General features: G+C 72.3%; 209 protein-coding genes, 4 tRNA genes, 2 pseudogenes and 1 riboswitch. Of the genes and pseudogenes, 147 read left to right on the forward strand and 68 right to left on the reverse strand.

All coding sequences use genetic code 11. The features are described from left to right. The coding region (locus tag RM425_RS08225; RefSeq protein WP_311344709.1) for an SDR family oxidoreductase at positions 1-773 on the forward strand (773 nt) is incomplete at its 5' end. Here RM425_RS08225 and RM425_RS08230 read toward each other — a convergent pair. Next, positions 686-1,165, reverse strand: coding sequence for a DUF429 domain-containing protein (locus RM425_RS08230; RefSeq protein WP_311344710.1), 480 nt, complete (start codon positions 1,163-1,165; stop codon positions 686-688). The genes RM425_RS08225 and RM425_RS08230 overlap by 88 nt on opposite strands. Beyond that, positions 1,077-1,451 (reverse strand): DUF429 domain-containing protein, encoded by a 375-nt coding sequence (locus tag RM425_RS08235; protein ID WP_311344711.1) that lies wholly within the window; start codon positions 1,449-1,451, stop codon positions 1,077-1,079. Before RM425_RS08235 ends, RM425_RS08230 begins: the two co-directional genes overlap by 89 nt. Before the next feature lie 26 nt (positions 1,452-1,477). Here RM425_RS08235 and RM425_RS08240 point away from each other — a divergent pair, with 26 nt between their 5' ends. After that, entirely contained in the window at positions 1,478-1,972 is a 495-nt protein-coding gene (locus RM425_RS08240) for a ribose-5-phosphate isomerase (protein WP_311344712.1), read from the forward strand. Between the two features lie 26 nt (positions 1,973-1,998). Here RM425_RS08240 and RM425_RS08245 read toward each other — a convergent pair whose 3' ends face one another. Next, positions 1,999-3,243, reverse strand: coding sequence for a GNAT family N-acetyltransferase (locus tag RM425_RS08245; protein ID WP_311344713.1), 1,245 nt, complete (start codon positions 3,241-3,243; stop codon positions 1,999-2,001). Between the two features lie 76 nt (positions 3,244-3,319). On the opposite strand from RM425_RS08245, the gene RM425_RS08250 reads away from it, so the two are divergent. The 4 genes from RM425_RS08250 to RM425_RS08265 all read left to right on the forward strand — a co-directional run bounded on the left by RM425_RS08250 (position 3,320) and on the right by RM425_RS08265 (position 7,727). Then, positions 3,320-3,736 carry a MarR family winged helix-turn-helix transcriptional regulator gene (locus RM425_RS08250; RefSeq protein WP_311344714.1) on the forward strand — a complete coding sequence of 139 codons (417 nt, stop codon included), beginning with the start codon at positions 3,320-3,322 and terminating at the stop codon, positions 3,734-3,736. A 268-nt stretch (positions 3,737-4,004) separates the two neighbouring features. Beyond that, on the forward strand, positions 4,005-5,579 hold the full coding sequence (locus tag RM425_RS08255; protein ID WP_311344715.1) for a hypothetical protein: 1,575 nt from the start codon (positions 4,005-4,007) through the stop codon (positions 5,577-5,579). Positions 5,580-5,675: 96 nt separating this feature from the next. Further along, positions 5,676-6,659: a sigma-70 family RNA polymerase sigma factor gene (locus RM425_RS08260; RefSeq protein WP_311344716.1), complete on the forward strand. Its 984-nt coding sequence runs from the start codon at positions 5,676-5,678 to the stop codon at positions 6,657-6,659. A gap of 123 nt (positions 6,660-6,782) precedes the next feature. Further along, complete coding sequence (locus tag RM425_RS08265; protein ID WP_311344717.1) at positions 6,783-7,727, forward strand: YihY/virulence factor BrkB family protein; 945 nt, start codon at positions 6,783-6,785, stop codon at positions 7,725-7,727. Here RM425_RS08265 and RM425_RS08270 read toward each other — a convergent pair. From RM425_RS08270 to RM425_RS08290, 5 genes are all read right to left on the reverse strand, one after another. Further along, positions 7,719-8,720, reverse strand: a complete 1,002-nt coding sequence (locus RM425_RS08270; RefSeq protein WP_311344718.1) for an alpha/beta fold hydrolase — start codon at positions 8,718-8,720, stop codon at positions 7,719-7,721. The two genes, RM425_RS08265 and RM425_RS08270, sit on opposite strands and share 9 nt — an antisense overlap. After that, positions 8,717-10,195: a phosphatase PAP2 family protein gene (locus tag RM425_RS08275; RefSeq protein ID WP_311344719.1), complete on the reverse strand. Its 1,479-nt coding sequence runs from the start codon at positions 10,193-10,195 to the stop codon at positions 8,717-8,719. Before RM425_RS08275 ends, RM425_RS08270 begins: the two co-directional genes overlap by 4 nt. An 8-nt stretch (positions 10,196-10,203) precedes the next feature. Continuing rightward, positions 10,204-10,776, reverse strand: coding sequence for a copper chaperone PCu(A)C (locus tag RM425_RS08280; RefSeq protein WP_311344720.1), 573 nt, complete (start codon positions 10,774-10,776; stop codon positions 10,204-10,206). A 149-nt stretch (positions 10,777-10,925) separates the two neighbouring features. After that, positions 10,926-11,420, reverse strand: a complete 495-nt coding sequence (locus tag RM425_RS08285; RefSeq protein WP_311344721.1) for a hypothetical protein — start codon at positions 11,418-11,420, stop codon at positions 10,926-10,928. A 121-nt stretch (positions 11,421-11,541) separates the two neighbouring features. Next, positions 11,542-12,258: a spermidine synthase gene (locus RM425_RS08290; RefSeq protein WP_311344722.1), complete on the reverse strand. Its 717-nt coding sequence runs from the start codon at positions 12,256-12,258 to the stop codon at positions 11,542-11,544. A 372-nt stretch (positions 12,259-12,630) separates the two neighbouring features. On the opposite strand from RM425_RS08290, the gene RM425_RS08295 reads away from it, so the two are divergent. Continuing rightward, positions 12,631-13,473: an SDR family oxidoreductase gene (locus tag RM425_RS08295; protein ID WP_311344723.1), complete on the forward strand. Its 843-nt coding sequence runs from the start codon at positions 12,631-12,633 to the stop codon at positions 13,471-13,473. Between the two features lie 182 nt (positions 13,474-13,655). Continuing rightward, positions 13,656-13,865: an IS3 family transposase gene (locus RM425_RS08300; RefSeq protein WP_311344724.1), complete on the forward strand. Its 210-nt coding sequence runs from the start codon at positions 13,656-13,658 to the stop codon at positions 13,863-13,865. Between the two features lie 42 nt (positions 13,866-13,907). Here the strand turns inward: RM425_RS08300 and RM425_RS08305 are convergent, their stop codons facing one another. After that, the gene (locus tag RM425_RS08305) at positions 13,908-14,477 is read right to left on the reverse strand and encodes a TetR/AcrR family transcriptional regulator (RefSeq protein ID WP_311344725.1); all 570 of its coding nucleotides are present in this window, start codon (positions 14,475-14,477) and stop codon (positions 13,908-13,910) included. A gap of 226 nt (positions 14,478-14,703) precedes the next feature. On the opposite strand from RM425_RS08305, the gene RM425_RS08310 reads away from it, so the two are divergent. From RM425_RS08310 to RM425_RS08335, 6 genes are all read left to right on the forward strand, one after another. Then, positions 14,704-15,888: a zinc-dependent alcohol dehydrogenase gene (locus RM425_RS08310; RefSeq protein WP_311344726.1), complete on the forward strand. Its 1,185-nt coding sequence runs from the start codon at positions 14,704-14,706 to the stop codon at positions 15,886-15,888. Positions 15,889-15,958: 70 nt separating this feature from the next. Beyond that, positions 15,959-16,432: a hypothetical protein gene (locus RM425_RS08315; RefSeq protein WP_311344727.1), complete on the forward strand. Its 474-nt coding sequence runs from the start codon at positions 15,959-15,961 to the stop codon at positions 16,430-16,432. A 52-nt stretch (positions 16,433-16,484) separates the two neighbouring features. Continuing rightward, entirely contained in the window at positions 16,485-17,498 is a 1,014-nt protein-coding gene (locus RM425_RS08320) for an SDR family oxidoreductase (protein WP_311344728.1), read from the forward strand. 43 nt (positions 17,499-17,541) lie between these two features. Then, the gene (locus tag RM425_RS08325) at positions 17,542-18,033 is read left to right on the forward strand and encodes a hypothetical protein (RefSeq protein WP_311344729.1); all 492 of its coding nucleotides are present in this window, start codon (positions 17,542-17,544) and stop codon (positions 18,031-18,033) included. Positions 18,034-18,309: 276 nt separating this feature from the next. Next, the gene (locus RM425_RS08330; RefSeq protein WP_311344730.1) at positions 18,310-19,110 is read left to right on the forward strand and encodes a DUF427 domain-containing protein; all 801 of its coding nucleotides are present in this window, start codon (positions 18,310-18,312) and stop codon (positions 19,108-19,110) included. 1,030 nt (positions 19,111-20,140) lie between these two features. Next, on the forward strand, positions 20,141-22,234 hold the full coding sequence (locus RM425_RS08335) for a putative bifunctional diguanylate cyclase/phosphodiesterase (RefSeq protein WP_311344731.1): 2,094 nt from the start codon (positions 20,141-20,143) through the stop codon (positions 22,232-22,234). Positions 22,235-22,291: 57 nt separating this feature from the next. Here RM425_RS08335 and RM425_RS08340 read toward each other — a convergent pair whose 3' ends face one another. The 6 genes from RM425_RS08340 to RM425_RS08365 all read right to left on the reverse strand — a co-directional run bounded on the left by RM425_RS08340 (position 22,292) and on the right by RM425_RS08365 (position 29,481). Next, a complete protein-coding gene (locus RM425_RS08340; RefSeq protein WP_311344732.1) occupies positions 22,292-22,462 on the reverse strand; it encodes a hypothetical protein in 171 nt (56 codons plus the stop codon). A 158-nt stretch (positions 22,463-22,620) separates the two neighbouring features. Then, positions 22,621-23,775 (reverse strand): acyl-CoA dehydrogenase family protein, encoded by a 1,155-nt coding sequence (locus tag RM425_RS08345; protein ID WP_311344733.1) that lies wholly within the window; start codon positions 23,773-23,775, stop codon positions 22,621-22,623. Positions 23,776-23,860: 85 nt separating this feature from the next. Beyond that, complete coding sequence (locus tag RM425_RS08350; protein ID WP_311344734.1) at positions 23,861-25,276, reverse strand: aldehyde dehydrogenase family protein; 1,416 nt, start codon at positions 25,274-25,276, stop codon at positions 23,861-23,863. Further along, the gene (locus tag RM425_RS08355; RefSeq protein ID WP_311344735.1) at positions 25,273-26,079 is read right to left on the reverse strand and encodes an SDR family oxidoreductase; all 807 of its coding nucleotides are present in this window, start codon (positions 26,077-26,079) and stop codon (positions 25,273-25,275) included. Before RM425_RS08355 ends, RM425_RS08350 begins: the two co-directional genes overlap by 4 nt. Continuing rightward, entirely contained in the window at positions 26,066-28,105 is a 2,040-nt protein-coding gene (locus RM425_RS08360) for an acetate--CoA ligase family protein (protein WP_311344736.1), read from the reverse strand. The genes RM425_RS08355 and RM425_RS08360 overlap by 14 nt, the downstream gene beginning before the upstream one ends. Next, positions 28,105-29,481, reverse strand: a complete 1,377-nt coding sequence (locus tag RM425_RS08365) for a flavin monoamine oxidase family protein (RefSeq protein WP_311344737.1) — start codon at positions 29,479-29,481, stop codon at positions 28,105-28,107. The genes RM425_RS08360 and RM425_RS08365 overlap by 1 nt, the downstream gene beginning before the upstream one ends. A gap of 113 nt (positions 29,482-29,594) precedes the next feature. Between RM425_RS08365 and RM425_RS08370 the strand changes: the two genes are divergently transcribed. From RM425_RS08370 to RM425_RS08380, 3 genes are read left to right on the forward strand one after another with little or no spacing between them, the layout of a single operon-like run. Continuing rightward, the gene (locus RM425_RS08370) at positions 29,595-29,765 is read left to right on the forward strand and encodes a hypothetical protein (RefSeq protein WP_311344738.1); all 171 of its coding nucleotides are present in this window, start codon (positions 29,595-29,597) and stop codon (positions 29,763-29,765) included. Then, positions 29,762-31,228, forward strand: coding sequence for a cytosine permease (locus RM425_RS08375; protein ID WP_311344739.1), 1,467 nt, complete (start codon positions 29,762-29,764; stop codon positions 31,226-31,228). Before RM425_RS08370 ends, RM425_RS08375 begins: the two co-directional genes overlap by 4 nt. A gap of 55 nt (positions 31,229-31,283) precedes the next feature. Beyond that, a complete protein-coding gene (locus RM425_RS08380; RefSeq protein WP_311344740.1) occupies positions 31,284-31,877 on the forward strand; it encodes a TetR/AcrR family transcriptional regulator in 594 nt (197 codons plus the stop codon). 507 nt (positions 31,878-32,384) lie between these two features. Here the strand turns inward: RM425_RS08380 and RM425_RS08385 are convergent. The 4 genes from RM425_RS08385 to RM425_RS08400 form a co-directional block, all read right to left on the reverse strand. Beyond that, on the reverse strand, positions 32,385-32,672 hold the full coding sequence (locus RM425_RS08385; RefSeq protein ID WP_311344741.1) for a hypothetical protein: 288 nt from the start codon (positions 32,670-32,672) through the stop codon (positions 32,385-32,387). A 525-nt stretch (positions 32,673-33,197) separates the two neighbouring features. Beyond that, positions 33,198-33,443 (reverse strand): MoaD/ThiS family protein, encoded by a 246-nt coding sequence (locus RM425_RS08390; protein ID WP_311344742.1) that lies wholly within the window; start codon positions 33,441-33,443, stop codon positions 33,198-33,200. A gap of 5 nt (positions 33,444-33,448) precedes the next feature. Beyond that, positions 33,449-34,510 carry a GTP 3',8-cyclase MoaA gene (gene moaA, locus RM425_RS08395; protein WP_311344743.1) on the reverse strand — a complete coding sequence of 354 codons (1,062 nt, stop codon included), beginning with the start codon at positions 34,508-34,510 and terminating at the stop codon, positions 33,449-33,451. 356 nt (positions 34,511-34,866) lie between these two features. Next, the gene (locus RM425_RS08400) at positions 34,867-36,606 is read right to left on the reverse strand and encodes an ABC transporter substrate-binding protein (protein WP_311344744.1); all 1,740 of its coding nucleotides are present in this window, start codon (positions 36,604-36,606) and stop codon (positions 34,867-34,869) included. Between the two features lie 201 nt (positions 36,607-36,807). On the opposite strand from RM425_RS08400, the gene RM425_RS08405 reads away from it, so the two are divergent. After that, positions 36,808-37,845, forward strand: a complete 1,038-nt coding sequence (locus RM425_RS08405) for an Lrp/AsnC family transcriptional regulator (protein ID WP_311344745.1) — start codon at positions 36,808-36,810, stop codon at positions 37,843-37,845. A 30-nt stretch (positions 37,846-37,875) separates the two neighbouring features. Here the strand turns inward: RM425_RS08405 and RM425_RS08410 are convergent, their stop codons facing one another. The 6 genes from RM425_RS08410 to RM425_RS08435 form a co-directional block, all read right to left on the reverse strand. Further along, on the reverse strand, positions 37,876-38,589 hold the full coding sequence (locus RM425_RS08410; RefSeq protein ID WP_311344746.1) for a sulfite exporter TauE/SafE family protein: 714 nt from the start codon (positions 38,587-38,589) through the stop codon (positions 37,876-37,878). A gap of 60 nt (positions 38,590-38,649) precedes the next feature. After that, complete coding sequence (locus RM425_RS08415) at positions 38,650-39,972, reverse strand: alkyl sulfatase dimerization domain-containing protein (RefSeq protein WP_311344747.1); 1,323 nt, start codon at positions 39,970-39,972, stop codon at positions 38,650-38,652. A gap of 38 nt (positions 39,973-40,010) precedes the next feature. Further along, positions 40,011-41,618 carry an amidohydrolase gene (locus tag RM425_RS08420; protein WP_311344748.1) on the reverse strand — a complete coding sequence of 536 codons (1,608 nt, stop codon included), beginning with the start codon at positions 41,616-41,618 and terminating at the stop codon, positions 40,011-40,013. Then, a complete protein-coding gene (locus tag RM425_RS08425) occupies positions 41,618-42,928 on the reverse strand; it encodes an amidohydrolase (protein ID WP_311344749.1) in 1,311 nt (436 codons plus the stop codon). Before RM425_RS08425 ends, RM425_RS08420 begins: the two co-directional genes overlap by 1 nt. Positions 42,929-43,210: 282 nt before the next feature. Beyond that, positions 43,211-43,861, reverse strand: coding sequence for a trimeric intracellular cation channel family protein (locus RM425_RS08430; protein WP_311344750.1), 651 nt, complete (start codon positions 43,859-43,861; stop codon positions 43,211-43,213). Positions 43,862-44,303: 442 nt separating this feature from the next. Then, positions 44,304-45,050 carry a TetR/AcrR family transcriptional regulator gene (locus RM425_RS08435; RefSeq protein ID WP_311344751.1) on the reverse strand — a complete coding sequence of 249 codons (747 nt, stop codon included), beginning with the start codon at positions 45,048-45,050 and terminating at the stop codon, positions 44,304-44,306. A 153-nt stretch (positions 45,051-45,203) separates the two neighbouring features. Between RM425_RS08435 and RM425_RS08440 the strand changes: the two genes are divergently transcribed. The 8 genes from RM425_RS08440 to RM425_RS08475 all read left to right on the forward strand — a co-directional run bounded on the left by RM425_RS08440 (position 45,204) and on the right by RM425_RS08475 (position 55,869). Next, positions 45,204-46,391 carry a CaiB/BaiF CoA transferase family protein gene (locus tag RM425_RS08440; protein ID WP_311344752.1) on the forward strand — a complete coding sequence of 396 codons (1,188 nt, stop codon included), beginning with the start codon at positions 45,204-45,206 and terminating at the stop codon, positions 46,389-46,391. Between the two features lie 35 nt (positions 46,392-46,426). Continuing rightward, positions 46,427-47,401 carry a tripartite tricarboxylate transporter substrate binding protein gene (locus RM425_RS08445; RefSeq protein WP_311344753.1) on the forward strand — a complete coding sequence of 325 codons (975 nt, stop codon included), beginning with the start codon at positions 46,427-46,429 and terminating at the stop codon, positions 47,399-47,401. A 3-nt stretch (positions 47,402-47,404) separates the two neighbouring features. Then, positions 47,405-47,968 (forward strand): tripartite tricarboxylate transporter TctB family protein, encoded by a 564-nt coding sequence (locus tag RM425_RS08450; RefSeq protein ID WP_311344754.1) that lies wholly within the window; start codon positions 47,405-47,407, stop codon positions 47,966-47,968. Then, entirely contained in the window at positions 47,965-49,770 is a 1,806-nt protein-coding gene (locus tag RM425_RS08455) for a tripartite tricarboxylate transporter permease (protein ID WP_311344755.1), read from the forward strand. The genes RM425_RS08450 and RM425_RS08455 overlap by 4 nt, the downstream gene beginning before the upstream one ends. 2 nt (positions 49,771-49,772) lie before the next feature. Further along, complete coding sequence (locus RM425_RS08460; RefSeq protein WP_311344756.1) at positions 49,773-51,071, forward strand: alkyl sulfatase dimerization domain-containing protein; 1,299 nt, start codon at positions 49,773-49,775, stop codon at positions 51,069-51,071. After that, positions 51,068-53,383: an acyl-CoA dehydrogenase gene (locus tag RM425_RS08465; RefSeq protein ID WP_311344757.1), complete on the forward strand. Its 2,316-nt coding sequence runs from the start codon at positions 51,068-51,070 to the stop codon at positions 53,381-53,383. Before RM425_RS08460 ends, RM425_RS08465 begins: the two co-directional genes overlap by 4 nt. After that, positions 53,380-54,066 carry an enoyl-CoA hydratase/isomerase family protein gene (locus tag RM425_RS08470; protein WP_311344758.1) on the forward strand — a complete coding sequence of 229 codons (687 nt, stop codon included), beginning with the start codon at positions 53,380-53,382 and terminating at the stop codon, positions 54,064-54,066. The genes RM425_RS08465 and RM425_RS08470 overlap by 4 nt, the downstream gene beginning before the upstream one ends. A 273-nt stretch (positions 54,067-54,339) precedes the next feature. After that, a complete protein-coding gene (locus RM425_RS08475; protein WP_311344759.1) occupies positions 54,340-55,869 on the forward strand; it encodes a SulP family inorganic anion transporter in 1,530 nt (509 codons plus the stop codon). A 141-nt stretch (positions 55,870-56,010) separates the two neighbouring features. Here RM425_RS08475 and RM425_RS08480 read toward each other — a convergent pair whose 3' ends face one another. The 4 genes from RM425_RS08480 to RM425_RS08495 all read right to left on the reverse strand — a co-directional run bounded on the left by RM425_RS08480 (position 56,011) and on the right by RM425_RS08495 (position 59,203). Continuing rightward, positions 56,011-56,268, reverse strand: a complete 258-nt coding sequence (locus RM425_RS08480) for a hypothetical protein (protein ID WP_311344760.1) — start codon at positions 56,266-56,268, stop codon at positions 56,011-56,013. Positions 56,269-56,330: 62 nt separating this feature from the next. Further along, complete coding sequence (locus RM425_RS08485; protein WP_311344761.1) at positions 56,331-56,642, reverse strand: hypothetical protein; 312 nt, start codon at positions 56,640-56,642, stop codon at positions 56,331-56,333. 473 nt (positions 56,643-57,115) lie between these two features. Next, a tRNA-Gly gene (locus RM425_RS08490) sits at positions 57,116-57,189 on the reverse strand. A 73-nt stretch (positions 57,190-57,262) separates the two neighbouring features. Next, positions 57,263-59,203 carry an alpha/beta hydrolase gene (locus tag RM425_RS08495; protein WP_311344762.1) on the reverse strand — a complete coding sequence of 647 codons (1,941 nt, stop codon included), beginning with the start codon at positions 59,201-59,203 and terminating at the stop codon, positions 57,263-57,265. Between the two features lie 166 nt (positions 59,204-59,369). On the opposite strand from RM425_RS08495, the gene RM425_RS08500 reads away from it, so the two are divergent. The 6 genes from RM425_RS08500 (at position 59,370) to clpX (ending at position 65,765) form a co-directional block, all read left to right on the forward strand. Next, positions 59,370-60,821, forward strand: a complete 1,452-nt coding sequence (locus tag RM425_RS08500) for an amidase (protein ID WP_311344763.1) — start codon at positions 59,370-59,372, stop codon at positions 60,819-60,821. Between the two features lie 52 nt (positions 60,822-60,873). Beyond that, positions 60,874-60,950: transfer RNA gene (locus RM425_RS08505), tRNA-Pro, on the forward strand. A gap of 163 nt (positions 60,951-61,113) precedes the next feature. Then, on the forward strand, positions 61,114-62,568 hold the full coding sequence (gene tig / locus RM425_RS08510; protein WP_311344764.1) for a trigger factor: 1,455 nt from the start codon (positions 61,114-61,116) through the stop codon (positions 62,566-62,568). 309 nt (positions 62,569-62,877) lie between these two features. Then, entirely contained in the window at positions 62,878-63,516 is a 639-nt protein-coding gene (locus RM425_RS08515) for an ATP-dependent Clp protease proteolytic subunit (RefSeq protein ID WP_449495082.1), read from the forward strand. 19 nt (positions 63,517-63,535) lie between these two features. Then, positions 63,536-64,165 (forward strand): ATP-dependent Clp protease proteolytic subunit, encoded by a 630-nt coding sequence (locus RM425_RS08520; RefSeq protein WP_311344765.1) that lies wholly within the window; start codon positions 63,536-63,538, stop codon positions 64,163-64,165. A 325-nt stretch (positions 64,166-64,490) separates the two neighbouring features. After that, positions 64,491-65,765, forward strand: coding sequence for an ATP-dependent Clp protease ATP-binding subunit ClpX (gene clpX / locus RM425_RS08525; RefSeq protein WP_311344766.1), 1,275 nt, complete (start codon positions 64,491-64,493; stop codon positions 65,763-65,765). Between the two features lie 125 nt (positions 65,766-65,890). On the opposite strand, the gene RM425_RS08530 is transcribed toward clpX, so the two are convergent. The 3 genes from RM425_RS08530 to valS all read right to left on the reverse strand — a co-directional run bounded on the left by RM425_RS08530 (position 65,891) and on the right by valS (position 70,111). Next, entirely contained in the window at positions 65,891-66,718 is an 828-nt protein-coding gene (locus tag RM425_RS08530; RefSeq protein ID WP_311344767.1) for a DUF559 domain-containing protein, read from the reverse strand. A gap of 79 nt (positions 66,719-66,797) precedes the next feature. Next, positions 66,798-67,511, reverse strand: a complete 714-nt coding sequence (locus RM425_RS08535) for a nucleoside/nucleotide kinase family protein (RefSeq protein ID WP_311344768.1) — start codon at positions 67,509-67,511, stop codon at positions 66,798-66,800. Between the two features lie 8 nt (positions 67,512-67,519). Next, positions 67,520-70,111 (reverse strand): valine--tRNA ligase, encoded by a 2,592-nt coding sequence (gene valS / locus RM425_RS08540; RefSeq protein WP_311344769.1) that lies wholly within the window; start codon positions 70,109-70,111, stop codon positions 67,520-67,522. 82 nt (positions 70,112-70,193) lie between these two features. Between valS and RM425_RS08545 the strand changes: the two genes are divergently transcribed. Genes RM425_RS08545 through RM425_RS08555 form a run of 3 tightly spaced genes read left to right on the forward strand, consistent with a single transcriptional unit; the run spans position 70,194 to position 72,421 of the window. Continuing rightward, positions 70,194-70,631 (forward strand): YccF domain-containing protein, encoded by a 438-nt coding sequence (locus RM425_RS08545; protein WP_311344770.1) that lies wholly within the window; start codon positions 70,194-70,196, stop codon positions 70,629-70,631. A gap of 39 nt (positions 70,632-70,670) precedes the next feature. After that, positions 70,671-72,026, forward strand: coding sequence for a bifunctional folylpolyglutamate synthase/dihydrofolate synthase (locus RM425_RS08550; RefSeq protein ID WP_311344771.1), 1,356 nt, complete (start codon positions 70,671-70,673; stop codon positions 72,024-72,026). Continuing rightward, positions 72,023-72,421, forward strand: coding sequence for a DUF4233 domain-containing protein (locus tag RM425_RS08555; protein WP_311344772.1), 399 nt, complete (start codon positions 72,023-72,025; stop codon positions 72,419-72,421). The genes RM425_RS08550 and RM425_RS08555 overlap by 4 nt, the downstream gene beginning before the upstream one ends. A gap of 25 nt (positions 72,422-72,446) precedes the next feature. Here the strand turns inward: RM425_RS08555 and RM425_RS08560 are convergent, their stop codons facing one another. After that, entirely contained in the window at positions 72,447-74,519 is a 2,073-nt protein-coding gene (locus tag RM425_RS08560) for a S8 family serine peptidase (protein ID WP_311344773.1), read from the reverse strand. Between the two features lie 101 nt (positions 74,520-74,620). On the opposite strand from RM425_RS08560, the gene ndk reads away from it, so the two are divergent. Then, positions 74,621-75,043 carry a nucleoside-diphosphate kinase gene (ndk, locus tag RM425_RS08565; RefSeq protein WP_311344774.1) on the forward strand — a complete coding sequence of 141 codons (423 nt, stop codon included), beginning with the start codon at positions 74,621-74,623 and terminating at the stop codon, positions 75,041-75,043. A gap of 106 nt (positions 75,044-75,149) precedes the next feature. Here ndk and RM425_RS08570 read toward each other — a convergent pair whose 3' ends face one another. Continuing rightward, positions 75,150-75,656: a hypothetical protein gene (locus RM425_RS08570; protein ID WP_311344775.1), complete on the reverse strand. Its 507-nt coding sequence runs from the start codon at positions 75,654-75,656 to the stop codon at positions 75,150-75,152. An 89-nt stretch (positions 75,657-75,745) separates the two neighbouring features. Between RM425_RS08570 and RM425_RS08575 the strand changes: the two genes are divergently transcribed. The 8 genes from RM425_RS08575 (at position 75,746) to def (ending at position 85,930) form a co-directional block, all read left to right on the forward strand. Further along, entirely contained in the window at positions 75,746-77,689 is a 1,944-nt protein-coding gene (locus RM425_RS08575; protein ID WP_311344776.1) for a TIGR03960 family B12-binding radical SAM protein, read from the forward strand. Then, entirely contained in the window at positions 77,689-78,456 is a 768-nt protein-coding gene (locus tag RM425_RS08580) for a TIGR03936 family radical SAM-associated protein (protein ID WP_311344777.1), read from the forward strand. The genes RM425_RS08575 and RM425_RS08580 overlap by 1 nt, the downstream gene beginning before the upstream one ends. A gap of 273 nt (positions 78,457-78,729) precedes the next feature. Then, a complete protein-coding gene (locus RM425_RS08585) occupies positions 78,730-81,825 on the forward strand; it encodes an Rne/Rng family ribonuclease (RefSeq protein WP_311344778.1) in 3,096 nt (1,031 codons plus the stop codon). Between the two features lie 248 nt (positions 81,826-82,073). Then, positions 82,074-82,385, forward strand: coding sequence for a 50S ribosomal protein L21 (rplU, locus tag RM425_RS08590; protein ID WP_311344779.1), 312 nt, complete (start codon positions 82,074-82,076; stop codon positions 82,383-82,385). Between the two features lie 7 nt (positions 82,386-82,392). After that, complete coding sequence (rpmA, locus tag RM425_RS08595) at positions 82,393-82,650, forward strand: 50S ribosomal protein L27 (RefSeq protein WP_311344780.1); 258 nt, start codon at positions 82,393-82,395, stop codon at positions 82,648-82,650. A 125-nt stretch (positions 82,651-82,775) separates the two neighbouring features. Further along, on the forward strand, positions 82,776-84,254 hold the full coding sequence (gene obgE, locus RM425_RS08600) for a GTPase ObgE (protein ID WP_311344781.1): 1,479 nt from the start codon (positions 82,776-82,778) through the stop codon (positions 84,252-84,254). After that, positions 84,251-85,393 (forward strand): glutamate 5-kinase, encoded by a 1,143-nt coding sequence (gene proB / locus RM425_RS08605; protein WP_311344782.1) that lies wholly within the window; start codon positions 84,251-84,253, stop codon positions 85,391-85,393. The genes obgE and proB overlap by 4 nt, the downstream gene beginning before the upstream one ends. 54 nt (positions 85,394-85,447) lie before the next feature. Beyond that, positions 85,448-85,930 (forward strand): peptide deformylase, encoded by a 483-nt coding sequence (gene def / locus RM425_RS08610; protein ID WP_311344783.1) that lies wholly within the window; start codon positions 85,448-85,450, stop codon positions 85,928-85,930. Positions 85,931-85,996: 66 nt separating this feature from the next. Here the strand turns inward: def and RM425_RS08615 are convergent, their stop codons facing one another. Genes RM425_RS08615 through RM425_RS08630 form a run of 4 tightly spaced genes read right to left on the reverse strand, consistent with a single transcriptional unit; the run spans position 85,997 to position 89,220 of the window. Then, positions 85,997-86,413, reverse strand: coding sequence for a Fur family transcriptional regulator (locus RM425_RS08615; RefSeq protein ID WP_311344784.1), 417 nt, complete (start codon positions 86,411-86,413; stop codon positions 85,997-85,999). Between the two features lie 2 nt (positions 86,414-86,415). Then, positions 86,416-87,438 (reverse strand): metal ABC transporter permease, encoded by a 1,023-nt coding sequence (locus RM425_RS08620; RefSeq protein ID WP_311344785.1) that lies wholly within the window; start codon positions 87,436-87,438, stop codon positions 86,416-86,418. A 1-nt stretch (position 87,439) separates the two neighbouring features. Continuing rightward, positions 87,440-88,255 carry a metal ABC transporter ATP-binding protein gene (locus tag RM425_RS08625; protein WP_311344786.1) on the reverse strand — a complete coding sequence of 272 codons (816 nt, stop codon included), beginning with the start codon at positions 88,253-88,255 and terminating at the stop codon, positions 87,440-87,442. Then, a complete protein-coding gene (locus tag RM425_RS08630) occupies positions 88,252-89,220 on the reverse strand; it encodes a metal ABC transporter substrate-binding protein (RefSeq protein ID WP_311344787.1) in 969 nt (322 codons plus the stop codon). The genes RM425_RS08625 and RM425_RS08630 overlap by 4 nt, the downstream gene beginning before the upstream one ends. Positions 89,221-89,284: 64 nt before the next feature. Here RM425_RS08630 and RM425_RS08635 point away from each other — a divergent pair, with 64 nt between their 5' ends. From RM425_RS08635 to RM425_RS08695, 13 genes are all read left to right on the forward strand, one after another. Further along, complete coding sequence (locus RM425_RS08635; RefSeq protein WP_311344788.1) at positions 89,285-90,550, forward strand: glutamate-5-semialdehyde dehydrogenase; 1,266 nt, start codon at positions 89,285-89,287, stop codon at positions 90,548-90,550. Positions 90,551-90,610: 60 nt separating this feature from the next. After that, positions 90,611-91,498: an AAA family ATPase gene (locus RM425_RS08640; RefSeq protein ID WP_311344789.1), complete on the forward strand. Its 888-nt coding sequence runs from the start codon at positions 90,611-90,613 to the stop codon at positions 91,496-91,498. Positions 91,499-91,509: 11 nt separating this feature from the next. Continuing rightward, positions 91,510-92,934: a vWA domain-containing protein gene (locus tag RM425_RS08645; RefSeq protein ID WP_311344790.1), complete on the forward strand. Its 1,425-nt coding sequence runs from the start codon at positions 91,510-91,512 to the stop codon at positions 92,932-92,934. Between the two features lie 441 nt (positions 92,935-93,375). Next, a complete protein-coding gene (locus tag RM425_RS08650) occupies positions 93,376-94,839 on the forward strand; it encodes a PQQ-dependent sugar dehydrogenase (RefSeq protein WP_311344791.1) in 1,464 nt (487 codons plus the stop codon). A gap of 286 nt (positions 94,840-95,125) precedes the next feature. Continuing rightward, the gene (locus RM425_RS08655) at positions 95,126-96,004 is read left to right on the forward strand and encodes a spondin domain-containing protein (protein WP_311344792.1); all 879 of its coding nucleotides are present in this window, start codon (positions 95,126-95,128) and stop codon (positions 96,002-96,004) included. Positions 96,005-96,011: 7 nt separating this feature from the next. Continuing rightward, positions 96,012-96,716: a class F sortase gene (locus tag RM425_RS08660; RefSeq protein WP_311344793.1), complete on the forward strand. Its 705-nt coding sequence runs from the start codon at positions 96,012-96,014 to the stop codon at positions 96,714-96,716. Between the two features lie 224 nt (positions 96,717-96,940). Further along, a complete protein-coding gene (locus RM425_RS08665) occupies positions 96,941-97,702 on the forward strand; it encodes a hypothetical protein (RefSeq protein ID WP_311344794.1) in 762 nt (253 codons plus the stop codon). A gap of 10 nt (positions 97,703-97,712) precedes the next feature. Next, positions 97,713-97,907: a hypothetical protein gene (locus RM425_RS08670; RefSeq protein ID WP_311344795.1), complete on the forward strand. Its 195-nt coding sequence runs from the start codon at positions 97,713-97,715 to the stop codon at positions 97,905-97,907. Positions 97,908-98,168: 261 nt separating this feature from the next. Beyond that, the gene (nadD, locus tag RM425_RS08675) at positions 98,169-98,918 is read left to right on the forward strand and encodes a nicotinate-nucleotide adenylyltransferase (RefSeq protein ID WP_311344796.1); all 750 of its coding nucleotides are present in this window, start codon (positions 98,169-98,171) and stop codon (positions 98,916-98,918) included. Then, a complete protein-coding gene (gene rsfS / locus RM425_RS08680; protein ID WP_311344797.1) occupies positions 98,915-99,349 on the forward strand; it encodes a ribosome silencing factor in 435 nt (144 codons plus the stop codon). The genes nadD and rsfS overlap by 4 nt, the downstream gene beginning before the upstream one ends. Next, positions 99,346-100,113, forward strand: a complete 768-nt coding sequence (locus tag RM425_RS08685; protein ID WP_311344798.1) for a histidine phosphatase family protein — start codon at positions 99,346-99,348, stop codon at positions 100,111-100,113. Before rsfS ends, RM425_RS08685 begins: the two co-directional genes overlap by 4 nt. A 92-nt stretch (positions 100,114-100,205) precedes the next feature. Then, positions 100,206-101,147 carry a DegV family protein gene (locus RM425_RS08690; protein WP_311344799.1) on the forward strand — a complete coding sequence of 314 codons (942 nt, stop codon included), beginning with the start codon at positions 100,206-100,208 and terminating at the stop codon, positions 101,145-101,147. A 161-nt stretch (positions 101,148-101,308) separates the two neighbouring features. Next, positions 101,309-102,175: a ComEA family DNA-binding protein gene (locus RM425_RS08695; protein ID WP_311344800.1), complete on the forward strand. Its 867-nt coding sequence runs from the start codon at positions 101,309-101,311 to the stop codon at positions 102,173-102,175. Between the two features lie 269 nt (positions 102,176-102,444). On the opposite strand, the gene RM425_RS08700 is transcribed toward RM425_RS08695, so the two are convergent. Then, positions 102,445-102,927: a hypothetical protein gene (locus RM425_RS08700; RefSeq protein ID WP_311344801.1), complete on the reverse strand. Its 483-nt coding sequence runs from the start codon at positions 102,925-102,927 to the stop codon at positions 102,445-102,447. Between RM425_RS08700 and RM425_RS08705 the strand changes: the two are divergent. Beyond that, a pseudogene (locus RM425_RS08705) lies at positions 102,889-104,292 on the forward strand (ComEC/Rec2 family competence protein); the annotation flags it as partial. The gene RM425_RS08700 and the pseudogene RM425_RS08705 overlap by 39 nt on opposite strands. A gap of 274 nt (positions 104,293-104,566) precedes the next feature. Then, positions 104,567-105,568, forward strand: a complete 1,002-nt coding sequence (gene holA, locus RM425_RS08710) for a DNA polymerase III subunit delta (RefSeq protein ID WP_311344802.1) — start codon at positions 104,567-104,569, stop codon at positions 105,566-105,568. A 121-nt stretch (positions 105,569-105,689) separates the two neighbouring features. Here holA and rpsT read toward each other — a convergent pair whose 3' ends face one another. Together rpsT and RM425_RS08720 are read right to left on the reverse strand one after the other, a co-directional pair. Next, on the reverse strand, positions 105,690-105,950 hold the full coding sequence (gene rpsT, locus RM425_RS08715; protein WP_311344803.1) for a 30S ribosomal protein S20: 261 nt from the start codon (positions 105,948-105,950) through the stop codon (positions 105,690-105,692). 120 nt (positions 105,951-106,070) lie between these two features. After that, positions 106,071-107,036, reverse strand: coding sequence for a phosphotransferase family protein (locus RM425_RS08720; protein ID WP_311344804.1), 966 nt, complete (start codon positions 107,034-107,036; stop codon positions 106,071-106,073). Positions 107,037-107,113: 77 nt separating this feature from the next. Here RM425_RS08720 and lepA point away from each other — a divergent pair, with 77 nt between their 5' ends. From lepA to RM425_RS08745, 5 genes are all read left to right on the forward strand, one after another. Then, complete coding sequence (gene lepA, locus RM425_RS08725; protein WP_311344805.1) at positions 107,114-108,958, forward strand: translation elongation factor 4; 1,845 nt, start codon at positions 107,114-107,116, stop codon at positions 108,956-108,958. Beyond that, positions 108,955-109,611: an MOSC domain-containing protein gene (locus RM425_RS08730; protein WP_311344806.1), complete on the forward strand. Its 657-nt coding sequence runs from the start codon at positions 108,955-108,957 to the stop codon at positions 109,609-109,611. Before lepA ends, RM425_RS08730 begins: the two co-directional genes overlap by 4 nt. 65 nt (positions 109,612-109,676) lie before the next feature. Further along, a complete protein-coding gene (locus tag RM425_RS08735) occupies positions 109,677-110,378 on the forward strand; it encodes an LppX_LprAFG lipoprotein (RefSeq protein ID WP_311344807.1) in 702 nt (233 codons plus the stop codon). Positions 110,379-110,421: 43 nt separating this feature from the next. Next, complete coding sequence (locus RM425_RS08740) at positions 110,422-112,125, forward strand: MFS transporter (protein ID WP_311344808.1); 1,704 nt, start codon at positions 110,422-110,424, stop codon at positions 112,123-112,125. A gap of 9 nt (positions 112,126-112,134) precedes the next feature. Next, a riboswitch (guanidine-III (ykkC-III) riboswitch) is annotated at positions 112,135-112,200 on the forward strand. An 11-nt stretch (positions 112,201-112,211) separates the two neighbouring features. Continuing rightward, positions 112,212-112,526: a DMT family transporter gene (locus tag RM425_RS08745; protein ID WP_311344809.1), complete on the forward strand. Its 315-nt coding sequence runs from the start codon at positions 112,212-112,214 to the stop codon at positions 112,524-112,526. 21 nt (positions 112,527-112,547) lie between these two features. On the opposite strand, the gene RM425_RS08750 is transcribed toward RM425_RS08745, so the two are convergent. Further along, entirely contained in the window at positions 112,548-113,513 is a 966-nt protein-coding gene (locus RM425_RS08750; protein ID WP_311344810.1) for a zinc-binding dehydrogenase, read from the reverse strand. A 103-nt stretch (positions 113,514-113,616) separates the two neighbouring features. Between RM425_RS08750 and RM425_RS08755 the strand changes: the two genes are divergently transcribed. Further along, entirely contained in the window at positions 113,617-114,459 is an 843-nt protein-coding gene (locus RM425_RS08755; RefSeq protein WP_311344811.1) for a patatin-like phospholipase family protein, read from the forward strand. A 22-nt stretch (positions 114,460-114,481) separates the two neighbouring features. Here the strand turns inward: RM425_RS08755 and selD are convergent, their stop codons facing one another. Further along, positions 114,482-115,486, reverse strand: a complete 1,005-nt coding sequence (gene selD, locus RM425_RS08760) for a selenide, water dikinase SelD (protein ID WP_311344812.1) — start codon at positions 115,484-115,486, stop codon at positions 114,482-114,484. Between the two features lie 41 nt (positions 115,487-115,527). After that, complete coding sequence (locus tag RM425_RS08765) at positions 115,528-115,866, reverse strand: hypothetical protein (RefSeq protein WP_311344813.1); 339 nt, start codon at positions 115,864-115,866, stop codon at positions 115,528-115,530. 64 nt (positions 115,867-115,930) lie between these two features. Here RM425_RS08765 and RM425_RS08770 point away from each other — a divergent pair. The 3 genes from RM425_RS08770 to selB all read left to right on the forward strand — a co-directional run bounded on the left by RM425_RS08770 (position 115,931) and on the right by selB (position 119,123). Further along, positions 115,931-116,026: transfer RNA gene (locus RM425_RS08770), tRNA-OTHER, on the forward strand. A gap of 29 nt (positions 116,027-116,055) precedes the next feature. Continuing rightward, positions 116,056-117,387: an L-seryl-tRNA(Sec) selenium transferase gene (gene selA, locus RM425_RS08775; RefSeq protein WP_311344814.1), complete on the forward strand. Its 1,332-nt coding sequence runs from the start codon at positions 116,056-116,058 to the stop codon at positions 117,385-117,387. Next, positions 117,378-119,123, forward strand: a complete 1,746-nt coding sequence (gene selB, locus RM425_RS08780) for a selenocysteine-specific translation elongation factor (RefSeq protein WP_311344815.1) — start codon at positions 117,378-117,380, stop codon at positions 119,121-119,123. The genes selA and selB overlap by 10 nt, the downstream gene beginning before the upstream one ends. A gap of 2 nt (positions 119,124-119,125) precedes the next feature. Here the strand turns inward: selB and RM425_RS08785 are convergent, their stop codons facing one another. Next, positions 119,126-119,896 (reverse strand): enoyl-CoA hydratase-related protein, encoded by a 771-nt coding sequence (locus RM425_RS08785; RefSeq protein WP_311344816.1) that lies wholly within the window; start codon positions 119,894-119,896, stop codon positions 119,126-119,128. 48 nt (positions 119,897-119,944) lie between these two features. Here RM425_RS08785 and hemW point away from each other — a divergent pair, with 48 nt between their 5' ends. Beyond that, a complete protein-coding gene (hemW, locus tag RM425_RS08790; protein WP_311344817.1) occupies positions 119,945-121,165 on the forward strand; it encodes a radical SAM family heme chaperone HemW in 1,221 nt (406 codons plus the stop codon). Positions 121,166-121,524: 359 nt separating this feature from the next. Continuing rightward, on the forward strand, positions 121,525-121,851 hold the full coding sequence (locus tag RM425_RS08795; RefSeq protein WP_311344818.1) for a TraR/DksA family transcriptional regulator: 327 nt from the start codon (positions 121,525-121,527) through the stop codon (positions 121,849-121,851). A gap of 43 nt (positions 121,852-121,894) precedes the next feature. Here the strand turns inward: RM425_RS08795 and RM425_RS08800 are convergent, their stop codons facing one another. Then, a complete protein-coding gene (locus RM425_RS08800) occupies positions 121,895-122,272 on the reverse strand; it encodes a type II toxin-antitoxin system VapB family antitoxin (protein ID WP_449495084.1) in 378 nt (125 codons plus the stop codon). 291 nt (positions 122,273-122,563) lie between these two features. Here RM425_RS08800 and hrcA point away from each other — a divergent pair, with 291 nt between their 5' ends. From hrcA to RM425_RS08875, 14 genes are all read left to right on the forward strand, one after another. Continuing rightward, positions 122,564-123,586 carry a heat-inducible transcriptional repressor HrcA gene (gene hrcA / locus RM425_RS08805; RefSeq protein ID WP_311344819.1) on the forward strand — a complete coding sequence of 341 codons (1,023 nt, stop codon included), beginning with the start codon at positions 122,564-122,566 and terminating at the stop codon, positions 123,584-123,586. Between the two features lie 14 nt (positions 123,587-123,600). Continuing rightward, positions 123,601-124,731, forward strand: coding sequence for a molecular chaperone DnaJ (dnaJ, locus tag RM425_RS08810; protein WP_311344820.1), 1,131 nt, complete (start codon positions 123,601-123,603; stop codon positions 124,729-124,731). 3 nt (positions 124,732-124,734) lie between these two features. Continuing rightward, positions 124,735-125,496 (forward strand): 16S rRNA (uracil(1498)-N(3))-methyltransferase, encoded by a 762-nt coding sequence (locus RM425_RS08815; RefSeq protein ID WP_311344821.1) that lies wholly within the window; start codon positions 124,735-124,737, stop codon positions 125,494-125,496. Positions 125,497-125,951: 455 nt separating this feature from the next. Further along, the gene (locus RM425_RS08820) at positions 125,952-126,935 is read left to right on the forward strand and encodes a hypothetical protein (protein ID WP_311344822.1); all 984 of its coding nucleotides are present in this window, start codon (positions 125,952-125,954) and stop codon (positions 126,933-126,935) included. Between the two features lie 10 nt (positions 126,936-126,945). Next, positions 126,946-127,659, forward strand: a complete 714-nt coding sequence (locus tag RM425_RS08825; protein WP_311344823.1) for a class F sortase — start codon at positions 126,946-126,948, stop codon at positions 127,657-127,659. 148 nt (positions 127,660-127,807) lie between these two features. Then, complete coding sequence (locus RM425_RS08830) at positions 127,808-128,167, forward strand: histidine triad nucleotide-binding protein (RefSeq protein ID WP_311344824.1); 360 nt, start codon at positions 127,808-127,810, stop codon at positions 128,165-128,167. 179 nt (positions 128,168-128,346) lie between these two features. Then, entirely contained in the window at positions 128,347-129,171 is an 825-nt protein-coding gene (locus RM425_RS08835) for an enoyl-CoA hydratase/isomerase family protein (protein ID WP_311344825.1), read from the forward strand. A gap of 92 nt (positions 129,172-129,263) precedes the next feature. Continuing rightward, entirely contained in the window at positions 129,264-131,483 is a 2,220-nt protein-coding gene (locus RM425_RS21640; protein ID WP_396137034.1) for a PhoH family protein, read from the forward strand. A gap of 6 nt (positions 131,484-131,489) precedes the next feature. Continuing rightward, complete coding sequence (ybeY, locus tag RM425_RS08850) at positions 131,490-132,017, forward strand: rRNA maturation RNase YbeY (protein WP_311344826.1); 528 nt, start codon at positions 131,490-131,492, stop codon at positions 132,015-132,017. Then, entirely contained in the window at positions 132,014-133,369 is a 1,356-nt protein-coding gene (locus tag RM425_RS08855; protein ID WP_311344827.1) for a hemolysin family protein, read from the forward strand. The genes ybeY and RM425_RS08855 overlap by 4 nt, the downstream gene beginning before the upstream one ends. An 84-nt stretch (positions 133,370-133,453) precedes the next feature. Next, complete coding sequence (locus RM425_RS08860; protein WP_311344828.1) at positions 133,454-133,786, forward strand: cytidine deaminase; 333 nt, start codon at positions 133,454-133,456, stop codon at positions 133,784-133,786. Between the two features lie 44 nt (positions 133,787-133,830). Then, entirely contained in the window at positions 133,831-134,733 is a 903-nt protein-coding gene (gene era / locus RM425_RS08865; protein ID WP_311344829.1) for a GTPase Era, read from the forward strand. Further along, positions 134,733-135,545 carry a DNA repair protein RecO gene (gene recO, locus RM425_RS08870; protein WP_311344830.1) on the forward strand — a complete coding sequence of 271 codons (813 nt, stop codon included), beginning with the start codon at positions 134,733-134,735 and terminating at the stop codon, positions 135,543-135,545. The genes era and recO overlap by 1 nt, the downstream gene beginning before the upstream one ends. Then, positions 135,542-136,306: an isoprenyl transferase gene (locus RM425_RS08875; RefSeq protein WP_311344831.1), complete on the forward strand. Its 765-nt coding sequence runs from the start codon at positions 135,542-135,544 to the stop codon at positions 136,304-136,306. The genes recO and RM425_RS08875 overlap by 4 nt, the downstream gene beginning before the upstream one ends. 18 nt (positions 136,307-136,324) lie before the next feature. On the opposite strand, the gene RM425_RS08880 is transcribed toward RM425_RS08875, so the two are convergent. After that, positions 136,325-137,050 carry a hypothetical protein gene (locus RM425_RS08880; protein WP_311344832.1) on the reverse strand — a complete coding sequence of 242 codons (726 nt, stop codon included), beginning with the start codon at positions 137,048-137,050 and terminating at the stop codon, positions 136,325-136,327. Between the two features lie 52 nt (positions 137,051-137,102). After that, positions 137,103-138,317 (reverse strand): CaiB/BaiF CoA transferase family protein, encoded by a 1,215-nt coding sequence (locus RM425_RS08885; RefSeq protein WP_311344833.1) that lies wholly within the window; start codon positions 138,315-138,317, stop codon positions 137,103-137,105. Between the two features lie 25 nt (positions 138,318-138,342). Between RM425_RS08885 and RM425_RS08890 the strand changes: the two genes are divergently transcribed. The 8 genes from RM425_RS08890 to RM425_RS08925 all read left to right on the forward strand — a co-directional run bounded on the left by RM425_RS08890 (position 138,343) and on the right by RM425_RS08925 (position 144,229). Further along, positions 138,343-139,506, forward strand: a complete 1,164-nt coding sequence (locus RM425_RS08890; RefSeq protein WP_311344834.1) for an acyl-CoA dehydrogenase family protein — start codon at positions 138,343-138,345, stop codon at positions 139,504-139,506. Positions 139,507-139,533: 27 nt separating this feature from the next. After that, a complete protein-coding gene (locus RM425_RS08895; RefSeq protein ID WP_311344835.1) occupies positions 139,534-140,298 on the forward strand; it encodes an SDR family NAD(P)-dependent oxidoreductase in 765 nt (254 codons plus the stop codon). A gap of 33 nt (positions 140,299-140,331) precedes the next feature. Beyond that, a complete protein-coding gene (locus tag RM425_RS08900) occupies positions 140,332-140,607 on the forward strand; it encodes an antibiotic biosynthesis monooxygenase family protein (RefSeq protein ID WP_311344836.1) in 276 nt (91 codons plus the stop codon). Positions 140,608-140,650: 43 nt separating this feature from the next. Further along, positions 140,651-141,064: a rhodanese-like domain-containing protein gene (locus tag RM425_RS08905; protein ID WP_311344837.1), complete on the forward strand. Its 414-nt coding sequence runs from the start codon at positions 140,651-140,653 to the stop codon at positions 141,062-141,064. 46 nt (positions 141,065-141,110) lie between these two features. Further along, on the forward strand, positions 141,111-141,512 hold the full coding sequence (locus tag RM425_RS08910; protein ID WP_311344838.1) for an HNH endonuclease: 402 nt from the start codon (positions 141,111-141,113) through the stop codon (positions 141,510-141,512). A 71-nt stretch (positions 141,513-141,583) separates the two neighbouring features. Next, a complete protein-coding gene (locus RM425_RS08915; protein ID WP_311344839.1) occupies positions 141,584-142,054 on the forward strand; it encodes a hypothetical protein in 471 nt (156 codons plus the stop codon). Between the two features lie 86 nt (positions 142,055-142,140). Continuing rightward, on the forward strand, positions 142,141-143,544 hold the full coding sequence (locus RM425_RS08920; protein WP_311344840.1) for a glycine--tRNA ligase: 1,404 nt from the start codon (positions 142,141-142,143) through the stop codon (positions 143,542-143,544). Positions 143,545-143,557: 13 nt separating this feature from the next. Continuing rightward, positions 143,558-144,229: a class I SAM-dependent methyltransferase gene (locus tag RM425_RS08925; RefSeq protein ID WP_311344841.1), complete on the forward strand. Its 672-nt coding sequence runs from the start codon at positions 143,558-143,560 to the stop codon at positions 144,227-144,229. Positions 144,230-144,260: 31 nt separating this feature from the next. Here RM425_RS08925 and RM425_RS08930 read toward each other — a convergent pair whose 3' ends face one another. After that, entirely contained in the window at positions 144,261-144,893 is a 633-nt protein-coding gene (locus tag RM425_RS08930) for a class I SAM-dependent methyltransferase (RefSeq protein WP_311344842.1), read from the reverse strand. 108 nt (positions 144,894-145,001) lie between these two features. After that, positions 145,002-146,084 (reverse strand): type IV toxin-antitoxin system AbiEi family antitoxin domain-containing protein, encoded by a 1,083-nt coding sequence (locus RM425_RS08935; protein WP_311344843.1) that lies wholly within the window; start codon positions 146,082-146,084, stop codon positions 145,002-145,004. A 206-nt stretch (positions 146,085-146,290) separates the two neighbouring features. Between RM425_RS08935 and dusB the strand changes: the two genes are divergently transcribed. The 3 genes from dusB (at position 146,291) to ppdK (ending at position 150,658) form a co-directional block, all read left to right on the forward strand. Continuing rightward, complete coding sequence (gene dusB / locus RM425_RS08940; protein ID WP_311344844.1) at positions 146,291-147,451, forward strand: tRNA dihydrouridine synthase DusB; 1,161 nt, start codon at positions 146,291-146,293, stop codon at positions 147,449-147,451. Beyond that, the gene (locus RM425_RS08945; RefSeq protein ID WP_311344845.1) at positions 147,448-147,876 is read left to right on the forward strand and encodes a hypothetical protein; all 429 of its coding nucleotides are present in this window, start codon (positions 147,448-147,450) and stop codon (positions 147,874-147,876) included. The genes dusB and RM425_RS08945 overlap by 4 nt, the downstream gene beginning before the upstream one ends. A gap of 76 nt (positions 147,877-147,952) precedes the next feature. Then, a complete protein-coding gene (gene ppdK / locus RM425_RS08950) occupies positions 147,953-150,658 on the forward strand; it encodes a pyruvate, phosphate dikinase (protein ID WP_311344846.1) in 2,706 nt (901 codons plus the stop codon). A gap of 23 nt (positions 150,659-150,681) precedes the next feature. Here ppdK and RM425_RS08955 read toward each other — a convergent pair whose 3' ends face one another. Together RM425_RS08955 and aztD are read right to left on the reverse strand one after the other, a co-directional pair. Continuing rightward, positions 150,682-151,548: a metal ABC transporter substrate-binding protein gene (locus RM425_RS08955; protein ID WP_311344847.1), complete on the reverse strand. Its 867-nt coding sequence runs from the start codon at positions 151,546-151,548 to the stop codon at positions 150,682-150,684. After that, positions 151,545-152,852, reverse strand: a complete 1,308-nt coding sequence (aztD, locus tag RM425_RS08960) for a zinc metallochaperone AztD (protein WP_311344848.1) — start codon at positions 152,850-152,852, stop codon at positions 151,545-151,547. The genes RM425_RS08955 and aztD overlap by 4 nt, the downstream gene beginning before the upstream one ends. Positions 152,853-152,983: 131 nt before the next feature. Here aztD and RM425_RS08965 point away from each other — a divergent pair, with 131 nt between their 5' ends. Genes RM425_RS08965 through RM425_RS08980 form a run of 4 tightly spaced genes read left to right on the forward strand, consistent with a single transcriptional unit; the run spans position 152,984 to position 156,563 of the window. Beyond that, positions 152,984-153,613, forward strand: a complete 630-nt coding sequence (locus tag RM425_RS08965) for a YdcF family protein (RefSeq protein ID WP_311344849.1) — start codon at positions 152,984-152,986, stop codon at positions 153,611-153,613. 6 nt (positions 153,614-153,619) lie between these two features. Next, entirely contained in the window at positions 153,620-154,132 is a 513-nt protein-coding gene (locus RM425_RS08970; RefSeq protein ID WP_311344850.1) for a hypothetical protein, read from the forward strand. Further along, positions 154,132-156,012: a DNA primase gene (gene dnaG / locus RM425_RS08975; RefSeq protein WP_311344851.1), complete on the forward strand. Its 1,881-nt coding sequence runs from the start codon at positions 154,132-154,134 to the stop codon at positions 156,010-156,012. Before RM425_RS08970 ends, dnaG begins: the two co-directional genes overlap by 1 nt. Then, entirely contained in the window at positions 156,009-156,563 is a 555-nt protein-coding gene (locus tag RM425_RS08980; protein ID WP_311344852.1) for a hypothetical protein, read from the forward strand. Before dnaG ends, RM425_RS08980 begins: the two co-directional genes overlap by 4 nt. 1 nt (position 156,564) lies before the next feature. Here RM425_RS08980 and RM425_RS08985 read toward each other — a convergent pair whose 3' ends face one another. Beyond that, positions 156,565-156,774 carry a hypothetical protein gene (locus RM425_RS08985; protein ID WP_311344853.1) on the reverse strand — a complete coding sequence of 70 codons (210 nt, stop codon included), beginning with the start codon at positions 156,772-156,774 and terminating at the stop codon, positions 156,565-156,567. Positions 156,775-156,918: 144 nt separating this feature from the next. On the opposite strand from RM425_RS08985, the gene RM425_RS08990 reads away from it, so the two are divergent. Then, positions 156,919-156,991: transfer RNA gene (locus RM425_RS08990), tRNA-Asn, on the forward strand. Positions 156,992-157,101: 110 nt separating this feature from the next. Continuing rightward, complete coding sequence (locus RM425_RS08995; protein WP_311344854.1) at positions 157,102-158,367, forward strand: tyrosine-type recombinase/integrase; 1,266 nt, start codon at positions 157,102-157,104, stop codon at positions 158,365-158,367. 39 nt (positions 158,368-158,406) lie between these two features. Here RM425_RS08995 and RM425_RS09000 read toward each other — a convergent pair whose 3' ends face one another. The 5 genes from RM425_RS09000 to RM425_RS09020 form a co-directional block, all read right to left on the reverse strand. Further along, entirely contained in the window at positions 158,407-158,610 is a 204-nt protein-coding gene (locus tag RM425_RS09000) for a helix-turn-helix transcriptional regulator (protein WP_311344855.1), read from the reverse strand. A gap of 178 nt (positions 158,611-158,788) precedes the next feature. Beyond that, positions 158,789-159,640 (reverse strand): cytochrome c biogenesis CcdA family protein, encoded by an 852-nt coding sequence (locus RM425_RS09005; RefSeq protein ID WP_311344856.1) that lies wholly within the window; start codon positions 159,638-159,640, stop codon positions 158,789-158,791. A 3-nt stretch (positions 159,641-159,643) separates the two neighbouring features. Next, on the reverse strand, positions 159,644-160,243 hold the full coding sequence (locus tag RM425_RS09010) for a TlpA family protein disulfide reductase (protein ID WP_311344857.1): 600 nt from the start codon (positions 160,241-160,243) through the stop codon (positions 159,644-159,646). Beyond that, entirely contained in the window at positions 160,236-160,874 is a 639-nt protein-coding gene (locus tag RM425_RS09015; protein ID WP_311344858.1) for a vitamin K epoxide reductase family protein, read from the reverse strand. Before RM425_RS09015 ends, RM425_RS09010 begins: the two co-directional genes overlap by 8 nt. Next, positions 160,867-161,520, reverse strand: coding sequence for a DsbA family protein (locus RM425_RS09020; protein WP_311344859.1), 654 nt, complete (start codon positions 161,518-161,520; stop codon positions 160,867-160,869). Before RM425_RS09020 ends, RM425_RS09015 begins: the two co-directional genes overlap by 8 nt. Before the next feature lie 99 nt (positions 161,521-161,619). Here RM425_RS09020 and RM425_RS09025 point away from each other — a divergent pair, with 99 nt between their 5' ends. The 8 genes from RM425_RS09025 to RM425_RS09060 all read left to right on the forward strand — a co-directional run bounded on the left by RM425_RS09025 (position 161,620) and on the right by RM425_RS09060 (position 167,879). Beyond that, positions 161,620-162,006, forward strand: coding sequence for an ArsR/SmtB family transcription factor (locus RM425_RS09025; protein WP_311344860.1), 387 nt, complete (start codon positions 161,620-161,622; stop codon positions 162,004-162,006). Next, positions 162,003-162,710: a cation diffusion facilitator family transporter gene (locus tag RM425_RS09030; protein ID WP_311344861.1), complete on the forward strand. Its 708-nt coding sequence runs from the start codon at positions 162,003-162,005 to the stop codon at positions 162,708-162,710. Before RM425_RS09025 ends, RM425_RS09030 begins: the two co-directional genes overlap by 4 nt. Before the next feature lie 6 nt (positions 162,711-162,716). Beyond that, entirely contained in the window at positions 162,717-163,319 is a 603-nt protein-coding gene (locus RM425_RS09035) for a copper resistance CopC family protein (protein ID WP_311344862.1), read from the forward strand. Then, positions 163,312-164,403, forward strand: a complete 1,092-nt coding sequence (locus RM425_RS09040) for a copper resistance D family protein (RefSeq protein WP_311344863.1) — start codon at positions 163,312-163,314, stop codon at positions 164,401-164,403. Before RM425_RS09035 ends, RM425_RS09040 begins: the two co-directional genes overlap by 8 nt. Before the next feature lie 121 nt (positions 164,404-164,524). Next, a complete protein-coding gene (locus RM425_RS09045) occupies positions 164,525-164,899 on the forward strand; it encodes an ArsR/SmtB family transcription factor (RefSeq protein ID WP_311344864.1) in 375 nt (124 codons plus the stop codon). Beyond that, a complete protein-coding gene (locus RM425_RS09050; RefSeq protein ID WP_311344865.1) occupies positions 164,896-165,513 on the forward strand; it encodes a methyltransferase family protein in 618 nt (205 codons plus the stop codon). Before RM425_RS09045 ends, RM425_RS09050 begins: the two co-directional genes overlap by 4 nt. Continuing rightward, on the forward strand, positions 165,510-166,448 hold the full coding sequence (locus RM425_RS09055) for a cation diffusion facilitator family transporter (protein ID WP_311344866.1): 939 nt from the start codon (positions 165,510-165,512) through the stop codon (positions 166,446-166,448). Before RM425_RS09050 ends, RM425_RS09055 begins: the two co-directional genes overlap by 4 nt. Before the next feature lie 225 nt (positions 166,449-166,673). Beyond that, positions 166,674-167,879: a coiled-coil domain-containing protein gene (locus tag RM425_RS09060; protein WP_311344867.1), complete on the forward strand. Its 1,206-nt coding sequence runs from the start codon at positions 166,674-166,676 to the stop codon at positions 167,877-167,879. Positions 167,880-168,025: 146 nt separating this feature from the next. Here RM425_RS09060 and RM425_RS09065 read toward each other — a convergent pair whose 3' ends face one another. Then, entirely contained in the window at positions 168,026-168,664 is a 639-nt protein-coding gene (locus tag RM425_RS09065; protein ID WP_311344868.1) for a peptidase, read from the reverse strand. Between the two features lie 260 nt (positions 168,665-168,924). Here RM425_RS09065 and RM425_RS09070 point away from each other — a divergent pair, with 260 nt between their 5' ends. From RM425_RS09070 to RM425_RS09125, 12 genes are all read left to right on the forward strand, one after another. Further along, positions 168,925-169,545, forward strand: a complete 621-nt coding sequence (locus RM425_RS09070) for a hypothetical protein (RefSeq protein ID WP_311344869.1) — start codon at positions 168,925-168,927, stop codon at positions 169,543-169,545. Between the two features lie 263 nt (positions 169,546-169,808). Continuing rightward, positions 169,809-170,498, forward strand: coding sequence for a hypothetical protein (locus RM425_RS09075; protein WP_311344870.1), 690 nt, complete (start codon positions 169,809-169,811; stop codon positions 170,496-170,498). A 140-nt stretch (positions 170,499-170,638) separates the two neighbouring features. Next, on the forward strand, positions 170,639-171,229 hold the full coding sequence (locus RM425_RS09080) for an SAF domain-containing protein (RefSeq protein WP_311344871.1): 591 nt from the start codon (positions 170,639-170,641) through the stop codon (positions 171,227-171,229). Between the two features lie 4 nt (positions 171,230-171,233). Continuing rightward, positions 171,234-172,016, forward strand: a complete 783-nt coding sequence (locus RM425_RS09085; RefSeq protein ID WP_311344872.1) for a hypothetical protein — start codon at positions 171,234-171,236, stop codon at positions 172,014-172,016. Further along, positions 172,013-173,551 (forward strand): CpaF family protein, encoded by a 1,539-nt coding sequence (locus RM425_RS09090; RefSeq protein ID WP_311344873.1) that lies wholly within the window; start codon positions 172,013-172,015, stop codon positions 173,549-173,551. Before RM425_RS09085 ends, RM425_RS09090 begins: the two co-directional genes overlap by 4 nt. After that, positions 173,548-174,414, forward strand: a complete 867-nt coding sequence (locus tag RM425_RS09095; RefSeq protein ID WP_311344874.1) for a type II secretion system F family protein — start codon at positions 173,548-173,550, stop codon at positions 174,412-174,414. Before RM425_RS09090 ends, RM425_RS09095 begins: the two co-directional genes overlap by 4 nt. Continuing rightward, entirely contained in the window at positions 174,411-175,310 is a 900-nt protein-coding gene (locus RM425_RS09100) for a type II secretion system F family protein (RefSeq protein WP_311344875.1), read from the forward strand. The genes RM425_RS09095 and RM425_RS09100 overlap by 4 nt, the downstream gene beginning before the upstream one ends. Before the next feature lie 26 nt (positions 175,311-175,336). Then, a complete protein-coding gene (locus RM425_RS09105) occupies positions 175,337-175,576 on the forward strand; it encodes a hypothetical protein (RefSeq protein WP_311344876.1) in 240 nt (79 codons plus the stop codon). 16 nt (positions 175,577-175,592) lie between these two features. Continuing rightward, positions 175,593-176,063 carry a TadE/TadG family type IV pilus assembly protein gene (locus RM425_RS09110; RefSeq protein ID WP_311344877.1) on the forward strand — a complete coding sequence of 157 codons (471 nt, stop codon included), beginning with the start codon at positions 175,593-175,595 and terminating at the stop codon, positions 176,061-176,063. Positions 176,064-176,131: 68 nt separating this feature from the next. Continuing rightward, entirely contained in the window at positions 176,132-176,524 is a 393-nt protein-coding gene (locus RM425_RS09115; RefSeq protein WP_311344878.1) for a pilus assembly protein TadE, read from the forward strand. Continuing rightward, a complete protein-coding gene (locus tag RM425_RS09120) occupies positions 176,521-176,946 on the forward strand; it encodes a hypothetical protein (protein WP_311344879.1) in 426 nt (141 codons plus the stop codon). Before RM425_RS09115 ends, RM425_RS09120 begins: the two co-directional genes overlap by 4 nt. Next, on the forward strand, positions 176,943-180,317 hold the full coding sequence (locus RM425_RS09125; protein ID WP_311344880.1) for a LysM peptidoglycan-binding domain-containing protein: 3,375 nt from the start codon (positions 176,943-176,945) through the stop codon (positions 180,315-180,317). Before RM425_RS09120 ends, RM425_RS09125 begins: the two co-directional genes overlap by 4 nt. 55 nt (positions 180,318-180,372) lie before the next feature. Here the strand turns inward: RM425_RS09125 and RM425_RS09130 are convergent, their stop codons facing one another. Next, positions 180,373-183,480, reverse strand: coding sequence for a DEAD/DEAH box helicase (locus RM425_RS09130; RefSeq protein ID WP_311344881.1), 3,108 nt, complete (start codon positions 183,478-183,480; stop codon positions 180,373-180,375). Positions 183,481-184,009: 529 nt separating this feature from the next. On the opposite strand from RM425_RS09130, the gene RM425_RS09135 reads away from it, so the two are divergent. From RM425_RS09135 to RM425_RS09195, 13 genes are all read left to right on the forward strand, one after another. Then, the gene (locus tag RM425_RS09135; RefSeq protein WP_311344882.1) at positions 184,010-184,768 is read left to right on the forward strand and encodes a hypothetical protein; all 759 of its coding nucleotides are present in this window, start codon (positions 184,010-184,012) and stop codon (positions 184,766-184,768) included. Then, positions 184,765-185,880 carry a serine/threonine-protein kinase gene (locus RM425_RS09140; RefSeq protein WP_311344883.1) on the forward strand — a complete coding sequence of 372 codons (1,116 nt, stop codon included), beginning with the start codon at positions 184,765-184,767 and terminating at the stop codon, positions 185,878-185,880. The genes RM425_RS09135 and RM425_RS09140 overlap by 4 nt, the downstream gene beginning before the upstream one ends. After that, on the forward strand, positions 185,877-186,251 hold the full coding sequence (locus tag RM425_RS09145) for a hypothetical protein (protein WP_311344884.1): 375 nt from the start codon (positions 185,877-185,879) through the stop codon (positions 186,249-186,251). The genes RM425_RS09140 and RM425_RS09145 overlap by 4 nt, the downstream gene beginning before the upstream one ends. Continuing rightward, on the forward strand, positions 186,251-187,057 hold the full coding sequence (locus RM425_RS09150) for a hypothetical protein (protein ID WP_311344885.1): 807 nt from the start codon (positions 186,251-186,253) through the stop codon (positions 187,055-187,057). The genes RM425_RS09145 and RM425_RS09150 overlap by 1 nt, the downstream gene beginning before the upstream one ends. A gap of 76 nt (positions 187,058-187,133) precedes the next feature. Then, the gene (locus tag RM425_RS09155; RefSeq protein WP_311344886.1) at positions 187,134-188,657 is read left to right on the forward strand and encodes a hypothetical protein; all 1,524 of its coding nucleotides are present in this window, start codon (positions 187,134-187,136) and stop codon (positions 188,655-188,657) included. Then, complete coding sequence (locus RM425_RS09160) at positions 188,654-190,168, forward strand: SCO6880 family protein (protein ID WP_311344887.1); 1,515 nt, start codon at positions 188,654-188,656, stop codon at positions 190,166-190,168. Before RM425_RS09155 ends, RM425_RS09160 begins: the two co-directional genes overlap by 4 nt. Next, a complete protein-coding gene (locus RM425_RS09165; protein ID WP_396137035.1) occupies positions 190,165-191,670 on the forward strand; it encodes an ATP-binding protein in 1,506 nt (501 codons plus the stop codon). The genes RM425_RS09160 and RM425_RS09165 overlap by 4 nt, the downstream gene beginning before the upstream one ends. Continuing rightward, a complete protein-coding gene (locus RM425_RS09170; protein ID WP_311344889.1) occupies positions 191,667-192,836 on the forward strand; it encodes a M23 family metallopeptidase in 1,170 nt (389 codons plus the stop codon). Before RM425_RS09165 ends, RM425_RS09170 begins: the two co-directional genes overlap by 4 nt. 53 nt (positions 192,837-192,889) lie before the next feature. Continuing rightward, positions 192,890-193,510 (forward strand): conjugal transfer protein, encoded by a 621-nt coding sequence (locus tag RM425_RS09175; protein ID WP_311344890.1) that lies wholly within the window; start codon positions 192,890-192,892, stop codon positions 193,508-193,510. Next, positions 193,507-193,815: a hypothetical protein gene (locus RM425_RS09180; RefSeq protein ID WP_311344891.1), complete on the forward strand. Its 309-nt coding sequence runs from the start codon at positions 193,507-193,509 to the stop codon at positions 193,813-193,815. The genes RM425_RS09175 and RM425_RS09180 overlap by 4 nt, the downstream gene beginning before the upstream one ends. Further along, positions 193,815-195,104 carry a hypothetical protein gene (locus tag RM425_RS09185; RefSeq protein ID WP_311344892.1) on the forward strand — a complete coding sequence of 430 codons (1,290 nt, stop codon included), beginning with the start codon at positions 193,815-193,817 and terminating at the stop codon, positions 195,102-195,104. The genes RM425_RS09180 and RM425_RS09185 overlap by 1 nt, the downstream gene beginning before the upstream one ends. Positions 195,105-195,116: 12 nt before the next feature. Next, positions 195,117-196,637 carry a type IV secretory system conjugative DNA transfer family protein gene (locus RM425_RS09190; RefSeq protein ID WP_311344893.1) on the forward strand — a complete coding sequence of 507 codons (1,521 nt, stop codon included), beginning with the start codon at positions 195,117-195,119 and terminating at the stop codon, positions 196,635-196,637. A 104-nt stretch (positions 196,638-196,741) separates the two neighbouring features. Continuing rightward, positions 196,742-197,113 (forward strand): hypothetical protein, encoded by a 372-nt coding sequence (locus RM425_RS09195; protein ID WP_311344894.1) that lies wholly within the window; start codon positions 196,742-196,744, stop codon positions 197,111-197,113. A gap of 257 nt (positions 197,114-197,370) precedes the next feature. Here RM425_RS09195 and RM425_RS09200 read toward each other — a convergent pair whose 3' ends face one another. Beyond that, positions 197,371-197,604, reverse strand: a complete 234-nt coding sequence (locus tag RM425_RS09200; RefSeq protein WP_311344895.1) for a helix-turn-helix domain-containing protein — start codon at positions 197,602-197,604, stop codon at positions 197,371-197,373. A gap of 195 nt (positions 197,605-197,799) precedes the next feature. On the opposite strand from RM425_RS09200, the gene RM425_RS09205 reads away from it, so the two are divergent. Beyond that, on the forward strand, positions 197,800-198,870 hold the full coding sequence (locus RM425_RS09205) for a DNA-methyltransferase (protein WP_311344896.1): 1,071 nt from the start codon (positions 197,800-197,802) through the stop codon (positions 198,868-198,870). A 54-nt stretch (positions 198,871-198,924) separates the two neighbouring features. On the opposite strand, the gene RM425_RS09210 is transcribed toward RM425_RS09205, so the two are convergent. From RM425_RS09210 to mobF, 3 genes are all read right to left on the reverse strand, one after another. Further along, positions 198,925-201,060 carry a hypothetical protein gene (locus RM425_RS09210; RefSeq protein ID WP_311344897.1) on the reverse strand — a complete coding sequence of 712 codons (2,136 nt, stop codon included), beginning with the start codon at positions 201,058-201,060 and terminating at the stop codon, positions 198,925-198,927. Then, positions 201,057-202,790: an AAA family ATPase gene (locus RM425_RS09215; protein ID WP_311344898.1), complete on the reverse strand. Its 1,734-nt coding sequence runs from the start codon at positions 202,788-202,790 to the stop codon at positions 201,057-201,059. Before RM425_RS09215 ends, RM425_RS09210 begins: the two co-directional genes overlap by 4 nt. A 320-nt stretch (positions 202,791-203,110) precedes the next feature. After that, positions 203,111-208,738: a MobF family relaxase gene (mobF, locus tag RM425_RS09220; protein WP_311344914.1), complete on the reverse strand. Its 5,628-nt coding sequence runs from the start codon at positions 208,736-208,738 to the stop codon at positions 203,111-203,113. A 208-nt stretch (positions 208,739-208,946) separates the two neighbouring features. On the opposite strand from mobF, the gene RM425_RS09225 reads away from it, so the two are divergent. Continuing rightward, a complete protein-coding gene (locus RM425_RS09225; protein WP_311344899.1) occupies positions 208,947-209,297 on the forward strand; it encodes a hypothetical protein in 351 nt (116 codons plus the stop codon). A 185-nt stretch (positions 209,298-209,482) separates the two neighbouring features. Then, positions 209,483-209,848: pseudogene (locus RM425_RS21645) on the forward strand (helix-turn-helix domain-containing protein); the annotation flags it as partial. Positions 209,849-209,884: 36 nt separating this feature from the next. Here the strand turns inward: RM425_RS21645 and RM425_RS09230 are convergent. After that, positions 209,885-210,310 carry a heavy metal-responsive transcriptional regulator gene (locus RM425_RS09230; protein ID WP_311344900.1) on the reverse strand — a complete coding sequence of 142 codons (426 nt, stop codon included), beginning with the start codon at positions 210,308-210,310 and terminating at the stop codon, positions 209,885-209,887. An 86-nt stretch (positions 210,311-210,396) separates the two neighbouring features. Between RM425_RS09230 and merA the strand changes: the two genes are divergently transcribed. The 5 genes from merA to RM425_RS09255 all read left to right on the forward strand — a co-directional run bounded on the left by merA (position 210,397) and on the right by RM425_RS09255 (position 215,148). After that, positions 210,397-211,764, forward strand: coding sequence for a mercury(II) reductase (gene merA, locus RM425_RS09235; protein ID WP_311344901.1), 1,368 nt, complete (start codon positions 210,397-210,399; stop codon positions 211,762-211,764). A 448-nt stretch (positions 211,765-212,212) separates the two neighbouring features. Then, positions 212,213-212,581, forward strand: a complete 369-nt coding sequence (locus tag RM425_RS09240; protein WP_311344902.1) for a BlaI/MecI/CopY family transcriptional regulator — start codon at positions 212,213-212,215, stop codon at positions 212,579-212,581. Further along, positions 212,578-213,537 carry a M56 family metallopeptidase gene (locus RM425_RS09245; RefSeq protein WP_311344903.1) on the forward strand — a complete coding sequence of 320 codons (960 nt, stop codon included), beginning with the start codon at positions 212,578-212,580 and terminating at the stop codon, positions 213,535-213,537. Before RM425_RS09240 ends, RM425_RS09245 begins: the two co-directional genes overlap by 4 nt. 154 nt (positions 213,538-213,691) lie before the next feature. Then, positions 213,692-214,561, forward strand: a complete 870-nt coding sequence (locus RM425_RS09250) for a F510_1955 family glycosylhydrolase (protein WP_311344904.1) — start codon at positions 213,692-213,694, stop codon at positions 214,559-214,561. Next, positions 214,561-215,148: a TlpA family protein disulfide reductase gene (locus tag RM425_RS09255; protein WP_311344905.1), complete on the forward strand. Its 588-nt coding sequence runs from the start codon at positions 214,561-214,563 to the stop codon at positions 215,146-215,148. The genes RM425_RS09250 and RM425_RS09255 overlap by 1 nt, the downstream gene beginning before the upstream one ends. 6 nt (positions 215,149-215,154) lie before the next feature. Here RM425_RS09255 and RM425_RS09260 read toward each other — a convergent pair whose 3' ends face one another. Beyond that, positions 215,155-216,111 carry an alpha/beta fold hydrolase gene (locus RM425_RS09260; RefSeq protein WP_311344906.1) on the reverse strand — a complete coding sequence of 319 codons (957 nt, stop codon included), beginning with the start codon at positions 216,109-216,111 and terminating at the stop codon, positions 215,155-215,157. Positions 216,112-216,223: 112 nt separating this feature from the next. On the opposite strand from RM425_RS09260, the gene RM425_RS09265 reads away from it, so the two are divergent. Both RM425_RS09265 and RM425_RS09270 read left to right on the forward strand, forming a co-directional pair. Next, positions 216,224-216,463 (forward strand): hypothetical protein, encoded by a 240-nt coding sequence (locus RM425_RS09265; protein ID WP_311344907.1) that lies wholly within the window; start codon positions 216,224-216,226, stop codon positions 216,461-216,463. A gap of 84 nt (positions 216,464-216,547) precedes the next feature. Continuing rightward, positions 216,548-216,835 (forward strand): SHOCT domain-containing protein, encoded by a 288-nt coding sequence (locus RM425_RS09270; protein ID WP_311344908.1) that lies wholly within the window; start codon positions 216,548-216,550, stop codon positions 216,833-216,835. An 87-nt stretch (positions 216,836-216,922) separates the two neighbouring features. Here RM425_RS09270 and RM425_RS09275 read toward each other — a convergent pair whose 3' ends face one another. Beyond that, on the reverse strand, positions 216,923-217,501 hold the full coding sequence (locus RM425_RS09275; protein ID WP_311344909.1) for an SCO family protein: 579 nt from the start codon (positions 217,499-217,501) through the stop codon (positions 216,923-216,925). A 582-nt stretch (positions 217,502-218,083) separates the two neighbouring features. After that, entirely contained in the window at positions 218,084-218,491 is a 408-nt protein-coding gene (locus RM425_RS09280) for a four-helix bundle copper-binding protein (RefSeq protein ID WP_311344910.1), read from the reverse strand. A gap of 118 nt (positions 218,492-218,609) precedes the next feature. On the opposite strand from RM425_RS09280, the gene RM425_RS09285 reads away from it, so the two are divergent. From RM425_RS09285 to RM425_RS09295, 3 genes are all read left to right on the forward strand, one after another. After that, positions 218,610-218,987, forward strand: coding sequence for an ArsR/SmtB family transcription factor (locus RM425_RS09285; RefSeq protein ID WP_311344911.1), 378 nt, complete (start codon positions 218,610-218,612; stop codon positions 218,985-218,987). Between the two features lie 178 nt (positions 218,988-219,165). Continuing rightward, positions 219,166-219,507, forward strand: a complete 342-nt coding sequence (locus tag RM425_RS09290; RefSeq protein ID WP_311344912.1) for an NADH-quinone oxidoreductase subunit A — start codon at positions 219,166-219,168, stop codon at positions 219,505-219,507. Further along, on the forward strand, positions 219,498-220,042 hold a 545-nt coding region (locus RM425_RS09295; protein ID WP_449495083.1), incomplete at its 3' end, for a hypothetical protein. The genes RM425_RS09290 and RM425_RS09295, both read left to right, overlap by 10 nt.

The raw sequence follows: 220,042 nt of genomic DNA on the forward strand, positions 1-220,042 counted from the left end.
ATCCTGGTGGGATGCCGCACCCCGTCCGTCAGCGGATCTTCATCTCCGGTGCCAGCGCCGGCCTCGGCGAGGGCATGGCCCGCCGCTTCGCCGCGATGGGCCGTGACCTCGCCCTGTGCGCCCGCCGTGTCGACCGGCTCGAGGCGCTGCAGGCCGAGTTGCGCGCGGCGCACCCCGGCATCCGCGTCGAGGTCGCCGCGATGGACGTCGACGACGCGGACTCGGTGGACACCGCCTTCAGCGACCTGGCCGACCGGCTGGGTGGCTTCGACCGCGTGATCGTGAACGCGGGCATCGGCGCGGGGCGGTCCGTGGGCACCGGCGGCCCGGCCGGCAACCGCGCCGTCCTGCACACCAACGTGCTCGGCTCGCACGCGCAGTGCGAGGCGGCGATGGAGCTGTTCCGCAGGCAGGGCGCCGGGCACCTGGTGCTGATCTCGTCGGTGGCCTCGGTCCGCGGGATGCCTGGCAGCCGGACGGCCTACGGCGCCAGCAAGGCCGCGCTGAACTCGCTGGCCGAGGGTATCCGCTCCGATGTGTACGGCTCGCAGATCGTCGTCTCCACGGTGCTGCCCGGGTACATCGCGACCGACATCAACGAGGGACGACGCGGGCCCCTGACCGTCGGGCTGGACAAGGGCGTGGACGCGCTCGTCGACGTGGTCGAGCGCGAGCCGGTGCGCGGCTACGTGCCCGAGTGGCCGTGGCGCCCGGTCGCCGGGCTGCTGCGCGTGCTCCCGCTCTCGATCCTCCGCCGCGTCACCGGTTCCTGAGCATCACCAGCAGATCCGCATCGGGCGGCCGCGGCTGTCCACCGCGCCATCGCCGACGCACTCGCCGCGGCCCCCTGGATGCGCGCGGCCGACCACGCCGCCGCGCACGCGTCCAACGCGTCGATCATGGGCACCAGCCGCGGCGCGTTCGTGAGCGCGTCCTCGACGTCCATCACCGCGGACAGAGCGGAGAGCCGCTGCATCGTGCCGCGGGCGGTGACCTTCGGATCGGTGACCGCATGCCCGGACAGCTCCCGGAACGCCAGTTCCGGATGGACCTCCACGACCCGGTCGGACGGCGGGTCACCCAGTGCGTCGTCCAGCTGCCCGATCGCCTTGACCAGCTGGAACGCCTGCGCGGACGGTGCGCGTGGGGGGGTCCGTGTGGGCACGGGAGATGTCTCGGGCGTCGGCGTAGTCCTGCGCTTCCCGCACCGCCCTGACCGGCGTCTGGAACACCGAGCTCCCGGCCGGCCCGAGCAGCTTCTTGGCGGCGACGTCGCAGTCACGTACGCCGTCGTCCGACAGCCCGATCGGCATGTCGATGGCGATGAGGTCCACGTCCGGGACGGCGAGGACGGCTCCCATGTCGTCCAGTGCCAGCAGCTCCACCGTGCGGCCGGTCAGCAGGGCGCCCACCCAGCGGCCCCGCCAGCCGTCGACCCCGAGCACCGCCATGCGGGCAGCCTGTCAAACTTCTCGCCATGCGCGTCTTCGTCGGTACCGACCACGCCGGCCTCGAGTTCAAGGAGCACCTCAAGCGGGCGCTCACCGAGGCCGGGCACGAGCCCGTCGACTGCGGGGCGTTCGAGTACGACGCCCAGGACGACTACCCGCCCTTCTGCCTCGAGGTGGGGGAGCGGACCGTGACCGAGCCGGGGTCGCTCGGCGTCGTCATCGGCGGCTCGGGCAACGGCGAGCAGATCGCCGCCAACAAGGTGCCCGGCGTCCGCGCCGCGCTGGTCTGGAACACCGCGACCGCCCAGCTGGCGCGGGAGCACAACGACGCCAACGTCGTCTCCGTCGGCGCCCGGCAGCACAGCGTCGAGGAGGCCACCGAGCTGGTGCTGGAGTTCCTGCGCACGCCCTTCAGCGGCGACGAGCGGCACATCCGGCGGATCGGCCTGATCAGCGACTACGAGCGCGACCGGCACCGTCCGGCCGGCGGTCAGCCGACGGGGCCGCAGCAGCACCCCTGAGCCCGTCCGCCCCGGGGATCTCTCCCCTAGAACTCGTCGGGGCACCACGGGGTGACCGGCCAGCCGAAGCCCGTCGAGGCCTGGACGACCGCTCCCGGGCTCACCTCGTGCACGCGTCCGGCGCCCTGCAGCGTCGCGAGCGAGACCCCGCCGAGGTAGGCCGCGGACAGCTCCTCGATGCCCAGGACGATGTCGGGGTCCCGGTCGGTGCGGTCGCAGAAGGCGCCGGCCGGATGGCCCCACAGGTGCCAGCGCCCGGTGTTCTCCGGGCAGAACTCGTCGCGCACCTCGAACACCATGTCGAGGGGTGCGGGGTACCGGCGGGCGGACAGCGCCCGGCCGACGTCCACGATGCGCACCCACAGGGCGTCGACCGGGTGGGCGTGCAGCGCCCGGGCGTCGACCAGCAGGTGGCGCAGCGGGTCGTCCTCGGAGGCCGTCGACGCCTGGAGGGTGCGCACGAGGTCGACCGACAGCAGGTACCGCCACAGGGCGGCGTACGCCGCCGGCGTCGCGGCCCGCACCTCGCCGACCGACAGCTTTCCCTCGGGCTCGCTGCTGTCGCTCCACTCGGACTTGCGCCGGTAGGTCGCGTAGCCGGTCGGCGTGCCGTCGTCCTCGGTGTGCAGCAGCAGGTGCTGGGCCGACCAGCCCCGGCGCTCGTCGGGCTCGTCCAGCATGAACCGGTCCCACCAGGCCTCGTCGCGGGCGAGGTTGCCGGGCACCCAGCGCCGCAGCTGGTCGTGCAGGCCGAGGGCGGCGGCGCGGAACCGGGCCGGGCCGACCGGCCGGACCGCCCCGGTGCCGGAGGGGACGTCGGGGCGCAGGCGCAGCCGTTCGGTGCGGCCGGTCCAGCCGCCGCGCCGGGTGGCCGGCGCGTAGCCGAACCGGCCGTAGATCGATGACTCCGCGGCCCACAGCGCCGCGACAGGTTCGCGTTCGGCGGCCCGGAGCTCGTCGAGCTGGCGGCGCATGATCGCGGTGAGGACGCCGCGCCGCCGGTGGGTGGGGGCGACGGTGATCCAGGTGACCCCTGCGCAGGGGACGACGGCGCCGGGCACGGTGAGCTGGCGGCTGTAGAGCCCCGCCGTCGCCACCACGCGGTCGCCGTCCCACAGGGCGAGGGACCGGTCGAGCTCGGCCCACGGCGACGGGGTGTCGACGTACCGCCCGCTGGGCTCGTCCCCGAAGACGTCGTACATCGCGCGGATGAAGCGCGGCCACTCCTCGGCGGTGATCGGGCGGAGCTGGGCGGCGAGGTCGTCGGGCACGGCACGTGTCTACCGGGCGGGTGAGTCGGGGCGCCAACGGGTTGTCGAGCCGCGATCCGGTGCCCAGGATGCGCGGATGGACGACGAACGGCCGATCGGCTGGTGGGTCAAGCGACTGGACACCCTGCTCGAGGAGGCGCTCGACTCCGTCGTCGCCGGGGAGGGGCTGACCCGCCGGCACTGGCAGGTGCTGCACTCGCTGGCCGGCGGCACGGACCGCGAGGCCGACGTCGTCACCGCCCTGGCGGACTTCCCCGGCGATGCGGGCACGATCCTCGCCGACCTGGCCGCGCGGGGCTGGGTGGACCGCACCGTCGCCGGTTCCCTGCACCTGACCGCCGAGGGCGCCGCCGCGCACGACCGCGTCTCGCGAGCAGTCGGCCGGGTGCGCCGGCACACCGCCGACGGCCTCTCGCGCCAGGAGTACGAGCGGACCGTGCTGGTCCTCGCGCGCATGGTGGAGAACGTGGAGCGGGCGCTGGGCCGGGGCTGAGCGGGCCGCGACCCGTGAAGCGCCCGTCGGGGGCGCGCCCCGGCCGCGCCGGGGCCCGTAGCATCGGATCCGCGCCGGCGCCGTCGCATCTTCCTTCGGCGTGCTGCGGCGGATCTGGAGGAGGATCGTGCGCTCTCGTGCGGCAGCCGTGCCCGCAGCCCTCGCCCTGTTGGTGAGCGGCTGCACCAGTTCAGGAGACGACGACTCGGGGACAGGCTCGGGTAGCGATGGCGGATCGTCGGCGTCGGAGGAGGTCTCGGCGCCGGTCGTGGCGGCCCCCGACGCCCGCCTGACACTGGTCGCCGACGAGGACCCGGCGGCGCAGGCGGTGAGCACGAGTCGCGCGCTGTTCGAGAGCTCCCCGGTCGCGGTGCTCGCCCGCGCCGACGACCGGGCCGGCATGCTCCTGGCCGCCTCCGCGGCGGTCGGGCTGGGTGTTCCGATGCTGGTCGAAGCCGCGCGCGGCGACGACGCGGAGCTGGCCGAGGAGCTGGACCGGCTCGGGGCCGAGACGGTGCTGGCCGTGGGCGAGGCCGACGGACCCGGAACGGGTGAGGACTCCGACGACGGTCCCGAGGTGCTGGTCGTGCCGGCCGACGCCGAGGCGGTCGCCGAGGCGACCGGCCTGGCGCTCGACGAGGCGCAGACCGTGGCGGCGGACGGGGACGTGGCCGCGGTGGCCGGGCTCGACCCGGAGGGTCCCGCCGCCCTGGAGGCCGAGGACGCCGACGCGACGGACGCGGACGCGACCGCCGCCGCGACCCAGGACGCACCGGACGTCGACCCGCTGCCGGAGTTCCCGCGCGCCGATCCGCTCGACGGCGCGGTCGTGCTCGCCGGGACCGACGCTTCACCTGCCGCCGTGGCCACGTCCCGCGCCGCCGGGGCACTCGTGCAACCCACCGACGGGAGCACCGACCCCCGTGCCTCGGCCGGCATGGTCGAGGCGCTCGCGGCCGAGGGCGCGGACGCCGTGATCGCGCTCGGCGCCGGGTTCGCCGCGGAGCAGGGGCTGGACTGGAAGGTGGAGACGGCGGCCACGGGCACCCAGCTGCCCGGCGGTGGGCAGCTGCTGTTCCCGGGCCGGATGCTGATCGCCCTCTACGGCCATCCGGGGACCGGCTCGCTGGGCGTGCTGGGCGAGCAGCCCCTCGAGGCCGCGATCCAGCGGGCGCGCGACCACGCCGCCGCGTACGACCCCTTCGTCGACGTCCCGGTCGTGCCTGCCTTCGAGATCATCGCGACCGTCGCCTCGACGGAGGCGGGCGCGGACGGCGACTACTCCAACGAGGCCGACATCGAGATGCTGCGGCCGTGGGTCGAGGCCGCGGGTGCCGCGGGCGTCTACGTGGTCCTCGACCTCCAGCCGGGCCGCACCGACTTCGTCACCCAGGCCGAGCTCTACCGCCCGCTGCTCGAGCTGCCGCACGTCGGGCTGGCGTTGGACCCGGAGTGGCGGCTCGGTCCGAACGAGGTGCACCTGACCCAGATCGGCTCGGTAGGCGTCGAGGAGGTCAACCGCGTGGTCACCTGGCTGGCCGACCTCACGCGGGAGAACGCACTGCCGCAGAAGCTGCTGGTGCTCCACCAGTTCCGGGTCGACATGCTCCCCGGCCGCGAGTTCCTCGACATGTCCCGCGACGAGCTGGCGATCATGATCCACGCCGACGGCCAGGGTGGGCAGGGGGCCAAGCAGTCCACCTGGGAGGTCCTGCACCGCGGCGCCCAGCCGGAGCTCACCTGGGGCTGGAAGAATTTCTACGACGAGGACCTCCCGATGCTGACCCCGCAGCAGACGATCGAGCAGGTCGTCCCCCGGCCGGACCTGGTCACCTACCAGTAGGGGACCTCCGTCGGGGGACCAGGCGTTCGGCCCTCCCGAACTGTCGGCAGGGTGTGGTGTGCTTGCGCCCACACCGACCGGAGGAGTGGTTCGTTCGTGACCAGCGTGGCTCTCGGCCCGACCGACCAGCTCGACCCGCGGCTCCTCGAGCACCGCCGCGAGCTCACCGGCTACTGCTACCGCATGCTCGGTTCGGCGTTCGACGCCGAGGACGCCGTGCAGGAGACGATGGTCCGTGCCTGGCGGGGGCTGGCCGCCTTCGAGGGTCGCTCCGCGCTGCGGTCCTGGCTGTACCGCATCGCGACCAACGTGTGCCTCGACCAGCTCAGCGGCCGGCAGCGACGGGCCCTGCCGATGGACCTGGCGGGTGACCCGTACCCGCCGGTCCCGGCGTCGCTGGCCGGCCGTCGGCCGATGACGGCGTGGATCGAGCCGGTGCTCGACCGCCAGGTGCTCCCCGAGGACGGCGACCCCGCCGAGCAGGCGGTGGCCCGCGAGTCGATCCGGCTGGCCTTCGTCGCCGCGCTGCAGCACCTGCCGCCGCGGCAGCGCGCGGTGCTGATCCTGCGCGAGGTGCTGCGCTGGAAGGCCGACGAGGTCGCGACGCTGCTGGACTCGACGGTGGCGTCGGTCAACAGCGCGCTGCAGCGGGCACGCGCCACGCTGGCCGACCTCGACGGCCGACCGGCTCCGCGCACGCTCGACGACGAGGACCGCGCGTTGCTCGCCCGCTACCTGGACGCGTTCGAGCGCTACGACATCGAGGCCTTCGTGCAGCTGCTGCACGACGACGCCACGCAGCACATGCCCCCTTTCGAGATGTGGCTCCGCGGCGCGGCGGACATCGGTACCTGGATGCAGGGCCCGGGCGCGGAGTGCCGTGGTTCGCGGGTGTTCCTCACCTCGGCGAACGGAACCCCGGCGGTGGCGCAGTACCGGCCCCGCGCGGGCGGGGGCCACGAGCCGTGGGGGCTGCACGTGCTGGAGATCGAGGGCGGGCGCGTGGCCCACATCTCCAGCTTCCTCGACCTCGGCACAGGGTTGTTCGTGAAGCTCGGCCTGCCGCCGGGCTTCGATTGAGCCGCGCGTTCCCGGGCATCCAGGAGGCGTGACCAGCCGTCCGCATGCCTCCGCCCGGACGGAGGAGCTGCCGGGTCACCGGGCCGGCGGGTCCGGCCCGCTGTCGATGGCGATGGCGGGAGGGTGACGGCGCCCGTCGTCCGGGTGTCCGACGAGGGTGAGCGCACCGCCTCCGACGCCTGGCGAGCGGTGCGCAACGCGCGGTGGACGTTCTGGCGGGAGGCTTTCGCGCGGTTCCGCTTCGGCGACGGCTTCTCGCACTCCCGGGCGCTCGCCCTGCAGCTCAGCCTGGCGTTCATCCCGCTGGTCATCGCGACGGTCGGCCTGAGCGGCGCCCTGGCGACGAAGAAGCTCGGCGAGGTCCTCCGCCTCACGCTCCTCGAGCTGACCCCCGGCGGATCCAACGCGATCATCCGGTCCACCCTCGAGCGGGACGAGGGAGCGCAACTCGCGCTCTGGTCGGGGCTCGCCTTCGCGCTCGCGACACTCACCACCGCCATGGGCCAGGTCGAGCGCGGCGCCAACCGCATCTACGGCATCGAGCGGGACCGGCCCAGCACGCACAAGTACGGACGCGCACTGCTCCTGGTGTTCCTCGCCGGGCTGCCCGCCATGCTGGGGTCCGGGGTGCTCCTGGCCGGCGCCGAGTTCGGCGAGGCCGTCGAGTCGGTGTACGGCTGGGACGACGACACGGTGATGGCCGTGGCGGTACCGCTGGGTGTGGGCATGGTGGTGTTCGCGCTGCTGGCGATGCTCCGGCTGGCCCCGCGCCGCCACCAGCCCGGCTGGCTGTGGCTCCTCCTGGGCGCGGGGCTGGCCGCCACGCTGTGGTTCGCCTTCACCGGCGTGCTGGTGGCCTACGTGCAGCTGTCCGGCTCGTTCGGCCTCGTCTATGGCCCGCTCACGGGGGTGATCGCTCTGCTGCTCTGGACCCAGGTGACCGCCATCGCGATCCTGCTGGGGCTGGCCGTGACGGCTCAGCTGGAGGCCGGGCACCTGGGCATCCAGCACGGCGCCGTCCCCGACCCGGAGGTCCACGGCCCGGCCGGCCCTCCGGCGTCAGCGTGAGGAGTGCTCCGGCTGCGACCGGGACAGCAGGTCGTCCAGCGCCGCGTCGACCGTGGCCGCGTGGGTGACGTTCACCATGTGGCCGGCGCCGTCGACCAGGACGAGCCGGGCGCGTTCGCCGAGCTGTCGAGCCAGGCGCGGCGCCGAGTCGGGCGGGATGGTCCTGTCCGCGGTGCCGGCGAGGACGAGCACGGGAACGGCGCGCAGCGCATCGATCGCCGGCCGCTGGTCGTAGGTGACCAGGCTGGTCAGGTAGGCCGTCAGCACGCCGGTCGGGGTCTCGGTCCACCAGCGGGACATGGTGCGGACGTCGTCCTCGGAGGCGGCCTCGGTGAACAGCTGCCGACGGAGCAGGCGGCGGCCCGGCCTGGACCGGAACGGCTGCACGGCGCCGATCGCGGGTGCGACGAGCCAGAGCAGCCATGCGCCGGCCGCGGCCAGCCCGGCCCGCACCCGGTCCTGCCCTCCGGACGAGGAACCGGTGCCGGGAAGGGGCGCGGCGCGGGTGGACAGCAGTGCCACACCGGTGATCCGGGTGCCGAACAGCTCCGGTCGCCGACCGGCCAGCGCCAGCACGGCCATGCCACCCATGGAGTGGCCGACGACCACCACGGGGGTGTCGCCGGCCAGCTCGTCGACGACCTGCTCCAGGTCACGGCCCAGCCTGTCCACGCCGGCCGATCGGACGCCGGCCCACCCGCTGGCGCCGTGGCCGCGCTGGTCGTAGCGGACCAGCCGGGCACGACCGCGCAGCGCCGTCCACTGCTGGTCGTACACCGCCGAGCGGGTGGCGAACCCGTGGCTGAACAGGACGGTCACCGGCGCATCGGCGGGACCGTGGACCTCGACGTGCAGCCGAACCCCGTCGTCGGTGTGCACGGCCGGGCCGGATCCGGACATCCGGGAGGCGAGGCCGCGGGCGCGTACCCGGCGCGCCACCGCCCCGGCGACCAGCGCCGTGCCGACGGCCGCGGCGGTCCTGCCCTTCCTCATCCGGTCCGCTGGACGGCCGCTGGTCGTGCGGGTCGCGCAACGGTGGCGGTCTCGTCTTCGGTCCGGGGCAGCAGGAGACGGGCACAGACGAACACCCAGACCCCGCCGAGCACCAGGCCGGCGACGACGTCGGTCGGGTGGTGGGCCGCCACGTAGATCCGGGTCACGCCGATCACGGGGGACAGGAGCAGCGGCAGCACGAGCACTGCCCGCCGCCACCGGGCGCGGCTGTAGCTCAGCACGACGGCGGCGACGGCGCCGTAGACCGCGGCTGCGGCGGCCGCGTGGCCGGAGGGCCAGCTCGCGCCGGTGGGCAGCTCGGCGGTCAGGTCCGCCACGTCCGGCCGGATCCGGCCGACCGCCAGACCGATGACGAAGTAGAGGAACACCTCGCCGAGGACCGCGACGGCCACGAAGACCACCGGACGCCATGACGAGGTGACCGCCAGCGCCAGGGCGGCCAGGTAGACCGACACCGCGATCACGGCCGGGGTGCCCGAGAGGGCACCGACGGCCTTCGTCACCGTGGTCAGGCCGTCGCTCCGGAAGTCGACGAACCAGCGCACGACGTCGAGGTCGGCGCGGACCAGCCAGCTGTCGATGAACACGCGGGTGATCAGCAGCCCCACGGCGCTGAGCACCACGAACAGCGCAGCCGCCCAGGCGAGCAGGCGCGTGACGGTGGCCCACCCATCGGGGAGGACGGGTTCGGGTGCGTGGTCCAGGTGCGGGGCCTGGTCAGGCGGGACATCGAGGGGGTCGAGGGGCTCGTCGGTGTCCGTGCCCTCCCGGTGCTGCCAGACACGGAACGCTGCGACGGTGACGGCCAGCCAGGCCGCGCCCAGCGCCCAGCCGGCGAGGACGTCGGAGACGAAGTGGACCCCGAGCGCCAGCCGGGTGAAGCCGATGGCCACCACGACCAGCACGGTCCCGGCGATGAGCCACGGGCGGGCGCGGCGGCTCGCCACGGGCAGGACCAGCAGGAGCAGCACCCCGAAGGTCACCAGGCCGGTCAGGGAGTGGCCGCTGGGGAAGCTGGCGTTCGACGGGACGTCGACGACGGGTGCGTCGACCACCGGCCGGGCTCGGTCGACGATCGCCTTGGTGAGGGGCCCCAGCAGCGGGAGTCCGAGGCCGGCGGTCGCGGTGAAGGCGGCGAGCCGCCGCTGTCGGCGCACGAGGAGGAACATCGTCATCGCGCTGAAGATCAGGACCGCCGCGGACGTGCCGGCCAGGTCCGTGATCGCGCTCAGCACCGTCACGGCCTGGGGTGACTGGCTGACCCACGCGTTGAGCTCCGCGGCGACGTCGCCGTCGAGCGAGGCCAGCGGTGCCCACGAGCGCTGCACGAGCAGCCACAGCAGGAGGAACGGGACCGCGCCGACGACGACGGCGATCCAGCCCAGCACGGCACTGGTCTCGAAGCGGCCGAGCCCCGTCGTGCGCGTGGCGTCGTCGGAGCGTGTGGAGGGCATGCGCCGCATCAGTCGTCGGACGACGGGTCCTGCGGCGCGTCGAACTCGGGGTCGTCGTCGTCTTGGTCGGGCGCGACGGGGGCGTCCAGCGTGACCTCGCCGAGCTCACCCTCGGCGTCCTCGAAGACGAAGGTGACCTCGAGGGACTGCGACGAGCGCAGCGTGGTGCCCAGGTCCTCGAGGATCACCGATGGCGGCCCCTCGGGCTGCAGGTAGGCGTTGTCGTCCTCGGGGATCTCGATCGAACCGGAGTCGCCGTCGAGCGGGATCAGGCGGGCGTCGGCGAAGTCCGGGCCGACCACGTCGACCAGCTGGTAGGCGCTGCTCCCGGTGTTGGTCAGCGCCGCGAAGAGGGTGACGTCCTCGCCTTCCTCGTACAGGCCGTCCTCGGGGTACTCGAGTACGAGGTCGGCGATCTCCAGGTCCTCGGTCACGCGTTCGTTCAGCCCGGGCGAACCGCCGATCACCTCGTTGCCGTCGTCGTCGCCTTCGCCGTCGCCGCAGGCGGTCAGGGCCACCGCGGTGAGCAGGGCGGCGGTGGCCGCCCAGCCGCGGGACGCGGGCGTGCGGTGTGCAGGCATGGTCTCTCCGTTCGTCGCGTGCTGACCGTCTGCGGGCCTACCCCGGGCCGCTCGGGTGCACCTGTCCGCGGCGGAGTGTCGTCGGACTGCAACATTCCGGCGACGACGGCGGACGCCGCTCCGGCGCCGGCCGGGCCCGCCGGCGGAGGTCAGGGCTCGAAGGATCCGCACGCGAGCTGCGAGCCCGTCCCGACCTCCGCGACGCCAGGGACGGCCTGGTCGAGGACGACCGTCACGCCGTCGCCCTCGACGAGCTCGTCCAGCGACACCTGTCCGACCAGCGTGGTGATCTTGCCGACCCCGTCCTCGAGGACCAGCATCGGCGGCAGCACGACCGAGGGAGCCGAGGCGAGGTCCGCGCAGCTGTCGGCCTCGAAGAGGCGGATGCCGTGGAACCCGGCGGTGAGGCCGGAGACCTTCACCTCGAGCTCCGCGAAGTCGGTGAGCACGTCGTCGCTCAGTTCCGCGGTCCCGAGAACGCTCCCCTCGGGATCCTCCAGGTCGGCCGACAGGTCGACCGGGACGATCGGCCCGTCGGTCGTCGCCTGCTCGTCGGGGAGCACGTCACCCTCGCCGTCGTTCGCGGTGCAGGCTGTCGCGGTCAGGAGCACGGTGAGGGCGGTGACGAGCGTCCAGCGACGCATGGGGACTCTCCTCGGACGGCGGTCGTGGTCGCTCGCCCTATGCCCGTCGGGGCCCGGTGGTGCACCCCTACGGCCGGGCCGTCACCGAGTCGTCATGGAGCGTCGGCGGCCCAGCCGCGGCTCATCCCCGCGCGCTGGCCAGGTAGACCGTGTTGGTGGCGGGGCGGCCCTGGAGCGGGTTGGGGAAGGTGATCACCTGCGCCTCGACGTCCACGAAGACCGCGGCGAGAGCGGCGAGGTACTCCGCGTCGGGCGGGTCGTTCGACCAGAGCGAGAAGACGCCGCCCTGGCGGAGCGACGCGGCCAGCCGCTCGATGCCGGCGGGGCGGTAGAACGGGGCGTTCCCGTCGTCCAGCAGGTCGCCGGGGGAGTGGTCGATGTCCACGATCACGGCGTCGAACCGCCGGCCGGGCGCGGCCGGGTCGAGGGCGGCGTCGGCGGACATCGCGAAGAAATCGCCCTGCACCAGCCGGCACCGCGGATCCGAGGAGAGGGCGCCACCCAGGGGGAGCAGCCCCTGCTGGTGCCACGCGATGACCGGCTGCAGCAGGTCGACGACCACGAGGTCCCGGACGCGGACGTCGTCGAGCACGGCCTGCGCGGTGTAGCCGAGCCCCAGCCCCCCGACGACGACGTCGAGCCGGTCGCCGGTCAGCCGCGCGAGCGCCAGCCGGGCGACCTCGACCTCGGCCACGGTGAACAGGGAGGACATGAGGAACTCGTCGCCGAGCTTGACCTCGTACACGTCGACCCCGGTCGTCGGCTCGCGTCGGCGGCGGAGGCTGACCTCGCCGATGGGGGAGGGGCTCCAGGCCAGCTCCTCGAACCGCGCGCTCATGCGGCTCACGCTAGCCCCGGGGCATCGAGGGGATGCCGCGACCGTGCGGTCCCCGGGGTGTGGAGCGGGTGACCGGGAACGAACCGGCATGGCCAGCGTGGAAGGCTGGATCGCTGCGACGGTGCCTTCGCTGGTCAAGGCGCTGCTAGGGACCAGCCGTGCCTTCCGCTTGCCTCAGCGCTGTTCCTCGTCGCGGCGCAGAGCGGATATTGCTCGGGTAAGCCCGGGCGGACCCGGCGCACTGCGGACGGCGCGGCGCGGCGCAGCCCGTCGGCCCCGGTCTGTCCTTGAGCGGCCACCGCCGGCTCGGTGATGCACGTACCGGCGCCACCCCGGCTGTACGTAGCCGCCTCGTCACGCCGCTTCGGAGTTGTGTTCTCGGCGACCTTGCTCAGCAGCAATCGCCTGCAGTGGGCAGGCTGGTCCCCGGCGGCCGTGACGGCGAGACCGGAGGCAGAAGTGAGCGGGTCAGAAGGGCTGCGCGGGCGGATCGCGCTGGTGACCGGTGGCAGCAGCGGCCTGGGACGAGCAACGGCTCTGGCCCTGGCTGAAGTCGGCGCCGACGTCGCGGTTCTGGCCCGCGGATCCACCGATCTGGACCAGACGGTCGAGCAGGTCCGTGCCCGTGGTGTGCGAGCGAGCGCAGCGGTGGCGGATCTCGCCGATGCCGATGCGATCGAGCGTGCCGTAGGCAAGGTGCGAGCCGAACTCGGCCGCGTCGACGTCTTGGTCAACGCGGCTGGGACCGACGTGCCTGGTCCGGTGGCTGAGCTCGACGTCGCAGCTTGGGACAGGGTGCTCGCGGTGAATCTGCGCGCGTCGTTCTTGCTGGCCAAGGCGGTCTGGCCGGACATGTGTGAGAACGGCGGCGGAACCATCCTCAACGTGTCCTCGGTGGCCGGCCGGCGCGGGTGGGCGAATGCCGCGGCCTACTGCTCCGCCAAGTTCGGGCTCACCGGTCTCACCCAGGCACTCGCGGCCGAAGGGAAGCCGCAGCGCATCCGCGCCTGCGTGCTGTACCCCGGCGCCATGGACACCAGCTGGGGCATCTGGTCACCGGAAGATCGGACCGGTTCCGCGGAGCCGACCGTGCCCGCCGACGCATTGGCTCCCGATCAGGTCGCCCGCCTGATCTGCTGGATCGCCGCCGCCCCACCGGACGTGGTGCTCAACGAGGTCACCGTCACCCCCCTGTTCGAACAGGGATGGCCGTAGGGATACCAGCGTGCACCCAGCAGTACGACCGAGTCGGTCGATCGTTGGCGGCCAGGCCACATGGGCGGGCTGAATGTGGGTTGGTGGGCTGCCGCCCGCCCAAGTGAAGCTCGTTCCGCGGCGGGGCCCCGGCCACGACACGGTGCTCGGAGAACCCCCGCGCGCCACCCACATCCCGGCCCTTGCTCGCCGAGGGCAGCGTTCGCAACGAAGGTCCGTGGAAGGGCATCGACGACTTCGAGATCGCCGTCGCCGAGTACATCGACTGGTTCAACCACCGACGCCTGCACGGCGAGATCGGCCTCGTTCCACCGGCCGAGCACGAGGACGTCTTCTACCGGCACGACCCCGCGGCGACTGTCGTCGCCGCGTCAGTTCCGAGCCTCCACTGAACCCGGGGCGGGACACTCCGGTGATTCCGGACCTGAGCTCGTTCAGTGCCATGGCGAGGGCATTGCGCATGGGGCGTATGTCGCGCTCCGTGGCGGAGAACAGGTACCCCCCTGCAGCACGGCGATCGTTGCTCCTGCGAGGGCGTCTGGGTCGGCGTCGCCGCGCAGCAGACCTGTTGTCTGCATGGTTCGCAGCCCGTCGGCGAGGAAGGACTCCCACCGACTGAAGGCGTCCGCCGTGCGGCCGCGGAGAAAGTCACTCTGGTGGAGCACCTCGCCCGCGATGGAACCGAGCGGACAGCCGCGGTAGCCACGCTGGTTCTGCTGCATGTCGGCCATGGCCTGGAACCCGGCGGCGATGCCCTGCCAGGTGTCGAGTGGGAACAGGCTCTGCTGGTCCAGGACGAGGCCGAGTTGGTGCCGGAGCACCTCGGACACGAGCTCCTCCTTGCCGGAGGAGTAGTGATAGGTCTGGCTCTTGCCCGTCCCCGAGGCGGCCAGGATGTCGTCGATGCTGGTGGCATTCACGCCACGCTCGTACATCAACGCCGCCGCCAGCTCGACGATCCGCGCCTTGGTGTCTTTCCCGCGGCGGGTGGTCGGTTCGGGCATAGGCTGCGGCCTCGGTCGAAAAGTAGCGGGGACTATCGGTCAGGGCGACTCCTACCGAAGTGAGCTCGCCTCACGGCAGGCGCCGTCCGCCGTGAGAGCAGGAGTACGGGGCTCTGCCGCGAGGAACTGGACCGATGGGTACAGAACCCCCGAGCGGGTAGGTCCGCAACCGGCAGGCCGCGGACGCACCCGCTCCGTTGCGCATCGATCCGTCGAGGAGGCCCGAATGAGGGCATTGACGTGGCAGGGCACGCAGAAGGTCTCGGTGGAGACGGTTCCGGACCCGCAGATCCAGGAGCCGACGGACGCGATCGTGCGGATGACGTCGACGGCGATCTGCGGCTCGGATCTGCACCTCTACGACGTCCTCGGGATGTACCTGGAGCCGGGCGACATCATCGGCCACGAACCGATGGGCATGGTGGAGGAGGTCGGGCCGGAGGTCAGCCACATCCAGCCCGGCGACCGGGTGGTCGTGCCGTTCAACATCTCCTGCGGCCACTGCTGGATGTGCACCCGCGGCTTCTTCGCCCAGTGCGAGACCACCCAGGTCACCGAGCAGGGCAAGGGCGCACGGCTGTTCGGCTACACCGCCCTGTACGGGTCGGTGCCCGGTGCGCAGGCCGAGTTCCTGCGGGTGCCGCAGGCGCAGTTCGGGCCGATCAAGGTTCCATCCGGGCATCCCGACGAACGGTTTCTGTTCCTCTCCGACGTGCTGACCACGTCGTGGCAGGCCGTGCGGTACGCCGACATCGAGGCCGGGAGCACCTGCGCGGTCATCGGCCTGGGGCCGATCGGTCAGATGTGCACCCGTGTCGCCAAGTACCTCGGCGCTGCGCGGGTCATCGGCGTCGACAGCGTGCCCGAGCGGCTGGAGATGGCCCGACGGCACGGCATCGAGGTCATCGACCAGAGCAAGGTCGACGACGTCCCAGGGGCGATCATGGAGATGACCCACGGGCGGGGTGTCGACGGTGTCGTGGACGCGGTCGGGATGGAGGCCCACGGCTCCCCGTTCCAGGCGGCCCTGCTCGGGGCTGCAGGCAAGCTGCCCGGCCCACTGGCCCGCAAGGCGGCCGAGACGATCGGGGTGGACCGGATGGCCGCCATGCGCACCGCCTTCTACAGCGTGCGGCGCGCCGGCACCATCTCGCTGATCGGCGTCTACGGCGGCCAGGCCGACCCGTTCCCGATGATGGACCTGTTCGACAAGGGCGTGACCATCCGCATGGGACAGGCCCACGTCAAGCGCTGGGTCGACGAGATCATGCCCGCGCTCACCGGCGACGACGACCCGCTGGGCACCGAAGACCTCACCACCCACGCGCTCCCGCTGGAGCAGGCCCCGCACGGCTACGAGATGTTCCAGAAGAAGCAGGACGGTTGCATCAAGGTCGTCCTCAAGCCCTGACAGCACCTGCCGGCCACCACCGATGGCGCCGGCGAGCACCTGCAACCGCAACCACCTCGGAGGAACAGCCATGCAGCCGAACAACGAGCCGTCAACCGCTACCGTGCTGGCCCGGGGAGTCCTCGCCGGGCTGGCCGGCACCGTGGTGATGACCGCGTTCCAGAAGCTCGTCGAGATGCCGCTCACCGGACGCGAGGAGAGCTACGCGCCTGCGGACTTCGCCGAGAAGGTGCTGCCCGTGCACCCCACGACCCCCGAGGGGCGCCGCCGGCTGAACTACACCACCCACTTCGCCCTCGGCGGGATGTGGGGCACCGCTTACGGCATCGCCGCCGCCAACGGGCTGCGCGGACAGAAGGCCGTCAACACCGTCTTCGCGGCCGTCTACACCGGCGACGTCCTGCTCAACACCGCTCTGGGGCTGTACCAGCCGAGCAAGTGGACGGCCCAGGACTGGGCGGTCGACATCGTGGACAAGTACGTGCAGGCCCAGGCCACCGGCGCCGTCTTCGACCACGTCCTGGACCCGGCCCCCCAGTCCTGACCGTCCCACCTGAACCGTCACACCGCATGCCGGTCGAACACAGGAGCAGACCGTGAGCGCGACCAGCCAGCGGGTGGTGGTGATCACCGGGGCGTCGTCGGGGATCGGTCGGGAGACCGCCAGGCACTTCGCCGCCCAGGGCGCGGCCGTCGTGCTGGCCGCCCGCGGCGAGCCGGCACTGCACGCCACCGCCGAGGAGGTCACCCGGGCCGGTGGGACGGCGCTGGTCGTGCCCACCGACGTCGCGGTGTGGCCGCAGGTCGAGCACCTCGCGAAGAGCACACGGGAGCACTTCGGGCGGATCGACGTCTGGGTCAACAACGCCGCGGTCTCCGGCTACGGGGAGCTCAACACGATGCCCGTCGAGGCGATCCACCGGATCCTGGACGTCGACCTGCGCGGCCACGTCTACGGGGTCAAGGCGGTCCTGCCGATATTGCGCGAGCAGGGGCACGGCGCGATCATCGGCGTCAGCTCCGGGTTGGGCGTGCGCGCCGTCCCGCTGATGATCCCGTACTGCATCGCCAAGTCCGGGGTCAACGCCCTCTACGAGGGACTGCGGCTGGAGGAACGGCGTGCCAGGTCCGGCGTGCGGATCACGACGATCCTGCCGGCGTCGATCGACACCCCCTTCTACGACTCCGCGAGATCGTGGATGGGCGTGCGGCCGGCGCCGATCCCGCCGGTGTACCAGCCCAAGGCGGTCGCCGAGGCCGTCGTCTTCGCCGCCGACCATCCGCGGCGCGACATCTACATCGGCGCCGCCGCCCAGCTGGCGATGGTGCAGCGGATCAGCCCCGCCCTGACCGACCGGCTGCTGGCCCTCGGCGGGCAGGTCTTCACCCGCCAGCAACGCGACGAGCCAGACCGAGGCCAGAGCAACCTGACCGAGCCGACGCCCGGTGACGGAGCCGTGGACGGCGGGGTGGTCCGGTTCGCGCTGCCCCGCAGCCGCTGGACCCGCCTGGTCGGCTTCCATCCAGCCCTGGCCCGAAGCGCCGCGATCGCCTCGGTCGGCACCATTGGCTGGCGGCTCGCGCGCCGTGGACCAGCGCGGCCCCGCTGATGCGACACGCCACGACGTCCGGTCTCTGTTCCCACGAGGGCCGGTGACCATCGACCCGATGGCGGCCGCGGTCGCGGGACTCGTCGCCGCCCAGCTCATGGAGGCCCCCACCTATCTGCAGCGAGCGGCCGGGCTCTCTCTGCGGCAGGACATCTTCGCCGAGGGCGGGGCCATCCTGCGCGCCCCCCGGCGCTACCGCCGCCTCACCGGCTGGGTCGGCCACGCGACGCTGGCCATGGCCATCGTGCTGCTGTACGCCACCTTCTTCCAGGCCGTCGCGCACGACGACCACCTCGCCTGGTGGGGCGTGCTCACCGGCGCCATCCATGGTCTGCTCGGCGGCATCGTCGTGGGAGCCTGGCCCGACCTGCACCCCGACATGCCGGACCCCGTCCCCCCGCCCGGCGTGTTCTACCGCCACTACGGCCGCCACGACGTGATCCAGTTCGTCGTCGGCCACCTGTGGTTCGGCCTCACCGCCGGCGCCCTCTACGCCGTTCTGCACGCCGACCTCCCAGCCAGCGCAGCCCTGTAGCCCCCGCTCACCTCTCGCAGACAGCAAGACGCTGGATGGATCCGGGACGTGGAGCTGGTCTCGCGCCCTCGCGTGGCGGTTCTGTCCGCGTGAGCGACCTGGGCAGCTGGTGTTCGCGGACGTGCCCGGGATCCTGGAGTCTTGCCCGTCGTCGGTCACCGGCTCCATGTCTCGACAGGTGGTTGTCGACCCATCGGGCGTCGTCGCGTCGAGCGGCCGGATGGAAAGAGGCACGGACGTCGGATGGCCTCCGAGGCAGCCGGGTAGATCCGAGGCATGAGCTTGACCAAGGGCACCGGGCCGTTCGGCGAGAGCCCCGCCGGGACCTTCAACTTCGAACCGGGAAGGCCGGAGCACGTCCTGTACATCGAGATCAGCCCGCGTCGGATCCGCGTCGTCCTCGCTGGCGAGACCGTCGCGGACAGTACCGGCGTGCGGTTGCTACACCCGCCGGGACGCACGCCGACCTACCTGTTTCCACAGGAGGACGTGCGGACGGACCTGTTCGAGCACAGTGATCGGCAGCGGACGGACCCGGGCATGGGCTCGGCAACGTACTGGAACGTGCGGGTAGGTGACCGGAGCGCAACCGACGCCGCCTACTCGTGGCAGCAGCCGCCCACGAGTGCCAGTGCCATCGCCGGGCTCGTCGCCTTCGACTGGGACTCGATGGACGGGGTGTTCGAGGAGGACGAGGAGGTGTTCGTCCATCCGCGTGACCCGTACACCCGGATCGACGTGCTCCGGAGCTCCCGCCGGGTGCGGGTCCGGGTCCGGGACACGCTCGTCGCGGACTCCACCCGGCCGCGCATGCTCCTCGAGAGCGGGCTGTCGGTCCGCTGGTACCTGCCGCGCGAGGACGTCCGGACCGATCTGCTCGAGCCGAGCTACACCACGACGCGCTGCCCCTACAAAGGGGTCGCGCACTACTGGTCGCTTCAGGTCGACGACCGGCTGGAGAAGGACGTGCTCTGGACCTATCCCGAGCCGTTCCACGACGCGGAGGCCGTGCGGGGGTTCGTGTGCTTCGTCGACGACCGCGTCGAGATGACGGTCGATGACGCCTCCCGACCGTGAGGGCCTTCGTCGAGTCCATGGCCCGTCCGCCCTCGTCACCGCGACGTAGACGGCCTCGTGCAAGCAGAGGCTCCGACTCGTCGGCTTCCGCGCCCGGGCACGTCGGCAATCCCCAGCGCGCGCGCAGACCGTGGAGGTCCGTGACGTCGGGATACGGGTCGAGAGTCATGACGGCACCGCGAACCGCCCCAACGCGAAACGGTGTCGCGGGACACCGGTGAACGGCTTCCCGCGACATCGCAGTGGAGCGGGTGACCGGGATCGAACGGGCATGGCCAGCTTGGAAGGTTTGAGACTCCAACGGCCGTTCGTGCTGGTCAGCGCGACTTCCGCGGGATGTGGTGCCTTCTGCGTGCCTCAGCGCAACGAGGGGCGGGCGCAGGAGCGGCTCGTCGGTAGAACACTGCATTCTCCCGCGGGGGGGCACGACACGCGGGCGCGCGTGCACGCGAGAGCTCATGACCGCTGCGTCACGCCTTCGCGGGGGTACGAGCACCTGCGACGCGATGCCGCTGAGCGGGTATCCGTCGTCCAAGGCGCTCTGCAGGTCGACGGGATAGGCGGCCATGACCGCGGCCGACACGGGGACCTCGCCTCCGCCGCCGGAAACGGCGGTGCCTTCCGGCGGCGCTGCAGCGGAGGTTGACGGCCAGGTTCCCCACCGGGGAGGGGGGCGACCAGTATCCGGCCGGGATCGCCGCCGTACCGGCCGGCGTTGCTGCCTACCGATCTCAGCGCGTACGCGACGTTGCCCGGGTCTTGGTCCCAGGTCGCGTCTCCGCGCTCGGATTTGGTCTCCAGAAAGTCGTGGCGCACCGCGGCGGACGGGACGAGCCCGTCGGATCGCGATGTGGGACGGCGCCGGCGGCGCTGCCGGACAGCCGGAACATCGACGACCGGCGTGCGAGGCGCCAGCGGTGCGGACCGGAATCGTCACCGGCACCACCCCTTTCGGGTGCCGTCACTGGTCAAGAAGACCGCCGTCACAGCCGACACCTCTGACGTCCGGCCCGTCGTCAGAAGGTCTCCGATGCCCCGATCACTCACGGTTCGCGCCCGGATGGGCGCCGGCATCGCGGCCATGACGCTCCCGCTGCTGCTGGTCTCCGGCACGGCGGTCGCCGGCCTGGATCTCACGATGGACGGCTTCGCCGAGACCGCGGGGGAGGCGACCGAGGAAGCGCTGCCCCTCGCCCGGCTGCAGACGCTGGTGCTTGAGGTCGAGCGCACCGGCGTCCGGGCCGTCCTCCTGCCGTCCGATGCCGATGCGCGCGGGGCCTACCTGGCGACCCGGGATCGGCTGGAGGCCGGCTTCGCCGACCTCGAGGACGACGCCCTGACCGAGGAGGGGGACGACACGGCGACGGCGCAGGAGCACGCCCAGCGCGCCGTGGCGGTCCTCGACGCGGCGGTCGGGGACGCCGCGGCCGGGGACCCGGCGGAGCGGACCGCGGTGCTTGAGCGATTGGACGAGGCCAGCGGCCATGTCGGTGCGGCGGTGGCCTCGCTCGGCGCCGCCGAGGCGCTGGCCGAGGCCGACATCCTCGGCGAGTACGCCGAGGCCCGCGGCGCGCAGGAGCAGGTGCTCGGCTGGATCCTCGGGGTCGCCGCCGCCGGACTGCTCATGGCGCTGGCCGGTGCTCTTCGCCTCACCCGGACGGTGCTCGCCCCGCTCGGTGCCTTCCGCGAGGCCGCCCGTGCCCTGGGGGACGGGACGCTGTCACACCGCGTGCCGGTGACGCGGGAGGACGAGTTCGGCGCGCTGGCACGGACGTTCAACGCCATGGCCTGCGACCTCGAGAGCCAGCAGCAGGACCTCTCGCGGTCCGCGCGGCACGACGCGCTCACCGGCCTGCCCAACCGTCTCCGGTTGGCCGAGCACCTCGAGGCCGCCCTCGGCGTCGGCGAGCAGGTGTCGCTCCTGCTGATCGACCTGGACGGGTTCAAGACGATCAACGACACGCTGGGGCACTCCGTCGGCGACGAGGTCCTGCGCGCCGTCGCCGACCGACTGCGCGCAGTCCTGCGCGAGGGCGACCTGGCGGTCCGACTGGGCGGCGACGAGTTCGCGGTCGTCGTCCCGGGCGACGCGCCCGAGGGGCAGACGGTCGCCGAGCGTGTGCTGGAGGCCTTCCGCCCGGCGGTGCACCACGCCGACCAGGAGTTGTTCCTCACCGCCAGCATCGGCGTCGCCACGGCCTCCGGCTCGGCGGGCGCGGCCGAGGACCTGCTGCGCCACGCCGACCTGGCCATGTACCGGGCCAAGAACGGCGGCAAGGACGCCGTCTGCCTCCATGACACCGCATCGCACGACGCCCTCGAGGACCGCATGCGGCTGGCGACCGACCTGCCGCGCGCGCTGCAGCGCGGCGAATTCGTTCTGCATTACCAGCCGGTGCACGCGATCGACGGGCAGGCCGTCGTGGCGGTCGAGGCCCTCATGCGCTGGGAGCACCCCACCTTCGGCCTGGTCCTGCCGGGCTTCTTCATCTCGCTGGCCGAGAAGACCGGCCTCATCGTGCCCCTCGGCGCCTGGGCCATCGACGAGGCCTGCCGGCAGCTGCGCGAGTGGCACGACCTGCTGGGCGACGACACCCTGCAGATGAGCGTCAACGTCTCCGCCCGCCAGCTGGCCGACGAGGACTTCCCGGGCCTCGTCGCGCGCACCCTGGTCCGGCACCGCATCCCCGCCGGCCGGCTGGTCCTCGAGATCACCGAGAGCATGCTCGTCGAGGACCTCAGCGCCGAGGTCAGCCGCCTGGTCGAGCTCAAGGAGATGGGCGTCCAGCTCGCCGTCGACGACTTCGGCACCGGCTACTCGTCGCTGAGCTACCTGCCGCGCTTCCCCGTGGACATGCTCAAGCTCGACCGCTCCCTGATCGAGCAGATCCACCAGCCGCAGGGGCACGCGGTGGCCGCCAGCATCATCGATCTGGCCCGCGTGCTCGGCCTCCAGCCGGTGGCCGAGGGCATCGAGACCGCCCACCAGCTCGACGCGCTCGGAGCGCTCGGTTGCACGCTGGGACAGGGCTACCACCTGGCCCGGCCGGCCGGCGCAGCCGACACCACGAGGACGCTGTCCGAGCTGGTCGGCGAGCACCCGGTCGCGACCGTCCGGCCCTGATCTCCGGCCCTCTCGGCCTGCCCCCCGGCCGGGGCCGGCGACGGTCGGCCGGTCGGCTCAGGCCAGGGTGCGCTGCCAGTACCCGGTCAGGTGGCGGTAGCCCTCCAACATCTCCTCGATCTCCGCCCGCGAGATCACGTCCACCACCGGGTCGAGCGGCCCGTCGTCGGTGCGCAGGCGGACCTCCCGCAGGGTCGCGTCCGGCGGGTTGGCGCGGTTGCGGTGCACGATCTCGCTGGTCGCATCTATGCAGGCCAGACGCTCGATCGGCAGCGTTCGTGCCTTCCGCGTGCCTCAGCGTCGGGCATTTCTCCGTAGGAACCGGCTCGTCCTCCGTCTTACAGATGGCGAGAGACTTCAGGGATGGCCGAGAGGTTCACTTCGACTCAGAGGTTCCGGGAGATGACGAGGCGCATGATGTCGGAGGTGCCTTCTTCGATTTCTTCCAATTTGACGTCGCGCATCCACTGCTCGACCGGGTAATCGCGCGAGTAACCCCACCCGCCCAGTGTCTGCACCGCTGCCCACGTACAGAACATCGCCGTCTCGGATGCCTGAAGCTTGGCCATCGCGGCCAGGCCGTTGACGTTGTGGCCGGCGTCGAGCTGGCGAGCGGCGTGCAGCGTCAGCAGCCACGACGACTCGATCCGGGTGGCCATGTCCGCCAGCCGGAACGCAACCGCCTGGTGCTCGAAGATGGGCTTGCCGAACTGCGTGCGGTTGCGCGCGTAATCGAGGGCGTACTCGTAGGCGGCCCGTGCTGCGCCGGTGGCCGCAGCGGCGAGCACGACACGGGAGATGTCGAAGGTCCGCATCAGGCCGTAGAAGCCCTGGCCCTCGTCACCCAGCCGGTTCTCGTCGGGCACGAATGCCCGGTCGAAGAAGATCTCGCGGCACACGATGGCCCGCTGGCCCATCTTCTTCATCGGCTCGCCGAAGGTCATACCAGGCGTGTCCTTGGTCATGAGGAAGGCCGTGACGCCCTTGGATCGCTGGTTCGGGTCGGTCTTGGCGAAGACGACGTACTGATCGGCGAGACCGGCGTTGGAGATCCACGCCTTCTGGCCGCTGATCTCGTAGCCTCCGTCGACCTTGCGCGCCCGTGTCACGATCGATGCCGCGTCCGATCCCGAACCCGGTTCCGTGGTGGCCACGGCGGTCATCAGCCCGTTCGGGCCGGTGAGCGGAGTCAGCCATTTCGCCTTCTGCTCGTCCGTTCCGATGGCGAGCACCGGATCGCCGAAGAAGCCGCTGGAGCAGATGAAGTTGCCGATGCCGGGATCGCCCCAGCAGAGCTGCTCCTGCACCAGGCACTGGGTGAAGACGTCGGTGAAGCCTCCGCCGCCGTACTGCTCGGGGAACATGAAGTCGGTGATGCCGACCTTTGCGGCGCTTCGGAAGATGTCGACGGGGGACTCTGTGTCGGCCTCGTCGACGGCGCGGCCGCGAGGACGGATCTCCTCGGCCGCGAATTGCTTGGTGAGCGCGACGATGGCGCGTTGGTCGTCGGTGAGCGGCCAGTACTCGGTGGCGTCGGACATGGTGGTTTCCTCCGGTAATGGGGTGGGGTGGGGTGGGGTGGGAGCGGACGGCCGGCTCTCTGCCGGCGAGGGATTGGTTTGGCGCTCAACGCTGGATGGACGTCAGTTGCGTGTACTCCTCGAGGCCCACGGGGCCCAGTTCGCGGCCGATGCCGGACGCCTTCCAGCCGCCGAAGGGCGCGTCGACGTTGAACGGCGCTCCGTTGACGTCCACCTGTCCGGTCTCGAGCTGACGAGCCACGTGCATCGCCGTCGGCTCGTCGGCGGCGAAGACGGCGCCGGAGAGCCCGTAGGCGGTGCCGTTCGCGGTCTGCACGGCCTCGTCGACGGTGTCGTAGCCGTGGACGACCAGGACCGGGCCGAAGATCTCCTCCTGGCTGGCCGGATCGGACACCGGGAGATCGGCGAGCACGGTGGGCGGCAGGTAGTAGCCCTGTCCGAGCCCTCGGGGAGACGCAGTGCCGCCGGTTACGAGACGGGCTCCCCGTCGGCGCGCCGACTCGATGACGGCCCGGACGGCGTCGCGCTGGGCGGAGCTGATCAGGGGTCCGAGGTCGGTGTCCTCGGATCGCGGGTCGCCCACGACCAGGCGCGAGCAGTGCTCCGCGGCGATCGAGAGCGCCGCCTCCAGCTCGTCGTGCGGAACCAGCAGGCGAGTCCACGCGCTGCAGGTCTGGCCGCTGTTGAGCATCGCGGAGTCGACCGTGGCGCGCACCGCCGACCCGAGGTCGGCGCCGGGGCAGACGATGCTCGCCGATTTCCCGCCGAGTTCCAGGGAGACGCGGGCGAGGTTGGCCGCCGCCGCGGCGGCCACGTGCCTGCCCACGCCGGTGGAACCGGTGAAGGACACCAGGTCCACGTCGGGGTGGGCGGCCAGCGCCGCCCCGACCACGGAACCGCCGCCCGGCACCAGGTTGACGACTCCTGCCGGCAGCCCGGCGTCGAGAACGGCCTGCGCGAACTGGTGGGCCGACAGCGGTGCCAGTTCGGCCGGCTTCAGGAGGACCGTGCAGCCGGCCGCCAGGGCCGGGCCGACCTTCGCCGCCAGCTGGTACAGCGGGTAGTTCCACGGCGTGATCGCCGCGACCACCCCCGCGGGCTGGCGGACCAGCAGCGACGAACCCAGCTCCTCCTCGAACCGGAACGCCCGCGCATTGCGCGCCGCTGACTCGAATATCTCGATCGCCAGATCCACGTGCGACTCGCGGGCGACGGACACCGGTGCCCCGACCTCGGCCACGGTCACGTCGACCAGCTCGTCCCGGCGCCTCCGGAGCGCGTCGACCAGCGCATCGAGGCGGTCGGCGCGCTCCTGCGGGTTGATCCGTGCCCACGTCCCGGCGGCTCGGCGTGCGGCCTCGACGGCAGCGTCGACGTCGGCCGGCGTGCCGCTGCCGCACCATCCGACCGTTGAGGCGTCAGCCGGGTTCTCCACCCGGTTCCGCCCCTCGATCCGGACCCAGCGGCCGTCGATCAGGGCGCCGTCGAACTCGCGACTCACGACGAGGCCCGGTCGTCGGTGTAGACGGATTTGCCCAGCCACTGGGCGCCGTCGACCACGAGCACCTCACCGGTCACGTAAGCCGCGCGGTCGCTGAGCAGGAAGGCCGCCGACTCGGCGATCTCCGCGGGGTCGGCGAACCGGCCGGCGGGGACGCTCGCCTGGACCCGGGATCGTGCGGCATCGGAACCCCACAGGGCCTGTCCGGCGCCCTCGGTCTCCGTCGGGCCGGGCGCGATGCAGTTCAGCCGGACGCCGCGGGCCGCCCACTCGACGGCAAGGGTGCGGGTCATCGCGACGACGCCACCCTTCGCGGCCGCGCTGTGCACCGTGCCTGGATGCCCGTGCCAGGCGTAGGTGGCGATGACGCTGAGAATCGATCCCTGGCCGGCTGCGAGCATGTGCTGGGCGGCGGCACGCGTGGCGTAGAAGGTGCCGTTCAGCACGATGTCGATCACCGCCTTCCACCCGTTCGGGCTCAGCTCCTCGCCCGGGACGACGAAGTTGCCGGCGGCGTTGTTCACCAGGGCGTCGACGCGCCCCTCGGCCTCGGCGACGCCGTCGATGACCTCGGTGACTCGGGCAGCGTCGCGGACGTCACAGGTCAGGAGAGTGGCGCGGCCGCCGGCAGCGGTGATGAGCCCGACCGTCTCCGCCAGCGGCTCCTCGCGGCGCCCCAGCACGTATACCGTGCCGCCGGCGGCGGCGTACCGCCGGGCGATCGCCCGGCCGATGCCGGAACCGCCGCCGGTGACGACGGCGACCCGGTCGGTGAAGTCGTCGCTCAGGTCAGGCAGCTTCATCGGTTTCTCCAGTCGAGAGGATCAGCGCGTCGACGGCCAGGGCTCCGGTCGGACCGACGCGGAGTGGGTTGACCTCGAGGTCGTCGATCTGCGCGGTGGCCGCGACCGCGCGCGACACCGCCACCACGACGTCGGCGAGCGCCGCCAGGTCGACCGGCGGTCGCCCCCGCCAGCCCTGCAGGAGGGGAAGGCAGCGCAGCCGGGAGATCATGTCGACCGCGGTGGGTCGATCGACCGGCGCGAGCTCGACGCACACGTCGCGGTAGAGCTCTGCTTCGGTACCGCCGGCACCCACGGCGATGAGCGGACCGAAGTCGCGGTCGCGGCGCCCGCCGACCAGCATCTCGACGACGTCGGGGCGGGTGTCCTGCTCCTCCACCACGTATTCGCCCGCGCCCAGCCGCACGGTCATGTCCTCGTAGGCGGCCGCCAGCTCCGCAGCGGTGCGCAGGCCGAGCTTCACCCCACCGCTCTCGCTCTTGTGCTCGAGCCAGCCGGCTTTGAGCACGAGCGGTGGCGTGAGTTCCGCGAACGCGGCGGCCAGCTGCTCGGGCGAGTCGACCCGGCGGCCCGCAGGAGCGCTGATGCCGATCCGCGTCAGCACGTCACGTGCTGACCAGTAGCCCGGCTGAACCGTCAGCGGGGCGCCGGCGGGGGTGGCGAACTTCCGCCCCGGCCATTCGGTGAGGGCTGCCGTGTTGGCGATGGCGCCCATCACGGACTCGATGGCTGCGAAAGCGGGGATGCCCCGGTTCCACATGCGTCCGACCGCTGGCGAGTTCGGGCTCATGCTGTGCACCAGCAGCGGCACGCCGGCCGAGGCGACGGCCGACCCGAGGCGGTCGACGACGGCCAGTTCCGCGCGCTCGGTCGCCGGGTTGTCCTCGCCGTAGCACCCCAGGTAGCCCGACAGCAGCACGACGTCTGCCTCACCAGAATCCATCAGCAGCTCGCTGAGCGCGGCGTAGGTGTGCAGGTCCGCCTCGCCGGCACCGGCCAGATCGACCGGGTTGGTGACCGCGGCGCTCGCCGGCAGCAGTGCCGCCAGCCGCTCCTGCAGCTGCGGAGAGAAGACCGGGGTGGACAGGCCATGTGCCGCGGCGACATCGGCGGCTATGCCGCCCTGACCGCCGCTGTCACTGACGACCGCGACGCGACGGCCAGCCGGCCGGGCCGACACGGCCAGGCACCGGGCGACATCGACCAGTTCGGTCGGTGTCGCCACGCGGATCGCGCCCGCAGCACGGCACGCCGCATCGACGGTGTCGAGCGCCGAGGTCAGTGACCCGGTGTGCGATTGGGCTAGTCGCTGGCTTCCCTCGCTCGCTCCGGTAGTGAGCACCACGGTCGGCTTGCCCGCCGCCCGCAGCCGCCGCAGAACCTCCACCAGCCGCGGGCCGTCGGTGAAGCTCTCCAGATAGAGGGCGACCAACGAGCTCGCCTCGTGGTCGAGCAGGTCCTCCAGCAGGTCGGCGGCGCGGACGTCCAATTGGTTGCCGACGGAGACGAAACGGGAGACACCCAGGCCCACCCGCGCGCTCATGTTGGCGATTTCCGAGCCGAGCTGACCGCTCTGCGAGACGATCGCCAGCGATCCCGGGGTGAAGTGCCCCCAGGCCAACTGCAGTTGTGACGTGGCGTCGTACAGCCCGAGGCTGTTGGGCCCGAGGATGCGCGCGCCGGCGGCACGGATCTTCGCCCCGAACCGGGCTTCGTCCGAGATGCCGGCCGTGATGCCGAGGAAGGCCCGCACGCCTAGGGCGAGTGCCTCGTCGACGACCCCCTCGACGAACGCTGGCGGCACGCACAGCACCAACAACTCCGGGGGCTCCGGCAGGGACGCGACGTCCGGGTAGGTGGATTCGCCCTGCACGCTGCCGGTGGACCGGTTGACCAGGTAGACCTTGCGGCGGTGTCGGCCGCTCAGCGCACCGCGGGCCAGCCAGTATCCCCACTTGCCCCGATCGTCCGAGGCGCCGACGACGGCGACCGACGCCGGATCGCGGAAGAGCCCGAGGTCAGCCATCAGGACGGCACCTCCTGGTCGAGGACCTCGTGTGCCGCGCGCTGGCCGGAGGAGATCGCGCCGTCGATGTAGCCGTACCAGCGGCTTGCCGTCTCGCTGCCCGCCCAGTGGATCCGGCCGACGGGTGTGCGCCATCCCCGGGCGCCGTGCTCGAACCATGCGCCGGGAGCCGGGTTGGCGGTGTAGCCGCCGCGCGCGTAGGCGTCTTCGGGCCAGTTCTTCTCGACGTAGTCGCGTGGAGCGCCCGCCCGCTCGCCGTAGAGCCGGGTCAGCGTCTCGAGCACGTGCTGGCGGCGGGCCTCCTGGTCCGACGCGGACCAGGAGCGCAGCCGGTCGCCGTAGATGAATGCGACCAGCACGCCGACCGAGGCGTCGTCGGGAGAGTTGTCGAAGACCACCCCGACGGAGCCCTCTCCGTAGAGCGTCGCGACGCCCGACAGCCCCTCGGCACGCCAGAACGGCGCTTCGTACACCACGTGCACCTTGGCGACGTCGCCCATGGTGCTGCGCTGGAGCCAGCGCGCGCGGTCGACCGGCAACGGTGGCCGGAAACGGATCCGCGCCGTGGCGGGCGGGGGTGTGGCCACGATGACCCACTGCGCGCGGACGTCGCCGGCATCGGTGTGGACGTCGACGCCGTTGTCGTCCTGCTCCATTGCCAGCACGGTGACGCTCGTGCGGACGGCGTCGCCCAACTGCTCCGCCACCGCTAGGGCAGGCGACTGCGCACCGCGGTGGAACCGCCGCTCCTGCGCGCACCCGTCGGTCTCCATCAGCTGCTCGAACGAGCCGGCGGAGGCGATGTAGAACAGCAGGTGGAACACGGAGATGTCCCGGGCCTCGGTCGACCAGACGCCCTGCACGGCCAGATCCAGACGCCGCCGCGCATCAGGCGAGACCACCGTGCGGTCGAACCAGGACCGCACGGTCACGCTGTCCCACTCCTCCAGGTGCGGGGAACTCGTCGGGTCGTCGATGTCGATCGTCGCGGCCAGCTCGTCGAGGCGCCCGGCGACCTCCCAGTACTCGGCGATGCCGGCCGCCGCCTCGGGCGCTGCGCCGGTGTAGCGGGCCAGCGAGCCGTCGCTCCAGCGCTCCAGGTGCCAGCCGGTCTCGTAGGTGTGGAAGGTCGGGCAACTGAAGCGCTCGGCAAGAGCGAGCAGGTGGTGCTGCGTGCGGCCCACCCACTGACCGCCGTGATCGATGACGACGTCGCGCTGCTCGGTGAGGGTGCGGCCGCCGACGCGGTCGGCGGATTCGACCACCAGGCAGGGCGTGCCCGCGTCGGTGAGTTCCAGCGCGGCGCTCAGCCCGGCGTACCCGGCTCCGACCACGACGACCGGCACGTGGCTCGGCATCGGCTGGTACGTGTCCATGGTCACAGCCTGACACATAACTGATTCGCCAGTCAATAACTCCGGAAGCCTTGACGCGGCGTGGCGCCGCTCACATTATCGACTGACTCACCGATCAACTATGGAGGCTCGCGATGGACGACAGGCAGTTCGCTGCGGAGTTGGAACGCCGGCTGGTGCTCATCGAGGACGAAGGCTCGGGGGAGGGGCCCCTGCCGCCCTTGCCGGCCCTGGACCTGGTGTTCGCCATCGTCGGGCTCGTCGTCCTGACCGTCGGCCTCACGTGGTGGGGGCACTTCTCATGAGCGCCACCACCTCCGAGGGGTCGTCCGGTCATCGTGGGGACAGCGCCGACGGATCCGTCGAGATCAGCGACGCGACGCTCAACGAGCTGCCGGTCCTCCGGGAAGAGCGCATCTGGGGCTTCTGGAGCTACTCGTCGGTCAACGTCGGGCTCGCCATCGCGACGTGGGCATTCCTCCAGGGCGGCGCCGTAGCCATCTTCGTCGGTGCCAAGGCCGCCATCGCCAGCATCGTCATCGGCTACGGGATCAGCGTCCTGCTCGTCGCCCTGGCACCCTGCCTGGTGACCGGCCGGTACGGCATCGAGCAGTTCGTCTCCCTACGCAGCGCATTCGGGCCGAACGGCGCGCGCATCCTCATGATCATGATGTCGGCGCTGCTGGCCGCGGCGTGGTCGGCCGTGCTCGCCATCATGTTCGGACACGCGATCGCGAACGTCTCCAACCAACTGTTCGGCACGCGACTGAGCAGCGGCGGGGTGGCAGTCAGCTTCATCGGCCTGGCCGCCATCGTCATCTCGTGGATCGTGTTGTCCAAGGGGGCGGTGTCGGTCGGATGGGTGAACCGGCTGGTGGCACCCGGGCTGGTGCTGGTGACGCTCGGCATGCTGGCGCTGATCTTCACGAAGACCTCATGGTCGGAGCTGACGGCCATCCCGGCCCTGGATCCCTACGGCGACAAGCACCTCGATTTCATGCTCGCCGTCGAGCTGAACATCGCCGGCGGGCTCGCCTGGTGGCCGAACGTGGGGAACCTCTCCCGGATCACGAAGAGCACCCGGGCCGCGTTCTGGCCGAACGCCCTGGGTCTCTTCCTCGCCTCCGTGGTGGCAGCCATCGTGGGGGTCTTCGCCGCGCTGGCCCTCGGTTCGGAGGACCCCACGCTGTGGATGGTCCCGCTCGGTGGCGCGGTCCTCGGGGTGATCGCCCTCGCCTTCGTGGGACTGGCCAACGTCACCAGCATCGTCAGCCAGGGCTACAGCTCGCTCGTGGCGATCAGGGGCGGCGGCGGTCGCGCGCTGCGCGGCGTGTCCTGGACAGTGCTGGCGGCAGGACTCCTGCTGCCAGCCGCGGTCCTCGTGTTCTTCCCCTCGGCCGTGTACGACAACTACGCCCGGTTCGTCTCCTGGGGAGCGATCCTGCTCGCCCCACTGTGCGGGGTGCAGCTGGTCGACTTCTTCATCCTGCGCCGGGGGCGGCTGAACGTCCGGCACCTGTACCTGCCGCAGGGGGAGTCGGCCTATGGCTACTGGCACGGCTTCAATCCGGCGGCTGTGATCGCCACGGCCGCGGGAGCGCTCACCTACGCCCTCCTGCTCAACCCCATCACGTACGAGCCTTCGGGCGCGTTCGAGTACATGACGGCGTCCCTCCCGGCCTTCGCGGTGGCCGGAGCGCTCCACTACGTCCTCACCCTCGGGGTCATCCGTCCCCTCGGACGAGGGGGGTATGACCTGCAGCGGTGAACTGACCGAACAGTCAAACCGCTAGCCTGAGGCTTCGCGGTACGGACGGAGACCGATGGCCAGGCCCAGCGTCGAGGAAGAGCGCAAGGAGCAGATCCTTGCCTCCGCATGTCGCATCATAGCCGAACGAGGTATCACCGAGATGCGCGTCGCCGACGTCGCCCGCGACGCCGGCCTCTCCGCCGGCATCATCCACTACTACTTCGACAGCAAGCGCGAACTGATCAAGGCCGCCTTCGCGGCCAACTTCAGCAACTCGCTCGAGCGCCGTTCCGGCGTCCTTGAAGGCACCGGAACGGCGCGCGAGAAGCTGAGTTTGTTGATCGACTCGTACCTGCCGGAAGGCGACGCCACGGTCCGCGCCTGGCATGTGTGGGTCGAACTATGGGCCGATGCGCTGCAGGACGCCGACCTGCAGGCGCTCAACGAGCAGGCCTACGGCGAATGGCGACGCATCGTCGGGGACATCATCGCGGAGGGACAGGGAGCCGGAGAGTTCACCGACGGTGATTCCCTCGTCCTCGCCGACATCGTGGTCGCGACGCTCGACGGCATCTGCATCCAGGGCCTGCTCGGCTCCTCGGGCATGTCCATGGACCACATGCGCCTGGTGTGCAGCGAACTCGTGGACCGACTCCTGGTCCGCTGACACCACCGGCCGGGGTTCTCGAGACCCGAATATGCCTCCTTCGACGCGCGGGCGATGGGACGACCGTGGACGTCGCCCGCGGGCACGGGCGGTCCACGTCGTCCAGTTGACGAGGTTCGTGATCGCGACGCGGGCCGGTCGATCGGGACTCGTCACGCATGTGCCCGCTGGGGGCCTCCCCGGTCGCGGGATCAGCCGGGTCGCGAGCGTCTGCGCGGCGTCCTCCGCGCACCGGCGGAAGAGCGCATCGTCCCATGCAACGCCAGTTGACCGACGCTTCGAACAGCGGGCCGAGTAGCGACGCCGCAAGGACCTCGACATCGCCGAGCAGGTGCCGCCCGATGCCTCGGCGAGCCGGTGCAGCACGCCGGGCACGTCCGCGCGGTACTGCTCCGTGGACTCCCGTGCGGCGGCGCGCAGGTCATCATCTCGGCCGCCCATCATGGTCAGCTCCTGGAGCACGATCTCGGCCTTGGGTTCGGCGATGACGCTGTCGGTGTTAGCCCATCAGCGCGCGAGGACCTCGACGGGCGTGCCTCCGGCCTCGACCGCTTGCCTGAGCAGTGCGGTCGCCCGCTCGCGGTCGGCCTGGAGGACCGCGCGCCCGAGCTCGGCCTTGGAGCCGGACTCGTAGTGGACGGCGCCGAGCGGGACGCCGGCCTCACGTGCGACCGCCCGTGTGGCGAGCGACCAGGCGCCCTCGCGCTGTTGCTCGACCGGCAGGTGGGCGCGTTTACCTCCCGTTTTGGCGGCCCAGCGACCGCAGCACGGCTCCCGAACGATGCCGCGAGACACCTGTAAAGGTGTCCCGCGGCATCGCGGTGGAGCGGGTGACGGGAATCGAACCCGCACAGTCAGCTTGGAAGGCTGGGGCGCCTAGTGTCTCCAACCACTGGTCAATAGGCTCTCCCTCCTCGAACGTGCTTTGAACGTGCCTTCCTTGACCGTCGGGCATGCGGCAGCCGAGGCCTCCCAGACGCCGCCCCTGCTTGCCGGCCGTTGTGCTGGCGGTTGGCTCTGGTGGATCTGGGGACGGCGCCCGGAGCTCGCGGGCGGCGCGCCAGGGAGGGTGAGGACGTGCCTGCTGGCGGCTGGACGTCGCCGCCGGAGCCCTGCACGGTGCCGCCGGAGCTGCTGGCCACCGTCGACGAGCCCATCCGCCCGGCGTTCCGAGCCCGGGCGATTATGCGCCCGGTCGCGGTGTCTTGGGCCGGTGGCCGTCGCGCGGACGACGACGATGAGACCGTGCAGTGTCGCGCGGGTCGGCTTTGCGGCTCAAGTGGATCCTCGCGGTGCCTTGCCGCCATGGACCCGGGCCTGTCACCCTCCGGCGAACGGGGGGAGGACGTCCACCACCGCCCCGGGTGACAGCTCCAATGCTCGGTCCCGGGCCTGCGTTCCGTCGACGAGGAAGGAGCAGGCGGTCAGTACGCGGGCTAGCCGCTCCCCGTGGGTGTCGACGAGCTGCGCGACGAGCTGGTCGAGCGGGGCGGCCTGGCGGGTCTCGGTGTCGACGCCGGAGGCTGCCCGGGCGCCGGCGAAGTACCGGACGGTCACGGTGGTCATGCCGGTCAGCCGCCGATGGCCGACATGGGCCGCGCGGGCTGCAGGAAGCTGGGGTCGTCGATGCCGTGACCGGGGAGCTTGCCGAGCGTCGCGATCCGCCAGCGGTCGGCGATCTCCTGGTCGCTGGCGCCCTCGCGCAGGGCGGTGCGCAGGTCGGACTCCTCGCGGGCGAACAGGCAGTTGCGGATCTGCCCGTCCGCGGTCAGCCGAGTGCGGTCGCAGCTGCCGCAGAACGAGCGGGTGACCGAGGCGATGACGCCGACCGTCGCGGGGCCGCCGTCGACCAGCCAGCGCTCGGCGGGGGCGGAGCCCCGGGCCTCGGTGTCCGGGGTGAGGCTGTGTGCCGCCGACAGCCGCCCGAGGATGTCCTCGGCGGTGACCATCTCGCCGCGGGTCCACGCGTGGTGGGCGTCCAGCGGCATCTGCTCGATGAAGCGGAGCTGGTAGCCGTGCTCGAGGCAGAAGTCGAGCAGCGGGACGGCGTCGGCCTCGTTGATCCCGCGCAGCAGGACGGCGTTGACCTTGACCGGGGTGAGGCCCGCCGCCTGGGCGGCCGCCAGCCCGGCGAGGACGTCGTCGAAGCGGTCGCGGTGGGTGAGCTGCGTGAACCGGTCGCGGTCGACGGTGTCGAGGCTGACGTTGATCCGGTCCAGCCCGGCGGCGGCCAGCGCCGGCGCCACCCGGGCCAGGCCGATGGCGTTGGTGGTGAGGCTGACCTCGGGCCGCGGCGCCAGCGCCGTCACGCCTGCGACGATGCCGACCAACCCGGGGCGCAGCAGCGGCTCGCCCCCGGTGAAGCGCACCTCGTCGATGCCGAGCTGCTCGACCCCGATCCGGACCAGCCGGACGATCTCCTCGTCGGTGAGCACCTCGACCTTGGGCAGCCAGTCCAGGCCCTCGGGGGGCATGCAGTAGGTGCAGCGCAGGTTGCAGCGGTCGGTCAGCGACACCCGCAGATCGGTGGCCACGCGACCGTGCCGGTCGACCATCCGGGGCTCGTTCTCGTCGGCCAGGCGATTGTGCGGGGCGAAGTGCTCGGTGGCGACCTGCTGCGCCAGGTCGAGCACCGCGTCGAAGGTCTCCCGCGAGTGCCCGGTGAACCGCGACCGCTTCGTCAGCGACTCGACGCCCAGCCATTCGTTGCAGGAACTCGAGGTCGCGGCGGGACAGGATCAACGAGTCCGGCACGGTGTGCCCTCCGGATAACGATGAAGGAGGAAACGGTACGGTCCGGCAGGCGTCAGCTGACGGCTGCTAAACCGGCCTCCGCCATTCGCTGTCCGTCGGGGCAGCGCTCGGGCGACTGTGGCAATGGTTTCCGCAGAGGCCCCCTGGTCGCCGGTCGCCTGGCCCCACCGGCGCCCGTTCCCGGGGAGAGGCTGAGCAGCCTCTCCCCGGGACCTGACCTATCGCGCTCGGTGCGTCACTCGGCGAGCCAGACCTGGCCCCACATCGTCACGCCGCCCTGGTTCAGGCCCAGTCCGACGCCTTGCGAGCCGCCCGGCAGCTGCCAGGTCGACACGTTCTGCACCGCCGGGTCGACCCCGAACAGGGAGACCGTCGACGCGGTCCACAGGATCGGCACGTTCTCGGCGAGGTCCAGTCCGATCTTCTCGACGGCCTCCTGACGGGCCTCCAGGTCGGTCGTGGTGGCGAGCACGCGCAGCTGTTCGGTGATCACGTCACTGGTGTAGTTCGTGAAGTTCTGCGGCTGCTGCTCCACGGGGCCGAATTCCGTCTTGAGGACGTTGTACGGGTCGCCCCCGCCACTCGACCGCCAGCAGTTGGCGACGTAGTCGCCCGCGAAGGGCGGCACCGACGCCGGTGTGCCGATCGCGTTGGAGATGTGCGCGGCCTGCTCGACGGCCTCGAGTTCGACCTCGAAGCCGACGGTGTTCCAGAACGCCTGGTAGGCCTGCGCCAGCTCGCTCAGGCTCGGATCCGGCTGACAGGCGTACGTCAGGCTGACGGGGCTGCCCACCGGCTTGCCGTCCGAACGCTGCGGGTCGTCGATGTAGTCCTGGAGCAGCTCGGTGGCCCGGTCCGGGTCGTACGTGGGATAGGCCTCGGCCACGTTGTCCGAGTAGAACGGGCTGTCCTCGCTGAAGAACTGGGTCTGACGAGGGGTGAGTCCGGTACCGCCGAGCACCTCGATCAGCTGCTCCTGGTTGGCGGCGTGGGCAAGCGCCTGCCGGACGCGGACGTCGTCGAGCGGTGGCACCAGCACGTTCAGGATGGAGGTGCCGGCGTTGTTGCCCACGAACGTGTGCATCGCCAGCTCCCCGTCCTCGGCGATGTCCTGCGCCCGGCCGACCGTGCTGCCGCGCAAGGTCTGGAACGCGTCGATGTCACCGGCCTGCATGGTCAGCAAGCGGGTGTCCTCGTCCGGGATCGGCCTGAAGACGATCTCGTCGAGGTAGGGCCCGAGGTCCAGGTCGCTGCCCCAGTAGCTCTCGTTCGCGACCACCGTCAGCCGGTCGTCGCGGCTCCAGCTGTCGAACACGAACGGTCCGGTCCCCACGGGGTTCGCGTTCGCCCCGTCCTGGCCCAGCTCGTCGACGTTCTGCATGGAGAACGGCATGCCCGGGGTGCTGGACAGGATGGCCGGGAAGGCGGCGTTCGGTCGCGTCAGGTTGTACCGGACCGTGAGCGGGTCGATCACGTCGACGCCGCTCAGCTCGGCAAGGGTTCCCGTCAGGGTGGACGTCGGCTGCTTCAGGAGCGCCACGTTCCGCGCGATGACGTCGGCGGTCAGGTCGCTGCCGTCGTGGAACGTCACGCCGTCGCGGAGCGTGACCGTCCACGCGGTGAAGTCCTCGTTCGGCTCGACCGACTCCGCGAGATAGGGCTCGTAGTTGCCCTCGCCGGTCTGCATGACCAGCGGGTCGTAGAGGGCGTACAGGACGTTGAACCCCGCGGAGGCCGCGCGGCTGACCCCGGGCAGCCAGCCGTTCGTCTCTCCTTCGAGCGCGACGGTGATGCTGCCGCCCTCCTGCGGTGAACCCTGCGGTTCCGGGTTCTGACCGACCTCGACGTCGGCGGCGCCGCCCCCGTCGTCGGAGCCTCCGCCGCAGGCCGACGTGGTCAGGACCAGTGCCGCCAGGACGGCGCCGACCCGGGTTGCCGCCCTCGTTCGCCGAAGCCTCGTCGTTCTGTACCTCATCTGCCTCTCCCTGCTCAGTCGGGGATCACGTCGCCGCCCCGACTCGGAGCCCTGGCCACTGGGCAGGCAGGGGGGCGAGGACGTCCACGACGCTATTGGGAACGCGACGCGGCTCGGCCATCGATCGAATACGGGCAAGATGGGCCGGCTGCCGAGCACGGATCCGCCAGGAACGTGACGCGCGTGCAAGGATCCGAGTCGATGGACGCACTGGATCTAGAGCTGGTCAATGCCCTGCAGATGCGACCGCGAGCTCCCTGGGCGGAGGTCGCCGAGCCATTGGGCATCGACCCGGCCACCGTGTCCCGGCGCTGGGCACGGCTGTCGGAGTCCGGGGCCGCGTGGGTGACCTGCTATCCCGGCAACAGGCAGATCCCCTACGGATGCGTGGCGCTGGTCGAGGTGACCTGCGTGGCGGGATCGGTGCTGCGGGTGGCCGAGCAGGTCGCGGCGCATCCGCACGCGTTGTCCGTCGACGTCTGCAGCGGCTCCCGGGATCTGTTCGTGACCGTGGCTACGGCGAGCGTGGCCGCACTGGCGCGCTACGTCGGGGAGCGGCTCGGCACGTTGCCCGACGTGGTGCGCACCGAGACGAGCCTGGCCACCCGCGGATACCGGGAGGCCAGCCGCTGGAGGCTGGACTCGCTGGACGCCGCACAACGCATCGCGCTGGCCGGCAGCCGGGACAGCAGTGACGGCCGTACCCGGATCCCGGAGGAGGACTGGGAGCTGCTCCTCGCACTCGGCGTCGACGGGCGGATGTCCCTCACCGAGCTCAGCGAACGCACCGGTCAAGCGCAGAGCACGGTGCGCCGCCGCCTCGATCGATTGCTGGCCAGCGATCGCGCCGTCCTGCGGTGCGACTTCGCGCACGTCCTCGCCGGATGGCAGCTCCCGGCCGTGCTGTGGTTGACCGTTCCCGCGCCCCAGCTCCATGCCACGGCGCAACGCCTGTGCGCGCTCCCCGAGGCTCGAGCGTGCTGGGCGACCACCGGGCCGGCCAACCTGTGCCTCTACGTCTGGCTGCACACCCCGCAGCACCTGGAGCAGGTGGCGGAGCACCTGCTCCAACACTTCCCCGGCTTGCAGATCAGGGATACGTCTGCGGTGCTGAGGGTGATCAAGCGCACCGGCAGGTTGCTCGACGCAGACGGCCGGTGCGTCGGCCAGGTACCGATGGACCTGTGGCGCGACCCGGTGGAGGGGCAGGACCCCTGGCGCGCCACCGGTCCGGGGTAGGTGCCGTCCGCCGTCCGCCGTCCCGCGCGGTCAGGTCAGCACGGTCCAGAGAGCCACCAGAGCGGTTGCGGTGAGCATCGCCAGGACCAACCGGCGGTACACGTCGGGCGCGACCAGGCCGAACAGCCGGTCCCCGACTCGCCAGCCCAGCGGCACGCCTGCCGCCCCGGCGGCGACCACGACGCCGACCAGCGGGTCGAGGAGGCCGGACACCGCGAAGGCGGCCACGGCCACGAGGCCCTGGCCGCAGAAGATGGCCTGCAGCGTGCCGCGGGAGCGGCGGGGCGACAGACCCAGTGCCTGCACGGCCATCACGAGCGGCGGTCCGTTCATCCCGGTGGAGGTCAGCAGCGCGCCGCTGAGCAACCCCGCGGTGGCTTGGGTGGCGGGCCCCGCCGGGAACGGCACGCGCAGCGCCAGCAGGACGACGAGCAGCGACACCACGCCGGCGATCACCGCCTGCAGCGGCCGCTCGCCGAGCCGGGACAGCACCAGCAACCCCAGTGGCATCCCGACCAATCCTGTGACGGTGATGCGGACGCCGGTGCGCCACTCGACATGGTGCCGTTCGGCCGTCGCGGCGAAGCCGGTGAGCGCGAGGCCCACCACCGTCGTCCCGACGACCGCGATCGCCGGGTCGACCACCAGGGCGAGCAGCGGAACGGCGACCAGAGCGAAGCCAAAACCGGTGATGGCCTGGGCCGTGGCCGCGAGTGCGAAGACTCCGAGAGACACGGCGGCCACGAGGCCGACGCTCACCGTCGTGAGGGCCCCGGTTCCCCATCCGCCCGGGCTCCCGACTGCTCATCCTTCAGCGTGGACCTCCGATTCCGCGGCAGCCGAGGTGAAGATCCCCCGGGCCATGAGCGACTGCTCCGCATTCCGGCGCAGCCGGTAGATGCGGGAGCGGACCGCATGGAGTCCGGCGTCCACAGGATCGGCCTGGACCGCCCACTCGACGAGTTGGGCGGCGAGCCGGAGATCGCCGTTCGCGGCGACCTCCTCCGCACGAACGGCGAGCGCACGGGCACCGCCGGCCAGGGCAGCGACCTCGGCGGCGAGGTGAGAGTCCGCCGGTGGCTTGAGCCGGGCCGGGTTGCCGTCGTACCAGCCGCCGTACAGCCGCCAGATGTTGCGGACGACGAACTCCGGCTCGTCGTAGAGCGGCCGGAGGAAGGGCCGGGCCAGGGTGGCGTCGGGCACGGAGACGGTCTGCAGCACCGCGTCGAGGGTGGCGCCGTCGTTCATCAGGGCCACTGTCTGCTCGACCAGCGCCTCGAGCACGTCCGCCACCTCGCCCAGCACACCGGCGATGCGCTCGCGTCCCGCGATCGGCAGCCCGTGGGCCGGGAGGAACAGCTCCGGCTGCTGCGCCGCCATCGCCCGCAGCGCCGCCGCCCACTCGGCCGGGTAGCGCTGCACCTTCTGCGGGTTGCCGGCATTCGGGAAGTTCCAGATGAAGAAGTCACCCGCGCAGACGGCCCGGTGGTGGGGGATCCAGGCCCAGGTGTGGTCGTCGGTCTCGCCTCGGGCGTGGTGGAGGCGGATGTCTAGCCCGCCGACGGAGAGGTCCAGGTGGTCGGTGTAGGTGACGTCGGGCCGGGCCACGTCCTCGGGCAGGAACCGGGCCGGTTGCTGGCCGGGGCCGGGAGCCAGGCCGCTGCCCCCGGCGTCGGCGATCCGCAGGTTGGGATCGCTCAGCCAGCCGAACTGGCGGCGGTTGATGACCCGGTTGTACCCGTCGGTCCGCACGTACCGGCCGAAACGGGCCGGCACGTTCTCGTGCGCGACCACCCGGGGACGGCGGTGCCCGCGCTCGGCCGCGTCGGCGACGAGTGCGCCGCTGCCCCCCACGTGATCGACGTGGCCGTGGGTGTAGATCAGTGTGTGCACCGGGTCGGCGCGCCACCCGCGCAACGCCGACACCACGGCGCCGGCGCTGGGAGCGCCGCTGGAGTCGAAGGCGACCAGGCCCTCGTCGGTCTCGAAAAGCAGCACGTGGGAGAAGGACTCGATGACCGCCACGCCCTCGGCCACCTCGGAGAGCTCCTGGGTGACCCGGTTGGTGGGGCCGTCGACGACGCCGGTGTCGATCATCCGGGCGCTGAGATCGAGCAGGTCGGGCATGGGGGCTCCTTGCAGGTGGAGGGATCAGTCGCAGTTCGTCACGGGGCGACGGCCCAGTCGCCCTCGACCATGACCGCGGACGCGCGGGCGTTGCGGAGCCCGTCCTCGTCGACGTCCAGCAGGGCGGTGTCCACCGCCACCAGGTCGGCACGCTGACCGGCGCGCAGGGCGCCGACGCGTCGGTGGTCGCCGACCAGCCAGTGGCTGTCGGTGGTCATCGCCTGCAGGGCACGGTGGACGGTCAGCCGTTGATGGCCGCCCAGGACGGAGCCGTCGCGCGTGCGGCGGCTCACCGCCGTCCAGATCGTGCGCAACGGGTCCAGCGGTGTCACCGGGCAGTCCGAGTGCATGCCGAACAACTGGCCACGCCCATCGGCCCAGGCGAGCGGGTCCAGATCGTCCGCGCGGTCTGGGCCCAGGAACATGGACCGGTGCCGGTCACCCCAGTGGTAGACGTGGTTGACGAAGAAGCTGACGCCCAGCCCGGCGGTCCGGATGGCATCGAGATCCTCCGCGGTGCTGACCTGGCAGTGCTCGATGCGGTGGGGGGCCAGCTCGTCGGCGCGGTTCCGCTGCAACGGAGCCAGCGCGGCGACCGTGGCCTCCACCGCGGCGTCGCCGTTGGCGTGGACGGCGACCTGCGCCCCGGCGTCCGCGGCTCGCGCGCAGACCCGGGCGAGCTCCCGGGCGTCCATCCCCAGCTCGCCACGGTGCTCGGGGCGGCAGTGGTACGGGAACCGCAGCGCCGCGGTCAAGCCCTGGATGGAGCCGTCGGCCCAGACCTTGGCGCCCGCCAGCCGGAAGCGGCCGGCCGACGCCGTGCTCTCGGCGAACGGCAGTTCGCCAGGGGCGGCGTCGAGCACCAGATCGCCGCGGAGGAACCCCACGACGTGCAGCGGCAGCTCTCCGGCGGCGTCGAGGCCGCGGTAGACGGTCAGCTCCTCCAGGCCCGCATTGAGCCCGACCCCGAGATCGTGCACCGTCGTGACGCCCTGGGCGGTCGCGTCCCGGAGGAACGCCCGGATCCCGTCGCGGACCTGGCCGACGGTAGGCCTGGGCACGTGCGCGAAGACCCGGCCCATGGCGGGCATCCCCTGGAGCAGCCCGGTCAGCCGGCCTTCGGGATGGCGCGGGAACCCGGCCTCGTCGGGATCGACGGTGCCTTCCGACACGCCTGCGAGCTCCAGGGCGCGCGAGTTCGCGACGGCGAAGTGCCCGGAGATGTGCGTGAGAACTATCGGTCGGTCTCGATGCACCCGGTCGAGGTCGTCACGGGTGGGGTGGCGCATCTCGGCGAGGAGGGTGTCGTCGTACCCCCAGCCGCGGACCCATCCGGAGTCGAGCGTCAGCCGTTCGGCGAGCGCCGTGTGGATGTCGGCGATCGACGTGCACCGAGGGCTGCGGCAGTCGGCCGACGCCGACGTCATCGCCGTAGCCCCGGGATGGACATGCGACTCCACCAGGCCGGGGACGACGGTGGCGCCGGGCAGGTCCACGACCGGAGCCTCGGGCGCGAGATGCTGCAACTCGCCGCGGGTCCCGACCCGCTCGACGGCTCCCCCGCGGAGGAGGACGGCCTCGGCGACAGGCTGCGCGGGGTCCATCGTCACGACCGATTCGGCGGTGAGGATCCGAAGGCGCTCCATCAGGCGTCGGCCCGCTCGTGTGGCCGGGTCTCGGCCGGGTCGTCGGCGGCCGTCCCTAGCCACTCCTCGGCCGCGGCGACCATCGCGGTGATCCCGGCGGCCAGCGTCGGTTCCGGCTGCGGGGCGAATCGGGGTGAGTGGTTGGTCGGCACGTGGTCGGGCAGCTTCCCGCCCCGGAGGCCGGCCAGGTCGTCGTCGCTGAAGGCCGCCGGGTCCGTGCCGCCCCAGTGCCAGAAGACGCTCGGGCAGCCGAAGGACTCGGCCAGTCGCCCGAAGTCCTCGCTGGCGCTCAACGGCTGAGGCAGCTCCGCGGTCGCGAGGCCGGCCCGGGACAGCGCTCCCAGCGTGCGTGCGGTGGCTGCGCCGTCGTTCACGGTCACGGGGAAGGCGCTGATCGTCTCGAACTCCGGCTCGCGGGGCGCCCCGCTCACCGTCGCCTCCCCGGTCACGATGCGCCGGACGGCGGCCAGGATCCGCTCGCGCACCGGTTCGGCGAACGAGCGCACGTTCAGCGTCAGCTCGGCCGTCTCGGGGATGACGTTCTCCTTGTCGCCGGCGTGGACGGCGGCGACCGTGACCACCGCAGGGTCGGTCGCCCGGATCTCGCGCGCGACGATGCCCTGCAGGCGCGTGATCACCGATGCGGCGAGCAGGACGGGGTCGATCGTGGTCTCGGGGGAGGAGGCGTGCCCCCCGCGGCCGTGCAGCCGTACCCGCAGGCTGTCGGCCGCGGCCATGATCGGCCCTCCGCGGCTGACGACGACGCCGACCGGCAGCGGTCCGACGTGCTGCCCGAGGCAGACGTCCGGGCGCGGGATGAATGTCCCCAGGCCGCCGTCGATCATGGCCTGCGCGCCCTCGCCGATCTCCTCGGCGGGCTGGAAGACGGCGACCACGGTGCCGCGCCAGCCGCTCCTGCGGTCGGTCAGCACGTCCAGCGCGCCGATCAGCGACGCGACGTGCATGTCGTGGCCGCACGCGTGCATGGCCGCATCGGGCCCGGCGGGCGCGGCGTACGGGAGGCCGGTGGCCTCCTCGATCGGCAGGGCGTCCATGTCGGCGCGCAGCAGCACGGTCGGTCCTGTCCCGTTGCGCAGGATGCCGACCACCCCCGTGCCGCCCACGCCGGTGCGGACCTCCAGGCCCATCGCCGTCAGCCGCTCGGCGACGACAGCGGCCGTGCGCTTCTCGGCGAAGGCCAGCTCGGGGTGCGCGTGCAGGTCGCAGTAGAGGTCGAGGACGTCGGAGGCAGCCGCCCCTGCACGGTGATCGAGCGGCATCGCGTGCTCGTGGGCGGGGTGCGAGGTCATGACCTGAGGCTCCCTACGGAGGCGAGACGACCGGACAGCGTGATGTAGCGGATCGATCGCTCACGCTGCCACTGTCGCCGCCGTGACCCCTGAGAATGCCGCAATCGGTCGGTCACGGGCAGTCCTGCGCAGAAATTCGCCATCAGGCCGGCCTCATCGGCACGGCCTGCGCCACTCTGGCCTCCGGACGGAACGGCATCGACCCGTCCATGACCGCCGACGCAGCCCGACCAGATTGTCCCTGCACTCGAACGTGCCGGCCCACCGACGAGAAGCGATTTCTCAGTCTCGTCCGGCGGTGTACTTCCCCCTGCCGGTGGGCGGTCGGGGCGCGTCGAGGCTGAACCGGACGCCGAGGAGCCGGACCGTGAAGCAGAGCGCCGCGGCGCCGATCGCAGCGGCCGCGCCGTAGCTCCCGCTCTGGCCGGCGATGACCGTCATGGTCGCCGCCAGGATGGCGGGAATGGCGTAGAGCTCGCTGCGCAGAACGGTCGGGACCCGTCCGGTGAGCACGTCGCGGAGGGTTCCTCCGCCGACAGCGGTGAGCGCTCCCAGGATAACGGCTTGTACGGGACCGAGCCCGAAGGCGAGCGCCTTCCCGGCACCAGTCACGGCGAACAGGCTCAGCCCGGCGGCGTCCAGGACGAGGATGACGGGGAGGATCCTCGTCAGCTGGCGGGCGAGGAGGAACACCACCAGGCCGCCGGCAGCAGCCACGGCGAGGTACCGCCAGTCACTGAACGTGGCGGGCGGAAGGTCGCCCAGCATGATGTCGCGGAGTATGCCGCCACCCAGGGCGGTGACCATGCCGAGAGTGACGATGCCGACGATGTCCAGATTGGCGGCACGCACCGCGGTCAGTGCACCGTTCAGCGCGAAGGCGAACGTGCCGAGCAGATCCAGGACCAGCAGCAGTGTCACCGAGCCGGTCATCGTCTTCCTTCGAACTGTCCCGCGGTGTTTCGTCGGGCGGTGGTCGGATCGCACGGGCGGCGGGATCTCCCGTCATGCCGCCCGGAATTCCCCGTCACCCTAGAGGCGCGACGCCGTCGGGCCGGCCGGTGGCCGTCGCCGGCCCGGACACCGACCCTGCCCTGTCGTGTACGCCGCGCCGAAGCTGAGCGGCTGCTTCGTACCTCCCGGACGGCGGAGCGCCCGGGCTCGGAAACGGGGGCGTCACCTCTCGGGAGACTTCCGAGGAGAAGCCGTTGACGCGGCGTAGAGGTGAGGCAGTCGCGGACCTTGACCCGGTGTCCGGTCGAGGACGGCTATTGATGACTGATCTCCACGCACTTCGAGCGTCCGCACGACGTGGCTTGCCGCTCCCGGTTGCCGGCGCTTGGGATGGGGGGCTGTCCCGACGCTCCTGAGATCGTCACGTCTCCCGCGCCTCGGGTGCGGCAAGCCCGGCTTCGAGGGCCGTTCCGACGAGATACTCTGTGCCGCCGTCCCCGGGAACCTCGCCCGCGCGCAGCATGGACAGGACCAGGCGGCCGTTTAGGCGCGCCAGGCGCTCGGCCGGCCATTTCGGCCCGGTGTCCCGCCAGCGAACGACGTCGATGCAGAGGGAAGCGATCGCTGTCAGGACCCCGGAGATGTCGTCGACGTCGAAGGCCCGGGCCCGCATCCCGTCGACCACGGCATGCCGGAAGACCGAGTCGATGTCCCGGCGCAGTTTGATGATGGACTCGTACTGCTCTCCGCTCAGGGCTCGGTGCTCGTACTGCGCCACGCGCGCCATGCGGTGGTTTCTCACGTGGAAGGTCGTGAACGCCTCCACGAGGTGCCTGATCCGCTGGACCGGCTCCAGGTTCTCAGCGGCTACTTCGCGCAGCTGACGCAGCACCTCGGTGTGTCCCAGGTGGCTGAGTTCGAACAGCACGTCTGTCTTGGCCCGGAAGTGGATGTACAGGGCGGCCGGACTCATGCCGGCGCGTGCAGCGATCTCACGGGTGGTGGCTGCGTGGAAACCGCGCTCGGCGAAGACCTCGAGCCCGGCCTGAAGCAGTCGCCGGACCGGCTCCGAGGGCCCGTCGGGCAGAGCGGTCTCTTCGTCGAGGAACGGCAGCTCGCTGCCGACCGTGCCCCCGCCCAGCATCTCGGTGTCGCGACGTGCGGTCATCCATCCACCTCAGATCTCGTGTGTCGAGAGCAGTCTGCCTTCCTGCGGTCGACCCCTTGACAGCCTTGTGAGCTGACGCACACAGTATGACTAAGCGCTCGCTTAGTGGCTAGGGGTTTCGTGATGTCATCCGTTCAGGGCTCTGTCGGACCGTTGGCCGGCGTCAAGGTCGTCGAGTTCGGGCAGTACATCGCCGTTCCCGGCGCAGCCCAGCTGCTCGCCGACCAGGGCGCCCACGTCATCAAGGTCGAACCTCCCAGTGGGGAGGCTGCACGTGGTGTCCCCGGCTACGGCGCCGCCATGTTCGCAGCCAACAACCGGGGCAAGCGCATGGTCTCGCTCGATCTGCGCAGCGAGGAGGGCCGACGAGCCGCCCAGGCTCTCGCGTTGGCCTCCGACGTCGTCATGAGCAACGCCCGGCCCGGCGCCATGGCTCGTGCCGGGCTGTCGTCGGACCTGCTCCTCGCTCGGCGGCCGGACCTGGTGTGCCTGACCCTCACCGGCTTCGGTGAGGAGGGGCCGATGCGGACCCGCCCGGGCCTGGACATCGCCGCCCAGGCGGAGAGCGGTCAGATGTGGATCACCGGGGAAGCCGAAGGGGAGCCGCAACGCGTCGGATTCCCAGTGGTCGATGCTGCCGCAAGCTACGCCGCCGCTCAGGCGGTGACCGCGGCCCTGTTCGAGCGCAGCAGGAGCGGGAGCGGCGCGGACATCCGGCTCAGCTTGTGGGACGTCGCCATCCATCTGCAGGCCTCGAGCTGGATGGACTACGCGCTCACCGGGCAGCCGCCCATCCGCAAGGGCAACGGACAGCCCGGCGTCGCTCCGGCCGCGGACGTCATCGAGGTCGCGGACGGCTACATCGTCATCTCCGCCTACGTCGACGCGCACTGGCGCACGCTCTGCAAGCTGCTCGACATCGAGCACCTGGCCGACGACCCACGGCTCGTGGATGCCCAGGTGCGGGTCGTCCACCGCCCCTACATGGCCGAGGTCCTGTCCCAGGCCCTGCGGCACCTCACGCGTGAGGACTGCATCGAGCTCCTGGGCGGCGGGGGCATCGTGGTCGGTGCCATCCGCACCTATCCCGAGGTCCGGCAGCTGCGGGGGGACGGACCCGGCAGCCCCTTCCTCCCCACCGATGCGGTGGCCGCCAGTGCGGGAGCGCCTCCCTGGCACGTGGGGCCGCCGGTCACATGGGGCGCCATGTCGCCGGACCGGCGCCCGCCCCGGGCGCAGGGCGCCGACACCGACTCAGTGCTCGCCGAACTCGCGCCATCCACTCAGCACGATCCGAACGGCGGCGCCAACGGTGCCCCCGCCGACCGACCCGAAAGGTGACGTTCATGTCCCGTCGTTCCCGTAGCACGCGTCTGGTGGCCGCAGCCGCTTTGGCGCTGCTCGCGACCACCGCGTGTGCCCCCCAGTCGGACGACGCCGAGCAGGCGGCGTCTCCGGCCGACAGCAACTACCCGGAGCGGCCCGTCGAGGTGGTCGTCCCCTACCCGGCAGGCGGCGGGTCCGACGTCCTGGCACGCGCCCTCGTCGAGGCGGTGAACGCGGATGGCGGGCTCGGTGCAGACATGCAGATCGTCAACCGTGCCGGCGGTGGTGGTGTCGTGGGGACCAGCGAGGTGCTCTCGGCGGAGGCGGACGGCTACACCATCGGTTTCGGCCCCGAAGGCCCCATCACGCTCCAACCGGCGGTGCAGGACGTGCCCTACGACCCCCTGGCCATGACTCCGCTCCTGCAGGTCACCCAGTCCACGCCGGTTCTGGCCGTCCCCGGGGATTCGCCTTACCAGAGCCTGCAGGACTTCGTGGACGCCGCACTCGCCTCGCCCGGCCAGGTCAGCCTGGGAGAAGGGCCGCTCTCCTACTCCGTGCCGGTCACGCTGCTCGAGGAGGAATCCGGCGCGACGTTCAACCGCATCGACTACGAGGGGGACGCCGCCTCGCTGACGGCGCTGCTCGGTGGCAACGTCGACGCGACGATGACCCAGGTGTCCGCGGTCCTGCCGCAGGTCGAGACGGGTGACGTGCGCGTGCTGGGCATCGTGGGCGAGGAGCCCAGCGAATTCCTGCCCGACGTGCCCACCTTCCAGGACGAGGGCTTCGACGTGGTCTGGGATGCCACCTACTTCGCGTACGGCCCCGAAGGGCTGCCCGAGGACGTACAGGACACTCTCACCGAGGCATTCACCTCCGCCGCGGAGTCCGAGTCCTTCCGCGAGGTGGCCCGCACCGCCGGCCTGCCCGTCGACCTGGCCGACGCCGAGGCGCTGGAGGAGCGCCTGACCGAGCGGCTGGCCCGGGCCGAAGACCTCGCCGAGGCCAACGGGGGGCTCTGACCCATGGGGCTGTCCTGGAAGAGCCCGGACACGGTGGTGCCCGGCGTGCTTCTGCTGGGGGCGATCGTGTACGGGACGACCGCCTGGGGCTACGACCTCGGGACGGGCTCGAACCCGGGCCCGGGCCTGTTCCCCTTCGCCGTCGCCATCGCCGTGGTCCTGTCGTCCGCCACCTGGTTGGTGACAGTGGCGAGAGAGCGGCCGCGTCCCCAGGACCAGCCCACCCCGTCCGCCCCGCCCGCCGGTCACGACGATCCGGGCCTGCCTTCCTCGGTGGCCACCGCCGAGGAAGGCGGTCCGGAGGAGCCGGACGAGACGCTCGACTGGCCGCGCATCGGCGGTGTGGCCGTGGCCGCGCTGCTGGTGATCCCACTGAGCACCTGGATCGGTCTGGTGCCGGCCGCGGGCGTGCTGGCGACCGCGACGGCGGCACTGATGCGGGTGCGTCTGGTGGTCGCCGTGGTGGTCGGGCTGGTCTTCGGGGTCCTCGCCTACCTGGTCTTCGAGCAGTGGCTCGACGTTCCGCTGCCAAACGGCTTCCTCCTGACGCAAGGTGGGATCACGTGACCGGCGACCTCCTCAGCGGCTTCGCGGCCGTCTTCAGCCCGGAGTTGTTCCTGCTGGCCGTCATCGGAGTGGTGCTGGGCACGCTGGTCGGCGTGCTTCCGGGCATCGGCCCGATCGGCGCGATGTCCATCCTGCTCGGTCTAACCACCCAGATCGGTGCCACCGGCTCCCTCATCCTGTTTGCCGGGATCTACTACGGAGCCGCCTACGGCGGGAGCACCACCTCCATCCTCCTGGGGCTGCCCGGTGAGTCGGCCTCGGTCGTGACGGCGATGGACGGTCACGCGATGACCAAGCGCGGTCGCGCCGGTGCCGCGCTGTCCATCGCCGCCCTCGGTTCCTTCGTGGCGGGCACGCTCAGCATCGTCGGCCTGATGCTGTTCGCGCCGTTGCTCAGCGATGTCGCCGTCCAGCTCGGCCCGCCCGAGTACCTCGCGCTGACCATCGCCGGTCTCGGGATGCTCGTCGTGCTCACGCCGGGCGCCGCGAGCCGCTCCGCCCTGATGGTGCTGGTCGGCCTGGCCATCGGAGTCATCGGCATCGACCCGCTTACTGCGACACCCCGCTACACCCTCGGCATGCCGGAGCTGTCCGGAGGGATCAGTTTCGTCGCGGTGGTCATGGGCGTCTTCGGCGTCGCGGAGGTGCTAGACCAGGCCGGGCGGCGGTGGTTCCCGCCACGCGTCAAGGCGCCGTCGATGCGCGAGCTCGTCCCGACGAGAAGTGAACTGCGCAGAGCGGCGCCGGCCAGCCTCCGCGGTTCCGGTATCGGCTTTTTCCTGGGCCTCATCCCGGGGCCGGCGGCGATCATCTCCACGTTCGCGTCCTATCTGACGGAGCGGAAGATCTCCAAGCGGCCGGAAGAGTTCGGCCACGGGGCCGTCGAGGGCGTCGCCGGACCGGAGTCCGCCAACAACGCCGCTGCCGGCGCGGCGTTCATCCCCCTCATGGCCCTTGGCATCCCGTTCGCCCCGGTCATGGCGCTGATCCTGTCGGCCCTGCTGCTGAACGGTATTGTTCCGGGGCCGACGTTCATCGACGACCAGCCGACGCTGTTCTGGACCGTCATCGCGTCGATGTACCTGGCCAACGCGATGCTGCTCGTCCTGAACCTGCCGTTGGTCGGCCTCTTCACTCGGGTGCTGGCCGTCCCGCCGGGCGTGCTGATGCCGGTGATCCTCGGGCTCACCGTGATCGGCGTCTACGCGGACAACAACAGCGTCTTCGACATCGGCGTCATGTTCGTCGCCGGGTTCGCCGGGCTGTTCTTCCGCCGGGCGGGCCTGAATCTCGCACCGCTGGTCCTCGCGCTCGTTCTGGCTCCCACTCTCGAGACGTCCCTGCGCCAGACCCTCTCCTTGGCCCAAGGGGATGTCGGCTACGTGCTCAGGCGGCCCGCGGCCGTGGCGATCTTCGGCATCGTGCTCCTGGTCGTGGTGCTGCGCGTGGTCGCGATGGTGCGGGCCCACCGGGACCGAGGACCGGCCGGTGCGGGGCCGCTCGTCGCGGCGTCCGGGCCTGCTGACCCGTCCTCGCCGGAGGACGGGGAGCAGGGCCCCGGCTACGAGCTGTCCGGCCGTCGGTCGGGGTCGACGTCACACCGGGCAGACGACGTTTCGGCCGACCGCTCATCACCGGGCCCGTCATCACCGGGTCCATCGACACCGGGTCCATCGACACCGGACTCATCGACACCGGGTCCATCGACACCGGACTCATCGACACCGGGTCCATCGACACCGGACTCATCGACACCGAACCAGTCGTCGCCGATCCCGGCGCGCACGGACCACAAGGAGTAGCAGTGGCGCAGAGCATCCTGGAACTGGCCGACGACGTCTGGACCGGCGCAGCCTTGCTCAACGACCTCCGCCGATATCCGCCCGGCCACGTCGAGGAGGTGGCTCCCGGTGTGCGGATGAGCCCCGGCTTCGGCCACGCGTTCCTCGTCGAGACCGGGGACGGGCTGGTCATGTACGACACCGGCCCGCGGGAGACGGCGCAAGCCCTCCACGACGGGGTGCGGGCGTGGACCGACGCGCCGGTGACCCACGGGGTGTACACCCACGGGCACCTCGACCACGTGTACGGCATGGTCCCGTTCGACGAGGAGGCCGAGGCCACCGGGCGGCCGCGGCCGATCGTGGTCGCCCACGAGAACGTGAACGCCCGCTTCGACCGCTACGACCTGACCAAGGGCTACAACACGGTCATCAACCAGCGGCAGTTCCGCAATCTCGACCTGGTCTGGCCCGAGTACTACCGGCGGCCGGACATCACCTACAGCGACCAGTACCAGCTGACCGTGAGCGGTACCGAATTCCAGCTGCGGCATGCCCTCGGCGAGACCGACGACCACACCCTGGGCTATCTCCCCGACCGCAAGATCCTTTTCGCCGGCGATCTGTTCCTCTTCGTCTCCCCGAACGCGGGGAACCCGCAGAAGGTGCAGCGCTACCCGGTGGAATGGGCCGCCGCCCTCCGCTGGATGGCCGGCCTCGGCGCCGAGCTGATGCTGCCCAGTCACGGCGTCCCGGTGCAGGGCGCGGACCGGATCCGCGAGGCGCTCGAGACGACGGCGGCCTACCTTGAGTCCCTCGTCGAGCAGACCTTGGCCGTCATGAACGCGGGGGGTCGGCTAAGCGACGCTCTGGCCACCGTCCGGGTGCCGGACGAGCTGGCCGCCAAGCCGTACCTGCAGCCGGTGTACGACGAGCCGGAGTTCGTCGTCCGCAACATCTGGCGCCTGTACGGCGGGTGGTACGACGGCGACCCCGCCGCACTCAAGCCGGCGCAGCCCGACGTCCTGGCGCGGGCGCTGGCGCAGCTCGCCGGCGGTGCCGCTCGGCTCGCCGACGCTGCGGCCGACGCACTGCGCGCGGGTGACCTCCGGCTGGCCGGCCACCTCGCCCAGCTCGCGGTGGACGCCGCACCGGAGGACCCTGCCCTGCACCGGATCCGGGCAGAGGTGTTCGCGGCGCGGGGCAAGGCGGAGAAGAGCACCATGGCGCGGGGGATCTTCCGCTGGGCGGCGCTCGAATCTAGGACGGCAGCCGGGGAAGCTGTCGAGGAGGGCCTCGGGCGTCCGGCGGCCTCGTTGTGACGGTGCTGGATTTCGCCGAGCGGCGGCTCGTCCAGGAATCGGTGCGCGACGCGGTGGAGCAGCTGGCCTCGGTGGCGCACACCAGGGCGCTCGTCGACCACGACGCTGGCGATGTCCGGGAGGTCTGGCGCGAGCTGAACACCGCGCTGGGGCTGACCGCGATCCCTGTCCCGGAAGAGCGTGGTGGTGCCGGCTCGGGCTGGGGCGCGGTCGGCATCGTGCTCGAGGAGCTGGGCCGGACCCTCTACCCGGTGCCCTATCTTTCCTCCTGCCTGGCGCTCCGGCTACTGCTCGAGGCGGACACCCCGGCGGCGCACGAACTGCTCCCCCGGATCGTGAGCGGCGACGACGTTCCTGCCGTGGTCTTCGGGGCCGCCGCGGCCGGACGTCCGCAGCCAGGCCCAGGGCGGGGTATGACCGCCGTCGATCGGAACGGGGAATGGCGGGTCAGCGGCCGGGTCGACGACGTGCTCGGTGCCGCGCACGCCGACGTCCTACTGGTGGCGGCGTCCGGTCCCGACGGACCGGTCGTCCTGTCGGTGGCGGCGGGAGCCGCCACCATCCGCTCCCGGCCGACCCTCGACCCGACGCGCCCGGTGGACGACGTCGTCCTCGATCAAGCGCCGGCGACTCCGCTGACCGCAGAGCCGGTGGAAGCGCTGCTCGCCGACGTGGTGGCCTTCGGCGCCGCCGCTCTGGCCACCGAGGCGGTCGGCGGAGCCGCGCGCTGCCTCGACCTGGCGCTCCAATACGTCCGTGACCGGCGCCAGTTCGGAACCCCCATCGGTTCCTTCCAGGCGGTCAAGCACGCCTGCGCGGATTTGTTGCGGGAGCTGGAGCCGGCGCGCTCGGCGGCGCTCGGGGCCCTGGAGGTGGCTGACGGCGGCCACGACGCAGATCTGCAAGCCACCGCTGCTCTCGCCAAGGTCGTCAGCGACCGCATGTACACCCGGGTGTCCCTCGAGTCGGTGCAGCTGCACGGCGCCCTCGGGTTCACCTGGGAGATGGAGCTCCATCTCCACACCAAGCGAGCGGTGTGCAATCGCGTGATGTTCGGCGAGGCGCCGTGGCACCGGGCCGTGCTCTCCCGGCAGGTGGCCACGCTGGTTAAGCGCGCCTCCGGCCCGATCGAACATGTGAACGAGGCGGACCGGAATGCGTCGGCGGACCTCCCCGAGCTCCGTGCCGAGGTGCGCGACTGGCTGCGCGAGCACGGAGCGCACGCTCCACCCCTGGGCGGCGCGCACGAGGCGATGTCCTACGAGCAGACGCCGGAGGAGGCCGCCTGGATCGATCGGCTGCGCGAGGGCCGCTGGCTGTGCCTGTCCTGGCCCGACCGCTTCGGCTGCCGTGCGCTCGGCCCCATCGAGACCATGGCGGTCAACGAGGAGTTCACCTGGGCCGGCGTGCCCCGTCCGCACCTGGGCATGGGGGAGACCCTTGTCGCCCCGGCGATCCTCGCCCACGGCAGCGTCGAGCAGCAGGACGAGTTCCTGCCGAGGATCCTCTCCGGCGAACACCGCTACTGCCAGGGGTTCTCGGAGCCCGAGGCCGGGTCGGACCTGGCCCACCTGCGCACCCGCGGTGTCGTCGAGGGTGACTCTGTGCGCATCACGGGCGAGAAGATCTGGCAGTCCGGAGCGCAGCACGCGAACCGGATCTTCGTGCTGTGCCGCACCGACGCCGACGCACCGCCGCACCGCGGCATCTCCTATGTGCTGGCCGACATCCCCGGCAACGGCATCCGCGTCGAACCGATCCGGATGATGAGCGGCGACCACGGCTTCAGCCACGTCGTCCTCGACGGCGCCGTCGCGCCGCTGGAGGCCGTGATCGGGGGACTGGGCAACGGCTGGAAGGTCGCGATGACCACGCTGGGTGCCGAGCGAGCGGGGCAGGTGACGTCCCAGCACCTCGGCTACCAGCGCGAGTTCGAGCAGCTCGTGGATCGTCTGGCCGCGCTCGACCGGCTGGACGCTGCCACGCTGGACCGGCTGACCGATCCCTGGATCGGCATCCAGCTGATGCGCCTCAACGGTCGCCGCGTCGCAGCGGACCTCGCCGCAGGGCTGGAGCCGCAGGCGCTGCTCGCCATCGACAAGATCAACTGGTCGGAGTTCCACCTGTCACTGGGCCTGCTCGCGGCCGAGCTGCGGGGGCTGGACGGCGTCCTCCGCCCCCGCGAGGAGGGGTACGTGCTAGACGACCTGCAACGCGTGCTCCTGGAGAGCCCGGGACGGCGGATCGCTCGCGGAACCAACCAGATCCAGCGGAACCTCATCGCCGAGCGCGTCCTGGGGCTGCCGCGATGACCGCCGAGCCTGCTGTCCTCGTCGAGCGCTCGGGCTCGCGCTGTGATGTCGTCCTGAACCGCCCGTACCGGCGCAACGCGGTGAACCTGGACGCGGTGCACGCGCTCACCCGGGCGCTGCACGCTGCCGAGCAGGACGATTCGGTGGGCGCCGTCGTTCTGCGCGGCGCCGGCGGGTGCTTCTGCTCCGGCATCGATCTCAAGGACCTCGGCTCGCAGGCCGAGTTCACGGCCGCGTGGACAGCGCTGCACACGTTCATCGACTCGATGCGCACGCCGCTGGTGGGTGCGATCGAGCATGCGGCGGTGAATGCCGGTGCCGCCTTGGCACTCGCCTGCGATGTCGTGGTCGCCGGTGAGTCCTCCTTCCTCCAGGTGAAGGAGGCGGCGATGGGCATGACGCCTCCGGTCAACGTCGCGTGGCTCGTCACGCGCCATTCGACGTCTCTGGCCCGCCGGCTCACATTGACCTGCGACGCCGTACCGGGAGCAGAACTCGTGCAGGTGGGTATCGCTGCGCGCTGTGTCGCGGACGCGGAGGTCGTCCGGACCGCACAGAAACTGGCCGATGCCATCGCCTCCTATCCGCAGTCCGGTGGTGCCCGCGTGAAAGCGGTGATCGCCTCCGCAGCTGGAGGAGGTCAAGACGGGTTCCTCGGCGCCCTGACCGCGATCCGCGGCTGACGGCCCTAGCGTGTGCGCGACATTCGATGGTGGCGACACGGTGGCGTCCGCGTCGCTCGGCCGGATCGCAGGACCGGCTGCCGTCAGCGCGTGGCCAACGACGCGCTGGCGCAGGCGCGGTCGGGAGGGGGCGCTCGTTGCAGGTGGGTCCGCGCGCCGCCAGAGCCAATGCGGACCGCGACCCACCTACCTGCCGACGAGAGGGCGTCCATGAAGTCACCCCGCCGGGCCCCGCGGTGGAGGTCCCTGACGAGGCCCAGCCGCGGCGACCTCGTGGCGGCGCTCAGCGTTGCGCTGATCCTTATCCCCCAGGCGATGGCGTACGCGCAGTTGGCCGGGCTGCCACCGGTTCACGGCCTGTACGCCGCGGCGGCCGCACCCATTCTGGCCGCCTTCGTCGGCTCGTCGCCCTACCTGCAGACCGGGCCGGTGGCGATGACCAGCTTGCTGACCCTCGGCGCGCTCGCCCCGCTTGCGCCGAAAGGTTCGGCCGAGTTTGTCGCCTACGCGGCCGTGCTCGCCGTCGTGGTCGGTGTCGTGCGTCTCGGCTTGGGGCTGCTCCGCGCCGGGGCCTTCGCGTACCTCCTGTCGGAGCCGGCGATCAGCGGCTTCCTCTTCGGTGGGGCGCTACTGATTGTGGCCTCGCAGGTCCCGCCGCTGCTCGACGTCGATGCGACGTCCACCAACCCGCTGAGCGCGGCCACCCAGTCGCTCATGGAGCCGTCCGGGTGGACGCTGGCCGCGGTTGCACTCGGAGCGGCCACGGTTCTGGCCCTGATGCTGGGCCGCCGCCTCGGGCCGCTGTTCCCTGTCGTGCCGCTGGTTGCCGTCGCCGGCCTTCTCGTCGGCGGACTCACCGGTCACCCGGGCGCACTGGTCGGCGACATCCCCACCGGGTTGCCGCCGGTGAGCCTCGACCTCCTGTGGTCGGCGCTCCCGCATCTGATCGTCCCCGGCGCCGTCATCGCCATTGTCGGCTTCGCCGAGCCGGTGGCGATCGCACGCCGGTTCGCCGCAGAGGACCGGCAGCGCTGGAACCCCGATCGTGAGCTCGTGGGCCAGGGGCTGGCCAACCTGGCCGCGGGGGTCGCCGGCGGCTACCCCACCGGCGGATCGCTGTCGCGCTCCTCGCTCAACCGCGCGGCAGGTGCCACGTCGCGCTGGTCGGGAGCTCTCACGGGTCTGCTGGTGCTCGCTGCGCTCCCGGTCGTCGACGTGCTTGCACCGCTGCCCCGCGCGGTGCTGGCCGGCCTTGTCGTCGCAGCTGCGCTGCCGCTCCTCGACCCCCGGGTTTTGACCCGGCAGTGGCGTCTGTCACCCGCCCAGGCCGGCATCGCCTGCAGCACGTTCCTTGCCACGCTGGCTTTCGCCCCGCGGATCGAGCGCGGTGTGCTCGTCGGCGTCGGCCTGGCCGTGGCCGTTCACCTGTGGCGGGAGCTGCGGCTCCACATTCGCACCGATCTCACCGCCGACGGCACGCTGCACGTGCGCCCGCAGGGTGTCCTCTACTACGCCTCGGCCCCCGCGTTGCAGGACCAGCTGGTCGACGTGGTCGCCCGGCAACCTGCGGCGCAGCGGGTCGTGCTGCACCTGAACGAGCTGGGCCGGATCGACTTGTCGGGGATGATGACCATCCGCGCGATGCTGGACGACTTTCACCTCCCGGTCACCGTCACCGACGTTCCCGAGCACGGCCGCCGTCTGGTCGCGCGGGTGTTGCCGAAGGACTCGATCGGTCCACCGGTCCGGGACGCGCCGGGCACCGACGGGGGTGTCGGGATGCCTGACGATCACGGCAGGTGACTCCCACGGCTTCCCCCGGTGACCTGGTTCGCGCGGGCGAGGAGGTCCGTGACGAACCGTTGCTGTGTGGTCGGCATGGACCAACGCTAGAACCGACGGCGCGGGGCGGGAGGTGATTGCCAGCGTGCCAGGGACCGGCCGTCAGTCCTCCTCCTCGGCCAGGACCAGGAGTCCTGCCGCCGGGCAGTTGTCCACGGTGATCGCACCTGCGGGCAGGCACTGGCCCTTGGGATCTGTGAAGCCCGCCGGAATTGCGACCGGCCGGTCCTTGCTCACCGACATGATCTTGATTGTCGAGTATCGGACGGCTTCTTGGTCCGTGAGCAACTTCAGGAGGCCCTGCAGGGCCTCGAACGTCGTTTCCTCGCGGCAGATCCAGAGGAACGTGGTTCGCGGCATCTGTCGACGGTAGGCCCGTAGGGCCCTCGGTCTGGCCGATCTCCTGTCGGCGCGCCGTTTCCTCAGTCGGCCCCCGGATCCCCGGCCAGTCGATCAACTCGTCGAGGCCCATGAAGTCTCGACGCCAGCCGTCGCGGACCACCAGGCCCCGGCACTAGTTCGGGGGAGTCGGCGCCGGCCTCCTCGGCGAGGGCCCGCAGGAGCATCGCGGCGATGCCCGGTCGCGCGGCCGGTGACGCCGGGCAGGTCGCGGTGCATACGCGGCCGGAGCAGTTGGCCAGCATCTTCATCGCGTCCGCCAGTCCGGTGCCGTCTTGGACGGCGTCCACCGCCCGACCGAGTTGCTCGGCGGTCACCATGAGAATGGCGGTCATCGGTCGCTCTCCCGCCGAATGCCCCGCGAGGCCGGCTCGGCTTCGATCGCGGCGTTCTGGGCCAGGAACTCGGCGCTGAGTCGGGGCATGGACCCCCGGGCGAGATCGTCGGATCCAGCGGTCCCCAGCTCCTCGCTGAAGAGCGAGGCCAGGTTTACCTCTGTACCCCTCGCCAGCCCCCGGTCTGCTGTGCGCTCGCGGGCAATCTGGAGAGGGGCCCCGTCGTTGGACCCTCCGATGAGCCATTCAAGTCGCGCCCCGGGGGTGTGGCCACCTTGCCGGTCGTTCCTGGGATGGCGCCTGGCGGGGCCCCGGCGTTTCGCAATAGGCCTCGTCGTCGTGCCTTATCCGTGCCTTAAGCACCGGCCAAACGCGGTGGTCAGCGATCAATAGGGGTCAGCACTGCTACGGCACGGAAGGAGCGGCGCTGCCCGGCTGAGCTGCACAGACGGGCGTCCGCCCTGGTCAGGACGTGGAGCGGGTGACCGGGATCGAACCGGCATGGCCAGCTTGGAAGGCTGGGGCTCTACCATTGAGCTACACCCGCGAGACCTGCGAGAGGTCTTCGGGAAGCCTAGCGCGACGGCTGCCTGCTGCCCGGGAGGGCGGGCCCACCCGGGTCAGGACAGCGGGGTCAGCGCCTCCACGGCCGGCAGGAAGATCTGCTCGCGGTGCACGTCCCTCCGGTCCGGGGTCGTCGTCAGCTGGATCAGCATGAGGCCGTCCGGCCCCTCGGCCAGCGCCATCTCGACCGCCTGCCCGAGCTCCACGAGCTGGTAGAGCTGCCAGGTCGCCGCGTCGGTCGTCAGCTCACCGACCGGCTGGAGCGGCTCCTCCGCGCCGAGCTGCTCGGCGACCCCCTCGAGCACCTGCTCGGCGGTGATGCCGGGCACCACCTGCTGGATGAGCGACGTCAGGAACGACTCCTGCCACAACCCGGGGATCGCCTCGATCCAGCTCTCCGGACGGGCGCCGGCGAGGCCGAGCTCGTCGCTCTCGAACGAGGTCATCTCGACCGCGACGTCGTCCGCGGTGAAGGTTGGCGGCTCGATGTCGTCGATGCAGTCGGTCGCCGGCTCGCGGCTGGGCTCGTCCAGGAACCCCTCGGCGATGCGCACGGCGCACTCGTGACTGGGCAGGGCACCGTGCCCGGTGAACGGGAACCGGACGAAGAAGCTCTCGGAGAGGCCGGCGGCGATCTGCTCGCCCCAGCGCGGCGGCGTGATGGGGTCCAGGTCACCGGCCAGCACCAGTGCGGGGATGTCGCTGGTCACCTGCTCGTTGGCGTCGGCCTCGGGCTCGCCGGCGTCCCACGAGGAACACACGTCGAAGATGCCGGGGCCAGAGGTCGGCGTCCCTGCGAAGAAGCCCTCGACCAGCGGGTCCTCGGCTGCGGCCGCGGCCACGTCCGCACGGGAGCCGAACGACACCTCCTCGTGGCACTGGACGGCCAGTTGCTGGCCGATGCTGACGAAGTCCAGCTGCTGAAGCTGCACCCCGAGAAGAAGCCCGACCGTGCCGAACTCGCCGGCGCCCGCCGCGGTGATGACCTCGGGGAGGTGCGCCACCAGCTCGGTCGAGTAGAGCGAGTCGAACAGGAAACCGACGAGGGAGTCCCCGTCGAGCTCGTCCTGCAGGCGCTCTCCGTTCATCGGGTCGACGACGGTGACCGGTGCCGGCGCTGCGTTGAGCTTCCCGACGGCATCCCGGAACGTCCGCTCGAGATCCGGGTACATGGCGGCGCAGCCGGGGTCGTCGGCGCAGGTGGCGAACAGGGCATCCATCGCCCGCAGCGCGTTGCGGGGCATCTCCTCGTACAGGTCCGCGTCGACCGGGTAGGCGGAGTCCAGCACGACCGCCCGGATGCCGTCCGGGTGGTCGCGCATCGCCGACTGCGCCAGGCGGGTGCCGTAAGAGATGCCGTAGAGGTTCCACTCGTCGTAGCCGAGCGCCACCCGGAGGTCCTCGAGATCAGCGGCGGACGCGGCGCTGTTGTAGTCGGCGACGTCGATGCCCTCGTCGACGAGGCGCTGGCGGCATTCCTCGAGCGCCTCCAGGGCCTGGGCCTCCAGCTCCTCGTCGGACAGGCCGGACCCCAGCGAGTCCCGCGCCCACGCGCTGTACTCGTCGCAGGCCAGCGACGGCTCGCTCAGTCCGGTGCCCCGCTGGTCGAGGAGCACGAGGTCGCGGTTCGCGGTGAGCGGTTCGTAGAGCTGGGCGAAACCGTCCGGGACGAGCTCCAGGGTGCTCTGGCCGGGCCCTCCCGACAGGTAGACGACGGGATCGTCCGCAGGGTCGTCGGCGTCGCTCCGGACGATGCCGAAGGCGAGCTCGATCTCCCCGGCGTCGGGGTCGTCACGGTCGGCCGGGACGGCGAACGTGCCGCATTCGATGTCCACGCCCGCCGGCACGTCGAAGTCGCACGCGCCGAGGTCCACGTCGCTCTTCGTGCGGGCCGGGGAGGCGTCGCCCCCGTCGTTCCCGCCGTCTCCGTCGGCACCCGAGCAGGCGCCGAGGAACAGCAGGGGAACCAGGAGAAATGCTGCTCGGCGACCGGTCATGGCCCCTTCATCTGCCGGAGGACGGCCACCTCACCCGGGTGCGCGAGGGCGCGCGGGGGCCGCCGATCGGTTGGTACCTGCCGTGCACCGTAGGTCACGTCTCGGCTCCTGCCGCCGGGACACGAGCCAGTGCCCGGGGCGTCCTCCGGCGCTAGCGTGCGGACGCATGACCGACACCACCTGGATGGACGCGACCGCGCAGGCAGAGCTGGTGCGCTCGGGGGAGGCCAGTCCCGCGGAACTCGTCGAGGACGCCATCGAGCGGATCGAGCGGGTGAACCCCCACCTCGACGCGGTGATCCGCGACCGTTTCGACGAGGCCCGCAGGGAGGCGGCCGGCGCGCTCCCGGACGGCCCGTTCCGCGGCGTCCCCATGCTGCTCAAGGACCTCGGCTGCCACGTCGCCGGAGAGGCCACGAACTACGGGACCTCCTACCTGCGCGACTCCGGCATGACCTGGCCGATCGACAGTCACCTCGCTCGCCAGTTCCGCGCCGCCGGGTTCGTCTCCCTCGGCCGCACCAACGTGCCCGAGTTCGGTACCACCATCACCACCGAACCGGCAGCTCACCGGCCGACGCGCAACCCGTGGAACCCGGCGCACTCCGCCGGCGGCTCCAGCGGCGGATCCGCCGCCGCCGTCGCCGCGGGAATGGTCCCCGTCGCCCACGCCAGCGACGGCGGGGGATCGATCCGCATCCCGTCGTCGGAGTGTGGGCTGGTCGGGCTCAAGCCCACCCGTGCCCGCGTGAGCCACGGCCCGGAGGTGGGGGAGGGCTGGGCCGGCGCCACGACCGACGGCGTGCTCACCCGCACCGTCCGCGACGCCGCAGCCGTCCTGGACGCCATCAGCGGCCCCATGCCCGGTGACCCTTACGTCGCCCCTGCCCTGCCTCGCCCGCTGGCCCGGGAGGTGGGCGCCCCCGTCGGTCGGCTCCGGATCGGCGTGCTCGACGCCGCACCGGGGGAGCGGTCCCCGGACGACCCGGAGTGCCGTGCCGCCGTCGACCGCGCCGGGCAGCTGCTCGAGCAGCTCGGCTGCACGGTCGAGCCGGGCACGCCGGACGGGATGTTCGACGAGCAGTTCATGCGCTCCTTCGGCGCCACCATCGCCGCGGACATCGCGCTCGCCCTGGCCACCCACGAGCGCCTGCTGGACCGCCCCGTGCGGGGCGACGAGCTGGAGGCCCGCAACGCCGCTTACCGCGCGATGGGGCAGCGCCTGTCGTCCGCCGACTACCTGGCGGCACGGGCCTGGCTGGGCGGCTGGTCGCGGCGGATGGCCGCGTTCTGGACGCCGGGGGAGCAGGGCGGCCGGGGCTTCGACCTGCTCCTCACCCCCACGGTGGGAGCCCCGCCGCCGGAGCTCGGCTGGTTCGCCGCGGCGGGGCCGGAGCAGGAAGGGCGCCGGATCGGCGGCTTCATGCCGTACACCGCCCAGTTCAACGTGACCGGCCAGCCCGCGATCAGCCTGCCGCTGCACTGGACGGAGGACGGGCTGCCGGTCGGCGTGCAACTGGTGGCCGCCTACGGCCGCGAGGACGTGCTCGTCCGGGTCGCGGCGGCCCTGGAGCAGGCGTCGCCGTGGGCGGACCGCCGTCCGCCGGTCTCCGCCTGAGACGTCGCCGGTCCCGGCCGGGCGTGGGCGGGCCCTAGACTCGGCCCGGCCACGGGGTGTGGCGCAGCTTGGTAGCGCACCTGCTTTGGGAGCAGGGGGCCGCAGGTTCAAATCCTGTCACCCCGACCAGGTTCCGTCGCAGGTCCACACCCGGCCCCCGCGCCCGCGGGCTCGCTTGGTGCGCATCCCGCCCCCGCGCCTCTGCCCCCGTCGCCCGTAGACTCGGGGGTCGACGCGGCGCCGTCGACACCGAGCGCCCCCACCAGTTGTCTTACCGAGGAGCACTGCCGCTGTGAAGAGCACCATCGAGGAACTGGGCCCCACGCGGGTCCGGATGGCGATCGAGGTGGCTTGGGGGGACCTGGACCACGCCTTCGGTGAGGTCTACAAGGAGCTGGGCAAGCAGGTTCGCGTCCCCGGCTTCCGCCCGGGCAAGGTGCCCAACCGCGTGCTCGACCAGCGCATCGGCCGCCCCGTCGTCCTGGAGCAGGTCGTCCAGCACGCCATCCCGGAGGTCTACTCCGAGGTCGTGCGCGAGAACCAGGTCCGCGTCCTCGGCCAGCCCGAGATCGAGGTGACCAAGCTCGAGGACAACGAGTCCCTCGAGTTCACCGCCGAGGTCGACGTCGCGCCGCAGCTGGAGCTGCCGGCCCTGGACGAGCTCGCCGTGACCGTCGACGACGTCGAGGTCACCGACGAGGAGATCGACCAGCAGGTCGACGTCATGCGCGAGCGCTTCGGCATGCTCCAGTCCGTCGAGCGTCCTGCCCAGGACGGCGACTTCGTCTCCATCGACCTCGAGGCCAAGCTCGGTGACGAGGTGCTGGAGGACGGCTCGACCACGGGCATGTCCTACGAGGTCGGCTCGGGCAACCTGATGGAGGGCCTCGACGACGCCGTCCGCGGGCTGTCGGCCGAGGAGACCGCGACCTTCCAGACCGCGCTCCTGTCGGGCCCGAACTCCGGCGAGACCGCCGACGTCACCGTCACCGTCCGCTCGGTGAAGGAGAAGGAGCTCCCGGAGCTCGACGACGAATTCGCCTCGACCGCCAGCGAGTTCGACACCCTGGCCGAGCTGCGCGAGGACGTCCGCACCCGCCTGGCCCGCACCAAGGTGCTGCAGCAGGGTGCGCAGGCCCGCGACAAGCTGGTCGAGCACCTGCTGGAGGCCGTCGAGGTGCCCATGCCCGAGAACCTGGTCGAGCGCGAGATCGAGTGGCGCAACCGCGCCTTCGAGGGCGAGCTCAAGCAGGCCGGCATGGACTGGGACACCTTCCTGTCGATGTCCGGCGTCGAGAGCCGTGAGGCCTACGACGCCGACCAGCGCAAGAACGTCGAGGAGGCCGTCCGGACGCAGTTCATCCTGGACGCCATCGCCGACGCCCGTGAGGTCACCGTCGACAACGACGACCTCTCGGCCCAGATCATGGCCCAGGCGCAGCGCAACCGGATGAGCCCGGAGCAGTACGCGCAGCAGCTGCAGCAGGGCGGCAACATCGCCGAGTTCGTCGCCGACGTCCGCCGCACCAAGACCCTCGCCCAGCTGCTCGAGCAGACGACGATCACCGACGCGTCGGGCACGACCGTCGACCTCGAGGCGCTGCGCCCCAAGACGGTGCAGGCCCCGGCCGCGGACGCTGCGTCCGAGGACGCCGCTGACGAGGACGACGACATTGCCGTCGAGGCCGTGGCCACCGAGGCCGCCGAGGGCGCGACCGAGGACACCGAGGACGTCGCCAAGGCCTGACCTCCCCGCTCCGCTCCGGACGCCGCTCCACCCGATCCCGGGTGGGGCGGCGTCCGTCGTCTGCGCCTGCTCCGCCGGGTCCGGTCGCTGCGCCGTCGGCGAACACCCCCCGTCGCGGGCATCGACCGTCGGAGGTGCGCGTTAGGGTCGACAGGACTCAAGGGATCGCCGGGGGGCACCGCTCCCCGGGGGCCGCCGAGGCCCGCACCACCGCCCCGCACCCTGTTGTACGTCCCACCCCACCACCCCGACGAACACCCAGTCCACCGAGACCGACTGCTGGACAGTCCTACGGAGGTCACCGCACCTGTGAGCACCACCGACCCGAACCTCGCGAGCGCACCCGTGATGCGCGGCGCCAGCGGAATGATGAACCTCGGAGACTCCGTCTACGAGCGCCTGCTGCGCGAGCGCATCATCTTCCTGGGCACCCAGGTGGACGACGTCATCGCCAACCAGCTCGTCGCCCAGATGCTGCTGCTCTCCGCCGAGGACCCCAAGAGCGACATCCACCTCTACATCAACTCGCCCGGTGGCTCGGTCACCGCCGGCATGGCCATCTACGACACGATGCAGTTCATCGACTGCGACGTCGCCACCTACGGCATGGGCCTGGCCGCCTCGATGGGCCAGTTCCTGCTGACCGCGGGCACGAAGGGCAAGCGCTACGCCCTCCCGCACGCGCGGATCCTGATGCACCAGCCCTCGGCCGGTGTCGGTGGCACGGCCTCCGACATCGCCATCCAGGCCGACCTGTTCCGGCGGACCAAGCAGGAGCTGTCGGAGCTGCAGGCGCAGCTCACCGGGCAGACCGTGGAGCGGATCCTCGAGGACTCCGACCGCGACCGCTGGTTCACCGCGCAGCAGGCCCTCGAGTACGGCTTCGTCGACCACGTGGTGAGCAAGGCGGCCATGACCGACAGCGCCAACCCGGTCTCCGACAACTGAGCGCCCGAGGACACAGACAATGAGCTTCGAGATGCCCTCCAGCCGGTACATCCTGCCCTCCTTCGTGGAGCGCACGAGCTACGGCATGAAGGAGTCCAACCCGTACAACAAGCTCTTCGAGGAACGGATCATCTTCCTCGGGGTGCAGGTCGACGACGCGTCGGCGAACGACGTGATGGCGCAACTCATCACGCTGGAGTCGGCCGATCCGGACCGCGACATCACGATCTACATCAACTCGCCCGGTGGCTCGTTCACGGCGCTGATGGCCATCTACGACACGATGATGTTCGTCCGACCCGACATCCAGACCGTCTGCATGGGCCAGGCCGCCTCGGCCGCCGCCGTCCTGCTGGCGGCGGGCACGCCGGGCAAGCGGCTGGCGCTGCCGTACTCCCGCGTGCTGATCCACCAGCCCTCCGGCGAGTCCGGCGGTCAGGTGTCCGACCTGGAGATCCACGCGGCCGAGATCGAGCGGGTGCGGGTGCAGATGGAGGAGATCCTGGCGCGGCACACCGGCCGCAGCCAGGAGCAGATCCGCAAGGACATCGAGCGCGACAAGATCCTCACCGCTCAGGAGGCGAAGGACTACGGCATCGTCGACCAGGTGATCCAGAGCCGGAAGCTCAACGCGCTTCCCGCGGTCTGACCTCGCGCGGTTCCGGGTCGGGGGCGCGTGTCGCGTCCCCGGCCCGTACCGTCGGAGGGGTCCGGCGGGTCGGGAGTGCACTCCCGGGCCAGGGACGATGCGGAGAGACGAGCGAGACGGAAGTGGGACCACCGGCGCGAACCCGGGTGAGTCATTGCCCGGTGGCGTCGGTAGCGGCAGGTACGTTCGGCGGACGCCCGAACCCCGGCCCTCAGCGCCGGGAGGAGAGTTCCGCGGAGCGGGGCCGGCAGAGGCGGAAGAGCAACGACGATGACGACGCAGAGTCCTGGTTCCAGGGCTGCGGATCCGAACCGGAGGTCAGCAGGTGGCACGAATCGGTGAGAGCGGTGACCTGCTCAAGTGCTCCTTCTGCGGGAAGAGCCAGAAGCAGGTCAAGAAGCTCATCGCTGGCCCCGGGGTCTACATCTGCGACGAGTGCATCGACCTCTGCAACGAGATCATCGAGGAAGAGCTCTCGGAGTCCTCGGACCTGAAGTTCGACGAGCTGCCCAAGCCCAAGGAGATCCACGATTTCCTCGAGCAGTACGTCATCGGGCAGGACCAGGCCAAGCGCACGCTCTCCGTGGCCGTCTACAACCACTACAAGCGGATCCAGGCCGGCGGTGACCGCGCCTCCCGCGAGGACAGCGTCGAGCTGGCCAAGTCCAACATCCTGCTGATGGGCCCCACCGGGTGCGGCAAGACCCACCTGGCGCAGACCCTGGCCCGGATGCTCAACGTCCCGTTCGCGATCGCCGACGCCACGGCGCTGACCGAGGCGGGCTACGTCGGTGAGGACGTCGAGAACATCCTGCTGAAGCTGATCCAGGCCGCGGACTACGACGTGAAGCGCGCCGAGACCGGCATCATCTACATCGACGAGGTCGACAAGATCGCCCGCAAGAGCGAGAACCCGTCGATCACCCGCGACGTCTCCGGTGAGGGCGTGCAGCAGGCGCTGCTGAAGATCCTCGAGGGGACGACGGCGTCGGTTCCCCCGCAGGGGGGTCGCAAGCACCCGCACCAGGAGTTCATCCAGATCGACACGACGAACGTGCTGTTCATCGTGGGTGGCGCCTTCGCCGGCCTGGACAAGGTCATCGAGGCCCGCACCAGCAAGCAGGGCATCGGCTTCGGCGCCGAGGTCCGCGGCAAGGCCGAGATCGCGGAGGCCAACGCCTTCGCCGAGGTCATGCCCGAGGACCTGCTGAAGTTCGGCATGATCCCGGAGTTCATCGGCCGTCTCCCGGTCATCACCAGCGTGCAGAAGCTGGACCGCGAGGCGCTGATCAACATCCTCACCGAGCCGAAGAACGCCCTGGTGCGCCAGTACCGGAAGCTGTTCGAGCTCGACGGCGTGGAGCTGGAGTTCACCGACGACGCGCTCGAATCGATCGCCGACCAGGCCATCCTCCGTGGCACCGGTGCCCGCGGGCTCCGCGCGATCATGGAGGAGGTGCTCCAGTCGGTCATGTACGACATCCCCAGCCGTGAGGACGTCGCCTCCGTGGTGATCACCAAGGAGGTCGTGCTGGAGCACGTGAACCCGACCATCGTGCCGCGCAAGCCCACCCGCGAGCGCCGCGAGAAGTCCGCCTGACCCAGAGCTCGACGCCGACGGCCCGTCCCCAGAAGGGGGCGGGCCGTTCGCGTTCCCGAGCCACACGGTGCCGCACCGTTGAACCTGCACGACCCGGGTAGCGCGCCGTCCTGGGTCATGAGGGTTCAACGGTCGGCCAGCCGATGGCGGACGACGGCCTCGATCTCCTGCCGGCACCCCGCCGGGTCGCTGACCAGCCGCTCGTAGCTGAACCGCAGCACCACCCAGCCCAGCACGGCGAGCCCGCTGTCCCGGCGCAGGTCCCGCTCCCTGGCCTCGCGGCTGCCGTGGAACGCGGGAGCACGTGCTGCACGCCGAAGACCTCCAGCTCGCTCTGGCTCCCGCGCCCGACCAGCTCGAGCAGCGCGCCGAGCTGGGCCCGGCCGGCATGGCGCGGCGTCCGGTCCGACTCCCGGCGCACGGCCGCTGCGCGCACCATCCCTTCCCGCACCGCCTCGATGACCGCCTGCCGCACCAGAGGTCGCTCGGCCGCAGCCCGGCCGTTGCGGAGGGGCGACCACGCCCAGGACCACGCATCCACCAGGCTGCGCGCCGGCTCGACGACCTCGAGGCCGTCGCAGCGGATCGTCGACACCCGCCGTCCCGAGCGGTGGACCACGACGTCCGCGGCGTCGCGGAGGCAGCGATCGAGCCCGACCGTCACGTGCAGCGGCCCAGCCGTCCGACGCACGAGCCCGGCCGCCGTGAGCGCCGACACGTGGCTGAGCGGAGCTCCCGAGTACAGCGTCGCGGCCCACGCACGCTCCACCCATCTCGTCGCGCGGTCCGGTAGCGACAACCCCCGGCGCAACGAGCACCAGCTCGCCTCTGGCCAGCCAGCGGCCCACGGTGCTTCTGCTGGTGGCCGCGGCGACGTCCGCGCGGCCAGCCACTCCGTGAGGGAGGAGGTCGACCGGCCCGGGCACGCCGACAGGCTCGCCGATCCGGGACATTCGCCGCAGACGGCCTGTGGACGACGGGACCTATGAGCCTGGGCGGCCCAGGAGGGCGCCGGTCGTGGGTCGCCGGGGTTCAGCGGTCGGACGGCGGCCGATCGAGCAGGCGTGGCAACATCCAGTCGGTGTTGTCGACGACCAGGTCGGCACATGCCCACGGCGAGCAGGCGGCGAAGTAGAGCTGCTGGCCACCCACGTAGCGGCGCATCGCCGGGTGGTCCGGGTCCGCGGGGGAGCCGTCGCGGGACACCATCCGCGCCGCGGTGACCGTGAAGGGCACGTCCAGCCATATAGAGAGGTCCCACCGGTCGGCCAGCTCGTCACGGTGCAGGAACAGCCCGTCGATCACTACGACTGCACCGGGGGCCACGGAGACCGGCGGCTCGTCGACCTGGCTGTCGGCGGCCAGGTCGTGCCAGCGCAGCCGGACAGGCGCGGCGTTCCGCAGCGGCTCGAGCAGCTCCTGCTGGAGGGCCGGGTAGTCGTAGGAGTCGAGCCAGAAGCCCTCGGGGGAGTCGCGGCCGCGGCGGTAGCGCACCGCCCGGGGCTGGTGGAAGTCGTCCACGCTCGCCCGGACCACCGGTCGGCCGAGCGCTTCGGTCGCCGCGGCGAGCTGGTCGGCGAAGACAGTCTTGCCGGCGCCGTCCACCCCGTCGACGGCGACGAGCACGCGGTCGTCACCGCGGTCGGGCACCCGCCCGGCCAGGTCCGCGAACAGGGCCGCGCTGACGCGCGACCGTTGAACCCCGGCGACCCACGACGAGGCCGACGGTGGATCGCCGGAGTTCAACGGTGCGGTCAGGTCTCGGGGACCTCGGCGAGGACGACGTCGACCGTCAGCTCACCCTCGCCCGGCTCGACGGCCAGCATGCTGATCCGGCCGGCATCGACGAGGTCGGCCCGGCCCGCCTCGATCAGCGGCACCTGCGCGGCCGGCGCGCTGACCGTCGCCGTCTCCACGTCGGCCCGCATGGAGACCTTGGCGTCGGATTTGGCCTTGCGCACCCCGGCCAGGGCGGCGGCGGTCGCCGTCAGTACGGCCGGGTCGCCCTGGCCGGGGAGCTCGCCGGAGACCGGCCACGCGGCGCGGTGCACCGAGCCGGTCTGCCACCACGACCAGACCTCCTCGGTCACGAACGGGAGCACCGGCGCGAACAGGCGCAGCTGCACGGCGAGGGCCACCGCCAGCGCCGCCTGCGCGGAGGCCGCCGCCGGCCCCGTCCCGTAGGCGCGGGACTTCACCAGCTCCACGTAGTCGTCGCAGAACGACCAGAAGAACGTCTCGCTGACCTCGAGCGCGCGGGTGTAGTTGTAGGCCTCCATGGCCGCCGTCGCCTCGTCGACCACGCGACCCAGCGCGGTGAGCAGGCCGAGGTCGATCGGCTCGGTCACCTGGTCGACGGTCGAGGACGCCGTGGCGCCCAGGCCCAGCACGAACTTGCCGACGTTGAGGATCTTCATCGCCAGCCGGCGGCCGACCTTCATCTGCGTCTCGTCGAACGGCGAGTCCGCGCCCGGGCGCGCACCGGCGGCCCGCCAGCGGACGGCGTCGGTGCCGTAGCGCTCCAGGACGTCGATCGGCGTGGTGGCGTTGCCCTTGGACTTCGACATCTTCTTGCGGTCCGGGTCGACCACGAAGCCGGAGATCGTGGCGTGCGTCCACGGCACGGTCCCGTGCTCGTAGTGCGCCCGGACGACGGTGGAGAACAGCCAGGTGCGGATGATGTCGTGCGCCTGGGGCCGCTGGTCCATGGGGAACACCCGCGCGAACAGCTCCGGGTCGGTGTCCCAGCCGGAGGAGACCTGCGGCGACAGCGACGACGTCGCCCACGTGTCCATGACGTCGGGGTCGGCCATGAAGCCCCCCGGTTCGCCGCGCTGGTCCTCGGTGAACCCGGCCGGGACGTCGGAGGACGGGTCGACCGGCAGCGACTCCTCCGGCGCCAGGATGGGTGCGGAGTAGTCCGGCTCGCCCTCGGCGTCGAGCCGGTACCAGACCGGGAACGGGACGCCGAAGAACCGCTGGCGGCTGATCAGCCAGTCGCCGTTGAGGCCCTCGACCCAGTTGTCGTAGCGGTGCCGCATGTGCTCGGGCACCCACTGGATCTCGCGGCCGCGGGCGACCAGTGCCTCGCGCAGGTCGGCGTCGCGACCACCGTTGCGGATGTACCACTGCCGCGTGGTGACGATCTCCAGCGGGCGCTCGCCCTTCTCGAAGAACTTCACCGGGTGGGTGATCGGCTTCGGGTCCCCCTCGAGGTCGCCGGACTCGCGGAGCAGCTCCACGATCCGCTGCTGGGCGCTGAACACGGTCTTGCCGGCCAGCTCGTCGTAGGGGTGCGCCGGGACGTCGGCCGGCGGGTCGGGCAGCAGCCGGCCGTCCCAGCCGACGATCGCCCGGGTGGGCAGCTGGAGCTCGCGCCACCAGGTGACGTCGTTGAGGTCACCGAAGGTGCAGATCATCGCGATGCCCGAGCCCTTGTCCGGCTCGGCCAGGCGGTGCGCCACCACGGGCACCTCGACGTCGAACAGCGGCGTGCGGACGGTCTTCCCGAACAGCGGCTGGTACCGCGCGTCGTCGGGGTGCGCGACCAGGGCGACGCAGGCCGGCAGCAGCTCGGGGCGGGTGGTCTCGATGAAGACCGGGCCGGCCGGGCCCGCGAACGAGATCCGGTGGTAGGCGCCCGGGCGCTCCCGGTCCTCCAGCTCGGCCTGCGCGACGGCGGTGCGGAAGGTGACGTCCCAGAGGGTGGGGGCCTCCTGGGCGTAGGCCTCGCCGCGGGCCAGGTTCTTGAGGAACATCCGCTGCGCGGTGGCGCGCGAGGTCTCGGAGATCGTGCGGTAGACGTTGGACCAGTCCACGGAGAGCCCGACGCGGCGCCAGAGCTTCTCGAACTCGGCCTCGTCGGCCTCGGTCAGCCGCATGCACAGCTCGACGAAGTTGCGCCGGGAGATCGGCAGCTGGTTCTTGTCCGGCTTCGCCGGGGGCTCGAACGAGGGGTCGTAGGGGAGCGAGGGGTCGCAGCGGACGCCGTAGTAGTTCTGCACCCGGCGCTCGGTCGGCAGGCCGTTGTCGTCCCAGCCCATCGGGTAGAAGACGTGCTTGCCGCGCATCCGCTGGTAGCGGGCGATGAAGTCGGTGTGCGTGTAGCTGAACACGTGGCCCACGTGCAGCGAGCCCGACGCCGTCGGCGGGGGAGTGTCGATCGAATAGACCTGCTCACGCGTCGTGGCGGGGTCCAGGGCAGCGGCCCGGTCGAAGGCGTAGGTGTCCTCGGTCGCCCACCGCGCGACCCACTTCTCCTCGAGCCCGTCGATCGTCGGCTTCTCGGGTACGCCGACGGTCGCTCCCGGAGCCGTGGGGTCCGGGCGGGAGATGTCGGCAGCCATGCCCAGCATCCTAGAAAGGGCGGGCAACGAGGCTGCGCTGCCGCCCGGGGAACACCGCGCCCCGCTCGTCCGTGAGGCAACCGTGGACACGCTACGACTGCTGCTCAACGTCATCTGGCTGGTGCTGCAGGGCTGGATCCTGGCGCTGGCCTACCTGCTGGCCGGCGTCATCGCCTGCCTGCTGGTCGTCACGATCCCGTTCGGGATCGCGTCGTTCCGGCTGGCCGGGTTCGTGCTCTGGCCGTTCGGCCGCACCACCGTGCGCGCGCCCGGGGCGGGGGCCGCATCCGCGATCGGCAACCTGCTGTGGTTCCTCGTCGCCGGCTGGTGGCTGGCGCTGGTCCACATCGTCGCCGGCATCGGGTTCTGCCTCACGATCATCGGCATCCCCTTCGGCATCGCCTCGTTCAAGCTGGCCGCGGTCGGGCTGTTCCCCCTCGGCAAGCGGGTCGTCGAGACCGCGCCCCCGCGGGACTGGATGCACGCCGGCAGCGGCGTCGTCCAGGGCGCTGCCCGGTAGGGCGGGGCAGGCCGTCGGCCAACTGGCATCCTGAGCAGGATGAACAGCAGCAGCACCGGTGAGCTGGCCCGGGTCGAGTCGGAGCTGCTGGCCCGGTGGCCGGAGAGCCGGCTGGAGCCGTCCCTCACCCGCATCAGCGCTCTGGTCGACCTCCTCGGCAATCCGCACCGCGCGATGCCGGTCATCCAGGTGGCCGGCACCAACGGCAAGACGACGACGGCGCGGATGATCGACGAGCTGCTGCGCGGCTTCGGCCTGCGCGTGGGCCGCTTCACCAGCCCGCACCTGGAGTCCATGCGCGAGCGGATCGTCCTGGACGGGGAGCCGGTCAGCCCGGAGCGGTTCGTCGAGACCTACGCCGACATCGCGCCGTACGTGCAGATGGTCGACGCCGCCGGCGAGCACCCGATGAGCTTCTTCGAGGTGATGGTCGGCATGGCCTACGCGCTGTTCGCCGACGCGCCGGTCGACGTCGCCGTCATCGAGGTGGGGATGGGCGGCACCTGGGACGCCACGAACGTCGCCGACGCCCGGGTCGCCGTCGTCACCCCGGTGGCCATGGACCACGCCGAGTACCTCGGCAGCGACGTCGCCACGATCGCCGGCGAGAAGGCCGGGATCATCAAGGCCGACTCGATCGCGGTGCTGGCCCACCAGCAGCCCGGTGCGCTCGACGCCCTGATCCGTCGCGCCGTCGAGGTGGACGTCGTCGTCGCCCGCGAGGGCACCGAGTTCGGCGTCCTGGAGCGCCGGGTCGCCGTCGGCGGGCAGCAGGTGCGCCTGCAGGGCCTGGGTGGGGAGTACGACGAGGTGTACCTGCCGCTGTTCGGCGCACACCAGGCGCAGAATGCCGCCACCGCGCTGGCCGCCGTCGAGGCGTTCCTCGGTGCGGGCGCCGCCACCGGCCCGATCGAGCAGGAGACCGTGCGCGCCGCCCTGGGCGCCGTCCGCTCGCCGGGGCGTCTGGAGCGGGTGCGCACCAGCCCGACCGTGCTGATCGACGCCGCGCACAACCCGGCCGGCATGACGGCGACGGTCGAGGCGATCCGGGAGTCATTCGACTTCACCCGCCTCATCGGGGTGGTCGGGGCCGTGCGCGGCAAGGACGTCGCCGGGATGCTGGCCGCGCTCGAGGAGATCTGCGCCGAGGTCGTCATCACGCAGAACTCCGCGGAGCGCGCGCTGCCGGCCGACGAGCTGGGGGCCCTGGCCGTCGACGTCTTCGGCGCGGACCGGGTGAGCGTCTCGCCGCGTCTGGGCGAGGCGATCTCCGAGGCGATCGAGCTGGCCGAGGCGGGGCCCGACGACGCGCTCGGCGGGTCCGGCGTCCTGGTCACCGGCAGCGTCATCACCGCGGGGGAGGCCCGGACGCTCCTGTCGGGGCGTCGCCCGTGAAGGCCGCCGACCCGGTCCGGGCCGGCCGGGCGCTGGGCGGGGCCGCCGCGGCGATCCTGGTGCTCGAGGGCATCGCGGTCCTGTTCGTACCCCGCGCCATCGCACCGACCGAGGGGCTCGGCGCGGTCCGGCTGACGCTCCTGGTCGTGCTCGCTCTGCTGCTGATCCTGTCCAGCGGGGTGCAACGCCGGGAGCGGGGTCTCTACATCGGCACCGCCCTGCAGGTGCCGCTGCTGGCCACCGGCCTGATGACCGCCGCGATGTGGTTCGTGGCCGGCGCGTTCGTGCTGATCTGGCTGTACCTCCTGCAGGTGCGCAAGGAGCTGGTCGGCTCGATGTTCGCCCCGGTGACGGTGCAGGGGCCCGACGACGCCGATGGGGCGACCACCGGGTAGGTGGTCGCCCCATGGGCGGGGGATGTCAGCGCGGGCGCGCGGCCTTGCTGGCCGAGGGCTTCCCGAGCCCGGCCGCGTTCTTCGCCACGACGCGGAACACGTACCTCTTGCCCGGCGCCAGCCCCCGGACGACCGCGCGCGTCGTCGTCGCCCGTGCGGCGACCGACTTCACCAGCTTCCCGGCGGAGTACACGCGGACGACGTAGCCGGTGACGGGCGCGCCTCCGGTGTTGGCCGGCCTGACCCAGCGCACCGCGACCGCCTTCTTCTGCGCCCTCACCGAGCTGATCCGCGGAGCAGTCGGCTTGGTACGGGGAGTGGCGGTGACCAGCGCCGACCGGGGCCCCTGGCCGGCGGAGTTCAGGGCCTGGACGGCCAACCGGTAGGGGGTTCCGTTGCGGAGACCCGTGACGGTGACCGTGGTCGTCCGGCCGTCGACCACCACGGACCTGACCGGGGTGGAGCCCTGGTAGGCGGTGACCCGGTAGGCCGAGATCACAGCTCCGCCGGTGTCCGCGGGCGCGGCCCAGCGCAGTCGCACACCCGAGGGCACAGGGGTCCGCGCGCCGATCCGCGGCGCGGAGGGCTTCCGCACGACGGGGGCCGGGGGAGCGGCCACCGACACCCGGACGGTGCCGACGGCGGTACCGCCGCGGCCGTCGCTGACGGTGTAGGTGACGGTGTCGGCGAAGGGGCCCGAACGCGTCGGGGTGTACTGCAGCGACGTAGCGGTGGTCGCCACCGTGCCGTAGGTGCCCTGGGTGGCGGAGACGATCTGCAGCGGGTCGCCGTCGGCATCGGTGTCGTTCGCGGTCACCGCGAGCGTCCGGGTGCCGGGGTTGTACGGGAGCGAGACCGTGTCCGCGGTGGCGACCGGCGCCGTGTTGACCGGGACCGTGCCGCCGCCGGCGAGTGCCTTGGCGCCCTGCACGGCCCGCACGGCGTCGACCAGGCCGTGACCGAACAGGTCGTCCCGGCCGGCCGCGCCGAGGTCGGTGGCCGACCCGGCGAGGGCCTGCTCGAGCTGGTCCGGCGTGAGCGCCGGAGCCACGGCCTCCATCAGGGCGACCACGCCGGCCACGTGCGGCGAGGCCATCGAGGTGCCGCTCATGTAGACGTGATCCGCCAGGTAGGTGGAGAGGATGCTGACGCCCGGTGCCGCGACGTCGACGTAGCTGCCGTAGTTGGAGAACGACGCCTTGGCCCGCTGCTGGTCGACCGCGGCGACGGCGATGACCCCGGTGTCGGCCGCGGGGTAGAACGGCGTCGAGGTGTTGTCGTTGCCGGCGGCCGCGACGACGGTCACGCCCTTCGAGCGCGCGTAGGCGATGGCCTGGGCCTGCACCGTGTTGGGGCTGCTCCCGCCCAGCGACATGTTGATGACGTCGGCGCCGTTGTCGGCGGCCCAGATGATGCCGTCGGCGGCCCAGTTGGTCCAACCGCCGCCGCTGTCGCCCAGGACCTTGACCGGCATGATCCGCACCCCGGGGGCCACGCCCTCCACGTAGCTGCCGGCGTCCGCGCCGATCGTGCCGGCCACGTGGGTGCCGTGCCCGTGCCGGTCGGTGGCGTCGGTCAGGCCACCGGGGGAGTCGGTGAAGTTCTGGCCGGCGACGAGTGCGGAGGCCAGCTCGGCGTGCGGCGCCACCCCGGTGTCGAGGACGGCGACGACGACGTCGTCGAGCGTGGCCGCGTCCACCTCCGTGCGGGCCTGCTCGGCGCGCACCAGGTCGTTGCCGTACTGCTCGTACCAGCCGCCGGTGATACGCACCGGTGCGCTGACGGCGGCGGCCTCGACCGACGGCTGCCGCTCGAGAAGTGCCGCCGCCGCCGTGGCGTCGCTCCGGCCGCCGGCCTCGAGGGTGACGATCTCCGGGCCGGTCGGCGTCTCGACGAACGCCTCCAGCCGGACCCCCTCGCCCTCGGTGAGGTCGGTCAGCGACTGCTGCTCCGCCGGCGCGAGCTCGTCCACCAGCGTGGTGGGGAGCTCGGTCACCTCGTCGCTCACCGGCTCCTCGGCCGACGCGGTGCCGCTGGCGCAGACGAGGAGGAGGGAGGCGGTGGAGACGGTCAGCAGCCGTCGGATGTCGGTACGCACGGTTCCTCATCGGCAGGAACCGCCGTCGGGTTGACCACCCGGACGAGGGATCCTCGCGGGTGCCCGGGCCCGGACTCCGGGGCCACGTAAGCTGCACAGCCGTGTCCGCACCCACGCCTGAACGCACCCTCGTCCTCGTGAAGCCCGACGGCGTCGCCCGCGGCCTGGTCGGCGAGGTGATCACCCGGCTGGAGCGCAAGGGGCTGCGGCTGGTGGCCGCCGAGCTGCGCACGCTGACCGCCGAGACGGCCGAGACCCACTACGCCGAGCACCGCGAGCGGCCGTTCTTCGGCTCGCTCGTCGAGTTCATCACCAGCGGCCCGCTGATGGCGCTGGTCGTCGAGGGCCCGCGCGCCATCGAGGCGTTCCGAGCGCTGGCCGGCGCCACCGACCCGGTGAAGGCCGCCCCCGGCACGATCCGCGGTGACTTCGCCCTCGAGGTGCAGAACAACATCGTGCACGGCTCGGACTCGCCGGAGTCCGCCGCCCGCGAGATCGGTCTGTTCTTCCCCGACCTGGGCTGACCTCCGCCACGATCAGGTTCCCTGATCGTCGAGCGTCCTCCCTCGCCGTGGAACGTGAGGGAGGACGCTGCCCGATCAGGTTCCCTGATCCCAGCGCGGCCGGGAGTCAGATCTCGGTGTCGACGGGCTCCTCGGGAGTGGTCCACGCGAGGTGCCAGTAGGTCAGCAGGCCGCTCGCCAGCCAGAGCAGGAACCCGAGGCAGAGCGCCGGCGCGACGTGCCCGGTGAGCGCGACGACGGCGACCGCCCCGCCGATCGCCACGAAGGTCAGCGCCATGCTGGGCCGGCCCATGGCGCTGTGCGACCGTTCGCCCAGTCGCCGCTGGTGCTCGTCGAGCGATCGCCGGTCGCGGTCGAGGACGCCGCGGATGCCGAGGTCGAGCACCGAGCGCATCGGGATGAACGCCAGCATCCCGGCCGTCCAGACGATGAAGAACCACGTCGTCCAGCCCTGATCGGTCGAGGCGCTGCCCACCGTCGCGGCGAGCAGGGCGACGAAGAGCGCCACCTCGGCGACGACCGCCCGGTGCCGCACGCGGCGGCTCCGTGCCCAGGCGTAGCGGTCGTCGTCGAAGGTGCGGGCGAGGTAGGTCTCCTCGGGGGCAGTGCTCATGACGTCCTCCTGAGGAGTTCTTCGCTGAGCGAGGGCAGCGGGTCGAGGGAGAAGATCGCTCGCGGTGCGGCGGCTACCCTGGACGGGCCATGACTGCAGAGCTCCGCACGACCGCCGGCGAGTCGCTCTACCCGCGACTCGAGCCGCTGCTGGCCCAGATCCAGAAGCCCATCCAGTACGTGGGTGGTGAGCTCAACGCCCAGGTGAAACCCTGGGAGGACGCCGCCGTCCACTGGGCGTTGATGTATCCCGACGCCTACGAGGTGGGCCTGCCCAACCAGGGCCTGATGATCCTCTACGAGGTGCTCAACGAGCGCCCCGACGCCCTGGCCGAGCGCACCTACGCCGTCTGGCCCGACCTCGCGGCGCTCATGCGCGCGAACGGCGTCCCGCAGTTCACCGTCGACGGCCACCGCGCCGTCGCCGACTTCGACGTCCTCGGCGTCAGCTTCGCCACCGAGCTCGGCTACACGAACCTCCTCGAGGCACTGGACCTCGCCGGTGTCCCGCTGCACGCGGTCGCCCGCGACGAGAGCCACCCCGTGGTCGTCGCCGGTGGGCACGCCGCCTTCAACCCCGAGCCGGTCGCCGACTTCGTCGACTGCGCCGTCCTCGGTGACGGCGAGCAGGCCGTGGGCGACATCACCGACGTCGTCAAGGCGTGGAAGGCCCAGGGCCGCCCCGGTGGCCGCGAGGAGCTGCTGGCCCGGCTGGCCCGTGTCGACGGCGTCTACGTGCCGCGGTTCTACGCGGTCTCCTACGCCGACGACGGCGCCATCGCGAGCGTGACCCGCACCCGGGACGACGTGCCGGCGAAGGTCGGCAAGCGCACCGTCATGGACCTCGACGAGTGGCCCTACCCGAAGCAGCCGCTGGTCCCGCTGGCCGAGAGCGTGCACGAGCGGATGAGCGTGGAGATCTTCCGCGGCTGCACCCGCGGCTGCCGCTTCTGCCAGGCCGGGATGATCACCCGTCCCGTGCGCGAGCGGACGATCACCGGCATCGGCTCGATGGTCGACCAGGGGCTCAAGGCGACCGGGTACGAGGAGGTCGGCCTGCTCAGCCTGTCCAGCGCCGACCACTCCGAGATCGGGCAGCTGGCCAAGGAGCTGGCCGACCGCTACGAGGGCACCAACACCGGCCTGAGCCTGCCGTCGACCCGGGTGGACGCCTTCAACGTCACGCTGGCCAACGAGCTGTCCCGCAACGGGCGACGCAGCGGCCTGACGTTCGCCCCCGAGGGCGGCAGCGAGCGCATCCGCCGGGTCATCAACAAGACGGTGTCCAAGGAGGACCTCGTCCGCACGGTGACGACCGCGTACGCCAACGGCTGGACGCAGGTGAAGCTCTACTTCATGTGCGGTCTGCCGACCGAGACCGACGAGGACGTCCTGGAGATCGCCGACCTGGCGGTCGAGGTCATCCGCGCCGGCCGCGTGGCCAGCGGCCGCAAGGACATCCGCTGCACCGTCTCCATCGGTGGCTTCGTGCCCAAGCCGCACACCCCCTTCCAGTGGGCGAGCCAGGCCAGCCCCGAGGAGATCGACAACCGGCTCCGGCTGCTCCGCCAGAAGATCAACGAGGACCGCAAGATCGGCCGCTCCATCGGGCTGCGCTACCACGACGGCAAGCCCGGGGCGATCGAAGGCCTGCTCTCCCGTGGGGACCGTCGGGTCGGCCGGGTCATCGAGCGCGTGTGGCGCGAGGGCGGCAAGTTCGACGGCTGGAGCGAGCACTTCTCCTACGACCGCTGGGTCGCCGCGGCGACCGAGGAGCTGGCGACCTTCGGCGTCGGCCTCGACTGGTACACCACCCGCGAGCGCACCGAGCACGAGATCCTGCCCTGGGACCACCTGGATTCCGGGCTGGACAAGGAGTGGCTCTGGGACGACTGGCAGGACGCCCTGAGCGAGGAGGAGGTCGCCGACTGCCGGTGGGTCCCCTGCTACGACTGCGGGGTCTGCCCGACCATGGGCACCGAGATCCAGATCGGCCCGACCGGGCGCAGCCTGCTCCCGCTGACCGTCGTCTGATGGCCCGCCAGCCCACCGGCCCGCCCCCGCCGCCCACGGTGCAGAAGCTGCGCATCCGCTACGCCAAGCGGGGGCGGCTGCGCTTCGCCTCCCACCGCGACCTGGCGCGCGCCCTGGAACGGGCGCTGCGCCGCGCCCAGGTGCCCATGGCGTTCTCCGCCGGGTTCAGCCCGCACCCCAAGATCTCCTACCTCGGGGCCGCCCCCACGGGCGCGGCCAGCGAGGCGGAGTACGTCGAGATCGGGCTGTCGGTCCGGTGCGACCCCGAGGCCGTGCGGGCGGCCCTGGACGCCGCTCTGCCCGAGGACGTCGCCGTCCTGGAGTGCGTGGAGGCGGGGGAGGGGACCGGGTCCCTGGCCGACCGGATCGACGCCTTCGTGTGGCGGGTGGAGCTGCCCGGGGTCGACGTCGACGAGTTGGCGCGGGCGGTCGAGGCCTTCCTCGCCGCCGACGTCGTCACGGTCGCGAAGCGCACGAAGAACGGCCTCAAGGACATCGACGCCCGCGTCCCGGTGACCAGCGCGTCGGCTTCGGCCGGGGCAGGTTGTGCCATACTGCACATGGTCGTCCGGCAGGTGACGCCCGCCGTACGACCCGACGACGTGTTGGCCGCCCTGGCTGCTGTTGCCGACCTGCGCCCGCCGTTGCCCCCCCGGGCCGTGCGTGAGGCGCAGGGCCGGCTCGACGACACCGGGACCGTGGCCGATCCGCTCGAGCCCGACCGCACGGCGGGAGCCCCCGACCAGGAGGCGCACGCGGCGGTCTGACCGGCGGAGGCCCACGAGGCTCGCGCACCGTCGCCCGCGACACGGCTGCCAGACGTGCCGCACCCGCAGACCACAGCTGGACCCCGCACCACCGCACCACGCAGTCCGGCTCCCCGCCGCGGCAACCGTCGCGCGGGAGTCGCCCACAGACTTCGCAGGACGAGTCAGCCGCCGTACCCCGTGCGACGGCTCGCCCCGCCCAATCCGTGCACCTGTGCGGCCGCCGATCAGCCGATCGGCGCCCGGGAGCACTCGAGGAGACGAGCCTTTCTCGTGGCCGATACCGACAACAGCACGCACAGCCCCGCCGAGGAGAACCCGACCGGCCCCCGGCCGGACGACACGGTGGCCGAGATTCCCGCGGTGTCCGAGGACTCCTCGGTCCCGGAGGACCCGGAGGACGAGGCGGCCGACGCACCGGTGGGGGAGACCCCCGCCGCGCCCGAGCCGGAGGCGGACCCCGAACCGGTCGGCTCTCCCTTCGGCGCACAGTTCAGCTCGCCCGAGCCGACCGCCGTGGTCGCGCGCCCCCGGCGCCGGGCCACCCGGCCCGTGGCCGCGCCCGACCCCGACGCGGTGGAGCCGGTGACCCCGGCGGCGCCCGCCGCTCCGGTTCCCGCCTTCGTCAGCTTCATGGCGCCGCCCGCCGACCCGCCGCCTGCCCCGCGTCGCCGCAGCCGCCGTCCGGTGGAGTCCCCCGAGGTCGAGTCGGAGGGGGCCGAGGCGCCCGAGGGTGCCGGGTCCTCCGAGGAGGAGGCCGAGCCGACGCGCGGCCGCCAGCGTTCGCGCCGCCGCTCCGCGGCCCCGCAGCCGGTCGAGGACGTCGAGAGCACCGAGGACGACGACAGCGACGACGAGACCAGCGGCACCGAGGACGACGGCGACTCCTCCGACGGCAGCAGCAGCCGCCGTCGGCGCCGGGGTCGCCGGGGCCGCGGCCGCGGACGCACCGGTGACGACTCCGGTGACGGGGACGAGGAGAACGGCGAGCAGCAGCCCGTCGCGGACGGCGAGTCCGACTCGGACGACTCCGAGGACACCGACGACGAGAGCGACGGCGACTCCGACGAGGCCTCGGGCGGCTCCAGTACCCGTCGCCGCCGTCGCCGGCGCCGGCGCAGCGGGGGCGGGGGCGACGAGGCCTCCGACGACACCGACGACGACGACCGCCCGGAGCGCGCCGGCCGCAACGGCCGCACCACCAGCGACGACGACGTCCGCGGGGTCGCGGGCTCCACGCGCCTGGAGGCCAAGCGCCAGCGCCGTCGCGACGGCCGCGACACCGGTCGCCGGCGCGCGCCGATCCTGACCGAGAGCGAGTTCCTCGCCCGGCGCGAGGCGGTCGACCGGAAGATGGTCATCCGCCAGCGCGGCGAGCGCACGCAGATCGCCGTCCTCGAGGACGACGTCCTGGTCGAGCACTACGTGACCCAGGCGCAGGCGACCTCGTTCGCCGGCAACGTCTACCTCGGCCGCGTGCAGAACGTGCTGCCCAGCATGGAGGCCGCCTTCATCGACATCGGCAAGGGGCGCAACGCCGTCCTCTACGCCGGTGAGGTCAACTGGGACGCCGCGGGGCTCTCGGGCAAGCAGCGCTCGATCGAGACGGCGATGAAGTCCGGCGACAAGGTGCTGGTGCAGGTCACCAAGGACCCGATCGGCCACAAGGGCGCCCGCCTGACCCAGCAGATCAACCTGCCCGGCCGCTTCCTGGTCTACGTGCCCGGCGGCTCGATGACCGGGATCAGCCGCAAGCTGCCCGACACCGAGCGCCAGCGGCTCAAGGACATCCTCAAGCGGATCGTCCCCGAGGACGCCGGCGTGATCATCCGCACCGCCGCGGAGGGCGCCTCCGAGGAGGAGCTGACCCGCGACGTCAACCGGCTCAAGGCCCAGTGGGAGGTCATCTCCCAGAAGGCCGGGTCGACCTCGAGCGCGCCGACGCTGCTCTACGGCGAGCCGGACCTGGCCATCCGCGTGATCCGCGACGTCTTCAACGAGGACTTCAAGGACCTGGTCGTCCAGGGCGACGACGCGTGGGACACCGTCGAGGCCTACGTCAAACACGTGTCGCCGGAGCTCAGCTCGCGGCTGTCCCGCTACACGGGGCAGGGCGACGTGTTCCACGACCTGCGGATCGACGAGCAGCTGGCCAAGGCCCTGGACCGCAAGGTGTGGCTGCCCTCGGGCGGCTCGCTGGTGATCGACCGCACCGAGGCCATGACCGTCGTCGACGTGAACACCGGCAAGTTCGTCGGGTCGGGCGGCAACCTCGAGCAGACCGTCACGCGCAACAACATGGAGGCCGCGGAGGAGATCGTCCGCCAGCTCCGGCTGCGTGACATCGGCGGCATCATCGTCATCGACTTCATCGACATGGTCCTGGAGAGCAACCGCGACCTCGTGCTGCGGCGGCTCACCGAGTGCCTGGGCCGCGACCGCACCAAGCACCAGGTCGCCGAGGTGACCTCGCTCGGCCTGGTCCAGATGACCCGCAAGCGCGTCGGCCAGGGCCTGCTCGAGGTGTTCTCCGAGAACTGCGAGCACTGCCGGGGTCGCGGGATCATCGTCAGCACCGATCCCGTGGACGAGCGGCGCCGCAGCGGGAACGGCGGCGGCAACGCCGGCGGTGGCAACTCCGGCGGTGGCAACTCCGGCGGTGGCAACCCCGGCGGTGGCAACTCCGGCAAGGGGGACAGCTCCGCCGGGGGCGGTCGCCGCGACCGCTCCGGCAAGGCCGACAACGGCGGCGGCAGCCGCGACGACGCCGCTGCCGAGCAGGGCGCGGGGGAGAGCACGTCGCCCGCCGAGCCGGCCGTCGACGGCGACGGCGAGACGGCGGAGGGCACCCGCAGCGGCGGTCGCCGCAACCGGGGTCGCCGCAACCGGGGTCAGTCGGGCGAGGAGCGTGCCGCCGCGGACGCCGCCGTCCTGGCCGGGGCCGGTGACGACGCCAGGGACACGACGGAGGACTCGGCGGGGGACGACGCCTCGGACAGCGCCGACGTCGCAGCGTCCGAGCCCGCTCCCGTCGACGACACGCAGCCCGACGACGTCCCCACGCCCGCGACGGTGGAGCCGGTGAACGCGGAGGCCGAGGCCGGCCCCACCAGGCCGCAGCGCGCGGCTTCCGACGTGGTCGTCGTGCCGCCCCTCGCGGTGGCCGAGCCGGTGCAGGAGCAGCAGGACGGTGCGGAGGTGCGGGAGAGCACCGACCTGCCCGAGGCGGCACCCGAGATCGCCGCACCGGAGGTGGCTGCCCTCGAGGCGGCCGCGTCCCAGGCCGCACCGGCCGAGCCGGCTGCTGCGGCGGGGCGTCCGCGTCGTCGCCGGGCGGCGAGCCGGCCGGCCGGACCGCCGGTCGTCTGAGGAAGGACCCCGTCCTCCCCGCCGCTCGCACGCTCGCGACGGGTCCCTGGACGGGGCCGCGGGGGGCTGGGACCACGTTCGACCGACGGGGCGGGCTCAGGTACGCTGGTCGGGTTGCATCGCCACCGTGCGGGCGCCTTCGGGTGCCGCCGGGTCAGGCGTCCGCAGCCCGTCCAGCACCCGGCGCCCGCTCGGTCGTGCGCGCCGGACCGACAGCTGGGCACAAGCGAGCTAACGAGGAGTCAGTGGTGTACGCAGTGGTGAAGGCCGGTGGCAGCCAGCACAAGGTGGCCGTGGGCGACACGTTCACGATCAACCGCCTGGCGGGTGCTGCCGGCGACAGCGTCGCCCTGCCGGCGATCCTGCTGGTCGACGGCGACGCCGTCACCAGCGACGCCGCGGCCCTGGCCAAGGTGACCGTGACCGGTGAGATCATCGAGCACGGCAAGGGCCCGAAGATCCGCATCCACAAGTTCAAGAACAAGACCGGCTACCACAAGCGGCAGGGGCACCGTCAGCCCCTGACCAGCGTCGTGGTCCGCGACATCTCGAAGGGCTGACCTCGACATGGCACACAAGAAGGGCGCATCGTCGTCCCGCAACGGCCGCGACTCCAACGCGCAGCGCCTCGGCGTGAAGCGCTTCGGTGGCCAGGTCGTCAAGGCCGGCGAGATCATCGTGCGCCAGCGCGGCACCCACTTCCACCCGGGGCTGGGCGTCGGCCGCGGCAGCGACGACACGCTGTTCGCGCTGGCTCCCGGTTCGGTCACCTTCGGCATGCGCCGGGGTCGGAAGACCATCTCCATCTCGGCCGTCGAGGCCTGAGCAGCACCACTCCCTGCTCCGGCAGGGGGGCGGCTCACGCGGGCCGCAGCACATTCGTGTCGCCACGAGCGCACGGGCGACCTGCCCGTGCGCTCGTGGCGCTCAGCAGGTAGGAGGCGGCGGGTATGGCCGCTTTCGTCGATCGAGTGGTCGTGCACGTGGCAGCCGGCAACGGTGGCCACGGCGTCTCCTCGATCCATCGGGAGAAGTTCAAGCCGCTCGGCGGTCCCGACGGCGGCAACGGCGGTGACGGCGGCGACGTCGTCCTCGAGGTCGATCCCAGCGTGCACACGCTGCTGGACTTCCACCACCGGCCGCACCAGAAGGCCGACAACGGCCGCCCGGGCGAGGGCAGCAACCGGCACGGCGGCAAGGGCGAGGACCGGGTCCTCCGCGTGCCGGCCGGCACTGTCGTCAGCACGCCCGACGGCCGGGTGATCGCCGATCTCGTCGGCGCCGGAACCCGGGTGGTGCTGGCCAAGGGCGGGCGGGGTGGCCTCGGCAACGCCGCGCTGGCCAACGCCCGCCGCAAGGCCCCCGGCTTCGCGCTCCTCGGCGAGCCCGGCGAGGCGTTCGACGCGGTCATCGAGCTCAAGAGCATCGCCGACGTCGGCCTGGTCGGCTTCCCCTCGGCGGGCAAGTCGTCGCTGATCGCGGCGATGTCCTCGGCGCGCCCGAAGATCGCCGACTACCCCTTCACCACGCTGGTGCCCAACCTCGGCGTGATCCGCTCCGGCGACACCGTCTACACGATGGCCGACGTCCCGGGCCTGATCCCCGGGGCCTCCACCGGCAAGGGCCTGGGCGTGCAGTTCCTGCGGCACGTCGAGCGGTGCGCGGTACTCGTGCACGTCGTCGACATGGCCACGATGGAGCCCGGCCGCGACCCTGAGTCCGACATCGAGGCCCTCGAGCACGAGCTGGCGGAGTACGGCGGTGACGAGCTCGACCTCGTCGGCCGGCTGCGGATCGCCGTCCTCAACAAGATCGACGTCCCCGACGCCCGCGAACTGGTCGACCTGGTCCGCGCCGGCCTCGAGGAGCGCGGCCTGGCTGTCCACCCGGTGAGTGCCGCGACCGGCGAGGGCCTCCGGGAGTTCGGCTTCGCCCTGGCCGCGGCCGTCGAGGAGCACCGCGCGAGCCTGCCGGCCATGGAGCCCGCGCGGGTCACGGTCACCCCCAAGGCCGTCGACGATTCCGGCTTCACCGTCGAGCGCGACACCGAGTTCGACACCGGCGGTTTCATCGTGCACGGCGTGCGTCCCGAGCGCTGGGTCCGCCAGACCGACTTCAGCAACGACGAGGCGGTCGGCTTCCTCGCCGACCGGCTCAACCGGCTCGGCGTCGAGGAGGCGCTGGCCAAGGCCGGTGCCGTCACCGGCGACGCGGTCACCATCGGCGGCGTCACCTTCGACTGGGTGCCCTCGCTACCTGCCGGCACGCTGAGCGCCGAGGAGGCCGCGGGCCTGGGCGGCCGGGGCACCGACAGCCGGATCGACGCGCCCCACCGGGTGCGGGCCGAGGAGCGGCTGGCGGCCAAGCGCGCCCGCCGTGTCCCCTACGAACTCAGCGAGCCGGGGTGGACCGAGGAGGACCTGCCGTGACCGCTCAGGGGCCGCTGGCCGCCGACGCCGCCCGGCCCGGGATCGCGGGCGCGCGACGGGTCGTGGTGAAGGTCGGTTCCTCCTCGCTGACCACGCTGCCCGGCGGGCTGGACACCGAGCGGCTGGCCGCACTGGTCGACGTGCTGGGCAGCGTCCGGACCGCGGGCCGGGAGGTCGTCCTGGTCTCCTCCGGCGCGATCGCGGCCGGGCTGGCACCCCTCGGGCTCGAGGGACGGCCGCGCGACCTCGCGACCGCCCAGGCGGCCGCCAGCGTCGGGCAGCTGCGGCTGGTGCAGACGTACGCGGACGCCTTCGCCCGGCACGGGATCACGGTCGGCCAGGTGCTCCTGACCGCTGACGACCTCACGCGGCGCGGCCACTACCGCAACGCGCACCGCACCGTCGAGCGGCTGCTCACCCTCGGGGCGCTGCCCATCGTCAACGAGAACGACACAGTGGCCACCGAGGAGATCCGGTTCGGCGACAACGACCGGCTGGCCGCACTGGTGGCCCACGTCGCCCAGGCCGACGCCCTCGTGCTGCTCTCCGACGTCGACGGCGTCTACGACGGAGACCCCCGCACCGGGCCGGCATCCCTGGTCGACACCGTCCGCGAGCCCGGCGACCTCGCCGCGGTCACCCTCGGGTCGGCCGGCCGCAACGGCGTCGGCACCGGCGGCATGGCGACCAAGGTGGAGGCGGCCTTCATCGCCGCGCACGCCGGGGTCCCCGTCGTCGTCACCTCGACCGCGCAGGCCGCCGCCGCCCTCGCCGGTGAGCGCGTGGGCACGCTGTTCCAGCCGATGGGCCGCCGGCCCAGCGCCCGCCAGTTCTGGCTGCGCTACGCCAGCCGCCCGCGCGGCCGGCTGACCCTGGACGACGGCGCGGTCGAGGCCGTCCGCGAGCGGCACGCCTCGCTGCTCGCCGCCGGCATCACCGCCGTCTCGGGCGAGTTCGTCGCCGACGACCCGGTCGAGCTCGTCGGGCTCGACGGCACCGTCGTCGCTCGCGGGCTGGTCGCCTACGACGCCGCGGAGCTGCCCCGGCTGCTGGGACACAAGACCGGCGACCTCCCGCCGGAGTACCGCCGTGAGGTCGTGCACCGGGACGAGATGGTGCTGGTCCGCCGTCGCTCCTGAGCGCCGGCGGGGAGGGTGGGACAGGCGGGCGAGTCGGGCTGAGAGACTGGGCGGGTGACGATCCGCCCCATCCGCGAGCTCGGCGATCCGGTCCTGCGCACCCCCTCGGACGAGGTGGCGGCGTTCGACGGCTGGCTGGCCGCGCTGGTCCGTGACCTCGAGGAGACCGTCGACAACCCGGGCCGCGCCGGGGTGGCCGCCCCGCAGATCGGCGTCAGCGCGCGGGTCTTCTCCTACAACATCGACGGCGTCATCGGGCACATGGTCAACCCCGTGATCGTCGAGCGCTCCGAGGAGACCCAGGACGGCGACGAGGGGTGCCTGTCGGTCCCCGGCATCTGGGCACCGACGGTGCGCGCACTACGGTGCGTGGCCGAGGGGTTCGACGTCGACGGCAAGCCCTTGCGCCTCGAGGGCGAGGGCCTCATGGCCCGCTGCCTGCAGCACGAGGTCGACCACCTCGACGGCAAGGTCTTCCTGGACCGGCTGACCGGCGACGTCCGGAAGGCCGCACTCCGCGCCCTCCGCGACCGCTGACACCCGCGCGGAGCGAGCCGCGCGGCATCCGGAGCGGAGCAACGTCCGAGCGCCCCCGAAGGGAGTTCAGGAGCGGGCGCTGCAGTCGGCGCAGGTGCCGAAGACCTCGACCTGGTGCTGCACGTCGGCGAAGCCGTGCTCGGTGGCGATCCGGGCAGCCCACCGCTCCACCGGGGGGTCGGCGACCTCGACCGTCTTGCCGCACGAGCGGCAGACGAGGTGGTGGTGGTGCGCCGGCGAGCACCGGCGGTAGGCGGCTTCCCCGTCGGAGCTGCGGAGCACGTCGAGGTGTCCGTCCTCGACGAGGGCCTGGAGGGCCCGGTAGACCGTCGCGAGACCCACGGAGTCACCACGCTCGCGGAGCAGGGAGTGCAACTCCTGCGCGCTGCGGAAGCCGTCCAGCTCGTCCAGCAGCGCGACCAGAGCACTGCGCTGCCGGGTCGTGCGGCGGCCGGACAACTCGGCGGGCGCCGGCTCACTCATCGTCATCCCGGCCTTCCGCTGGGGGGAGCGCCCACCGGGTGCTCCCCGTGCTCGTCGTAGTGCACGCCCCGGCCGGTCTGGTGCGGCGCGTGGAGGTGCCCGTCGTGGTCGTAGTCGACGTGGTCGCCGTGCGGCACCGGCGGATGACCGCAGTCGTCGCCGTGCTCGTGGGGGTGCGCGTCGTGGACGTCGACCCTACGCCGATGACGCCGGCGGGCCGTCGCGTCCCGCAGAGTCACGGCCGTGGTGACGAGCAGGAACAGGGCGATGGCCAGGAGCACGATCGTCCCGCCCGAGGGCGTGCCGGTGTAGAAGGACGTGGCCGTACCCGAGACGCTGACCAGCACTCCGACCGCGCAGGCGATGAGCACGGTCTCGCGGAAGCTGCGGGCGAGCAGCTGCGCGACGGCGCTGGGGACGATCATCAGCGCGCTGATGAGCAGCAGCCCCACGACGCGCATCGAGAGGACGACGGTGGAGGCCACGAGCGCCGCCAGCACGATGTTGAGGCCGAGCACGGGGAGCCCGACGGCCCGGGCGTACTCCTCGTCGTCGCTGACCGCGTACAGCCGCTGGCCCAGCAGGCCCACGCTGACGAGCACGACGACCGCGATGATCGCGAAGACGGAGACGTCCTGCGGGCTGGTGGTCGTGATGGCGCCGAAGAGGTAGGCGTCCAGGTTCGTGGCCTGCCCCCGGGGGGCGAGGCTCAGCAGCACCACGCCACCGGCGATGCCGCCGTAGAAGAGGACCGCGAGGGCGACGTCGCCGCTGGTGCGACCCCGGGCGCGGACCAGTTCGATCAGGACCGCACCCAGCACGGCCGCGACGAGCGCCGTCCACACCGGGCTGGTCGCCGTCAGCACCCCGATGGCGACGCCGGTGAGCGCGACGTGGCCGAGCCCGTCACCCAGCAGCGAGAGCCGGCGCTGCACGAGGAACACGCCGACCGCCGGTGCGACGAGGCCGACCATCAGGGACGCGAGCAGCGCCCGCTGCATGAAGTCGTAGTCGAGGAGTCCCACGTCAGCGCTCCCTGTCGGCGTCGGTCCGCGGACCGGCGGTCACCGTGGGCTGGTCCATGCGGTAGCCGGTGGGCTCGCGCTCCGGCGGGTGGTGGTGCAGGTGCTCGTCGTGCGCGGCGGCCTCGGCCAGCGGCCCGTCGTAGGCCACGCGGCCGTGGTCGATCACGACCGCCCGGGAGAGGACGCCGGCCAGCGGTGCGCTCTCGTGCGTGACCACCACCAGGGTCGTGCCGCGGGCGGAGATGCCGGCGAGGACGCCGGCCAGCGCCTCCTGGCTGGCGGCGTCCACCCCGGCGGTGGGCTCGTCCATGATCAGCAGCTCCGGCTCGGCGGCCAGCGCGCGGGCGACGAGCACCCTGCGCTGCTGACCGCCGGACAGCGAGGCGACCGGGTCGTCCAGCCGGTCGGCGAGGCCCACCGCCGTCACCGCGTCGACGACAGCGGCGCGGTCGGTCGTGCCGAGCCTGCGGAACAGACCGAGACGGGCGAGCCGGCCCACCCCGGCGACCTCACGCACGGTCGCCGGGACCGCGCCGCTGATCGAGTGCCGCTGCGGCACGTACCCCACCCGGCCCCGCTCGCGCAGCCGGCCGACGGGCGCGCCCAGCACCCGGACCTCTCCGCCCAGCACCGTGGCCAGGCCGAGCAGCCCCCGCGCCAGGGTGGTCTTGCCCGAGCCGTTCGACCCGAGGACGGCGACCGCCTCCCCGGCGCGGACGGTCAGGTCGACGTCGCGCACGATCGGCACGTCGCCGTAGCCGATGGTGGCTCCCCGGAGGTCGATGACGCCCGGCCCGGTGGGCGGCCGATCCGTCATGAGCAGGACTGACCCTCCTGCAGCGTGGCCAGGTTGGCGCGCATGACGGCGAGGTAGTCGTCGCCGGCGGACTCGTCGGTCAGCCCCTCGATGGGGTCGAGCACGGCGGTCCGGACGCCGGACTCCGAGGCGACGGTCTCGGCGATGGAGGGGTCGACGAGCGTCTCGGTGTAGACCGTCGTCACCCCGCGCTCGGTGACCAGGTCGGAGATCTCGGCCTGCTGGCTGGCCGAGGGCTCGCTGTTCGGGCTCAGCCCGGTGATGCCGACCACCTCGAGACCGTAGCGCTCCGCGAGGTAGCCGAAGGCGTCGTGGCTCGTGACCAGGGTGTCCACGGTGCAGCCGGACAACCCCTCGGACATCTGCTGGTCGAGCGACTCCAGCTCCTCCCGGAGGGCGGCGGCGTTCTGCTCGTAGGTCTCCGCACCGTCGGGGTCCAGTTCGGTCAGCTGCTCGGCCAGCGCGTCGCCGACGTCGGCCAGGCGGGTGGGATCGAGCCAGAAGTGCGGGTCCGCGGACTCCTCGCCTTCGGCGTGCTCTTCGCCTTCGCTGTGCTCCTCGCCCTCGCTGTGCTCGTGGTCGTGGCCGTCCGAGGCGAGCGAGAGGTTCGCGACGTCGGCGACGTCCCACGAATGGTCGCCGGCCTGGGATTCGGCGACCTCGTCCACCGCGGCCTGGAAGCCGCTGAGGTACACGAGCAGGTCGGCGTCGGAGACACCGGCGACGTCGCGCGGTGTCAGCTCGAGGTCGTGGGGCTCGGCGCCGGGAGCAGTGAGCGACGAGACCGAGATTCGCTCGCCGCCGATCCGCTCGGCGGCCCACTCGAGCGGGTAGAAGCCGGCCAGGACGGTGAGGCCCTCGGCGCCGGCGTTCCCGGAGTCGTCATCGCCGCCGCAGCCGGCGAGGAGGAGCAGGGACGCAGCGGCCGCCGCGGAGGCGGAGCGGCGAGCGAGCGAGATGTTCATGAGAACCATTATCTACTACCGAACCGCATTCTGGAAATGTCTGACCGCCGGGTAGGCTGGGTGCGTGTCGGAGATCTCACCGCTGCCGCTGATCGGCGCCGCCGCCCAGCGGGCGCGGTCGGCTGCCCGGGTCCTCCGGACCCTGTCCACGGACGCGAAGGACGCCGCGCTCACGGCGATGGCCGAGGCGCTGGTGGAACGGACCGACCAGATCCTCGCCGCCAACGCGACCGACGTGGACGCCGCCCGCGCGGACGGGACGCCCGAGGCGATCATCGACCGCCTGCGGCTCGACGCGGACCGGATCGCGGGCGTGGCCGGCGCCCTGCGCGAGCTGGTCGCCCTGCCCGACCCGGTGGGCGACGTCGTCCGTGGGTCGCGGCTGCCCAACGGGTTGGACCTGCGCCAGGTCCGCGTGCCCCTCGGTGTGGTCGGCATCGTCTACGAGGCCCGTCCCAACGTGACGGTCGACGCCGCGGGGCTGTGCCTCAAGAGCGGCAATGCGGCGCTGCTGCGGGGGTCCGCGTCGGCGTTCGCCACCAACACCGCGCTGATCGCCGTGCTGACCGAGGCGGGGGAGAAGGCCGGTCTCCCGGCCGGCTTCGTCGAGCTGCTGCCTGCCGACCGCGCGTCGGTGGGCGAGCTGCTCGGTGCCCGCGGACTGGTCGACGTGGTCATCCCGCGCGGTGGCGCCTCGCTGATCCAGCGCGTGGTGCGCGAGTCGCGGGTGCCGGTTATCGAGACCGGCGAGGGCAACTGCCACGTGTACGTCGACGCCTCGGCCGACCCGGCGATCGCCGAGGCCGTCGTCCTCAACTCGAAGACCCACCGGGTGAGCGTCTGCAACTCCGCCGAGACGCTGCTGGTCCACCGCGACGTCCCCTTCCTGCCCCGGCTGCTGTCGGCGCTGACCGAGGCCGGCGTGACCGTGCACGGTGACCCGGCCGTGCTCGCGGCGGCCGGCGCCGGCTCGTCCGCGGTACTCCCGGCGACGGACGAGGACTGGGGTGCGGAGTACCTGTCCATGGACATGGCCGTGCGGGTGGTCGACGACCTGCCCCAGGCGCTGGACCACATCGCGCGCTGGACCACCGGCCACACCGAGGCGATCGTCGCGGACTCCGCCACCGCGATCGCGGCCTTCACCGCCGGGGTCGACGCCGCCGCCGTGATGGTCAACGCCTCCACCCGGTTCACCGACGGTGGCGAGTTCGGGTTCGGCGCCGAGATCGGTATCTCGACGCAGAAGTTGCACGCCCGTGGCCCGCTCGGACTCCCCGAGCTGACCTCGACCACCTATGTCGTCACCGGTCGAGGCCACGTCCGCTGAGCGGTCCGTCCGGCCCGCCCTCGCCTCTTCCGGCCCACCCCACCACCCCTGGAGTCCGTTTTGCCCCGTCCGCCGTCGCAGTCCCCGCACTTCTCCTCGGTCACCGACGTCTCCAAGCGGCTGAGCGAGGCGGGCTACCTGCCCGACGCCCAGATCGCGACGACGGTGTTCCTCGCCGACCGCCTCGGCAAGCCGCTGCTGGTCGAGGGCCCCGCGGGTACCGGTAAGACCGAGCTGGCCAAGGCGCTGGCCACGGCGACGAGCTCGGAGCTCATCCGGCTGCAGTGCTACGAGGGCCTCGACGAGGCCCGGGCGCTGTACGAGTGGAACTACAAGAAGCAGCTGCTGCGCATCCAGGCCTCCCAGGCCGGCGACGGCGCCGACTGGGACAGCGTCCACGACGACATCTTCGGTGACGAGTTCCTGCTCTCCCGCCCGCTGCTGACCGCCATCCGGCGCACCGATCCCACCGTGCTGCTCATCGACGAGACCGACAAGGCCGACGTCGAGGTCGAGGGGCTGCTGCTGGAGGTGCTCTCGGACTTCCAGGTGACCATCCCCGAGCTCGGCACGATCACCGCTACCCGCCGGCCGATGGTCATCCTGACCTCCAACGCCACCCGCGAGCTCTCCGAGGCCCTCAAGCGGCGCTGTCTGTACCTCGCGCTGGACTACCCCTCCGCCGATCGGGAGCGGGAGATCGTCCTGTCGCGGGTACCCGACCTCGCCCCGGGCCTGGCCGACCAGCTGGTGAAGACGGTGCGCGCGCTCCGGGCGATGGAGCTGAAGAAGTCGCCGTCGATCTCCGAGACGCTCGACTGGGCGCAGACGCTGCTGGAGCTCGGCCTGGACACCCTCGACGAGGGAGCCATGTCCTCCACCCTGGGCGTGGTGCTCAAGCACGCCAGCGACCAGCAGCGTGCCGCCGCCGAGCTCCGGCTGAACTGATGAGCGCGCCGGTGAGCCGCTCGCAGGAACTCGGCGGGCTGGCCGGGCACCTGGACGGGTTCGTGCGCGCCGTGCGCGAGGCCGGTATCCCGGTGGGCATCAGCCAGGCGGTCGACGCCGCCGAGATCCTCACCGTCGTCGACCTGCTCGACCGCGAGCAGCTCCGGCACGGCCTGGCGGCCGTGCTGCTGCAGCGGGGTGCTCAGCGACCGGCCTACGACGTGCTGTTCGACCTCTGGTGGCCCCTGTCGGACCGCCCGGCGGCCGACGAGGCGTCCGGCGAGCCGGACGAGGATGCGCAGGACGGCGAGCCGAGGCAGGCCGGTCCCGGTCCCGACGACGCCGAGCTGGCCAAGCTCATGCGAGACCAGCTCTTCCAGCTGCTCCTCGACGGTGACGAGGACGAGATCCGCCGGTTCGCCCGCCGCGCGGTGGACCGGCTCGGCAGCGGGCAGCCCAGCCCGACCGGGCAGTCGTACTTCAGCTACCGGGTCATGCGGGCCCTCTCCCCGGACACGCTGGTGGCCAAGCTGCTGGCCGGCCTGCTCGCCGAGGGCGACCGCGGCGGGCTCAACGAGCAGGTGGCCCGCCAGACGGTGCGCGAGCGGGTGGACGCGTTCAAGAACGCCGTCGAGACCGAGGTCCGGCGGCGCACGGCCGACGAGAAGGGCCGGGAGCGGGTCGCGAAGAACGCCGTCAGGCCGCTGGCCGACCAGATCGACTTCCTGCGCGCACAGTCGACCGACCTCGCGGAGCTGCGCCGCACGGTGGCGCCGCTCGCACGGCGGCTGGCCGTGCGTCTCTCCGCCCGGCGCAAGATCGGCCGCCAGGGCCGGCTGGACTTCCGCAAGACCGTCCGGGCCTCCCTCGGCACGGGCGGCGTCCCGGTCGTCACCCATCACCGCCCGCGCAAGGTCCACAAGCCCGAGCTCGTCGTGCTCTGCGACGTGAGCGGCTCGGTGGCCGGCTTCAGCCACTTCACCCTGATGCTCACCCAGGCGCTGCGCGAGCACTTCACCGGTGTCCGGGCGTTCGCCTTCGTCGACTCCACCGACGAGGTGACCCGGTTCTTCCGGCCGGGTGCCGACGTCGCGGATGCCGTCCAGCGGATCGGCCGGGAGGCGCAGGTCGTGGCCTTCGACGGGCACAGCGACTACGGCACCGCGTTCGAGGTGTTCGCCGACAAGTACGCCTCGGCGATCGGACCGAAGACGTCGCTGCTGGTGCTGGGGGACGGCCGGACGAACTACCGGCCGGCGGCGGTCCCGCTGCTGGCCAGCATGGTGCGCCGGTCCCGCTCGGCGCACTGGTTGAACCCGGAGCCGCAGCGCCAGTGGGGCAGCGGCGACTCCGCCGCCGATCGGTACGGCGAGGTCATCGACATGGTGGAGTGCCGCAACGCCGCCCAGCTGGCCGACTTCATCACGACGCTGTAGCTACTACTACAGCCGCTGCTACTACTACAGCCGCGACTTTCCGGTTCGGTGTCGGTGTGTGTGGGGCTGACCCGATGCCGGTGTTCACGGTCGTCGGCGTCATCAGGAATGCAGTGCTCGACGCGCGCACACAGAAACGCTGAGACAGTCTTACGGCGCCGTGACGATGTGCGGAGGTCGGTTTTCCTCGCGTGCCGCCGGGCAGTCCCGGGCTCTGCCGCGAGTCCGCAGCCGATCGGCGAGCTGGGCTCCACGAGATGGGAGTCAGGCATGTCCTCCATGATCGGAAAGCCCGGAAAAGGGTCCAGCCTCGCATTGGCGATTGCGCTGCTGGGCGCGCTGAGCGGTGCGGGCGCAGCAGCCGCTGACACACACACCCCACCAGCGCCGGCTGCAGCCGATGGCCTGCAACCGATCGAGGATCCGCTTCCACCACCACCGTTGAGCGATCGGCAGGTGGGCGTCGAGTTGCTGGCCGAGGGGTTCAAGAAGCCGACGAACAGCGCCGTCGCGCCCGGTGATCCGGACGCCCTGTACGTCTCCGACCAGTTCGGGCCGCTGTGGCGGGTGGAGCTGCGGGACGGCAGCAAGCAGATGGTCGCGGACCTGTCCGGCCTGCTGGTGCCGGTCGGGCTGAAGGCAGAAGGCGTGGACCACCTCCCCGACGAGCGCGGCTTCCTGGGGTTGGCCTTCCACCCGGACTTCGAGCGCAACGGACTCCTCTACACGCACACGTCCGAGCCGCCGGACAGCGGCGAACCGACCTTCCCTTCGACGCTGCCGAGCGGCGAGCGCGCCGACCACCTGGGTGTGCTGCGAGAGTGGACGGTGCAGAGGTCCGCGGACGGCACGCCGAGCCTCGATGTGGACAGCTCCCGTGTGCTGTTCAGCGTCGCCGAGCCGCAGTGGAACCACAACGGCGGGGAGCTCGTCTTCGGACCGGACGGGATGCTCTACGTCCAGCTCGGTGACGGCGGTGGCGCCGACGACCAGAACGAGCAGCTCTGGTGGACCGACCCCGACGACGACGGCACCTACACCGTCGGGCCGATCGTCGGGCACCTGGACGGCGGCAACGCCCAGGACCTGAGCGTCCCGCTGGGCAAGATCCTCCGCGTCGACGTCGACGGGCGCGGCGCTCCGCACGGGGAGTACGGCGTCCCCGCGGACAACCCGTTCGTCGGCGTCGACGGAGCCCTGGGCGAGATCTGGGCCTACGGCCTGCGCAACCCCTTCCAGGGGTCGATCGACCGGGCGACCGGCGACTACTGGGTCGGTGACGTCGGGCAGAACGACGTCGAGGAGGTCGACGTCATCCAGCGCGGCGGCAACTACGGCTGGAACGTGCGGGAGGGCTCTTTCTGGTTCGCCCCCCGCGACTTCGAGCAGGGCAGCGGCACGGTCGTCGAGGAGCCCGTCCAGCCGGTCCCGCCGGAGCTCGTGGACCCGGTCGCCCAGTACGACCACGACTGGGGCGTGGCGGTCATCGGCGGCTACGTCTACCGGGGCCCGGACCAGCCGGCCCTGCAGGGTCAGTACGTCTTCGGTGACCACCACGGCGGCAAGCTGCTCGTCCACTCCGCCGAGGATCCGGCGCGCCAGCTCAGGATTGCCGGTTCCGAGAACAACGAGCTCGGGTACTCGCTGACGGCCTTCGCCGAGGACGCGCACGGCGAGCTCTACGTGATGGGCACTCCACACGAGGGAAGTGGTCGGATCGAGCGCATCGTCCCGGCCGGCACCGACGGCATGGTCGCTCCCGTGCCTCGCGGCGGTGTCGCGGCCGGCGCCGGGGGTGCCGCCGACGACGACGCCGCGACCACGGTGGCCGGGGTGGCCGCGCTGGGCGGGGCGGCCGTGTTGGCGGGCGTGGGGATCGCGCGTCGTCGCACCGCGGCGCGCTGACGAAGCCGATCCCCGGAGGACTGCGCGAGTCACCGTGGCCGCTGGTGCGTCCTCGCGCCAGCGGCCACGAGCCGTCCGGGACGTCGAACGGATATGCCGATCCCGCTGCCGAGTGTGCCCGCACCGGGGGGATCACGATTTCGAACATGTGACGAAACCCGCACTCGCCATGCGGTCGTGCACGGGGACTGCTGTCGTGAGCAGGAGCGTCGCAGTGGCGCAGGCGACCGGCGGTGGACCCGTAGGGGGACAGCCGGCGCTCATCCCATCGACCGAGGGAGATCGAATGTCTAAGAAACTTGCCGGAGTGGGGGCGGCGGCGCTCGTCAGTGCTGCTGTGCTCGCGCCGTCGTCGGCGCTGGCCGCCGAGGACGAGACGATGTTCCGGGTGGAGGTCACCAACGTCTCGAAGGAGACCGGGACGAAGGTGGACACGCCGCAGGGAGCGAAGCCGATCCTGCTCTCGCCCGGTGCGTTCGCCGTCTACTCCGGCGAGGACAACCCGGCGTTCACGGTCGGTGCCGAGGCGACGCTCCCGCTGGGCGGGGAGGGGCTGGAGAACATCGCCGAGGACGGCTTCCCGATGCAGTTGGCCCAGCAGTTCGAGGGCGCACCGATGGTGAGTGACAGCGGCACCTTCGCCGATGAGCAGGGACCGAAGAAGGCCCTGGAGCCGGGCATGAGCGCCTCTTTCACCGTCACGGCGTCACCGGGGGGAAAGCTGACGCTGGCGACGATGTTCGTCCCGTCCAACGACGCGTTCTACGGTCCCGCGGACGGCATCGAGCTGTTCGACGCGGGCGGCGAACCGATCAGCGCGGACGTGACCGACGCGATCGGAACCTTCGACGCGGGCACCGAGGAGAACCAGCCGTTCTTTGGCCCCGCCACCAAGCCTGTGCAGCCGCACCCGGACTTCGGTCCTGTCGAGGAGTCCGTCGTCCTGCCCGTGGAGGACGTCGAGGGGCAGCCCCAGGTGTACCCGGAGGTCGGCCAGGTCATCAACGTGACCGTCATGCCCGTCCCCGCCGGCGGCGTTCCCGCTGGCGCCGGGGGTGCCGCCGACGACGACGCCGCGACCACGGTGGCCGGGGTCGCCGCGCTGGGCGGGGCGGCCCTGCTGGCGGGCATGGGGATCGCGCGCCGTCGCGCCGGGACGCGCTGACCGGGCGATGGTGAAGCAGCAGGGGGAGCGATTCCGGAGACGGTGGTCGTCGGCGTTCTTGTTCGCGACGGCCGTGGTCCTCGCCGTCGCCGGGGTCCTCCTCCTGCTGCCCGCCCACACTCCCGACGCATCGGTCGGCACGTCTCCTCCGCCGGTCACCGCACCGCTCGCCGAGGAAGGCGGAAGGCCTTCCGCGAGCGACGCGCGCGCGGGCACCTCGCTCCTCGAGCGCACCGGGCCGATCGCCGATGCCCCACCTCGCGGCGTGCCCTCGGGTCAGCCTGTCGGTGTGCGCGTCGACGCGATCGACGTCGACGCACGAGTCGTACCGCTCGGGCTCGATGCCGACGGCCAGCTGGAGGTGCCCGAGGACTTCTCGGCCGCCGGCTGGTGGGAAGGTGGAGCCGAGGCCGGCGAGCCGGGACCGACGGTCGTGGTCGGCCACGTCGACTCCTACGAGGGTCCGGCCGTGTTCCACCGGCTGCGGGACCTCGAGGTGGGTGACGAGATCGCGCTCACCGTCGAAGGCGGTGAGTCGGTGTCCTACCGGGTGACCGGCATGCAGGAGGTGCCGAAGGACGAGTTCCCGACCGAGGCCGTCTACGGCACCACCCCTGGGCCGACGCTGCGTCTCATCACCTGCGGAGGCCCCTTCGACCGGACCGCGCGCAGCTACCTGGACAACACGATCGTCTTCGCGGACCTGAGCTGATGCCTGAGCATGGTCTCGAGTCCGGTCGGCACGGCCCCTGCCGCCGACCCGGCGCGTGGATGCGCCGAGCCGGTCGCACGGCACCTTCCCGTGGCACGTGGCGGCGGCTGGTCATCGGCGCAGGGCCTGGTCACGGCCGAAGTCGGTGTGCGGAAGAGACGATCGAGACCCACGCCTGGGGCTTCCGCAATCTGCTCGGCCTCACGTGGAACGAGGACGGCGAGATGTTCGCCGCCGAGAACGGCTACGACATCCGCGGGTCCCGCCCGGTGCAGGATGAGTTCGATGCGTCGCTGCGCATCGAACTCGGCCGCTGGTACGGGGCCCCCGAGTTCTCCGCCAGCCGTCAACCGCTGACGGAGCCGAAGTTCGAGCCACCGGACGAGTTCCAGGTGCCGGTGTTCCTCGGCACCGACGAGCCCCTGGGCAAGATCCTCGGTTCGGTGATCGACGTGGAGGCCAGCGGCCTGACCCCGCCGGACCCCGCGTGGGTCCTGAGACAGCACACCTTCAACTCCTCCCCGTCGGTGATCGACATCGCGCCGGAGGACTGGGGGAAGTTCGGCGGGCAGATGATGGTCGCCGAGTGGGGGGACCTGGCGCCGCAGACCAACCCGCTGCGGAAGGGAAAGGTCGGACGTCAGGTGGTGGCGGTCGACACCGAGACCGGTGAGATCACGCCGTTCGTGAAGGGTGACCCCCTCGCCCGCCCGTTCGACGTGCAGTTCGGCCCGGACGGCGCGATGTACATCGTCGACTACGGCATCGTGAACATCGACATGGCGCTCAAGCCGCCGTACGCCTACCAGCCGGGCGCCGGTGGCATCTGGAAGGTGACCCGGATGCCGGTGGGCGGCGTCGACGCCGGCGGCGGCAGCACCGCCGGTGTCGAGTTGATGGGCCTGTCCCTCCTCGGCGGCACGGCTCTGGCCGGTGCCGTCGTCGCGGACGCAATGGTCGTCCGCCGCCGCGCCGAGGCTGGCTGACCTCCGGCGCGTGGACGAGGACCACGCGCAATTCCCGTGGCCGCTGGCGCTTCTCGCGCCGGCGGCCACGGGTCTGCTCGTCGCCGGTGCCCGGCTGGTCCGGCCGGGGAAGACCCGCTGGGGGATCGAACGCGGCTACCGGGAACTGACGACCGACCCGTATCGGACCCGTGCGATACGTCGACCTGTCGACACCCCGCCGTGACGACGCGTCTCGTAAGCGCTCGGCACACCGCTGTTTCGATGCATTGCCGTAACCGAATGCCCGACGATCCGTTGGTCAACGCGGTGCCGACGTGTCGATACCGCCCGACCGCGACGCCGCGGCCGGGTCGCGACCGGCTGCACGGGGGAGCCGGTCGCCGCGGGCCGTGGCGCCCGTCCCGCGGGGCAGGCGCCGCGGTCCCGTAGCACCGGAGCCGGTCCGGCCAGGGCCGGCTCCGGTGGGCACGGATACGCTCGGCCGGTGACAGGTGGGCGTATCGGCGTGATGGGTGGGACGTTCGACCCCATCCACCACGGGCACCTCGTGGCCGCGAGCGAGGTCGCCGGTCTCTTCGGGCTGGACGAGGTCGTCTTCGTGCCCACCGGTCAGCCCTGGCAGAAGAGCGACCGGCAGGTCAGCCCGGCCGAGGACCGCTACCTCATGACGGTCATCGCGACGGCGTCCAATCCGCGGTTCTCGGTCAGCCGCGTCGACATCGACCGGGGTGGTCCGACGTACACCATCGACACCCTCGTCGACCTGCGGGCCCAGCGGCCCGACGCCGAGCTCTTCTTCATCACCGGGGCCGACGCCTTGGCGCAGATCATGACGTGGCGGGACGGGGACCGGTGCTTCGACCTGGCGCACTTCATCGGGGTGACCCGTCCGGGCTACACGCTCGCGGACTCGGACCTGCCCGCGGGACGCGTCAGCCTGGTCGAGATCCCGGCGCTGGCGATCAGCTCCAGCGACTGCCGTGGCCGCGTCGCCCGCGGGATGCCGGTCTGGTACCTGGTGCCCGACGGCGTCGTCCAGTACATCGAGAAGCGGGGCCTCTACCGCGAGGGCCTGCGGCGCCGGGCGCCGGCCGCGGTCACCGGCGGCGAGGACCCGGTCGCGGCCGGCCCCCCGCCGGCCGGCGACCGGCCGACCTACGACCGTCCACCGCAGCCCCCTGGCCCTGCGACCGACACCAACCCCACACCCGACCTCCAGGAGGTACCCAGATGACCGCCTCGGCCGAGGCGCGGGACACCGCGCAGCTCGCCGCTCAGGCGGCCGCCGACAAGCTCGCCACCGACGTCTCGATCGTGGACGTCAGCGAGCGGTTGGCGATCACCGATGCGTTCGTGCTCGCCTCCGCGCCGAGCGAGCGCCAGGTGCAGGCCATCGTGGACGCGGTCGAGGAGCGCCTGCGCGAGCACGGGCTCAAGCCGGTGCGCCGCGAAGGCGTGTCGGAGGCCCGCTGGGTGCTGCTCGACTTCGTCGACGTCGTCGTCCACGTCCAGCACGCCGAGGAGCGCGCCTACTACGCCCTCGAGCGGCTCTGGAAGGACTGCCCGACCATCCCGTTCGTGGACAGCGCCCTCCCGGCGCAGGAGGCGGCCGAGGCATCCGCCCCGGACGACGCGGCGGCCGCGCAGGACGCCTCCGGCCGGTGAGCGGTTCCCCCGCGGCGCTCGCGCTGCCCGTCCGGCGGCTGGTCCTCTGGCGGCACGGCCGGACCGAATGGAACGCTGCCGGCCGCTTCCAGGGCCGGCTGGACCCGCCGCTCGACGAGGTGGGCCGCCGGCAGGCGGTCGACGCCGCTCCGCACCTGATCGCGTCCGGAGCCCTCGACGGGGACACGATCGTGGTCTCCAGCGATCTCGACCGCGCCGCGGACACCGCCGGTGCGCTGACGCGGCTCCTGGGCGTCCCGCTCCGGCTGGACGGCCGGCTCCGGGAGCACGGCATGGGTTCGTGGGAGGGGCTCACCCGCGACGAGGTGGCCGACCGGTACCCCGACCAGTACGCCGACTGGCTCGCCGGACGCCCGGTCCGCGGGCGCGGGGGAGAGGAGCCCGAGGAGGTCGCCGCCCGGGCGCTCGCCGCCGTGGCCGATCTGCCCGCCGCACCCGTCGCGGTGGTGGTCACGCACGGCGGCACCAGCGGCCGCCTGATCGAACGGCTGCTGGGGCTCGGCCCCGAACAGCGCCGGCTGTTCGGTCCGCTGGCCAACTGTGCCTGGAGCGAGCTGCGGGAGCAGTCCGGGGCCTGGCGGCTCATCCGGCACAACGCCGCGGTGCCGACGAGCCCCGGACCGGACGGCAACGGCGCCGGCCACCGTGCTCCCGGGGCTTCCCAGGAGCTCCCGGTGCGCTCGGGTGCCAACCCGGAGGAGGGCGGCGCCGGCTCCATCGGCGATGCCGACGCCGCCGTCTGACCACCGGTCGGTGTCCCTCCTGCCCGTGGAGGCGGGGCCGGGGACACCGGCCAGCGACCGGAACGCCTGCGGGGGCCAGCTAGCCTCGCCGCGTGCCCGTTGCCGTCGTCACCGATTCGACGGCCTATCTGCCGCCGGAGGTCCTCCAGCGCTACGGCATCGACGTGGTCCCGCTGTACGTGGTGCTGGCCGGGCATTCCGGGACCGAGGGCGAGTCCATCGGCCCAGCCGACGTAGCCCGGGTGCTCAACACCCGTGGGGGGCGCGTCTCCACCTCTCGGCCCACGCCGGGCGACTTCGTGGCGGCCTACCGGCGGCTCCTGGACGCGGGAGCGGATCGGCTGGTGTCCATCCACCTCTCCGCCGAGCTCTCGGGCACCTGGGACGCCGCCCGGCTGGCCGCCTCGCAGGTCGGCGAGCACATCGTCACCGTGGTGGACTCCCGATCGGCGGCGATGGGCAACGGCTTCGCCGTGCTGGCGGCCGCCCGGGCTGCCGCCGCGGGCGCGGACGCCGCCGCGGTCGCCGATGCGGCCCGCCGCACGGCCGCGGCCACCCGGACGTTCTTCGTCGTCGACACCCTGGAGCACCTGCGCCGCGGCGGCCGCATCGGGCCGGCAGCCGCCCTGCTGGGATCGGCGCTGGCGGTGAAGCCCGTGCTGCACGTGCTCGACGGGCGCGTGGTGCCGCTGGAGAAGGTGCGGACCTCCGCGCGGGCCCTCAGCCGTCTGGTGCAGCGGGTCGTCGACGAGGTCGGGGGGAAGCCCGTCTCCCTCGCGGTGCACCATCTCGCCGCGCCGGAGAAGGCCGAGCGGCTGGCCGCCGAGCTGCGCGAGCGGGTGCCCTCCCTGAGCGAGATGCACGTGAGCGAGCTCGGGGCCGCCATCGGGGCGCACGTGGGCCCCGGCGCGGTCGGCGTCGTCGTGGCACCCGCGCCGGACGGCGGCGACACGGCCCCGGACCGGCCGGGTGCCGTCGAGGCTGCGGAGCCACCGGCGCCGGAGAGCGGCCAGGAGCCGACCGCGGAGGGATGACCGCTCTCGGAGCGATGGGGGACCAGCGATGCGCACGGGCATGCCGGCACCCTGACGGACCGGGGTCGTGAGACGCCCGGAGCGTCCACAGGAGGCGCCCCCGTCCACAGATGAGCGCGGCCGCTGCCGGGTGGGCAGGCAGGCTTCCTAGCGTCCGCGGAGTGCGCCAGAACTCTCGCCGATCCGACGATGCCGACGTCATCCGTGCCCGGCTGAGGGCGCTGCTGGACGACGGGTCCCGCGGCGGCTGGGTGCCCGAGGACGACCACCCCGCCGTCACCGCAGCCGAGCCGGGCGGCGAGCACGAGCCCGATGACCGGGCCGGCGAGGCGCCCGGCGACCGGCCGCCGGGCACGGGCCGGCACCGCGCGCCCGGGCGGACGGCGCGGTGGGACCCGGGCCGGCCCGGTGCCCGGTCGCTCTGGACCGCCGGGCTACTGGCCGCGCTCGTGCTCGTCGGCTGGACCTGGCTGGACCGGCCTCGGGTCGAACCGGCGCCACCGGCCCCGTCCGGCAGCGCCTCGACGGCGGCCGACACCGCGGCGTCGACGGGAGCGCCGCCGGCCTCTCCGACGGCGTCCCCGGCGGTGGGCGAGGCGGCCGGCACCGCGACCCCGGTGGTCGTGGCGGTCGTGGGCCTGGTGGCGCGTCCGGGACTGGTCACGGTGCCGACGGGCTCCCGGGTCGCCGACGCCGTCGAGGCGGCCGGCGGGCTGCTGCCGGGTACCGACCCCGCCGCCGTCAACCTGGCGGCCGTCGTCACCGACGGCCAGCAGATCGCCGTCGGTGTGCCCGGGGTCGTCGGGAGCGCCGTGCCGTCCACGGACGGCGCCGGCGGGCCGGTGGACCTCAACACCGCGACGGCCGAGGACCTCGACGGGCTGCCGGGGATCGGACCCGTGCTGGCACAGCGCATCGTCGCCTACCGCAGCGCGCAGGGCCCGTTCCGGAGCGTCGACCAGCTCGACGACGTGCCCGGTATCGGCCCCACCACTGCCGCGGAGCTGGCCGAGCTGGTGCGCGTGTGAGAGCGCGCGACCCGGCGGAGCTCTCGGACGGCCGCTGGCAGTGGATCGACCTGCGGCTGGTCCCGGTCTCGGCAGCCGTGTGGGCGATCAGCCTCGCGGCGCCGTTCCTCGCACCGTCGCTGCTCGGCCTCGCGTCGGCAGGGGCGCTCGTCGCGGCCGGGTGCGCGCGGCGCCGCCGAACGGTCGCCGCGACGGTGCTGCTCGCCGTCCTGGCCGCTGTCGCGGTCGCCAGCGGCACGTCCGCGGTCCGGGGCGCGGCGCGGGAGGCCTCACCGCTCCGCGCGCTGGCCGACGACCACCGGACCGTCACGGTGGACCTGCACCTCGACGGCGATCCGCACCTCCTCACCGGCGGCGGCCGGCCCAGGATCGTCGCCGACGCGACGGTCACCGTCCTCAGCGACGGAGAGCGGGTCCAGCACCTCCAGGCGGCCGTCCTGCTCTTCGCCCCGGAAGAGGGGTGGCGGGAGCTCCTGCCCGGCCAGCCGGCCCGGGTCCAGGCGGTGGTCGCGCCGCCCCGGGCCGGGGACGACGTCGTGGCGGTGCTCTCGGCACGCGGTCCGCCGACCGCCCTCGGCGTCCCCGACGCGTGGCAGCGGATCGCCGGAGAACTGCGGGACGGCCTGGCCCGCTCGTCCGACCGGGTGCTCGAGCCGCGTCCGGCCGGGCTGCTGCCGGGCCTCGTGGTGGGGGACACGCGGCAGCTGGATCCGGTGCTCGACGAGGAGTTCCGGAGGGCCGGGCTCTCGCACCTGACCGCGGTCTCGGGGGCCAACGTCGCGATCGTGATCACCGCGGTCCTGTGGCCCCTGCGCCGACGGGCCGTCGACCGCCGGGTCCAGGCGGTGGTCGGGGGCGCCGCCCTGGTCTGCTTCGTCGTCCTCGCCCGTCCCGAGCCGAGCGTCCTGCGTGCGGCGGCCATGGGCGCGGTGACCCTGCTGGCGCTGGCTACCGGCCGGGCGCGGGTCGCGGTGCCCGCCCTGGCGGCGGCGGTGTGCGTCCTGCTCCTCCTCGACCCCGGCCTGGCCCGGGACCCCGGGTTCGCGCTCTCGGTCCTCGCCACCGCGGCCATCGTGCTGCTGGCACCGGCCTGGTCGCGGCGGCTGCGGGAGCGCGGCTGGCCTGCGCTGGTCGCCGATGCCCTCGCGGTCAGTGCTGCGGCCGGCCTGGCCACGGCACCGCTGGTCGCGGCGCTCTCCGGGACGGTGAGCCTCGTGTCGCTGCCGGCCAACCTGCTGGCCGCTCCGGCGGTACCGCCGGCGACGGTCCTCGGCATCCTCGCGACGCTCCTCGGCGCGGTGTCCCAGCCGGCCGGGGCGGTGCTGGTCTGGTGTGCCGGCTGGCCGACGCGCTGGCTCGTGCTCGTGGCCGAGTGCGCCGCCCGGCTGCCCGATGCCGCGCCGGGCTGGCCCGCCGGGTCGGTCGGGGCCGTGCTCCTCGCGGTCCTCCTGGCCGGTGCCGGGTGGGTTCTGTGGCGGTTCCGCCGGCTCCGCCCGCTGGCCCTGGCGGTGCTGACCGGGCTGGTCCTGGTGGGGTGGCCGGTGCGCCAGGCGGTCCGGGGCTGGCCTCCGCCGGACACCGTGATCGTCGCCTGCGACGTGGGGCAGGGCGATGCGCTGGTGCTGCCGACGGGCAGGGGGGAGGCCGTGCTGCTGGACGCCGGGCCGGATGTCGCCGCGGTCGACCGCTGCCTGGACGACCTGGGGGTCGACCGCCTCCCGCTGGTGCTGCTGTCGCACCTGGACGCCGACCACGTCGGCGGTCTGACCGGTGCGCTCGACGGCCGCTCGGTCGGCGTGGTGGCCACCGGAGCGCTGTCCCCGGTCGACGACCGGCTGCCCACCGTGGACGCCGTGATCCGGCGGTCCGGGGCCGAGCGCATCCGGCTGGTGCCGGGGGACAGGTGGGAGGCGGGCGCGGTGGTCCTGGAGGTGCTCGCGCCGGCGCCCGAGCGCGCCACGGCGGCCGCGGAGGTCAACGACCTGTCCCTGGTCGTGCGGGCCACCGTCCGCGGCGTCCGCGTACTGCTCACAGGAGACCTCGGCGCGGAGGCGGAGGCCCACCTGCGGACCAGCGGAGCCGACCTGCGGGCCGACGTGCTCAAGGTGCCGCACCACGGCAGCGCGGACGCCGACCCGGGCTTCCTGACGGGCACGGGCGCCCGCGCCGCGCTCGTCTCCGTCGGGGCGGACAACACCTACGGGCATCCGGCCCGCTCACTGCTGGAGACGCTGGAGGGGGCAGGGATGCGCGTGCACCGGACCGATCGAGGGGGTGATCTCGCCGTCGTGGGCTCCGCGGACGACTGGGGCGTGGCCGCCCGCGGGCGGGGGACCATGAGGCCCGCGGGGAGAGGCCGGATCCGTCGGTGCCCCGTGGCACGATGCAGGCGTGCCAGCCGCTCCCGTGCCACCGACCTCGCGGCTGCGCGTGGTGTCGGGGGAGGAGGAGCTCCTCCGGTCCCGCGCGGTCGCTGCCGTCCGGACGGCGGTGGTCGAGCGCCACCCCGACGCCGAGCTGCACGAGCTGGCCGCGCAGGGACTGCCGCCCGGTCAGCTGGCCGACGTGCTGGCGCCGTCGTTGTTCGGTGGGCACCGCCTCGTCGTCGTCACGGGGGTGCACGAGTCCGCCGCTGCGCTGGCCGACGCCCTCACGGCCTACGCCAAGGACCCCGACCCGGAGATCACGCTGGTGATCGTCCACTCCGGCGGCAAGCGGAACGAGGCGCTGGTCAAGGCGTTCGTCGCCGCAGGCGCCGCCGTGGACGAGTGCCCCAGGATCAGCTCCGCCGGCGACCGGGCCGCCTTCGTCCGCAACGAGGTGCGCACCTTCGGCGGCCGCATCACCGCCGATGCCCTCACCGCGCTGGTCGACGCCGTCGGCAACGACCTGCGGGCGCTCTCGGCGGCGGCCAGCCAACTGGTGTCGGACTTCGGCGGGACCATCGACGGCGACGCCGTCGCGCGGTTCCACCGGGGCCAGGCCGAGGTCACCGGCTTCACGGTCGCCGAGCGGGTCCTGGTCGGCGACCGGCAGGGCTCGATCGAGATGCTGCGCTGGGCACTGCAGCGCGGGGTCGCCCACGTCCTCATCGCCGACGCGATCGCCGACGGCGTGCGCACCGCCGCCCGGGTGGCGGCACTGAGCTCCACGAACCCGGGCGAGCTCGCCCGCACGCTCAAGATGCCGCCGTGGAAGGTCAAGAAGGCACAGGCGCAGTCGCGGGGCTGGAGCATCGACGGCCTGCAGCAGGCGATCGCCGTGACCGCGGAACTGAACGCCGACGTGAAGGGCGTCGCTGCCAGCGCCGACTACGCGCTGGAGCGCGCGGTGCGCCGGATCGTCGACATCCGGACCGTGACCGGCCGGGGCCGCGTACCCACCGGTCGCTGACGAGGCACAGCGGCGGCCAGCTCGCCTTCTGACCCACTGCCCTCCCCGGAACGCGAACGAGCCCCGTCCCGAAGGGGGAGGGGCTCGTGCACATCCGCGTCACGTGGACGCGGGCACCGGATCAGAGGTCGGCGGTGAGCTTCGCCAGACCCGACTTGCGGTTGGCGGCCTGGTTCTTGTGGATGACGCCCTTGCTGGCGGCCTTGTCCAGCTGCTTGTTCGCGGTCGTGAGCGCGGCGGCCGCGGCGGCGGCGTCACCGGACTCGGCGGCCGTGCGGACGCGCCGGACAGCCGTCTTGAGGGCGGACTTGACCGCGACGTTGCGCTGACGCGCCTTCTCGTTGGTCTTGATCCGCTTGAGCTGGGACTTGATGTTCGCCACGCGTGAGCCTCGAGAGTCTGGAGGGGATGAGTTCGACAGTGCGTCCGGGGCGCGGCGAAGCGCCCAGCGGACCGGCCTCACAAGATACCAGTCCCGCCCGTCGGGCCCAACCGGCGGCGGTCAGACCAGCCCGGCCGCCACCCGCCGCGTGCCCCACGCCAGCGCGGCGGCGTGGAAGTGCCGTTGGAACGCCCGGAGGGTGGGCAGCCCCGGCGGGGCCGGGCGACGCATGCCCGCCGCCCACATCCCGGCCATCGCGAGGACCAGATCGGTCACCTGGCGCGGGTCCGCGGCGGCGACCAGGGCCGAGCGGCCCACCAGCCACTCGGGATCCACACCGCGCTGCGCTGCTGCGTCCAGGCTGAACAGCACCGTGTCGATCCAGTCCGCACCACGGACGGCCCAGGCCCAGTCGACGAACGCCACCGCGCCGCCGGGACCGATCAGGAGGTTGTCCGCCCGCAGATCGCCGTGGACGAGGGTGTCACCGTCCAGCCATCCGCCGGCGGCGAGACGGTCGGGCACCCGACCCAGCCAGTCCAGCCGCTGAACCTCCCACGGGTCCAGATCGGCCGGCGGATCGGCCGCCAGCCCCGACCACGAGGACAGCGGCATGTCGACCCGCTCGGCCAGGGTGGGAAGTCCGGCGACGGGGCAGGGGGTGCCGGACCGGGCCAGCTCGGTCAGCCCGGCGACGGCCACGGCCGCCGTCTCCGGCGTCCACGGCAGCGGCGCGGCCTCGCCGTCGAACACGTCGAACACCAGCGCGACCCACTCGTCGGCACCCTCGGACCACTCGAGGTGGGCGCGCAGGGCAGGGACCGGCAGGGTTGCCGGGAGTCGGGCGGTCACCTCCGCCTCCGCGCGCATCAGCGTCGGCGTCTCCGGGTTCAGCGGCGTCCCGACCGCTTTCACGAACGCGGAGCGCCCGTCCGCGCAGGTCACGACGACGGCCGGTCCGGGAGAGAAGCCGCCCTGCCGCGGCGACACCGCGACGACGGGAGAGCCCAGGGCCGCGTCGATCTCCGCACGCAACGCGGCCGGGAGGCGGGCGTAGGGCAGCCGTGGACTACCGGGCAGGGACACCCCCGCACCATGGAGGACGCACGTCCTTCCGGGCAATCGCTTTGCCCGGCGCCGCGGCATGGGACGATGGCCCCACTGTGACGACTCCTGCTGCCACCGATCCGGCCCTCATCCGGAACTTCTGCATCATCGCCCACATCGACCACGGCAAGTCGACGCTGGCCGACCGGATGCTCGAGGTCACCGGCCTCGTCGAGGGCCGGCACATGCGTGCCCAGTACCTCGACCGCATGGACATCGAGCGCGAACGCGGCATCACCATCAAGGCGCAGAACGTGCGGCTGCCGTGGACGCCACGCTCCGGCGCGCACACCGGCACCGAATACGTGCTGGACATGATCGACACCCCGGGCCACGTCGACTTCACCTACGAGGTGTCCCGGTCGCTGGCCGCCTGCGAGGGCGCGGTCCTGCTGGTCGACGCCGCCCAGGGCATCGAGGCCCAGACGCTGGCCAACCTGTACCTGGCGCTGGAGAACGACCTCACGATCATCCCGGTGCTGAACAAGATCGACCTCCCGGCCGCACAGCCCGAGCGGTACGCCGAGGAGATCGCGCACATCATCGGCTGCGAGCCCGACGACGTGCTACGGGTCAGCGGCAAGACCGGCGTCGGTGTGCCCGAGCTGCTCGACCTGATCGTCGAGCGCATCCCGGCTCCCACGGGCGAGGCCGACTCCGCGGCGCGGGCGATGATCTTCGACTCGGTCTACGACATCTACCGCGGCGTCATCACCTACGTCCGCGTGGTCGACGGCCGGATCTCGGCCCGCGACAAGATCAAGATGATGTCGACCGGCGCGACGCACGAACTGCTCGAGATCGGCGTCATCTCCCCGGAGCCCAAGCCGGTCCAGAGCCTTGGTGTCGGCGAGGTCGGCTACTTCATCACCGGCGTGAAGGACGTCCGCCAGTCCCGCGTCGGGGACACCGTCACCCTCCAGCACAAGCCGGCGGCGGAATCGATCGGCGGCTACCGCGACCCGAAGCCGATGGTCTACTCCGGGCTCTACCCGATCGACGGCAGCGACTACCCGCTGCTGCGCGAGGCCCTGGACAAGCTGCTGCTCAACGACGCCGCGCTGGTCTACGAGCCGGAGACCTCCGCCGCTCTGGGCTTCGGCTTCCGCGTCGGCTTCCTGGGCCTGCTGCACCTGGAGATCGTCCGCGAGCGGCTCGAGCGCGAGGCCGGCATCAGCCTGATCTCCACCGCGCCCAACGTCGTCTACCGCGTGATCATGGAGGACGGCTCCGAGGTCACGGTGACGAACCCGAGCGACTGGCCCGAGGGCAAGATCGACACGATCCACGAGCCGATCGTCAACGCCACGATCATCGCGCCCAGCGACTACACCGGCGCCATCATGGAGCTCTGCCAGAGCCGCCGCGGTCAGCTGGGCGGCATGGACTACCTGAGCGAGTCCCGCGTCGAGCTGCGCTACGTGCTGCCGCTGGGCGAGATCATCTTCGACTTCTTCGACGCCTTGAAGTCCAAGACGCGCGGGTACGCGAGCCTGGACTACCAGGAGGCCGGCGAGCAGGAGTCCTCGCTGGTCAAGGTGGACATCCTGCTCCAGGGCGAGGCCGTCGACGCGTTCAGCGCGATCGTGCACAAGGACAAGGCCTACAGCTACGGCGTCCTGATGGCCGGCAAGCTGCGCGAGCTCATCCCGCGCCAGCAGTTCGAGGTGCCGATCCAGGCCGCCGTCGGCTCCCGGGTCATCGCCCGCGAGACGGTCCGCGCCATCCGCAAGGACGTCCTCGCGAAGTGCTACGGCGGTGACATCACCCGCAAGCGGAAGCTGCTGGAGAAGCAGAAGGAGGGCAAGAAGCGGATGAAGATGGTCGGCCGCGTCGAGGTCCCCCAGGAGGCGTTCGTCGCCGCGCTCTCCACCAACGAGTCGACCGCCTCCAAGAAATGACCGCCCGCGTCGAGGCGGTCTGCGTCTCCGGCAGCGACCTCCTGCCGCTGCCGGACAAGCGGCCGAACCGCAGCGGCATCGACAAGCGCCCGGTGCCCGGCCGGATCGCCGTCGGCGAGCTCGGGCTGGACGGCGACGTCCAGGTCAACAAGAAGCACCACGGCGGCGAGGGGCAGGCGGTCTACGCCTACGCCCAGGCCGACGCCGACTGGTGGGCCGCCGAGCTGGACCGCGACCTCCCGCCGGGCCGCTTCGGGGAGAACCTCCGCACCAGCGGGCTCGACCTGCGGACCGCGGTGATCGGTGAGCGGTGGACGGTCGGGACGACGCTGCTCGAGGTGACCGCCTGGCGCACCCCGTGCGCCAACTTCGCCCGCTTCTGGGGCATCCCCGACCTGGTCAAGCGCTTCGCGGCGCACGGCGCGACGGGCGCCTACCTGCGGGTGCTGCAGACCGGCGAGCTCGGAGCCGGTGACGCCGTCGAGGTGGTGCACCGGCCCGACCACGGCATCACCGTGGAGACGGCCTTCCGGATCGTCATGACCGAGAAGTCGCGGCTGGCCGAGCTCGCGCCCGTCGTGGAGTACGTCCCGGAGCGGGCCCGGGCCGGGCTCGCCGCGAAGATCGCCGCACGGAGCGCTGCGGTCTCCTGACCAGGGCGGCGCGCTACTGTTCGCCGTCGGGATGCCGGGGGCACGCCCGCCACGGGGAGGTCGTCATGTCGTTGCGCCGTGCAGGGGTCGCACTCGCGTGCACCCTGCTCGCCGGGCCCGTGCTCGCCGGCTGCGGGGGAAGCGACGGGCCCGAGGAATCTGCCGAGGACCTGCTGCAGCGGGCCAAGGACACCCTCGACGACGCCGAGACCGTGCACTTCGAGCTCGACAGCGAGGGCGCGCCGGACACCGGCACCCTGCTGGTCGGGGGCGAGGGCGAGGTCGCCCGTCCCGCCTCCTTCGACGGCACGCTGCAGGTGCGCGTCGCGGGCAACACCCTCGACCTGGACGTCGTCTCGGTCGACGGCACCGTGTACGCGCTGCTGCCCTTCGCCTCGTCGTTCGACGTCATCGAGCCCGCAGACTTCGGCTTCGGCGACCCCGGTGAGCTCCTCGACCCAGAGACGGGCATCTCCCAGCTCCTGGCGCAGGCCGACTCGGCCGAGCTGGGCGACGAGCGGCGGGTCGGGGGCGAGGTGGTCCGCGAGGTGACCGCCGAGCTGCCCGGTGACCTGGTCGAGCAGATCCTCACGAGCGAGGACCCGAGCCGCCCGGTGGAGGCGCAGCTGTCGATCGCGACAGGGACCGGCGAACTGCGCCGCGTCGAGCTGACCGGCCCCTTCTTCAGCGACGAGGACTCCACCTTCATCCTCGAGCTCAGCGACTTCGGCGCCGATGTCGAGATCACCGCACCGCCCACCGACTGAGCCGGCGGGGGCCGCCGTCGCGCCGGTCCCCGGGCTGCCGCTGGTGGCCCTCGCGACCCTGGCCGTGCTCGTCACGGCGGCCGACACGTACGTGGTCGTCCTCGCGCTGCCCGACATCCTCGCCGGGGTCGGCGTCTCGCTGGATGAACTGCAGCGGGCCACACCGATCGTCGGTGGCTTCCTGCTGGGCTACACCGCGACACTGCCGCTGCTGGGCCGGCTGGCCGATCTGCGTGGCCGGCTGCCGGTGCTCGTCGGCTGCCTGCTGCTGTTCGCGCTCGGTTCCCTGCTGACGGCGACGGCGGTCGAACTGGGGCCGGCGGTGATCGGCCGGGGTCTGCAGGGAGTCGGTGCCGGCGGGCTGGTGCCGGCAACCCTGGCGCTGGTCGCCGACCGGTGGCCCCCGGACCGGCGGGCGATGCCGCTGGGCGTCGTCGGCGCGGTGCAGGAGGCCGGCGCGGTGCTCGGGCCGCTGGCCGGTGCCGCGGTGCTCGCCTTCGCCGACTGGCGGGCGATCTTCTGGCTGAACCTGCTGCTGGGACTGGGCCTGGCCGCCGGCGCGCTGGTCACCGGGCGCAGCCGGCGTCCCGACCTGCTCGGGTTGGTGCTCGGCGTGGTGGCGTTCGGCGCGCTGGCCCTGCACCTGGGGGCGCCTGCCGCGCTGGAGGAGGACGTCACCCTCGGCCTGCTGTACGTCCCCCTGGTCGATGCGCTGGCCTGGACGACGCCGCTGGTGCTGACCGCCGGGATCGCCGGCGTCGCGCTCGTCGTCCGCAGTCTCGCCGCACCGGAGCGTGCGGTCCTGCCGCTGCGGGGACTCGGGCAGGTGGTCCGCGAGGTCGACGTCGTGGGGTCGGCGCTCGCGGTCGTGGCGCTGGGCAGTCTGGTTTGGGCGTTCGCCGCGGCCGAGGGTGGGGAGCAGGTGGTCGCCCACGGCTGGGTGCTGCTGCCCCTGGCCGCGGTCGCCGCAGCGCTCTTCATCGTCCACGAGCGGCGCGCGGCGGACCCCGTGCTGCCGCTGGCCGCGCTGCGACCGGTCGGGGCGTGGGGTGCGCTGCTGGTGAACCTCTTCGTCGGTGCGGCACTGGTGGCTGCGCTGGTCGACATCCCGCTGTTCGCCCGCGCCACGACGACGCCGGGCGACCAGCTGGGGGCAGCGCTCGTGCTGCTGCGGCTCCTGGTGGCCGTTCCGATCGGTGCGGTGGCCGGCGGCTGGCTGTGCCGGTTCGCCGCCCCCCGGTGGATCGCCGCAGGCGGGATGGCGCTGACCGCGCTGGCCTTCCTCGCGATGACGCAGTGGGACGAGCGCTCGCTGGACGGTGCGGCCTCCACCGTCGTCCTGCTGGCGGCCGGCCTGGGCTTCGGCCTGGCGATCGCCCCGGTCAACACCGTGCTGCTCGGCGTCACCCGGGCCGAGGTGCACGGCAGTGCCAGCGCGCTCGCCGTCGTCGCCCGCACCGTCGGCATGCTGGCCGGGCTGTCCCTGCTCACCGCCGTGGCGCTGCAGCGGTTCACCGCGGAGATCGAGGCGATCGGCTCGCCGGTGGACCTGTGCCCGCGGACCCCGGCCGACTGCGCCCCCTACGACGCCGCGACCGACGCCGCGCTGCTCACCCAGCTGCACACGGTCTTCGCCGGCGCCGCGATCGCCGCCGCGCTGGCCGCGATCGCCGCGGTGGTGCTGCTGCGCGGGCCGCGGGTGACGGATCTGACCGCCGCCCGGGCGGCCGGGCACGGCGGCGCCTGAGAGGCTGGAGGAGAGCCGCGAAGCCGGCTCCCGGACGAGCGGTGCCGTACCCGGTGTGCGACAAGACGGCGCCAGAGGAGTTCTCGATGGCGTGGGCCGTGCTCGTCGTGTCCGGGGTGCTCGAGGCGGTCTGGGCCACCGCTCTGGGCCGGTCGGTCGGGTTCACCCGGCCCGTCCCGTCGGTCGTCTTCGCCGTCGCCGTCGTGTTGAGCATGGTGGGGCTGGCGTACGCGATGCGGGAGCTGCCCGTGGGCACGGCCTATGCGGTCTGGGTCGGCATCGGTGCCTCGATCACCGTGGCCTACGCGATGGCGACCGGCACCGAACCGGTGTCACTGGCGAAGATCCTGCTGATCATGGGGCTCATCGGCTGCGTCGTCGGGCTGAAGCTCGTGCACTGACCCGACGACGCAGCCCCGGCGTCAGAGGGTGAAGACGATCTTCCCGTTGGTGCGGCCCTCGGACATGCGGGCGAAGCCCTCGCGCGCCTCGGTCAGCGGCAGCTCGACGTCGATGATCGGGCGGACGCCGGTGACGGCGCACATCCGGATCAGCGCCTCCAGCTCGTCCTTGGTGCCCATCGTCGAGCCGACGACCGACAGCTGGGTGAAGAAGACCCGGTTGAGCTCCGCGCCGGGGTCGTAGCCGGTCGTCGCGCCGGAGGTCACCAGCACGCCGCCGGGCTTGAGGGACTTGATGCTGTGGCTCCAGGTCGCCTTGCCGACCGTCTCCATGACGCCGTCCACCCGCTCGGGCAGCCGGGCGCCGCTCTCGAACGCCTGCTCCGCACCCAGCGCGAGCGCGGCTGCGCGCTTCTCCTCGCTGCGGCCGGTCACCCAGATCCGGTAGCCGGCGGCGCGGCCCAGCACGATGAGCGCCGTCGCCACGCCGCCGCTGGCGCCCTGGACCAGCACGGTCTGCCCGGGCCGCAGGCCCGACCGGACGAAGAGCATCCGGTAGGCGGTCAGCCAGGCCGTGGGCAGGCAGGCGGCCTCGGCGAAGGACAGGTCGGCCGGCTTGGGCAGCAGGTTCCGGCGGGGGACGGCGACCCGCTCGGCCATCGACCCCTGGTGCACCTCGGACAGCAGCGACCGCTTCGGGTCCAGCGTCTCGTCGCCCATCCAGCCGGGGCTGGCGATCACGCCGTGCACGACGACCTCGTTGCCGTCCTCGTCGATACCGGCGGCGTCGGTGCCCAGGATCATCGGCATCCGTTCGGCCGGCAGGCCGATGCCCTGCAGGCTGAACAGGTCGTGGTGGTTGAGGGAGACGGCCTTGACCTGGATGGTCGTCCAGCCGTCGGGGACCACCGGCTCGGGGCGCTCACCGACCTCGAGGACGGAGAGCGGGTCCTTCGGGGCAGGGGTCGAGACGAAGGCAGCGAGCATGACCGGACGCTAACCGAGTCACCGCGGGCCAGCGACGCGGGTGGTTGACCGCACCCCTAGCCTGTCGCTGATCTCACCCGTTCGACGCAAGGGGCTCCCCGCGATGGCGACACGTGCACTCGTTCTCGGTGGCGGCGGCGTCGCCGGCATCGCCTGGGAACTCGGGCTGCTCAGCGGCTGGGCGGCCGAGGGCGTCGACATCCGGGAGGCCGACCTCGTCGTCGGGACGTCGGCCGGTTCGGTCGTCGGCGCGCAGCTGCGCCTCGACGGCGACCTGCAGGGGCTCTACGAGCGCCAGCTGCTCCCGCCCACCGGCGAGCTGAAGGTCGAGTTCGACGGGGTGTCGACCATGGCCGCCTTCGCCGAGGCGATGAAGGGGAACACCGGCGAGCAGGACGCCCGCGCCCGCCTCGGTGCGCTCGCGCTCACGGTGGACTCCGTCCCGGAGGCGCAGCGGCGGGCCATCATCGAGGGCCGGATCGGCGACCCGGAGTGGCCGTCGGGCCGGCTCGTGATCACCGCCGTCGACACCGCGGACGGCGAGTTCCTGCCGTTCGACGCGTCCTCGGGCGTGCGGCTGCTGGACGCCGTGACCGCCAGCTGCGCCGTGCCGGGGGTCTGGCCGCCGGTCACCGTGAACGGGCGCCGGCTGATGGACGGCGGCATGCGCTCGGTCACCAACGCCGACCTGGCCGCGGGCTGCGAGAAGGTCCTCGTGGTGACGCCGACGCGCGCCATGCCCGGCGGCCTGCTCGGCCCGGGGCTGGACCGGGAGATCGAGATCCTCGAGAAGGACGCCGAGGTGCACGTGGTCACCGCCGACGAGGCGTCGCTGGCCGCCTTCGGGAGCAACGTGCTCGACCCGGCCACCCGCGAGCCCTCGGCGCGCGCCGGCCGGGCGCAGGCAGCGGCCACGATCGAGGCCGCCCGCGCGTTCTGGGGCTAGCACCCTCGGCGGATCGCCCAGCTCAACGGATGACGACGACGTGCTCCCCGCGGGGCACGAACTCGCCGATGACAGGCGCGCCGGGCACCTCACCGCTCAGCAGCAGCCCACCCGAGGTCTGCGCGTCGGCCAGCAGCAGCGCCTCGTCCTCGGACACCGCCGACAGGTCGGTGTGCGGGCGCACCCAGTCCAGGTTGCGCCGGGTGCCGCCGGAGACGAAGCCGGCGGCCAGCGCCTCGCGGGCCCCGGTCAGGTAGGGCACCGCCGCGGCGTCGACCACGGCGGTGACGCCGCTGGCCCGCGCCATCTTGTAGAGGTGGCCGAGCAGCCCGAACCCGGTCACGTCGGTGCCGGCGCGGATGCCGGCGGCCACCGCGGCCTGCCCCGCCTCGCGGTTGAGCGCGGTCATCGAGGCGACGGCCTCCTCGGAGACCTCGCCGGTCGCCTTCATCCGGCTGTTCAGCACGCCGACGCCCAGCGGCTTGGTCAGGCTCAGCGGGGTGCCGGCCGCCGCGCCGGAGTTGGTGATGATCCGGTCGACGTCGACCACGCCGGTCACGGCCATGCCGTACTTGGGCTCCGGGTCGTCGATGGAGTGCCCGCCGCCCACGTGGCAGCCCGCCTCGTGAGCCACCTCCAGGCCGCCGCGCAGCACCTCCGCGGCCAGCTCGGCGGGGAGGACGTCGCGCGGCCAGCCCAGCAGGTTCACGGCGACCACGGGTGTGCCGCCCATGGCGTACACGTCGGACAGGGCGTTGGCCGCGGCGATCCGCCCGAAGGTGTACGCGTCGTCGACCACCGGGGTGAAGAAGTCGGTGGTCAGCACCAGCCCCTGCCCGCCGGCGATGCGGACGACGGCCGCGTCGTCGCCGTCGTCCAGCCCGATGACGAGCTCGGCCGCGGGATCGGCGGGGCCGCGCGCGGTCAGCCCGGCGACCACGGCCTCTAGCTCGCCGGGCGGGATCTTGCAGGCGCACCCGCCTCCGTGCGCGTACTGGGTGAGCCGGATGGGCGGCGCGATCGTCACGCCGCCCGACGGTAGTCCGGACCGCCGGTCGGGGCCGCTCGTCAGACCCGTCCACCTGGGAGCAGCACGAGCCGGGGCGGCTGCGAAGTCTCCGGCTGGGGGCGGCGCGCACGCCCGGCGGGGTGGCGCGACCGCGACTCCTGGTCGTCGGCGGAGCGGCCCAGCTGGGCACTGGTCCGCCGGCCGGCGTCGCGGATCTCCGCACGCCGGTGCGGGTCGGGCTCGAGCACCGCGAGCACCTTCTCCAGCGCCTCGCGGCCGGCATCGGCGAACGGGCCGTCGGGCTGGGCGGCCAGCGCGACGGCGACGGCCGCGGCCTCCTCGGGCGTGAGGGTGACCGGCGGCAGGAGCGCGGGGGAGCGGGACTCGGTGCGGTTCACGGAAGGGATGCTGGCAGCGACCTCCGACAGTTTCCGGATGGCGGCGGCACGTAGGCTCCGCGGTGGAGGCGTCAGGGTGTCTGGTGGCCCCCGCGGCCTCTAAAGCCGACGTGGCCGAGTACCTCGGTCAGGCGGGTTCGATTCCCGTCCGCCTCCGCCACTCCGTCCGCCCGCCTACGCTGCGGTGCGATGTCCGACCAGCCCGCCCCCGAGGACCCGCGGCGCTCGGTGCCCCGCACCGACGCGCTGCTCGCCGAGCCCGCGGTGCAGGCGGCGGCGGAACGGCTGGGGCGCGAGCTGGTGAAGGACGTCATCGCCCGGGTGCAGGGCCGGATCCGCGCGGCGGAGCTGCCCGCGGCCGACGCGGTCGGCGCCGTCCTCGACGCGCTGCCACCGACGGCCGGCAGCCTGCGGCCGGTGCTCAACGCGACGGGCGTGCTGGTGCACACCAACCTGGGCCGCGCGCCGCTGTCGCCGGCCGCGATCGAGGCCATCACCGCCGCGGCCGGCACCACGGACGTCGAGCTGGACCTCGCCACCGGGCGGCGCGGACCCCGCGGGGAGGCGGCGATCGGCGCACTGCTCGCCGCCGTCCCCGCCGCCGAGGCCGCGATCGTGGTGAACAACTGCGCCGCGGCGCTGGCGCTGGTCGCCACCGCGCTCGGGCAGGGCCGGGAGCTCGTCATCGCCCGGGGCGAGCTGGTCGAGATCGGCGACGGCTTCCGGATCCCCGAGCTGCTGGAGACCACCGGCGCCCGGCTGCGCGAGGTCGGGACCACCAACCGCGTCGCGCTCGAGGACTACCGCCGCGCGCTGGGTCCGGACACCGGTGCGGTGCTCAAGGTGCACCCCTCGAACTTCGTCGTCCGCGGCTTCACCCGGGCGGTCGAGGTCGGCGAACTGGCCGGGGGCCTGCGCGGCACGGGGGTCCCGCTCGTGGCCGACGTCGGCTCCGGTCTGCTGCGTCCGCACCCGGCCCTGCCCGAGGAGCCCGACCTCCAGTCCACCCTCGCGGCCGGTGCCGACCTCGTCCTCTCCAGCGGCGACAAACTGCTCGGCGGGCCCCAGGCCGGGCTCGTCCTCGGCCGCACCGACCTCGTCCAGCGGCTGCGCCGGCACCCGCTCTACCGGGCGCTCCGCGTGGACAAGACGACGCTGGCCGCGCTGGAGGCGACGCTGCGGGGGCCGGTCCCGCCCGTGCAGCAGCTGCTCGCGGCGCAGCCGGACGAGCTGCGCGCCCGTGCCCGCGCCGTGCTCGAACGGCTCACCGCGGCCGGCATCGACGCGGACGTCGTGGACGCACCCGCCCGCGTCGGCGGGGGAGGAGCGCCCGAGCACCCGCTGGCCGGCGTCGCGGTCTCCCTCCCCGCCGGGTTCGCCGAGCCGCTGCGCCGGGGGCAGCGGCCGGTGGTGGGCTACCTCGAGGACGACCGCACCCTGCTGAACCTGCGCAGCCTGGCGCCGGCCGACGACGCGGCGCTGGCCGACGCGGTGCTGGAGGTGGCGGCTGCGTGGACGTGATCGCCACCGCGGGGCACGTCGATCACGGCAAGTCCGCGCTGGTGCGGGCGCTGACCGGCATGGAGCCCGACCGCTGGGCCGAGGAGCGGCGCCGCGGGCTCACCATCGACCTCGGGTTCGCCTGGGCCGCGCTGCCGTCGGGCCGCACGGTCGCCGTGGTCGACGTCCCCGGGCACGAGCGGTTCATCGGCAACATGCTCGCCGGGATCGGATCGGTCCCCGCCGCGCTGCTGGTGGTCGCGGCCGACGACGGGTGGTCGGCGCAGACCGCCGAGCACGTGGCCGTCCTCGACGCGCTGGGCGTGCGGCACGCGCTGCTCGCCGTCACCAAGGCCGATCTCGCCGACCCCGCGCCCGTGCTCGCCGACGTGCGCGAGCGGCTGACGGCGACCTCGATGGGCGCGGTGCCCGGGGTCGCCGTCAGCGCCCTGACCGGGGCGGGCATGCCGGAGTTCACCGCCGCCCTGGAGCGGCTGCTCGCGGACCTGCCCGCACCCGATCCGGCCGCGCCGGTGCGGTTGTGGATCGACCGCGCGTTCACCATCAAGGGCGCGGGCACCGTCGTCACCGGCACGCTCGCCGCGGGCTCGGTCGCCCCGGAGGACCGGCTGCGGCTGGGGGACCGGGACGTCGTCGTCCGGGGGGTGCAGTCCCTGGGCCGGGCGGTCGAACGGACGCAGGCCACCGCCCGCGTCGCCCTGAACCTGCGCGGCATCGCCGTCGAGGAGATCTCCCGCGGCGACGCGCTGCTCACGCCGGGCGCCTTCCGCAGCACCGCCGAAGTGGACGTGTCGCTGGTCGTCCCGGTCGAGGACCGGCTGCCCGCAGAAGCGGTCGTGCACGCCGGTTCCGCGACCGTCGGCGCCCGGCTGCGCCCGCTCGGCGGCGCCGTCGTGCGCCTGCGGCTGGAGGCGGCGCTGCCGCTGCGCGTCGGCGACCGCGTGCTGGTGCGCGAGCCGGGCACCCGCCGGGTGCTCGGCGCCGATGTCCGCGACGTCGACCCGCCCGTCCTGCGCCGACGCGGGGCGGCCCGGCAGCGTGGCGCGGAGCTCGCCGCGCAGCCGGACGGGGCGGCGGGTGCGGCCGCCGACCTCGCCCGTCGGCGGATCGTCCGCACCACCGATTTCACCGCGATGGGCTGGCCGGTCCCGGACGGCGCCGACCAGCACGGCCCCTGGCTGCTCGCGCCCGGCCTCGCCGACGCGCTCGCCGCCCGCGTGCCCGACGTCGTCACCCGCTACCGGAAGCTGCGACCCCTCGAGCCGGGTCCGCCGGTCGACGTCGTCCGCCGGGCGCTCGACCTCCCCGGCGCGGACCTCGTGCAGGCCCTGGTCCGGCCCCCGCTGGCGCTGCGGGACGGACGGGTCGTCGACGGCGGCGCCGACCTGCCGCCCGAGGTGCAGCGTGCCGTCGACGCGGTCCGCGCCCGGCTGGCGGCCGACTCCTTCGCCGCACCCGAGACACCCGAGCTGGCCGCCGCGGGCCTGGGGCCGCGGGAGCTGGCGGCCGCCGTGCGCAGCGGACAGCTGGTCCGCATCGCGGAGTCGGTCTACCTCGCCCCGGGCATCGCCGAGGTCGCCCGTGCGGCACTGGCCGGGCTGCCCCAGCCGTTCACCGTCAGCCAGGCGCGGCAGGCGTGGGGTACCAGCCGCCGCGTCGCCGTCCCGCTGATGGAGTGGCTCGACGCGCACGGCGTCACCGCGCGGTCGCCGGACAACACCCGCCGCCTGCGCTGAGCTCAGTCCGCCGTCGGCACCCAGCGGGCGGGGCGCTTCTCGCGGAAGGACGCGATCCCCTCCTGACCCTCCTCGCCGGCGAAGAAGCGGGCGGAGAGCTGCAGCAGGTCGGCGAACTGCAGGTCGGGCTGGCGGGAGCGCAGCAGCCGCTTGGTCTCGGCCAGCGCTCCCGGGGCGCCGGCGGCCAGCGCGGTGAGCTGTCCGGCGACCACCGTGTCCAGCTCGTCGTCGGCCGCCACGAGGTCGACCAGCCCGCCTGCGGCGGCGGTCGCGGCGTCGAACACCTCGCCGGTGAGCATCAGCCGGTGCGCCGCGTGCGTCGTCATCCGCGGCAGCACGACGGCGGAGATGACGGCCGGCACCAGACCCAGTCGCACCTCGGAGAACGCGAAGCTGGCCGACGACGCCGCGACGACGACGTCGCACGCGGCGGCGAGGCCGACGCCACCGGCCCGCGCCGGCCCGCGGACGACGGCGACCACCGGCTTGGGGGAGGACCAGAGGAGCTGCAGGAGGGCGGGGAACTCGTTGACGCCCTGGTCCTGCGACGAACCGCCGGCCGCCTCGGCGAGGTCCATGCCCGAGCAGAACACCCGGCCGGTGTGGTCGAGCACGACCACCCGCACGGCGTCGTCGGCGAGCGCCTCCTCCAGTGCCGTCCGGAGCTGCCCGCGCAGCGCCTTCGACAGCGCGTTGCGGTTCTCGGGGGAGTCCAGCGTGAGCGTCGCGACGCCGGCGGACACGGACACCTGGATCACTCGGTCGTGGGTCACAGCCGCATCCTGCCGCGCCGGGGCGCCGGCGCGGCACACTGGGAGCAGATGAACACCGTCCTGCCCGTCGTCGAGCGCACCGTGCCGCCGCTCGTGCTGCCCGAGTCGGCCCGCGAGGGTCTGGCCGGCACGCCGTTCGGTCTCTACGTGCACGTGCCCTTCTGCGCGACGCGGTGCGGCTACTGCGACTTCAACACCTACACCTCCGACGAGCTGGGGCCCGGCGCCAACCGCGCCGAGTACGCAGGGACGGCGATCGACGAGCTGCGCCGGGCGGCCCGCGTCCTGGGCCCGGACCTGCCGACGGTCTCCACGGTGTTCGTCGGCGGCGGCACCCCGACGTTGCTGCCGGCCGCCGACCTGGCCGCCGTCCTCGCCGAGGTGCACCGGCTCTTCCCGGTGGCCGCCGAGGTCGAGGTCACCACCGAGGCCAACCCGGAGACCGTGGACCTCGCCTACCTCTCCGGGCTGCGCGAGGCCGGCTTCACCCGGGTGAGCCTCGGCATGCAGTCCGCGGCCGAGCACGTCCTGGCCGTCCTGGACCGGCGGCACACACCCGGCCGGGCGGTGCAGGCCGCGCACGACGCGCGCGCCGCCGGGTTCGAGCACGTCAACCTCGACCTCATCTACGGCACCCCGGGGGAGACCGACGCGGACTGGGCCGCCTCGCTCGACGCCGTGCTCGCCTCCCCGGTCGACCACGTCAGCGCCTACGCGCTCATCGTCGAGGAGGGCACCCGGCTGGCCCGGCGGATCAGCCGGGGCGAGCTGCCCATGCCCGACGACGACGTGCTCGCCGACCGCTACGAGCAGGCCGACGCGACCCTGCGCCGCGCCGGGTTCGACTGGTACGAGGTCTCCAACTGGGCGACGTCGGACGCCGCCCGCTGCCGGCACAACGAGCTGTACTGGGCCAACGCCAACTGGTGGGGCGTGGGCCCCGGCGCGCACAGCCACGTCGGCGGGCTGCGCTGGTGGAACGTCAAGCACCCGGCCGCCTACGCCGACCGGCTGGCCCGCGGGGAGAGCCCGCACGCCGACGCCGAGCGGCTCGACGACGACGACCGCGCGCTCGAGACGATCATGCTCGGGCTGCGGCTCCGGGAAGGCCTGCCCCTCGATCTGCTGTCGGAGACCGGTCGTCGCCGGGCCGCCGACGCCGTCGTCCGGGGGCTGCTCGACGAGGCGGCGCACGCCACCGGGCGCGCAGTCCTCACCGATACCGGGCGGCTGCTGGCCGACGCCCTGGTCCGCGATCTCACCGACTGAGGCCCGCCGCAAAACGGGCGACGGGGCCGGCCTGCTGCGTTAGGGTTGCCGATTCCGGCGACGGGGCCGGGTGGGTGAGGAGGTGGTCGACGGTGGACGTGTGCACGTTCGCGGCGACTCCGAGCTCCCCGCCGGGCTCTCCCGCCGCCGGTGCCGTTCCCGCTCTGTCGGGCGGCATGCTGCTGGCACTGGCGATGAACCGCCGGGCCCGGGGCCTCCGAGGGCTCGACGTACTCCGTCGCAGCCAGGACAGGGCCCCGCCGCAGCCGGCCTGACTCGATCCCGAGTCCCCGAAGCCCGTTCCTGACGCGCACCCCACCGGGTGACCGCGTCTTTCTGCGTACCCCTGAGGACATCACATGACCACCACGATCCACAGCACGACCCCGTCCGCCGGCGACTCCCGCTGGAACTCCTTCCGCACCCTGCTCGACGAGCAGCGGGCCGACTGCGTCCGCCAGCGCGAGGCGGCCCTGGAGGAGTGCGCCCAGTCCGTGCCCGATCCCGTCGCGCTCAGCCGGAGCGCGTCGCTCTCCGACACGATCACCGCGATCGACCAGGCCCTGGAGCGGATCGCTGCCGGCTCCTACGGCTCCTGCGTGCACTGCGGCGCCGGCATCCCCGAGGAGCGCCTGGAGCTGCGCCCGTACGCCGGCTCCTGCGTGTCCTGCACCGAACGGGGCTGAGCGCGCCGCGTCGGGAGGCTTCCGGTGGCCGCCCGGCCGCGGGTCAGACGGAGCGCGGACCGGGCACCGGGGGCTGCGCGGGGATCGCGGCCGTGGCGGGGCCGCTCGGTGACTGCACCGGGCTGAGGGCGTCGAGGTCGAGCACGCGCACGTGGATCACGTTGCGCTGCTGCAGCGCAGCGCGCAGCGCCCGGTGCAGCCCGTCCTCCAGGTACAGCTCGCCGTGCCACTGCACGGCGTGCGGGAACAGGTCCCCGTAGAAGGTCGAGTCGTCGGCGAGGAGGGCGTCGAGCGCCAGGTTCTTCTTCGTCGTCGTCAGGGTGTCCATGCGCACCTGCCGGGGCGGGATCATCGCCCAGTCACGGGTGGCCAGACCGTGGTCGGGATAGGGGCGCCCGTCTCGAACCGCCTTGAAGATCAGGGGAGGACCTCCGCTCTGTGTCCGCCGGGCGCCGACCGGCTCAGCTTATCGGCCGGTCCTGGCCACCGCCGCTCCTCCGACGGCCCCGTCCGGAGGCTCGCCGCGAGCCTGCGAGGGGTGAGGGGGGCGGGGTCCTTCCAGCGCGAGCCACGCGACGGAGGAGCACCGCGGACGTATGCTGGGCTGGCACTCCCACCGTGCGAGTGCCAGCAGTGTCGGTCCCCGGGCGCCGCCCCAGAGGATCGCGCCCGGACACCGCGCGGCGGGTCGACCGGTACGGGGAGGTGTCTCGTGGCGCACGACGAACGCCGCCTGGAGGTTCTCCGGGCAATCGTCCAGGACTACGTCTCGACCAACGACCCGGTGGGCAGCAAGGCGCTGGCCGACCGGCACGACCTGGGCGTCTCCCCGGCCACCATCCGCAACGACATGGCGGTGCTCGAGGAGCAGGGCTACATCACCCAGCCGCACACCAGTGCCGGGCGGGTGCCCACCGACAAGGGGTACCGGCTCTTCGTCGACCGGCTGTCGGCGGTGAAGCCGCTGTCGGTGGCCGAGCGACGGGCGATCGAGCGGTTCCTCGACGGGGCCGTCGACCTGCACGACGTCCTGGGCCGCACCGTGCGACTGCTGGCCCAGCTGACCCGGCAGGTGGCGGTCGTGCAGTACCCGACGCTGTCGCGCAGCGCCGTCCGCCACCTCGAGGTGGTGCAGGTGGCGGCCGCGCGGCTCATGCTGGTGCTCATCACCGACACCGGGCGGGTCGAACAGCGGGTCGTCGACTGCCCGGTCGACATCGACGCCGGTGCGGTCGCGGAACTCCGCGCCCTGCTGAACTCGGCCTTCACCGGCGTCAAGCTCACCGAGGCGGGCGACAAGGTGCCCGACCTGCTGGAGACCGCACCGCAGCACCTCCGCGGCCTGGTCGCCACGGTGAGCTCGATCCTTCTGGAGACCCTCGTCGAGCCGGGCGAGGACCGTCTGGTCATCGGCGGGACGGCGAACCTCGCCCGCGGCAGCGCGCTGGACTTCCAGGGCACCGTCAGCCCCCTCCTGGAGGCGCTGGAGGAGCAGGTCGTCGTGCTGCGCCTGATCAGCGAGGTGGAGGCCGGCACCGTCCTCGTGCGCATCGGTGAGGAGAACGCCCACGAGGCGCTGACCGGCGCCTCGTTGGTCACCGTCGGTTACGGCGCCCAGGACCGGGCACTGGGCGGGCTGGGCATCGTCGGCCCGACGCGCATGGACTACCCCACGAACATGGCCGCGGTTCGCGCCGTGGCCCGCTACGTCGGCCAGCTCCTGGCCGAGAGCTGAGGACGAACTTCTCGATGGCAACCGACTACTTCGGCGTCCTGGGCCTGGCCCGCGAGGCCAGCGACTCCGACATCAAGCGCGCCTACCGCCGGCTGGCGAGGGATCTGCACCCCGACGTCAACCCGGACCCCGAGGCCAAGGAACGCTTCCAGGAGGTCACCCGCGCCTACGAGGCGCTGACCGACCCGGAGAAGCGCCGCATCGTCGACCTCGGCGGCGATCCGTTCGACACCGGCGGTGGGGGCGGCAACGGCTTCGGCGGCGCCGGCTTCGGCGGGCTCGGCGACATCATGGACGCCTTCTTCGGCGGCGGGACCACCCGCGGGCCGCGCGGTCGCACCCGCGCCGGCCGGGACGCGCTCATCCCGGTCGAGCTCGAGCTCGACGAGGCGGTGTTCGGCACCGTCAAGGAGCTCACCGTCGACACGGCGGTGCTCTGCGACGTGTGCGCCGGCGCCGGCACCGCGCCCGGCACGCACGTCACCACGTGCACGACCTGCTCGGGCCGTGGCGAGGTGCAGAGCGTCCAGCGCAGCTTCCTCGGCCAGGTGATGACCAGCCGGCCCTGCCCGACGTGCTCGGGCACCGGCCAGGTCATCCCCGAGCCGTGCGGCAAGTGCGCCGGCGACGGCCGGGTGCGCGCCCGCCGGACCATCTCGGTGAAGGTGCCCGCCGGCGTCGAGGACGGCATGCGCATCCGGCTGACCGGCCAGGGGGAGGTCGGCCCCGGCGGCGGCCCGGCCGGCGACCTGTACGTGGAGGTGCACGAGCGCCCGCACGACGTCTTCACCCGCGACGGCGAGGACCTGCACTGCCGGGTCACCCTCCCCATGACCACCGCGGCGCTGGGCACCACGCTGAACCTCAAGACCCTCGACGGCGAGGAGGAGCTGGCCATCGCGCCGGGCACGCAGTCGGGGAGCGTGCTCACCCTCCGGGCCCACGGCGCCCCGCGACTGCGGGCCACCGGCCGGGGGAACCTCGTGGTGCACGTCGACGTCGTCACCCCGACCAAGCTCGACGGCGAGCAGGAGCGGCTGATGCGCGAGCTCGCCTCGTTGCGCGGCGAGGACCAGCCGGAGTCCAACCGCGAGGCGCAGGGCGGCCTGTTCTCGCGGGTGCGCGACGCCTTCCACGGGCGCTGACCGGTGACGACCACCGACGCCGGGGCGCCCCACCTCGACGGTGCCCCCCTGTTCCTGCTCGACGACCTGCCCGAGACCGCCGAACTGCTGGTCGACGGCGCCGAGGGTCGGCACGCCGTCGACGTCCTGCGCCTGGAGCCGGGGGAGCGGGTCCGCGTCGGCGACGGCCAGGGCGCGGTCGCCGAGGGCGAGGTCGTCTCGGCCGGCCCCCAGGGGCTGCGGGTCGCGGTCTCCGCCCGTTTCGAGGTGCCGGCGCCGGAGCCGGAGTTCGTGCTGGTGCAGGCGCTGCCGAAGGGCGACCGCGGGCCGCTCGCCGTCGACCTCGCGACCGAACTGGGCGTCGACCGGATCGTGCCGTGGACGGCGGCGCGCTGCGTGACCCGCTGGCGTGAGGACCGGGTGGCCAAGGGCGTGGCCAAGTGGCGGGCCGCCGCCCGCGCCGCCAGCAAGCAGTCCCGCCGCCCGCGGGTGCCCGAGGTGACCGAGCCGATGTCGACCCGCGAGGTGTGCGGGCTGCTCGGGGACGCCGACCTCGCGGTCGTGCTGCACGAGCAGGCGCGCCGGCCGATGGCCGGGCTGACCGTGCCGAGCAGCGGCGTCGTCGCCGTCGTCGTCGGGCCCGAGGGCGGGCTCACCGACGGGGAGGTCGTCGCCTTCCGCGCGGCCGGCGCCGAGCCGTTGCGGCTGGGCCCGGAGGTCCTGCGCACCTCGACCGCCGGCGCCGCGGCGCTGGCCGCGCTGTCGGCCGTCACGCGCTGGCGGTAGTCACGTCGTTCCCTTCGCGCCGTCCTGGACCGGCTGGTCGCCGAACTGCTCCCAGACCCTGGGACTCTTCGGGAAACCGCGGCGGCACCGGCCAGCCGAACTTCGTGCCGCGGGACACGGATTGCGCACGTCGGCACCTGGCCTCGCCCCGCGTCGGCCGATACCACGAGACGCGCTAGATCTGCATCGTGCCGTTTGGCAGCATCTGCCTTACGGGGCCGCGTCTTTCCGTGACGAATTGTACGAGCTTGCTGACGCCACCGCCTTATCGGTGAAATGGCGCGACAACCTCTTGCCATGGGATTCGAAGGCTTTAGGTTCCGGCGGGACGCGGTCCGCGTCGCCCCCTCGTGCTCAGAGAGGCACCCCCCATGTCATCCCTCGCGGCGTCGCGTCGCCGCTCTCGTCACCACCTCTGGATCGCCTCCGCTCTCGCGGCGGCGACAGCCGCCCTCGTGGGGGCGCCGTCAGCCCATGCCGCCCCGGCTGCCACGGTCGTCCTCGATCCCGGCGGTTCGCTGGGGCTCCGCCTGCACGCCACCGAGAACGTGGGCCCGGTGAACGTGGCCGCCATCGAGTCGGTGGCGCCCTCTCCGGTGGCGGTGAGCTACGGCGGGTCGGTCACCATCGACCTCCCCGACCTCGTCGACGGGGTGCCCACCCAGGCACTGCTCGAGCTCTACCCCAGCCAGGAGGCCGCAGCCCCGACGCGCGTCTACGACAGCGCGAGCGCGGTGCCGGCCGACCAGATCGCGATGACGGACCTGGGCGCAGGCCAGTACCGCATCGACCTCCCCGTGGACGACGGGGTGAACGGTCCCCTCGGGCTGGTGTGGCTGAAGCCGCTGGAGTCCTCGGCGGGTCACGTGACCGGTGGGACCGCCGACGGGCGCGACATCTTCGGCTACTGGCTGCAGTTCTCGTCCGGCGGGCCCGCCGCGGTCACGCTGTCCCCGCAGTTGGTGCTGTCCCACTGGCTGGATGCGCCGGCGGTCCGCGCGGGCGAGGGCCTCGACGTCACCCTGCCGGCCACGTCCGGCTGGTCGGCTCATGGATTCACCAGCCTCGCCGGTGGCGCCTTCACGATGCACGCGGTCAACGACGTCGGGCACCACACCGGCACGAGCATCCCGCTGACGCCGGTGGTCTCGGCCGACGCCCGGACCGCTTCCCTCAGCGTGCCGACCGGCACACCCGCGGGGCGGTACGAGGTCAGGGTCGTGCTCGGTGCGGGAACCGACCGCGTGCTGGCGGAGACATTCGTCCGCCTGGAGATCCTCGGCGCCGTCAACCCGGGGCTGGTGTCGGAGACCAGCTGGACCGAGGACGAGCCCGCGGCCGCGGTGCGCTGGCCGCTGGTCGGTCTGGGCGTCGGCATGGTGCTCGCCGCGGGGACCGTCGGCGCCGTCGTCGTCCGGTCCCGCCGCACGGCGGGCTGACCTCCTGGCCGTGTTCCGCCCTGCACGGCGCGCGGCGGCCCTCTCGGGGGCCGCCGCGCTGGGCCTGGGCGGGTTGTTGTCGATCGGCGTGGGCCTGGCCGGCGGCGGTACGGGCGACCAGCCCGCGGCCGCCACCGAGATGGTGGCGCCGGCGCTGACCACTCCCGGATCGGCGCCCGTGACGGCACCGGCTCCGGCGGCGTCCCCGTTGCCGTCATCCTGGTCGGAGGCATCGCAGACGACGGCACGGACGACGGCGCGGCCTACCCCGTCGTCGTCCGTGCACCTCGTCATCGACTCCGTCGGTCTGGACCTGCCGCTGCTGCCGCTGACGCCGAGGAAGGGTGTGATCGACCCGCCGACGCTCACCGCCGGTTATTGGATCGAGCCCTACGGCGGGCCGGTGGCCAGCGCCGAGCAGGCGACCAACACCCTGTACGTCGCCGCGCACTCCGCCGGCCGGGGAGGCGACGGCTTCGATCCGCTGCTGACCGCGGACCACCGCGGCGGCGCGGTCACGGCCGGCGATGAGATCGAGATCCGGACGGCTGGGGGCACGGTGACCTACACCGTCGAGGCGACCACCCGCTACGACAAGGACCAGTTGGCGGGCGTGGCCGACGTGTGGGAATCCGTGCCCGGTCGGCTGGTGCTCATCACCTGCTTCCAGCGAGCGGACGGGCGGGCCGCGACGGAGAACTTGGTCGTGTTCGCGCATTCCTGACCACTCAGGTGACCCGCCGGGGCGGCCGCGCCGGAGCGGGTGGACCTTCGCGATGGCACCGGCCGGCTGAGCTCTCCGGCCACGGTCCGAGGCTGGCCGCGAGCATGCGAGAGGTGCGGAGGACGGAATCCTCTCTAAGGTGCGAACCGTGTCCGACTGCCTGTTCTGCCGCATGGTCGACGGTGGGATCCCCGCCGACGTCGTCCTCCAGACCGACCGGGTGCTGGCCTTCCGGGACATCAACCCGCAGGCGCCCAACCACGTGCTCGTCATCCCGAAGATGCACCACGCCACGATCGGTGCGCTCGCCGAGGCCGACCCGGCACTGCTCGGCGACGTGGTCGCGGGCGCGCACGCGGTCGCCCGGCAGGAGGGGCTGGTCAGCGGGGACGGCGCCGAGCCGGGCTACCGGCTGGTGGCCAACACCGGGCCGCAGGCCGGTCAGACGGTGCACCACGTGCACCTGCACGTCCTGGGCGGCCGGGGCCTGGGCTGGCCGCCCGGCTGAGCGGCACTCCTGCGAGGATCGCACCGTGACCGAGCTTGCGAGGTCACGCAACGGCAGAGCACCCATGGGCGCGTGGTCCACGAGCGCCAGCGAGGAGAGCACGTGACCGAGCTTGCGAGGTCACGCAATGGCAGAGCACCCATGGGCGCGTGGTCGACGAGCGCGAGCGAGGAGAGCACGTGACCGAGCAGACCGCCCCGCCCGTCCGCGTCGAGCGGGACGGCGACGTCGCCGTCGTCGTCCTCGACAACCCGCCGCTGAACCTGTTCACCCCGGCGGTGTTCCAGGCGCTGGACGCCGCCGTCACCCAGCTCGTCGGACTCACCGATCCCCAGCGCCCGGACCGGGCGCGGGCGGTGCTGTTCGAGGCCCGCGGGAAGGTCGTGTCCGGCGGGGTCGACGTGACCTTCTTCCGGGACATCGCCGAGGGACCCGAGCCCGTCGTCCGCGGCGGCGAGCTCTGGGCGCAGCTGCTGCGGGTGGCGCAGACCGTCGAGGACCTGCCGGTGCCGACGGTCTTCGCCGCGCACGGGCTCACCCTCACCGCGGCCTTCGAGCTCAGCCTGTGCTGCGACATCCTGCTGGCCGCCGAGAAGGCCTCGTTCGGGCTGGTGGAGATCGTGGTCGGGCTGACCCCGTCGATGGGCGGCCCGCAGCGGCTGGCCGAGCGGGCCGGCCCGGCGCGGGCGCGCGAGCTGATCTTCACCGGGGAGCGCTACCCGGCCGCCGTGCTCGAGCGCTGGAACGTCGTCAACCGCGTGCTGCCCGACGACGGCTTCGCGGAGGAGGCCCGTGCGTACGCGCACCGGGTGGCGGCGGGCCCCACGGTCGCGCACGCCGCGACCAAGCAGCTGGTGGCCACGGCCGTCCGGCAGGGCGCCCGCGCCGCCGACGCCCTCGTCCCCGAGGTCTCCGGGGCGCTGTTCGCCAGCGAGGACCTGCGGGGCGCGGTGCGGTCCTTCCTCACCGAGGGGCCGGGGAAGGCGACCTACACGGGGCGGTGAGCCCGGACCGGCGTTGGGCGATTCGGCGAGCCGGACGCGGGTAGCATCGAGCGGTCCGCCACTCCCAGCCAGGAAGGCAGGGTCGAGGGTTCTTGCCCGACACCTCCCCGAACGTCCCCGTCGAAGGTGCCCCGACGTCCCGTGAGGCATCGGCGCAGGCCGCCGCCGCGGACGAGACCGCCGCCGGCAGCCCACCCGCTGCGGGCGGAAGCCGACCGGCCGCCGTCCGCGCCACCATCTCCGTGCCCGACTCGGTCTCCATGGTCGCCCTGCTGGGCTCCGCCGACGAGCTGCTGCGCCTGGTCGAGGCCGAGGTCGATGCCGACGTGCACGTGCGCGGCAACGAGATCACCGTGACCGGGCAGCCGGCCGACAACGCCTTCGCCGTCCGGGTCTTCGACGAGCTCATCGCGCTGATCGGCACCGGCCAGCAGCTGCGTCCCGACTCGGTGCGCCGCGTCGTCGCGATGCTGAAGAGCGGCGGGTCCGAGCGGCCGGCCGACGTGCTCAGCCTCGACATCATCAGCCGGCGCGGGCGCACGATCCGCCCGAAGACGCTGAACCAGAAGCGCTACGTCGACGCGATCGACACCCACACCATCGTGTTCGGCATCGGTCCGGCCGGTACCGGCAAGACCTACCTGGCCATGGCCAAGGCGGTGCAGGCGCTCCAGACCAAACAGGTCAACCGCATCATCCTGACCCGCCCGGCGGTCGAGGCGGGCGAGCGCCTGGGCTACCTGCCCGGGACGCTCAGCGAGAAGATCGACCCCTACCTGCGGCCGCTGTACGACGCGCTGCACGACATGGTCGACCCCGAATCGATCCCGCGGCTGATGGCCTCGGGCACGATCGAGGTGGCGCCGTTGGCCTACATGCGCGGCCGCGCCCAGCCCTACGACGCCATGGTGCTGACGCCCGACGGGTACATGCCGATGGGCTCGCTGCAGGTCGGCGACCTGGTGGTCGGCTCGAACGGTCTGCCCACCCCGGTGCTCGGCGTCTATCCGCAGGGGGTCAAGGACGTCTACCGGGTCACCACCCAGGACGGCGCCTCGACGCTGGCCTGCGGGGAGCACCTGTGGACGGTGACGACACCGGACGACCGCCGCCGTGGGACGACGCGCACGCTCGAGACGCTCGACATGGTGGGGAACCTGCGCTGGGGTGCGGGTGCCCACCGCTACGAGCTCCCGCTCGTGGACGCGGTCGAGTTCGAACCGCAGGAAGTACCGCTCGACCCGTACGCGCTCGGGTTGCTCCTCGGTGACGGCTGCCTGACCACATCCACGACTCCGTCGTTCACGACGGCAGATCCGGAACTCGCGGTGGCTCTCGAGCATGCGCTGGACGGCATCGAGCTGGTGCACAAGGCCGGTCCCGATTACACGATCCGGCACGGGGCCGGCGGTCGCGGGGGGCTCCGCATCGCGAACCCGGTGACCGAGGCCGTCCGCGAGCTCGGCCTGGCCGGCACCTACTCGGACACCAAGTTCGTCCCGTGGCTGTACACGCACAATTCCGCCGACGTCCGGCTCGCGGTGCTCCAGGGCTTGCTCGACAGCGACGGCGGCCCCGTCGTCCAACGGGGCCGCACCTGCCGCGTCCAGTACTGCACGACGTCCGAGCGTCTCCGTGACGACGTCGTCTCGCTCGTGCGCTCGCTCGGCGGGGTCGCCTACTGGCGCACCCGTCCGGCGCTGGGACGACGCCCCGGGCTCGCGAAGGGTCGTGCCGTGCACCACCGGCACGACGCCCATGTGCTCGACATCCGGCTCCCGGCCGGCGTCGAGCCCTTCCGTCTGGAGCGGAAGCGGCGGGCCTACGAGGCAACCGGTGGTGGCCGGCCGATGCGCTTCATCGAGAGCATCGAACCGGTGGGCGCGATGGAGACGATGTGCATCCAGGTCGCCGCGCAGGATTCGCTGTACGTCACCGACGACTTCCTGGTGACGCACAACACCTTGAACGACGCGTTCGTCATCCTCGACGAGGCGCAGAACACCACCGCCGAGCAGATGAAGATGTTCCTGACCCGGCTCGGGTTCGGCTCGAAGATCGTCGTCACCGGCGACGTCACCCAGGTGGACCTGCCCGGCGGCGCGCAGAGCGGGCTGAAGATCGTGCGCGAGATCCTGGACGGGGTCGAGGACGTGCACTTCGCCGGCCTCACCAGCACCGACGTCGTCCGGCACCGGCTGGTCGGCGACATCGTCGACGCCTACGAGCGCTTCGACGCCGCGCGGCAGCCCCCCCGGGCGGCCGCACCCGCACCCGCACGACCGACCCGGCCGCGCCGGCAGGGGAGCTGAGCCGAGATGCCCGTCGAGGTCTCCAACGAGTCCGAGATCGCCGTCGACGAGGCGGAGCTGGCCGGCATCTGCCGCTTCGTCCTCGGTGAGATGGACGTCAACCCGATGGCCGAGCTGTCGGTGCTCTGCGTCGACGTCGAGTACATGAGCAGCCTGCACGAGCGCTGGATGGGGGAGAAGGGGCCGACCGACGTCCTGGCCTTCCCCATGGACGAGCTCGACACCGCCCGTCCCGACGACCCCGATCCGGGTCCGGCCCTGCTCGGCGACGTCGTCCTCTGCCCGGCCGTGGCCGTCCGCCAGGCGCGGGCCGCCGGCCACACCATGGACGACGAACTGGTGCTGCTGGCAACCCACGGGGTGCTGCACCTGCTCGGCTACGACCACATGGAGCCCGACGAGGAGAAGGAGATGTTCGGTCTCCAGTCGCAGCTCATCGAGAGCTGGCGCTCGGCGCCGCGGGAACCGGTGACGGGCGCGCCCCGGGGACCGGTGACCGGCGCGCCGTCGGGCGGGGAGCAGACCCCCCGATGAGTTCCGGCGCAGTCGTCATGCTGGTGATCGCCTGCTGCCTCGTCCCGCTCGCGGGGCTCTTCGGCGCCATGGACGCCGCCCTCCAGCGGGTCTCCAAGGCGCGCGTCGACGAGCTCCGGCGCGAGGGCGCCAAGCGGGCCGGTGCGCTCGAGCAGGTCGTGCTCGAACGGGCCCGCCACGTCTCGCTCCTGCTCCTGCTCCGCATCGCCTGCGAGATGGTGGCGGCGGTGCTCGCCACCGTCCTGCTCTACGACGCGTGGGGTGGCGGCTGGCGCACCTTCCTCGCCGCCGCCGGGGTCATGACCGTGGTCAGCTACGTGCTGGTCGGCGTCGGTCCGCGCACCCTCGGCCGGCAGCACGCCTACTCGATCGCGCTGGCCACCGCCGGCGTGGTGAAGCTGCTCGGCCGCGTGCTCGGCCCGGTCGCCACCCTGCTCATCCTGGTCGGAAACATGATCACGCCCGGCCGGGGCTTCCGCGACGGCCCGTTCTCCTCCGAGGTCGAGCTGCGCGAACTGGTCGACATGGCCGAGGAGCGCGGCGTCGTGGAGTCCGGCGAGCGCAACATGATCCACTCGGTGTTCGAGCTCGGGGACACCATCGCCCGCGAGGTCATGGTGCCGCGCACCGACGTCGTGTGGATCGAGCGCACCAAGACCGTGCGCCAGGCGCTGGCGCTGGCCCTGCGCAGCGGCTTCAGCCGCATCCCGGTGATCGGCGAGAACGTCGACGACGTCGTGGGCGTGGTCTACCTCAAGGACCTCGTCCGCCGGTCGCAGAACTCCCAGGACCGCAGCGGCCCGCGGGTCGAGGAGCTCATGCGGACGCCGACGTTCGTGCCGGAGTCCAAGCCGGTCGACGAGCTGCTGCGCGACATGCAGGCACAGCGCATCCACATCGCCATCGTGGTGGACGAGTACGGCGGCTTCGCCGGCCTGGTCACCATCGAGGACATCCTCGAGGAGATCGTCGGGGAGATCGCCGACGAGCACGACCAGTTCCAGCGGCCACCCGTCGAGGAGCTGCCCGACGGCTCGATGCGGATCACCGCCCGGCTGCCGGTCGAGGACCTCGCCCAGCTGTTCGGCGTCGAGCTGCCCGAGGACGACGACGTCGAGACCGTCGGCGGCCTGCTGGCCCGGGAGCTCGGGCTGGTGCCCATCGAGGGCGCGTCCGCGGAGATCGGCGGGCTCCGGCTGGTCGCCGAGAGCACCGGCGGACGCCGCAACCGCGTGGACACCCTGCTGGTGTGCCGGGTGGAGGAGCCCTCCGACGACGCCGCCGAGGACGCGGGCGCCTCGGCGGGCAGGGGGGCCACCCGCTACGAGGAGCCGGCCCCGGTGGAAGGCTGAGGAAGGACCCTCCTGCCCCCCACCGCTCGCACGCTCGCGGCGGGCCCCTGCACGAGGGCCGCCCCGACAGGCGAGGATGTCCCTGTGAGTGAACTGCAGCCCGAGGACGCCAAGCTCGTCACCCTCTCCCGGTCCGCCCGTGCCCGCACCGGCGCGGCCGAGGGAGCAGCGGTCCGGGACACCGACGGACGCACCTACGTCGCGGCGAGCGTCGCGCTGCCCTCGCTGAAGCTGTCCGCGCTGCAGGCCGCCGTCGCCGCAGCCGTCTCCAGCGGGGTCGAGGGGCTCGAGGCCGCCGCCATCGTCTCCGAGGGGGACGCGGTGGAGTCCGATGGCCTGGCCGCCGTCCGCGACCTCACGCCATCGGCACCCGTGCACCTCGCCGGCCCCGACGGATCCCTGCGCACCACCGTCTGACGCCGCTCGGCGGTGACGTCGGTGGTCGGTGGGAGACTGTCGGCGTGAGCAGCCCCGAGCAGACGCCGCACCGCAGCGGCTTCGTCGCCCTGGTGGGCCGCCCGAACGCCGGCAAGACGACGCTGACCAACGCCCTGGTCGGCGAGAAGGTCGGCATCGTCAGCAACCGGCCGCAGACCACCCGGCACGCCATCCGCGGGGTGGTGCACAAGCCCGAGGGCCAGATCGTGCTGGTCGACACCCCGGGTCTGCACAAGCCCAAGAGCCTGCTGGGCAAGCGGCTCAACGACGTCGTCCGCGACACGCTGTCCGACGTCGACGTCGTGGTGTTCTGCGTCCCGGCCGACCAGCCCGTGGGCACCGGTGACAAGTTCATCGCCCGCCAGCTGCGCGAGATCAAGGCGCCGATCGTGCTCGTGGTGACCAAGACCGACGCCACCGGCAAGAAGCAGGTCGCCGAGCAGCTGATCGCCGCCAGCCAGCTGGTCGAGGCCGCCGAGATCGTGCCGCTGAGCGCGGTCAAGGGCGACCAGGTCGAGCTGCTGGAGAGGCTGCTGATCGGCCTGCTGCCCGAGGGCCCACCGCTGTACCCCGAAGAGCAGACCACCGACGAGGACGTCGAGCGGCAGCTGGCCGAGCTGGTCCGCGAGGCGGCGCTGGAGAAGGTCTTCCAGGAGGTGCCGCACTCGCTGGCGGTCACCATCGAGGAGATCAACCGCCGGACCGACCGCGACCTGGTCGAGGTCCACGCCCTGCTGCACGTCGAGCGCAACAGCCAGAAGCCGATGCTGCTGGGCAAGGGCGGGTCGATCATCAAGGCGATCGGCAGCGAGGCCCGGGTCGGCATGGAGACCCTGCTGGGCGCCCGCGTCCATCTCGACCTGCACGTCACCGTGCTCGGCGAGTGGCAGGACGACCCGAAGAAGCTGAACAGGCTCGGTTACTGATGAGCGCGCACACCCCGAAGGCCCTCTACCGGGACGAGGGCATCGTGCTGCGCACCCAGAAGCTGGGCGAGGCCGACCGGATCGTCACGGTGCTCACCCGCCGCACGGGCAAGGTGCGTGCCGTCGCCAAGGGGGTGCGCCGCACCAAGAGCAAGTTCGGCGCGCGGCTGGAGCCCTTCACCCACGTCGACCTGCAGCTCTACACCGGCCGCAACCTCGACATCGTCAGCCAGGTGGAGTCGATCCGGTCCTACGGCCAGGAGATCGTCGCCGACTACCCGTCCTACACCGCCGGCACCGCGGTGCTCGAGACCGCCGACCGGCTCACCGCCGAGGAGAAGGAGCCGTCGCTGCGGATGTTCCTTCTCGTCGTCGGCGCGCTCCGGACCCTCGGCGAGCGGACCCACCAGCCCGGCCTGGTGCTCGACGCCTTCCTGCTGCGGGCGATGTCGGTGGCCGGCTGGGAGCCTGCGCTGGGCGAGTGCGCCCGCTGCGGCGAGGCCGGTCCGCACCGGCACTTCTCCGTCCCGGCCGGCGGCACCGTGTGCCCGGCCTGCCGGCCCACCGGCTCGGCGATGCCGAGCCCGGTCACCCTCGAGCTGATGGAGGCACTGCTGACCGGCGACTGGGCGCGGGCCGATGCCAGCCAGGGCATCAACCGTCGCGAGAGCAGCGGTCTGGTGGCCGCCATGCTGCAGTGGCACCTCGAGCGCGGGCTGCGCTCGCTGCCGCTGGTCGACCGCTCCGAGCCGAACGCGCGCCCGCTGGTCGTGCCGGCCGCCGCGCCGCTGATCGTCGGGGCCGGCGCATGAAGCGCGAGGTCAAGGCCCCGAACCCGCACCCGTCCGGTGCGCGCCCGCCGGAGCTGCCCAAGGACAAGGTGCCCGGGCACGTCGCGATCGTCATGGACGGCAACGGGCGCTGGGCCAAGGAGCGCGGGCTGCCGCGGACGGCGGGGCACGAGGCGGGGGAGTCCTCGCTGTTCGACTGCGTCGAGGGCGCCATCGAGCTGGGCATCACCGCGATCAGCGCCTACGCCTTCTCGACCGAGAACTGGCGGCGCAGCCCCGACGAGGTGCGCTTCCTCATGGGCTTCAACCGCGACGTGATCCGCCGGCGCCGCGACGAGATGCACGAGCTCGGCGTGCGGGTGCGCTGGGCCGGACGCCGTCCCCGGCTGTGGCGCTCGGTGATCAAGGAGCTGGAGATCGCCGAGGAGCTCACCCGCGACAACGACGTCCTCACCCTGACCATGTGCGTGAACTACGGCGGCCGGGCCGAGATCGCCGACGCCGCCGCAGCCATCGGCCGCGAGGTGGCCGCGGGCCGCTTGAACCCGGACAGGATCGACGAGAAGACCATCGCACGGTTCCTCGACGAGCCGGACATGCCCGACGTCGACCTCTTCGTGCGCAGCTCGGGGGAGAACCGCACCAGCAACTTCCTGCTGTGGCAGTCGGCCTACGCGGAGTTCGTCTTCCTCGACACGCTCTGGCCCGACTTCGACCGCCGCCACCTGTGGGCGGCGTGCGAGGAGTACGCCTCCCGCCAGCGCCGCTTCGGCTCCGCCTGAGGGCCGGCGGCTCGCTGCCTAGTCGTAGCGGTAGCCGCCCTCCGCGGCGGTGTCCAGGACGAAGCCGGGCCCGCCGAACTCCTGCGCAATCCGGTCGAGCGTCTCCTGCGGCGTGTCGGTCAGCATCGTGAGCCGGACGGTGTTGAGGTGCTCCTCCCGCTCCAGGATGGCGACGTGCGGCCGGATGGAGGGGTCCGAGACGACGACGTCGGCGAGCCGTGCCAGCAGCGAGTCCAGGTCGGCCAGGCTCACGGCGACCGGGGTGAGGACGAACTCCCGGCCCGCGGGCACGAGGGAACGCAGGCGCTGGATCGTCTCCTCGGACCAGGTCCCCGCCATCGCGAGGTGGATGACACCGCCCGCGGCCTGGTCGATCCAGATGCCGCCGAAGCCGTCGAGATCCTGCGCCGCTGTGTGGAGGGCGCCGACCGTCGCAGACCGTGCAGTGATGTCGGCCGCTTCGTCCGGTGTCAGCGGGATCCCGAGCCGGTCGGTGTTCGAGCTCCGGTCCGCGTCCACCGTCCGCACGTACGGCAGGTCCGATCGCAGCCCGAACTGCGCGCGCAGCTGGATCTCGTAGCTCTCCGCGTCGGTCGGCGGCGGCGCCGGGGAGGAGGCCCTCGGGGAAGGTGCGTCCTGGGGTTCGGCGTCCGCGGAAGGGGCGGCGGCCAGGGGGACGGCGATGGCGGCGAGCAGGAGCGCCGCCGCCGAGGAACCGACGTACCACCCGACGCGACGGCGCATGCCCGCAGCCTAGGGGCCGTAGCCGGTGACGGTCGAGATGCGAACGGGCTGCTCAGGTCGTCGGCGGCAAGCCCACGACGCCGCGATCGACCAGGTCGTCGATCGAGGCGTCGCCGTAGCCGAACTCCGACAGGACGGCGGCGGTGTGCTCGCCGAGTGCGGGTACGTCACCCATGGCCAGCTCCACGTCGGCGAAGGTCATCGGCGGCAGGATCGCGCGCACCGGCCCGACCGGGGTGCCGACCTCGCGCCACCGGTCGCGGGCGCTGAGCTGCGGGTGGTCGATGAGTCCCTGCATGTCGTTGAGCTGCGCCGCCGGCACTCCCGCCTCCGCCAACCGGGCGTCGAGGTCGGCCGTCGTCCACGTGCGGGTTTCGGCGGCGACCACCTCGTCGCACTCGGCCCGGTTCGCCACGCGCAGCACGTTGGTGCGCAGCCGGGGATGGTCCGCGAGCTCCGGGCGGCCGAACACCGTGGTCACCAGGTCCTGCCACCCCCGGTCGTTCTGCACCCCGATCAGGACCTGCCCGTCCCGGGTGGGATAGGCGTCGTAGGGCGCGATCGCCGCGTGGCTCAGCCCCATCCGCGGGACCTGCCGGCCGGCGTACATCTGCATGTACATCTGGTGCCCGAGCCACTCGGCGGTGGAGTCGAACATCGACACCTCGACGGTGGCGCCCTCACCGGTGCGCTCGCGGCGGAACAGCGCGGCCAGCACGGAGTTCGTGGCGTAGAGACCGGCGGCGATGTCCGACGCCGGCACGCCCGTCTTGGTGGCGGTCTCCGGCGTGCCGGTGACCGAGACCAGCCCGGTCTCGGCCTGGATCAGCATGTCGTAGGCCTTGCGGTCCCGCCGCGGCCCGTCGGCTCCGTAGCCGGACATGTTGACGACGACGAGCCGCGGGTCGGCCGCCCGCAGCGTCTCGCCGTCGAGCCCCAGCCGGGCGACTGCCCCGGGCGCGAGGTTCTGCAGGAAGACGTCGGCCCCCGCCACGAGGGCCCGCACCACCGCCACGCCGTCGGGGGACTTGAGGTCGAGGGCCACCGACTCCTTCCCGCGGTTGAGCCACACGAAGTGCGAGGCCATCCCGTGCACGGCGCCGTCGTAGTGGCGGGCGAAGTCGCCCTCGCCCACCCGCTCGATCTTCAGCACCCGGGCACCGAGGTCGGCGAGGTGGCGGGTGGCCAGCGGGGCGGCCACGGCCTGCTCCAGCGCCACCACGGTGATCCCGGCCAGGGGGAGGGACGGGGGTGTGACGGCGGTCATGGCCGCACAACATAGTGTCCGCGCCATGAGCAGCCTGACGCCGGACGAGCAGGACATGGTCGCTCTGGTCGCACGCTTCGTCGACCAGCGGGTGAAGCCGCGCGTCCGGGAGTTCGAGTCGGTCGACGAGTACCCCGAGGACTTCATCGAGGAGATGAAGAGCCTCGGCTTCTTCGGCCTCCTCGTGCCGGCCGAGCACGGCGGGGCCGACGTCAGCGCGGCCTGCTTCGCCCGCGTCACCGAGGAGCTCGCCCGCGGCTGGATGAGCCTGGCCGGCGCCATCGGGGGCCACTCGGTCATCAGCTACCTGATCCGCACGTTCGGCACCGACGACCAGCAGCGGACCTACCTGCCCGCGATGGCCGAGGGCCGGGTGCGCGCGACCATGGCGCTCACTGAGCCCTCCGGAGGCAGCGACCTGCAGGGCATGCGCACCCACGCCGCAGCCGACGGCGACGACCTCGTCATCACCGGCTCCAAGACCTGGATCTCCAACGCCCAGCACTCCGGTCTCGTCGGCCTGCTGTGCAAGACCGACCGCGCCGCCGAGCCGGCCCACACCGGCATGAGCGTGCTGCTGGTCGAGCCAGGGGAGGGCCTGACCGTCTCCGGCAAGATCCCCAAGCTCGGCTACCGCGGCGTCGAGGCGTGCGAGCTCTCCTTCGACGCGATGCGGGTGCCTGCGTCCGCCGTACTGGGCGGCGTCCCGGGCCAGGGCTGGACGCACATGATGCGCGGCCTGGAGGTCGGGCGGATCCAGGTCGCGGCCCGGGCGGTGGGAGTGGCGCAGGCAGCGCTCGACGCCGCCCTGGCCTACGCGCAGGACCGCGAGACCTTCGGCAAGCCGATCTGGCAGCACCAGTCGGTGGGCAACCTGCTCGCCGACATGGCGACGAAGACGCGCGCGGCGCGGCTGATGACCCTCGACGCCGCCGCGGTGCTCGACAGCGGCGAGCGCGCCGACCTCGAGGCCGGCATGGCCAAGCTGTTCGCCTCCGAGACGGCGATGCAGGTGGCGCTGGACGCCATGCGGGTGCACGGCGGCTACGGGTTCTCCCGCGAGTACGACGTCGAGCGCTACTTCCGCGACGCCCCGCTGATGATCCTCGGCGAGGGCACCAACGAGGTGCAGCGCAACGTCATCGCCGCCCAGCTCGTCGCCCGCGACCGCACCCGCGAACGGATCTGACCACCCCACGAGAGGACGTCCCGACCCATGCAGCTCACCGGCCTCACGACCGCCGTCACCGGCGGCGCCTCGGGTCTCGGCCTGGCCACCGCCCAGCGGCTCGTCGCCGCCGGCGGCCGGGTGACGATCATCGACCTGCCCGGCTCGGCGGGGGAGCAGGTCGCCGCCGACCTGGGCGACGCCGCCCGGTTCGCCCCCGCCGACGTCACCGACAGCGAGCAGTTCGCCGCCGCTCTGGACGCCGCGGGCGAGGGCGGCCCGCTGCGCGGCCTCGTGCACTGCGCGGGCGCCGGCCGCCGGCTGCGCGTGCTCGACAAGGACGGCGAGCCGGGGTCGCTGGAGGACTTCGAGTGGGTGATGAAGCTCAACGTGACCGGCTCGTTCAACGCGCTGCGGCTGGGCGCCGCGCGCATGGCGCGCAACGAGGCCGAGGACGGCGAGCGCGGCGCGATCGTGCTGACGGCCTCGGTGGCGGCCTTCGAGGGCCAGATCGGGCAGCTGCCCTACACCGCGTCCAAGGCGGCCATCGTCGGCATGACCCTCAACGCCGCCCGCGACCTGGCGAGCAAGGCGATCCGCGTGTGCACCATCGCGCCCGGGATCATGGACACCCCGCTGCTGGCACGCCTGCGCGACGACGTCCGCGCGTCCCTGGAGGCCTCGGTGCCCAACCCGCCCCGGCTGGGCAACACCGCGGAGTTCGCCCTGCTGGCCGCCCAGATCCTGGAGAACGGCTACCTCAACGGCGAGACCATCCGGCTCGACGGCGCCATCCGGATGGCGCCGCGCTGACCGGCGCGACGCCTCGACGACGGGAGACGACGGATGTTCGCGGTGACGCGCCTCCGGGCGACAGGAGAGGACGGCGCAGCGCTGGAGGCAGCGGTCGGGCCGTTGCTGGAGGCGCTCGGGGCCATGCCCGGTTTCCGGAGCGGCGACTTCGGCCGGGCGGCCGACGACCCGACGCTGTGGGCGCTGGTGACCCGGTGGGACGGCGTCGGGGCGTACCGCCGCGGGCTCTCGGCCGCGGCGGTGAAGATCGCGGGGGCGCCGGTGTGGATGCACGCCGTCGACGAACCCGGGGTCTACGTGACGGAGTGACGTCGGCGGGCGGGCCGGTGCACGCGCTGGCAGGCTCGTCCGCGTGACGTCGCTGGTGCACGGGGGGATCGACGCGGTGCTCGCCACCAGCCGGGAGGGCGTCCGCAGGCTGACCCCCGTGGAGCTGCGCGCGGCCGCGGCCCGGGGCGCGCTGGTGGTGGACACGCGGACCGAGGCGCAGCGCCGTCGGCAGGGCGAGCTGCCAGGCGCCGTCGTCATCGACCGGACCGTGCTGGAGTGGCGCCTGGACCCTGCCGGTGACCACCGCATCCCCGAGGCCACCGGCCCCGAGCTGGAGGTCGTCGTCGTGTGCCGGCAGGGGTACAGCTCCAGCCTGGCCGCGGCGTCGCTGCGGGCGATCGGCCTGCACCGGGCCACCGACCTCGCGGGCGGGGTGGAGGCGTGGATCGCGGCCGGCCTCCCCATGGCGGCGGGCCCGGCCGACGTGCGGGAGTGACGCGGCGCTCCCACGTGCGGCACCCGTCAGCGCCTACGGTCGGCCGGTGGTCAGCCGCACCCGCACCGCCCGGTACGCCCGCCGGCGCAAGCGCCGCATGGACGCCGTCGAGCACGACCTGAGCCCCGCGCAGTGGGCCCTGCTGCAGGAAGCATGGGGCGGCTGCGCCTACTGCGGTGCGACCGGCGTCCCGCTGCAGCGCGACTGCGTGCTCGCCCTGTCCCGGGGCGGCCGGTACACGCTGGAGAACATCGTCCCCGCCTGCGGGTCCTGCAACGCCAGCAAGTGCAACGACGAGGTCACCGGCTGGCTGCGCCGCAAGCGGCTGGACGAGCGGGCCTTCCTGGTGCGGCACGCCGAGGTCCGCATGCTGCTGGCCCAGCAGTTCACCGACGACGACAGCGGCGTGGACGCCGACGAGCTGGAGCCCGCGGGCGGGGAGGCGTAGCGCGCGCCGGGGCGGGCATCCAGCACCGGAGCTCCCGCCGCCGGCGGGCCGCGGACCGCCCGGAGGCACCCATGACCGATCGGCCGCTCGACGGGCCGCCGGCGCCCGACGACCGCACCCGCGACATCACGCTGCCGCCGCTGCCCGACCGCCCACCGCCGGCGCTGCCCGCGGAGTGGGCGGGCCACCGCACGGCCGTCGACCCTCCGACGACCGTGGTGCCGGGGCTCACTCGACCACCGGTCGCACCGACCGGCACCCCACCCGCGGAGGACCCCGCCGTCGAGGAACCCGATCCGGCCGAGGTCGAGGCGCGGCTGCTGGCCGGCCGGCGCACCGACGAGCTGGCGGCGCCGGCCGCTGCGGCGGTCCGGCAACGGACGCTGGCCTTCACCTCGCCGGAGATGCGCCACCGGCCCATCGAGCCGGTGCAGGTGGGGGCGAAGCCGCGCCGATGGCCCTGGGTGGTTCTCACCCTGCTGCCGATCCTGGTGATCGTCGCCTCCACGGTGGCCTGGCTGATCCTGCTGCGGGGGAGCTGAGCGCACCGCGGGCGGAGGCGTCCACCGCGGCACAACTACCGTGGACAGGTCAACCGCCGACCGCCAGCCGGATGGAGCCTCTCGCCGTGAGCGACAGCACCGCCAAGCACGACCCCGCCCGCCTCGACAAGGTCGTGAACCTCTGCAAGCGACGGGGGTTCGTCTTCCCGTCCGGGGAGATCTACGGCGGCACCCGCTCCGCGTGGGACTACGGCCCCCTGGGCGTCGAGCTCAAGGAGAACATCAAGAAGCAGTGGTGGCGCACCGTCGTCCAGAGCCGCGACGACATCGTCGGCCTGGACTCCTCGGTCATCCTGCCCCGCCAGACCTGGATCGCCTCCGGGCACGTCGGCGTCTTCACCGACCCGCTGACCGAGTGCCAGAGCTGCCACAAGCGCTTCCGGGCCGACCACCTGGAGGAGGCCTTCGAGGAGAAGAAGGGCCGGGCGCCGGAGAACGGCCTGGCCGACATCTCCTGCCCGAACTGCGGCACGAAGGGCGCGTGGACCGAGCCGCGGGACTTCAACATGATGCTCAAGACCTACCTCGGCCCGGTCGAGGACGAGTCGGGCCTGCACTACCTGCGCCCGGAGACCGCGCAGGGCATCTTCGTGAACTTCGCCAACGTGATGGGCGCCGCGCGCAAGAAGCCGCCGTTCGGCATCGGCCAGATCGGCAAGTCCTTCCGCAACGAGATCACCCCGGGCAACTTCATCTTCCGCACGCGCGAGTTCGAGCAGATGGAGATGGAGTTCTTCGTCGAGCCGGGCAGCGACGAGGAGTGGCACCAGTACTGGATCGACGAGCGCACCCGCTGGTACACCGACCTGGGCATCGCCCCGGAGAACCTGCGGCACTACGAGCACGCGAAGGAGAAGCTGTCGCACTACTCGAAGCGCACCGTCGACATCGAGTACCGCTTCGGCTTCCAGGGCTCGGAGTGGGGTGAGCTGGAGGGCATCGCCAACCGCACCGACTTCGACCTGAAGACGCACACCGAGCACTCCGGCACCGACCTGTCCTACTTCGATCAGGCCAGCAACACGCGCTGGACGCCCTACGTCATCGAGCCCGCGGCCGGCCTGACCCGCTCGCTGATGGCCTTCCTCATCGAGGCCTACACCGAGGACGAGGCGCCCAACGCCAAGGGCGGCGTCGACACCCGCACGGTGCTCACGCTCGACCCGCGGCTGGCGCCGGTGAAGGCCGCCGTCCTCCCGCTGTCGCGCAACGCCGACCTCTCGCCCAAGGCGAAGGACCTCGCCACCGCGCTGCGGCGGAACTGGAACGTCGACTTCGACGACGCCGGCGCCATCGGCCGCCGGTACCGCCGGCAGGACGAGGTCGGGACGCCGTTCTGCATCACCGTCGACTTCGACACCCTCGAGGACCAGGCCGTGACCATCCGCGAGCGGGACTCCATGAGCCAGGAGCGGGTCGGCCTGGACCAGGTCGAGTCCTACCTGGCCGCCCGCCTCGTCGGCAGCTGAGGCGCTGGCACCGGTGCTGGTCACCTCGCGGTCGTTCGAGGAGTACGAGGCCTTCTTCGCGCTGACCTCCGAAGACCTCGCCGGTGCCGTCCTCGACTGCTCGGCGGGCGCCTCCGGATTCGCTGCTGTGGCGAATGCCCGGGGCGGCCGGGTGACCGCCGTGGACCCGGCCTACGACCAGGAGGCCGAGCGACTGGGTGCGGCCGCCAGCGACGCCGCGACCCGGGGCAGGACGATCCTCGCCGAGCACCGGGACCACTACGTCTGGTCCTGGTACGGGACGCTGGAGCGTCACGATGAGCTGCGCCAGGCGGCCCTCGCGGCGTTCCTCGCGGATCTGCGGCTGCACCCCGACACCTACGTGCCGGGCAGCCTCCCGGACCTGCCGTTCGCCGACGACGCCTTCGACCTGGCGCTGTGCTCCCACCTCCTGTTCACCTGGTCGAACGTGTTCGACCATGCCTGGCACGAGGCTGCTCTGCGCGAGCTGCTGCGGGTGGCACGCGAGGTCCGGGTGTTCCCGCTGGTCGTCCAGGGCGCGGGAGATGCGGTCCCCTTCATGTCCTCGGTCCTGGACCGCCTGCGGGACCTCGGGCATCAGGCCGAGGTGGTCGACGTGCCGTACGAGTTCCAGCGTGGCGCCCACCAGATGCTGACCGTCGCAGCGGCCCGCACCTCGGCATGACCGACGGCGCTGCCACCGCTCTGGACGGACGTCAGGCCGGCTTCTGCCAGACCAGCAGGTAGCGCCAGAACAGCAGCCGCCGCACCCGGGCGCCTGGTAGCAGGTCGGCTGCCTGCGCCTGCACCTGACGGGTGGTCAGCCGGCCGTCGGCTACGGGCATCGCGTCGTGGCTGTCCTCGTGCCGGAAGAGGTCGGCACCGGTCACCGGGCGCAGGCCGCTGAAGGCGAGCCCGAGGGAGTGGTGGCCGATCGCCGCTGCCAGCTCCACGGGCAGGTCACGGGGCAGGTCGCCGGCGGGGAGGGCCAGCGCGGCGAGCACGCCCCCCGGTCGCAGCCAGCCGGCCATGCGGGGCAGCGCCTGGTCCAGGGGCAGGTGGTGGAGCACCGCCGAGCTGAGGACGGCGTCGTAGGTGGTGGCGGGCAGGTCGACGGTCAGGGCGTCGGCGACCTGCAGGGTCAGGTTGGGCGGGGCTCCCTCGCGTGCCGCGTCGATCATCTCCGCCGACCGGTCGAAGGCGTCGACGTGCGGGACCGTCGCGGCGAGGCGGCGGGCGAGCGTGCCGGCGCCGCAGCCGACGTCCAGCACCCGCTGGGCCCCGGCGGGCACCTGTCGCAAGATCAGGCGGTGGTACCAGCTGTTGTGGTCCCAGTCGGTGACGCCCATGCGGGGGAGGCTGCCAGACGGGCGACGTCACGTCCGCTCTCCGGCGTTCCCCCGCGCGGCCCGGCGTACCGCCGCGCCGTGCCGCGGCGGAACGTCGATCCGGGTGGTTCAACCTCGGTCACGGATGCCCACCTCGTCGTCGGTGTGGCTCAGCCACCCCTCGTCCCCGGCCGTTCCCCCTCGCCACCGGCCCTCGGCGCGTGGCACCGCGACGAACGCCCGTTCCCGTGGGCCCTCCGTCGCCAACTGGCGACGCACGACCTGCTCCAGTCGAACCCTCCGGGCTGGTGACAGGTCCTCGGCGGCGACCCGGACGAAGCGGACGCCCAGCGAACGCAGCAGGTCCTCGTCCCGCTTCTCCCGCCACAGCTCCTCCTCCGGGGTCCGGCCGTAGCCAGGTCGCCGGTACTTGACGCGGCCGTCGAACTCCACGGCCAGTGCGGCGTCGGAGTACCAGCCGTCGGCGACCTTGACGAGCCTGTCCTCGGCCCAGAGCTCGACCTGCGGCACGAAGGGCGGCAGGCCGAGGGCGCCGAAGGTCAGCCGCCCGCAGGTCTCCAGCCACGACTCCGCCCGGCCGTCGGCCAGCGCCACTGCACGTACCGACCGCGGGATCCCGGGCACGCTCGCCTGCCGGGCCAGGACCTGCTCGAGTTCCGGCCGCGTGGTCAGCCGCCGGAGCAACGCGGCGTCGACGGCGGCGACCGCGTGGATCTCCGGCCACGTGCGGGCCAGGTCGACCACGGTGCGGGCGGCCGTCGTCACCCGGTAGGCGCCCCGCACGGTCACCTCGTCACCGGGAAGCCGGGCCTGGGCCATGGACCAGCCCCGCCCGCGGCGCCACCGGTGCGCATCGGTGAGCTCCACGATGCGCGGCTCCGGCCCCGGCAGCGGAAGTCCCCAGATCCACGCCGCCGTCGCTCCGCCGAAGACGGCCGACGGGCGGTCGAGGACCGCCGCGACCGCCAGGGCGTCGAGGCCCGGGCGCCGGCCGGTCCGCTCGACCTCGGCCAGGTCGGCGGCGCTGACGAAGACGCCGGGCCGGAGCCGCACCCAAGCACCGGAGCGCACCGCGGTCGCGACCTCCCGGTGGCTCACCCCGCCGGCGGTGAGATCCGCGGTGGTGAAGATCCCGAGTCGGCGGCGGGCGGGTTCGGCGACGGCCAGTGGTGCGGTGGGGGCGGTGCTCACAGCTCGACGGTCCATCCCCTCGACCGGCCCGAGAGACAGCCGGCCGGATCTGTGGACATGCCGCGCGCCTGGGGACGGCGAGGTGCAGCCGCCTCGCCGGACGCTCCGCCGCAGCACAGCGCGGTGGGACGTCGATGCGAGCGGCGGCACGGCGCGGATCGCACGCGCGCCCGGGGTGGCGCAGCTCGCCGCCTACGCTGGGTGCCGTGACAACCACCCTCGAGCCGACGACGACGGCGCTCCCGCCGCTGCGGCTCGGGGCGCTCACCGTCGACCCCGCCGTCGTGCTCGCGCCGATGGCCGGCATCACCAACCCGGCGTTCCGGACGCTGTGCCGGGAGTTCGGCGCCGGCCTCTACGTCTGCGAGATGATCACCACGCGCGCGCTGGTCGAGCGCAACGAGAAGACGCTGCGGATGATCCGCGCGACCGCCGACGAGAAGGACGCGTTCTCCATCCAGCTCTACGGCGTCGACCCGGCGACCGTCGGCCGGGCGGTGCAGATGCTGGTCGACGAGGGCGTCGCCGGCACCCGACCGGCGCACATCGACCTGAACTTCGGTTGCCCGGTGCCCAAGGTGACCCGCAAGGGCGGCGGCTCCGCGCTGCCGTGGCACCGCGTCCTGCTGCGGAACATCGTCCGCGAGGCCGTGCGCGCGGCGAAGGACGTCCCGGTCACCATCAAGACCCGGATCGGCATCGACGCCGACCACGTCACCTACCTCGACGCCGGGCGGATCGCCCAGGACGAGGGCGCCGCCGCGATCACGCTGCACGGACGCACCGCCGACCAGCTCTACAGCGGGACGGCCGACTGGGCGCCGATCGCGCGGCTGGTGGAGGCCGTGGACATCCCGGTGCTGGGCAACGGCGACATCTGGGAGGCCGACGACGCGCTGCGCATGGTCGCCGAGACCGGCTGCGCTGGTGTGGTCATCGGCCGGGGCTGCCTGGGCCGGCCGTGGCTGTTCGGCGACCTGGCCGCCGCCTTCGCGGGCGAGTCCCGCCGGGCGCTGCCGACCATGGCCGAGGTGGCCGCGATCATGCACCGGCACGCCGGCCTCCTGGCCGAGGAGCACGGCGAACGCCACGGCTGCAGCGACTTCCGCAAGCACGTCGCCTGGTACCTCAAGGGCTTCTCGGTGGGGTCCGACGTGCGGCGGGCGCTGGCCATGGTCAGCGGTCCCGACGAGCTGGCCGAGCTGCTCGCGCGCATCCCGGACCAGCCCTATCCGACCGCCGTCCTCGGCGCCCCCCGCGGCCGCACCACCCCGCCGCGCCCGGTCGCCCTGCCCGAGGGCTGGCTGTCCGACCGGGACGACCCCCGCCCTCCGGTGGGCGCAGAACTGGAGACGAGCGGCGGATGACGAGCGGTCCCTTCCTCTACGACGACGACCCGGCCCCCCTGCACACCGGAGCCCCTCAGCGGTCGGGCAAGTGGCTGGTGCTGATCTTCGGCGGCACGGTGCTCGCCGCCGTGCTCGTGGTGTTCCTCGGCGTCCTGATCCGCGGCTCGGGCAGCGAGCAGGCGACCGAGGTGACCGGCGTCTTCCTGACCGCCCTCGCCGCGGACGACACCGAGACGGCGCACGCCCTTCTCTGTGCGGACGAGCGGGCGCGGCTCGAGCCCGGCGAGGTGGCCGGCGAGTACCTCGGCGAGGGCGATCCGGAGCTGGGCGAGGTGCGCAGGGACGGGGACGTGCGCCTGGTACCGGTGCGGTGGGACGACGGGACGACGTCCGAGCTGACGGTCATCGGGGAGGACGGCCTCCGGGTCTGCGGCACCGACTGATCCGGCCGTCGCCGCTCCAGTACGGCACGATCCCCTCCAAGCGGTAGCGAGCTGTCGAACGCGGAGGTACGGCGCGATGACCAGCAGGGCCACGTGGGTCTACGACTTCAGCGAGGGCAACAAGGAGCAGAAGGACCTGCTCGGCGGCAAGGGAGCCAACCTCGCCGAGATGACCAACCTGGGGCTGCCGGTGCCGCCGGGCTTCACCATCACCACCGACGCGTGCCGCTACTACCTGGAGCACGGCGGCACCCCCGAGGAGCTCGACGCCCAGGTCACCGAGCACCTGACGGCGCTCGAGAAGGCCATGGGCAAGTCGCTGGGCGATCCTGACGACCCGCTGCTGGTCTCGGTGCGCTCGGGTGCGGCCGCGTCGATGCCCGGGATGATGGAGACGGTGCTCAACGTCGGCCTCAACGACGAGTCGGTGCGGGGCCTCGCCGCGCAGGCGGGCAGCGAGCGGTTCGCCTGGGACTCCTACCGCCGGCTGATCCAGATGTTCGGCAAGACCGTCCTCGGCATCGACGGCGAGCTGTTCGACGACGCCTTCGACGAGGTGAAGCGGGAGCAGGGCACCGAGTCCGATCTCGACCTGGACGCCGAGCACCTGAGCGACGTCGTCGCCCGGTTCAAGACGATCGTGCGCGAGCAGTGCGACCGCGACTTCCCGATGGACCCGCGCGAGCAGATGGACCTGGCGATCAACGCCGTCTTCGACTCGTGGAACTCCGACCGTGCGGTCATCTACCGCCGGCGCGAGCGCATCCCCAGCGACGCCGGCACCGCGGTCAACGTCTGCGCCATGGTCTTCGGCAACCTGGGCATGGACTCGGGCACCGGCGTCGCCTTCACCCGCGACCCCGGCAGCGGTGCGCAGGGCGTGTACGGCGACTACCTGCAGAACGCCCAGGGCGAGGACGTGGTCGCCGGCATCCGGAACACCGTGCCGCTGGTCGACCTGCAGGGCATCGACCGCGGTGCCTACGACCAGCTCATGGGCATCATGAGCCGGCTCGAGGGCCACTACCGCGACCTGTGCGACATCGAGTTCACCGTCGAGCGCAACAGGCTGTGGATGCTGCAGACCCGCGTCGGCAAGCGCACCGCGGCCGCCGCATTCGTGATCGCCACCCAGCTGGTCGACGAGGGCCTCATCGACATGGACGAGGCGGTCCGCCGGGTGACCGGGGACCAGCTGGCCCAGCTGATGTTCCCCCGCTTCGTCTCCGGCGGGGACGCCACGCAGCTCACCCAGGGCATGAACGCCTCCCCGGGCGCGGCCGTCGGGCGGGCCGTCTTCTCCTCGGAGGAGGCCGTGCGGTGGGCCGACCGGGGCGAGGACGTCGTCCTGGTCCGCCGGGAGACCAACCCGGACGACCTCTCCGGGATGATCGCCGCCCAGGGCGTGCTGACCAGCCGGGGGGGCAAGACCTCGCACGCGGCGGTGGTGGCCCGCGGCATGGGCAAGACGTGCGTGTGCGGCGCCGAGGAGCTCCGGGTCGACACCAAGGGGAGGAAGTTCACCGCACCCGACGGGACCGTCGTGGACGAGGGCGACGTCATCTCCATCGACGGGTCCACCGGGCGCGTGTGGCTGGGCGAGGTCCCGGTGGAGCCGTCGTCGGTCGTCCGCTACTTCGAGGGCGAGATCGACCCGGCCGCCGAGGACACCGACGACATCGTGCGCAGCGTGCACCGCATCCTCACGCACGCCGACGAGCAGCGGCGGCTCGACGTCCGCACGAATGCCGACACCCCCGAGGACTCCGCCCGCGCCCGGCGCTTCGGCGCCCAGGGCATCGGCCTGTGCCGCACCGAGCACATGTTCCTGGGCAGCGATCGCCGGAAGCTCGTCGAGAAGCTGATCCTGGCCGACGGCGACGAGGACCGGCAGAGCGCCCTGGACGCCCTGGAGCCGCTGCAGAGGCAGGACTTCCTGGAGATCTTCGAGGCGATGGACGGGCTGCCGGTGACCGTACGGCTGCTCGATCCGCCGCTGCACGAGTTCCTGCCCGACCTCACCGAGCTCTCCGTGCGCGTCGCGCTGGCCGAGGAGCGGGGGGAGCCCGACGAGGGCAACCTGCGGCTGCTGGCCGCCGTCCGTGGCATGCACGAGTCCAACCCGATGCTGGGGTTGCGCGGGGTGCGGCTGGGCCTGGTCGTCCCGGGCCTGTTCGCCATGCAGGTGCGGGCGATCGCCGAGGCGGCCTGCGAGCGCAAGCTCGCCGGGGGAGACCCGCGGCCGGAGATCATGATCCCGCTCGTGGGCGCCGTCCAGGAGCTGGAGGCGATCCGCGAGGAGACCCAGCGGGTGCTCGCCGAGGTCTGCGAGAGCTGCGGCATCGACGTGCAGCCGCTGATCGGCACCATGATCGAGGTGCCCCGGGCGGCCCTGACGGCGGGGGAGATCGCCGGCTCCGCGGAGTTCTTCTCCTTCGGCACCAACGACCTCACCCAGATGACGTGGGGCTTCTCGCGGGACGACGTCGAGGCGGCGTTCTTCCACCAGTACCTGGACAAGGGGATCTTCGGCATCTCGCCGTTCGAGTCGCTGGACCGCGACGGCGTCGGCCGGCTGGTGCAGATCGCGGCCGAGGCGGGCCGGTCCGCCCGCCCGGACCTGAAGCTGGGGATCTGCGGCGAGCACGGTGGAGACCCCGACTCGGTGCACTTCTTCCACGAGGTGGGCCTGGACTACGTGTCCTGCTCCCCGTTCCGGGTGCCGGTGGCCCGGCTGGAGGCCGGCCGGGCGGCCCTGGGCGGGGACCGCGCCGGCTCCTGATCGAGCCGGCGCGGCCTCTCGCGTCACCCGCAGACGAGTCCCCGGCGCAGCGCGGCCAGGTTCGCCACCATCAGCTCGGGATAGGTCTCGTCGTCGGCCACCCGCTCGATCGGGTGCAGCACGTCCGAGCCGAGGTCGAGCTCGGAGGCGAGCGTCTCCGCCACCCCGAGTCCGGCCGCGGCCTCGAAGAAGATCGTGCGGGCCCCGGACTTCCGCACGTCGTCGGCCACCTGGCGGAGCCGGGCCGGCGAGACCTCGACGTGCGGGTCGAGGCCGGCCACCCCGACCTGCTCGAGCCCGTACCGGTCGGCGAGGTAGCCGAACGCCTCGTGGGAGGCGAGCAGCGTCGCCCCCCGGCATGCGGCGAGCTCCTCGGCGTACTGCTCGTCGAGCCGCTCCAGCGTGGCCTGCAGTCGCTCGGCGCCGTCGGCGTACTCGGCCGCGTGCTCGGGGTCGACCGCCGCGAACTCGCCGGCCACGTCGTCGGCGAGGTCGGCCATCCGCATCGGGTCGAGCCAGAAGTGCGGATCGGCCCCGTGATCGGCCAGCGGTGCTGCGTCCACCAGGTGCTCGGGGTCCTGCTGGGCGACGACGTCGTCGACCGACGCCTGGAGGGCACCGGACAGGTGGACCACGACGTCGGCCGCGGTGAGCGTCGTGACGTCACGCGGGGACAGCTCCAGCCCGTGGCTGTCCCCGCCGGCCGGGGTGAGGTTCGTGACCGCCACCAGGTCGCCGCCGACCTCCGCTGCGACGTACTCCAGCGGGTAGGAGGTGGCGACGACCGCCAGCCGGCCGTCGTCGGTGGCGGCCTGTCCCGAGCCGCACGCGGCGAGCCCGCAGACGAGGCAGCCCGCGACCGCCGCGCCGAGGGATCCGGCCCGGGTCACTCGTCGTGCTCGTCGTCGTGCTCGCCCTCGTGCTCGTGCTCGGCGTGCTCCTCGACGTCGCCGCTGACGCCTGCCAGCTCGTTGGGCGTCACGTCCAGGTCGGCGCTCTTCCAGACCTCGCCCCCCTCGATGTCGACGGCGTGGATCTGCCGGGTGGCCGGCTCGGTCACGTAGGCCATGCCGTCGACGACGACGACCTGCGGGTGCGGGTCCTGCCAGTTGTCCGACTCCTCCCACGGGGCGGTGACGGCGATCGACCGGGTGACCGTGCCGGAGCCGACGTCGATGACCTGCAGGGCGCCGTCGTAGGTGAGGACCAGGCCCTCGCCGTCGGGTCCGCGGTCGAACGACTGGTACCAGTACGGCGCCGGGAGGTCGACCAGGCGCAGCGACGCGGTGGTGGTGTCGATGAGCGCGACGGTGCTCGACCGGTCGTCCTCGCTGCGCTCGTAGTCGCCGAGCACGATCGGCGAGTCCGCGGTGCCGAACTGGTTGCCGATGCGGCCGTACTCGTCGGGACTGTCGATCTTGGTCAGCTCGCCGCCGCGGTACAGCACGGCGCCGTCCTGGCAGCCGATCACGATCGCCTCGTCGGCGGCCACGGTCTCGCCGTGCACGTTCGGGCAGTCGTCGCGGGCGGCGATCTCGGTTCCGGCGGCGTCCAGGATGCGGACGCCGCTGCGCGACTCCTCGTCGCCGTCGGAGACCAGCACGGAGCCGTCCGCCAGCTCGACGGCGACGCCGTGGTGCGCCTCCGGCGTCGAGAACTCGAGCAGCTCCCGGTCGGGGTCGGCGATCTCGGCGCTGTCGAACGCGGTCACGTCGCCGGTGCCGTCGTCGAAGAGCACGGTCCGGCCCGCATGGGCGACCACGTGCCCGGGCTTCTCGGCCGGGAACAGCATGTCCGTGAGCTGCGGATCGGCCGTGTAGTAGTGGTCGTGGTCGCCGTGCGGCTCGGCCCAGGCGCCGCCGTCGAGCAGCCGGAATCCGCCCTGGGTCGAGACGAGGAAGTGCCGGCCGTCCCCGGCGGGATTGAGCCGGTTGAAGCCGGCCAGCGATTCGTCGGCGAGCACCTCGAGCGTCGTGGCGTCGAGGACCTGGATCCCGCCGTCGTAGGTGAGTGCCAGCCGCGGGGCGCCGGCCCCGACCTCGGCCGGCTCGGAGGCGGGAGCCGCCTCGGTCGTCGGTGCGGCGCCGGCGTCGTCGCCGTCGGCGTCGGCCGACGCGCAGCCGGCGGCCAGCACGAGGGGCAGCGCCGCGGCCAGCGCGACGGCCCGGAGGGCGGGGGAGGGGCGGATGGGCATGGGTGCTCCAGGTGGTCGGCGGTGGATCGCTGCCACCCTAGCCATAACGAGAACCATTACCAATAAAAGGGTTCAGCGACGTCCCTCCCCAGGGGCGTCGCGTCGTCGGTCCCGCGTGGTACCCATGACACGTGGGGGTGCGGTTGCGGAGCCTGATGGCGCGGGTGATGGCTGCCGCCGTGCTCGCGTCCCTGCTGCTCGTCGCGGCGACCGCGCTGGCGATCTGGTGGACCGCGCGGCAGGACGCCCGGCCGCCGTCCGACGCGATCGTGGTGCTGGGCTCGGCGCAGTACAACGGCGTGCCCTCGTCGATCTTCGAGGCGCGGTTGGAGCACGCGCTCGCCCTCTACGACGCCGGCGTCGCTCCGGTGATCGTGACCGTCGGGGGCAAGGCGGCCGGTGACGCGTTCACCGAGGCCGAGGCCGGCCGCGACTACCTGGCCGCCGGTGGCATCCCCGCCGATGCGCTGCTCGCCGTCCCCGAGGGCGTGGACACCCTGCAGAGCATGCGGGTGGTCTCGGACGCCTTCGCGGAGCGCGGGTGGTCCACCGCCGTCCTGGTGACCGACCCCTGGCACGCCATGCGTGCCGAGCGCATGGCCGAGGACGCGGGCATCTCCGCCGAGAGCTCGCCCACCCGCCAGGGTCCGGCGGTGCAGACCCGGGTCACGCAATTCCGGTACATCCTGCGGGAGACGGCGGCCTACCTGCTCTACCGGGCAACGGGCGAGTCCGTCGCCGGGGCTCCCGGGATCGGCTGAGGAGACATGGTGCTCGAACTGGGCAAGGCCGGGACCGCCGGCGCCGGCAGGGGCGTGATCCCGGTGCTGGCCTACGGCGGGCTCGTCGCCACCCTCCAGGCGGCCAACTGGAAGGAGCAGGCCACGGCCGTCGTCGGCGACCGCCAGTGGTCGTTCAGCAAGCGCACGGGCGAGCTGACGGGCCGCTGGGCGCTCGACCCCGAGGACTCCGCCCGGCTGCGTGCACGACAGGCCTCGTACTGGAAGGGGACGTGGGTCGCCGACCTCGACGGCACGGTCGTCGAGGTGGAGACGCTGTCCTACTGGCACGGCACCCACCGCTTCCTCTCGGGCGGGCAGCAGGTCGCGCACAGCGGCTCGACCGGTGGCTGGTCGCCGCGGCCCACGCTGACCGCCACGCCGCAGCTGCCCCTGGACCACCAGGTCTTCCTGCTCTGGCTGGAGCTGGTCATCAGCCGGCGCAACACCGCCGTGATGACCGGGGCGGTCGGGGTCGCGGTCATCGGGGGCAGCTCCTGATGGCCGGCCGGGGACGCATCCGGGCCGCGGACATCGCGCTGGTCCGCGAGCGCTCGCGGATCGACGAGATCGTGGGCGAGCACCTGCAGCTCAAGAACGCCGGCGGCGGCAGCATGAAGGGGCTGTGTCCGTTCCACGACGAGAAGTCGCCGTCCTTCCAGGTCACGCCCAGCCGGGGGCTCTACCACTGCTTCGGTTGCGGGGTGGGTGGTGACGTCATCTCCTTCATCCAGCAGATCGACCACCTCGCCTTCTCCGAGGCCGTGGAGCTGCTGGCCAACCGGGCCAACATCGAGCTCAAGTACGAGGACGACGGCGGGCGGCCCACGGCGGGCCCCGACCGCGCCTCGGTGGGCCAGCGCGCGCGGCTGGTCGCGGCCAACGCCGCCGCGGCCACCTTCTTCGCCGAGCAGCTGCGCACCCCGGACGCCGCACCGGCCCGCCAGTTCCTGGCCGAGCGCGGCTTCGACCGGCAGGTGGCACTGGACTTCGGCTGCGGGTTCGCCCCGGGCGGCTGGGACGCCCTGACCCGGCACCTACGCGGCGCCGGCTTCACCCAGAGCGAGCTGGTCACCGCCGGGCTGGCGAAGGAGTCGTCCCGCGGCACCCTGATCGACCGCTTCCACCGCCGGCTGGTGTGGCCCATCCGCGACATCACCGGCGACGTCATCGGTTTCGGCGCCCGCAAGCTCATGGACGACGACCCCGGCCCCAAGTACCTGAACACCCCGGAGACGCCGCTCTACAAGAAGAGCACCGTGCTCTACGGCATCGAGCGGGCCAAGCGCGACATCGCCAAGCGCCACCAGGCCGTCGTCGTCGAGGGCTACACCGACGTCATGGCCTGCCACCTGGCCGGCGTCACCACCGCGGTCGCCTCGTGCGGCACGGCCTTCGGCGGTGAGCACATCAGCGTGCTGCGCCGGCTGCTCATGGACCAGGACGAGTTCCGCGGCGAGGTGGTCTACACCTTCGACGGGGACGCCGCGGGGCAGGCCGCCGCGATGAAGACGTTCAAGGAGGACCAGCGCTTCGTCGCCCAGACCTTCGTCGCCGTCGAGTCCGAGGGGCGCGACCCGTGCGAGCTGCGCCAGGAGCAGGGGGACGCCGCGGTGCGCGACCTCATCGCGCGGCGCTCGCCGCTGATCGAGTTCGTGCTCAAGACGACGTTGGCCGACTACGACCTGGACACCGTCGAGGGCCGCGTCGCCGCGCTGGAGAAGACCGCTCCGCTGCTGGCCCAGATCAAGGACCACGCGTTGCGGCCGGCCTACGCCCGCCGGCTGGCCTCACTCATCGGCGACACCGACGAGACCGACGTGCTGGCGCGGGTGCGCCGGCACACCGGAGAGGGTCAGGCACCCGCGCGCGGGCGGCCGCGGACGCCGCAGCGCACGCCGGACGACGCCGCGATCGCGATCGAGCGCGAGGCGGTCAAGGCCGCCCTCCAGGTGCCCGAGCTCGCCGGTCCGGCCTTCGACGCCGTGCCGTCGACGGCCTACACCGACCCGGACTACGCCGCGGTGGCCGCCGCCGTCGCCGGGGCCGGGGGAGCAGCCGGCGCCACCGTGACCGGCCCCGCCTGGCTGGACCTGGTGGCCGAGCAGTGCGACCGGGACACCGCGCGGGCGCAGCTGACCGCTCTGGCCGTCGAGCCGCTGCGCTCCACCGGCGAGGCCGACGCGGGCTACGTGACCGCGGTGATGGCCCGGCTGCAGGAGATGGCCACCGTGCGGGAGGTCTCCGCGCTGAAGGGGCGGCTGCAGCGGATGAACCCGGTGGACAGCGGCGACGAGTACATGAAGGCCTTCAAGCAGCTGATGGACCTCGAGCAGCTGGCCATCTCGCTGCGCAAGCGTGCGATCGGCGGTCTGGGATGAGCCTGCTCGACGAGCTGCGGCGGCGGTTCGCCCGGCCACCCGAGGCTGTGCGTGCGGCGCTGGACGCCGATGAGCAGGCGCTGGCGTGGGGCCGGCTCGCCCGCGACGAGGGGTGGCTGGTGGCCACTCCCCGTGGTCTGCGCACGCTGGGGGCCGACGGCGGGCTCGGCGAGCCGCTGCCGTGGCACGAGATCGGCTCGGCGACGTGGTCGTCGACCGGCCAGACGGGCGGCACGTTCACCGTCACCCCGTTGGCCGAGGTGGAGCCAGGAGTGCAGGCGCGCCTCCCGGTGCTGCGGCACGTGCTCACCGACGCCGGAGACCTGCCCGCGATCGTGCGCCGGCGGGTGGACCAGACCGTGGTCGCCAGCCAGCGCTCACCGCTGCCGGGCAGGGGAGGGGTGCTGCTGGTGGCGCGGCGGATCCCCGGTCAGGCCGAGCGCGAGTGGACCGTCGTGTTCGACGACGACGCCGACCGCGCCGATCCGGTCGCGCGCGAGGTGGCCCGGCAGAAGCTGGCCGACCTCGTGGCGGCGGACCAGCCCGAATGACTCAGCGGGGCGCGTCGGTGCCCATGCGGGCGCGCAGCGAGGAGAGGGCGTCGTCGGCCCGCGCCTGCGCCATGCCCGCCAGGCTCTGCAGGCGCGGGTCGTCCTTCGCGCGGTCCCAGCCCTGGCGGATCTGCTCGTAGCGCTCGCGTCCGGCCCGAGAGCCGAGCACGTAACCGGCACCGAATCCGGCCAGGAACGACAACTTCGCCACGGGTACCTCCAGGACAACGGGAGCGGAACAGACGATGACGCTACCTGTGAGCATCGTCGCCTTCGGACACGGCCGAGGGGGGCGAGGTCGGCCCCGACCGTTGCGGTAGTCTCGTCGGCGCCAGCGGGTGCTCGCGCCCGCTCGTCCCCCGTAGCTCAATTGGCAGAGCATGCGACTGTTAATCGCAGGGTTACTGGTTCAAGTCCAGTCGGGGGAGCAGATCAAGCCCCTGACCAGCAGAGACGCTGGTCAGGAGCTTTCCTGTTGTCTCAGTCAGATGGGTCAGGCACTCTTAAGGCACTCTTTACTTGGTGTCGGAGGTGCCTGGTGGGCCGTCCCCCGCTGCCGCTGGGCACCAGCGGCAAGGTCCTGTTCGCCACGCTGCCTAACGGCCGGGTCAAAGCTCGGGTCAAGTTCCGCGACTACGACGGCAGGGTCCGATTGGTCTCCAAGGTGGGGCCTTCGCGCGCCGCCGCCGAACGGGCACTGAAAGCTGAGTGCACCAGCCGCCAGGCGCCCGGCGGCGTCGGCGCGATCACTGCCGCAACGCGAATGGCCACGCTGGCCGAGGCGTGGATCGAGGCCGACCACGGCTGGTCGACCGGAACGCAGCGCACCTACCGCTCGGTGGTCAACAAGCAGGTCAAGCCGGCCTTCGGCCAGCTCTGCATCCGCGAGGTGACGTCCGGCGTGGTCAGCCGAGCGCTGGCCGCCATCGCCAAGAGCAGCGGACCGGGGGCGGCCAAGACAGCGCGGGCGTGCCTTTCCGGGATGTTCGCGCTGGCGATCCAGGACGGCGCCGTCGCGGTCAATCCGGTCCGCGACGCCACCGCCAAGATCAGTACCGGCAAGCGAGCGCCGCGCGCACTGACTGCGGCAGAGACCGGACGACTCGTCGAGCTGTTCCGGACGAGCGACCGCGCGACCGAGCTCGACCTGCCCGATGTCGTCGACTGGATGCTTGCCACCGGCTGCCGGATCGGCGAAGCGCTGGCTCTGCGGCACGGAATCAACGGCGACGGCAAGCCGATCCTCGATCTCGTGGCCGGGACCTGGGAAGTGAATGCCACCGTGGTCCGCGTGCCAGGCGCGGGGCTGGCAGTCCAGCCGCGGCCGAAGACCACCGCCGGCTGGCGAATCATCGCGCTGCCCGAGTTCGCCGTCCGGATGCTGGAGGACCGGCGAGCGAGTTCACGCCGGCAGACGGACGCGCAGGTCGTCTTCCCGCCGCCGCTGACCGGCACGCTGCGGGATCCGTCGAACGTCTCGGGAGACCTCCGCCAGTTGCTCGACTCCTTCGAGTGCGCGACCTGCGGGGGAACGGGGTATCAGCTCGACGAGGACGGCTCCTTCAGGGCCGGAGCTGGCGGGCGACGCATCCGCTGTGATGAGGGGCCGTGGTCGTGGGTCACCTCGCACACCTTCCGCAAGACCGTCGCCACACGCCTCGACGAGGCCGGCCTCAGCCCACGCCAGGTGGCCGATCAGTTGGGCCACGCCAACCCGTCGATGACGCTCGACGTCTACTTCGGCCGACAGGTCGTCAGCGCCGAGGCGGCACGGGTGCTGAACCGATGGGCTGCACCGCAGTAATTGCTGGCACGGCGGCGGGGCGGCGTTCACTTCCGCCGCTCACCCCGCTCGTTCAGCCCGCCCTGCCTCTGCCTGCTCATGGAGCCACGCGGTCACGTCAGCGCGCCGGTAGAGCACGCGACGTCCCACACGGAAGCTGTGCGGGCCGGTGCCGAGGTGCCGCCAGTACCTCAGCGTGGAGACGGGCGAGCGCATGATCAGGGCAACCTCGGCCGTGGTCAGCAGGTCATCGGCGTTGTCCATGACGAACCTCTCTGGTCTCGTGACGCCGCCCGGGGGAGGCCCTGCATCGCAAGGTAGGGCGAGGTATGGACAGCTCCTCTGCCAGACATCCAAGCGGGAGATCCCAGCCGTGCTCCGGCGCGTTCCTGAGTTTCACTTTGGCTCTGATGCCGGCAGTCACGGGGCACATTTCTCGTTCTCAGACCACGGAGGAGCCGAGGCCGGTGGTGGCCAGCCAGGAGCGCAGCCACATCATCACTGCGTCCCACAGCCCCGTGACCAGTAGCAAGCCCAGAACCAGGAGCAGGACACCGCCCACTCGCATGACCGTTGGGGCGTGGCGGCGGGCGAAGGTGGAGAAGGTCAAGGCCCGACGGGCGCCGAGGGCAACCAGCAGGAACGGGATGCCCAACCCCAGGCAGTACGCCAGGCCGAGCACGGCGCCGCGGCCCGCGGACGCCTGGCTGTAGGCCAGCGAGTTCACCGCGGAGAGCGTCGGGCCCAGGCACGGCGTCCAGCCCAGCCCGAAGACGATCCCCAGCACCGGTGCGCCGGCCAGGCCGGCGGGCGGGCGCCGGTGGATGCGCCGCTCCCGCTGCAGCCAGGGCAGTGCACCGAGGAAGGCCAGGCCCATGACGATGGTGACCACGCCCATGACCCGGCTGAGCACGGGTGCCCACTCCAACAGCAGCCGCCCGAGGCCGCCGAACAGTGCTCCGAAGGACACGAACACCAGGCTGAAGCCGACGACGAACAGCAGGGCGCCGGCCAGTACCCGGCGCCGGTCACTGCGTGATGGTGCCGCCGTGGCAGGCGCGGTGGTCACGGCGGTCCCGTCCACCGATGGCGGCGGAGTGGCCGGTTGCCCGGCCGCCGGCACGGCGGCCGTTGCTCCAGTGAGGCCGGCGACGTAGCCCAGGTAGCCCGGGACCAACGGAAGCACGCACGGCGAGGCGAAGCTGATCAATCCGACCAGGGCGGCCACGGCCATCGCGAGCAGCAGGGAACCGTCGGTGACGATGTCGGCGAATGTCGCGCCGAGGTCGCTCACGGCTCAGCCCTCGTCCAGTAGCTGGTCGAGGGCCGTGCGCAGGTCGTCTTCGGGGACGACGGCCACGTACACCGCGGCTACTTGCCCGTCGCGGTCGAGCAGGATGGTGGTGGGCACGACGTTGGCGGGGAAGCCGCGGAAGGCCAGCGCGACCTCGCCACGTGGGTCGAACATCGAGGGGTAGGTGGCGCCGACGCGATCGACAAAGGCCTGGGCGAGGTTCCGCTGGTCTTTGACGTCGACGCCGAGGAACTGCACGCCGGAGTCGGCGACGTCGGTGTAGACCGCCTGGAACTCGGGTGTCTCCACCCGGCAGGGCGCGCACCAGGATCCCCAGAAGTTGAGCACGGTGATGTCGCCATCCAGCGACTGCGAGTCGAACTCGCTGCCATCGAGCAGCTCACCGCTGAACGCAGGGGCCGACTCACGCGCGTCGGCGGGGATCAGCTGGCCCAGGGGAGTGGCCTCGCTGAAGTCGAACTCCGCAGCATCGGTGGCGGTGCTGGCGTTGGTCCCCGAGCTACCGGAGCAGCCCAGGAGCAGGAGGGCGGCAGCGACGATGGCCGCCGCCAACAGGCCGCGGCGGGTCGGGGTGTCAGCCAACGAGGGTGCTCCAGTACAGCCAGAACCGCTGAGTGATGGCGGCGACGATGAGAAGGAACCACGCCGTGAGCAGGACGCTGTGCCGGGTGCGCACAAGCGCGATCGCGGCGTTGACCCCTGCGGGTAGCCGGGGCGCCCACGCGGTGAGGTTGCGCAGGGTGACGGCGGTGAACAGCGGGATGGTGACCGCCCAGACGACCATGCAGTAGGGGCACAGCGCCTCGATGCGGTACAGGCTGGCGAACATCAGCCAGTGCACGAAGGCGACGCCGGCGGTGACGCCGGCCTGGAGCGAGGCCCAGAACCACTCGGCCAGCCGGCCGCCCGCCAGCAGCACCGCGCCGGTGGTGGCCACGACGGGGAATCCGGCGACCCCGAGCAGTGGGTTGGGAAAGCCGAAGGCCTCCGCCTGCGGGCTGGCCATGATCGAGCCGCAGCTAAGGATCGGGTTGAGGCTGCAGGTCGGCACGTAGGACGGGTCGGCCAGCAGCGCGTACTTTTCCACCGCCAGCACGAGTGCTGCGACGAAGCCGAGCAGCCCGCCGACGAGCAGCCACACCGCCAGCCCGCGGCCTCCCCCGCCACGTGCCTCGGTGGCCACCGGCCGGTCGGCGACTGCGGTGTCACTCATCGAGGGCGGCCTCGATGCGCTCGATGAACTCGTCGGTGGTGGTGGCCTCGAGCTTCTCGCCGTTGAGGAAGAACGTCGGCGTTCCCTCCACGCCGAGCGCCAGGCCGTCGTCCCGGTCGGACAGCACCCGCTCGAGGGTGGCCGGGTCGGCCACGTCCTCGTCGTAGGAGGCCAGGTCCAAGCCGAGGTCGGCGGCGAAGCCGCGGAACACGGCGGCTTGGGACTCCTCCCGGTGGCTCCACTGCTCCTGGGTCTCGTACATGCGCTGGTACATCGCTTCGAACTCGCCCTGCTGGGCGGCGGCTTCGACGGCGACGGCGGCGTTCTCGGCGTTGGGGTGGCCGGGCATCGGCATGTACCGGGCGACGAACGTCACCTGGCCGGCGTAGTCCTCGCGCAGCTGCTCGACGAATGGGTACACCGAGGCGCACGACTCGCACTCGAAGTCGAGGAACTCGACCAGCGTCACGTCGCCGGCGCCCGGTTCACCGAGGCGGTGGCTGTCCTCGCGCACAACCTGCGCGCCGCCGGCCGCCCCGCCGTCGGCGCTCGAGCCGGAATCGGACTGCCCCAGAATGAGGATCGCGGCCACAACGGCGGCGAACGCGGCGACCAGTGCGGCCGACACCTTGAGGTTGGTGGACACAGGGGCTCCCGCTCTTGCCTTCGACGCCAACGTGATACCAACATAACAACGTCCGTTGAGGCGTTGGCCCGAAGGTCGGGTCGAGAACGAAGGGGACCGATGAGCAGCGACACCTGCGATCTGCTGTGCCTGGATCTGCCGCATGCCGAGGCCGTCCGCGCCCAGCTGAGCGGCGAGGAGCAGGTCCGCGCGCGTGCCAACCAGGCGAAGGCCCTGGGTGACCCGACCCGGCTGCGGATCGCATCGGCGCTCTCCCTCGGGGAGGAGCTGTGCGTGTGTGACCTGGCTTGGATCACCGAGTTATCGCAGAACCTTGTCTCTCACCACGTGCGCATCCTGCGGACGGCGGACCTTGCCACGTCCCGGCGCAACGGCAAGCTGGTCATGTACAGCCTCACCGAGGCCGGCGCGCGGCTGCTGGCCGCCGTGGCGGGCCCCGCCCAGCCGCTGAACGCCGGCCCCGCGACGGCTGAGGCGCTGTCGTGACCGCCCTGCATCCGGCTCAGCTCACCGTCGACCGTCGCGCTCTCCTGGCGCGACGCATCCGGCTATTCGTGGCCTTGACCATCACCTGGAACTTCATCGAGGCCGCGGTCGCGCTCACCGCTGGTGCCCGGGCATCGTCGTCGGCGCTGATCGGGTTCGGCCTGGACTCGGTCATCGAGGTGTCCTCGGCGCTGGCCGTCGCCTGGCAGTTCGCCGGCCGCGACCCCGAGGCGCGGGAGAAGGTGGCGCTGAAGGTCATCGGCGCCTCGTTTTTCGCGCTGGCGGCGTTCGTGACCGTCGACGCGCTCCGCTCCCTGCTTGGCTCCGGGGAGGCTGAGCACTCCAGCGTCGGGCTGGTGCTGGCGGCGCTGAGCCTGGCGGTCATGCCGTTCCTGTCCTACGCCCAGCGCCGCGCCGGCCGCGAACTCGGCTCGGCCTCGGCGGTGGCGGACTCCAAGCAGACGCTGATCTGCACCTACCTCTCCGCCGTCCTCTTGGTGGGGCTCGCTCTCAACAGTCTGTTCGGCTGGTCGTGGGCCGACCCGATCGCAGCCCTGGTCATCGCGGGACTGGCGCTCAAGGAAGGGCGGGAGGCCTGGCGCGGCGAGAACTGCTGCTCGCCGGCCGAGGCGCTGCGCCCCGGCGCCCTGGAATCCACCGACGACGCCTGTGGCTGCAAGCCCGGCTGCGACTGCTGCAACTGAGGACCCATGAAGACATCCGTGCGACGCATCCTCATCGTCGCCGCGGCGACGGCCCTGGCCTCGCTCCTGCTCGTCCTCAGCGGTGGTACGGCACTGGCGCACACCGGGCTGCAGTCCTCGACGCCGGCGGACGGGGAGACGCTGACCGCCGCTCCGGACGCGGTCACCCTCACGTTCTCCTCGGCGGTCGCCTCGGAGTTCGCCCAGATCGCTGTCACCGGCCCGGACGGGGAGTCGGTCACCTCCGGGGAGTTCACCATCGACGGTGCAATGGTGACCCAGCCGGTCAGCACCAGCGGTGAAGGCGCCTACGTCGTGGCCTACCGCGTCGTCTCCGACGACGGTCACCCGGTGTCCGGCCAGCTCACCTTCACCCTCACCGGCACCGGCGATGCGGCGACGGAGTCGGCGCCGGCTGAGCCGACCCTGGTGAACACGCCCGCACCCACTCCGGACACGGAGACGGCGGTGTCCCCGGCCGCCGACAGTGACACGGCCAGCGACGCGGGCAGCAGCTGGGGCCTGTGGGTGTTCCTTTCCTCGGTGGCAGTGGTGCTCGTCGCCGGGACGTGGCTGGCGTTGCGCCGGCGTAGCGCCACCGGTGGCTGAATCCCGGGTCGACAGCGCGCCGGCACCGGCGAGGGCCCGCCGCGGTCTCCTCGTGCTCGCCTCGGCGCTGGCGGCCATCGCGGTCTGCGCGCTCACGCTCTGGACCGGCGGTGCCGCCGACGTCGTCTCGGTGCCCGGCATCCCGGCCCCGCCGCCGGTCGTTGCCTGGCTGGTGCCCGCTCTGCGTCTGGTCACTGATGCTTCGGCGGTGCTGACCGTGGGCTGCCTGTTCGGCGCCGTGGTCCTCGTGCCCGGTGACACGGTGCTCAGTACGGCGGGCTACCGGTGGGTGCGCCTGGCCGGCTGGGGTGCAGTCGTGTGGGCGCTGGCCTCGCTGGCTTCGCTGCCGGTTCTGCTGGCCGATTTCCTCGGCACGGGGTTCTCAGCGATCTCGCTGCGCGGCGTCTGGAGCTTCGTCGAAAGCGTCGAGCAGGGCCGCAACCTGGTCGTGGTCGCCGCCCTCGCCGCGGTCGTGGCTGCCTTCGCCCGAACCGTCCTGCACCCGGCCGGGGCGCGGGTGCTGCTCTTCCTCGCCATGGCCGCGACCATTCCGCCGGCCTTCACCTCGCACGCCGCCGACGAAGCCGACCACGACCTCGCCGTCACCGCCGTCATCATGCACGTGCTCGGTCTCGTGCTGTGGGCCGGTGGCCTGCTGGCACTGATGCTCGCGGCCCGGCTCACCGGCCCGTCGCGCGTCACCGCAGTCGAACGGTTCAGCCGCCTCGCCCTACCGCTGGCCGTGGTCGTCGCAGGCAGCGGCGTCGTCACCGCCTACACGCGCTTCTCCAGCCCCGAACAGCTGCTCGACACCGGCTACGGGGCCGTGCTGCTGGCGAAGGTGGCGGCGTTCGTGGGTCTGCTGGCGCTGGCCGCCTGGCACCGCCGTCGGACACTTCCGGCACTGCGCGCGGAACGGCCGGCCGCTTTTCTTCGGCTGGCCGGCGCTGAGGTGATCCTCTTCGCCGCCACCATCGGACTGGCCGTGGGGCTGGCTCGCACTCCCACGCCGCCGCCCATCCCAGACGCTGACGCAACGGCAGCGGAGCACGTGCTGACTCTCTCCAGCAGCACGGCGACCTAGTAGTTGCAGGCTCGGGGGCGGCATCGCGTGAGCGGGTCACTGGGGCAGCAGCGAGTGTTGATCTCCTAGTCTGCGGCACTATCATCGTTGTGAGCCGATGAATGGAGCCAAGAGAGTGCCCATGACGACGAACACGAAGACGACGGTGCCGACGGTCGATGAGGCTGCTGCACTCTCGACGGCCGCTTGCCTGTTCCGCAGCCTGGGTGACCCGATGCGACTGGCGATCGTGCGCCACCTGATGCTGGGCCCGCACCGGGTCGTGGACCTCACTCGACATTTGGACGGTCCGGCGCAGAGCTCGGTGTCCGCAGCACTGGCCTGCTTGCGTGACTGCGGCCTCGCCGAGAGCCGGCCGCAGGGCCGGGCGTCGCTGTGGTCGCTGAGCGCCAAGCCGGAACTGCTCGAGCTGCTCGCCGCGGCGGAGACGCTGCTGGCCGCGACCGGCGACCAGGTCGCGCTCTGTCCGGTGTACGGAACGGGGGCCGCGTCGTGACCGTCGCCGCGCTGGTCCTCTACGTCGTCGCCCTCGTCGTGCTGTTCGGTGTGCGGTCCTGGATCCAGCTGCGCCGCACCGGGTCGACCGGGTTCGTCGGAATCTCCGGCACTCCGAACGACGCGGGCTGGTGGGGTGGGGTCCTATTCGCCGTCGCGATGGTGCTGGGCCTGGCCGGCCCGCTGCTGGCCGTCGCCGACGTCGTGACCGCCGACCCGCCGCGTGGGGTGCAGGTGGCCGGCCTGCTGCTGGCGCTGGCCGGGTTCGCCGCGACGCTGGCCGCACAGACCGGTATGGGCGCCTCGTGGCGGATCGGCGTCGACCCGGGCGAGCGCACCGACCTGGTCACCGGTGGCGTGTTCGCGCACGTCCGGAACCCGATCTTCACCGCTATGGTCGCAGCCCAGGCCGGGGTGGTGCTCATGGTGCCCACCTGGATCAGCGTGCTTGCGCTGGTCATGCTGGTGGCTGCCGTCCAGCTCCAAGTGCGGGCCGTCGAAGAGCCCTATCTCCGCTCGGTGCACGGCGGGGCGTACGCCGGCTACGCCGCGCGGGCCGGCCGGTTCCTGCCCGGCATCGGCCGGTTGCCAGTTACCCAGGGAGCGCAGCAATGAGCGGTGGCCACGACCACACGCACGGCCACGGCGGCGCGGCGGGAAATCGTCGGCGGCTGGCGATCGTGCTGGCACTGACCGCCTCGGTTCTGGTCGTCCAGGTGGTCGGCGCGCTGCTCTCGGGATCGTTGGCGTTACTTGCCGACGCCGCGCACGCCGGCACCGATGCCGCCGGCCTGGTGATCGCGCTGGTCGCGGCCACACTGGCGCTGCGCCCGCCGACGGTCCAGCGCACCTGGGGTTACCGGCGCGCCGAGGTGCTCGGCGCCACCCTGCAGGCGGCGGTGTTGCTGGCTGTGGGCGTGTTGGTTGCCGTCGAGGCGGTCGGTCGGCTGCTCGGGCCCGGGACGGCGGAGGTGGCGGCCACTCCGGTGCTGGTGTTCGGCGGCATCGGCCTGGCCGCCAACGCACTGGGCATGTGGGTGCTCACCCGCGGCGGTGCACGCAACGGGAACCTGAACATGCGGGCGGCGCTGCTGGAGGTGATCAACGACGCGCTCGGGTCGGTCGCGGTGCTGGTCGCCGCCGCGGTCATCGCGGTCACCGGCTGGCAGGAAGCGGACTCGGTCGCCTCGCTGCTGATCGCAGTCATGATCGTGCCGCGCACCATCGGGCTGCTGCGGCGAACGGTGTCGGTGCTCCTGGAAAGCACTCCGCCGGGCCTGGACCTCGAGGCAGTCCGCGCGCATCTGGAAGAGCTGCCCGGAGTCGTGGCGGTCCACGACCTGCACGCCTCTCAGATCAGCGACGACCTGCCGGTCCTGACGGCGCACGTGGTCGTCGAGGACGCCTGCTTCGTAGACGCACGGGCACCGCAGCTGCTCGATCAGATGCAGGACTGCCTCGCCGAGCACTTCCCGATCAGCGTGGCGCACTCGACGTTCCAGCTCGAAGCCCGCACGCACGCCGATCACGAACTCGCCGCGCACCGCTGACCGACGTTCACGGGACGGCAGAGGCCGGAGGACGGACGAACCCCGTGACCGCGCATCCGTTGGCCGCCGGCGGGCCACGCCGGCCCATCACGGCCCCTGCTGACCGTCGCCCACGCGGCACAGGCGCGGAAGACGCCTTACATCCGGGGATGTGGAAACAGGCAATCTGTCCACAGACCGCCGGAGAAGCGTTCCGTCGTCATTACGTCGGTGCAGCTTTACGTTATGAGCGACGCAACCGAGGCCGTACAGCGAATCTGCCGTTTCCCGAGCTGCCGTCGTCCGGCGGCGGACTCGCAATCCGGAGCAGGCCGCCCGCCGGAGTATTGCGACGACAGCGCGCACAATCGGACCGCCGCCTGGCACGCCCGTCGCCGGCTGCGCACGGAGCAGGCCGGGCACGCGGCCGGGATCGAGCAGCGGCCGATCGATGCCGCGCGACAGCGGGCTAGTGAGTTGCACGGCCAGGTCGCCGGCATGATCGAGCACTTGGACCAGCAGCTGCAGGGGTTGCTCGAGGAGCTGCGGACGGTGGCCGATCCGGAGGCTGCCGAGCTCCAGATCGAAGCTGTGACGAGTGAGGCAGCCGAGCAGGTGGCGACCGCCGCTTCTCGCGCCACCCGGGCCGAGCAAGCGCAACGGCGCGCCGACGCCGAGCGTGAGGAGGCCGACGCCGCTGCTGAGGACGCCTCTGCCATGAGCGAGCAGCTCCGTACCGGACTCGAAGAGGCACGCCAGCAGCTAACGGATGTCGAGAGCGAGCGAGACAGGCTGAACGTCGAGCTGGCCGACGCCCTCGCGGCCATAGATGCAGAGCGCAAGCAGTCCGCCGCGAAGTCGGCCGATCTGGCCGAGAAGCTGACCGCCGTCGAAGCGCGGCTGGTCGAGGCACACGGAGACCGCGACGCTGCAATCCGCCGAGCGGAGGCCGCGATCGGCGCGCAGTCCGAGGCGGAGGAGCGATCCCGCAACGCTGTCGAACGGGTCGACGCCGAGTCGGCGCGCGCCGCCCGTGCCGAGGATGCGGTCGAGTCGGTACGTCGGGGCCTGGCGCAGGCTGGCCAGCAAGTCGCAGAGCTTCGTGACGAGGTCAGCGACCTGCGCGGGAAGCTGGCGGCTATGACCGCCCAGCGGGACGCTGCCGTGCACGACGCCGAGCGCGAGAAGACCCATGGCCACCAGCGAGTCGAGGACCTGCGTGCCCGTCACGACGAGGAGAACCGACGACTGCGCGAGGAACTCGCCGAGTTGCGCGGCGAGCTCAACACGGCGCGCGATGAAGCCCGCGTGCAGCGCAGCAGAGCCGACCGAGCCGAAGCCAGACTCGACAACGCCGTGACTACCAGAACGCGGCGCCCCCCGTCACCCGCGGGACGCGTACGGCGCCGAGGCGAGAGCACGGCCACAGGAACCGGAGAGACCCGCGACTGACACCGGAGCAGCGTGGCCAGGCTCGGTCCTTTGCCGCTGCGCCCTGTGGAATCCGCGATGGGATCGCCCTGTGGGGATCGGCGCCCTGCCGCCGTGCCATAGACGTTGAGGGAACCCGCTGCCCCGGTCCCGGATGGACGTCACCGTCAGAGGGTGGCCGCGAGCAGGAAGCCCACCGTGAGGGCAGGGCCGTAGGGAAAGGTGCTCTGGCGGTCCCCGCCACGCATCAACGTGATCACGGCTTGCGTCAAGGTGATCACGGTGAACGCGACGAGCGCCAACAACAAGCCGTGATGCGTGGCGTGTCCAAGGCCCAGCCCACCGAGGGTCGCCAGCCGGACGTCACCGAATCCCGCTCCCGCGAACCGCCAGCACAACAGCAGGACCGCACCCGCCACCGCAGCAGCGGCGCCGCTGAGCAGCAGGCCGCGCCAGTCACCGTGGACAGCGAGACCGACGGTCAGCAGCACGCCGGTGCCGACGGCGGACTGCCGGACGAGTGGTGTCGGGACGCGTTGGGTGACCGCATCGCAGGCGGCCCCGGCGACCAAGGCGCATCCCCAGACCAGCAGGGCAGGCGCCAGCCACCACGTCCCCGCACGGTGGGACGTCACGATCGCTGCGGCTCCCGCCCCGCCGCCGGCGGCGGCGCTGGCCAGCAACAGGCCCGGCTGGACAGCGTCGACCCGTGACAGCTGCGCGAGCCCGCAAGTAGTAAGCCAGGGCGTAGCGGCGGCGCCGACCATCGCTGCCGCCACCGAGGCGACCCCCCACGTGCCGTTCATCCGCTGCCGGCCACCCCCGACTTCCACAGAGATTCGTCCTGATCTTCGCCACGCCAGCCCTGTGGATATCTGCGCCATCCCAGCTTGCGGTGCGGGAGCGTGTCATGACCGCGAGATACACCCAGTCGGGGAGGACGAGTGACGGACTCAGGAATGGACTGTCACCCGAAAGGGTGGGAAGGCGACGAGGGTCACACGTCCGTTCAGTACAGAGGGCAACCTCGAACGACGGACGGTGACGTGCTGGGAGGTGATCAGGCGTGACGGTGATACGGACGGCGGTGGCGGGGGCAGCCTCGGTGCTCCTGGCGCTGACGGCCTCGGGTTGTTCGTCGTCGTCAGACCCCGGCTCGTCGAGTGCGTCGACGTCCGGGACGTCGAGCTCCCAGACGTCGAGCCCCTCGCCGACCACTCCGAGCCCCGCCGAGGAAGCAGAGACACTGGCGGTCGCGCTCGTTCCGGACTACCTGGGGACGATCGACGACCTGTACCTCGACCCGTCGCTCCCGCTCGACGGCATACACCAGGTCGCGGTGGCTCCGGAAGCCACGGCCCAGGCCACGGCGATCGGCAAATTCCGCTCCCAGGGATACCGCCAGACCGGACGGTCGCAGCTGGTGAGCGCGTCTGCCGTCAGCGTCGACCTCTCCAACAATCCCGCCGCTTCGCCGTCAACTGTCTTCCCGACCGTCGTCGTCACCGCCTGCGTCGACGTGAGCCAGGTCGACGCGGTCGACGCCACCGGGCAGTCGATCGTGCCTCCTGACCGTCCGCGGTACCTCGTCCAGCAACTCACCGTGGTGAACCCGGACTATCCGGACACGTCGTCGTGGCGGGTCAGCGAGGCGCCGAACAGACAGGCGGAGTCATGCGACGGGTAGTCCTCGCCCTGGCGGGAGCGCTGCTGTGCGTGTGCGCTTCGCTGGTCCTTTCGCCAACTGCTGTCGCTGATCCGGCGACCTGCCAGCAGTACGACTCGCACGGCATCTGTGTAGTCGGAGTCGAGACGGCCGAGGATGCCCCTGGGACGGCGGCCCCACCGGCCGCGACGACTCCCGACGGGGATGGCGGCACGCCTGCGGCGGCCTGCACTGTCAGCCCCTCCGGCACCGTCATTCCGTGCCAGGAGGGCCAGGCGTGGTGGGTGCAGGACATGCAGTGCTACGTGGAGGCGATGGCCCAACAGCCTCCCAAGGACTCGCCGATCTGGGGCGGTCGCACGGACGGCGCCATCTACAGCTGCCTTTCCTACACCGGCGGTGGAGCGTTCCCCGGTACCAACGGCTTCAGCTTCTGGTCGGCGAACCCGCCGGGGGTTCCGGCCGCGATCGATCCAGCGCAGCTCGCGCAACAGGCGCTCAGCACAATGACGGTGCCATCACCGACGACGGGCCGGTACCCAGCCGGCACTCTGCAGGACGGGCAGCCGTTTACGGTCGTCAACGCCTACACCTGGTTCTGGACCGACCCGGGATCGTTCCGAGCACTGACCGCGCGTGCCGACGTCGGAGGCGTGTGGGCACAGGTGACGGTGACACCGACGGCGCTGTCGTTCGAGCCGGGCGATGGGGCTGTCACGGTGTCGTGCCCGGGTCCTGGTGTGGCCTGGCAGCCGGGCGACGGGGTGTGGGCCGCGTCGCCGGCGGGCTGCGACTACCGGTACCCGCAGTCATCGATCCACCAGCCCGATGGGCGGGTGACGGCGACGTACGGCATCCAGTGGTCGGTCACCTGGACGTCGTCGACGGGCGCCACCGGCACGCTGCCGGATCTGACGACGACCTCGAACGCGACGTTCGCGGTGGCGGAGGTGCAGTCGGTGGTGATCAGATGACGACGCAGCTTGACGGGATGGCGTCGCCGACGGCCGGGCGCTATCCAGCTCCGGCGCCAGAGGCGCCGCCGCCGCCGGCTTCTCCGGTGCGTGCCGCAGCGGCGAGGCGACGTGCCAGCCGCAAGTCGCTGGTCCTAAGCGTGCTGATCGTCCTGCTGGGGGGCCTGCTGGCCTTCACCGCCGGCCAGATGCTGACCACGCGCACGGAGGTGCTGGCGGTCGCCCGCGACGTGCAAGTGGGCTCGACGATCACCGCGGAGGACCTGACGGTCGCGAACGTGACGTCGGATCCCAACCTGTCACCGATCCCTGCCTCGCAGCAGTCCCAGATCGTCGGGATGGTCGCCCAGGTGCCACTGACCCGGGGAGAGCTGCTGACCGGCGCCCAGGTCGGCCCGGACAGCGGGTTCACGGCGGGGGAGATGCTGGTCGCCCTGCCATTGAAGGAGGGACAGTTCCCGGCCCGCGGGCTGAACCCAGGTCAGCAGGTGCTGATCGTGCCGACGCCCGGCAACACCGGCTCGACCAGTGGCAGCGGTACCCCGTCTGCCGACACAGACGGTGCCCGCGATCAGCAGATCGACGCGACGGTCGCCGAGGTGGGGGCGCTCAACCAGGCCACACAGGTGACGGTGATCGACGTGCAGGTCAGCGCCGACGACGGCGTGCGGGTGGCCGAGCTGGCCTCGACCGGCAACCTGGCGTTGATCCTGCTGCCGGCGGGGCGATGACCTGATGCTCACCATCGTGACCTCGGGGAAGGCCGCGCCCGGGGTGACCACCTCGACGTGGGCGTTGGCCCTCACGTGGCCCGGGCCATTGCTGGTCGCCGACTGTGACCCGGCCGGCGGGGACATGGCGCCGGGGCTGCTGGCCGGCCGGGTCGGCGCCGACCGGGGACTCCTGTCATGGTCGACGGCGGCCCGGCGGGGTGTCCCGGCGGTGCAGGCCGCCACGATGGTCGCCCAGCATGCGGTGCAGCTTCCCGAGCAGCCGCAGTTGTGGCTGGTTCCAGGAGTGACGTCCGCCGCGCAGGGCACCTCGTTCACCGCCGAGGCATGGGACCGGCTGGCGTCGGCCCTGCACACGTCGAGGGCGTCGATCGGGCGGGATACCTTGGTCGACGCCGGACGACTGGTGACCGAGCGCGGCTGTTGGCCGGTGCTGCGGGCCGCCGACCGGGTGCTGCTGGCGGTGCGGCCCAGCGTGCGGTCGGTGCATGCGGCGCAGGATGCGACGCAACGACTGCGCCTCGAACTCGGTGACCTCGCGAAGGTCAGCGCACTCGTGGTCGGGGACGGGCCGTACTCCGCCGGCGAAGTGGCCAAGGCGTTGGACCTACCGCTGGCCGGGATGTTGCCCTATGACCGGACCGCAGCGCAGGCGCTCTCCGACGGCGCGACGGTCAACCCGAAGACGCTGCAACGGTCCGCACTGCTGCGCGCGGCGTCGTCTCTGGCCAAGACGCTGACCAGTCCGACGGAGGCGTCCCGTGCCGCCGAGATGGTGGCCGGATGAGGAACGAGGACACCGCTTCGCCGCGGCTGGAAGTGCCTGCCGCCCCCAATCTGCCGCGGCACGCCCGCGAGCGTCCGCCGCTGCCGCCGCCAGAGCCGCTGGCCGCGGTGGCCGCGGTGGCCGCGCCGGTCGACGCCACACCAGCCGACACCAAGGAGCTCACCAGCACCGAGTACCGCGTCGTGGTGGAGTTGCGTGACCGGGTGTCGACCCGGTTGACGGTGGAGGACAGGAACTACGCCCCGGGCCCGCGGCGCGAGCTGACCCGGAAGTTGATCCGCGACGAGTACAACCAGTGGCTGTTGCACGAGGCAAATCGCGGCCGTCCGGCGCCGGAAGTGACCACCGAGGACAGGATTTTCGCGGCCGTGCTGGCCGAGCTGGACGGGCTGGGCCGACTGGCTCCCCTGATGGCCCGGGACGACGTGGAGGACATCCACTTCGAGGGCTGTGAGCCGACGATGCTGCGGATGGCCAGCGGCCAACTCGTGCCCGGGCCGGCGATCGCCTCCAGCGACGAGGAGCTCGAGCAGCTGCTGCGGTCGATCGGTTCACGGTCGGACGACGGTCAGACCAGCCGCGAGTTCTCCTCAGCCAGCCCCACCCTGAACGTGCGGCTGAAGGGCGTGACCGAGCTCGGCGCGCGGCTGCAGGCGGCTATGGACGTGCTGCCGCGCCCGGCCGGGGTGATCCGGGTGCACCGGTTCAGTGATCCGAGCCTCGACGACCTGCACGAGATGAACATGGTCGACTCACCGGTGCGAGCCTTCCTGCATGCGGCGATCCTCGCCGGTGCATCTCCGCTGGTCAGCGGCGCGCCGGGGGTCGGCAAGACAACGCTGCTACGCGCACTGGGCAACGCCATCCCGTGGAACAACGTGGTCATCACCGTGGAGGACGAGCGGGAGCTGGGTCTGCACCTGCCTCGGTGGGATCCCGAGCGCCGGCAGCTGGTCCGGCGGCATGCGGTGTGCCGACCGTTCGAGTCCCGGCTACCCAACGCCGAAGGCAGAGGCGGGTTCGACATGGGGGATGCGCTGCACCTGGCGCTGCGCGCGTCCCCGACCTGGGTGCTCGTGGGGGAGGTCCGCGGTGCCTACGTCACCTATCTGCTGGAGGCGGCGACCAGCGGCATCTCGTCGGTCATGTGCACGATCCACTCACCGTCGGCCGACGGCGTGTTCGACAAGGTGCTGATCAACGCGCTGAAGGCGCATCCGGCCCCGTCCCCGGAGCTGGTGCTGCGCTCGCTGGCCGCCCTGAACCTGGTCGTGCACGTGCATCGCGACCGTGACTACGCCCGGTACGTCGCGGGCATCTACGAACTCGGCCCGATCGGCGACTCCGGTCGGCCGGACCTCAAGCCGATCTTCGCGCCGCGCGCCGAGGACGGGCGCGCCCAGGCCACGGGGCCGGGGATGCTCAGCGAGTCGCTGGCCGAGCGGCTGACCGCGGTCGGCTTCGATCTGAACTGGCTGCACCCGGGCGCCTCGGATTGGCACACCGGTCCTCACCGCCGCGAGCGTGCGTCGTGACCGCCGGTGGCCTGCTCCTGACCCTGGCCGGGTTACTGCTCGCGGCCGGCCTGGTCGGCGTCGTCGGGGCGCTGCGCGGCGTCCCCTTCCTGCCGGAGCGCTCGCCGTCGGTGCGCGCGTCCTCGCGGCGGGGGGCCACTCCGCTGTTCCTCGGTGCGCTGGCCGCAGGCGTGCTCGTCCTGCTGGTCACCGGCTGGCCGGCCGCGGCGCTGGGCGCTGCCGGCGGTGTCGTGTTCATTCCGAAGGTGCTCGGCGGCGGCAAGGAAGCCAAGCGGCTGATCGCCACGTCCGAGGCGTTGGCGGACTGGACGCGGCGGCTGGCCGACCTCATCAGCTCCGGCGCCGCCGGGTCGACGCGCGATGCGCTGCGTCGCTCCCTGAACTCGGTGCCGGAGCCGATCGCACCGGCGGTCACCAACCTGGTGACCAGGATGGGGCCGCAGGGCACCGAGACGGCGCTGCGCCAGTTCGCCCGCGAGATCGACGACCCGGCCGCCGAGAAGATCGCCATGGTGCTCATCCTGCGGGAGCGCAACGGCGGGCCGGGGCTCGCCGAAGTGCTCACCGCGCTGGCCGCCGACCTCGACGACCGCTCTCGCATGGTCCGTGAGGTGGAGGCCGAGCGCGCCAAGCCGCGGTCGAACATGCGCACCATCGTCGTGGTGACCCTGGTGCTGGTGGTCGGGATGACGCTGTTTGCCCGGAGCTTCCTGTCGGGCTACTCGACGCCGTTCGGGCAGATCGCCCTGCTGGCAGTGGTGGCGATCTTCGCGACGTCGCTGCGGTGGATGCGCCGGTTGTCCGACCCGGTCAAGCCCCCGCGGGTCCTCTTCGATCCGGACCCGGCTCCGGTGCACCGGTGACCGGGCTGCAGACGGCCACCCTCGCCGGGATGCTCATCGTGGGCGGCCTCGTCCTCGCGGTCCGTGCACTGCGTCCGGTGCCGCCGTCACTGGTGGCCGCACTGGAGCAGTTGGCGGCCGAGCCGACCGTGCGAACGGCGCCGGCGGTGACGACGTCCACCCGAGACCGGTGGGACTGGCTGCCGGTGCCGGTGGCGCGGGCGTTGGACGGGCATCTGGGCGTCTCGGACGCCGACTTGGCGATCATTGGCTGGACCCGCGCTCAGCTCGCGGCCCGCAAGCTGACCCTGGCGCTCGCCGGCTTGCTCGCTCCGTCGCTGTTCGGCCTGGTGTTCGTGCTGCTCGACGTTCCGGTGCCTTTCGTCCTGCCCGTCGCGGTCGGGCTGGGGATCGCCGTCGTCGGGTGGTTTCTGCCCTCGGCCGAGGTACGCGAGGCGGCGGAGAAGGCGCGGGTGGAGTTCCGGAGCAATCTCGAGTCCTTCCTCACCCTGGTGGCCGGTGAACGTCGCGCGCGGGGCTCGGTGGAGCAGGCACTGGAAGAGGCCGCCGAGATCTCGGGCAGCATGCCGTTCGTCCGCATGCGCCGCGCCATCCGCCGCGCAGCGCTGTCCGGCCGCAAACCCTGGGGCGAGCTGCGCGACCTCGGTGAGGAGCTACAGGTCGCCGAGCTGCGCAACCTCGCCGACATCGCGGCAGTGGCCGCCGACGGTGCCTCGGTCTACAACACTCTGCTGGCCAGCGCCCGCACGCTTCGGCACGCCGAGCTGTCCGACGCCCGTACCGAGGCCAACCAGGTCAGCGAGCGGATGTCCCGCCCGCTGGCCCTGCTGGTCACCGGACTGACCCTGTTCGTGCTCGTCCCCTTCATGCTCCGCATGTTCGGGATCTCGTCCTGACCGCACCGTCTACCCGGAGGTTTCCCATGTTCCAGCTCACCATCCGGCGCCGGGGCGCCCAGGCCGTCGTGGCGCAGTGCGTCACGGCCCTGTCCGTCATGGCGCTGTCAGTCCTGGCCTGGCTGCGCGCCGATCACGTCGCCGACGACCGAGGCTCGGACTCCTCGGAAAAGGCGTTCATGGTCATCCTGGCCATCGCGCTGGGCGGCGCGGTCAGCGCAGCGGCCATCGCGTTCGTGGCCAGCAAGACGTCGCTGTTCCAGTAGAACCGGCAGCGGTTCCATGCTCGAGGCTCGTACTCCGAACCGTGCGGCATCCTCGCCGCACGGTCCAGTCGCGCGCCCGGGCTCCCGCCGACACCGCGGCCGCGGCAGCGAGCGGGGCTCATCCAGCGTCGAGTTCGCGATCCTGTTTCCCATCATCGTCGCGCTGCTGTTGGCCGGCCCGCAGCTCGCGCTGTGGTACTTCGCCCGGGAAGCAGCCGACGCCGCGGCGCACGTCGGAGCACGCGCCGCCAGCGTCCACGGGGCGGCCGGGGGAGCGGGGCAGGCGGCAGCGGACACGTACCTGGCCAGGCTTGGTTCCGGCGCGATCACCCGGTACTCGGTGACCGAGTCCGGCACCGCCACCACGGTCTCGGTGCACGTCACCGCCAGCGTGCCGAACGTGATCCCGCTGCCCGGCTTCGCCCCGACCGTCGAGGTGACGGTGGTGCGCGGCAAGGAACGCTTCACCACCCCGGACTCGCCATGAATCGGAACCTGCGGCCGGCTACGAACGGCCGCCGACGGCGGTGGCGGGACGACCGAGGCTCGGAGTCGGTGGAGCTGGCGATCCTGCTGCCGATCGGGCTCCTGTTGGTGGCCATGCTGGTGGTCGGCGCCCGGATTGCGCTGGCCGGCGACCGCATCAGCGGCGTCGCCGGGATCGCGGCGCGGGACGCCTCGCTGGCGCGCTCGGCCGCCGCGGCGCAGCAGATCGCCACCGACACCGCCACCACCGCACTGACCAGCCAGGGCCTGCACTGCATCGACGTCCGGGTCAGCGTCGACACCTCCGGGTTCACTGCGCCGCCGGGCGCCTCGGCTTCGGTCACCGTCGCCGTGACGTGCACCGTCGACCTCTCCGACATCGGAGTTGCCGGCCTGCCCGGCTCTCGGACGCTGCACGACAGCGCCACCAGCCCGCTCGACCCTGCCAGGGACCTGTCGTGACACCCCGCCCGCACGCCAGCGCTCAACTCCGGGACGACCGGGGGTCCGTGGCCGTGCTGTTCTGCTTCATCGTGCTCATCGTCGGCGTCCTGGTCACCGCACTCGTCGACGCCGGGACCGCGATCCAGGCCGCCAACCGCGCCGACACCTACTCGGCTGAGGCAGCCCGAGCAGCCAGCATCGCCATCGGCCCGGTTCCCACCGGCGGCAGCACCGACGCACAGTTGGCGGCGACCGCGGCCCGTTCCTACCTCGACCAAGCCGGCGCGACCGGCACGGTGACCGTCACAGGCCCCGGCATCGTGGAGGTCAGCGTGACGGTCACCGACTCGACACCCCTGCTGGGCATCCCTGTCAGCCAGACCCGCGTGCACACCGCCCAGCTGCTGGTCGGGGTCACCTCCGGTGAGGGCCTGTCGTGACCGGCCACGCCGCCCGCCTGCTCAAGGCCGTGGGCGCCCTCGTGGCGCTGCTCGCTGTCCTCGTCGGCGTACCGGTGCTGATGGCGGTGCTGCACCTGGTCCCGGACAGCCTGCCGTCGCTGGACGAGGTCGGCGCCGTCCTGACGTCCCGCGACAACGGGCAGCTCGCCGGACTCGTCCTCGCAGCCGGGGTGTGGGTGTGCTGGGCACTGTTCACCGCCGCGACAGTGGCGGAGATCGTGGCGTACGCCCGCGCACGGCCGGTTCGTCCGCTGCCTGGGCTCGGGATCTTGCAGCGGCTGGCCGCCGCTTTGGTCACCGCCGTCGCGGTGGGCTTCACCGCTAGTCCTCTGGCCGCCGGCGCCCCCGCATCCACCGCAACGGCGCCGCCGCCGCTGCCGGTCGCGGCCGCATCCACTGTCGTCCCGTCGTCGGCGCAGTACGCCAGCGCACCGGTCATAGCGCAGACACCCGTCACCTACTCGATGCCGGACGAGCACACGCCTCCGGTCGGGACCACGACCTACCAGGTGCAGCGCCGGGACACCCTGTGGGCGCTGGCCGAGCGGTATCTCGGGGACCCGCTGCGGTATCCGGAGATCGCCGGGCTCAACCCGACCGCAGTCGGTCCCGACAACGAAATCCTCCCGGGCACGGTGCTGGTCCTGCCGCCCGACGCGGTCGGCCTGCCGCCGACGGGCCCAGCTCCGACCACCGCGACAACCATCGAGGACGTCACTGTGGAACCCGGTGACACCCTGTGGGACCTCACGGAGGAGATCACCGGCAGCGGACACAACTGGCGACAAGCCTGGGAGCTCAACCGGGGACGCAGTCAGCCTGGAGGCGCCACCTTCACCGACCCATCGCTGATCCGACCGGGCTGGACGCTGAGCATCCCGGACTCGGCCAGTCCCGCGACGCCCGCACCTAGCCCACCGGCGCCTCCGGCAGCCGAGCCGGCACCGCCCACGACGCCGGCACCGCCATCAGCGCCAGGCCCGAGCACCGCCCCGCCCGCTGACCCGACCACGCCGGGCACCAATGCGCCGCCTCCGGCCGCGCCCGGTCCGGCCACCAACGCCCCGACCTCGTCTCCCACGGCTGCACCGAACAGCGTCGAGCCATCGCCGGCGAGGCCTGACGAGACCTCGACGGGTAGCACCTCGGAGCTACCGATGATCGCCTTCGCCGCCGGCGGTGGGCTGCTGCTGGCCGGGGCCTCGCTGACCGCGTTGCTGCGCTACCGCCGCAGGCAGTTCCGGCAGCGACGTCCTGGCCGCACGATCGGCAGCACACCACCAGAGCTGGTGCACGTCGAACGAGCCCTGCTGGAGGCCGGCAGCGTCGGCAGTGCCGACGTCACGTGGCTGGACCAGGCGCTGCGGGCCCTGGTGCAGGCCCTGGCGAAGGTCGACGGCGCTCACCTGCCCGACGTGGTGGCGGCCTGCATGACCGACGACGTCCTGACCCTGGTACTCACCGAGCCGGCCTCGGAGGTCCCGAAGCCGTGGACGGTGGACCCGGCCGGCACCCGCTGGTCGATCCGGCGCGATGTTGCGCTGACCTACGACGAGCAGCGGCGGGCGTACTTCTTCGCACCGTTCCCGATGCTCGCGTCGGTGGGCTACACCGCCGAGGGCGAGCACTGGCTGCTCGACCTGGAACGGGTCGCGACCCTGTCCCTGTCCGGGGACGCCGAACGCTGCCTGAACCTGGCCCGGTTCCTCGGTGCCGAGCTCGCGCACAACACGTGGTCGGAGATGCTGCAGGTGACCCTGGTCGGCTTCGGCAAGGAGCTGGCCCAGATCAATCCCGACCGGCTGACCTACACCGACGACGTCGAGAAGGCGATCGGGGCGCTCGACGGCCACCTGGAATCGGTCACCGAGGCCATGCAAATGGCCGACGTCGATGTGCTGTCGGGCCGGATGCGCGACGTGGCCGGCGACGCATGGGCACCGCACGTGCTGCTCATCGCCCCGGATGTTGCGAAGGACGGCGCCGGGGTGGAACGGCTGCTGACCGCCATGAAGCAGCAGCGAGCCCGCGGCGCAGTCGCGTTGGTGCTGATCGACGATGCGGACCACGCGGACGCCGCCCGATGGCAGCTGACTGTCGACGAGGCCGGCATGCTCAGCGTCCCCGCCCTGGGAGTCGAGCTGATCGCGCAGCAGATCCCGGCCGACGAGGCCGCGCAGCTGGCCCAGGTCCTCGCGCTGGCTACCGTCACCGACGACCGCCCGGTCCCACCCTCTCGCGGCGATGAGGACTGGGACAGGCACGCAGACGCCTGCGGGGGCCTACGCATCGACCCAACCCGCTCCGCGCAGCGGCAGCCACCATTTGCGGCCGCCGGGGCTGACGACTTCCCGGCGTTCGGCCTTGCAGACACCTCGCCGTGGATGACCAACTCGGTGTTGCCGCTGTCCGCGCAGACCTACCTCGATCGAGCCGCGACCACCGAGCAGGACCTGGAGGCATTGGCTCCCGCTACCGACGCCCGCATTCGCGACCAGGTCGAGGTCGCCGACCCTGCCCTGGACGCTGACCTGGCCGACTGGGCCGACCCGTCCTGCCCACGGCCGAAGTTGATCCTGCTCGGCCCGGTCGCAGTGCGGGCGCAGGACACGCTGCCCGAGCGCAACCCGCGGCGGCAGTTCTACACCGAGATCGTCGCCTATCTGGCCACCCGGCCCGGCGGCGTGACCAGCGAGCGCTACGCCACCGCGATCTGGCCCAACGAGCCCGATGTCGTCGGCAAGACAAAGGTGCGGCAGTCGATCTCGATCGTGCGCGCCTGGCTGGGCGTCAATCCGGCGACCGGCGCGGACTACCTCCCGTCCGGGGTCACCGCCGGCGGGGTCGGCCGCTATCGCATCGACGACGTCCTCATCGACGCCGAGCTGTTCCGCCGACTGCGAGTCCGCGGGCTGGCCTGCGGTGTCGACGGAATCGCCGACCTGCGCGCCGCTCTCGACCTCGTCACTGGGCGGCCGTTCGACCTACCCGCATCGCGGCAGGGTTCGCCCGGCGGCTACAGCTGGCTGGTCGAGGAGAACTCCCGGCTGGACCACGAGTACGCCGCCATGATCGTCGACGTGGCGCACACCGTCGCGACGCACCACCTCGCCGCCGGCAAGCCCGAGCTCGCTGCGGCCGCCGCTCACGTGGCGCTGAAAGCCGGCAGCTACGAGGACGTGCCGCTCCTAGACCTGGTCGCCGCCTGCGACGCCCAGGGCAACCGGGCCGAGGCCGACGCCTACGTCGCCCGCATTCTGGCCAACCACGACGCCGAGGTGGAAGAAGACCTGCCACCCAGAACCGCCGAGATCCTCTTCCGCCGACAGTGGATCAACAGGGCCAGCTGACCAACCTCACCAGGCGTACGACCCCGTGCGCGACCGATCGCGCGGACGGCCTTGCTCAGTCGGCGATGAGTACCGTGAACTTGGCGCCGGCGGTGTGCTGCAGGTAGTTGGCCACGCCGGCGAGCACCGGCAACTGGTCATCCCGCACCTGTTTCTTGGACAATCCTGGTTGAGCGACGATGATCTCGAATCGTGGTCGTAGTTGCGCGGCCTTCTCACAGACGTTGAGAAGCGCGGCTTCGTCCCCAACTTCGAACGGTTGATAGCCGCGCTCCTGCTTTCGGCCTGCCCGCTGCGCGAGCAGCGAGAGCATGAGCGGTGTCCGGCGTCGCCGTCCGATACTGCGGACCGCCTGCCCGCAAACCTCGTACAGGTCCCCAACCCGCGCGCCGGCGTTCGCCGCGGAGGAGTATTTGCAGTGGATAAGCGTGACGAACAGTTCGCGCTCACTGACTCGCAGTCCCACTAGATCAGCGATCTCCCCAGCGCCGTCATCGTCGATCAACACGTCGAAGGCCATGTGCTCCTGCACGTGCTTGGAGATGTAGTGCTGGATTGACTCCGGCTTTCGGTCGCGGCCTTGGGATTCAACTCTTGGGTTAACGTCCGTCCAGGGCAGGGATACGAGCTTGTCGCGGTCGAAAGCTGGTGTCGCCTTCGCGCGGAGCACCTGATCACCCTCGAGCACGATGGTGTCGTTGGAGAGAACGAGGGTGGGCGGGTGCACAGTCAGCCACTGTGCAAACGGCACCTCCTCGTCCCTGGCGGTGCACGCGGTGACGTCCGGGCTAGTGGCGCTCACGACCAGCCTGCGCTCGCTCACCCGCGCCAGGTATTCAACTTCCCACCGGTCGTTCGAGTCCTCCGAGCGCCACTGAAGGATGAAGCGCACCGGTGCTCCCCGCTCGAATCCGCGCGGGTGCAGCTCCACGTCGAGCAGGTTGTACACCGACCCGTTCCGGTGAAGCTCGGGCAGGGCGGTGAGGCTCTCGTACACCAGCGCTGGCCACTGCACCGCGATGAGCACCTCGTCTGGAATCGCGACGAGAGCCTCTGGGACGATGAAGCCTCGGATGACGTCACCGGGGTCGATGGTGTCGTCGAGGAGTTTGCCTCCCTGGTAGTCGCACCACTCGACCCACTCGTGGATGCTCTGGGCAGTCCGCGGACTCCAGAAGCGACCGGATCTTGCGGCGCTGATGGCGACGCGGTCCCCGGAGTCGAAGCCCTTGATGGCGATGTGCGTTTGCGACTTCGTCCCCGTGTTCTGCAACTCAAGGCCGGCGGTGACGTCACCGCCGGTGTGCATGGTGAAGCGGTTGTCGCCGTCGATGACGTCCACCAATCCGACGTTCGTCGGAACCGGGTAGCCGACACCACTCAGGACCCGGAATGCAACCGCCTCCCTGAGTAGGTCACCCTCCGCTCCGAGCACCAGCTCCGCGAGCTCCTCGAACCGGCTGGACTTCTCCGAGCCGTGGATGAACAGCAGCCGCCGCACGGGGTCGAAGCGCATGACGATCAGCTCGTGCGTGACGTCGACCAAGTCCACGCTGTTCGCCCACGGCACCGCGGCATATCGCGACACGATGAACCAGGCGACATTGCCGTCGTCGCCCAGCGTCAGCGCGGACACCTGGGCCACGCCGTCCTCGAACAGCGCGGGGCCGAGCGCGGGGTCCCACCAAGTGCCGGGTGTGCGGTAGGCGACGGCGCTGCTGTTAGGGCGGAGCGTGGCGGTAGGAATTGTGCCGCCACTGGCGTCGAATGAGGTGTCGAAGGACGCTGCGCGCTCGGCCGCGAGCGTCAGCCGCTCGCTCACGTCCCTCATGACGAGATTCCAGTCCGAGTCCTCACGGAACAGATCGCTGAGCGGAGACATCGCGCTCTTCGCGTCCCGGGCAGCGAACACCGATGCTGTACCGAGCGTGTCGTCGTCGGCCGTGCGCGTGAAGCGCCCGACGAGCTGGATGAGCGGGCTAAGACTCTTGCGAGGATCGTGGAGCGCGGCGATCTTCAGCTGCGGCAGGTCGAAGCCCTCGCCGAGCATGTCGACGCAGATGATGATGCGGCTCTCACGTGTGCGCAGCGCTGCCAACGCCGACCGCTTGGCTTTCACGCCAAGGGCGCTGTGGATGACGGTCGGCATGAACTCGGGGCCGAGGTGCGCGTACACGGCGAGGAGCTGCTCGGTCCGAGCAACGGAGCTGACGCGCGCCATCAGGATGTGGTCAAGACCCATGGCCTGGTCGTTTCGGAGCCGCTCGACGGCGGCCTCGGCAATCGCTCGGTCCGGGGTGCGGAGGCTCACGACGGCGGTGTACTCGATGTGCCGGTAGTACCCGGCCTCCTGGGCCGCCGCCAGCGAGTAGCGGTAGATCTGCCGACCCTGCAGGCCTTTGCGGTCGCGCCGGTGCGGCGTGGCCGTGAACAGCAGCACCGGGCGTCCCGAGAACTGCCCGATCACGGACTGCCACGTGGTCGCCGGCGCGTGGTGCGCCTCGTCGACGAACAGGTGCGTGCTCCCTGAGAGCAGCACAGCGCGCGCCTCGTCGCTGCTGGCCCTGAGCACGTCAGGCGTCGCCACGATGACCTGGCTCGCCGATAGGAGCGTCTGAGCCTCCTCAACACTGGGGACTGCGTGTTGCAGTTCGGCGACAGCGGGCCGCAGCGCTGCCTTCTCCACAATGCCCTCGCGCTGCAGGATTCCGAGGTTGAGGAACTTGCGCGCAATCTGCTCGCGCAGCGCGTTGGTGGGGACTAGCACTAAGAGGTGTCGTACGCGCTCGTGGACTGCGATGGCGAGCATCGACTCCGTCTTGCCCGTCCCGGTCGGCATCACGACGAGGCCGGGCTCGTCACTGCTGGACAGGAAGTGTCCGACGGCCGCATGAACGGCGCCGACCTGGGGGCTGCGGAGCGCACCTGCTGCGTCCGGCTCGCCGAAGTGAAATGCATTCACCCACGACCCGACGACCGCCTCGCCGTCGTGTTGGGTCAGCTTGCCTGTCCAGCAGGCCGTCGCGTCCCCAGTCAGCGGGTCGGTCAACAGCGCGAGCGGACCGTCTGGGTTGCCTGCCTGTAGCAGGGGCCATTGGCCGTACGGGCTAGAGGCAACGGCGTTTGCGGTGTCGATTCGAATTTCGGTCTCGGGGACGAGCAACTGACGGACGCTGTTCCGCCCCACGAGCACGGGCTGTGCCCATACCTCGCTCGACGCAGACTCCCACGAGCTCAAGTGGACGTCACCGCGGCACCCCACAGGCAGACCTGGGAGCACCAGCGCTCGTGTACAGCGACGCGACGGCGGCAAGTCACGCTGGTGAGAATAATTGTCCGGTCGGACGAAACGGGGCGCTTGACACGGGGCCGAGGGCTGAGGCCCCTCACGGCATGAAGGCGTGCCAACGGGTTGCCGTCCTCGAAAAGGCGTCGGCGTCCGGAGCACGCCGCCGCGGGGTGCTGCAAGCGGATCGTGGCGCCTGTCGTCGTCGCGCCTCGGTCGGTCACCCCTGGCTTCTCGCCCTGTCACCCCTCGCTGCGGGATGCCGAGACTCCCGGGACGCGACAGCGGGACAGCGCTGGTCACGGGGTGACGTGACGGCCACCTGTCACCCCTGCCGAGGGTGACGACTCGTTGAACGTCTCTGCGGAGCGTCGACGGCATCACACCGATGCCGGAGGACCCGCACATGTTCCACGACCCCACCATCGTCGGCAGCTGGCCGGCGCTCGCCGCACGTCTGGACGGCGACGCCGTCCTCGTCCGCTGGGCCGCCACCGAGCCAGCCCTGGCCGGACTGCGCAGCGTCCACGACCTGCTCGCCGTCTGGGCCGAGGGCGGCGCGGACGACCGCCGCGACGTCGTGCTCGCTGCGCTCGTCCGGCTGGCCGCTGTTGACGGTGGCCACGACGACGACGCGCTGCTGCTGACGCTTCACTTGCTCAGCGGGCTGGTGCGGACGATGGCCAGACAGCTCGCAGACCTGAACCCCGACATCCTCGCCGTGGTCGTCGGCGAACTCGCTTGCCAGATCCGCCGCTACCCATGGCGACGCCGGCCTCGGGCGATCGCGGCGAACCTGCGCGCCGAGACCCGGCGGGCGGTACTCGCCGAGCTGCGACCCAGCAGCCGCTACCACCCCGACCGGGTCGAGATCCTGACCGCTACGGGCGACATCACTCGGATCGCAACTGCGAGCGCCGACGAGGAGGGGGAGGACCTCGACGTCGTCGACCTGCTGCAGTGGGCGGTGCGCTCCGGGGTCGACGCCGAGGACGTCGCACTGCTGATCGCCACGGAGTGCAGCCGCGACCAGCAACACCGGCGCGCCGACCAGAAGGTCGCCACCGCACACGGCATCACGACGCGCACCCTGTACCGCCGGCGGAACCGCACGCTGACCGCCTTGCGCGGCATGGCTCCTCATTATCTGGCGGCCGTCGCGTGAGCCCACTGCTGCAGGACGTCGACGAAGCCGGCGCCGTGACGGGCGGTGTGGCCAACGGCGCCGACGTCGACCCCGACCCCGACGAGCGACTGCTGTCAGTCGCGGAGATCCAGCAGGCCTTCCGCGAACTGCGTGCCCGTCGTCCGCGAGCTGCTGAAAGCAGGCTCACGGCGCCGACGCGTCTCCACGAGCTCTCCGTGTCCGAGGACCCTGCACCGACGGGTGCACCGGTTCCATCTCCGCGCCGCACAAGGCGAGACGGGGACAGCACGGCGCTCCCGCCTGGAGAGGGCACGCACCGCGAGCGGTGGGGTGACAGCGGTGACAGAGCGCAGCGGCGAGGCTCGAGCAGGGGTGACGGCGCGCCCGCGGCTGTCCCAGGCAGGGGTGACATCGACGCGCTGGCGGCCGACTGGATCACGGTCGTAGCGGCACACGCCGGTGCCGGCGCTTCCACGGTGGCGCTGGCCATCAGCGACGCCGCGGCCACCGACCGGCGGGTGCACCTGGTGGAGACTGCGCATCCCCGACAGTCGGGGCTGATTGCCGCAGCGGCGGCGGAGCTGGGCACCGACGCCGCCGGCGCCTGGCGACGTGGCTCCCGCGGCCGCGTCACGATCGACCGACGCGTCGCAGACGTGGAGCCTGACGGCTGGCCGGTTCTACCGATCAGCGAGGAGCCGGCGGTCACCGTCCTCGATCTCGGGCTGCCTGCTCCGGAGGACCTGGTCCGGCTGGCCGCCGACCGTACGAGCACCGTCGTCGTCTGCCGGCCGACCGTGCCCGGGGTGCGACTGACCGAGCACGTGCTGAGCCAGCTGATCGAGCAGCCGGTGGTGGTGGCCGTCGTGGGCCCGGCGCTCTGGCCCCGAGCGGTGAAGGCCAACTGTGGTCCGCAGCTTCGCGAGTTGAGGTCGCGGGGACGGGTGGTCCGGGTTCCGGTCGACGGACGACTGCAGACCGCCGGTCTGACCGGGGACCAGTTGCCCAAGGGAGTGGAGGCCGCCGGCCGGTCGCTGGCCGCGCTGCTGATGCCGGCCGTGCCACCGCAGCATCGGCATCGGCACCGGGCGGCAGCGTCCCAGCCAGGCGCGGCGGGGGAGACACGGTGAAACCCCGCATGAAAGCAGCCGTACGAGCGGCCTCGACCGTCGCGTTCGTCGCTGCGGGCCTGGTCGTGCTGACCGCGTTGCCTGCCACCGCGGCGCCGGTGGAGTTGACCGCGGCGGTCTGCCCGGAGGCGCCGCCGGGAGTGCAGGCCTTCGCCGATCAGGTGACGGCGTGGGTGAAGTGGGGGGTGCTGGCGCTGATCGGGATCGCCGCGGTCGTGTCGCTCGGCTCAATCCTGGTGGGCCGGATGTTCTCCCATCCGCATGCCTCCCGGTACGGGGCGATGGGCATTGCGGTGGTCGTGATGGTGGCCATCACCTACACGGTCATCCTGGTCATCCTCGGATCGATTACCGGCAGTGGGTGCACCTGATGCGCCGCCGTCTCGACGTCCATGGGAGCGGTGCGCCGGAGTGGAGCCCGGCGCGTCTCCTTGCGGCGCTCGTGGTCAGCGCGGTGGTGGCGCTGGCGGTGCTGGCCGGCCTGGTCGTGGCAGTTGTCGGAGGGCTGACCGAGGAACCGGACGAGAGGGACGCCGCACGACAGGCTGCAGCGCCCTCCCCGGACATGTCGCGGCATGATGCGCTGGCCGCCGCACCGATGCCGACCGCCGACCCGCATGACGCGCTGCCCGGCCCCGTGTCGACCCAAGCTGCCGGCGTTCTCGAGCTGCCGCGGGCTACCGGCATCGGTCCGGTGGACGTGCCCAGTGGCTTCCCGCGTACGCCCGAGGGTGCGCTGGCGCAGCTGGCGGCGATCGACGTGACGGCGATGCAGAGCGGCTCGATGGACGGCGTTCGACGAGTGATCGCCGAGTGGGCCGCTCCCGGCGGGCCGACCCCGGAGACGTGGTCGGGGGTGGACGGCATGGCCAGCCTGTTGTCCGCAGCCGGCCTGTCCGGCGCGGGGTCGCCGCAGCTGGCGATCGTCGTGCGCCCGGTGATGGGGCTGATCAAGGGCACGGTGGGCTCGGACTTCGCCGTGGTGTGCGTGAACCTCGAGTTCACCGTCACCGTGGAGCAGACCTCCCGCATCGCGATCGCCGACTGCCAACGCATGGCCTGGGTCGGGGACAGGTGGGTCATCGGCCCGGGAGCGGAGCCGGCGCCGGCGCCCTCCGTCTGGCCAGGCACCGAGGCAGCCATCGCAGCCGGCTACCGGGACCTGCGCCATGTCTGAGCAGCGACGCGGAGGGCGTAGCGGTTGGGGGCGCCGACTGGGAGCGATCCTCCTCATGTCTTTGGCGATCTGTTTCGTGTCCACAGGTCCGGCGGCGGCCGCGGACCCGATGGTGACGGCCTTTCCGGCCGTTCCAGGGGTGGGCGGCGCGCTGCCGTGCCTGCCGATCAATCCGTTCTGCGTGATCGGCGAGGCAGCCGGCGCGGTGGTCGAAGACGTCTGGGTCAACGCCATGTTGTCGCTGTGGGAGGCCGGCTTGTGGCTGCTGGGCCTGGCGTTCTCGGTGATCGACGCCCTGGCCACTCCGGACCTGTCCGCCGATGGCCCGTTGGCCGCCGTCTATCCGGTGACATTCGGCATCGGCGCGACCGTGGCCGCGCTGATGGCCATGGTGCAGCTGGGCGTCGCAGCGGTGCGCCGGGACGGACAGACGTTGGGCCGGCTGCTGATCGGACTGCTGCAGTTCGGGCTGGTCTGGGCCAGCTACATCGGGGTGGCGGCGCTGCTGGTCACCGGCGTCTCCGGACTGACTACGGCTCTGCTGCGCAGCCTGCTGGACATCGACACCATGGCCGCCTTCGACCCGTCGATCAGCGTGAGCCGCGACCTGGTCGACGGCACCGTCGCCACCGTGCTCGGGGTCAGCTCGATCTTCCTGCTGGTGCCGGCCAGCGTGGGCTACCTGCTACTGATGCTGGTTCGCGAGGCGGCGCTGATCGTGCTGGCCGCGACCTCGGCGATCTCGGCAGGAGGGCTGCTGGCGCAGACGTCGAGCAGCTGGTTCTGGCGAAGCCTCCGCTGGTTTCTCGCCGCGCTGCTGGTTGCCCCGGTCGCCGTGCTCGTCCTCGGCGTCGGAGTGACCATCACCGAGGGCATCCTCACCGGAGCCGAGGAGACGAGCACTGAGGCCGCGATCGGCATGGCGGTGGTCGGCTGCCTACTGATCCTGCTCGGAGCGATCTGTCCGCTGGCGCTGTTCCGGCTGCTGGCCTTCGTCGACCCGGGCACGTCGAGCGGGGCGGGGTTGCGCTCCTCGCTGGCCGCCTCCGGCGGAGTCATGGGTGCGCTGCAGAAGGCTGGTGGCGGGCGAACGGCCGCGGCGACCGCGGCGGCGGGTGCCGCATCCGGTGGGGTGGCCGCCTCCGGTGCAGCGGCGCAGCTGGCCGGTGACCGCGCGCAGGGCGAGTCGACTGCAGACGCGGCGACCAGTGGGCGCTTCGCCGGCGCGCTGCGAGCGCTGACCACGGGTACCTCCACGGCCGGCCGACTGGCCGCGGGGGTGGCCGCCTCGGCGTCAGACGTGCTGTCGGGCGCCGGAGTCGGGCACACCCACCCGTACTACGGGCAGCCGCTGCCCGCCCGGGAGCCGGCGCGCGGCAACGGCTCCGGCGGAGGGACGGCGACCGGAGGCACGTACGGCCGCGGGCGCCGTCCCGACGACGGCGGAACACAGCCGACGAGACCGGCCGGGAACGGGCGCGCCCACTATGCCGGAGGCGCATCTTCTGCGGCCTGGCCCGCCGAGCGCTTCGACGGCATCGCACCTGACCGGCCCGGTGAGAGCGACCCGATCGGTCCCGACCAGGACGACGCGCGATGAGCGCCGTCCGCTACGGCGACTACTCCCGCGACGTCTCCGGCTGGTTCCTCGGGATGACCGGCGCCCAACTGGCCCTCGTCACCCTCACGGGCGTACCGGCGCTTTTGGCCCTGAACGCGCAGGCATGGGGGCTGTTCGCCATCTGGCTGCCGGTGTGGGCGCTGCTGGCCGCCGTGCTGCTGGTCCCCATCCGGGGGCGCGCGGCCGGCCGCTGGTTCGGCGATCTCTGTCTGCACGCGATCGGAGGAGCCATGGGCTGGACGGCCTTCGGCTCCCGGGCCGCCGCCGGGACGGCCGAGGACCTGTCCGCGGCCGACCTGCCCGGAGTGCTCGCCGGCATCCGGACCCACGACGGACCGCCCTACGGGCAGCTGTTCACCCGCCCGGTGATCGTGCAGAACTCCGCGGCGCGCACGTGGGCGGCCGTGGCGCGGATCGACCATCCCGGCATCGGCCTCGCTGAGCCGGCCGAGCGGGACAGGATGGGCGCCGGCCTGGCGGAGCTGTGCGAAATCGCCGCGCGCACCGAACTGATCGACGTCCTGGCCCTGCAGGTGCGCACCGTGCCCGACGACGGTGCCGAGCGCGCCGCCTGGGAACGAACCCACACCCGTTCCGACGCCGCGCCGCTGGCCGCCCGGGTGAACGCACTGCTGGGCGCCACTCTCACCCCGGCCGCGGTGCGCACCGAGGCCTTCGTGACCGTCGTCGTCGGTGAGGGACGGATCGGCCGGGCCGCGAAGGAGTCCGGCGGCGGGGTGGACGGCCGCGCTCGGGTGCTGCACGGGGTGATGGCCGAGGTCGAGAGTGCGTTGCGTGGCCCGGTCGGCTGCACCGCCGTCACCTGGCTGGACTCGGCTGCACTCGCTGCCGCGGTGCGCACCGGCTTCGCTCCCGGCGACCGTGGCCAACTGATCGCTGCCGACCTGTCCGCCGCCAACGGCACGCAGCTGGCGACCGGGGTTCCGATGGCCGCCGCCGGGCCCACCCAGGCCCGCGCCGAGGTGCGCCACTACGTGCACGACGCATGGGCGTCGGTCACCGACACGATCCTGCTGCCCGACTCCGGGGCGGTGCTCGGTGCACTGGCCCCGGTGCTGGTCCCGGCGACGGCGGGGGAGCGGCGCTGTCTCACGGTGTTCCTCGCCCCGCTGCCGCTGGACCGGGCCACCCGGGTGGTCGGCCGGGAGGAGATGAGCGCCACCACCGGCAACGAGCTGCGCGCCCGCATGGGCTTCCGTCAGCGGGCCCGACAGCGGCGCGACACCGAGCGAATCGGCGCCGCTGACGAGAAGCTGGCCGCCGGGCGTGCGCTGGTCCGCCCGGCCGTCGCAGCCTGTGTCACCGTCCCGGCCACCTGGCCGGTGGAGGAGCACGGCCGCCGGCTCGCCGCCTCCGTCCGTGCCGCCGGCTTCGTGCCGTTGCGGCTGGACCTGGCGCAGGACTCCGGCTTCGCCGCCGCCGCCATACCCCTCGGTGTGGGGCTGCCCGACCGCAGGGGACGGCGATGAACCGCCGCGGCTTCCGCCGGGGCCGGGACGTCGCCGTCCTCCTCGACGACTTCGGCCACCGACTGCCAGCGCAACCCACCGTGGACAGAGCGCCACGCGAGCGGGGCCCTTTCACCCAGCTGGTGTCTCGCCGCGGGCCGCGCGGACGTGGCCGGGGACGGGCGGCGGCAACCGCGCCGCTGTCGGTGTGGCGAATGACGTCGGAGCAGACGCCGGTGGTGTGGCCGCTGATCGCCACCAGCGGGCTGCCGCCCACCGGTGCGCAGATGGGCATCGACCTACTGTCGGGCGGGGCGTTCTACTGCGATCCGGTCGGCTGGGTCACCGACGACGACATCCCGGTCACCAACCCGAACGTCGTGGTCTTCGGTAAGCCCGGCCGCGGCAAGTCCGCCACCGTCAAGGCTTTCGCGTTGCGCATGCTGGCCTACGGCTACCGAACCCTCGTCCTCGGAGACACCAAGGACGAGTACGAGCCGCTGTGCCGCGCGCTGGGCGTGGAGCCGTTCGTCATCGGCCACGGACTCTCCGCCCGGGTCAACCCACTGGCCTTCGGCCCGCTCGGCCACGGCTGGGAGCAGCTTGATTCCGCCGAGGCTCGCCGCCGCGAGGCCATCATGTTCGCCCGCTGGCTGGTGCTGATCCGTGGCCTGGTCGGCTCGCAGAACGTGCCCTTCGGCCCCGTGGAGGAGACCGCCGTCGGCGAGGCGCTGCGACTGCTCACCGGCTACCGCAGCGGAGCCACCCGGCTGACCGAGCCCACCATCCCGCAGCTGTGGCAAGCCCTGGACGAGCCCACCGACGAGCTCGTCGCCTGCTGCCGGTACGCCGACCGGCGGCACTTCCTCGACGCCACCCGCACCCTGCGCGATGCCCTCGGCTCCCTCGTGAAGGGCTCGTTGGCCGGCCTCTTCGACGACCACACGTCGATCGAGGTCGACTGGCGCGCGCCCATCCAATCCCTGTCGCTGTCCCGCCTCGAGCCGCTCGGTGACCAGGCCGTCGGCATCGCACTGACCTGCCTGAACTCCTGGGGGCAGGCCATGCGCGAGATCGCGGAGCCTGGCGACCTGCGCATCGTCATCCGCGACGAGACGTGGCGGCAGATGCGCCTCGGTGCCGAGGCGATGAAGAGCCTGGACGCCAACCTGCGGCTGTCCCGCCGCGACGCCGACGTGCAGATCCTGCTCGCGCACAAGCCCTCGGACATGCTCACCGCCGGGGACGCCTCCTCCCAGGCGGTGGCCATCGCCCGGGACCTGCTGCACCTGTGCGACGTCAAGGTGCTGCACGGCCAGGACCAGGCCGTCGCCGACGAGCTCGGCAGCATGCTCGGGCTGACCCCGATTGCCCAGCGGGTGGTCACCGGATGGGCGATCGCCGGCAAGGGCCGCGCCCTGTGGCTGGTCGGTGACCGGGCGTTCAAGGTGCAGACCGTCCTCACCGCGCCCGAGCTGGCCCTGACCGACACCAACGAGGCACTCACGGGACGTCCGGCATGAGCGGGACGGCCGAAGGACTGGCGCGGGCGTACGCGAAGCGATGGCTGTGGAAGGCCGCCGCTCCCGTCGCCGTCCCCGTGTTCGGGGTACTCACTCTGCTGTTGATCCCGCTGGCGGTTCTCGCCGCTCCGGAGGCGTCGACGGCGGTGGCGTCGTCGTCCTGCTCGACAGGCGGCACCGGCGCCTCCGTAGCCGGCATGGAACTGGACAGCGTCCAGATGGGCCACGCGCAGACCATCGTCACCGTCGCCGCAGCACAAGGGCTCGACCCGTACGCGGCCACCGTGGCGCTGGCTACCGCCTACCAGGAGTCCCGCATCCGGATGCTGGCCAACGACGGCAGCAGCCCTGAGCTCACCGCCGACCAGGCCGCGGTGACCGCGACCAGCCTGACCTATCCGCAAGACGGGCTGGGCTCCGACCACGACAGCGTCAACACCTTCCAACAGCGCTGGATCGCCGGCTGGGGCACCGTCGCCCAGCTGATGGATCCCGTCTACGCCGCCGAGGCCTTCTACCGCCGGCTCGTGGCCGTGCCCGACTGGCGCGCCATCCCGCTCACCCAGGCCGCCCAAGCCGTGCAGGTGTCGGCCTATGGGTCGGCGTACGCCCGCTGGGAGCCGCTCGCCCGCGAGCTGACCGCCATGCTCTGGCCGACCGCCCAGGCCACTGCGGCCGACGGGAGCGGTGCGGCGCCCGGCATCTGCCCAGACCTGCCGGTGCCGGCCGGATCGTGGATCCGCCCTACCGCCGGCACCGTCACCTCCGGCTACGGGTCCCGCTGGGGCGCTCCGCACGCCGGTGTCGACATCGCCGGGCCCCGCAACACCCCCATCTACGCCGCCGCCGACGGCACCGTAGTTCGTGCCGCTTGCACCAGCGCCTACTGCGACCGCGACGGCAACCTGAGCCTGGCCGGCTACGGCAACCTCGTCGAACTCGACCACGGCGGCGGCGTGACCACCCGCTACGCACACCTGTCGGCCTACACCGTCACCGCCGGTCAGGGCGTCAGCGCCGGGGCGCTGATCGGCTTCCAGGGGTCCACCGGCAACAGCACCGGCGTCCACCTGCACTTCGAGGTCCGCACCGACGGCGCGTCCGTCGACCCCGTGCCGTGGCTGGCCAGCCGCGGCGTCGACCTGCACGCAGCCAGCGCCGGCTGACCGGTAGAGAGGAACCAGGACGTGGACATCCACCACCGCACCAGGGCCGGCGCGTGACGACGCCCTTCCGCCGTCGCGACCCGCAGCCAATTGCCCGGGGATGGGAACTGGCCGTCGCCGCGGCCGGTGGCGCCCTGATCGCTGTCGCGTTGGCGGCCCTGGTCGGTCTCGGGCTCGCCTCGGCGTTGTGGGGCGGTGGCTGGGTGTGGCCGCAGGGCACCGAGACGATCACGCAGGTCCTCGGCGGGCTGCTGGACGGCACCCCCGGCCGAGGCCTGCCGCCCGACCAACGGCGTCAGGTCGCCGGACCCATGCCCGTGTACGCGTGTGTTGCCGCCGCCGAGCTCGTCCTGCTGACCGCCACGGTCATCACCGCAGTCCTGGTCGCCCGCCACCGGCGCCCGGGCGACGCCCGCGGCGGCATGGCCACCCGCAGGGAGGCCGAGCAAGCCCTTGGGTTGCGCCAACTCCGCGCCGGGCGAGCGGTCATCCGCCCGGACCGCTACCCGTCCAGAGGCAGCCGGGGACGTCTTCATCGTCTCCTGTCCACAGGCGGCGACACCATCCGCGGTCGTCTCCACAGATCCATCCCGAGCACCACGTCCCGATCGACCTTCCCAGCACCGTCGACCCAGGCATCACCCGTCCACACCGTGAAGGAGACCCCTCGATGAGCTCGACAGACAACGGCCTGAACCCTGATCTGCTCGCCGCCCGGGCCGAGGCTGCGGCACTGTTCGCCGCCGCTTCCCGCAACGACCAGGCCGGACCGACAGCGCAGCTGCACTGCCTCGCCGCCGCCACCGCCCTGCGCGCACCCAGCGGTCCGGTGCCCGCGACGGCCGACGCCACCGACCCCGACCGGCTCGTCGAGCAGGCGCTGCGCATCCTCGGCAACCTGCCCGCCGCTGATTTCGCGCACCCCGACGTTCTCGCCGCCGCCCAGCACGGCCACCGAGCGCTGCGTGCGCCACGCTGATGGCCACGTCGCTCGGGCAGCTACTCGACGCCCTCGCCGACACAGCGCGGACCACGGACGACAGCGCAGCCGCGCGCGCCGATGCAGGCACTGCCTTGGGCCACCTGGGTCGGGCGCTGACCCACCTGCGCCGCGACGGCGTCTCTCCATTCGCCGGCGATCGCCGCGAACAGCAGGTCGCCGCCCTGGCTGCCGCCTGCACAGAGCTCGGCGTCCGCGCTCCAGCGACCGAGTCGGCGTTGACCCGGTTGGCGGCTGCCGCAGCCGACACTGTCGGCGTCCTGTACGACCACACCACCGTGACCAGCCGGTGGGCCGTCGCCACCGCCGTAGCCGAGACAGTGACGCCGCTGGCCGAGGTGGTCGCCCACCGCCTGCCTGCCGGTCCGGCGACGCAGTGGCACACCGAGGTCGAGCGTCAGGCGGCCCTGGTCCAGCAGACAGCCGCGCTGCAACCGCCGACACGCGCCGACGTCGCCATCCTCGACCGCCCCGTTCCAGGCCCCGCGGTCGATGCGTCCGTCGACCCGGCACGCGTGGTCCCCGATGCCATCGGCGTCCTACTCCAAGCCACGGCCCGAGCCAATGATCCACCGTCGGTCACCGAGGTCCTGGCCTACACGATCGCCGCCCAGACACTCAGCTCCGCTGCGGCGCGCCTCGGCTCCACCGACGCACCATCGGCAGGTCAGACGACGGCGGCCGACGCCTGGCGCGCCGTCCGAGCAGCCCTGCGTCCGTACGACGACGGCAGCCGCCGCTTCCACCAGCACACACCATCCGGCGTGACCGCAGCGGGTCGCCTCCATGCCGTCCTCCGCTCCGAGCCTGACCCGGCCACCTGGACGGCGCCTCTGCGCGCATCGGTGACGTCCGCGGCTCAGCACCTGCCGACTCTCGCCACGCAGTTGCTGTACCGCACTGTCCGATCCTGGGCCGACAACGGATCCCTGATCGCCTACGCCCGGGACGTGCCGCCGCGCGAGGAGCGGGTGGCCGCGTATTTGCGCGGATATCAGCCCGGTGGGCTGGTCCGGGTCGACGCCACCGACCTGCAACCGGTCGCCGGCGCCCTGCACAACGCCCGGCTGCTCTCCCTCTCCGTCGCCGACCAGGCGGCCGACCCGGGCGCCCGCGCGACGGCCGGCTTCCCGCGCCGGGCCTGGGCCGCGAATCGGGCGCTGCTCGACGACCCGCAGACGCCGGTCGCGCTCAGCGTGGCCGTCCAGCAGGCCCACCAGCAGCTGCAGGCGCGAGCCCAGCGGTCCGGGCCCAGCCGGGCACGTTGAAAGGAGAGACGGATGCTCACGTCAAGGTTCGACCCGACCGACGTCGGCTGGTGGCTGGGCCGCTCCTCCCAGCCACACGGGGTGGAGCTGTGGTGCCGGTACGACCGCACCACCGGCGTCTACGGCGAGCAGGGGTCCGGCAAGACCCTCGACCTGCTCGCTCCCGCCCTACTGGCCCACCGCGGCGCCGGGCTGGCGACGCTGACCAAGGTCGACGACCTGCTGCTGACCGCCGGGCGGCGGCAACGGCCCTCCGGTCCCGACGAGCCGCCGCGGCCGGTGGCGGTGCTCGACCCTTTCGGCGCCGCGCCGGGGCTGCCCGAGCTGGTGTGGGACCCGGTCGCCGGCTGCGTCGATCCTCGAATCGCCGAGCGGCGAGCCAAGGCGTTCGCCGCCGGCACCGTCGCCGGAGCGGTCACCGGCGGGCGGCAGGACAACGCCGCTCGGTTCTACGCCGCGGAGACCGCCAAGGTGCTGCAGGGATTCCTGCACGCGGCGGCACTCACCGGCCGCACCCTGGAGCACGTCCTGGAATGGGTCGCCAACCCGGTCGCCGCCGAGCAGCCCGCCGAGATCCTGCAGCGGCATCCGCACGCGGCCAGGTTCTGGGACGGACTGCTGATCGGCGCGCTGCACGGCAGCCCGGACACCGTCGGCAACACGGTGACCACGGTCCAGCAGGCGATGGCGCTGTTCTTCCAGCCGGACATCAGGGCGCGCTGCGTGCCTTCACGAGGCCGGTCGGCGACCGATCTGGCCGACCTCATCGCCCGGCAGGGAACGGTGTACCTACTCGGCCGGGAGGACCCCTACGCCTCGGCGGCACCGCTGATGACCGCGGTCGCCGAGCACGTCCTCGACACCGCCCTGCAGGTCGCCACCAGCTCGCCGCACGGGCGGCTGACCCCGTGCTTTCTGGCCTGCCTCGACGAACTGCCGTCCACCACGCCGCTGCCGACCCTGCGGGTGCGGATGGCGAATGAGCGCGCGCTCGGTCTGTCGTTCATCTACGCCGCTCAGACCTGGAAGCAGATGGTCGTCTCCTATGGCGAGGACGAGGCCCGCTCGCTGTTCGGGCTCACCAACAACCTCGTCATCTTCGGCGGCGGCAAGGACGTCCACTTCTACCGGGAACTTTCCGACCTGCTCGACGACGTGCGGATCAGCCGGCGGACCTTCACCGAGGGGCCCGGCGGCATCGGCACGTCCCGCTCGGGAGAGGACGTGCGAGTGCTGCGCCCCGGGGACATCCGTCGCATCCCCGAGCGGCACGCCCTCGTCGTCGCAGGCACCGCGCCGCCGATCATCGCCCGGTTGCGGCGCTGCCTCGACGGCAAGGACGGTCAGCAGCTCACGACCGAGCTCGACGCCGCCCGCGCGCGTGTCAGCCGCGCCCGCCCCGGCACCGACGACGTCCAGCAGCGCACGGCTGCCGCGCTGGCCTACGCCCGCGACCACCGGCTCGTCCCGAGCCGGCACGCCGACACGGGCAACGCGACGACCGCACCGCAGCCCGAGTCGTGGTCCTGGTGATCGTCCTGCCGTTCCCACCGCCACCGCTCGCGGTGCTGAATGCGCTCGAACTCCTGGGGAACGCGTGTCGAGGCGACCGCGGGGGAGCGGCCCAAGCCGGCGCCGTGGCGGACCTTGAGCGCCCCTGGGAGCCGGCCGGCTGCAGCGGCGAGCTGAGCACTGCTGTCTGGAGCTGGTGTGACGACGTCGTGGCATGGATCAACCACGAGTACGCGTGGCGGCCCGCGCAGATGGTCCCGGCCTGCTGGCCCCACCACGCCCACATCGCCCGGGAGCTACCCGTGCTGGCGGTGCTGCGGTGGGAAGCAGAGAACGCAGCAGGTCCGCAGCTGATGGAGGAATGGAACCGCTACGCCTTCCCGATGTTCTGCGACCGCATGGCTCAACGGCTCGGGGAGAGCACCTGCCGCACCGGCCGGCACCAGGACTGGCCCGCCGAAAGCCGCTACACCGCCTTCCTCGACGCTTCTCCTTGATGACGGACGAGCTTCCAATAGCTTGCCGTAATGAAGCGCTCGGACGACGGGGACGACGTAGCACTCTGCGACATTGCGGTGCGGCGGTCAGGGTTCGAGTCCCTCAGGTCCACCTGGACTTCCCCGTACTCGGACCTCGACACTCAGGAACTTCAAGCCGGGGAGTCAAGGTTCGTGAGATTAAACGGCTTGCTTGGTCGGGCTAGGTCGCCACTCGAGGTCAGCGACAAGCGCTCCGGCGATGCGGCCACATGACCCTAAGCGGTAGCCCAGAGAGCTTCGAGCCCATGGGTGAGCGTCTGGGGCGAAACGTCGAGGGCCGTGGCCATGCTGCGCACGGTACGCAGCTGCGGCACAACGACTCCCGACTCAACCCGGGCGATCGTCGCCTTCCCAACACCCGACGAGACCGCCAGCTCGGCCTGCGTCAGCGCACGCTCGATGCGGAGCTGGCGCAAGCGGCGGCCCAGCTCCTCGCGGGTGTCCTGCATCGGTCTTGTGATACCCGAATGATAGCTTCCTGAGCATCGAATGGAGTGCGCGTTCCTCGGCCGGTCACCCGGTTGAGCGATCGTCGGCGACGAGGAGTAGGTGCGGCGTTGAGGATGCTTGAAGGCTCTGACAGTCCCGAAGCGTCGGCGACTCCCACATCGCCGGTAGTCGGGGGAGGCCGCTCGCTCGGTTCGGTGACGGTCAGCGACCTGGCGTCGTGGGAGCCGGAGCTGCCGCCTGCGGTGACGCAACTGATGCCCGGGGACGCGCGCTCGATCGACCTCCCGGCGAGCAGTGTGGACCTCGTCGTGACCTCACCGCCGTACTGGCAGAAGCGTGACTACGGGCATGAGGATCAGATCGGCCTGGAGCCGACGCCCGCCGCCTACGTCTCGGCGATAATGGACTGCTTGACCGAGTGGCGCCGATTGCTTAGGCCGACCGGATCAGTGTTCCTCAACGTCGGCGATACGTACTACAAAAAGTCGCTCATTGGTATCCCTGGGCGGATCGAGGCCGCTGCGGTAGATGCGGGTTGGGTCGTGCGAAACCGCATCATCTGGGCCAAAGACGGCGGCATGCCGGAGCCAGCGCAGAATCGATTGGCTAACCGACATGAATACGTCATCCATCTCGCACCGCGCCAGTCGTACTACTACGACTTGTTCGGCTATTCGGAGGAGATTGGGAACGGGGCGAACCCGGGCGATGTCTGGCACATCAACCCGGAGCGCAACATGGGTGCTCACCTGGCCCCCTATCCGCGAGAGCTCGTTCGGCGAGCGATTTTGCTGGCCTGCCCACCCCAGATCTGCCTGACCTGCAACACGCCACGGCGGCGGATCGTCGCCCGCACCCGTCAGCTGGACCCGTCCCGGCCTCAGGCACGGCGGGCCATGGAGCTAGCCGAGGCCGCGGAACTTACTGATGCTCACATCGCGGCCATCCAGGCCACTGGTGTCTCCGACGCCGGCAAGGCATTGAAGGTGCAGACCGGTACCGGTCGAAACTCGCTGTCCGTGCAGGTGCTCGCAGCGGAGGCTAAGGCGGTACTGGGTGGCTACTTCCGTGAATTCACCTTCGCCAGGCGAGTCACAACAGGGTGGACCGACTGCGGCCACCACACGCCCGGACGCGGCGTGGTACTTGATCCCTTCGCCGGGACCGGAACCAGCCTGCGCGTTGCCAACGACATGGGTCGTGACGCGATAGGAGTGGATCTGACTCCGCTGATGCCCGCCGTGAACAGTGTGGCCGGCAGCTAAGAACTTCTGCCGTCCGCCGTGCTAGTCAGCCCTGCTGCGGGTGACACCTCAATCTCAGCTGTCGGACTCGCTGGATGGCTCGTCAAGAGTGAGCAGTTTGACCAAGCGGGGCAGGAGAGCAGAGTCAGCACGAAGCACAACGCGATAAACTTCGCTCCACTGGGCGCGCTCCACCAAGCCTCGATGGGCAGCGGTGTTGCGATGTCGTTCGCGGAGTTGATCCAGATCAGTTAGCAGATTGGACAGGGAGTCAAGGTCGACTCCCGCTGCAGCGAGATGCCGGCGCAGCTCCCGGGGAGCGCGCCAGCTGGGTCCAGTGACCGCTTCGCGAAGTCGAAGGATCATGCTGCCCAAGGTCCATCGCTCTGGATTGCACCCCGGTTGCGTCAGCGCATTGGCGAGGGCGGGAAGCGCGACTCGTTCGCGCAGAAGGCGCTCAAGCGGCGCGCATAGCCCGAGGACGGGTCCGGACAGGTCCGCACCTTCGGGGGCGGTAACGCCGAAGTGAACTGCCGTCGTGATCATGCGTTGGGCGTCTGGGCCGACGCGCAGCCAGGTGTCCTCCAGCAAGGCATGCAGGTTCTGGCCGGTTGTTGTGAGGACGTCGGCGGACAGCTGGCTCGCTCGTGCCTCAAGTTGGGCAACCGCAAGCGCCTGTGCGCGGGTGCCTTCCTGCTCCTCTTCGGTGGCGTCTGGGTCGTTCATTCCGGCATTGATTGCAGCATCGATCTGCTCGGCGGGTACGCCTGTGCCACTGAGCACGAGGCGGCCGAGGATCGCGAAGGCGTCTGCGCTTCCGACAGGATCGCCGGGGTCTACTGCGACCATTTCGATGATGCCCGGCTCATCGCCTGCGGCGCGATCTACAGTCCATCGCCTGTCGCTTTCGATGGCGTGGAATCCAGTAGGAGCGTGAAAGATGAGGCCGCCGAGATGGATAGGCCGTCCGGCGTTGGCGAGGTAGCCGAGGAGCTTGTACAGCTCCTGACCTCGGGCACTGCGGCGGCGGCGAAGCTTCGCATCGATCAAGACAACTTCACTGGTGCCGTCGACGTGGCGACAGCGGGCAGCCAGGTCGGGGAAGCCACGCAGCGGCCGGTCACCGGGTTGGTAGCGCCACCGGTTGGGGGCGCCGACAAGCTCGGACAGGGCGGGCTGGAAGTACAGCTCGATGACGTCGGCACCTGCATCCCAGGTGAACAAGGGAGACTTGCTGTCACGGTTGAGCAGGTGGGGTGCGGTCAGCCGAGCTGGGCCGAGCAGCGCAGTAAGAGCCTCCGCGAGTTGAGCTAGGCACCAGAGTTCGAACAGCTTGTCGTCGAACTGTGGCCCGTAGAAGGCTCCGGACACCTCACCTGCCGAGATGTCAGCGGAACCGGAGAGGGCGCTGTGAACCCAGGCCGCGACCTGTTCGTAGCCGCCTGGGCGGTTGACGTGCCCAGCACGCAGACGCGCTTCGACGGTATCGAGCAACTGGCCGACCGTCTCTCGGCGTGCTACTTGGACGGCGTCTTCGCTGGCTCCGCGCAGTGTGGGATGGCTGTGCAAGCGGACAAGGTCGGCTCGCACCTGCTCGGCCAGGTGCAGCTCGGGGGTCCGGTGCAGCCCATCCAGGGCAAGGAGGCAGGCGTCGAGTTCGGTGAGGTGCCAATGCGCAGCGAAGGCGGCGAGGATGTTCTCCGGAGTTGCGCTGCTGCGCTGAACGTCAACGACCGGATAGCGACGAGGGACCGTGCGTCGGCCGCGCTGCTGGAGATAGCGGGGAATGTCGAGCCGCCCGTGAAGATGCCCGATGTGCTCGTCGGTGACGCGTTCGAAGCGAAAGTTGGCGCTGCGAAGCGCGGCCTGCAGGGCTTCCACTAAGCGTTGCCCGGCCGTGAGGGCCGTGCGCAGGCGCAGGGCTGCCAGGACGGCGTCGCGTGGAGGCTCGTACCGGCTGGGCGTCTCCCAGGCGCGGTTGCCGAGTACGGCGGTGGATCGCAGCTGCAGCTGATCGCTGCGCACGAAGTACGTGGCGACGAATGGGAGCGCAGCGGTCAGCGCAGCTCGGCGGCTGAAGTCCGTAAGAAAGCCGCTACCAAGATCGTCGCCGTCCCCAAGCCCGTCGGGCTCATCTACGGGGCTGTCATCGCTGGTGTGATCGACAGCCTCACCTCCTCCACCGCCTGATGGGGACTCCACCGACGTCATGCCGTGGCGGCGGTGTCGCGCAGGTGCCCGGCGGCGCGAATGGTCCGCGCCAGTTGGTCCGCATGCTCATCGCGCAACCAAGTTAGAAGGTCCTGCAGGACGACAGGCTTGACCCCGCTCATCTGCGGTATCACACGGTTGGCGAGTGCAGAGTCGAGGACGGGCAGCAGGTCGTCGCTACCCAGCTCGCGCAAGGCAACATGGCGCAGAACGTCCCCCAGCTGGGCCGTGCCGAGCGGCCAGCCCCCTCCCGCGGCGCCGGCGGCGGGATAACGCAGGCGGGTGACGACCGCCTCAAGAAGATTGAGAACCGGCTGCATGCGGGCATCGGCCTGCCAGCGCTCAAACAGTTCGGTCGAGTCGCGGCTGCGGGCACGCTCGGGGTACTGGCCCGCCATCCAGACAGCCGCATGCTTCAACGCGGCGAGGATCTCGTCCTTGAGCTGCTCGCGCCTAGGCACCCCGACATAGACGAATTGGAAGCGGCGGCTCAGCCCTTGAGAGAAGTCATATACGAAGGATGCGTCGACGTCGTTCATCGTTGCGATGATCCGGAAACGGCTGGGGATCGGGACGACCTTGCGGGCTGGATCGTTCTCGAACCATAACTCCAGCGACTGCTCACCACTACCCCCGAGCATGGTGTAAAGGCCTCCGATGGCCTTGTCCACCTGCGCGCGGCTGAACTCATCGATGATCAACCAGTGGGCCTGACATGGCTCCGATTCAGAGTCCTCATCGTGCGCGCGGGCCGTGCGGGCACAGCGGAGCGCCGCCCGAGGGACATGGCCCAGCCACGGCCGCAGTACCTCTTGATCGTTTGCGCCAATAGTCGGCTGGAGTCCGCCGATCACGTCGTAGGTGCTCCAGTCGGCGGTCGCCGTCTGCAGCTCGCTCGAGCAGTCGAAGGCCTCGGCCAGAGCTCGGGCCAGTGTGGTCTTGCCGGTACCGGGCGGACCCTGCAAAACCAGGTGGCCGGTGAGTAGGGCCAGCACGCACTGCTCAAGTAACTCCGGGTCCGCCAGCAGCAATCCGCGCTTGTCTACTGCGACCTGGGCGCGCTGGATGAGTGCCTCTACATCAGCATCCTGTAGTGGCAGCAGCGCGAACTCCTCCAGTGCGAGGTAGTCGTCTTCCTCAACTTGGGGATCGTCCGTCGGTGGAGCGGGTGCGGGGACTTCCACGGTTTGCGGCTGCTCCGGTGCGGCCAGGACTTCCGCGAGCGCGTCGTCGTTCCACGCCGCGTCGGTAACCCAGAGTGTCTGCTCCTCGGGCTTCTCGAGGTTGGGCGCTGTCTGGTCGGTGAAGATCCGCGCTCGCTCTCCCTCGCTCAAGTGCAGCTCTGTCAGCAGTGCCTCCACGAGGCTGGTGACATCGGCATCGGCTGCCAGTTCCGCAGGAGTCCCGAAGCGGTAGCGCCAGACGGCTAGTTCACGCAGCGGAATCCGCCTGGCTGGCGGGACCATCCCATCGAGCGCGGCAAAGTAGTCATCATCTGGACGGAACTCCACGTTCGCGACGCTTCCGCTGACCGTGGTGATCATTGCAGCCCGCAGTTTCGCGTTTGGACGCCGAAGCTGCGTGAGGACCGAGCCGACGGGCCAGCCACCGTTTGGCTGATTCTTCGGCCACGCAGCGCCGAACGGGTCATACCATGGATGCTCATCGTGGCCAGGCACGGCGAAATACAAATCGCAGAACGTGGTGATCTGTGTGGAATCCAGCTCCACCGAGCCTTGTCCCGGTTGAGCTCCAGCCCACTTCACTGCCAACCACTGAATAAGTGCGAACCGCTCCGTCCGACCCAGCCCAACCGCGGCCATGCTTTCCGCAGCGTGTTTGACCCACTCCAGTGACGGTCTCATGCGTCCCCCTTCGACAAGCGCGATCTTAGGGTGGCGTTGGGGTCGCGCTGGGTGACGGGCCCCTCGACCATGCGCAACACGTGCGCAATCAACTCTGCCGAAGGCCGAGCGTCGTCATCCCGACAGGCCGCCGGGAGGTCGGGTCGCAGGGGGTGCGGCGCGCCCGGGGGGGCGCCCGTTCGACGTCACAACCGCTGGCTTGACCGCGGTCGAGGCGCGGGGCGTGTATGGCGCGACGCTGACGCGGCGCGCTGAGCAGCTTGAAGGGTGTCGGTGGGGTCATCGGTGGGGTCATGTGGGCCTTGCTTGGTCGCGCACAGCGCGGCGATGGGGGCGTAGGGGCCAGTCCCGAGGTCCGGTCCCGGTTGGGACGGTCGAAGACTTTCTCCAATCATTGCCCGTATGTGGGAGGTCTTCGTCTCTCCTTGAGCGGCGTCGAAGGCTTCGGACAGTGCGATTTCGGGTGCGATGCCCGTGCGGGCCACCACGTGGGTGAGGTGCGCCGGCCAACTCGTAGACGGGACGGCGGCGATGACCTCGGCGGCGCGGCGAGCGGCGTGCACCTGGCCTTCGACGGTGTCCAGCCGGTCGGCGTAGACGGCGACGCGGGCGTCGATGACTGCGCTGGCCAGGCTGGGGGAGTCCGCGAGGGCCTGACGCAGAGCGGCGGCGCCCGCCGTCTGCAGCAGCTCAGCGGGGTCCTTGCCGGTCGGGATGGCGAGGTGGCGGGGATCGTCGCCACGGGCGGTGAGCTGCCAGAAGATGCGCTGGGCGGCCTGCTGTCCGGCCCGGTCGGCGTCGGTGGCGACGATGATCCCGGGCTTCTCGTTGCCGATGAATGGGCGTAGCGCCTCGGCCTGTGCGTCGGTGAAGGCGGTGCCCAGTGGGGCGATGCCGACGTGGTCGCCGTCGCCGGCGAGGGTGACTGCCAGCGCGTCGAGGGGGCCCTCAACGATGACCGGGACGGCGCCGGCGGCCAGTTCAGCGGCTCCTTCGGTCATGCCGTACAGCTCGTGGCCCTTGGTAAACAGCTCGGTCTCCGCGGTGTTGAGGTACTTGGGGACGGCGTGGTCCCCGTCCTCGTCGTGGTCGGGGCTGCGGCGGCCGATCCAGCCGTGGACCTCGTCGCCATCGCGGATGGCGAAGAGGAGCCGGTCGCGGAAGCGGTCGATGACCCGGCCGGTGGAGGCGTAGCTGCCGAGGCCGGCGTCGACGATCTCCGCGTCGGTGGCGCCGAGGTGGCGCAGATGCCTGGTCAGCGCGGTCCAGCTGTCGGGGGCGTAGCCGATGGTGAACCGCTCGTCGTCGGCAAGGTCGGTGCCGAGCCGGTTGGCGAGGTAGGCCGGTGCCCAGGAGCCGCGGAAGTGGGCTGTGAAGAAGTCGGCGGCCTGCTGGTTGAGCGCCAGGAGACGGTCCCGGTCGACGCGAACTTCTTCTTCGTCAGTCCGGTCGGCAGCGGCTCGGCGACCGGCGTCGGCGTCTCGGCGTTCGTCTCCTGTCGAGAAGAGTCGTTCGGCAGTGGCCGGGTCGTTGCCGTCCAGGTCCTCATGGAGGAGATCGGTGTCGTTGGGTTCGACGAGGCTGGCCAGCCAGTCGTCGTCGGCAACTCCGTCTGAAGTGGGCAGCCGTTCGAGGTCGGTCGGCACCGTCGGCGCGTGTGCGCGTGCGGCGGACGCTGGGTCGGTGAGCACGCGGATCCGCCACACCAGGGCGGTGGCCAGCTCATCCGGGCGCAGTTGGTCGTCGTCGGGATGACCGGCGCGCAGCAGGTCATCGGCCGTGGACAGCACCTGGTCGGGCTGCCAGCCGGCGTGGCGGGCAGCGGTGACGGCGGCGACCAGCGCGGGCCAGGCAGGGTCGGCGACTACCCGCTCGGCTGCTTCACGGCCGAGGACGGTGGCCATAGCCGGGGTCCAGTCCGGGCGCAGCGTCTCGGGGACGGAGGAGTCGGTGGCGTTCATCGTGGCGGGGGAGAGGTGCCGGCACAGCCGCCACCACAGCGCGGCGGCCGGCTGCTCGTCCGGCAGGGGACGTTCGGCGGCGACGGCTCGGGTGAGCGCGGTGATGTCGATGCCGGCGCGGTCGGCGGCGGCAAGCCGCTCGGCCAGGACCGGCCAGTAGGGGTCGCCAGCGATGCGTGGGTCGATGCTGTCGACGAGCGGTGCCCAGCGCGCGGTGAGCGCGTGCCCGTCGCCGAGCAGCCGCGTGACGCGGTCGTCAAGCGCCCGCTGGGCCCGGGCTTCAGCGGCGCGCGGCAGCGCCGGGCCGGTGGGACGGCGGTCGGCGTCGTCAACGCCGTGGGCGGTGCGCCAGACGGCGAGATCGGCGACCAGCTGGGGATCGCGGTCGATGAGCGGAAGCGCCCACGCGGGGGCGCTGGTCGGGGTCCAGGTGCGCGCACGGGCGGCGACGTCGGCGGCCGGTGAGCTGACCTGGTCGGCGGAGTTGGCGAGGTAGGGGCCCCACTCGAGGTCGTCACCGAGCGTCTTCGGAAGGGCGGGCAGCCACGGCAGGGGGCCGGTCCCGGCCGAGTGGCGCCCGGTGGGGTCGATACGCCAGTCCAGGACCGCGGCCACATCGCGGGCGTCGTCCAGACGTCGATCCGAGGCCAGGGCCTGCCGGAGGACATCGGAGGCATCGCGGCCGGCAACGGCGCACAGCGCCAGGTGCGCGCGCAGGACGGGGTAGGCAGCCTGCATGGTCAGGCCCGGCATCGCGGCCTCGGCGGCAGCGTCGATGGCCTTGAGTGCCTCCAGGCCCAGGCGCTCCTCCGCGGCGGTGTTGAGCGCGTCGTAGTACCGGTCTGCGGCGCAAGCGAGCAGAGCGGCAGGATCGGCCAGCGCACGGGCCTGGCTGGTCGCCGAGGTGGGGGTGCCGTCGCGAGCCAGCGAACGAGTCAAGACGTCGACGGCGGTGGGCGGCAGCAGCGCGTCGCGGGTGATCACGCTGTGCGGGTCGCCGTCGCCGGCGGTCGTAAGGAAGAGGTGGTTGGCGTGCCGGCCGCGGGTCAGGGCGACGTAGAGCAGCTGGCGGGACTCCTCGCCGGTGGCGACGGTGTAGCAGGTGTCGGCGGTGAGGCCTTGCGCGCCGTGCACGGTGGTGGCGTAGCCGAGGCTGACGTGGTCGGTGACGTAGTCGGAAGGCAGGGTGAGGCGCCGTCCGGTGCGCTGGTGGACGACGTCGAGGGCGCCGGTGTCGCGGACGGTGGTGACCGTGAACCGGTCGCCGTTCTTGACCCAGTCGCTGGCGCTGATCGGAAGGGTGCGCTCGTTGCGGCGGGTGATGACCGCGTCGCCGGCGGATGCTTGCGAGGCGTCGGCGAGGGTGACCTGGGGGCCGACCGGGCCGTTCTGCTGGGCGAGGCGGTCGCGGCGGGCGCGGCTGTTCAGTTCGGCGACCAGCTCGCGGGTGGGCGCGAGCATGATGGCGTCGCGGCCGGCGGCCCGGTCGGTCGACCAGGCGGCGTAGGCATCGTCGGTGACCGTGGCCAGGTCGCCGACGTGCACCCGTCCGTGATCGATGTAGTAGGCGAGGGCGGCCGGGTCGCCGTCGCGTAGCGCCAGGGACGCGGCGCCTTCGGCGTGGTCAGAGGCGCCGGTGTCGGGGTCGGTGAACCGCAGGACCTGCGAGAGGGTGACCGCACCGTGGGTGGCGACGATGTCGCGCAGCACTCCGCCGGCGCCGATCGCGGCCAGCTGCTGGTCGTCGCCGATCAGCCGGACAGACCCGCCGGCCTCGGTGATGAACGCGATCGCCCGGGCCAGGTCGGGAGTGCTGGCCATGCCGGCTTCGTCGATGACCACGAGGCTGTCCGGGCCGATGCGCTCGACCCAAGGCGGGACGGCGTTGCCGGTGGCCAGTGCGTGGATCAGCTTGGCGAGGGTGTCGGTGTCGGCGCCGACCTCCTCAGCCAGCACTGCGGCCGCAGCGGCCGAGGGAGCAAGGCCGACGACGTTCCCGCCGTCGGCTCGCCATGCCGCGGACAGCGCCCGAAGGGCGGTGGTCTTGCCGGTGCCTGCCGGGGCCAGCGCGAGTTGCACCCGGGCGCCGGAGGCGGCCAGCTCGCGGACAAGCTGTACCTGGCCGGGGTTGAGCTCAAGCCGGTTAGCGGTGGACTCCAGCAGCGCGACGTCGACGACCGCGGCCGGCACCACGCGTCCGTCGCGGCGTCCGGCCGCGGCGAGGATGGCCCGCTCGGCGGCAAGGATCTCGGTCGAGGTGTACAGCGTCGAGCCGGCCACGGTGTAGACGGAGCTGCCGTCCGAGCGGCGCAGCGCCGGAGGCTCGGTCACCGGCTCGCGGCTTCCCAACGACGTCGACAGGGACAGCGCTCGGTCGACGACGGCGTCGATGGCTCCGTCGAGGTCGGTCAGCCGGATCGCGGCGGCGCGGGCCTGCCGTTCGGCCTCGGCGCGGACGTGGTTCACCTGCCAGGTCGCCCGAGAGTTCTGCACCGTCGACAGCACGTGCTGGGCTGTCTGGTCGACCCATCTGCGCGTCGGGCGCTTCGCCTCGGGTCCGCGGCGGGGGGCGAGTGCACCGCGGAGGTAGTCGCGCAGGCCGCTCTCCCCGCCCAGCACCGCCAGCGCCTCGGTGCGCCAGGCGGCGCGCTGCTCGGCGTTGGAGCGGGGCTGGTGCTTGCGCTGCCGGGTCTCCAGATTGGCCCGTTGCGCCAGGGACACGGCCTCTTTCGGCGTCGGCGGCCGCCCGTGGTCGGCCTGGAACTGCGCGGACAGCTCCGCGCGGCGGCTGTCGATCGACGCCCGCCGCGACGACCACAGCCGGGGCAGCTCGCCGTCGACGCCGACGATTTCCCGCACCGGCCGCTTGTTCGGATCGGCGCCGGGACGGTCGGCGAAGCGGACGCCGAGCCGCTCGGTGAGCAGGGCCTGCAGGCGGGTGTTGTACCGCTCGGAGGCGGTGACGTTGTTCTTGTAGAGCAGCCGACCGTCCAGTGCCAGCCACCGCCCGTCGCGGGTTTGCACCTTGTTGCTGACGGCCACGTGGGTGTGCAGATCCGGGTCGCCGGCGCGCGAGTCGCGGTGGGTGAACGCCGCCGCGATGAGCCCGCGTACCTCCACCTGCGCCACTCCGTTGCGGCCCGTGCGGGTGTAGGCGGCGTGGTCCTCCAACCAGGTCAGGGTGTCTGCCACCGCGTCGGCGTGCGCCTGCTCGATGACGGATGCGATCTCTGGCGGGGCGATGGCCCACAGCGTGGAGACGCTCTTGACCGGGCTGAACGTCAGGTCGTAGCCAGCGACTGCGGTGGTGGCCTGGCGGGAGATGTGAGCCAGATAACCGGACAGCTCGCGGGCGTCGGCCGGCGGACGGCTGTAGGCCTCGGCGAACATCGCCGAGGCCAGCTCGGTGCGGATGCGGGCTCGTTCCTCGGCCGGCACGGGGGTGTCGGCGGGCAGGCCGAGCGCGGTGTTGTGGTCGCGGAATGCCCCTGCCGAGCGGCGGTGGAACATGTTGGCCTGCTCGTGGATGCGGTAGGGCGCGCCCAGGCGGCTGGCCTGATCGACCTGCTGGGGGTTCTTCCCGGCTAGCTGCGCGTCGCGCTCGATCTGGTCGGCGTTCGGGTGCCGTCCCTCTCCGAACAGCGCGACCATCTGCGCCTGGGTGACCCGGTCACCGACCGGAAAATCGGGCACGGCGGCAAGCCCGCGTCCCATCCAGACGCCCGGCGCTTCGCCCTTCTCGCTGTAGTAGTCGCCCAGGTTGTCGAACCCGCGGGTGGTGGCGTCGTGCGCTGCGACCTGGCGGGTCAGATACGTGTATCCGTCCCCCGCGGTGAGCTTGTGCAGCGTCATCACGACCCGACAATCGCGAGCACCTCTGCCACGCTCCGGCGCGGCGGCGCATCGACAAGGGGCGGTCCGGGCCGTGATGCATGAGGTGTGTCGGGTCGGAGGGGTCGGGGTGACGCCGGCTCCAGACGTCGGCCTGCTGGGGTGACGCTCGGGCTGGGAGCCGTGTCATGAGGGCGTGTGACGATCCGGCGGTCGGTGAGCTGAGCGAGTGGAGGAAGCGGTGGTCAGAACGGTGAGTCGGCAGGTGGCGGCGCTGACCAAGGCGCGGGAGCGACGACGGGCCCTGGACGCCGCCCGCGATGAACAGGACCGCCGGGTCGAGGAGGCGACGGCTGAGGCGCTGGTGGCCCTGGAGGTGCGACGCGAGGCCGAGCAGGGGCTGCAGGCGGCGACGGCGACGCTCGGCGAGACGCTGCGCGCACTCCTGGCCGAGGATGTCTCGGCCGAGCGGGCGGCCGCGCTGCTGGAACTGGATACCGCCGAGGTGCGGCGGCTGACGAAGATGACCGAACGGCCAGCGGCCACTCCGGCGAGACCGGTGGCGACGGAAAGTTCCTGATCGGCGCAGCCGAGCCGGCCCGTGACCCAGAGGCAGCCGAGGTGACTCCACTGGTCTTGCCGGCGGCGGTCGAGGACTCGCGAGCCGCCACCGGAGCCATGGAGCGAGCAGGCGCGGCGTCAGCGAGGTCGAGGACTGGGACGAACCGGTCGTGATGAACCCACGGCCGGTGTCACGATGCGCCGGTGGGGCACTTCTGCGGCGACCTCCTGCGGCAAGCTCGGCTCGCCGCCGGGTTGACCCGCGAAGATCTCGCCCAGCGGGCCGGCGCGCGCTCGGCCGACCGCATCAGGGACTGGGAGCGGGGCGCGCACGCACCGCAGGCGGGGTACGTGCCGCGGCTGGCAGCCGCCCTCGGCGTTGACCCAGTCGTTCTGTACGACGTCGATCCGGCTCGCCCGACGCCGCGGGTGCTGCGCTTGGCCCGCGGCCTGTCCCTGCAGCAACTGGCCCAGCTGACAGGCATGCCGATCATGACTTGCCAGCGCATCGAGCAGGGCCGGGGCCACCGGCACGACCTGACGGCGCTGAACCGGGTGTCCCGCGCTCTCGGCATCCCTGCCGGCGCCAGGACGCGTGACCCGGCGTCAGGTGGTGGGCACGTGCCGCGCAACGACGTCGGCCGGTATCACCTGGCAGACCACAGCGGGGTCGCACGTGGCCGGGTCCAGGGTGCCCGCCCGGGAGCGGAGCCGCTCGACGTCCGCGCGTAACCCGGTCAGCTCGGCGATGCGCCGGTCGAGGTCGGCGGCGTGGTTGTCCAGCAGGGCGAGGACGTGCTGGCACGGAGCTCCACTGCTCGCCCGGACCGTGATGATTTCGCGGATCTCGGCCAGGCTGAGCCCGGCGGCTTGGGCCGCCTTGACGAATGCCAACCGGTCGACGGCCCCCTCGTCATAGTCGCGGTAGCCGGAGGGACACCGAGCCGGTGCGGGAAGCACGCCGGCGGATTCGTAGAACCGGATCGTCTTCGTCGTCAGCCCGGTTCGGGCGGCGAGCTGGCCGATACGCACCGGCGCACCCTACGACTTGACCTTCCAGCGCAGTGGAAGCCCTAGCGTCGGCTACCAGGTCATCGAGCCAAGCGGAGGAGCGGCACGTGGACGCAGTCGATCTGGTCGTCATCGGAACCGGCGGGGCGGCGATGGCCGCGGGCATCGAGGCGCGCTCGCGCGGCAGGTCCGCCGTGCTGGTCGAGCATGGACCGCTGGGCGGGACCTGCCTGAACATCGGCTGCGTGCCGAGCAAGAACCTGCTCGCCGCCGCCGGCCGGCGGCACCGTGCAGAGGCCAACCCGTTCCCGGCCGTACCGACCGGCGCCGGCGACGTGGACATGGCCGCACTGATCGAGCAGAAGCAGGAGCTCATCGACCGGCTGCGGCAGGTCAAGTACGCCGACGTCGCCGAGGCGCACGGTTTCCCCGTCAGGTACGGGCACGCGCGGTTCGTTGACGAGCAGACCCTCGAGGTCGACGGGCAGCCACTGGTGGCGCCTGCGTACGTGGTGGCCACCGGCGCGGCCCCGCACATCCCCGACCTGCCCGGCCTGGCCCGCGTCGACTACTTGACTTCCACCTCGGCGATGGAGCTGACCCGGCTGCCGGAGTCGCTGGTCGTGCTGGGCGGCGGCTACGTCGGGCTGGAGCAGGCGCAGCTCTTCGCGCACCTGGGCGTGCACGTCACCGTCGTGGGCCGGTTGGCGCCGCACACGGAGCCCGAGATCGCCGCGGTCTTGCGCGAGGTGTTCGCCGACGACGGCATCACCGTGGTCGAGGAGCGCGGGGTGGCCGTGGCCGGCAGCGCCGACGGCGTCGTGGTCACGACAAGCGGCGGTCGGGAGGCGAAAGGGCAGCGTCTTCTGGTGGCCACCGGCCGGTACGCCCACACCGGCGACCTGAGTCTGGAGGCGGCGGGGGTGAAGACCGATGAGCGGGGCTTCGTCGTGGTCGACGCCCATCAGCGCACCACGAATCCGCGGATCTTCGCTGCCGGTGACGTGTCCCGAGCGCCGCAGTACGTCTACGTCGCCGCGCAGACCGGGCACGCCGCTGCCGCAGGAGCGCTTGGTGCGCCGACAACCGTGGACTACCGCGGATTGCCCGGGGTGACGTTCACGACGCCGCAGCTGGGCGGCGCCGGCCTCACCGAGGAGCAGGCGCTGGCGCGCGGTCACGCTTGCGACTGCCGGGTGCTCGACGCGCAGGACATCCCGCGGGCGCTGGCCAACCGGGACACCCGCGGCGCCCTTAAGCTGGTCATCGACGCCGACACTGGGCAGGTGCTGGGCGTGCACGCCGCGCTCGACGGCGCCGGTGACGTGATGCTGGCCGCCACCTACGCGATCAAGTTCGGGTTGACCGTCGACGATCTGGCCGACACGTGGGCGCCGTACCTCACGATGAGCGAGGCGCTGCGCATTGCCGCCGGACTGTTCCGCACCGACAAGCCGACCAGCTGCTGCGCATGAGGTGGAGGCGTCGTGCTTGGGATGCCCACCCTCGTGACGGTGCACCGAGAGCGCTGTAAGAAGCCGCCATCGCGCTTGCGCATGGGTGGACTGCTGTGGGCGCTGCGGACCCGGTCGGTACCGATGCACGTCTTCGGGGCTCCGTGGTGCTCAGTGGATACGCGCGGTGCCTCATCGAGGAGGTCCGGGTCATCCCGGAAGCGGTGCTCCGGTTTGACTCAGCTGTAGCTGTGGTCAGCGCTGCTGATCACCGTGCGAGTGGTCCTCCTGGTGATCGAGTCGGATGGGGCCGCCGACCGCCCGCAGGTACCGGCTGCACCGGGGCCGCGCTGGGACGATCGGACCACTACCGCTGCTAGTACTGTGGCGGAAAGCTGCGCCGCGGGCCGGTGGGTTGCTGGAGGTGACCGGGTCGCGCAGTGGCGCGGAGGGGATGAGGAGATGGCGAGTGCGGCCGTTCGGTGACCTGGAAGCTGTCGTCATGGAGGTGCTGTGGCAGCGCGGAGCGCCGGCGACCGTCCGCGATGTGCTCGGTGAGCTGACCGCGTCCCGCCCGCTGGCGTACACGACCGTGATGACGGTGCTGGACAACCTGCACCGCAAGGGCGCGCTCAGCCGCGAGATGGAAGGCCGGGCCTGGCGGTACCGCCCCACCCGGACCCGCGCGGAGCACTCAGCGGCGATGCTCCAGGACGTGCTGAGTGCGGCCGGGGATCGCGATGAGGTGCTCATGCACTTCGTCGCCGACCTCGACGCCGACGCAGTGGCCAGCCTGCGGACCGCGGTGGAATCGGCCCGGCAGGCGCAGACGCCGTGACCACCACCGTCGCGCTGCTGGCCTTCGCCGCGGCGCTGGTGGTGCTGGCTCCGCGGGCGATCGGCGCAGGCTGGACCGATCGCTCGCCGCGGCTGGCGGTCGCCGCCTGGCAGGCGGCGTCTGCCGGCGTGCTGGTGTCCGTGGTGCTCGCGGGCCTGGCGCTGCTGGTGCCGGCCGGTGCGGTGGCCGACGGCCTGGCATCGATCCTCGACGCCTGCGCGGCGACCATCGCCGCCGTCTACGGCTCGCCCGGGCAATTGGCCGCCGTGCTCGCCGGCGTCCTGCTGTCGGGCGGGGTGCTCCTGCGCCTGAGCTGGGTCGCCGTCCGCACCCGCCTGCGCGACCAGCGGGAGCGGCGCCGGCTGCGCGCGACGATCCTGGCCGGTGCCCGCCCCGAGCAGTCGCTCGGGGCAGTGCTGCTGGACTCCGACCACGCGGCCGCCTTCTGCCTGCCCGGACGGCTCCGCACGGTCGTGGTGACCACTGCAGCCCTCCACACGCTCTCCGCCGACGAGCTCGCCGCCGTGCTGGCCCACGAGCGAGCCCATCTGCGCGGCCGCCACCACCTGGCCGTCGGCGCCGCCCGGATCCTGGACCGGGCCTTCCCCGGAATGCCCCTCTTCTCCCGAAGCCGGGCGGAGATCGAGCGGCTGGTCGAGCTGCTGGCCGACGACGCCGCCGCCCGGCGGGTGAACCGGGTGGAGGTCGCCTCCGCCCTGGTGACCCTCGCCGGCATGCGCGCCCCTGCCCCGGCGCTGGCCGCCGCGCAGGGAGCGGGCGTGCTCCGCGTGGCCCGGCTGCTGCGGCCGGCCGCCCCTCTCGGCGCCGCGCAGCGCATGGTCGCCGCCACGTCGGCGGTGCTGGTGGTGGCCGGGCCGGTGGCGCTGGCTACCTGGCCCCTGGTGTCCGCGGTCTCCAGCGGGCTGTGCGTTCTCCCCGGCGCCGACTGGAGCTGAGCTCCGCCGCCGCCCGAAGCGTCTACTATCTGTAGTAGTACGTCCGTCTGGTCTCTGTGGGGAGCTCATGTCACCGTCCGTCCTGCCGTCCCGATCCACCCGATCCGCTGGGCCCGCCTCCGGGGCGGTCGGTCCGCGGCGACGGCGGGTGCTGGTGGGCGCCGCCGCGGCCGGAGCGCTGCTCCTCGCCGGGTGCGGCACTGACGCGACTGCCGGCGGCCAGGCCGGGGCCGACGGCGAGACGCACAGTCACGACGACGGCACCCATCCCCACCCGGACGACGTCACCCTCGAGCACGTGCACGGACTGGGCGTCGACCCGGCCGACGACACCCTGTACGCCGGCACCCACTACGGGCTGGTGCGCATCACGCCGGACGGGGAGCTGACCCGCATCGCCGACCGGGTGCAGGACTTCATGGGCTTCACCGTCGTCGGCCCTGAGCACTATCTGGCCAGCGGCCACCCCGGCGAGGGCCAGGACGGCCCGGGCAACCTGGGCCTGATCGAGAGCACCGACGGTGGGCAGACCTGGGAGACGCTGTCGTTGGAAGGGGAAGCCGACTTCCACGCCTTGGACGCCGCGGGCGACATGATCTACGGCTACAGCGGTGGCCGGTTGCTGGTCAGCGAGGACGGCGTCGAGTGGGCCGACCGCGGGGACATGCGCATCGCCGACCTGGCAGCCGACCCCACCGACCCGCAACGGGTGCTGGCCACCACCGAGGCCGGCCTGGTGGTCAGCGACGACGCCGGAAAGGACTTCACCGCCGTCGCCGGCGCCCCCCGGCTGGTCCTGGTGGACATCGCGGCCGACGGTGGCACGGCAGCCGGGGTGGCTCCGGACGGGACGGCATTCGTGAGCACCGACGGCGGACGGACCTGGACCGAGCGCGGCAGCGCCGGTGGCGCGCCAGAAGCGCTGACCGTGGAGGGGGACGACGTCTACGTCGCCATCGACGGCGCGGTCCAGGCCTCCACCGACGGTGGGGAGACCTTCACCGAGCTGTACCGGGAGTCCTGATGCCGGTGCGGCTGGTCGGCGGGCTGCTCACGGCCGCCCTGCTGGCTGGCTGCGCCACCGCCGAGCCGAACGTGACCGCTGCGAGGACTGGGCCCGCGACCGCCGAGGCGGCTCCGCCGGCACCGGCCTGCGAACAGCTGCCCGAGGACACCTTGCCGGCCGGCGCGGACGCCCTGCCGCGGCTCACCCTGCCCTGCCTGGGTCCGGGCCCGGACGTGGCGCTGGACCGGCTCACCGGCCGCCCGACCCTGGTCAACCTGTGGGCGACCTGGTGCGGCCCGTGCCGGGAGGAGATGCCGCTGCTGCAGGAGGCCCACGCCCGCCACGGCGAGCAGGTGCGGTTCCTGGGTGTGGATGTGCAGGACGATCCCGAGGCCGCCCGCTGGTTCCTCGACGAGCACGGCATCGACTACCCGCACGCCGTCGACGCCGACGGCGAACTGCTGCAGGAGCTGGGGATCCGGGGACTGCCAGTGACCCTGGCACTGGACGCCGACGGCCGCGTCGTCGACCGGGCGGTCGGCGAGCTGACCTCCGAGGAGCTGCAGGGCCTGATCGATGACCTCCTCCGCTCCGGGGACGCCTGAGCGTCCTCAGCGTGGCTCGGTCGTCAACGCCTCCGAAATCAGCTGCCGGCACCAGCCCGGGTGGGTTAGCGGGAGCTCGTGGTCGGCCTGTGGGTGGACGACGGACCGCAGAGCAGGTCGGGCGCGGGCCAGCTCGGCAGCTCGCCCGGCTACCGGCACGGGATCGCACGCGCCCGCCGCGAGCGTCAGCGGGATCCGATCGAGAGCATCGAGGGCCGGAAGCCAGCCGTCGTCGCGGATGAGTCCTTCCATCGCGCCGGAGTAGGTGTCCCAGGTGTGCTTGACCCCTGACCGGGCCACCGGGACGGGGAGATCTGGGCGGTAGGCGACGGCGAGCCAGGCGGCCGTGCTGCGGTGCCGGCACATCCAGGCACAGGCGGCGCGCGGCAGGGGTCCGTCACCGGCGAGCAAGGCCTCCATCGGCCCGATCGCGCCGATGTGCGCGTCGGCCTCGGCCCGGTTGCGGTACAGCGGCGCTCCGAAGGTGAGCACCGCCTTCACCCGGTGGCTGTGCGCAGCGGCCCAGCGGATCGAGAGGATGCCGCCCATTGAGTGCCCGGCCACGATGGTGGGCCGGTCCTGCAGGCCGAGAGCGGTCAGCGCGGCGTCCAGGGCCGCGATGTGGGCCCGTGCGTCTGTCGGTCCGGTCACGTCCATCGATCCGCCGAAGCCGAGCAGGTCGGGGACGACCACGGTCGCTGCTTCGGCGAGGTTGTCGTAGGCGGCGCCGAAGCCGTTCCCCGCCCCGGCCAGGCCGTGCAGCAGGAGGACCACCGGCTCGCCCGAGCCCAAGACGCGCACGTGCAGCGGCCCGGCCCGGCGCTGCCGGCCCCCGCCCGGAGCCCACCGGGCCACAGCCTGCGACCGCTGATGCCGCAGCGCCCACCAGCTGCCGGCAGCTACAAGGCCGAAGGTGCCGCTGCCGAGAACGGGATTGCCGCGCAGAACAGACGTCCTTGTCACCGCCGATCCCCTGGTGGCAGCGATGGGCCGGCCGAGCACCTCGGAAAGAAGCGTACTATCGACCATAGTAGTCGAGGTCGATCGACACGCACACGGGATTGAGGAACACGCCATGGTGAAGTCTCTGCTGGTCGCAGCGCTGTTCGCAGGGGGAGTGGCCGTTCCCGCCGGGGTGGCCCAGGCCCACACCGGCGACGAGGGCGGGACGCCCGCTGGAATAGGGTCGATGCACGAGCTCATGGAGCAGGGCAACCCTGGCATGGCGCAGATGCACGAGCTCATGCAAGAGGGCAACCCCGGCATGACGGAGATGTGCGAGCGGATGCACCAGAGCGCCCCCGATCACGCCTGATCGGTCAACCGGCCGCAGATAGCGGCCGACGACACGTGGCGGGGCACTCCCAGGGGTGCCCTGCCATCTCGAGGGAGGGAGTAGATGGTGGGCCATGACGGCGGAATGATGGACGGCGGGATGATGGGGATGATGGGCGGCTGGATGCTGCTCTGGGCCCTGGTTGGCGTTGCCCTGCTGGTGGTCGCGGTCCTCGCGGCCACTTGGTTGGTCAAGCACCGTTCTCCGGCCCGGCCGGGCATGGCCCCCAGTTTGCCTGGCGAGCGCGACGAGGTGGCTAGCGCGCAGGAGCTGCTGCGCCGCCGCTACGCCGCTGGTGAGATCGATCGCGAGGAGTACCTCCGCATGCAGCGCGACCTGTCCGGGGATTGACCCGACCGGCCGGCGAGGCGTGCGCCCGCGCCGGCGCGGCGGTCCACTCGCGCGCGGCACGTTCGAGCCGGGGCCGGTTCGGCCGGCTCAGTCGGCGGCGGCCAGTCGGGTGAGGTCCTCGGCGTACTGGTCCGGCGTGGTTCCGCCGGTGTAGACGATCGACCGGCCCCCGAACCCCCAGGCGTACACGGCTCCGGCGTGGTCGACCCCGTAGTTCCCGTGACTGTGCCCGCCCCCGTCCTGCCTGTGTGCTTCCCCGGCGTGCTCGTCGGCCTCGTGCGGGTGGACGATCGCTGTCGAGGGGTCGGCCACCTGCGCGCTCTCGGGCAGGTACAGGTCCCGCAGCGCCGCGGCCGTGGCCTCGTTGCCGCCGATGAGCCCGGTGAACTCCGGATCGAACCGGTCCAGCCACTCACGCAGCGCCTCCGGGGTGTCCCGCGCCGGGTCCTCGGTCACGAACACCACCTGCACCCGGTCGCGGATCTCCGGGGCGAGCATGTCTCGCGCCAGCGCGAGGTCGGCCATCGTGGTCGGGCACAGGTCCGGGCAGTGGGTGTAGCCGAAAAAGAGCAGCGTGATCTCGTCCTCCGGGCGGTCACCGAGGTCGAATAGTTTGCCGCTGGTGGTGGGCAGTGTCAGGTCCGGACGGGGCTGGGCCTGCTGCATCAGGGTGCCGTGGAAGCCGTCGTCCTGCGTCGTGACGCGCGCCCCGCCCGCCGGCAAGGCCTCGACCGCTCCCGTCGCGCCCTGGCCGCAGCCGGTCAGTAGTAGCCCGCCAACCAGAACGGCAGAGCCGAGGGCGGCTCGGCCTGGGACTCCTCGCACAGAACCTCCTGAGCTACTGGCTGGCCGGGTTCGGCACCGGCGCCACTCTACTATCTCGCCTCGTAGACCACGGCCGACTCGGTCGACCGCGCGGGCTTGGCCGGCCCGCCCGGATGGCAGATCGCTGGTGGGCACGAGGGCGCAGGTGTCACGGGGCCGGGGCCGGCCACCTGCCCGACGTTGGCGGCTACTTGATCATGCTCGGGGCCGCGGAGTGCGGCTCCTTGTGCCGCCCCCCGCGCTCCCCGCGGCCTCTATCCGTCGGATGCACTTACGCCAGAAGGCGGCGGCTCTCGGTGCTGGGGGATCTGCGTAGTCGGCCCGACTCCGATGACTCATGAGACATCGGGGCCGGGCGCCCAACCCGCATATCCTTGGCTGGGCGTCCGGCAGCTGGTCGGGGCTGCGGATCAACGGACGGTGTCAGCCCAGCGACGTGATGAGGTCTCGGCAGGCCTGCTCACAGCGACGGCAAGCCTCGGCGCAAATGCGGCAGTGCTCGTGCATCGAGGCGTGGCTCTCGCATTCGTCACCGCACGCCTTGCAGGCGGCGGCGCAGGCCTCGAGCACCGCCCGGGTGAGGTTGGCGTCGTAGCCGGTGTGCCGGGAGAGCACGTGGCCGGTCGTGCCACAGATATCGGCGCAGTCGGTGTTGCTGCGAATGCACTTGGTCAGCTCGGCGACCTTGTCCTCGCTGAGGCAGGCGTCGGCGCAGGCGGTGCAGGCCTGGGCGCACTCGAAGCAGGCCTCGATGCACTCGAGGAGCTTCTGCTTGTCCACTCCGCCGAGGTCCTTGGGGTAGGTGTCGAGCATCTGGGCTGCCACGGTCATGGTTATCTCCTCGGATTCTCGGCGCCGGGCGGCTCGGATGTCGCCCGGATCTGGCGTCGATGAAGCCGGCGGTACCCGCAGACCCGTACGGGTATGGGTGGTCTGGAGGTGTTTCTCGATGTCCGAACCTGGCCACGCCCATCCGGTCGACCCGGAACGTGTCGCGCATGCCCGAGCCCGACTGCCCAGTCGGGAGGAAGCCGCCCAGCTGACCAGCGTGCTGAGCCTGATGGCCGATCCCACCCGGGCCCGAGTCCTGTTCGCGCTTGACCTGGTCGAGGAGCTCTGCGTCGGTGACCTCGCACTGGCCCTGGAGGCCAACGAGGACGCCGTGGGATACGCGCTCCGGTTATTGCGGACGGCGGGACTGGTGACCAACCGGAAGCAGGGGCGCGTCGTGTTCTACCGCCTGGCAGAGGGTTTCCCCGAGCCACTGCGGGAGCACTGCCTCCGCCAGTTGGTCGTCCTCTCGGAAGCGGCGCCGGACGACGACTGACACTGGGTGTGTCGAGGCTGACGCGGTTGCCGAAGCGGGGCGGTCGTCGCCGCGCGAACATCTCCGGCCGCCCCTACAGTCGGCCACATCCGGACGGTTGTCCGGATTATCACCGTCGTTTCCCCGGCCCAGTACCGGCCGTTCCCAGCGGCATCTCCGTCGAGGCGAGGAGGGCGCCATGGTTGCGCTGCTGTCGCTGGCTGCCGTGGTCGCGGCCGGGATCGTCGGGCTGTATGCGCTGTCGTCGGCGTTGCGCACCGCCCGGGAGCCCGCCGCCGTCCTGCCGTACGAGTCCGGCCTGCTCCCGCAGCAGCACGCCGTCTCCCGCTACCACGCGCGGTGGTACGCGGTCACGGTCCTCTTCCTGGCCTTCGACATGGAGATGATCTTCATGTACCCGTGGGCGGTCGTGGTCGCGGACATGGGGGCGGCGGCGGTCGTCGAGATGTTCGGCTTCCTCGCCGTTCTGCTCGTCGGTGTCACCTACGTCTGGCGTGAAGGTGCGCTGCGATGGACCTGATCGCCCGACTGCGGAACTGGGCGCTGGCGAGGCCGCGGGTGCTGCTCGTCGATGCCCCGGGTGCCACGACGTTCCGGTGGTCCGTCGAGGCCGAGCTGGACCGGCGCGGCTGGCGGCGCGCCATGTCATCCGCGGACACCGATCTGTTGGTCGTCCTTGGCGAACCCGGATCGGAGCTAGCAGAAGCCGTTGACGTGCTGTGGAGCCAGGTTTCCGAGCCGCGGCACCGGGTGGACGTGCATCGCCCCAGTGACGTCGCCGTCGCTCTGGACGAGGGGCGAGCGGCGCTGGTCGAGCGGGCCGGATCAGGAACGAAGGGAGACGACCGGCGGTCGCCGGCCTCGTTGCTCGGCAAGAACGCGGGAATGGGCCACGCCGACGACGAGGGCATGGACCACGGGAGTGGCCACGAGGGCATGGACCACGGGAGTGGCCACGAGGGCATGGACCACGGGAGTGGCCACGAGGGCATGGACCACGGGAGTGGCCACGAGGGCATGGACCACGGGAGTGGCCACGAGGGCATGGACCACGG

Source organism: Blastococcus goldschmidtiae, assembly GCF_031845325.1.
GTDB lineage: Bacteria > Actinomycetota > Actinomycetes > Mycobacteriales > Geodermatophilaceae > Blastococcus > Blastococcus goldschmidtiae.

What these genes read in the sequence shown, in the direction of transcription:
- RM425_RS08235 (WP_311344711.1), bottom strand. Translation starts at nt 1,451, where the DNA reads ATGGCGGTGCTCGGGGTCGACGGCTGGCGGGGCCGCTGGGTGGGCGCC.
- RM425_RS08240 (WP_311344712.1), top strand. Translation starts at nt 1,478, where the DNA reads ATGCGCGTCTTCGTCGGTACCGACCACGCCGGCCTCGAGTTCAAGGAG.
- RM425_RS08250 (WP_311344714.1), top strand. Translation starts at nt 3,320, where the DNA reads ATGGACGACGAACGGCCGATCGGCTGGTGGGTCAAGCGACTGGACACC.
- RM425_RS08270 (WP_311344718.1), bottom strand. Translation starts at nt 8,720, where the DNA reads ATGAGGAAGGGCAGGACCGCCGCGGCCGTCGGCACGGCGCTGGTCGCC.
- RM425_RS08275 (WP_311344719.1), bottom strand. Translation starts at nt 10,195, where the DNA reads ATGCCCTCCACACGCTCCGACGACGCCACGCGCACGACGGGGCTCGGC.
- RM425_RS08280 (WP_311344720.1), bottom strand. Translation starts at nt 10,776, where the DNA reads ATGCCTGCACACCGCACGCCCGCGTCCCGCGGCTGGGCGGCCACCGCC.
- RM425_RS08285 (WP_311344721.1), bottom strand. Translation starts at nt 11,420, where the DNA reads ATGCGTCGCTGGACGCTCGTCACCGCCCTCACCGTGCTCCTGACCGCG.
- RM425_RS08290 (WP_311344722.1), bottom strand. Translation starts at nt 12,258, where the DNA reads ATGAGCGCGCGGTTCGAGGAGCTGGCCTGGAGCCCCTCCCCCATCGGC.
- RM425_RS08305 (WP_311344725.1), bottom strand. Translation starts at nt 14,477, where the DNA reads ATGCCCGAACCGACCACCCGCCGCGGGAAAGACACCAAGGCGCGGATC.
- RM425_RS08310 (WP_311344726.1), top strand. Translation starts at nt 14,704, where the DNA reads ATGAGGGCATTGACGTGGCAGGGCACGCAGAAGGTCTCGGTGGAGACG.
- RM425_RS08315 (WP_311344727.1), top strand. Translation starts at nt 15,959, where the DNA reads ATGCAGCCGAACAACGAGCCGTCAACCGCTACCGTGCTGGCCCGGGGA.
- RM425_RS08330 (WP_311344730.1), top strand. Translation starts at nt 18,310, where the DNA reads ATGAGCTTGACCAAGGGCACCGGGCCGTTCGGCGAGAGCCCCGCCGGG.
- RM425_RS08335 (WP_311344731.1), top strand. Translation starts at nt 20,141, where the DNA reads ATGCCCCGATCACTCACGGTTCGCGCCCGGATGGGCGCCGGCATCGCG.
- RM425_RS08345 (WP_311344733.1), bottom strand. Translation starts at nt 23,775, where the DNA reads ATGTCCGACGCCACCGAGTACTGGCCGCTCACCGACGACCAACGCGCC.
- RM425_RS08355 (WP_311344735.1), bottom strand. Translation starts at nt 26,079, where the DNA reads ATGAAGCTGCCTGACCTGAGCGACGACTTCACCGACCGGGTCGCCGTC.
- RM425_RS08360 (WP_311344736.1), bottom strand. Translation starts at nt 28,105, where the DNA reads ATGGCTGACCTCGGGCTCTTCCGCGATCCGGCGTCGGTCGCCGTCGTC.
- RM425_RS08365 (WP_311344737.1), bottom strand. Translation starts at nt 29,481, where the DNA reads ATGGACACGTACCAGCCGATGCCGAGCCACGTGCCGGTCGTCGTGGTC.
- RM425_RS08370 (WP_311344738.1), top strand. Translation starts at nt 29,595, where the DNA reads ATGGACGACAGGCAGTTCGCTGCGGAGTTGGAACGCCGGCTGGTGCTC.
- RM425_RS08375 (WP_311344739.1), top strand. Translation starts at nt 29,762, where the DNA reads ATGAGCGCCACCACCTCCGAGGGGTCGTCCGGTCATCGTGGGGACAGC.
- RM425_RS08380 (WP_311344740.1), top strand. Translation starts at nt 31,284, where the DNA reads ATGGCCAGGCCCAGCGTCGAGGAAGAGCGCAAGGAGCAGATCCTTGCC.
- RM425_RS08390 (WP_311344742.1), bottom strand. Translation starts at nt 33,443, where the DNA reads ATGACCACCGTGACCGTCCGGTACTTCGCCGGCGCCCGGGCAGCCTCC.
- RM425_RS08400 (WP_311344744.1), bottom strand. Translation starts at nt 36,606, where the DNA reads ATGAGGTACAGAACGACGAGGCTTCGGCGAACGAGGGCGGCAACCCGG.
- RM425_RS08405 (WP_311344745.1), top strand. Translation starts at nt 36,808, where the DNA reads ATGGACGCACTGGATCTAGAGCTGGTCAATGCCCTGCAGATGCGACCG.
- RM425_RS08415 (WP_311344747.1), bottom strand. Translation starts at nt 39,972, where the DNA reads ATGCCCGACCTGCTCGATCTCAGCGCCCGGATGATCGACACCGGCGTC.
- RM425_RS08420 (WP_311344748.1), bottom strand. Translation starts at nt 41,618, where the DNA reads ATGGAGCGCCTTCGGATCCTCACCGCCGAATCGGTCGTGACGATGGAC.
- RM425_RS08425 (WP_311344749.1), bottom strand. Translation starts at nt 42,928, where the DNA reads ATGACCTCGCACCCCGCCCACGAGCACGCGATGCCGCTCGATCACCGT.
- RM425_RS08430 (WP_311344750.1), bottom strand. Translation starts at nt 43,861, where the DNA reads ATGACCGGCTCGGTGACACTGCTGCTGGTCCTGGATCTGCTCGGCACG.
- RM425_RS08435 (WP_311344751.1), bottom strand. Translation starts at nt 45,050, where the DNA reads ATGACCGCACGTCGCGACACCGAGATGCTGGGCGGGGGCACGGTCGGC.
- RM425_RS08450 (WP_311344754.1), top strand. Translation starts at nt 47,405, where the DNA reads ATGGGGCTGTCCTGGAAGAGCCCGGACACGGTGGTGCCCGGCGTGCTT.
- RM425_RS08470 (WP_311344758.1), top strand. Translation starts at nt 53,380, where the DNA reads ATGACCGCCGAGCCTGCTGTCCTCGTCGAGCGCTCGGGCTCGCGCTGT.
- RM425_RS08480 (WP_311344760.1), bottom strand. Translation starts at nt 56,268, where the DNA reads ATGCCGCGAACCACGTTCCTCTGGATCTGCCGCGAGGAAACGACGTTC.
- RM425_RS08485 (WP_311344761.1), bottom strand. Translation starts at nt 56,642, where the DNA reads ATGACCGCCATTCTCATGGTGACCGCCGAGCAACTCGGTCGGGCGGTG.
- RM425_RS08495 (WP_311344762.1), bottom strand. Translation starts at nt 59,203, where the DNA reads ATGACCGGTCGCCGAGCAGCATTTCTCCTGGTTCCCCTGCTGTTCCTC.
- RM425_RS08500 (WP_311344763.1), top strand. Translation starts at nt 59,370, where the DNA reads ATGACCGACACCACCTGGATGGACGCGACCGCGCAGGCAGAGCTGGTG.
- RM425_RS08520 (WP_311344765.1), top strand. Translation starts at nt 63,536, where the DNA reads ATGAGCTTCGAGATGCCCTCCAGCCGGTACATCCTGCCCTCCTTCGTG.
- RM425_RS08530 (WP_311344767.1), bottom strand. Translation starts at nt 66,718, where the DNA reads ATGTCCCGGATCGGCGAGCCTGTCGGCGTGCCCGGGCCGGTCGACCTC.
- valS (WP_311344769.1), bottom strand. Translation starts at nt 70,111, where the DNA reads ATGGCTGCCGACATCTCCCGCCCGGACCCCACGGCTCCGGGAGCGACC.
- RM425_RS08550 (WP_311344771.1), top strand. Translation starts at nt 70,671, where the DNA reads ATGAACAGCAGCAGCACCGGTGAGCTGGCCCGGGTCGAGTCGGAGCTG.
- RM425_RS08570 (WP_311344775.1), bottom strand. Translation starts at nt 75,656, where the DNA reads ATGAGCACTGCCCCCGAGGAGACCTACCTCGCCCGCACCTTCGACGAC.
- RM425_RS08575 (WP_311344776.1), top strand. Translation starts at nt 75,746, where the DNA reads ATGACTGCAGAGCTCCGCACGACCGCCGGCGAGTCGCTCTACCCGCGA.
- RM425_RS08580 (WP_311344777.1), top strand. Translation starts at nt 77,689, where the DNA reads ATGGCCCGCCAGCCCACCGGCCCGCCCCCGCCGCCCACGGTGCAGAAG.
- rpmA (WP_311344780.1), top strand. Translation starts at nt 82,393, where the DNA reads ATGGCACACAAGAAGGGCGCATCGTCGTCCCGCAACGGCCGCGACTCC.
- obgE (WP_311344781.1), top strand. Translation starts at nt 82,776, where the DNA reads ATGGCCGCTTTCGTCGATCGAGTGGTCGTGCACGTGGCAGCCGGCAAC.
- RM425_RS08615 (WP_311344784.1), bottom strand. Translation starts at nt 86,413, where the DNA reads ATGAGTGAGCCGGCGCCCGCCGAGTTGTCCGGCCGCCGCACGACCCGG.
- RM425_RS08625 (WP_311344786.1), bottom strand. Translation starts at nt 88,255, where the DNA reads ATGACGGATCGGCCGCCCACCGGGCCGGGCGTCATCGACCTCCGGGGA.
- RM425_RS08630 (WP_311344787.1), bottom strand. Translation starts at nt 89,220, where the DNA reads ATGAACATCTCGCTCGCTCGCCGCTCCGCCTCCGCGGCGGCCGCTGCG.
- RM425_RS08655 (WP_311344792.1), top strand. Translation starts at nt 95,126, where the DNA reads ATGTCTAAGAAACTTGCCGGAGTGGGGGCGGCGGCGCTCGTCAGTGCT.
- RM425_RS08660 (WP_311344793.1), top strand. Translation starts at nt 96,012, where the DNA reads ATGGTGAAGCAGCAGGGGGAGCGATTCCGGAGACGGTGGTCGTCGGCG.
- RM425_RS08665 (WP_311344794.1), top strand. Translation starts at nt 96,941, where the DNA reads ATGTTCGCCGCCGAGAACGGCTACGACATCCGCGGGTCCCGCCCGGTG.
- rsfS (WP_311344797.1), top strand. Translation starts at nt 98,915, where the DNA reads ATGACCGCCTCGGCCGAGGCGCGGGACACCGCGCAGCTCGCCGCTCAG.
- RM425_RS08730 (WP_311344806.1), top strand. Translation starts at nt 108,955, where the DNA reads ATGACCGCCCGCGTCGAGGCGGTCTGCGTCTCCGGCAGCGACCTCCTG.
- RM425_RS08735 (WP_311344807.1), top strand. Translation starts at nt 109,677, where the DNA reads ATGTCGTTGCGCCGTGCAGGGGTCGCACTCGCGTGCACCCTGCTCGCC.
- RM425_RS08745 (WP_311344809.1), top strand. Translation starts at nt 112,212, where the DNA reads ATGGCGTGGGCCGTGCTCGTCGTGTCCGGGGTGCTCGAGGCGGTCTGG.
- RM425_RS08750 (WP_311344810.1), bottom strand. Translation starts at nt 113,513, where the DNA reads ATGCTCGCTGCCTTCGTCTCGACCCCTGCCCCGAAGGACCCGCTCTCC.
- RM425_RS08755 (WP_311344811.1), top strand. Translation starts at nt 113,617, where the DNA reads ATGGCGACACGTGCACTCGTTCTCGGTGGCGGCGGCGTCGCCGGCATC.
- selA (WP_311344814.1), top strand. Translation starts at nt 116,056, where the DNA reads ATGTCCGACCAGCCCGCCCCCGAGGACCCGCGGCGCTCGGTGCCCCGC.
- hemW (WP_311344817.1), top strand. Translation starts at nt 119,945, where the DNA reads ATGAACACCGTCCTGCCCGTCGTCGAGCGCACCGTGCCGCCGCTCGTG.
- RM425_RS08795 (WP_311344818.1), top strand. Translation starts at nt 121,525, where the DNA reads ATGACCACCACGATCCACAGCACGACCCCGTCCGCCGGCGACTCCCGC.
- dnaJ (WP_311344820.1), top strand. Translation starts at nt 123,601, where the DNA reads ATGGCAACCGACTACTTCGGCGTCCTGGGCCTGGCCCGCGAGGCCAGC.
- ybeY (WP_311344826.1), top strand. Translation starts at nt 131,490, where the DNA reads ATGCCCGTCGAGGTCTCCAACGAGTCCGAGATCGCCGTCGACGAGGCG.
- RM425_RS08855 (WP_311344827.1), top strand. Translation starts at nt 132,014, where the DNA reads ATGAGTTCCGGCGCAGTCGTCATGCTGGTGATCGCCTGCTGCCTCGTC.
- recO (WP_311344830.1), top strand. Translation starts at nt 134,733, where the DNA reads ATGAGCGCGCACACCCCGAAGGCCCTCTACCGGGACGAGGGCATCGTG.
- RM425_RS08875 (WP_311344831.1), top strand. Translation starts at nt 135,542, where the DNA reads ATGAAGCGCGAGGTCAAGGCCCCGAACCCGCACCCGTCCGGTGCGCGC.
- RM425_RS08880 (WP_311344832.1), bottom strand. Translation starts at nt 137,050, where the DNA reads ATGCGCCGTCGCGTCGGGTGGTACGTCGGTTCCTCGGCGGCGGCGCTC.
- RM425_RS08885 (WP_311344833.1), bottom strand. Translation starts at nt 138,317, where the DNA reads ATGACCGCCGTCACACCCCCGTCCCTCCCCCTGGCCGGGATCACCGTG.
- RM425_RS08890 (WP_311344834.1), top strand. Translation starts at nt 138,343, where the DNA reads ATGAGCAGCCTGACGCCGGACGAGCAGGACATGGTCGCTCTGGTCGCA.
- RM425_RS08895 (WP_311344835.1), top strand. Translation starts at nt 139,534, where the DNA reads ATGCAGCTCACCGGCCTCACGACCGCCGTCACCGGCGGCGCCTCGGGT.
- RM425_RS08900 (WP_311344836.1), top strand. Translation starts at nt 140,332, where the DNA reads ATGTTCGCGGTGACGCGCCTCCGGGCGACAGGAGAGGACGGCGCAGCG.
- RM425_RS08915 (WP_311344839.1), top strand. Translation starts at nt 141,584, where the DNA reads ATGACCGATCGGCCGCTCGACGGGCCGCCGGCGCCCGACGACCGCACC.
- RM425_RS08930 (WP_311344842.1), bottom strand. Translation starts at nt 144,893, where the DNA reads ATGGGCGTCACCGACTGGGACCACAACAGCTGGTACCACCGCCTGATC.
- RM425_RS08945 (WP_311344845.1), top strand. Translation starts at nt 147,448, where the DNA reads ATGACGAGCGGTCCCTTCCTCTACGACGACGACCCGGCCCCCCTGCAC.
- ppdK (WP_311344846.1), top strand. Translation starts at nt 147,953, where the DNA reads ATGACCAGCAGGGCCACGTGGGTCTACGACTTCAGCGAGGGCAACAAG.
- aztD (WP_311344848.1), bottom strand. Translation starts at nt 152,852, where the DNA reads ATGCCCATCCGCCCCTCCCCCGCCCTCCGGGCCGTCGCGCTGGCCGCG.
- RM425_RS08970 (WP_311344850.1), top strand. Translation starts at nt 153,620, where the DNA reads ATGGTGCTCGAACTGGGCAAGGCCGGGACCGCCGGCGCCGGCAGGGGC.
- dnaG (WP_311344851.1), top strand. Translation starts at nt 154,132, where the DNA reads ATGGCCGGCCGGGGACGCATCCGGGCCGCGGACATCGCGCTGGTCCGC.
- RM425_RS08980 (WP_311344852.1), top strand. Translation starts at nt 156,009, where the DNA reads ATGAGCCTGCTCGACGAGCTGCGGCGGCGGTTCGCCCGGCCACCCGAG.
- RM425_RS09000 (WP_311344855.1), bottom strand. Translation starts at nt 158,610, where the DNA reads ATGGACAACGCCGATGACCTGCTGACCACGGCCGAGGTTGCCCTGATC.
- RM425_RS09015 (WP_311344858.1), bottom strand. Translation starts at nt 160,874, where the DNA reads ATGAGTGACACCGCAGTCGCCGACCGGCCGGTGGCCACCGAGGCACGT.
- RM425_RS09025 (WP_311344860.1), top strand. Translation starts at nt 161,620, where the DNA reads ATGAGCAGCGACACCTGCGATCTGCTGTGCCTGGATCTGCCGCATGCC.
- RM425_RS09035 (WP_311344862.1), top strand. Translation starts at nt 162,717, where the DNA reads ATGAAGACATCCGTGCGACGCATCCTCATCGTCGCCGCGGCGACGGCC.
- RM425_RS09045 (WP_311344864.1), top strand. Translation starts at nt 164,525, where the DNA reads ATGACGACGAACACGAAGACGACGGTGCCGACGGTCGATGAGGCTGCT.
- RM425_RS09055 (WP_311344866.1), top strand. Translation starts at nt 165,510, where the DNA reads ATGAGCGGTGGCCACGACCACACGCACGGCCACGGCGGCGCGGCGGGA.
- RM425_RS09060 (WP_311344867.1), top strand. Translation starts at nt 166,674, where the DNA reads ATGAGCGACGCAACCGAGGCCGTACAGCGAATCTGCCGTTTCCCGAGC.
- RM425_RS09065 (WP_311344868.1), bottom strand. Translation starts at nt 168,664, where the DNA reads ATGAACGGCACGTGGGGGGTCGCCTCGGTGGCGGCAGCGATGGTCGGC.
- RM425_RS09085 (WP_311344872.1), top strand. Translation starts at nt 171,234, where the DNA reads ATGCTCACCATCGTGACCTCGGGGAAGGCCGCGCCCGGGGTGACCACC.
- RM425_RS09090 (WP_311344873.1), top strand. Translation starts at nt 172,013, where the DNA reads ATGAGGAACGAGGACACCGCTTCGCCGCGGCTGGAAGTGCCTGCCGCC.
- RM425_RS09105 (WP_311344876.1), top strand. Translation starts at nt 175,337, where the DNA reads ATGTTCCAGCTCACCATCCGGCGCCGGGGCGCCCAGGCCGTCGTGGCG.
- RM425_RS09110 (WP_311344877.1), top strand. Translation starts at nt 175,593, where the DNA reads ATGCTCGAGGCTCGTACTCCGAACCGTGCGGCATCCTCGCCGCACGGT.
- RM425_RS09135 (WP_311344882.1), top strand. Translation starts at nt 184,010, where the DNA reads ATGTTCCACGACCCCACCATCGTCGGCAGCTGGCCGGCGCTCGCCGCA.
- RM425_RS09150 (WP_311344885.1), top strand. Translation starts at nt 186,251, where the DNA reads ATGCGCCGCCGTCTCGACGTCCATGGGAGCGGTGCGCCGGAGTGGAGC.
- RM425_RS09160 (WP_311344887.1), top strand. Translation starts at nt 188,654, where the DNA reads ATGAGCGCCGTCCGCTACGGCGACTACTCCCGCGACGTCTCCGGCTGG.
- RM425_RS09165 (WP_396137035.1), top strand. Translation starts at nt 190,165, where the DNA reads ATGAACCGCCGCGGCTTCCGCCGGGGCCGGGACGTCGCCGTCCTCCTC.
- RM425_RS09170 (WP_311344889.1), top strand. Translation starts at nt 191,667, where the DNA reads ATGAGCGGGACGGCCGAAGGACTGGCGCGGGCGTACGCGAAGCGATGG.
- RM425_RS09180 (WP_311344891.1), top strand. Translation starts at nt 193,507, where the DNA reads ATGAGCTCGACAGACAACGGCCTGAACCCTGATCTGCTCGCCGCCCGG.
- RM425_RS09185 (WP_311344892.1), top strand. Translation starts at nt 193,815, where the DNA reads ATGGCCACGTCGCTCGGGCAGCTACTCGACGCCCTCGCCGACACAGCG.
- RM425_RS09190 (WP_311344893.1), top strand. Translation starts at nt 195,117, where the DNA reads ATGCTCACGTCAAGGTTCGACCCGACCGACGTCGGCTGGTGGCTGGGC.
- RM425_RS09200 (WP_311344895.1), bottom strand. Translation starts at nt 197,604, where the DNA reads ATGCAGGACACCCGCGAGGAGCTGGGCCGCCGCTTGCGCCAGCTCCGC.
- RM425_RS09210 (WP_311344897.1), bottom strand. Translation starts at nt 201,060, where the DNA reads ATGACGTCGGTGGAGTCCCCATCAGGCGGTGGAGGAGGTGAGGCTGTC.
- mobF (WP_311344914.1), bottom strand. Translation starts at nt 208,738, where the DNA reads ATGACGCTGCACAAGCTCACCGCGGGGGACGGATACACGTATCTGACC.
- RM425_RS09255 (WP_311344905.1), top strand. Translation starts at nt 214,561, where the DNA reads ATGCCGGTGCGGCTGGTCGGCGGGCTGCTCACGGCCGCCCTGCTGGCT.
- RM425_RS09265 (WP_311344907.1), top strand. Translation starts at nt 216,224, where the DNA reads ATGGTGAAGTCTCTGCTGGTCGCAGCGCTGTTCGCAGGGGGAGTGGCC.
- RM425_RS09270 (WP_311344908.1), top strand. Translation starts at nt 216,548, where the DNA reads ATGGTGGGCCATGACGGCGGAATGATGGACGGCGGGATGATGGGGATG.
- RM425_RS09275 (WP_311344909.1), bottom strand. Translation starts at nt 217,501, where the DNA reads ATGCAGCAGGCCCAGCCCCGTCCGGACCTGACACTGCCCACCACCAGC.
- RM425_RS09280 (WP_311344910.1), bottom strand. Translation starts at nt 218,491, where the DNA reads ATGACCGTGGCAGCCCAGATGCTCGACACCTACCCCAAGGACCTCGGC.
- RM425_RS09285 (WP_311344911.1), top strand. Translation starts at nt 218,610, where the DNA reads ATGTCCGAACCTGGCCACGCCCATCCGGTCGACCCGGAACGTGTCGCG.
- RM425_RS09290 (WP_311344912.1), top strand. Translation starts at nt 219,166, where the DNA reads ATGGTTGCGCTGCTGTCGCTGGCTGCCGTGGTCGCGGCCGGGATCGTC.